This is a genomic window from Prevotella melaninogenica (assembly GCF_018127925.1).
Classification (GTDB): domain Bacteria; phylum Bacteroidota; class Bacteroidia; order Bacteroidales; family Bacteroidaceae; genus Prevotella; species Prevotella melaninogenica_C.
In genome coordinates this window covers 925,242-1,155,927 of the sequence record NZ_CP072347.1, presented here as the reverse complement: position 1 = coordinate 1,155,927, position 230,686 = coordinate 925,242, and the positions used below count along the sequence as shown (strand labels likewise).

Genomic DNA, 230,686 nt, shown 5'->3' with positions numbered 1-230,686 from the left:
AGCGCAGAACTGTGAGCCATCATATATATTAGATGTCTCACGGAAAGGAGAGTCTGTTCCCGACACATCATGGTGATCACGTCCCAGAACGATAGGCCGAGAGATTTCTCCCTTACGTATTGCTTCATTGAAAGCTAAGGCAATCTTGGTACGTCCTTCCGAGTCTGCATAAAGGATACGAGCCTGAGAACCAACAACTAAATGGTTCTTTCCTGCTTCTTTTATCCAATGAATATTATCGTCAAGTTGACCGATAATATCTGGAGTTGCCGTCTTGCGTATTTCTTCTAATACCTCTGTTGCAATGCGGTCGGATGTTTCTAAGTCCTTTGGGTCACCTGATGAACAAACCCAGCGGAATGGTCCAAAGCCATAATCGAAGAACATTGGTCCCATAATATCTTGTACATAAGAAGGATAACGGAACTTGCCGTCAGCCTTCATGATGTCCGCTCCCGCACGACTTGACTCTAAAAGGAAAGCATTACCATAGTCGAAGAAGTACATACCTTTCGCTGTCAGCTTGTTAATAGCTGCCACCTGACGGCGTAAAGACTCCTGCACTTTCTCCTTAAACAACGCTGGTTCCTCTGCCATCATACGTTTAGATTCTTCCAAAGAAAGTCCGACTGGATAGTATCCACCTGCCCAAGGGTTGTGGAGGGAGGTCTGATCACTTCCTAAGTCAACGTGTACATCTTCTGCTGCTAAGCGTTCCCAAAGGTCAACAACATTACCCACATAAGCCATAGAGACTGTACGCTTTTCCTCAACAGCCTTCAATGCTGCAGGGATAAGTTCATCAAGAGAGGTGTGAAGTTCGTCAACCCAACCTTGGTCATAACGTTTCTGTGCTGCCAATGGGTTGATTTCTGCTGTAATACTTACTACACCAGCTATGTTGCCAGCCTTAGGTTGAGCACCAGACATACCGCCTAAGCCAGAAGTAACAAAGAGCATACCTTTTATACTTGTCTCTCCAGCCTTCAATCGTTTGCGTGCTGCATTTAGAACGGTGATGGTTGTGCCATGAACAATACCTTGTGGACCAATATACATATAGGAACCTGCGGTCATCTGTCCATACTGACTTACACCCAAGGCATTATCTCGTTCCCAATCATCAGGCTTAGAATAGTTTGGTATTACCATACCATTTGTTACCACTACACGAGGAGCATTCTTATGAGAAGGGAAGAGTCCGAGCGGATGACCAGAATACATCACCAATGTTTGTTCATCGGTCATCTCACTCAAATACTTCATCACCAATCGATATTGTGCCCAATTCTGGAATACGGCACCATTACCACCGTATGTAATCAATTCATGAGGATGCTGTGCAACAGCCTTATCAAGGTTGTTCTGAATCATCATCATGATGGCTGCCGCCTGTTTAGAGTTATGAGGGTATTCGTCTATAGGACGAGCATACATCTCGTATGTTGGGCGAAAACGGTACATATAGATACGACCATATTGGCGTAATTCCTCAGCAAACTCTGGTGCTAATGCTGCATGGAACTTCTTTGGAAAATAACGCAGGGCATTGCGTAGTGCAAGTTTCTTCTCTTCTTGTGTGAGAATATCCTTACGCTTTGGTGCGTGATTGATAGAAGGGTCGTATGCTTGTGGCTCAGGTAGCGTGTCGGCTATGCCTGTGCGAATGTCTTTTATAAATTCTTCTTTTGTCATAGTTACTTAGTAAATCTATTTGGGTTGTAGTTATTTAAAAAGGTTTTCAGCGTAAAGTGTATTAGTTAAGGCATATAACAGCTTTAGCTACGATTATATATCTATTATCTTATGGAGATTTTAATCGGGCAAGCAAGGTATGCTTGCCCAATTTATTGACATATAATTAACTTCGTTGTGGGATAGCTAAAGTGTTATTTATTTCCTTGTTTATAAGGAATATAACCCTTATAATAAAAAGAAAAACATTATAGTTTAGCCTCAACTATCTTCATTATCTCTGCCTCAGCTTCATTAGCTTGAGCAATCAACTTGTTTGCCTCGGCAACTAAATGTTCTGCTTTTTCTTTGTCTTTCAAGCCAGAAGCATTAATCTTCACATTCAGACCTGCGCCGAGTACAGCAGCACGAGCTGCCAATACTCCAACACCAGCATCTGAAACACTGTTAGGATTACCTTCCTCTGCCATTGCACGGCAAAGTTCAAACACCTTGTATGAAGCCTTCATCGTGTGCAAAGGAACTTCTGTTGCAAAGAGTGTTGCTTCTTGTATTGCCTGAGAACGTGCAGCTTTTTCCTCATCGGTACCCTTAGGAAGTCCAAAGGCAGACATGATTCGGTTGAAAGCTTCTGTATCTTCATCAACGAGTACCATTAGTTCAGCTTGTATTGTCTGACCCTTTTCAGCCCAGTTGCTGAACTCTTCCCAGCGTGCATCCCAACCTGCTTTATGGCTGGAGAGGTTGGCTACCATTGTACCTAAAGCAGCACCCAATGCTCCCATATAAGCAGAGATTGTACCGCCTCCAGGTGCAGGAGATTCACGTGAAGTCTCATCAGCAAACTCTTTGACAGTCAAATCAATGAGCTTTGGTGTCTTATTAGCATCTTCCAACAAATATTCAATGACTTTCTCACGTGGATTGAAAGGTTTCAAATCGTCTAATCCCATTGACATAATGGCAATCTTGATGATGTCTTCTTCTGGAATACCTGTTGAACGTTGCTGCTTCTTTAGGAAATAAGTTCCAGCTTCAAGGAGTGTACGCTTAGGAATAAGACCTACTATTTCAGTACCTGTCACGCGTATTCCACGGTTCTGTGCACAGCGACAAACCTCATCAAAGGCAATGTGGAGAGGTGTGATATTGATGTCAGTTATATTCATTGACACCTGTGCTATTCCATATTCATCAATGAACCAGCCAATAGCCTTTGTTGCTTTCAACGTACCGGATTGCATGATGATTTCGCCCTTTTCGTCCTTCATTGGCTTACCCACAGGCGAACCCCCTTCACGCATAGGACGACCTTTTTCTCTTACATCAAATGCTATTGCATTGGCACGACGTGTAGAGGTTGTGTTGAGGTTGAAGTTTGTTGCTATCAAGAAATCGCGTGCACCGACTGCCGTACAGCCTGTTCGTGCTAACTGCTCATCCCATTCACGTGCACCATAATCAGGTGCCTCTGTTGCTTCTGACATACGCTGTGGAAGTCCTTCATACTCTCCCTTACGGCAAATAGCAAGATTCTTACGTTCTGGAGTCTTGGCTGCAGCTTCATAACAGTAGCAAGGAACCTGTAGTTCATTAGCAATACGCTCTGCCAACTTACGTGCCAATGCTGCACATTCCTCTAAGGTGATACCAGCAACAGGGATAAGCGGACAAACATCTGTTGCACCCATACGAGGGTGAGCACCATGATGCTGTCGCATGTCAATAAGTTGTGCAGCTTTCTTAACACAGCGGAAAGCAGCCTCTACAACTACTGATGGTTCGCCAACGAAGGTTACAACCGTACGATTGGTTGCTTCTCCAGGGTCAACATCCAGTAATTTAACGCCTTTAACGCGTTCCACTTCATCAGTAATCTGTTTGATTACATCTTTGTTTCGTCCTTCACTAAAATTAGGGACACACTCGATGATTTGTTTTTCTCGTGCCATATATAACAAATATAGATTTAAACAATGATAGTTTAGGTTTCGAGTGTAAAAATACAAATTAGTTTTTGTAATTCAAAACTTTTAATGCAAAACTATTTAAACAAACTTTAGTTACCTTCATTTGGCAAAGTAATGGAAGGTAATCGTATTAGAAATAGGTTTATAAATACAGTTATTAGGCATAGAAATAGGAGTGATTAGAAGGTGAAAAATGGTTTTTCTAAAATATAGAGTGATAAAAAGCCATTATATAATAAGGTATACAGAGCAATTCTAAGTTTCTTGCAGAAAGCTTAGAATCGCTCTATGCAATATTTCTTAAAACTCTAAACGTAAGTAGTAAACCTTATCACTTCAAACTACCGAAGTCGCCTTTTGTTAGAATTTTTCACATATCGTTTTTTAAAAGACCACCAAATGGCTTGCAATTAACGCCCTTTTAGCTTGCAAAAGATGCCCTTTTGAGGTCTTACTAACGCCCTTTTGGACCCTTACAAAGCACCTTTTCAAATCTATCTTTTTAACTGCTTGATAGCAAATAACTTACAAAGGTGATAAAAGAACTTGCTTTTAAGTTATTTCCCTACCTTTTTTTGAATATTTTGTCAATATATTTTCTTAGCTTTTGGAGTCAAATCTCATGCGAAAGTACGGGAGTTGACGGAGTTTTTATTTAACCCCAATCAGTCATTAGACCATAATAATGTATAATTCTTACAAGTGTATTGACTGATTTGGGTTTAAAGATACGTAGCCCACACTGTTTCCGACGATGTAGGAAGTAAAGGAGTATAACTGCAATGTTTCTTGGGAAGAATAAAGAGATATTCTTTTAGTCTAAACTATCGTCCTTCGTCAACGATAGGATATAACTCAACAAACTCTCCTTGATGCTTTTCCCCATCATTAATAACCTCTGCAATCTTCTCACTAACAACATCTATCGAGTGAGAACCTGGTCCTGTATAATGGTTATTTAAATCGGTTGTAGTAGCACCAGGGTGGATATTGAAGATTTCAACAGGTATATTGTTCTTCTCAAATTCCATAGCCATAATACTGGTCATTGCATTCTGTGCTGCTTTGCTGGCTACGTAAGCCATTGGATGCCAGTACGGACTTACTTCAGATGGTACGGTTATGTTCACAATTCTTCCTTTGTTTGCAGAGAGTAATGGGGTAAGTGCCTTTGTCAAACAGAATGTTCCGACATAGTTTACTTGTACGGTATCTATTACATCCTTTAGCTCTGACTCATAACTTGCTACTTCCATATCGCCAGGAATACCAGCATTGTTTACCAATAGTTCCAAGTCATGATATTTCTCTTTTACTTCTTTTGCTGTTTGCTCCAAAGAAGCATTGTCTGATAGATTGACGTATTGCCATCCAATCACGTCCACTCCCTCAGCTTTCAATGACTTCATTGCCTCCTCAGCACGCTCACTATGACGCGCACCAACGATTACCTGCCAGCCACTCTTGCCTAAAAACTTACAGATGCCATAGCCAATGCCTTTGTTAGCACCTGTTACCAATACTTTTGCCATATTTGTTTTTCTATGTTTATCAGTGTGATATATTTGCTTGCAAAGATACATTATTTTATTGAGAGAATAATCTTTAATGCTGGGATATAATTACATAAAAGACTTTATTCTTTATATAATTTTAATGTGTGTGTTCCTTGCTTTGATCATCATATAGCTTTATCTCTTTCTTATACAGTTTTTTTTACGTACCTTTGCAGTGATAATTCGTCTAATTTTAATAATTAATCGCATAATCTAATGAAGTTATTTAGACCAATGGTTCTTGCTATGATGGCAGGACTCTTACTTTCTTCTTGTATTAAGGAGGAAGCATTAAATGCGGAAGCAGATATTACAGATGTTATGGTTGACGGTACAACACTGGTCCGTAAGCCTGTTATCACAAATAATGAAGTACTATTCTATGTCAATGGTTGGGAAGACTTAACTAACTTGGCTCCAATGTTTAAGCTCACTGAAGGTGCTAAGATTGAGCCTGAGAGTGGTACTAAGTTAAACTTTACACAGCCTCAGAGCTATACAGTGACCTCACAAGACGGTCAGTGGAAGAAGACTTATAAGGTGTCATTTGTAAGTAATGATGTTGCAACTGATTACCATTTTGAGACGCTTAAGGTTGATTCTACCAGTAAATATCATACTTTTGTTGATAAGACTGCTGATGGTAACCTTGCAGAGTGGGGTAGTGGTAACGCTGGTGTATCATTCCTTATGGGTAATAGTAAGGCTACTGAATACCCAACAAGTCAAGCAGAAAATGGTTATGTGGGTAAGTGTCTGAAACTGACAACTGTTAGCACGGGTTTCCTTGGTGCTATGTTCGGTGCCCCAATAGCAGCAGGTAATCTCTTTACAGGTGATTTCCAAATTGATATGGGTAACCCAGCAAAGTCAAGCCACTTTGGTCGTCCATTCTATAAGGTGCCTAAGGAGTTGATAGGCTACTATAAATACAAGGCTGGAGAGAAGTTCCAAGATAAGGATAAGAAGGAGATTAAAGGTCGTAAGGATAGTTTGGCTATTTACGCAGTACTCTTTGAAACAGGCGATGGAGTGGAGTATCTCGATGGTACCAATTCATTAACCAGTGACCGTATTGTCCTCCTTGCACAGCTTAAGAATGCTAAGGAAACAGACGAATGGACACGTTTCTCTATCTCATTTGAGCCTGTAGCAGGTCGCACTGTAGACAGTGAGAAGTTGAAGAAGGGTAAGTATAGTCTTGCTATCATCATGTCTTCAAGTAAGGATGGCGCCTTCTTCAATGGTGCTGTTGGCAGTACGCTCTATGTGGATGAACTGAAGTTATACTCTGAGTAGTAGTTGTTTGGAGTTGACAAGTAACGAGTTTAATGGTTTGAGAGTTAACACAAAGATATTAAAGATAAAATAAGACAAATGAGACAACATATTATTGCAGTTGCAATCATGGCAATGAACTGCGCAACGACAGCCTTTGCACAAACAGACCGCACTTCTTCACTAAGCAGTGCAGAACAAAATGGCTGGGAATATGAGGTAAAAGCTGGCGTAAATATTGGTGGTGCTTCTCCGCTTCCTATGCCTGTAGAAATCAGAGAGATAAGTAGTTATAGTCCAAAGTTCAATGGAACGTTAGAGGGAACAGTCACTAAATGGCTCGGTAAGGAGCAGAAGTGGGGTGTTTCTACTGGTTTGAAGTTTGAAGAAAAGGGTATGATAACTGGTGCAAACGTGAAAAACTATAGCATGGAAATTCTCAATGATGGTAGTCGTGTGGCTGGTTACTGGACGGGTTATGTAAAGACAAACTATAATACAACCCTCCTCACCGTTCCTGTTATGGCAAACTATCGTTTCAATAATCGCTGGAAGGTGCGTGCAGGGCTTTACTCTTCTATCAAGTTAGATGGTCAGTTTACGGGTAACGTAAGTGATGGTTATCTGCGTGAAGGTACTCCTGTGGGAGAGAAACTTACTTTTGCTGATGGCAATACAGCGTCATATGATTTCTCATCTAACCTCCGTCACTTTCAGTGGGGTGGTCAGTTAGGTGCAACATGGCGTGCTTTCAATCACTTCACAGTCAATGCTGACCTTACATGGGCATTCAATAACATCTTTGAAAGTGATTTCAAGACGATTAGCTTCGGACTCTATCCAATCTATCTTAACCTCGGATTCGGATATCGTTTTTAAGGTTCTTCCGTTAAATGTGTATACTTTTCGTATAGCTTCAATGGAAGAACCGAAGTTGCTCATTAAATAAAAACATAGCTAAGACAGCCAACTTCCTGTTTTATTATCAACCCTCGACACGGAAAGTTATTTAATTTCAATACTTAAAAAAAATATAGATAAGATTTTGAAAGATTATTCTGTGTTTTGATAAAAGTACTAAGGTATGTTAATTTCAATATAGCTCCATTGTAAAAATCTGAAAATCAATTATATTTGTCACAAATATGAGACCTATGTTATTGAAAGACTTCTTCCAGATGTTCCCTGATGAGGATAGCTGCGAGAACTACCTTAGAGCTGTTCGAGAGGAAATAGGTGTTGTGTGTCCTAAGTGTGGAGCTACAAAGTATAAATGGCTGCCTGGAAGGAAATCCTTTCAATGTGAGAACTGTGGCAACAGAATCTCGTTGACAAAGGGTACCGTTATGGAACATAGCAAACTACCGCTGTATGATTGGTTCTCTACTGCGCACATGATGACATCCATCAAGCAGGTACTGTCGGCTAAGGAGATCCAGCATCAGCTTGAACTCGAATATTACTCTCCCGCATGGTTGATGATGATGAAATTGCGAGAGATTATGGGGCAGAGGGACAGCATCTATACACTCTCTGATGACTATGAGGCATACTTTGAAAGTGTTTAAGGTTTGTTAGTACTTTTATCAAAACACAGAAAAAGATTATTACATTTCTTTACTTAAACCTTCTTCAAAATCAAGCACAAAGCCTCTCAAAAAGCAACTTTGCAACCAACAGAGAATCAGATAGTTATAAGGTAGCAAAATAAAAGGTGCTTAATTGGGTTTCAAAAGGGCGTTAGTTAGCCTTCAAAAGGGCACCTTTTGGAAGCCAATTAGGCGTCTTTTAGAAGCTAAAAGAGCATGTTTTGGTTTTGAGTCGTTTGAAAATAATTTACAAAAACTAAAAGAATGGGAATAAGTGGTATTGTCTTAAGGAGAGTATAAGTCTTTATTCTATTTCAATCTATGCATTTAACAGAAGAACTATTCTTATTACTCTAAATGCGAAATAAGTAAAAAGGCTCAGTCGACAACATCTTCGTTTGTCTACTGAGCCTTTTCTTGTAGATGTATGTATATCGTTATCTTACGATATGTTCCAGTTCAACAGCCATTTCTTCTTGCAGCTCTTTTGCCTTTACAGCAGCAACTTCAGCAAAGTCTGTGTCAGTGCTTGCGTAGATAATACCACGTGATGAGTTCACAAGTAGACCACAATCCTTTGTCATTCCATACTTACAAACCTCCTGCAAGCTACCACCTTGTGCACCAACACCTGGTACCAAGAGGAAATGTTCTGGTGCTATACGGCGGATATCCTCAAACATCTTTCCCTGTGTTGCACCTACAACGTACATGAGGTTTTCGGTTGTTCCCCATTCCTGTGACTTCTTTAAGACTTTTTCAAAGAGGTGTTCGCCCTGCTTATCCTCTGTCAGCTGGAAGTCATGGCTACCTTTGTTGCTTGTCAATGCGAGTAGGATAACCCACTTTCCGTCATACTCAAGGAAAGGTTTTACACTGTCTTCGCCCATGTATGGAGCCACAGTAACAGAATCAAGATTATACTCTTCGAAGAATGTCTGGGCATACATCTTAGATGTGTTGCCGATATCACCACGCTTAGCATCAGCAATGATAAAGTGGTTTGGATGGTTTTCCTTTATATATTGAATGGTCTTTTCAAATGCCAACATACCTTTCAAACCATAGCACTCATAGAAAGCAAGGTTTGGTTTATAGGCTACGCAATAAGGTGCTGTTGCATCAATGATTGCCTTGTTGAAAGCAAAGATAGGGTCATCCTCATTCTTCAAGTGTGCTGGTATCTTGTTGATATCAGTGTCAAGTCCCACACATAAGAATGTCTTCTTTGTGAAGATCTCGTTGATTAACTGTTGTCTGTTCATAAAGGTTATCTACTAAATATTGGTTGTTATAACTCTGTTTCCTTCAACTTCTCAGCATTCTCTTTAATGGTCAAAGCATCAATCATATCCTGGATTTCACCATTCATGAAGCCCTGAAGGTCGTGGGTAGTGAAGCCACGGTGGTCGGTAACACGTCCTTGTGGGTAGTTATAAGTTCGAATTTTAGCACTTCGGTCACCTGTTGATACCAAAGTCTTACGGCGACTTGCGATGTCATCAACATACTTCTGATGCTCGTGGTCATAGATGTAAGTATAAAGACGACTCAATGCGCGCTCCTTATTCTTTGGCTGATCACGTGTCTCGGTACACTCGATAAGGATTTCTTCTACCTCACCAGTGTTAGGATTCTTCCAAGGATAGCGCAGACGTACACCAGATTCAACCTTATTTACGTTCTGACCACCGGCACCACTGGAACGGAAAGTATCCCACTTGATATCGCCTTCGTTGATGTTTACTTCGAACTTATCAGCCTCTGGCAGTACGGCAACTGTCGCAGCAGATGTGTGCATACGACCTTGTGTCTCGGTAGCAGGTACACGCTGTACACGGTGAACACCTGACTCATACTTTAAGGTACCATAGACGTTATCACCTTCAACGGCAAAGTCAATCTCCTTAAATCCACCTGCAGTACCCTCAGAAACGGAAGTGATAGAGAGCTTCCAGCCCTTCTTGTCGCAATAACGTTTGTACATATTAAAGAGATCACCGGCAAAGAGCGCAGCTTCATCACCACCCGCACCACCACGAATCTCCATTTGAACGTTCTTAGCGTCCTCTGGGTCTTTCGGTACAAGCAGTAATTTAATTTCTTCTTCAAGCTTAGGTTGGAGTTCCTCGTTCTCTGTCAGCTCCTCACGTGCCATCTCTTTCATCTCTGCATCACTCTCATTGGCAATGATATCCTTTGCCTCTTTGATAGTGGTAAGACAGTTAATATAACGGCGACGAGCATCCATAATGTCGCCAAGGTCCTTATATTCCTTTGTCAGTTTCACATAACGTGACTGATCTGCAATGACACTTGGGTCTGTTATAAGCGTTGATACTTCTTCATAACGAGCCTCAAGTCCATCGAGTTTCTGTAATATACTGTTGTTATCTATCATAATCTTTTAGTTTAATTCATAACCTATCGTTCAACATCCACAATCAGAAACAATCTGATACATGAAAGTGCGTATTCTCACACTTGGAGAATAACAATATTCCTAATTGTAAATTGTGAATTTATAATTGTGAATTATCAATATTCAAATGTGCCAAACTCACTCTTAATTGTTAAGCTACGCTTGCCTTCTTCGATGTGTCCGACAATCTGTGCATCGATGTTGAACTCCTTACTGATGGCAATAACCTGCTCAGCAACCTCTGGACGAACATAGATTTCCATACGATGACCCATGTTGAATACCTGATACATTTCCTTCCAGTCTGTACCGCTACACTCCTTAATAGCACGGAAGAGTGGAGGAACTGGGAACATATTATCTTTGATGACACGGCAATTCTCATTTACGAAGTGTAGTACTTTCGTTTGTGCACCACCTGTACAATGTACCATACCATGAACCTCTGGGCGCAACTCATCCAACAACCGCTTGATGACTGGAGCATAGGTACGAGTAGGAGAAAGTACTAATTCGCCTGCATTGACAGGACTTCCCTCCACAGCATCGGTCAACTTATACTTACCACTGTACACCAACTCCTCTGGTACTGCGTGGTCATAGCTCTCTGGATAGTTCTCAGCAAGATATTTAGCAAATACATCATGACGCGCAGAAGTCAGACCATTGCTACCCATACCACCGTTATAGTGTGTCTCGTATGTAGCCTGACCAGTAGATGAAAGACCTACTATCACATCGCCTGGACGGATGTTTGCATTGTCAATAACATCCTCACGACGCATACGGCAGGTAACAGTTGAGTCGACGATAATCGTACGAACAAGGTCGCCGACATCTGCCGTCTCACCGCCAGTAGGGTAGATGCCAATGCCCATTTTGCGCATATCAGCCAAGAGTTCGTCCGTACCATTGATGATAGCTGAGATAACCTCGCCTGGCACAAGCATCTTGTTGCGGCCAATGGTTGAGCTAACAAGGATGTTATCTACCGCACCCACACAGAGCAAGTCGTCTGTATTCATTACGATAGCATCCTGCGCAATACCACGCCATACGCTTAGGTCGCCCGTCTCCTTCCAATACATGTAAGCCAGTGCAGACTTTGTACCAGCACCGTCAGCATGCATAATGTTGCAATACTCTGGATCTCCGCCAAGAATATCGGGGATAATCTTACAGAAAGCCTGTGGGTAAAGACCTTTGTCAATGTTCTTGATGGCATTATGCACATCTTCCTTAGCAGCACTTACGCCGCGCATCATGTATCTGTTGTTCATATCTTAAAAGGAGTTTTCTTGTGCAAAGGTAGCTAATATTTGTTGATTATCAGCTGAATTAAAGCATAAATTTCTACTAAAAGAGGGCTTTTATTGCTTGAAAAATATGTTGCCGACTTTTATAATTGTTTTGAAGTTCTATCATAGATAGATATTAACTTATTGCCCGCTTTGACGTGTTAGTGATTTTAGTTGGTACTGGGCAGCTTCTATTTTATAGTATTTTGCATGTTAAAGATAGTCTTCTTTTTGTCGAATCAAAGTCTTATTTGTAAAAATAAATTTCTGTGTTTTGATAAAAGTACTAAGGTATGTTAATTTCAATATAGCTCCATTGTAAAAATCTGAAAATCAATTATATTTGTCACAAATATGAGACCTATGTTATTGAAAGACTTCTTCCAGATGTTCCCTGATGAGGATAGCTGCGAGAACTACCTTAGAGCTGTTCGAGAGGAAATAGGTGTTGTGTGTCCTAAGTGTGGAGCTACAAAGTATAAATGGCTGCCTGGAAGGAAATCCTTTCAATGTGAGAACTGTGGCAACAGAATCTCGTTGACAAAGGGTACCGTTATGGAACATAGCAAACTACCGCTGTATGATTGGTTCTCTACTGCGCACATGATGACATCCATCAAGCAGGTACTGTCGGCTAAGGAGATCCAGCATCAGCTTGAACTCGAATATTACTCTCCCGCATGGTTGATGATGATGAAATTGCGAGAGATTATGGGGCAGAGGGACAGCATCTATACACTCTCTGATGACTATGAGGCATACTTTGAAAGTGTTTAAGGTTTGTTAGTACTTTTATCAAAACACAGAAAAATAAATTCGTATATGAAAAACCAATAGGTACTCTTTTGGCTTTGAAAAGACGCCCTTTTGGCTTGCTAAAGATGCCCTTTTGAGGTCTTACTAACGCCCTTTAAGAAGCCAATTAAGTACCTTTTGAAATGGTGGTTTGTAATGGTTTGATTATTAGTTAGTTATAAAAGTGATGCTTAGGACTGTTTTAGGCTGTCTTTTAAGATAAAATCAGTGGATGTTTTGTAATAAAATTTCCTTTGTGTGTGTCTTTTTTAGCATTCTTTGTTTGTGTTATTTTTGTCCGAACGTAGCTAACAAAGTAGGCAACGTTCGGACAAAAGTATTTGATGTGGTTCTTAGATAGGTTGTACTGAAGTCTGTTTCTTATGCTTTCAACCCTTGTTTTTATAGATTACGCAATTTTTCTTCAGCGCGCTGAAGGTCTTCTGGCGTATCAATACCGATGGTTTCAACATCCGTAAGACCTACCTTTATTTTATATCCGTTCTGTAACCAGCGTAGCTGTTCAAGGCTTTCTGCTAACTCAAGTGAGGACTGTGGCAGGCGACTTACTTCACGTAACACCTCAGTGCGGTAAGCATAGAGCCCGATGTGTTTGAGGAATGGAAAATGAGTGAGCCACTCTGCACTTTCTTTACCACGTACAAAAGGAATGACTGAGCGAGAGAAATAAAGTGCATAGCCATCATTGTCGAGTACAATCTTAGGTGAATTAGGATTCTCTACCGCCTCCATTGACTCAAAAGGTTTGCCAAGTGTCGCTATCTGTGTGCGTGAATCGTCAAAACAATGCATGACAGTTTCAAGTTGACTTCTCTGTATGAAAGGCTCGTCACCCTGTATGTTGATAACGACATCAAAGTCTCCACCCACCTTGTCGAGGGCCTCGCAGATTCTATCTGTGCCACTCTGATGGTCGGAACGAGTCATTATAGCCTTACCGCCAAACGCCTCTACAGCATCGTAGATACGTTGGTCGTCTGTGGCAACAAATACATCTTCCATCACACTACTTACCTGTCTGTAAACATGTTCTATTACGGCTTTTCCTCCAAGTATTGCTAAAGGTTTACCAGGAAAGCGTGAAGAACTATAGCGAGCGGGGATAATTCCAATAAATTTCATACGTGTTTCTATCTGTTTAAAGTTTAATATACTGCTGGTTTATGTGCCAGTATGCGCAAAAGTAGTAAATCTTTATTAAAAAGGCGATGACTTCCCGACATATTTCCTTTAAATTTATTAAATTTGTTGGCATGATGAAGGTTACATTGATTGGTGCTGGTAATCTTGCCACACAGTTAGGTAAGTCGTTGAAAAAGGCTGGTGTTATTATCAGTCAGGTGTATAGTCGTACTGAAGATTCTGCCCGAACGTTAGGTGAATTGCTTGAGGCAGAGTGGCTAACAGATATAAAAGCACTTCGCGATGAGGCTGATATTTACATCTTTTCTGTGAAAGATAGTGTTCTCTGTGAGTTGATATCAGAGGTCTGTAAGAGTAGGGGAGAGAAGCTTTTTCTCCACACAGCTGGCTCTATGCCAATGAGTTGTTTTGAAGGAAAGGCACTGCATTATGGTGTGTTCTATCCCATGCAGACGTTCTCTAAGTCTAAGGATGTGGATTTTGAACGTATTCCAGTCTTCATTGAGGGCAATTCTATTGAGACGGAGGATGTTATTAGGAGTTTTGCTAATAAACTTTCTCAGCGTGTGATAAGGCTGTCTTCCGCAGATAGGAAGTATCTACATTTAGCTGCAGTTTGGGCTTGTAACTTTACAAATTACTGCTATGCGGTGGCTTCAGACATTCTCGGTGAGCATGGTATTCCATTCGATGTGATGTTGCCATTGATTAATGAAACAACAGATAAGATACAGAAAATCAGCCCAAAGGAGGCACAGACTGGACCTGCTGTGCGTGGAGATAGGAATGTAATGAGCAAGCAGTTGGAGTTGATGAATGGCAAAGAGGATTTGCAGGAACTTTATCAGATGCTTTCGAAGGGTATTAATCCGCTGGTGGATAATCTCACTTTAGACAAAAGATAGATTAATAATAAACTCTAATATATAGATGTAACTTGTTATAATGTAGTTGTTTACAATCTAAATTGATTATACTTACTTATATGATAAACTACGATTTACAAAAGATAAAAGCTGTTGTCTTTGATGTGGATGGCGTATTGTCTGCTTCTACCATTCAGATGGATGAAAAGGGTGACCCACTACGTACGATTAATATTAAGGATGGTTATGCTGTTCAGTTGGCTGTAAAGCATGGGCTACAGCTTGCGATTATGACTGGTGGACATAACGAGAATGTTCGTTCACGCTATGAATATCTTGGTGTTAAGGATGTTTATATTAGCTGTTCGATGAAGATACGCACTTGGGAAGAGTTTCTTAAGAAGTATGATTTGAAAGAAGAAGAAATCATATATGTTGGTGATGACATTCCTGATTACGAAGTGATGAAGCGTGCTGGCTGTCCTTGCTGTCCAAAGGATGCTTGTGCAGAAATCAAAGAGATATCAACCTACGTTAGTGATTGTAAGGGAGGATATGGTGTTGCACGTGATATTCTTGAGCAGGTGATGAAGGCTCAAGGGAAATGGGTATTGAATGAAAAGGCTTTTGGCTGGTAAACTGTAATATAATGAAACGTATAATACTTGCGAGTAATTCGCCGCGTCGTCGTGAACTTTTAGGTGGTTTGGACTTGGATTTTGAGGTAAAAGTGTTGCCTGATATTGCTGAATCTTATCCTGATAATCTACCAGCTGTTGAAGTAGCTGGCTATATTTCTCGTGAGAAGGCAGCCCCCTATCGTACATTGATAGGAGAGGGCGACCTTGTTATTACGGCTGACACGGTGGTAATTGTTGGAGATGAGGTGCTTGGAAAGCCTAAGGATGCAGAGGATGCACGTCGTATGCTTCAGCTTATCAGTGGTAGAACGCATCAGGTTATTACGGGTGTTTGTTTATTGACAACTGATAAGGAACATGCTTTCTCAGTGACTACTGATGTGACATTTAAGCAGCTTTCGGAGGATGAAATCACCTATTACATAGAGCATTATAAGCCTTTCGATAAAGCAGGGGCTTATGGTATTCAAGAATGGATTGGCTATGTTGGGGTTACATCTATTAACGGTAGTTATTTTAATGTTATGGGATTGCCAGTGCAAAGACTGTGGGAAGAAATAAAGAAGTTTTAATATGAAGACGATACTCATCCTTGTTGGGAAAACACAGAGTAAGATATTTAAGGTTGGTATAGATGATTATGTCAGTCGTATTGAGCATTATATGCCATTTAGTATTACGACAATCCCAGAATTAAAAAATACGAAAAGCCTTTCTGAAGATCAACAAAAACAAAAGGAAGGTGAATTGATTTTGAAAGAAATTCAGCCTTCTGATACGGTCGTATTGTTAGACGAACATGGTGCTGAATTTCGTTCTATTGAATATGCAAATTGGTTGAAACAAAAACAAAATACGGCTCGACGACTTATTTTTATCATTGGTGGACCCTATGGTTTTTCCCCAGATGTTTATGCACGTGCCAATGAAAAGATCTCATTGTCACGTATGACTTTTTCACATCAGATGGTCAGGCTCATCTTTACAGAACAACTTTATCGTGCTTGCACAATTATAAAAGGTGAACCATATCACCATGAATAAATTCTATTTTGCTATCTTTACGCAGCGTTTTTATGCCTAACACATATGGTGTTAATGGTAAGCACCATATGTGCTGAGCATGAACACAAAACGTGCTTATCGTTTTTTAAGATAATGGTAGTTATGATAAATAGGGGTTATAAAGCCCTATTTATCATTTTTTTAAGGTCGATTGGAATAAAAAAGAATTGCTATATATGAAGTCTCTATGACTTCATATATAGCAAGTAAGAATAAGCAAAAAGATTATTCGCCTAAAATCTCAGATGGTTTATTAACGAATATAGTGCCACCATGCTGTATTAAAAAGTCTTTATCACGAAATCCCCAAAGCACACTTATGCATGGTAATCCGCAGTTTTTGGCTGTCATTATATCTACATCACTGTCACCAATATATACAGCACCTTCCTTTGATGCTCCTAATTGTCGAAGAGCCTCTAACACGGTGTCTGGTGCTGGCTTCTTTCTAATAGTCTCGCGCTCTCCTATTGCCACCTCTATTGTGTCTGGAAAGAAATGTTTTGCGAGGTCTTGTGTTGCTGCATAGAACTTATTGCTTACAATAGCAAGCTTCTTACCACGGCGTTTTAATTCGCGTAATAACGCTGGAATACCCTCGTAAGGACTGGTTGTGTCAAGATTATGTTCCAAATAATGTTCACGAAACTTGGCGTAAGTCTCCTCAAACTTAGGGTTATTAATACCATTAGGAATGGCACGTTCCATGAGTAGTTTTACTCCATTTCCCACAAACATACGTATTTCTTCTATTGTACGTTCAGGCATCCCAGCCCAACGAAGTGCATAGTTTGTACTTGCAGCCAAGTCGTTTAATGTACTTAGCAACGTACCATCTAAATCAAAGATATATGTATCAAATTCTTTCATTATCCTTTTATTTACCTCAGACAAAAGTACACAATTATACGGACAATAGCTTATCTTTTCTCTTAAATTTCAAAAAAGATATAATCAAAGTCGCATGTCATTGCTCGTTTTGTACTTTAAAATTGTACCTTTGCACTTCAGAATTATAAAGTAAAGACGATGGCAAAATCTAAAGGAAAGAACAAAGGGACAACGTCCCGTTGGATTATTGTTGCAATTTTTGCGATATTAGCAGGTGTAGCATACTTTCTTTTCTTCTCGGGAATGTCCCGTACAGGGAAAGAAAAATATGTTCTTATTGATGAGAACGACAATATAGACTCAGTATATGCTAAGCTTCAGCCAATCTCAACTCCTCAAGGTTTTTGGGTATTCAAGCAGCTTGCAGGAATTATGGGATATTCAAATCATATCCGTCCTGGTAGATTTACTGTTGGTTCTTCTGGTTCTCTTCAGACTTCACGTCATATTATTAATGGTCTTCAAGCCCCTGTGAAGATTACGATTAGGTCAGTAAGAACGATTGAAGATCTTGCCACTGATGTGAGCGAAAAGCTGATGTTCTCACGTTCAGAATTCCTTTCTCGTCTTAAATCAAAAGAAACTTGTAAGAAGTATGGTTTTACTCCAGAAACCATCCCTGCAATGTTTATTCCTAATACATACGATTTCTATTGGAATACTTCAGTCGATAAGTTTCTCGATAAGATGAGTGAAGAGAACAAGAAGTTCTGGAACTTTGAACGTAAAGAGAAGGCGAAACAGGCTGGCTTTACTGAAAGTGAGATTGTTACGCTTGCAAGTATTGTTGACGAAGAAACCGATAATGAGGCAGAAATGCCAAAGATTGCAGGTATGTATATCAATCGTTTACACATGAATATGCCTTTGCAGGCTGATCCAACAATAAAGTTTGCTACAAAGAACTTTACTGCTCATCGTATCTATCAGAAGTGGCTTACGATTGATAATCCTTATAATACCTATAAATATCGCGGTCTTCCTCCTGGCCCAATACGTATTCCATCTGTGGCAGCTATTGATGCTGTATTGAATTATGTTCATCATGATTATATCTACATGTGTGCTAAGGAGGATTTTAGTGGTACACATAACTTTGCCAAGACATATGAAGAGCATCAAGTGAATGCTGCTCAGTATGCTAAAGCATTGAATGAACGTGGAATAAATTAAGGAGGAAATATAGTTTATTTGACTATCTTCTCTTGAAGTTTTAATACTTATCTTATTATGTGCGATGCTTCCACACATACTGTGTTGAGGCCTCGCACATATCTTGTTGATGCCCCGCACATGTTGTGCGGATGGTAATAACCAAAGAAAGCTGGGGCTATCAGTCTTACTAAAATTAGGCTTCTCAATTAGAATTTACCTATTGCTTGCCATAAATTATCTTTTGGCAGTGGTGATTCTATACAGATCTTCTCCTTTGAAACAGGGTGAATGAATTCAACGCGATGGCTCAACAAACAAATACTGCCATCTGGATTAGAACGCGGAGCACCATATTTCAAATCGCCTTTTATAGGGCAGTCCATATTAGACAACTGACAACGGATTTGATGATGACGACCTGTCATCAGATTAATCTCTAATAGTGTGTAACGTTCTGACTGATTGATTACCTTATAATGTAAGATAGATTTCTTAGAAGTTGGTACTTGGTGATTATAAGCATAACTCTTATTCTGGCGTTCGTTACGTACAAGCCAGTCTGTTAGTGTAGCCTCTGTCTCAAATGGTGGACGCGTAACAATAGCCCAATAAGTCTTATGCACCTCACCATTGCGGAACATATCGTTTAGCCTTGTAAGCGCTTTTGATGTCTTGGCAAAGACAACCAATCCTGCCACAGGACGGTCCAGTCTATGTACAACACCCAAAAATACATTCCCAGGTTTCTGGTATTTCTCCTTTATCCATTGTTTGACAATCTCTGACAAAGGTTTATCACCCGTTTTATCACCTTGTACAATCTCGCCTGCCTCTTTGTAGACGATGATGATATGATTATCTTCGTAAAGTACTTCCATAGTAAGAAAAGCCTTATAGAGAGCTATAATAAAAGATTATCAGTAGTAACAATTATAGAGAAACAGCTTATATAAAATCTTCCTTTTTCGCTGTATGTATTAGAAGAAAGGTCTAACCACTTGTCAAATAAGTAAAGAATTTATAGAAGCGAACTAAATTCTCCCTCCCTACCCTTTCAGCATTGCTGACAGGAGGGAGGGAAGAAACTTTACATATTCATACCGCCATCAACCTGGATAACCTGACCTGTAACATAGCTTGACAGTTCAGAACCAAGGTAAACGGCTGTGTTTGCTATATCCTCAACAGTACCTCCGCGGCGAAGAGGAATCTTTGAAGTCCATTCCTTACGGATATTGTCATCCAAAGCCTGTGTCATAGCTGTATCAATGAAGCCTGGAGCAATAGCATTGGCACGAATTCCCTTAGGGCCCATCTCCTGAGCTATACTCTTAGCCAAAGCAATCATACCAGCCTTTGAAGCTGAATAGTTAGCCTGACCAGCATTACCATGAACGCCAACAACACTTGCCATGTTGATAATACTACCACCACGCTGACGCATCATCACTGGTACACAAGCGTGAATGAAGTTGAAGGCACTCTTAAGGTTTACTGCGATAACTGCATCCCACTGCTGCTCAGTCATACGAAGCATAAGACCATCTTTCGTAATACCAGCATTATTGATGAGGATATCAATAGAACCGAATTCCTCCTTAACCTGCTTTACAACCTCTTCAGACTGTGCGAAGTCTGCAGCATTACTTGCATAACCCTTAGCTTTTACGCCAAAAGCAGCAATCTCTGCCTCTGTAGCCTTGCCATTCTCGTCGATAACGAGGTCGGTGAATGCAACGTTTGCACCCTCCTCTGCAAACTTCAATGCGATAGCCTTACCAATACCACGTGCAGCACCTGTAATCAGGGCTGTCTTACCTTCCAATAATTTCATGTTGTTTTGATTTATATTGTTAGTTTATAAGTTTATAATAAGCAAGCTAACTGAAATCACATGATAGTATAATGATTTATTTCAGTCCGCTTTTTCCTAATGCACCATACACAACCTTAGCCACAAGTGGACGTGAAGATTCCTCTGTTAGTCCATGACCTAAGCGACCGTAGATAAATGGTACTTCAAGTCCTTTGATACAATAGTGTGTGATGTCTGCTACAAGTTCAACGTTTTCAATATCAAAATCTCCGTCTTCCTTGGCATCAGAATAAACTTTACGGAAGAGTTCAATCTCGTCTTCATCGAAGTTCTTTCGCGCCTTTTCTACCATCCATATATTCCTAAAGAACTCTGCGCGCAAATTACCATTACGCATCACAGTCTCTTTAATCATACTAAGGTGTGTATAAATGAGTTCGATGATTTTATCCTGAGGGCTGATGTTTTTAGCAGCTACTTCGTCCAACTTGTCTGATAAACGCTCCAGCTCAGACTCAATAACAGCATAATACACATCGTCCTTGCTCTTAAAGTAAGTGTAGAGTGTGCGTCTACCTTTACCTGAAGCCTTGGCGATGTCGTTCATCGTTGTGTTGGCAATACCATTTTTTGCAAAAAGTTGGCGTGCTACATCAACAAGCTTTTGTCTGGTCTTTGATATTGACATACTCTTGTAATTATTCATTTAGTTACTTGCACATCGCAAATCTTATGTGCAAAATTATAGATTATATCCCATATTCGCAAATTTATACGGATAAAAGTTGTTCTTTTTTAATCTTTTTATCCTTAATGTTGTTCTGTTTTACCTTAATATAGTTCTTGAGAAGTATAATTAGCCTTAATTGTATAGTAGATAATAGTTCTGTTCTTCTTATTGATTGTAATATAAGTTATCCCTCTCCTATCTATATTTTGTAATGTGTTTAAGCCTCAACACCACTCGTGCTGAGCATGAGCACCAATTGTGCTGAGCATGAGCACTACTTGTGCTGGGCAACAATACATTGCTTGAAAATGAATGGAGAGCGACTTTATAGTAGTTGTATATAAGGTGGAATACTATAAACACTGATGATAGCGTAAATGTTTAGCGGACAGCATTGATAAATAGTAGGACTGATTTAAGGGTATAAAAATTATCCCTCGATTCACATCGAGGGATAACAACAACACAAACACAAAATAAAGCAGGATACACCTGCAATATTGTTTTTGCTTACTAATCTTGACTATTATTAATCGTAAAAAATGATTTCTACATAACTCCGTCTTCTCTGAGCTTCTCCTGCCATTTCCAAGCAGTTGCGAGAACGTCAGCCAATGGCGTGTCAGCTTTCCAACCCAATACTGTGTTGGCTTTGGTGCAATCGCCCCAGATCTTTTCGATATCGCCTTCACGACGTGGACCATACTTCCAGTTTACCTTAACACCAGTAGCTTTTTCAAAGGTTTCGACAATCTCCTTTGTAGAGTTACCACTACCTGTACCAATGTTGAAGTACTCAATCTTCTCTGTATCCTGGTCAAGTACGCGTGCCATAGCTGCAACGTGAGCCTTTGCCAAATCAACAACATAGATGTAGTCACGGATACAAGTACCATCAGGTGTGTTATAATCATTACCGAAGATGGTCAATTCCTTTCTGATACCCATAGCTGTCTGTGTAACAAAAGGAATCAAGTTATTTGGTACACCATTAGGTAACTCACCAATCAATGCTGATGGGTGTGCACCAATAGGATTAAAATATCTCAATACGATACTCTTAATATCGGCACCGCTATTAATATAATCTAAGATAATTTGCTCGTTGATTTCCTTAGTATTACCGTATGGTGAAGTTGCTTTCTGATGTGGAGCATCCTCTGTAACAGGTAGGTTTTCAGGCTTAGGCTGACCATATACCGTACAAGAACTTGAGAAGATAATTCCCTTTACATTGTACTTTGGCATAAGTTCCAATAGATTCAACAATGAAACAATATTGTTTCTATAATACATCAAAGGAAGCTGTACACTCTCGCCTACTGCCTTAGAAGCAGCGAAATGAATAATACCTTCTATCTTAGGATATTTACGGAAGACATTTTCTGTAGCTTCACGATCACGAAGGTCAACCTGCTCAAAAGCTGGTCTAACGCCCGTTATTTTTTCAATACCATCTAAAACCTCAATTTTAGAGTTAGATAAATCGTCAACAATAACGACTTCATAACCAGCTTCTATCAGCTCTACACTTGTGTGTGAACCAATAAATCCCGTTCCTCCAGTAACAAGAATTGTTTGTTTCATTTTATATTGTTTTCCTTATTTAGGCTGTTTTATTTCAATGAGTTATGTTGCAAAGATAATGTTTTTTTTATAATCATCAAAAAAAGAGCGTAAAAAAATGTGTTCATATATACAAAATCGAAAACTTTTTGTATATTTGTCGTTGTTATAAAATAAACATATACCAAGGACATGACAGAAACTGAACAGACCCAGCAACAGATTGAACGCTTTTTGAAGAAAGTTGCACAGAAATTTACTGCTAATGACTGTGATATGCCTATGACTGATATTCATTTGCGTGTATCGCAAGATAGTGGTGACCTTATGGCTTTTGACGATGGAGATGATGAGATTACTCGTTGTGTCATCGACCAATGGATTGATAATAAGAGTGATAATTTTTATCAAGAAGCAGCATGTATCTTACGTTCAGAACTTAATCGTACTAAGAACGTTATTGAGAATATGTCAATCATGAAACCTTATAGTTTCATCCTTGAAGATGATGATAAGAATAATATTGCAGAACTTTATCTTGTTGATGATGACATTGCTATTATAGGTGGCGACCTCATGCATGATTTAGATAAGGACCTCGATTGCTTCCTCAAAGATTTATTGGATAAAGAAGAATGAGGAGATTAATCTTTATATTCACCTATTTTTTAGCTTGTCTTCTCCCCTTTTCTGCTTTTGCTCAGCGACATCAAATCAATGACGATAATATTCGTTCATTGCAGGTTGTTGCTAATCAGAAGTGGATGGACTTGCCTATCATGGTACTCAATGACGGAAAGATAAGTATAGATTTTGACGATCTTACACACACTTACCGCCGTCTGACTTATCGGTTAGAGCATTGTGAAGCTGATTGGAAGCCTTCCGTCGGACTCTTTGAAAGTGATGTCGTAGATGGTTTTATAGCAGGAAACACAATAGATGATGTAAAGGAGTCTACCCTAACGAATACACTTTACACACATTATCATTTGAATATTCCAAATGATAATTGCCAACCAAAGTTGTCTGGCAATTATCGTCTATATGTCTATGATGATGATAGTAGCTCTGACCACCCTTTACTTACAGCTTGCTTTATGCTTACAGAACCTGCAGAGAGTTCTATGGGTGTTAGATTGAATATAACTACACAAACAGATCAGTCGATTAACCGTGAGCAACAGCAGGCTGAGATGCTGATAGATTATGGCACTTACATAGTAAGTAATCCACAGGAGCAGATTAAGACAGTAGTATTACAAAACCGTAATTGGCTTGATGCTCGTTGGAATAGTAAACCGCAGTATGTCATGCCAAATGGTTTACGATGGTCGCACAATCAGGATTATATCTTTTGGGCGGGTAATGAATATAGGAAGTTTGAGATTCTCTCAACCGATGTTGCTTCTATGGGCGTAGATAAAATTGGTTGGGATGGTAAGAATTTTCATGCCTATCTCTTCCCTACTACTCCATTCTTAAATTATCTGTATGATGAAGATGCTGATGGTGCATTTTTGATACGTAACTCTGATAATGTTGAGATAAATACAACGAGTGACTATATGCTGACTCATTTTCAGTTAAACGTACCTTCCCCCAACCCTTACAGAATATTTTTGAATGGTGATTGGACTTATGACCGTCTGCTTCCTACTTATGAGATGACATATAATTCTACTGGTGGATATTATGAGGCAGTAGTCCCTTTGAAGTTAGGTTATTATAACTATCAGTTCCTTGCTGCAGATGAGCAAGGTAGACTCTCGTCTTTTAGAGTTGACAATAGCCATTATCAAACCGAAAATAGCTATCAAGCCCTTATTTATTTCCGTCCACAAGGAGGACGTACCGATAAGCTTGTTGGCTATGCAAATGTTAGGTTTATCAAGAAATAAGGGATTATTCAGTTATCAAAACATCGTGTTTTTATATTCTTAAAGCACCTGATATTTTATGTTTTCTAATTTGAAAATATATTACATAATTTGTTATCTTTACTCCCTAAAAGCATAAGAAATGATATCTTAAAATCATCTTTGTAACTATCAGCAATTCAGCATATTATAAAACCATGTTTTAAAAGGTGTTTAGTAAGGGTTCAAAAGGGCGTTAGTTAGCATCGAAAAGGGCATCTTTTGCAAGCCAATTGGGCGTCTTTTCGAATCCAATTAAGCATCTTTAAAAAAGCAGGTTGTGAAATAATAGGACAAACGGAAACTTTTCGACAGTTGGGTGAAATTGTATATAAACAAAAAAAGTGTATCAAGAGGAAACAATACCGTTTCATACTTTCGATACACTTTTTCTATTTTACTAATACTGTAAACTTACTGTTAGAAAAGAACAATAAGTTTCAATAATCTGATTTCATTAATCATTCATCGACAACAGGAACTCCTCATTGTTCTCTGTACGTCTCATACGGTCGTGGATAGAGTTCATAGCCTCGATAGAATTCATGTCAGCAATGTACTTGCGGAGAATCCACATACGATCAAGTGTTGTACGATCCTGGAGGAGGTCATCACGACGTGTACTTGAAGCAACCAAGTTAACAGCTGGGAAGATACGCTTGTTACTCAAGCTACGGTCAAGCTGCAACTCCATATTACCTGTTCCCTTGAACTCCTCGAAGATAACCTCATCCATCTTAGAACCAGTATCAATCAAGGCTGTTGCAATGATAGTCAAAGAACCACCACCCTCAATATTACGTGCAGCACCGAAGAAACGCTTTGGCTTCTGCAATGCATTGGCATCCACACCACCAGTCAAGACCTTACCAGATGCTGGTGCTACAGTGTTGTAAGCACGTGCCAAACGAGTGATTGAGTCAAGGAAGATAACTACATCATGACCACATTCAACCATGCGTTTTGCCTTCTCCAAAACGATACCGGCAATCTTAACGTGGCGTTCTGCAGGCTCATCAAATGTTGAAGCAATAACCTCTGCATTTACTGTGCGTGCCATATCGGTAACCTCCTCAGGACGCTCATCAATCAAGAGCATCATCAAGTAAGCCTCTGGATGGTTGGCTGCAATAGCATTTGCAATATCCTTCATCAAGATAGTCTTACCCGTCTTTGGCTGCGCAACAATCAATGCACGCTGTCCCTTACCGATTGGTGAGAAGAGATCTACAATACGTGTTGAAAGATTAGTTGTACGAGGATCGCCACAGAGTGTGAACTTCTCCTCAGGGAAGAGTGGTGTAAGATGTTCGAAAGGTATACGGTCACGTACTTCAGAAGGCTTACGACCATTAATCTTATCAATGCTTGTCAGTGGGAAATACTTCTCACCCTCATGTGGTGGACGTACGTGGCATTCTACAACGTCACCTGTCTTCAGACCATATTGCTTAATCTGATTGTTTGCAATATACACATCATCAGGTGATGCTAAGTAATTATAATCGCTTGAACGGAGGAAGCCATAACCATCAGGCATTACCTCAAGAACACCGTTTGCCTTGATAAGGTCAGAGAAATCATAGTTCGCATTGTTAGCAACTGGGGCATTATCATAGACCGGAGTTGACGGTAGCTGAGCAGGAGTTGTAGGCTGATCAAACATATCATAGTTTGGAACAATACCCTGATCTTCAATTGGTAGGTCAACAACTGGAATGAAATCTGTACCATCTCCTGGGTCACCTGCCCATACACCATCAGGTAATACAGAGTAACCAGCTGGTTCCATATTCATATTATGTGCGTTAACCTTCTCCTGAAGGCGTGCCAATAATTCTTCTTTACCTTCACTCTCTTCCTGCTGTGGTACGTTAGAGAACTGATCTTCTGGGATGAAATCCTCTGGAACAGATGGCTCTACATTCTCTACGGGAGCCTCCTCTACAGGCTCTTCAGTCTGCTGTGCTTCTTCTGCTTTTGCCTTTATAGCTGCTTCTGCAGCCGCAATAGCCTCTAATTCAGCCTTAGATTTACGACCACGATGCTTAGGAATAGATGCTAATATTTCTTCTGGAGATTTTTCTTCAGTCTTATCGTCCTTTGTTTCAGGCAACTCTTTGAACAATGAAGGCTGACTTGTTGCCATGTTTTTATTCTTCTGTACGTCGAAGTTTTCCCCTTCTTCACCATGTACCGAATAAACCCTGTCGGTATCTTTTCGTGCTATTCTGGTACGCTTACGCTTTGATTCTAAGGGATGTGCTGTACCTGCCTCTTCTGCCTGACGGTCAAGGATGGCATAAACGAGCTTATCCTTATCATCTCCAGGTGAGTAAACAGCACCAGTACTCTGAACAATAGCTTCAAGTTCAGAAACTTCTTTCTCTAATAATTCTTCTTTGCTTAACATATAAATATGTATGGGAAATTACATTTGATAGTGTCGACGTTTCATAAGGTGAAACATCATTAAATGTGTCTTTTGTGGCGCAAAGGTATAATTTTTATTTGAACCTTACAAGATTTCTCTTATCTTTTTTTGATATTATTCTGTGGATGAATAGGATATAATAGGGTTCTTCCGTTAAATGTGTGGACACTTTTCGTATTGCTTTAATGGAAGAACCATAGCCATTCATTAAATAAAAATTTGGCTAAGATAGTCAACATTCTATCCTATTATCATCCTCTGACATTGAAAATCATTTCTTTTTAGACTTCGAAAATATGCAGATAAAAGTTTGAAAAATAATTACATAATTTCAAAGAAAACATCTATAACTAACGGCAAAAACATATATAAGAGGCAGGTTTGCAATCAACAGAGAATCAGGTAGTTATCAAGTAGTAAAATAAAAGGTGCTTAATTGGACTTCAAAAGGGCGTTAGTAAGGGTCTTAAAGGGCACCTTTTGCAAGCCAATTAGGCATCTTTTAGAAGTCAAAAGAGCATATATTGGTTTTGAAGTGCATAAAAATAGTTTACAAACTTTAATTAATAAGGGAATACGTTGTTTGTAGAAGACAGATAGACATCGTATCTAATTATGTTTAGTATGAGTTGATCCGTAGTGTCTGTATGTCAAATAATTAATATCGTAACATTCATGGGTAATAAGATTCCCAACCTTTAGAAATCAGTTTTCTAAGGGTTGGGAATAATTGAGTTTATCGTGAACGAAACTAAGTTTTGTACTTATGACGTTTATTTATGATGTTTATAATGTTTATTGATGCTGTTCACGCAGAAGATCGTTGACAGTCTTTACTGGGTTGAAAGTGCCGAGTGGTACTTCTACAAAGACTGTATTCCAATCGCTCATAGCACCATTCCACAAGCCCGGAAGTTCCAATGCCTTAAGCTCACGACCATTCTTTGACTTTGAACTGATGAAGCCTGTTGACTTATCTACATACTTTGTCAAGTCAAAAGCATTGCCTTTGTAATCTTTGATAGCGCAAACAAGATCAACAGGATTGAAGTGTGTACCTTCTGTAAACATCTTCATAGATGCTTCGTTGTTCTTGTCAATCTGAGAACTCTCAAGAATTTGAAGGCTGACAGTACCATCTTGATTATAAGCAAGGAACGGACCGCCACCTGGTTCACCAACGTTCTTTACCATACCGCATACACGCATTGGACGATTTAACTTCTTATATAAGTATTCTGCCAGTGCTGTATCATTCAAAGAAGCCACATCATGCTTCTCACAAGGGAGGTCATTCTGTAAGAATTCAAGTATCTCTTCGAGTTCTGAATGTGTGCAATTACCTTCCTCCAGTTTGTGAAGATAAGCAAAAGCACGCTCTTGTAAGGTTACAAGTTTACCTGCAATAATCATCTTCCAACTGATGGTTTCTTCCTTCAAGCGGTCTGGTACCACATTATCTATATTCTTAATGAATACGATCTCAGCATCCAAATCATTTAAATTCTCTATCAATGCGCCATGACCGGCTGGACGGAACAATAATGAGTTGTCCTCATTACGGAAAGGAGTATTGTCAAGATTTACAGCAATTGTATCTGTACTTGGCTTCTGTTCAGAAAAAGAAATATCAAAGTTTACACCGAATTTACCTTCAAATTTAGCTTGCTTGTCAGCTACCCTTTGTTTGAAGAAGGCTAAGTGTTCGTGTGATACGGTGAAATGTACGTGTGCTTGCTTGTTACTTTCCGCATACCGAGCAGCTTCAACCAAATGTTCTTCCATTGGAGTACGTGCTCCATCGTTATAAGAATGGAACAACAGTAACCCCTTAGGTAGCTGTCCGTAATTTAATCCTTCCTTATTTAATAATGTAGCAACGACAGCTTTGTATCGTCCTTCAGCTATCAACGCATCGATAGTCTTACCTTCCAGCTGCTGACATTTGGCTGATAACGCCTCGTAGAACGCAAAGTGGTGAATATTTGAGAAGAACTCCTTTTCAAAATCACTAACTGGTGCCTCGTTATTTCCATTGAGGAATGCAAAAAGGTCTTTGAACATGCGACTGGCTGCACCAGATGCTGGAACAAACTTGACAACTTTATGCCCATGAGTTTGATAATGCTGCCATGCTTTGCAAGCAGCCTCACAAGCATTCTTATCGAGTACCATAACACCTTTCTTTGGTGTTGCAGCACCTTCAAGCTTCAAGTAAGGAAAGCCTCTTTTGAAGTCTTCCAACTGTCTATTTATCTGTTCCTCACTTATTCCTTTGTCATGAATCTGTTTTAGGTCTTCTTTCTTCAACATAATGGTAAGGTATTAAAAAGATTGTATTTTAACTGCAAAAATAACGAATTAAACCGAAAGAAAGGAACTATTTGACACATTTATTTCTAATTATATCGAAATTCTTTGTATCTTTGCCTTTGGAAAATAGAATATATTATGCCTATGGAAGAGAAATTCATTTATACGGATAAGGAAAGAGAATTATCTGAACAGATATTCGAAAGTCTGAAGAAGCCACTTGGGGAAACGTTTTATGAGAATGATCTTCCTAAATTGCGCGAACATTTGGATAAGATAATATCAGAGAATAGCATACAACGCAATGTCTTTGGCTTGAATCCTATTCTTTGTTCACTACAGACAGCTTTCATTGCAGTCAAGGATATCGGTTTAAATCGTGAGTCTGTCATTTCGATTTTGCTCTATCAAAGTGTTCAAGCAGGAATCCTTTCACTTGATGAGATAAGCAAGTTGTATGGTGATGGTGCTTCGAAGATTATCTATGGGCTTATTCGTGTTCAGACACTTTATAAGAAAACGCCAGTTATCGAGAGTGAAAACTTTCGAAACCTTCTGCTGTCTTTCGCAGAAGACATGCGTGTTATCTTAATTATGATAGCTGACCGTGTCAACCTTATGCGGCAGATTCGTGACGTTGAGAATAAGGAAGCGCAACGAAAGGTGTCTGAAGAAGCAAGCTATCTTTATGCTCCTTTGGCACATAAGTTAGGTTTATACCAGCTAAAGAGTGAGTTGGAAGACCTTTCTTTAAAGTATCTTGAGCATGATGCTTACTATCATATAAAAGATAAGTTGAATGCAACCAAGAAGGTACGTGATGCTTATATCAGTAGTTTTATTACTCCTGTTAGTGAGCAACTTAAAGCAGCAGGGCTTAAGTTTCATATTAAAGGTCGCACGAAGTCAATCCATTCTATCTGGCAGAAGATGAAGAAGCAGAAGTGTGGCTTTGAAGGTATTTATGACCTCTTTGCCATTCGTATCATTCTTGATTCACCAGAAGACAAGGAGAAAATGCAGTGTTGGCAGGCATATTCGATAGTGACGGATATGTATCAGCCAAACCCAAAGCGACTCCGCGACTGGCTTTCTGTGCCAAAGTCCAATGGTTATGAATGTTTGCATATCACTGTGCTTGGACCTGATAAGAAATGGGTAGAAGTGCAGATTCGTACAGAACGTATGGATGAGATTGCCGAACATGGACTTGCTGCACACTGGAGATATAAAGGAGTGAAGGCGGAAGGCGGAATGGATAACTGGTTAGCTTCTATTCGTTCTGCCCTTGAAGCTGGTAACAACCTTGAGGTGATGGACGAGTTTAGATCTGACCTTTACGAAAAGGAGATTTATGTCTTTACACCAAAAGGCGACCTTCTAAAGTTTCAAAAAGGTGTGACAGTACTCGATTTTGCTTATCACATCCACTCTAAGATTGGAAATCAATGTGTCGGTGGAAAGATAAATGGAAAGAATGTATCTTTCCGAACCGAGTTACATAGTGGTGATTCTGTAGAGATTCTAACCTCCACGACGCAGAAGCCTAATCGTGATTGGCTGAATATATGTAAGTCATCTCGAGCAAAGGCAAAGATACGTCTTGCGCTAAAAGAGACGCAGGTAAAAGATGGTCTATATGCGAAGGAATTGCTCGAACGTAGGTTTAAGAATAAGAAGATTGAGATAGAAGACTCTACGATGGGTCAACTCATTCGTAAGTTAGGCTTCAAGGAGGTTTCTGAATTCTATAAGCAGATTGCCGATGAGAAGCTTGATCCGAACTATGTCATCGAGGAATATCAGAAGGTTTACAATCATGCACACAACCTCAATCAGACAAAAGAGACTGAGAGTGCAGAGAACTTTGAGTTTGAGAACCCTACGACAGAATATCTGAAGAAGAATGATGATGTCCTTGTCATTGACAAAAATCTCAAAGGTTTAGACTTCTCGCTTGCAAAGTGTTGTCACCCTATCTATGGAGATCCCGTCTTTGGTTTTGTGACAGTCAGTGGAGGAATAAAGATTCACCGCGATGATTGTCCCAATGCACCTGAGATGCGCAAGCGTTTTGGCTATCGAGTTGTTAAGGCACGTTGGAGTGGCAAGGGTACATCCCAGTATGCTATTACACTGCGTGTCATAGGTAATGACGACATCGGTATTGTGAGCAACATTTCAAATATCATCTCAAAAGATGAGAAGATAGTGATGCGCTCTATCAATATTGATTCGAATGATGGTCTTTTCTCTGGTAACCTCGTTGTTCTTCTTGATGATAATTCCAAGTTGAATATGCTCATCAAGAAACTCAGAACAGTGAAGGGCGTTAAGGAAGTAATGAGAATATAAAATAATCTAATAAACTTTGCCCCCATTCTCTACCCTATTTTAAAGGTGAGAATGGGGGTTTTTTTATTAATGTTATTATCAAATCTTGCTAAAGAAAAAAGGTTCTTCCGAAATATGCAGTGATAAACTAAACGTCTTATATAATAGGCACACGGAGTCACGGAGGGGACGGAGGTAACGCAATGTTACGGAGGTGCCGACGGCACAAAGAGCGACGGAGGTGTAGCTTACAGATTTTTGATAACTATTTTGAGGTAAACGCTTGTAGATAAATTGCTAATAGAATTTGCAAGCAAGCTCCGTCACTCTATGCACCGACGGTGCCTCCGTGCCTTCCATTGCTTTGTTTTAATAATCCTCCGTCCTCTCCGTGCCTCCGTGTGACATTGCTTCAAACTCTAAACACAAGTGGCAAACCTTATCACTTTAAAATCCTGAAGATTCAGAAAAATATGTGTTGGTGTGAAATATATTTACAAGTTTAAGGCTATAAAAAGCTATTTGTAAGTATGAAAATAGAGTTTTGGGCGGGTGTTGTAACTCTTTAGTTATCAACTTGTTGCAAAGTGGTAAATTAAAAGGTGCTTAATTGGACTTCAAAAGGGCGTTAGTAAGACCTCAAAAGGGCACCTTTTAGAAGCCAATAGATGCTTAATTGAAGTGCTATTAAGCATCTATTGATTTTTAAGGGTATGATTTTTTATTACAAAACGATTTTACTTGTCCATCGTATTTATGCGCTCAATGCGTTTTGCCATAGCTTGTGATTTTGGACTCAGTTTACCTTTAAGATACTTCTCCATTATCAATCCTGCTATAGGGGCAGCTACATCGGCACCAAATCCACCATGTTCAATATAAACAGAGATTGCAATCTTGGGTTCATTCATCGGTGCGAAACCAATGAAAATAGAATGGTCCTTACCAGCGTTTTCGGCTGTTCCTGTCTTTCCACAAACTGGATAGGTTGTTCCGTTTAGTACGGTCGCTGTACCCTTTGTTACTGCTAAGCGCATACCTTTAATGACATCCGCATAAATGTAAGAAGGAACCTTTGTCTGACGTGGCGTGAGGAAGCGTGAAGGGAGGGGTGCCCAGTCTACGCTTTTATGAATATGTGGTGTAAAGAAGTAGCCACGATTTGCAATCGTTACGGCTAAATTACAGAGCTGTAAAGGAGTGGCTGTGATGTCACCCTGTCCCATTCCTGCCCACATAATTGTTTTTGGCTCCCAATTATTCTTATAACGGCGTGAGAGATAGTTCACATTGGCAACCAATCCGCCCTTTTCGCCAGTCATGTCAATACCTAATGGACCACCAAGTCCCATACTAACAATGTATTCCCACCAAGTTGTAACAGCCTTCTCCTTAGAGCCATACTTCTGTGTATTGTTCAGCATTGATAGGTAGGATTTCAAGAACCAAGTGTTACACGATACAGCCAATGCACCTGCAAGTGCTTCTGGAGAATAATGCGGATGGCATTTAACCTTTATGTTTCCATCTCGAAAACCATCATGACAGGCAATCTTGGTGTCTGGTTTGACGATTCCTTCTGAGAGGAAGACTAACGCTTGCGCTGGCTTAATGGCTGAGCCAGGAGGATAAGCAGTTGCAATGGCAAGGGCATCATTAGGACCTGTAGGTGAATTTGTTACCATACAGAGCACCTCACCCGTAGCTGGATCAATGGCAACGATACTACCCTTCTTACCTTGTATAAGTTCTGTGCCAAGCTCTTGTAGCAGTGGGCGAAATGTTAGCGGTGGATCTTCACGATACTCTTGCGCCTGAACACTATTCGTTGTTACGAATAAGAGTGCAAGTAGTGCAGAGCGAAATGATATAATTGTTTTATTTATAGTTATTTTACGCATACTTATTAAATTCTTGCTTAATATGTTTCTAATCATCAATTATGGGGCTTATAGCTCATAAAGCGATTGATATTTTCTTCTTTCAAAAGCTATAATGTTCTCTCATTCTTTCTTCTTTAAAAGAAAGTTTTAAGTAATCTAAGTTTTTATGGGTTACAAAATTACGAATAAATTATTCGCTTGAAACATACTTTTCTCTGTTTATATTTATTTTGCAACAATCCCAAATAATTGTAAATTACTATAGACGGATAGCTGCAAGAGATGTTCCTGACATGAAGCGATCAAGGTCTACGTGACCACGAATACCACGTACTTTACCACGATCGGAGAACTGCCAGATGTTATGTCGGCCTACTCCCTTGATAGATGGACGCACTGAACTATATCTACCCAAGAAAAGGAAGTACTTATTGAAACGAGGGCTAAGATGAGAATTATAGAAACTTACATGAGAATAAATTAGTGGTTTCTTACCATACTTCCTCTCTATTAATTTCGCAAATAAGGCAACGCTGTCTTGTACTTGTTTCTTGCTCCAGCGTCTTACACCATCATGTTCTATGTCAATCATTGGAATCAAATCCTGTTTATGTTCTCGCATAGCTTTCTGGAAATTGCGAAACTGAGACCTAACGGAGGTTGAGCATGAAAGATAGTGGTAAGAACCGCAACGTAAACCTTGACGGCGTGCCGCCTTAATGTTCTGTTCGTAGTTTTTATCCTTAATGCTTGTTCCTTGTGTTGCTTTGATGTATACAAATTTAATTTGTTTGTCTTTTGCCACTTCTTTCCAGTCGATTTGTCCCTGATGATGCGATACGTCAATGCCATCATACTGACGTTTGGTGTTTTTTGAAGACTTATGAGAAGATCTTGTTGCAGAAGCGATTACACAAATGGCAGATAGGAATAAGATGTTAATGGTACGTGGAAATATAGTTGATTTCATCATTTAAATATTTGAAGCATTCTGAATAAGATTCTTTTTGAATCTAAATTATCCTGTAATGATGCTTAAAAAGCACTGCAAAATTAGTATATTTTTCTTGAACAAACTCATAAAAATCCGATAATAATCATTATCTTTGCAACGTAATTACATCTCGATACAGTATCAATGAGTAAACAAGACATCACTCAGCAACTTATACAGACCGTTGAAGAACTTTCTGAACCGGAAGCGTTGCAGGGTATTTGCCATGAGCATCGTGATGGAGACCCATTGCCATCAGCTAAAGAATTGGAAGAGATTATTGAACTTTCACGTTCTATTCTCTTTCCTGGTTTTTATGGGCGTTCGTCTGTTAACTTTGAAACGATAAAATACCAAATCGGTGTAAATGTAGAACAACTGCATAAACTGCTATGTCGGCAGGTTATGGCTGGTTTATGTTTTAATGAAGACTGTCATTGTCCGAATGCTGCTGATACGCGTCGTTGTATGCAGGAAGAGGCTGATAAGATAGCTGGACGTATCATCGGAAAGTTCCCTACCTTGCGTAAAATACTTTCAACAGACATACAAGCTGCCTTTGATGGTGACCCTGCAGCTGCTAATTTGGGAGAAGTAATTTCATGTTATCCAGCTATTAAGGCTGTTATTAACTATCGTTTGGCACATGAATTAGTTTTAGAGAATGTGCCTCTTATTCCACGCATGATTACAGAAATGGCGCACTCAGAGACTGGTATTGATATTCATCCAGCTGCGACCATTGGTACACATTTTACCATTGATCATGGTACTGGTGTGGTGATTGGTGCAACCTGTATTATAGGTAATCATGTAAAACTCTACCAAGGTGTGACTTTAGGGGCAAAGAGCTTCCCACTTGACAAAGATGGTAAGCCTATTAAGGGAATTGCTCGTCACCCGATTCTAAAGGATGATGTTGTCGTCTATGCCAATGCAACTATCCTCGGCCGTATCACTATAGGGAAAGGCTGTATCATTGGAGCCAATGTGTGGGTTACGCGAGATATGCGTCCACGAACCAAGAAGTATAAACAGAATAAAACAGATATCTTAGATATTGACTTTGAATATGGCGGAGGAATATAAAGGGTCTACCCTATTCTCACCTCGAAAGGGAAAAGGGGAGCACTTGATAAGCAACCAATAGGTTATTCTTATTGAAGTTATCAGACAATGTTTTCCGCTAATTTAATTTTAACATCGTATATAAAAATATTTATCACATAAATGCAAGAATTTGAACTCATCGCCAAAACCTTCATGGGTTTGGAGCAAGTATTAGCAAAAGAGCTGACACAGTTAGGTGCCAATAACGTACAAATAGGACGCCGAATGGTGTCATTTACGGGTGACAAGGAAATGATGTATCGTGCAAATTTCCAGTTACACACAGCTATTCGTATCCTTAAACCTATCGCACATTTCAAGGCGAAGAGTGCTGAAGATATGTATGAGGAGATAATGAAGATAGACTGGAGTAAGTATATCCTCCCTGGAAAGACTTTCTCTGTAGACTCTGTCGTTTATTCTGAAGAGTTTACTAACTCACGCTTCGTTACATACAAAGTTAAAGATGCTATTGTAGACCAGTTCCGTGAGCTTACTGGTACTCGTCCAAATATCTCTGTCAGCAATCCTGATATTCGTTTGAACATCCACGTGGCAGAGGATAATGCTACCCTATCATTGGACTCAAGTGGTGAGTCTTTGCATCACCGTGGCTATCGTCAAGAGAGTGTTGAGGCACCATTGAATGAAGTTTTGGCTGCAGGTATAATTCTTATGACGGGTTGGAAAGGTGAAACAGACTTTATCGACCCAATGTGTGGTTCTGGTACCTTACCTGTTGAGGCTGCTCTTATTGCTCTTAATATTTCTCCAGGTGTGTTCCGTAAAGAATTTGCTTTTGAGAAGTGGCCTGATTTTGACCAAGAATTGTTCGATACGATATATAATGATGATTCACAAGAACGTGAGTTTACACATCATATCTATGGCTATGACACAGAGATGAAGGCTGTCAATACGGCTCGTATGAATGTTGCCGCAGCTGGTTTGTCAAGATATGTAACCATCGAACAGCAGGACTTCAAAGACTTCACTCAGCCAAAGGAGAAGAGCATGATTGTGATGAATCCTCCATATGGTGAGCGTATCTCTACACCTAATTTGCTCGGCACCTATAAGATGATTGGTGAACGTTTGAAGCATCAGTTCATGGGTAATGAGGCTTGGATTCTGTCTTATCGTGAGGAATGTTTCCGTCAGATTGGATTGAAACCAAGTATTAAGATTCCTGTTTACAATGGCTCATTGGAGTGTGAATTCCGTCGTTACCAGATGTTTGATGGTAAGATGAGTGACTTCCGACACGAAGGTGGTGTCGTAAAGACCGAAGATGAGAAGCGTGAGATGGCACAGAAGCATCGCTTCAAGAAGGAGCGTGAGTTTAAGAAACGTCTTGATGAAAATGAGGAGAATACTGAAGCTGATATTCGTTCATTCACCTTCCATAGCTTAGAACGTAATAAATTCAGTGGTGGTAAGTTCCGTGAAGACCGTGAGCGTCGCCCTCGTTTCGATCGTGATGTGGAAGACCGCAAACGTTCTTTTAGAAGAGGAGACGACGACCGTAAGCGTTCATTCCGACGTGATGACGATCGCAAGCGTTCGTTCAGTCGTGATGATGACCGTAAGTTTGGCGGCAAACGATTTGATAAATCTAACAAGCACGGAGGATTCCGTGGTAAAAACACGTATAATCATGAAGATTAAATCATTTATTAGTCTTGTCGGGCTTTGTGCTTTCACAGGACTTTTAAGTCCTACTGAAAGTATGGCACAAAAGCAGTTCACCCTTGAGGATTTGAACTTTGGCGGTAAAAACTTCTACAACATGCGCCCTGAAGCACGTTATCTTACGTGGTGGGGAGGAAAGTTGGTACGCCAAGACCTTAACAATTGTTCGTTAGTTGACTTAGTGACTGGTAAGGAGACACCGCTCTTCTCATTAGATGACATCAATAAATGGGCAGGTTTATCAGCTTCGGATGAGGTTGTGCGTCATCTCTATGGTGCTGAATTCCCTTATGCTGATCGCCCTATTGTGAAGGTTCAGAATGGTAATGAGGACTTATATGTAGACTTCAAAACACACAAACTTGAGCAGCGTTTGAATCGACCAGCTGGTCTTCAAGCACGTGATTGGAATAAGGTATCTGGTGCAACTGCACTGGTAAAGGACCATCAGTTATATGTTACAGATGCGAAAGGTACAGAGCGTCAGTTAACAACAGACGGTTCAAGAGATATCGTATATGGTCAAAGTGTACATCGTGATGAGTTTGGAATTAATGGTGGTCTCTACTGGAGTCCAAAGGGAAATCGTTTAGCTTTCTATCGTATGGACCAGAGTATGGTTGCTGACTATCCTCTCGTTGATGTTCCAGAGTTAGACTGGAAACCTGCTAAGGGTGAGTCACATGCTGCTAAGGTTGACCTTATTAAGTATCCTATGGTGGGTGAAACATCTCATAAGGTAACTGTAGGTGTGTATGACCTTACAACCGACAAGACCGTATATCTTCAAGCTGGTGACCCAACCGACCGTTATTTTACGAACATCTCATGGAGTCCTGATGAGAAAACAGTTTATATGTTTGAACTTAATCGTGACCAGAATGATTGCCGTTTAGTTTCTTATGATGCTGCTACAGGTGCTAAGCTGAAAGAACTTTATCGTGAGACGGACGCAAAATTTGTTGAGCCATGTCATCCAATTCAGTTCTTACCATGGAACGACAATGAGTTTATCTTGCAGAGTCAGAAGGATGGTTATAATCATCTTTACCTCTTTAATAAGGATGGTCGACAGCTTAAGCAGATCACAAGTGGTAAGTGGGTTGTACTGGAAGTACTCGGCTTCAATAGCAAACAGAAGAGTATTGTCTACGTTTCTAACGAGTGTAATCCTATTCAACGCAATACTTGGCTTGTGAATATAGCATCTGGAAAGCGCACACTACTTGATAATGGCCGTGGTTATCATTATCCAAAACTGAGTGAAGACGGTAATGCTGTCATGGATAATTACAGTGAACCATCTGTGCCTCGTAAGTATGAAATTATCAGTTTGAATGCTAAGCCACAGCGTCATGATTACTTTGCAGCTGCTAATCCTTGGGAAGGATATACGGTACCAGAATATACAAACGGTTCAATAAAGGCTGCAGATGGTAAGACAGACTTATACTGGCGTATGGTGAAGCCTGTTAACTTCGATCCAAATAAGAAGTATCCTACTGTTATCTATGTTTATGGTGGTCCTCATGCGCATAATGTTGAGGCTTCATGGAACTGGGGTTCACGTGGTTGGGAAACCTACATGGCACAGAAAGGTTATTTACTTTTCATCCTTGATAACCGTGGTAGTGATAATCGTGGTAAGGAGTTTGAGCAAGCAACATTCCGTCATCTTGGTCAAGAAGAGATGAAAGACCAGATGGAAGGTGTTAAGTATTTAAAGTCTCTCCCATATGTTGACCAGAATCGTATAGGTGTTCATGGTTGGTCTTTTGGTGGTTTCATGACGACTTCATTGATTACCAACTATCCTGACGTGTTCAAAGTAGGAGTTGCTGGCGGTCCTGTTATCGATTGGAAGTGGTATGAGGCGATGTATGGTGAGCGTTATATGGATACTCCACAAACTAATCCAGAAGGATATGCACAGACATCACTCCTTACAAAGGCAAAGGATCTTAAAGGTAAACTTCAGATTATTACAGGCTTGAATGACCCAGTTGTAGTTCCTCAGCATTCTTATTCCTTCTTAAAGGCTTGTATTGCTGCTGGTACACAACCCGACTTCTTCGTTTATCCTGGCGAACCTCATAACATGCGTGGACACCAGAGTGTACACTTACATGAGCGTATTACACAGTATTTTGAGGATTATCTGAAGCCAATAAAATAGCGTAACTAATAAGTTAATAATACGCTTGAGCATTGCTTATAATCATATCTAACAATTAAAAAATACCCATGTGCAGCAAGACTGCACTCCCCCTCCTTCATCGGAGGGGACGGGCAAAGCTTTATGAGAATATTACTTTTAGGTAGCGGCGGTCGTGAACACGCCTTGGCATGGAAGATTGCACAGAGTGCAAAGTGTAGTAAACTCTTCATCGCACCAGGTAATGCTGGTACGGGAGCAGTCGGTGAGAACGTTGCAATCGGAGTAAATGACTTCGACAAACTGAAAGATTTCGTTGTCGAAGAGAAGGTTGATATGGTTGTTGTTGGCCCTGAAGACCCATTGGTAAATGGTGTTTATGACTGTTTTAAGGAAGACAGCCGCACAGCTAATATTCCTGTTATTGGTCCTTCAAAAGCTGGTGCTGTACTCGAAGGGTCTAAGGACTTTGCCAAAGCTTTCATGAAGCGTCATAATATTCCGACAGCAGCTTACGAAACATTCGATGGTACTACAATAGAGGAAGGCATGCGTTTCTTGGAGACGCTTAAGGCTCCTTATGTATTGAAAGCTGATGGCTTGGCTGCTGGTAAGGGTGTTCTCATTCTTCCAACGCTTGAAGAAGCTAAGAAGGAACTACGCGAAATGCTTGGTGGTATGTTCGGTAATGCTTCTGCAAAGGTGGTCATTGAGGAGTTCCTTTCTGGTATTGAGTGCTCTGTATTTGTACTTACCGATGGTACTCACTATCAGATATTACCTGAAGCAAAGGACTATAAGCGCATTGGTGAGCATGATACAGGCTTGAACACAGGCGGTATGGGTAGTGTTACTCCTGTTCCATTTGCTACCAAGGAGTGGATGGGAAAGGTAGAAGAGCGCATTATCCGTCCTACTGTTGATGGTTTAAAGGCAGAGGGTATTGATTATAAAGGCTTTATCTTCTTTGGTTTGATTAATGTAGAAGGTGAACCTATGGTTATCGAGTACAATTGTCGTATGGGTGATCCAGAGACTGAGAGTGTCATGTTACGTCTAAAGAGTGACATTGTTGATCTCTTTGAAGGAGTTGCAGAGGGAAACCTCAATCAGCGACAGGTTGAATTTGATTCACGCTCTGCCGTTTGTGTAATGCTTGTCAGCGGTGGTTATCCTGAAGAGTATGTGAAAGGTTATCCAATCACAGGACTTGATAAGGTTGAAGATTCTGTAGTTTTCCATAGCGGTACAGCTGTGAAGGAAGGTCAGGTCGTTACTGCTGGTGGTCGTGTAATTGCAGTGTCTTCTTATGGTGAGAATAAAGAAGAAGCACTAAAGAAGAGTTTTGCGGAAGCTCAGAAGATTGAATTTACGGATAAATATTTTAGAAGAGATATAGGACAAGACCTATAGTCTTAGCCCTTTGAAAGTAAGGAGATAGCTTTTAAGTTGTTTATAACTTAGCAACTTCTCATGGCTATCTCCACATATTATCTATTATGCAACAAAAACGCATTCAAAATCGAATAGCAGAAAGCCGCTGGACACAAGCATATGTTGTCTCAGCGGCTGCTCTTGTATGGGTTATTGCGGGGATATATAACCCTTCAGTAATAGTACCAGGTATATGCCTTTTGCTGTCTACTTATCTTATGATGGAGCTGAATAATGCCAATGCGCTTATTCGTATCTATAGTAGAATGGTGTCATGTTCGTTTATAGTTTTTGCGACTATGGCTGTCTTCATGTTCCCATCTATCCAATCAGCCATCATCATGTTAGGCTTTGTAGGGTTCTATACCTTTGCTTTTCGTTGCTATCAAAACATACATGCGCCTGGTTGGACATTCTATGCATTCTTCTGTATAGGTATGGCAAGTATTGTTTGGGTACAAACTCTTTTCTTCCTACCAGTACTCTGGGTTATTATGCGTACCAATATTCTCTCGATGAGTCCACGCAATTTTGTTGCCTCTCTTCTCGGTATAATCCTTCCTTATTGGTTCTATGCAGGATACTTAGTGGTCAAAGGAGACATTACAATACTCATCAATCATTTCACTAAGATTGCTGTTTTTGGCGAACCATTCAACTTAAAGTTTCTGAACTTTAGTCAAGTATTGACTTTATCATTTGTGTTAGTATGCGCTGTGATTGGTATTGTTCATTTTATGAATCAAAAGCGTAATGACAATATTAGAACCCGTTTGTTCTATCAGATTTTCGTAACAATAGATCTTTTAGCAATCGTCTTCTTCTTTCTGCAACCTCAGCATTATGAAGCATTACTGAGCGTAATGATTGTTACTACAGCTCCGCTCATAGCCCATTTCTTTGCACTAACACGCACAAGGATAACCAATTGGATGTTTATCATTCTTTCTTATTCAGCTATCATCATCACCCTATTCAACTTATGGAATCTCTTACACAATTACTTGTAGATTATGGTTATTGGGGAATGTTCCTATCAGCATTCCTTGCAGGAAGTTTCTTACCTTTTAGTAGTGAAGCAGTAATGCTTGGCTTGCTTGCAGCTGGCGTAGATCCTGTTCTTTTACTTGTCTATGGTAGTATAGGTAACGTTTTGGGAGGAATGTTAAATTATGGTCTTGGCAGGTTAGGTAAACTGGAGTGGCTTGAACGATATTTCCGAGTGAAAAAAGAATCATTGGATAGAGCTTATCGCTTTATGGGTGGACATGGTGCATGGATGGGATTCTTTGCCTTTCTGCCTATTTTAGGTAGTGCTATCACCATCGTTTTAGGTTTGACACGTGCTAATATTGTTTTGTCTGTATTAAGTATCACGATAGGTAAAGTGCTTCGTTATGCAGTTTTGATTTGGGGTGCAAGCTCTTTCTTTTAGTCTTTTTATCCAAAGGACATATCCATAAGTGATGTTACTCCTCATTGAATATTTGAAATACTTTAGTGTGTACAATATTCTTCTATCAATAACTTGATAGCATCTTAGTAATATATAATAAGGAGTAAAGCTCTCAAGATAATTACTGTTTAGCATCCGCACTATTGGTGTTTAGCATTCGCACCATATGTGCTCAGCACTCGCACCACATGTGCGGAATATCCTCACGTTGATAAAAAGGTGCATAGATGAGTCTATTCAGACATTATGCGATAGATAGGATTTAGCATGTAGGCAGATGTTTATGCGCTTGTATTCTATGGATAAACTATAATCAAGTGGCACAATAGAAAGATCGAAGAACAAGATAAGCATCTTGAAACGACAAAAGGTTGGGTCATAATACTTAAAAGCAAAAAACTTTTTTCGCAAGAAATGGTAATATTCAAATTTTATTTCTATCTTTGCGATTATAACTTTATAAAAAGAATATAACTATGAAATCTGACATCGAAATTGCACGCTCATGTAATATGAAGCCAATAGAGGAAGTAGCAGCTACGATCGGTATTCCAGCTGATGCTTTGGAGCATTATGGTAAGTATATGGCAAAAGTGCCTCTCTCATTGATTAATGAAGATCGAGTAGCTTGCAACCGTCTTGTTCTTGTTAGTTCAATCTCCCCTACCCGCGCTGGTATTGGTAAAACTACAGTTAGTATTGGTTTATCAATGGCACTTAATCGCATTGGTAAGCGTTCGGTTCTCGCTTTACGCGAGCCAAGTCTTGGTCCTTGCTTTGGCATGAAGGGCGGTGCTGCAGGTGGTGGATATGCCCAAGTAGTACCTATGGAGAAGATTAATCTCCATTTTACAGGCGATTTCCATGCTATCACGAGTGCACACAATATGATTGCAGCCTTGCTTGATAATTATATTTATCAGCATCGTAGTGAGGGCTTTACTTTGAAGCAAATTCTCTGGAAGCGCGTCTTGGACGTAAATGATCGTAGCCTTCGCAACATCGTTACTGGTCTGGGTGCTTCTACTGATGGCTTACCAACACAGTCTGGTTTTGATATTACGCCTGCGAGTGAGATTATGGCTGCATTATGTCTTGCTGATAGTGAGCAAGACCTTCGTCGTCGTATTGAGAATATGGTTTTGGGTATCACCTTTGACGACAAACCATTTAGAGTACGCGATCTCGGCGTCGCTGGTGCAATAACAGTTCTGTTGATGGATGCTATCAAGCCTAACCTTGTTCAGACACTTGAGGGGACAGCAGCCTTTGTTCATGGTGGACCATTTGCGAATATCGCCCATGGCTGTAACAGTTTAGTTGCAACCAAGATGGCTATGTCACTGAGTGATTATGCTATTACTGAGGCTGGATTCGGTGCAGACCTTGGTGCAGAGAAATTCTTAGACATTAAGTGTCGTAAGGCTGAAATTCATCCTCGTGTAACTGTTCTTGTTTCAACTTTACGTGGATTGAAGATGCATGGCGGACTTGTTGATGGTGCATCGCATGAACAGGAACGGCAAGCACTTGTGGATGGGTTTGCTAATCTCGACCGTCATGTTGAGAATATGCAACGCTTTGGACAGCCAGTGATTGTCACACTAAACCGATATGGTGATGATACTGAGGAGGAAATTGCTCTTCTCGCTGAGCACTGTAAGGTGTTGGGCGTAGGCTTTGCAGAAAACAATGTGTTCTTGAAAGGTGGCGAAGGTGCTGAGGATTTGGCTCGTCTTGTCGTTGAAACCATTGATAAGCAGGGTGCTAAGGAAATCAAGATGACGTATGCAGATGAGGATAGTATTGAAGAAAAAGTTAATAAGGTAGCCAAGAATATCTATGGTGCACGCTCTGTTATCCTTAAGAAGTCAGCTCAAAACAAACTCGCACGTATCAAGTCTTGGGGAATGGATAGATTCCCTATCTGCATTGCTAAGACACAATTCTCATTCAGTGAAGACCCTAAGCAGGTGGGTGTAGCTAAGAATTTCGACATTACCATTCGTGACTTTGTCATCAATGGAGGCGCTGAGATGATTGTTGTTATTGCTGGTGAGATAATGCGTATGCCTGGCTTACCTAAGATTCCTCAAGCAGAAAAGATTGATATTGTTCGTGGTCAGATTGAAGGTTTGGCTTAACGAGTATCAATATTCTTTTGTTTAATTCTATACTTGTATAGTTTTATAGGATTCCTATACAAACTATACAAGTTTCTTCTTGACACAAGCTATTACTATTACCAGATATAACTTAGGATGTTAACGAAAATAATATGAAGAAAAAGACAATACTACTAATTATCTTTTCAATAATCCTTATAGGTGCAATTATTTGGTGTGTCAATGCACCCTATCGTGAAGTAAATCTAAATGATAACTTAGAAACGATCCAAAAGTCTGAATCTTGTATCTCTGTTCATGAGTTGTATAAAGAGAAAGACTGGGATACGATGATCGTTATTAAGCCTTACGATAAGCGTACTGCCTCTGATGAGAGAATTGATATGGGCTATGCTGGGGACAGAGCTGCCATCCTTGATAATACTTTATTTGACAGTATCTGTACACTTCTCTTTATAAAGGGGAATAAGCTTGTCGCCTTCTCGAGTATTTATCGTAATGTAATCGATTTTAGTTCACTGAGCAAAACAACCTATAAGGCTTCAGATAAAATACGAATTATAAATAAGTTTGCGACAGATTGCTGATTTAACCCTAATCAATCATTAGAGTCTTGACCAATATACTTATTATGGTCTAATGATTGATTTGGGGTTTAATCGGTGCAAACGCTTATTTAGGCATTTTGAAATTATCTACAGAAACACCTTCACGTAGCTGGTTTATGTCTACGTATGTCCATATTCCACGCACTCTCCCACGCTTACTCGACTGCCATATATCATGCTTAGTGTCTGGTAGTTGAGGTGGAAGGTTATAGTTTGCAATGAATAATCGATACCTGTTAAACTCTGGATAAAGGTTCAGATGATAATAAGCTTCATTGGTGTAAATCATCGGAGAATGTCCTGTTCGTCCCTTTATTAATCGGATAAACTCAGCAAGATTCTTCTGAATAATCTCACGTCCCCAACTGCGTGTTCCATCCTTTTCTATGTCAACAAGTAGTAATAAGTCTTGCTGACTAAGGTCAATGTTAGCAAGAAAGTTCTCTACCTGACGTTCCATGGAAGTTCGATAAGTCAAGAAATGATAAGAACCTACTAATAAGCCTCTTTCCTTTGCAGCTTTAAAGTTTCTCTTATAGAATGGGTCAACGATAGAACTACCTTCTGTAGCCTTGATATAGACAAAGCGAAGTTGTGGATTCTCCTCCACTAACTCATCCCAATGTATCTTCCCTTGATGGCGTGAAATGTCAAGACCATCAAAGTCTTTTGAATACGGTCCTTTGGTCATATCGTGGTAAGGCCATTGGTCGCTGACTACAGAGTGGGGCTTTCGCCATGGTTTAAGGTCAATGATAAGAATAACAGTCAGCACCGCTAAAGCAGCACAGACCCACCACCAAATACTATGTTTGTTGCGCATTTGCTTTCTGCGCCTACGTTTACGCTTTATCATCTGTTGTCTTAACTTGTAGAGCTTATATCTGGATTGTTAAGCATATTAGGGGCGATAAGCCTAAAAATATGCATTCTTACGACTTTTAAACATGGCAAAGGTAAACATTCTTTTTCAATACTACAAATTGCGTATATCGTAAAAAGGATATGATTTCATCGATCATATGCAAGTTAAAGTAATTGTTTAACCAATCTAACATTCATCTCTAACTTTATTAATTAAATGTTAAAGTATTGTGTATCAGGAATATTTTTTGTAACTTTGTAGCGTTAATATGAAACTGAGGCGTGGTGGTAACTCATTCTCACATAGGAACACGCCGTAGAGAGTAGTTCTATTGACTTACTCTTCCAAGGTTTCGGAAAGTTTTTAATGATGAGAATTTTAAAAGTAGTAAGTATTTGTTTCTTAATGATTTTTGCTTCACATGTTGAAGTGTCAGCCCAAAAAAATGGCTTTGATTGGGAACCAGTAATGAATGCAATCATCCAGATTGAAAGCAAGGGTAATCCTGCAGCTGTAAATGGTCCTTATGTTGGTGTACTGCAGATTTCCCCAGTTTTGGTAAAGGAGTGCAACAACATCCTTAAAAGTACTGGTAGCAACAATCGTTATTCGCTTTCGGATCGCTTTAATGCTGCAAAGTCTAAGGAAATGTTTATTATCATTCAGAGTTTCCACAATCCATTGAACAGTATTGAAAGAGCTATTCGCTTATGGAGCGGAGGTATTCGATATAATGTGGCTAAGACACAAGCTTATTTACGCAAGGTAATGCGTCACATGAACTAATAAGCGCAATTATTATTTAAGAATCCTCTTATTTAAAAGTCCGGCTATCCTTTCCTTTGGAACAGATAACCGGACTTTTCCTTTCTTTTCTCTTTCTTTTTTCTTACTTTTGCAGTAGGAATACATCAGATTATTATTTCGTATTCTGATGAGTTTGACGTGTTATACAAGTATTTATATGAAGACAAAGCTATTATTTTATCTTTTCCTTTCAGTTACTACCCTATCAATGCATGCTCAAAATGTTACGTATCACGGCTCAAAACACTATAACGTAAGAGTGAATCAATTTAAACAAGAAGGCTCTTTGCCGGATAATGCGATAGTTATGTTGGGCGATAGTCATTCTGAATATGGGAAAGACTGGAATCGTTTTTTCCCAAATGTGAAAACGATTATCAATAGAGGGATTATTGGAGATGATAGTCGTGGAATCTCTAAACGCTTAAATCAGATTCTGCCTTATAATCCCAGTAAGATTTTCTTTGAGTGCGGAACAAATGATTTAAGTCATGGTTGGACGGTTGATCGTATCTTTCAGGGAGTTGTTAATATCATAGAGACAATTCGAGCAACATGTCCACAAACCAAGCTGTACGTACAAAGTCTTTTACCTTTGAATGAAAAGGTTGGTGTATGGAAACTACTTAAGGGTAAGGATGATATGATTATTCAGTTAAATGAGAAGTTAAAGGGTTACTGTAATGACAATAAACTTGTTTTTATCGACCTCTATCATCCCCTCTTAGGTGTCAATGCTAAGGAAATGCACGCAGACTATTGTCGTGATGGACTGCATCTTTCGAATAAAGGTTATGAAGTTTGGGCAAATATTATCCGCTCTTATATCAATGAATGATGTTAGTGTTCATTTTAGAGGTTTGCTGTTGTTCTTGATGATAAAGCCGAATTTAGTTGTTAATTAGGGATATTCAGAATTTTTCTAACTAATTGTTTGTCAGCATAATATATTATTTGTACCTTTACATAAAATCCCCCGAACGACCCATCACGGGCAGAATCGGGGGAAAACTTAAAATAAATCGTCGTGAAGATACAAAAAATTTCTGATATAACACCAACTTTGCCCTTTACAGAGTTCGATTTTTTACAGAGCTATCGTGAAAGCTTTGCACAAAGCGAACTTGGACGCATTCATTCCCAGCTCCCACTAAAGGAGTTGGCAGCAGAGTATACGAACCTTAGCCATAAGAGCAAGCGAGGCAAAAAGCCTCTTTTCTCGGGTGAAGGAGAAATAGCCCTAATGTTCCTTAAGTCATACACAGGTCTGTCTGACGATGGTCTGATAGAAATGCTTAACGGAAGCATCCACATGCAGATGTTCTGTGGTGTTCTGATAGACCCCTCCTGTCCCATCAAGGATGGAAAGATTGTAAGTGCCATACGCAATCGTCTTGGTCAGTTTCTTGACATAGACAGCTTTCAGGGCATATTGTATGCCAAATGGAAAGACAACCTTAAAGACAAAGACCTGTGCTTGACGGATGCAACCTGTTACGAGAGCTACCTGCGTTTTCCTACGGATATCAAGCTGCTCTGGGAGTGTTGTTATTGGCTTCACACTCTGCTGGTCTCCGAGTGTAAACACCTCTCAGAGCGTATTCCGAGAAGCAAGTATAATAATATTGACAAGGCCAGGCTTGCATACGCTAAGCAGCGCAAGCACACAGCCTCGTCCACGCGCAAGCTCAGGAGAAGACTCCTGAGGCTTCTGTCCAAACTCCTGTCCCAATGGAATCGTCTGCGTAAACAGTACAGTCCTTGCATCTGTCTGTCGGCAGAACAAGAAAAGCGGCTGTCCGCTGTGCGTGAGGTATGCCTCCAACAGTCAGAACTATTCTCCGGCAAGGAAGTCAAGCACCGTATCGTCAGCATCGACCGCCCCTACCTCCGTCCTATTGTCAGAGGCAAGGAAAACAAGCGTGTAGAGTTTGGGGCAAAGGTCAACAACATACAGATAGACGGCATATCATTCATAGAGCACCACAGCTTTGAGGCATTCAACGAGGGTGTCCGTCTTAAGCTATGTATAGAATATCAAGAATCTTTGACGGGAATCAAAGTCAAGCGTGTAGGTGCCGATTCCATATACGCCAACAATGCCAACCGCACTATGTGTACAGAAAAAGGCATAACGACCTGTTTCACTAGAAAAGGTCCAAGACCCAAAGAAGAAGCTGAATGTCTCAAGACAGCGAGAAAGATTATTGGAAACCTCAGAGCTACGGTAATGGAGGGTAGCTTTGGAAATCAAAAGCAACACTATAGCCTTGGACGCATCAAGGCACGCAATATGTTTAGCGAGAGGCTACTACTCTTCTTCGGAATCCATACAGCAAATGCTGCCATTCTTGCCGCAAGGGAGATGGCTCGGAGGGTGAAGAAGGCTGCCTAATAAAACTTAAGGATAATTTTACAAGTCCATAGATAGTATGGAAAGGGCAGGTGTGCTCATATGACTCATTATTTGAGATTTTTGAACAAATAACACAGCATATTCTTTTTCTGGGACCTTCTCCAAGGAAAAGAATGCAGTTTTTGGCTGCCTTGGAGAGCTCTAAGAGGGAATTAACTGAAATTCCCTAAGTAACTGTTGATTTGTCTTTGTCAGAATCGCTATTTGTAAAATAAAATCACATCTTGAAAACTAAAAGATGCTCTTTTGGCTTGCAATTAACGCCTAATTGGCTTCCAAAAGATGCCCTTTTGCGATGTAACTAATCAACGAAAATGAAGAGAAATCGAAGTTGATGTAAACTAATTGATAATGAGGAAGAAACAGAACGATTTGCATAAAAGTGCTCTTTCCAAAAAGGGTAGGAATATGCAGATTTAGGCAAAAGTTCAGTTACCAAAGCATTACCTGATTTTGGGATAGGTAACGATGGAGTAATGTCCGGTAACTGAATTATTTTCGCTCGTGTGGCTGTTGCTGCGGTCGGCAGTTTTCTGCATAAGTGAGGAACGCTTTAATTCGGGTAACTTTGCCCATAAAAATTAAAGCGTATGAAACAAGCGAAAATGAAGGTGTTGCTCTACCTCAAAAAGAGCGGTCTTGACAAGTCGGGCAAGGCTCCCATCATGGGACGTATCACACTTGGAAGGAGTATTGCGCAGTTCAGTTGTAAACTCTCCTGCAATCCTAATTTGTGGAATCCACGAGAGAGTAGGATGGACGGAAAGAGTCGTGAGGCGGTGGAGATAAACAGCAGGTTGGAGAGTTTGCTGTTGTCTGTTCAGTCGGCTTATCAAGCCTTACTTTCCAAAGGTTACCCTTTTGATGCAACCGACGTAAAGGAACTGTTTCAAGGCAGCGTACAGACACGATGTATGCTTATCGAACGATTGGATATTTTCATCAGGGAGAAGAAAGAACATGTTGGAATTGACATTAAGAGAGAAACGATTTCCAATTACCATACTACCCGTAATAATCTTCGTACATTTATCGAAGACAAGTATAAGGTGGAAGATCTGTCTTTCTCGCAACTTACAGAAAATTTCATTTATGATTTTAGGGACTACTACTTGAACAAATTAGGATTTCAGCAAAGTAGTTTCTATGCAGTTGCATCCCAAATAAAGACCATATGCAAGTTGGCATACCGTGAAGGATTGGCTGACACCTTATTATTTGCTAATGTAAAGATAGCAAGAGGTGATAAGAAACTCCCAAAGGCACTTGACAGACGTTCACTTGACAAACTAATGAATACCCACTTCGGAGAGTTGGAGGAAGAAATGGAAACAGCAAGGGATTTGTTTGTTTTTGCCTGTCATACAGGTGCAGCCTATTGTGATTTAATGGGATTAAGTAAGACACATCTTGTCCGTGATGATGAGGAAAATCTTTGGATGAAGTTCAATAGGCAGAAGACAGGTGTACTTTGCCGTATTAAGTTGTTGCCCGAAGCGATTAGGATAATAGAGAAGTATCGAAGCGAAGAAAGGGAAACGCTGCTGCCACAGATGAAGTATGCCACCTATCAATCGTATCTTAAAGCATTGCGCCTTAGAGTGGGCATTGCCTTTCCCTTTACCACGCATACGGCAAGGCACACCTTTGCTACGCTCATCACGCTTGAGCAAGGAGTTCCGATTGAAACTGTGAGCAAGATGCTCGGACATAGCAACGTAAGTATGACCGAGCGTTATGCAAAGGTTACACCCCAAAAACTCTTTGAGGAGTTTAATCGTTTTCTTTCTTTCACGGAGGATATGCAGATGAGTATTTAGCAATAGACATATTAAAACTAAAATCATTATGAGAAGTACATTCAAGATACTGTTCTATATCAACAGACAGAAAACTAAGGCAGACGGCAATACCGCCATTCTCTGCCGTATCACCATAGACGGAAAGAGCACCGCCATTACCACAGGAGAAGAGTGTAAAGTCTCCGAGTGGAACTCCAAACAGGGTTTGACAACCAATAGGAAGACCAACCAAAGAATCAATGAGTTCAGGGAATTGATAGAAAAAACCTATCGGGACATACTGACGAGGGACGGAGTGGTAAGTGTGGAACTTATCAAGAACAGTTTGCAAGGCATTGCCACTAACCCCACCACGCTCCTTGCAATGAGCAAGGCAGAACTGCAAGCCGTCAAGGAAAGCGTTGGAAAGTCAAGGACAGAGGGGACTTATCTGAACCTTTACTATTCTGATAAAAATCTCCGAGATTTTATCGAAAACAAAGGAGTACAAGACATATCTATCGTCACCATTACGGAGAGTTTGTTCGAGGAATACCGTTTCTTCCTAAAAAAGCGTGGGCTGAAAGCATCGACTGTCAATACCAATCTCTGTTGGCTGAGCCGACTGATGTTTCGTGCTGTGAGCAGCAGGATTATCCGCTGCAATCCTTTTGAGAATGCCAAGTATGAGAAGGAGGAAAAGAAGATACGCTTCCTGCAAAAGAGTGATGTAATGAAACTTATGGCAATGACGATGAACGACAGAGAATCGGAATTGGCACGGCTGATGTTCGTCTTCTCCTGCTTCACAGGTATGGCTATCGCTGATATGGAAAATTTGGAATACAGGCATATCCAAACGGCAGCGGATGGGCGGAAGTATATCCGCAAGGAGCGTCAGAAGACAAAGGTTGAGTTTGTCGTACCATTGCACCCGATAGCAGAGGCTATTATCCGCCATTGTCTGGAAGAGCAGAAAGGGAATGAAGAACAGCAGACGGTGAAAGAAAAAGGTAAAAAACATATCTTTCCCCGTGAGTGCAGCCGGAGCGTGATAGACGGCAGACTGAGTATTGTTGGCAAGGCTTGCGGTATCAGACAGGGATTGTCGTATCATGTTGCAAGGCATACCTTCGGTACGATGAGCCTAAGTGCAGGAATACCTATTGAGAGTATAGCCAAGATGATGGGGCACGCTTCCATATCAAGCACGCAGATTTATGCGCAGGTAACGGACAACAAGATTTCGGAGGATATGGACAGGCTTATAGCCAAACAATCGGCAAAGGAGAAAGAAATAGCGGAGAGAGAGGCTTGTGAATCTTTGGAGGTATCAATCTATAAAATGGAGGAAACGGCATGAAAGCAAACGATAACTTAAAAGCCGTAACAAACATTGCCTGTCATCGCAGTATCTTTGATTGGGGCAGCAATATGCAGGTTGTCAGAAAAGGAAACGGAGACATAGCCATGACGGAGAACGAACTCGTGAGTTTCTTCGGTGTAACATGGAGAAAACTCAATTACAGACTGCAAATATTGGTGAAGTCTTCCAATCTGCACCCCGATGAAAGGAGTGCAGGCGAGGAAAATATTTATGCAAACAAACAACTAAAAGGTTATGCTCCGTTCTATCCGCTTCCAATCATCATTGCCATGTCTTTTCAGTTGGACAGCACAGAAGCGCATTTGTTCAGGAAGTATCTTTGTGAGAGGTTGCAGAAACCTGCATCCGTGATAACACCGATATTTCTGCTTGGCAGCACGGATAACTGATAATCTGTATTGATTTCCTTTTTCTTTCACCGATATTATCCTACTACTTACTACAACAAGAGATAAGGCAGTGAAAGAAAAAGGGTTATAATGTAGTTAGAACAAGAAATGAAAATTACTACCCTATGACTACATTCTATCTTATATGGGAATAACTGAGAGCCGTTTAGCCCTTTGGGGGCATAATATTTAGGTATCTTACCTTTATTATATCTTCTTATTATGCAATTGCCTCTAAGAATGATATGTCTCTGTGAAATTATGTCGTGTGTTATTGGCAATCCTTACTAACATCAACATCACCGGAACTTCGACCAACACGCCTACCACCGTAGCCAATGCAGCCCCAGATTGTAAACCAAAAAGAGAAATAGCTACAGCAACCGCCAATTCAAAGAAATTACTTGCCCCAATCATTCCGGCAGGTGCGGCAACATCATGGGGTAATTTCCACCATTTCGCCCAACCGTAAGCAACGAAGAATATCAGAACCGTTTGCAACACAAGCGGAACTGCAATCAATAAGATATGCAGGGGATTGTTTAGTATCGTTTCTCCTTGAAATGAAAACAGGATAATAAGCGTTAATAGCAATCCACCTACCATGTAATTATTAAATTTCTCAATAAATACATTGTTGAAATACTCCACACCTTTGCGGCGGACAATCATTATTCGGGTAATGACCCCGGCAGCAAGTGGTATCACAACAAACAGCCCTACGGATAGCAACAGAGTGTCCCATGGGATAGATACGCCGCCAACTCCCAACAAGAAAGCAACGATAGGGGCAAACGCTACCAATATGATTAAATCGTTCACTGCCACTTGTACCAGTGTATAAGCGGCATCCCCTTTAGTAAGGTAACTCCACACGAACACCATAGCTGTACAAGGTGCAGCGCCCAATAATACCGCCCCGGCTAAATATTCTTCGGCTAATCTGGCAGGTATAAAGGCTTTGAAAATCACATAGAAGAACAAATAAGCAATTCCAAACATGGTAAATGGCTTTATCAGCCAATTTGTAACGCCAGTGACTATTATTCCTTTCGGACGCTTGCCGACATTCTTAACACTTTGAAAATCTACTTTTAGCATCATCGGATAAATCATTAACCAAATCAGGATTGCCACGGGTATAGACACGTTGGCATATTCAAATTTGCTTAATGTTTGCGGAATTGCCGGAAGCCATTGTCCCACGGCAATTCCAATAATGATGCACAAGGCAACCCAGACAGTCAGGTATTTTTCAAAAAATCCAATTCCTTGTTTCTTTTCCATAACAATATCTATTTATTTTAATTGTGGTTTTAATTCGTTCAGGTAGAAGTCATAGAAACAGGCTTTAATTTCATCCCGTACCCGATGGAACTCACTGTTGATAAACTCGGGACTTCCGGTTGCTTCCGAGGGATCGTCAAACCCTATATGCAGCCTGTTTCTTACTTTACCTGTAAACATAGGACAACTTTCGTTTGCACCACCGCAAACGGTTATTACGTAATGCCATTCCTTGTCAAGATAGGTATTAACATGTGTTGGGACATGTGAGGCAATGTTTATTCTGGCTTCTTTCATTACTTCCACCGCCTTGGCGTTTACTTGTTTCGCTGGTACCGTTCCACCAGAATACACTTCTATATTTTTGTCGAATGACTGTAGAAAGCCATGAGCCATTTGGCTACGGCAGCTGTTTCCTGTACAAAGAATCAATACTTTCATCTTTTTATTTTTAAATTTGGGGATTTGACTTACTATATAGTTTGAATGCTTTTTGGAAGGAATTTCTACATATTATAGAATATAATTAAACAGATAGCCGGACAAGATGATGAAAAACGTCACAGTGCCGAAGAATATGCCGATAAGTCTCCATGTCATTACTTTCTTGAGCAGTGTTGCCTCTGGCAAGGAAAGACCAACGACAGCCATCATGAAGGCTATCGCCGTTCCGATGGGAATGCCTTTCGCTACAAATACCTCGATTACTGGGACGATACCTGCGGCATTAGCATACATCGGTACGGCAAGTATAACAGACAAAGGAACTGCATACCAGTTGTCTTTTGACATGTATTGCTCAAAGAATCCTTCAGGAACAAAGCCATGCATGAAAGCACCGATACCTATACCTATCAGAATATATATAAGTACACCACTGACAATTTTCCATGCATCACGGATAATAGTGGGAAGCCTCTTGGTAAAGGTGGTATGGTCTTTTTCCCATTCCCCTGCCTGAGCGGATGAATTTGCCTGCATCTGCTTTACCCAGTCACTCAGATAAGGAGCAAGGCGCATGCGACCGAGTACTATACCGCCTATTACTCCTAACAGAATGCCGCTGATGACGTAGATAAGAGTCACCTTCAATCCGAAGGAGCCAAGGAACATAGCAACAGCCACCTCGTTTACCAACGGTGATGTGATAAGAAATGCGAATGTTACGCCCAAAGGAATGCCGCCCTTTACAAATCCGATAAACAGAGGAATGGAAGAACATGAACAGAAAGGAGTGACCGCTCCGAATATGGAAGCCAGCAAGTACTGCAATCCGTACATATTGTGTGTAACCAGATATTTTCTCAAACGTTCAATTGGGAAGTAGGCGTTGATAATTCCCATCAATACGCTGATGAAGAACAAAAGGATAAGTATTTTTATCGTATCATAAAAGAAAAAGTTTACGGCAATTCCTATCGGTGTGTCGGCACTTAGTCCGAACAGTCCGTAAACAAGCCTGTCTGCAAATTCTTGTATCATAGAAGTCTTTTTTTGTTCGCTTAAATACGAACAATGTTCTTGAAAAAAAGCGGCAGATACCATAATGGTTGTTTCTGCCGCTCGTGGTTAAACATATTCTGTCAATCAGATGCCCAGAAGTTCCTTTACTTCACTTTCTGTCGGTACCTTCCCCTTCAATTTTACCACTTCGTCAATGACAACGGCTGGCGATGTCATGATATTGTAATTCATCATTTCCATGATGTCGTCCACCTTGGTGAGTTTTGCATCGATGTCGTTCTCTTTAAGTACCTTTTCAATTACATTGTAGGTTGATTTACATTTGGCACAACCCGGCCCTAAAACTTTTATTTCCATATTAGTAAAAATATTATTGTTATTAAATTCATTTTACAAATACATTATCCAGCAATAATATATGCCGATGATGATGAATACCACGCCTACAATAAGGTTCGCCCATTTTTGCACTTTCTGTATCTTTCCGTAAAAATTTCCCATTTGTTGTATGCTGAAGGCGAGAACCCATGCAACAGCAAGCACCGGTATAGCCGTAGCGACAGCAAATATCATGGGTAGAAGATAGCCTGCCGAGGTCGTGGCAGACATCGGTATCAGCATGCCGAAGTAGAACACGCCACTGGTGGGACAGAAAGCCAGGGCGAACAGAACCCCTATCATCAGAGCACCCCAGCCGCCTTTCCTGGCAAGACCTTCCGGATTTCCAGTGAATCCAAACTTGGGGAGGTTGAGTTTATCTCCCCAAAGCATGAACAGGCCTATTACGAGTAGAAGAGGTCCAAGTATAAGCTCCCCCCACGTTCCTATTGTCTTTTGTATGCCGAACATACTGGAACCTTCTTTCAGAATAGTAATCAGTATTACACCAAGTAGGGTGTATGAAAGAATTCGCCCCAGCGTATAAAGCAGGCCATTTCGGAATATTCGCTTCCTGTTTTCAATATCTCTTCCGATAAACCCTATAGCTGCTATGTTCGTTGCTAACGGACAAGGTGAAAGTGCTGTCAGTAGTCCGAGCAGAAATGCTGTCAGTATAGGCGTGGAACTGTTATCCAGCAATGTCTGTAACCAATCCATATCCACCATTATCTCAGCATTTCATTTACGGATTTTACGACACCAGCCCTAAATACATCTGGTGATTTGCGTGCATTAGCAAAAGCAAATTCAGTCATATTCTTGTATGTTTCCTTTCCATTCTTATGTCTAACGATAAATAGTGAAGACCATGTTACCTCATACTTTTCTGCTATCTTCTCATTTTCCTTTTTGCTGATGTCTATTACCTTAAAAGTCACCTTGCCTTTTTTTATCTGGTCAGCGAAGTTCTTTTTCATTGTAGCTTTTGTGTTGCTTTCGATAGCCATACATGTGGCACAGCGCTGTTTCCCATGAAAATACAACACTTCTACATAATCCTTTACCGTCGTCTTTTTTAGAGCCTGGGCATCTGTTCCGTCCTTTGCATTCATGTTGCAAAAGATAAAGGTGAAACATGCCACGATTAAAAATAAACACTTTTTCATACCTTTTTTATATTTTGTTGTTAGTTATTCGCAAAACTACGAACATATTCTTCAAAAAAAATCACCTACGACAGCCCTTATTATTGCAGGGTTGCGCAAAGAAATCTGCAAACATCTTCTTCGCAGCTTGCCAATTATCCTTGTTGATACAATATTTGACTTTGGGCGCTTCCACTTCACCCTGGATTAAGCCGGCTTCTTTCAATTCCTTCAAATGCTGCGAAACGGTTGCTTTGGCAATAGGTAGTTCTTCGTGAATATCACCGAAGAAGCAACTATCTTGTTTTGCCAAGAAAGCAAGAATTGCCATCCTCGTTGGATGTCCCATTGCTTTGGCAAAATGAGCTATCTGTTCCAGATTTGTTGTGTGCAGTTTATCTTCCATTATTCTATATGTATCATTGTTTGTTGTTTGCAAAATTACGAACAATATCTGATACATGCAAATAATATCGTTATTTTTTGGGAAAATCGTTTTTTTTCTGTATCTCAGAAAAATATAAGTAGTAATGCTATAGTCGCAAGTCTAAGTTGTTAATGATTCTATGTGAAAGCATCTTATGGTTTCCAAATCCATAGGAATAGCTGCTTCCTTCTTGCAGGGTACTTGTGAAATCATAAGCTATTAGTTTAACTTTTGAAATGTAATCTAAATATCCTAAGGCACTTGTTTCTGTTCCCTATAATTATCTTTTAGCATCTTTTCCAAATCTGAGGCCTTATAGAGGATTTTTCCTGCGAACTGGGTGTAGGGGATAATTCCCCTATCCCGATAGTCCTGCAAGGTGCGAGGGCTGATGTACAGCCTTTCGCACACCTCTTTACTCGTGAGAAAGTGCTCACCGCCAAAGAGCGGTTTGTGTGTCTTTGCCACTTCCTTAATCCGCTTACTTACCCCTTTTAGTGCGGACAGCACCACCTGCATATCGTCTGCCTCCATGTTCAAATCTCTTACTTGTTCCATAGTTCTTTCGCCTTATTTGTTATTCATGAATTTGTCCGTTTTTGATTTCTCCGATTTAGTTTGGAGCAATAGCTCCACATCCTCACGCCTGTAATAGCACTTATGCCCGATTTGAGAGAATGGAAGTACACCTGTATCCCGGTAATGCTGCAATGTGCGCTTGCTGATGTTGAGCAACTTGCATACATCACCATTGTGCAGCCAATCGGTATGCTTGCTCTGTTCCCCGAATGCCTTGTGGCAGGTCTCGGCAAGGCTGAGAATCTCATTCCTGAGCCTTGTCCAATTTGAATCCGTAATGATAAAATATCCCATAGTTTTATTATTGTTTTGTTTGTAATTCTGTCTTATTGGTATTGACAACACCTTTGTCTGTTCTGCGTTTCATCGCACGTTTATGCCTGCAAAAGTATAATGAGTTTGTCATACTTCAAAGCAGCAGGGAACAGCAGGGAAACATCGGGAAGTTGAAGGAAAAGCTAACGCATTTTATCGGCAGCTGTTTGCACATTCTTTCCCTGTTTTCTTCTTTCGCCGTCCGTTTGAAACAAAGATAGGGCGGTGTATGTCCTATTCAATCATTCTTCGTTCAAGAGACACCTTGTAACACTCTTAGTATGGACAAACGCTACCCTATTTCTGCGCGGATTCTATTGTTTGCAATATAGGTGCAGAATACTGCAAACGTGTGCAAAGGGTACACTTCTACCTCTGTCTTTCCTTATTATTTTATCCCCTGTTTTGACTTAATTCGGGCTTAAATCAGTCATTTCTTTTCCTGTCTCCTCAAAAAAACGTGCGAACTTTATTGCGAATGAACGCAACATCATGCAAGCACTCTTTGAATGCTTGGAACTTTCCAGTTCTCTTCATAACTTCACTCTTAGAAACCAAACCAAGCATATAATGAAGAAGAATGCAGATAAAAGCAAATCGGAGGGAGGAAACAATATGCCCAAGCGAAAAAAGACTTCCTCAAAAAACGGTGAGATAGAAATCTATCTGTCCTCTCGCTATGAGTTCAGATACAACACTGTATTGGGAAGAACCGAATACCGAAGCAAGAACGATGCTCATTTCTCAAAAGTGGGTCGCTATGAAATCAACACGCTCCGAAGGGAGATAGACAACGACATCGGGATAATAACCTCATCAGAAAATCTATACTCTATCATCGAGAGCAGCTTCTCTCCACGCATCAACCCCATACAGGAGTATTTCAAGGGATTGCCATTGGCGGATATAGGCTGTGATGAAGGTAATAGTAGTATCTCCTCTCTTTCACTGAAAGCCATTCCCGAACTGGCAAGTTGCGTTGTGGTGCGCAATCACGAAAAATGGCTACTATATCTTACAAAATGGATCGTGGCAGTGGTTGCCAACGCAATGGACGACCGTGAGTGCCGTAACCACACCTGCCTCGTGCTGACGGGCGAGCAGGGCAAGTTCAAAACTACATTCTTGGATTTGTTCTGTCCGCCAGCCCTGCACAGTTACAGCTATACGGGTAAGATATATCCACAGGAGAAGGACACGCTCACCTATATAGGACAGAACCTCATAGTAAACATCGACGATCAACTCAAAGCTCTAAATAAACGTGATGAGAATGAGCTGAAGAACCTCATTACCTGCCCGATGGTCAAATACCGTATGCCCTACGACAAGTATGTGGAGGAACATCCCCACTTGGCAAGCTTTGTGGCATCAGTGAACGGCAATGACTTTCTTACAGACCCTACAGGAAGCAGACGGTTCCTGCCCTTTGAAGTGCTTTCCATAGATATTGAGAGAGCAAAAGCTATCTCGATGAACAATGTCTATGCGGAAGCCAAAGCCCTGTTAAAGTCAGGCTTTCGCTATTGGTTTGATGATGATGAGATTGCCGAACTATACAGAGAGAGTGAGGACTTTCAAGTACAAACTGCAGAGATGGAGCTTTTGTTGCGTTGTTTTGAAAAGCCAACGGAGGATGAAAGTTATTCGTTAATGACCACTACGGAGATACTCACTTATTTGGGTATTTATACCCACCAGCCACTTGTTGCCAAGCGGATGGGCGAAGCCTTGAAGAAAGCAGGATACATAAAGGTGAGCAAACGAAGAAACGGTAGTAGCCCCATCTATGTCTACAAGATTAGGAAAATCTTGCCCTGCCCGCTCCTTCAAACTTGTAGTAGCCAAATGTAGTAGAATGTGTAGTATTGTCTTATACTACAAAGTAACACTGATTATCAATCACTTATCACAGAATAGTATGTAGTAAGAAGAAAGATGAAAAAGTTTGGAGGGGAAAAACTTTGGAAAAGGTAAAACCATAAAAACAGACAAACATAAATAATTATCATTCAACCCATTAATGTATCAAAACAATGAAAGAAGAAGATTTATCACTTATCAAGCGATACCCCATCGTGGAGTATCTCGAAAGGAGGGGTATCAAGCCTGTACGTAGGACTGCTGCCTATACCCTGTATTGTTCACCGCTCAGGGAGGAAACACATCCGAGTTTTAAGGTGGACACTGAGAAGAACCTTTGGATAGACTATGCCGAAGGCAGGGGCGGAAGCATAATCGACCTCTGTATGCGTATGGAGGGATGCACGCTATCGGAAGCTATCCATCGTTTGGGACAGAACGCTTCCGATAATGGCACATCTAGTTTTCTTAATGACTTCGTGCCAAATAATTCCCAACCTGTGATGGCTGTAAATGGAGCAAGGAGACTGATTGAAATATCAGACACTCTGCCACCACATTTTCAGGAGTACCTTACAAAGGTGCGTTGCATCAACTTGGAAAAGGCTATGCCATTCCTCAAATGTATCAGCTATGAGATAAGGGGCAGGCGCTATCAAGCCATTGGCTTTGCCAATCTCTCTGGCGGCTATGAGCTTCGGGACGACAAGACGTTCAAGGGAACGATAGCCCCGAAGGACATTACTCCGATATTCACGGATAGAGCGGAGTCTGTATGTATCTTTGAAGGCTTCATGGACTTCCTCTCCTTCCTTTCAATGAAAGAAGAGATTACCAACCACTGCCTTGTGATGAACTCCGTGAGCAACGTGGCAAGGACTATCCGTTATTTGAATGACCGACACCTCACCCATATCCGTGCCTTCCTTGACAATGACGAAGCAGGACGGAGGACTGTTCAAGATTTCATAAAGGCAGGCTTCCATGTTGAGGACATGAACATACATTACAAAGACTTCAAGGATCTCAATGAATATCATGTCAGCCGTGTCCGTGAGCGGCAGGAACGGAAAGCGCAGGAACAGACACACATATCAATTACAGGACAAAACAAGAAATCAAAACAAGTTAAACTTAAAATGAAATAGAAATGGAAACTATGATGAGCGACAAAGACCTTTCGTGGTTCTTGGGTGTGGAAGATGAAACAGAGAACGAATCTACTTCACAAGAAGCGACTGCGGTTCCTGAAAGAGAAAGCCCAACAAACAAGCAGGATACAGAGAATACCATGCACTCCGAGCCTGCACGAAATGCTGAGAACGTAACCGTTCAGAAACGTATCAGTGCCAAGATGAGAAAGAAAACACTCGAAGCCTACAAGCGAGCCTATCTTGTGCCGACCAAGTTAAACAATCGTAAGGCAGTCTATCTGAGTAGGGAGACACAGGAACGTGCCGACTTTATTGTGCGTAGATTAGGCGACAGGGGCAGCAACCTTTCAAGCTTTGTGGAGAACATCGTTCGTCAGCATCTGGATGAATATGGAGAGGACATAGAGAAATGGAGAAGGTTATAAACCGCAGGAAGGGGGCGAGGGATGAATTTCAAAAGATTTATTTCCCGCCCTAATCCTACTATCGCATTAAAATATGATGTCATATTCTCGTAAATGAGACGTCATATTTGGGCAAATATGACATCATATTTTTAGCAAGTAGACATCTGAATGATGAGAACACCACGAACACAGTTAAACACAGAATGCACGGCATTCACTTTTTGGCTGCAAAACGCCTCGTGCGTAAATGGTCTTATCACTGACATTGCAAGACGTCAGTTTGTACCCACAAACTGCTCTTGCTCCCCCTCGTCAGACTGTCGGGGAGATAAGACCGTAATCACTCCGTTCTCATCGGTCAGCATTCAGAAATTAAGCAACAACAAATTATCTATAATGATTAACTTTCAAAGGAAACTTATATGAATAGATACAAAGGAAAAGCTGCCCGATGGCAGCCAAAGGATAAGGAAGAACTGCGGATGAACAAGACAGAGTTCATCAAAGTAAGATGTACCTTAGAGGAAAAGCAACGTATCAAATCAAGGGCGGAAAATACAGGGCGGAGGTTCTCCGACTACTGCCGTGAGATACTCCTTAACGGCGAGATAATAGCCGTCCCCAAGATGACCGACAACGAGAGGGAAGCCATTGCCATCCTCCAACATACAGGAAGATTCTATGGGCAGGTTTCCAACCTCATCAAGGGCAAGGACGAAGATTGGCTACATATCACAAAGAACCTCTCGCTATGTGCCAAAGAGGCATTTAAGCGATTTTACGACCCCCATTTTCGTGTGGATGATGAGGTATATAAGGTCTTAAATATGAGAAGAGATGATAGGAAAATGTAAGGCGATAGCGCACGGCAGTACGGCTCTGGACTATATTTTCAGAGATGGCAAGCTCGGCTATCGGCTTGCCTTTCACAATCTTTGCAGCAGGGAGCCAAAGACAATCTATGAGGAAATGAAAGTGGTCAGCGACTACAACAGCCGTTGCAGGAACAAGTTTCTCCGTATCGAAATCGGCATCGCACCGCAGGACGAGAAAAAACTGCCCGTGTCCGAACTGATGCGGATTGCCCATTTGTTTGCCAAGCGAATGGGACTTGACAACCATCAATGGGTGGCGGTAACGCACAAGGACACCGACAACAGACACATTCACATCATCGCCAACCGCATCAGCCTATATGGAGAAGTCTATGATACCACTTTTGTGAGCAACAGGGCTGCAAGGGTGGCAGAGGAAATCAGCAGGGAGAAAGGCTTGACCATCGCAAAGGAGGTCAAGGCGGAAAGGAAATACCAAAAGGAAAAAGTCAGCCAGACGCGAGAGCAAGCAAAGAAAGTGGTGCAACAAATCTGTTATTCCCTGCTTGACAAATACAAAGGAACAGGCGTTACAGGGCATTCTATGTTCCTTTATGAATTGAACAAAAACGGCATTATTATAGAGCGTATGAAGAACAAGCAAGGTAATGTCTATGGTTTAAAGTTCTCATACGCAGGGCAATCCTTCAAGGCTTCCGAAATCGGCAGGGAATTCGGCTACCGTTCCTTGCAGAAAAGCTTTGAACCAACCAACAGGGAAGAATCAAGGAAATTACATCAAACAGTACAAAAATCAAGAGAAAAGAACGAACTGCCTGATACAGGTTATGAGCTTGTACCAAAGAGCCGTTCCTCAATCTCACGAGACAATAATACGCCACAAGTGCAGAACTCCATTGGTGCAGTGGCAGACACCATCGTTAGCGCAGCCGATGAAGTTGTGGAAGGGTTAGGCGATTTGATTACACCAACCGCACAGGACAATGACTATGCAGAAACAGCGTGGCAGCGCAAACTCAGAAACCAAGCCAACAGAAAGAAGCGAGGGAGGAGAATGTAACTCGCAGCAATAAAGAATACATCATATTACGCAGAAATCCGAGTTTATTTGCAATTTCTTGATAAAAAACAGTATCTTTGCAATCTATTAAACATTTATAATGATAGATGTCTGAAGATAGGCTTCGTATTGGTGATATCGGCTTTGTCTACAACCGCTCTCAAGTTGAGCAGAAGTGGAGTTTGATGGACATGGATAATAGGGCTCCTTTTATCTTTGTTCCTATAGATTGTGAAAAATTCCTAACAAACTCGCAGATTATTACCAATAAAATGAGAGATGACGATGGGCTTTATGTGGGACTTAATCCTGATTATCAGAAAAAAGTGAGTTATGATTATTTGATGTTTGAAATTGGTAGTATAGCTGGATATGTTGCCTTGTTCTTCAGCAAGGACAAAATGAAATTCAAAAAAAAACTGACAAAAACACAATTATTGAACTTTGAATTTAGAAAAGAAGACCAAGATACTCAAAGAGTTTACGGTTACAGTGCCTTAATAGTTTCAGATATGTCGATGAATATTTCTAAGCATATAAACGACAAGTATTTTCAGCTTCGGTTGAGTATGTTTACAGATGTCCGTGATTCTCTAAGCATTGCTCAGATTATGCAACCTTCTCTAAAAGAAATGGGGGTCAACTTGAATTTATTTAATTCTTGGAAAGCTCTTTTGGATAAAAGCCAAATAAAAGAAAATGGTGTCAATACTATATTCGATGCCCTTCTTGATAATAAAACTGAAGTTATGAACGATGTACGTAAAGTGCGTATTCTGTTTACTAATTTGATGTCTTTTGCGAACAAAATCCATGACCATGACAAAGTGGAAGATTAATAGCATAAAGATAGAAAACTTCAAGTTTTTCCATCGCCCTTTCAAGATGGATATTGAAGGTAAGAATTTGCTTCTGTATGGAGAGAATGGTAGTGGAAAGAGTTCTCTCTATTGGGCTATCTATACCTTGTTTCAGAGTTGTTATAAAAGACCAACAATAGATGATGCACAGAAATATTTTGTAGCAGATAACACGGAAAATCTTCGTAACAAATTCTTACCTGATACTCAGAGGTCTGGTATTGATTTAGAATTTATATCTGAAGATGACGGTCGTAGAAAGTCTTATGAAGACTCAAATGTCAGGTGTAATACTTCTACAGACCCTTTTATGAGCATTACTGCAGGATCTAGTACCTTCATGAACTACAAGTTTCTTTCTGCCATCTTCGATTTTAAAAATAGCAAGCAGCCCGAGATCTTCAATATTTTCGTCAGTGATATTTTCCCAGCTCTAATTTTACAACCATCCATGAAACTCATTCACTATGATGGTACACAATCATCTGTAATGACAGCTGACTACTGGTGGAAGTATTTAAATAATAACCTTCAGAATCTAAAGAGAGGTTCTAATCCACATTATATTTTGAAGACTTCTGATGAATACATACGTTATTCCAGACTGCTGAAAGAATTTAACAGACAGATAAAGAATAATGTGACCCTAATTGAAACTAAGGCCAATCAGATGATTTCTAATAGCTTCAAATTGAATGCAAGACTTCAGATGGACTATGAGAATGCAAGGATTACAGATGTCCAGATGGGGCCAGGAGTATTATATAACAAAAAAATATTACCTCCCAAAATAAAGGTTAAGGCAGAATTCAGCCATAACCATATTGTTGGACATAATGACATATTACATCCTCGCTCCTTTTTCAATGAGGCAAAACTTACTTGCCTTGCCATTGCGATGCGTTTTGCAGTTGTTGAAATTATGCACCGTGCCGAGGATGATGGTGCCTCTGCACTATTCCTCGATGATTTGCTGATTAGTCTAGATATGTCTACAAGACTTGAAGTAATGGACATTATTTTGAGTTATGAAAGTAATTATCAGATACTACTTTTCACGCATGATTACACCTTCTTCGATATTCTAAGGTCAAAGATTAGACAGCAGAAACATGATAGCAGCTGGTTGTTCAAGGAATTATACAGTTTGAATGATGATATAGACAATATACCAGACTATCTACTTGTTGATAATCAGAATGCAATTGATAGGGCAAAAGCTTTTTATGAGCAACGTGACTATGCTGCGTCTGCCAATGCATTAAGACGTGAATGTGAAGAGCAGCTTAAAAGATTGCTACCATTCAATGCTACAGTAGAATTTCAGAGAGCCCCTTTCCCAAAAACTTCTCCTAAACAACTATCCAACATGATGGGTGCTCTCAATCAGTTTTATTCAGACACAGGAATTCCTGATATTACTCCAGATATACAGATGTATAGGGAGAGAATCCTCAATCCGTTATCACATCACGATGCTCGTACTCCAATATACAAGAGTGAGTTGCTAAAAGCTATTGATGAAATTTCAAAACTGAGAACAATATCGGTTTCATTTCTAGTCCAATATGCAGATTGTACGCTTTCAAATGAATTTTTTATCCATTTCACTAAGGATGGTATAGATGCGGAGGTACACTTTTATTTTTGTGCTGAGTGGATGAAATACACACTGAATGGTATGGATTATTTTTCAAATCCTTTGCTTCACATTACCTCTTCTAATGTGCCACAATATGTAGTTGGAAGAGAAAAAACCATAAAAAGTATTTACAACACACTTTGTAATTATGTATATAGAGGTTCTGGCGGTTATCCAAGTCTTGAAGATGCTATTCAGAAGTGATATGATACTATATTAAGTTATATGTTTTTTTATATTTATTCTCATCATAATGCTCATTATTCGGCAAGAAAGTATTATCTTTGCAAACAGAATAATAAGCGTTCTTTGTTAGGCAGAAAACAGCGAAGCCCAGTAGTCCGCTCGTTTCCAAATCGTTACCTGTTTGGCTTATGCGATAAGGTAACTTCTTTATTTTCAATTAGATACATTTTAATAATTATCTTGCAATGTTACTAATGCCCTTTTGAAGTCTAATTAAGCACCTTTTTGTATAGTGTTTTGCAACTACTTGATAATCGGTTAGTTACAAAGACAAAAAATAACGACTATTTTGACCTTACATGAGGTTTGATAGTCGTCATTTTTGTAATGAAATTTCGTAGACTTTATGCGTCTTGAAATGATTGCCTAATGTCGCTTAGAAGGGTACTCTCATATCCCCACCTGGGTATGGTGGTATAGGATCATCATTCATCTTGCTACCAATAATCTCACCACCCAATGGGTCATTAGGCATTGGAGCAGCCATATCCAAATCCTCAGGATTAGCAAAACGAGTGTATTCACCACGGAAGTTGAGTAGAACATCACCAGTTGCACCCTTACGATGCTTGGCAATAATAATCTGAGCCATACCATGAAGGTCGTTACCATGATCATCTTGCAGAATATGATAATACTCTGGTCGATGCACAAAGAGTACCATATCGGCATCCTGCTCGATAGCTCCAGACTCACGCAAGTCACTTAACTGTGGACGTTTACCCTCACGTGGATCGCGTTGTTCAACCGCACGACTCAACTGTGACAGTGCTAATATTGGAATGTTCAGCTCTTTTGCAAGTCCCTTCAAGGAACGGCTAATAGTAGAAACCTCCTCCTGACGGCTATTGAAGCGCATACCATTGGCATTCATCAGCTGTAAGTAGTCAATCATGAGCACTTCAATATTATGTTCACGCACCAATCGACGCGCTTTTGTACGAAGTTCGAAGATTGAAAGTCCAGGTGTATCGTCAATATAAATCGGTGCACCCTGCATCTTTCGTATGTTAGAGTCGAAACGCTCCCACTCGTCAGGTGTTAGCTGACCATTAAGAATCTTGTTACCAGGTACAGAACAAACGTTTGATATTAAACGATTGACAAGCTGTACGTTGTTCATCTCAAGAGAGAAGAACGCAATTGGCTTACGATAGTCAATGGCAATATTTTTAGCAATACTAAGTGCAAAAGAAGTCTTACCCATGGCAGGACGACCAGCAATAATAACCAAGTCGGATGCCTGCCAACCTGCTGTTATCTTGTCTAAGTCGTGGAAACCACTTGGTACGCCAGTTAAGCTACCCTTATTGTTTGCAGCCTTGAGAAGTAATTGATGGGCTTGTTCAACGACAGAGTCAATCTGTACATAATCTTGTAGCATATTCTTCTGGGAAATCTCAAACAGAGCACCCTCGGCTTTCTGCATCAACTCGTCAACATCCACGGTTTCATCGAAAGCATCAGTCTCAATCATTGATGCAAACTGGATGAGTTGTCGTGCCAAGAACTTTTGTGCAAGAATATGTGCATGATACTCAATGTGTGCAGATGAAGCAACATTGGAGCTAAGCTCAACGATATATGCAGGACCACCAACTTCTTCAAGTGTTCCTTTATGTCGAAGTTCTTCTACTACGGTCATAATATCTACAGGCTTCTCCTGCAGATTCAGAGATTGTACAGCTTCATAGATTTTCTCATGACGAGACTCATAGAATGTTTCTGGTTTGATAATCTCTGAGACAACAGTAAAGGCATCCTTATCAATCATAAGTGCACCTAAAACAACCTTTTCAATGTCAGTTGCTTGTGGTTGTAGGTGACCAAACGTCGTGTCGATAGGAGCCTGCTTGGTTCTACGACTACTTTTATTGTTATTACTTCTTTCTGCCATATGGTGGCAAAATTACAAAAAATATTCCATTTCTAACATCAATCTTGTAACCTTTTATTATCTTTGCAAAAAAGAATTCTTTAATTATAATTTTAGACTATGATTACCTTTCCTTGCTGTAAAATCAACCTTGGTTTAAATATTGTTGCAAAACGTCCTGATGGCTATCATGACCTTGAAACAGTTTTTTATCCTGTTCCTTTATGTGATGTGTTGGAAATTAAAAAGATGGATGAGGAGTTTCCCTCTCCTACTCCCATAGACTTAAAAGTGACTGGTCATGCTGTAGAATGTGATGAGCGCAATAATTTGGTAGTTAAGGCTTATCATCTCCTTGCAAAAGATTATGAATTACCTCGTATACATGTTCACCTTGTTAAGCGTATTCCTATGCAGGCAGGACTTGGTGGTGGTTCAGCTGATGCTGCTTATATGATTCGATTACTTGATGAGCGTTTTCGTTTGAATATGGGTAATGCAGAGATGGAGCGTTATGCAGCCCAATTGGGTGCTGACTGTGCATTCTTTATTCGCTCTGAAATTGCTTATGCGACGGGCATTGGAGATGTTCTTGCCCCAGCAGACAATGAGGGGAACAATTTAGAAGGGTATTATCTTGCACTTGTAAAGCCTGATGTAGCCGTTTCAACAGCTGAAGCATTCGCGGGTGTTACTCCTAAGAAACCAGTGAAAAGTTGTCGTGATATTGTACGTCAACCAATTGATACATGGCGCGCTGAACTAACAAATGATTTTGAAAAGTCTATTTTTGCTATACACCCTATATTGGCAACAGTTAAAGAGAAACTGTATGAGAATGGAGCTTTGTATGCACAGATGTCGGGAAGTGGTAGTACCATTTTTGGTATCTTTGGACAAAAGCCAACAAATATAGAGGAACTCTTCCCCGATATGTTCACCTATTGTGTCAGACTCTAACATCAATCTTTACTAATATTTATGATGGAAAAAGCATTAACGGTTTATAAAGCATCAGCAGGTTCAGGCAAAACATTTACATTAGCATCAGAATATATCACCTTAGTGGTAAAGAATCCACAAGATTATAAGAAGATTCTTGCCGTAACCTTTACTAATAAGGCGACGCAAGAAATGAAAACGCGTATTCTTTCTCAACTGTATGGTATTGCACATAAATTGCCAGATTCGCAGGCTTACTATGAGCAAGTATTACAGAAGACTGGCTTTCCTGAGCAAACAATTAGAGAGAATGCTGCTGAAGCGTTATCGCTGCTTACCCATCATTATAATGAATTTTGTGTACAGACGATTGATGCCTTCTTTCAGTCTGTATTGCGTAATCTTGCTCGTGAGTTGAATCTTACAGCTAATCTTCGTATTGATCTCAATGATGAACAAGTAGAGGCTCAGGCTGTTGATGAATTGATTAATAGTCTTGAAGAAGGGGAAGAGGTTCTTAGTTGGATTCGCGATTATATCGATAAAAATATAGAAGATGACAAGGGATGGAATGTTATTGGACAGATAAAGGACTTCGGAAAAAATATCTTTAAGGACTTCTATAAAGACCATAAAGCTGAACTTGATAATCGGTTTCGTGAAGAATCTTTTTTTGACGATTTAATCACGGATTTGCGTAGGAGACGTAAGGAAAGCCCTAAGAAGGTCAAAGAACAGGCTGGAAAACTGCTTCAGAAAATAAGTGATGCTGGTATTGATACAAGTTACTTTATTAAAGGATTGTATGGATATATCACTAAATTGGTAGAGAATGAACCTACTGATGAAGGACCATCAGCAAATGTCTTGAAATGTCTTGAGAGTCCTGATAACTGGTTGTTGAAGAAATGTCCAGCTGGAGAGAAAGAGCGTATTAGTGCTTTTATTTCAGAGTCATGGTATGATGACTTACTACTATTAGAACAGTATAGGAAAGAATGTTGGAAGGAGTATCAATCCAGTAATCTTACGCTTAAGCATCTTTCTCAACTTCGTCTTTTACATGCTATCTCAGGAGCCGTTGATGAGATAAATAAAGACACGAACCGATTTATGCTAAGTAACACACAATCATTGCTTAGCACTTTAATGAAAGATTCTGATACGCCTTTTGTTTTTGAGAAGATGGGAGCTTACTTGAAGCATATCATGATTGATGAGTTTCAAGATACAAGTACTATCCAATGGAATAACTTCCGCAAGTTACTTGATAACTGTATGGCTCAAATAGAGTCACATAATCTGATTGTGGGTGATGTCAAGCAGAGTATTTATCGATGGCGTCAAGGTGATTGGAAATTACTAAATAATATTGAGTATGACTTCTCTGAAGAGCAAATAAAGATAGAACCTCTTGAAACTAACTATCGTTCTGAAGAGAATATAATCCGATTTAATAATGCTTTCTTTACGCAGGCTGTTATACAAACAGTTAAAGAATTAGAGAGTGATGATATAAAAGGTGCTGCTCAGTTGATTGAAGCTTATAAAGAGATTGAACAGAAACCGAGGAAAGATGATGGTAAGGGATTTGTGCATATAAAACTCTTTCCTTATGATAAAAAGGCAGTATCAGAATACAACGAGAATGTTCTCAATGAATTAGTTAGTAATATCCGTGAACTATTAAATCGTGGGTATAAACAAAAGGATATTGCTATTCTTGTCCGATCAAAAGGAGTAATACAGGATATTGCTGATAAGTTCCAAAGTGAGTTTGGTACAGATGTAAGTATTGTTTCTGATGAGGCATTCCAATTGGATGCTTCGTTAGCTGTTAATGTGATTATTGCTGCTCTGCGATTGCTTACACATCCTGATGATAAACTTACAGAAAGTAAGTTGGTTAAGCTCTATCAACAACAAGTAATACAGTCGGATAAAGATAATAATGCTTTATTTGTAGATGAAGGTGAAAGAGAGTTAAAGTCTTTTTTACCAAGTGGTTATGTAAATAAGTTTGACTTTTTATTAAGATTGTCACTTGTAGACCTTGTTGATGAGATTTACTCACTTTTTAATCTCGGTAGTCTTGAAGGACAAAGTGCATACGTATGTACATTCTACGATACATTGAATGAGTATTTGAGAGACCATCCTGCAGATATTGATGATTTCATCGAAGAATGGGAAGATAGTCTTTCAAGCAATACAATTCAAAGCGATGAAGTTGATGGAATACGTTTGATTACTATTCATAAGAGTAAGGGATTGGAATATGATAACGTTCTGATTCCTTTCTGTGATTGGGGATTGGAGAAGACTGTTGGTAATACAATATGGTGTCCAGGAGATAATAAGGAAAGACCTTATGGAGAATTACCGTTGATTCCGATAGATTTTTCTAAAAAGATGATAGGTACTGTCTTTGAAGATGATTACAAAGAGGAGCATCTTCAGAATACTGTTGATAACATGAATTTGCTTTATGTTGCCTTTACACGTGCAGGAAAGAACCTATTTATTACTGGTAAAAAGGCTTCTAAAACCACTTTTACTAAGTTACAAAATGGTAATACTGCCACAGATCGTTCACAGATTATTCAATTAGTTATTGATGATCTTGCTAATGAATTGCCAGGAGCAACGATTGATGATGCTGGTGATAAGGAGGCTATCAGTTTTGATTTTGGTACTTTGTTGGATTGTGGACAGCGTGTTGATAAGGAGAAGTCTACGGAGAATCCTTTTGAACTTACACCTAAGACGCATAAGTTAAAGATAGAAACTTTCCCCCATCCTGTTAGCTTCCGACAGAGTAATAAGAGTCATGACTTTATCAATGGTGAGGATATTGATCCTTCAGACGCAAATCGTTACATAAAGGTTGGAAATATACTTCACCAACTCTTTTCTACTATCCTTACAGAAGATGATATTGAACCTCGCTTAAAGGAATTAGAGCAAGAAGGAGTTATCTATAATGATGAGGTTACATCGAGAAAATTGCAGAATAAGATTGCCAATGCTCTGATGAATGAGAAAGTAAAAGATTGGTTTAGTTCACGATGGAAGCTGTTTAATGAGTGCACCATTCTTGACTATGATAAGGAGAGTGGAGATATTCATGAACATCGTCCTGACCGTGTAATGACCGATGGAAAGGAGATTATTGTAGTAGATTTCAAGTTTGGTAAACCACGTGAAGAATATCATGAGCAAGTACAACGCTATATGACTTTGCTTATGCGCATGGGCTATGAGAAGGTCTCTGGCTATATTTGGTATGTCGTTAGAAACGAGATCATACCAACTCCTTTTCTCCCATTAAAGGGCGAATAGCCTATATAACTAACTTCATTTCATTCTTAACAAGCGTTCTGATATATAAATTATGAATACATTTCTCGAACACATTGCAGCTGATTTACTAAAGAAGTATGGTAATGACATGGCGCATATAGCTGTTGTCTTTCCTAATAAGCGTGCTGCACTCTTTTTGAATCAAGCATTAGCTCGATTGGCTGATGGTCCTGTATGGAGTCCTGCATATATTACTATTTCTGACTTCTTTCGTCAACATTCAGAGCTAACAATAGCTGATCCTATTAAAAGTATTTGTGATCTCTATAAGAGTTACATCGAGGTAATAGGCAATACGAATGAAACCTTAGACCACTTCTATGGTTGGGGGCAACTGCTCTTAGCCGATTTCGATGACATCGATAAGAATATGGCAAACGCTGAGATGGTCTTCTCTAATATTAGTAACCTTAAAGAGTTAGATGATATTAGTTATCTTACCGATGAACAGAAAGTAGAATTACGCCGTTTCTTCGCTAATTTCGATGATAATCCAGAGGGTATTAGAGAGCGTTTTATAACTCTTTGGAATAAGTTGAATGATATATATAATGATTTCAAGCAAAGGCTTAAATCTCAAAAGCTTGCATACGAGGGTATGCTTTATCGTGATGTGGTAGAGAAAACAAAGATAGAAGCACAATATGAACACTATGTTTTTGTCGGATTCAACGTACTTCAGAAGGTAGAACAGCTTCTTTTCAAACGCTTCTTAAAGGAAGAAAAGGCAAGTTTCTATTGGGATTATGACCGATATTATATGAAGCCAACAAATGAAGCAGGTAACTATATTTGTCGTTGGCTTGATAAATTCCCCAATACTTTACCAAACGATAGCGATGAATTGTATGATAATTTAGGAAAAGAGAAGGAAATAAACATTATCTCTGCTCCTACAGAGAACTTACAAGCACGTTATATCACCGAGTGGTTGCGCGAGAATGAAAGATATAAAGATGGTAAGCGAACAGCAATTGTTCTTTGTGATGAACATCTGTTGCAGACAGTAATCCATTGTATACCTGATGAAGTCGAGACTCTGAATGTCACAACGGGTTATCCGTTACAACAAACTCCGATTGCATCGATGGTTACGCAGCTTTGGGCGTTACAGACAGAAGGTTATTCAGTACAAGAACAGAGTTATAGACTTCACTATGTAAACAGAGTCTTACGACATCCTTATGGGAAGTATCTCACACCAAAAGTTGCCGAAATCATCGAACGATTGAATAGTGAACGACAGTTTTATGTAAAGCCAAAAGAAGGCTCAATCTTTGAATACCATCCAAGTGATAAGCAGAACCTACAAGTATTAGTTAATTGGTTGGCAGAAACTATCCGTTTCATCGGTGTAAATGGTGCAGCTGACAAAGACCCACTTTTTGAAGAGTCTGTTTTTCGTATGTACACCTTACTCACACGTTTGTCTGATTTGATGACAAATGGTGATTTAGATGCAGATAAGATTATCTTCCGTCGTCTATTAACACAGCTAATTGCTGCTACAAGTATCCCTTTCCATGGTGAACCAGCACGTGGTGTTCAAGTGATGGGCGTTCTTGAAACGCGTAATCTCGATTTCGATCATGTACTTGTGCTCTCTTGTAATGAAGGTAATATGCCAAAGGGAATAGACGATGCATCATTCATACCTCATCTTATTCGTAAGGCATACGAGTTAACAACAATTGATAATAAGGTATCTATCTACAGTTACTATTTCCATAGTATGATTCAGCGGGCAAAAGATGTTACTTTCCTTTATAATAACTCCACTCAAGGTAGCCATACAGGAGAGATGAGTCGTTTTATTTTACAGTTGATGGTAGAGTGGAATCACCCAATTCATCGATTAACTTTGCAAGCTGGGCAAGAGCCTATGCACTGTGAAGCAGAAGTGGTTGAAAAGAATGAAGCTGTACTGAATAGACTCGATGAAATCAGTTATTTCTCCCCAACTGCTATTAATACATATATAACTTGCCAGCTAAAGTATTACTTTAAGTATATTGCAGGTATTAATGAACTCGATGAAGTCGATGTAGATGATGTTGATAATCGAATGTTTGGTAATATCTTTCATACTGCAGCACAGCTTATGTATGAAAAGTTACTGCCAAGAGAAGTCATCACAGCTAAGAACATAGATTATTTGTTGAAGACAGGAAAGAGTACCCAGTCTCTCACATCTGGGAATGCAGAACTTACATTGGATGATATTGTCGACGAGGCATTTGCTACTGAACTATTTCATCAACAACGAGGAGTAAGGAAACATCCAAAGCTCAATGGACTCCAACTTATCAATCGTGAAGTAATCATAAAGTATCTTCATCAATTATTACGGATTGATCGACGTTCTGCCCCATTGCGTGTGGTAGGTCATGAGTTTCCTGTTAAACGCTCATTGATAATTAATGTGAATGGATTGGAGAAGCAAATAGAAACAGGTGGACGTATTGACCGTTTAGACGAGATTCTCGTTGATAGTGATAGCGCACGCTTGCGAGTTGTAGACTATAAGACTGGTGGAAAGGCAGCGGAGTCATTGAAAAGTGTTGATGAAATGTTCGATTCAAAGAACCTAAGTAAGAAGAGTGATTACACAATGCAGGCGATGCTCTACAGTCTTATTGAAGCAAAGAACGATTCTGAGCATAATCCAAATCATCGTGCTGTTAGTCCAGCTTTGCTCTTTATCCAACATGCAGGTAGTGAAGATTATACTCCTGTACTATCAATAGATAAGGAGGAAGTTACTGATGTCACTGTATATGAAGAGGAGTTTCTTAGAAATCTCACGGAGAAACTCGAAGAAATACATAATCCCAATATAGCTTTTGCTCCAACCGACAATACTGATAGTTGTCAATACTGTCCTTATAAACAGATGTGTGGACGATAATTACAGCTATAAACGATAATAGGCGGTCATAAATGCGAATACATTTATGACCGCCTATCGTTTTCTATTGTTCTTAACCAATAATTTTAAACTTGGCAAACTTCAGCAGTAGTTGTTTGGTTCCTGCATTACGGAACTCAACAGTTGCCTTAGCATTTTCTCCAGAACCTTCAAGGTTTAATACCTTTCCGATACCAAAGCGTTGATGTTCAATGGTCACACCAACACTGAGTCCAGCTATTGAGGCTGTCGATGAAACTGAGGATATTGAAGTACTCTCTGTCGATAATGTCCTACCACCATTTGTCATTGCAGACGAAAGCCGCTTGAAGTTACCCCCTCCTGCTATTAATCTAAGTTTTGTACGTTCTGATAGTGGGTCAACAGCTGCTTCAGGACGTTTACGTTCAGTTATCTTAGGCTTCGGGTCAGCACGAAATTGGCTTGCAACAGGATTTGAATTCTGCCATCTTGAGCCCATTTGACGATATTCTTGTCCCCAAGGTCTGCTACCAGTATATGCCTTGTTTGGCTCGTATTCACGGAAGTTATCTCCTGAACCATTACGTCCCCAAGGACTTCTTGCGCTATTATCCTCATCCCATGGCATCTTACGTCGTTCACCTCCAAAAGCACTGTTTGCTTCATCTTCTACATGAATCAATGCAGGGTCGAAATCATTTAAGAATCGACTTGGATTGTCAATTTGCATTGTTCCATATCGAAAACGGTTCTTTGCATTCGTCAATATACAATGTCGTTCGGCACGTGTTATAGCCACATAGAGTAATCTTCTCTCTTCTTCTATCTCACGTTTTGAACTTGCTGACATAGGACTTGGGAATATATTTTCCTCCAATCCAACGACAAACACAGTAGGGAATTCCAAACCCTTTGCTGCGTGAATTGTCATTAATGTAACTTTCGGCGTGTCATCGTCTTCCTTGTCAGCATCTGTGTATAATGCTACTTCCTGAAGGTAGTCAGTAAGGTAGACATTCTCTTCTCGTCCTTCTTCGCGTCCAGAGTCCACAAAGCCCTGCATAGCCGACATAAACTCTTCTAAGTTCTCTCGACGAGCCAAGTCCTCTGGCTCACTTCCCGACCGGATATCAGCACTCACCCCACTCTCTTCAATAATCTCCTTTCCCAGCTCATATGCATCCTTCAGTGCAACATTCTTAATAAATCCACTGATAAGCGTTCTGAAAGCAAAAAGCTTTGTCATTGTGCCCTTATTGATATCTAATCCATATTGAATAGGATTGAGGATAGTTTCCCATAGCGATACAGAATTTCGCTGGGCACAATCAATAATCTTTTGAATGGTCGTATTACCAATTCCACGTGTTGGGTAATTGATGATACGTCGGAAGGCTTCTTCGTCATCAGGGTTAGAAACCAAGCGGAAATATGCGATGATATCTTTGATTTCCTTACGTTGATAGAAAGAAAGTCCACCGATAATCTTGTAAGGAATACCCTGTTTACGGAATTCATCCTCGAAAGAACGACTCTGTGCATTCGTGCGGTAGAGAATGGCAAAGTTGCCATAGTCACAATCATCATTGCGTTTGATACGCTTCAGTTCACTCGCAACAACCATAGCCTCTTCCCTATCACTGTAGCAAGGCTTATAGAGAATCTTGTCTCCTTCGGCTTCCTTAGAAAATACATCCTTAGGAATCTGTCGTTCGTTGTGTTTCATTAACGAATTAGCTGCCTGTACGATGAGCTGTGTTGAACGGTAATTGCGCTCTAACTTAAAGAGTTTAGCATCGCCAAACTTATGCTTGAAGTCAAGGATATTGTCGATATTTGCACCACGGAAAGAATAGATACTCTGATAGTCATCACCCACAACACAGATACGACGATGTGTCTCAGCCAACTGGCTGATGATACTAACCTGTGCATAGTTTGTGTCTTGATACTCGTCTACCAAGATATATTCAAACTGCTGTCCATACTTCTCTCTAATCTCTTTGTTATCACGGAAGAGCAAGAAGGTATAAAGCAGAATATCGTCAAAGTCCATAGCGTTTGCCTGACGACATCTTGCTTCGTATGCTTTGTAAATCATGTGGATTGCAGGCATACGTGCACCTCGGTCACGCTCAATGGCAGCACGGTCTTCTGCATATTCTGAAGCAGTAATAAGATGGTTCTTTGCCATTGAAATAAAGTTATGCACCGAGGCAGGCTTATACGTTTTCTCGTCAAGATCTAAGGCTTTTACAATACTCTTAATCAGTGAACGAGAGTCGTTTTCATCATAAATAGTGAAATTACTTCCAAAGCCGATAGCCTCCCCTTCGCGACGTAGGATACGTGCAAAGATGGAATGAAAAGTACCCATATAAAGATGTTGCGCATCTTTAGCAGTTGTTATCTGTGCGATACGTTCCTTCATCTCTCTTGCAGCTTTGTTTGTAAACGTAAGCGCAAGAATGTTCCATGGGGCTAAGCCTTTATTAAGTAGGTAGGCAATCTTATAGGTAAGTACGCGTGTCTTTCCAGAACCTGCACCAGCAATTACCTGTGATGGTCCTGTACAATACTCAACTGCCTCACGCTGGCTTTCGTTCAGTGCGGAGAGGATAGCCTCTTCCTTATCTTGATTTATCATCTTATCTTTTTTGTTTTTATCGAACAGAATTGTTTAATAGGCTAATATACAGCCTTTTTAATGTTCTTCTGGGAAAGCTGGTATAAAAGTCATTTGGTGTTCAATCTGTCCGATTCTCTTGCGCATATAAGGTCCAGGATTCTTTGAGGAGAAGCGACGTGGATTAGGTAATGTCGCTGCTATGAGTGCACAATCTCTTCGACTAAGTTGGCTGGCCTCCATACCGAAATTCTGTTCAGCACAAGCTTCAACACCATAGATTCCATCGCCCATCTCAATTGAATTAAGATAAACCTCCATGATACGTTGTTTGCTCCATAGTGTCTCTATGAGGAAAGTGAAATAAACCTCCAATCCTTTTCTTACCCATGAGCGTCCCTGCCACAGAAAGACATTCTTTGCGGTTTGCTGAGAGATGGTAGAGCCACCACGTAGTTTCTTCCCTTTCTTCAGGTGGTCTTCTGCAGCTTTCTCGATAGCTTGATAGTCGAAACCATGATGCGTAAGGAAACGTTGGTCCTCACTTGCCATCACTGCTACAGGCATTGATTTTGACATCTTTTCTAACGGAACCCATTCATGGTAAAGTTTCACAGACTCTCCTTTACCAATCTGTTCGAAACAACGACTAATCATCAGAGGGGTAAAGTATACAGGTATAAAGCGATAGACAACTACCGCCAATATTGTGGAGATAAAGGTTAGGGATAATACCCATCTTATCACTTTAAAAATCTTCTTGAACATAGCTAATGAGTTAATTATCTGCAAAGGTACTAAATCTTATCCGATAGCAAGCGGGAAGAAGGAGTTTTTTCCTCTGTAAAAACAGCTTTAAAAATCTGAACAATAACACAATCAAATTAACCCTACTACTGTACAGTAAATATTCCCATAGAAGTTAAAAATGAAGTTAGTCGATAAGTATATCTTTTATTTTTGCAAGTAATTCCTCGCTTTGTTTATAGAGGAATGTAAACTTTTTTATAACTCTTCGAAAACAATACATGCTCTTTTAGCTTCTTAAAGACGCCCAATTGACTTGCAATAGGTGCCCTTTTACAATGTTACTAACGCCCTTTTGAAGTCCAATTAAGCATCTTTACTTTTACTGTTTTGTAACTTGTTGATTCATTGAAGGTTATAAACCTATTCGTGATAGGTTGTTTTGCCTTTCTTTGAGGATTTTTATTTGGATTTATGTAATAATTTTTTCTATTGGTGTCCGATAAAACTTTTGGGAGTTATCTGTGTTAGATAAAATAGGCTTAAACTTATGATTTCATTAATTTATTTGGTTATTATAGGGCTTTCCTTGTCAAAATAAGCGCATTTTATAATGCTTACAGTTTAAAACTGAAAGCCAAGCCCATGGATAAGTAAAACGGCTGCAACACCGATGGATAAAGAGATACAGAGCTTTCAGTTTATTTTTACCGGACAGCAATAAATTTTTTCGTAGTTAAAGATATGTTTTTCGAGGTGTAAAAAGGAAAGGTTCCTCCGTTAAAGATATACGCCTATAAAATAAGCGTCTACACATTTAACGGAAGAACCTTTTAATTACTTTGTGTGTATAAGTAGGATAGCTACTTTATATTTACTTAATCAAACTGATAGAACGCTTGAGGAACTTATCGAGTGCAGCACCCTGAAGCATACCATTCTGTAGCAATGCCAAGTCGATGAGTTGATGAACAATATCATTACCCTTAGCATATGCAGCAACAATAGCTTTCTTCTTGTCCTGAAGTTCAGAAACAGTCTTCTGAGTGTTCTGCATATCGTCCTTCTCCTCCTGTGTCAGTTCCTCAGCCTTCTTGCTGTCTTGTGACTGATGCAAAGCTGCCAAACGTGCCTCTTGTCCCTTCAGTTCGCTGGCTATAGGCTTCAATTCCTCTGCTGTGTTAGCAGTGATATCGTCAAGAACCTTCTTCACTAATGGGTGGTCGGCATTAAGAACGAGATTATAAGAGTCAGGCAACTGAGCATAGAAACCCATTCCCTGCTGGAACTGACTCATCTCCTTCATACGGCGCATGTACTCGTTCTGTGTTACGAGAACTGGCTGGAATGACTCTCCGAGAGACTGTACGTCTACAGTGAAGTCTGCTTTCTCGATTGTAGGAATCTGTGAACGGAAAGCCTCTGACAAATTGTCAGTCTCTTCTACTGACAGATTATTCTTTGGTGCATCTTCCTTCTGAATAATGCGATCAACGATATCTGAGTCAACACGTACGTAACGTGTCTTCTCCTGCTTCTGCTCAAGCATTGAAAGTAATGGTACATCCAACTGTCCGCTTGCATCAATAACGCTATACCCCTTCTGCTTTGCAGCTTCAATATAGCTGTATTGCTCCTCCTTGTTACTTGTGTAAAGGTTTACAAGGTAGCCCTCTTTGTCGGTCTGATTATCCTTAATGAGTGTGTTATACTCTTCAAAGGTGAAGTACTTGCCTTCGGTATCCTTGATAAGAGAGAAGTCCTTTGCACGCTCGTAGAAGTCTGATTCTGAAAGCATTCCGTAGTTGATGAAGAGCTTTAGGTCATCCCATTTCTCTTCAAATTCCTTACGACTCTCCTTGAAAATACTCTGTAGTCTGTCAGCAACCTTCTTAGTGATATAAGTTGCAATCTTCTTTACATTCGCATCACTTTGCAGGTAGCTACGGCTCACGTTCAGAGGAATATCTGGAGAGTCGATAACTCCATGGAGCAATGTAAGGAACTCTGGTACAATTCCCTCGACCTGATCGGTTACGAATACTTGGTTGCAATAGAGCTGAATCTTATTACGTTGCAGTTCGATATTGTTCTTTACACGTGGGAAATAAAGAATACCCGTGAGGTTGAATGGGTAGTCAACGTTCAAGTGAATCCAGAACAATGGCTCGTCATTCATTGGGAAGAGGGTGCGATAGAAGCTCTTGTAGTCTTCGTCCTTCAGACCTGATGGCGCCTTTACCCACAAAGGTTCAACGCTGTTGATGACATTATCTTCTTCAGTATCAACCATCTTGCCGTCTTTCCACTCAGTCTTCTTACCAAAGACAACAGGAACAGCCATAAACTTACAGTACTTGTTTAGCAGTTCTTCAATCTTTGATTTCTGCAGAAATTCCTTGCAATCATCATCGATATAAAGTACGATGTCGCTACCACGATCCTCCTTCTCTGCGTCTTCAAGTGTATATTCTGGGCTACCATCACAGCTCCATTTCACAGCCTTGCTACCTTCTTTATAGCTCTTTGTGATAATCTCTACCTTCTTTGAAACCATGAAAGAAGAATAGAAACCAAGACCGAAATGACCGATGATTGCCTCTGCCTTGTCCTGATATTTCTCAAGGAAGTCATTGACACCAGAGAAAGCAATCTGATTGATATACTTCTCAATCTCCTCAGCGGTCATACCGATACCGCGGTCGCTGATAGTCAATGTCCCTGCCTTCTCATCTAAACTGACACGAACAGTCAAATCACCCAACTCGCCTTTGAAGTCACCTGTTGCAGAAAGAGTCTTCAGTTTTTGAGTAGCATCAACAGCATTTGACACCATCTCACGCAAGAAAATGTCATGATCTGAATATAAGAACTTTTTGATAACGGGGAAGATGTTCTCAGTTGTAACTCCGATATTTCCTTTTTGCATAGCAATATAAATTTTAATTGTTTTCTATTTTCTTCGTCGTATATAACAAACTCCGTGCCATGATATGACAACCTATCTTATATTAGTCAATATACAATCATAGAAAAAAGAAAACGCCATCTTGTTCTAAGGAGCAAGATGGCGTGTAAATAATTATGGTTGTGTCCAATTACTTGATATTCTTAAGAACGGCAAGGAGGTGATCCCATACCATTTGAACTGTAGGAATAAGCAGACATTCGTCTGGTGTATGAACATAACGAAGTGTTGGACCAAAGCTAATCATATCTAAATGTGGATACTTCTCAGAGAAGAGACCGCACTCAAGACCTGCGTGAATACCAAGAACGAGTGGTTCCTTACCGAAGATATTCTTGTATTGCTCAACTGCAACATGTACTAACTCTGAGTTAGGATTCATCTTCCATGCAGGATAACTGTCATCTACAACAATCTCAGCACCAGCCAACTCGAAACATGCACGAACAGTATTGGTCATGTTTACTAAGTTACTCATTACGTTTGAACGCTGTGAAGAGACAACTGTTAACTTATTCTTCTCTGTCTGTATGCTTGCAACATTACTTGAAGTTTCAACCATATAAGCCAAGGCTTCATCCTGACAGTTGGTCAATGGACCGTTGTCGAGTGCCTGCAAAGCAAGGATAACGTTATGTGAAATCTGCTTTGGCATAACTGGAGCAGCATCTGCACTCTCAAGATTCCATACCATAGCGGTGTCAGTAATATGGAACTCGTCTGCAACCTCTGTGCTAAAGATATTCCAATCTGCCTTAACGGTCTCTTTATTAGCTGAAGGAACGGCGAAGAGTACCTTACCATCACGTGGGATAGCATTGTGCATCTTACCTGAATTCCAGTAGCTTAAACGAAGGTCCATCTTAGCCTGTTCAGCATAGAGGAAGCGTGCAAGGAGTTTGATAGCATTGGCGCGCTTCTTATTGATGTCATCACCAGAGTGACCACCAACCAGACCCTTCAAACTTGCTTCCATAAAGAAGTAGCCTTCTGGTGCATTCTCACGCTCAAAGTTGAATACTGCTGTTGTACTATTACCGCCCGCACAACTTACAAATATTTGACCTTCATCCTCAGAATCAAGGTTGATGAGATAGTTTCCTGTCATGAAACCAGCTTCCAAGCCGAAGGCACCAGTCAAGCCAGTTTCCTCATCACGTGTAAAGAGACATTCGATAGGTCCGTGCTCAATATCATTAGAGTCGAGGATAGCCAACTCATAAGCCATACCGATACCATCATCAGCACCGAGTGTTGTACCCTTTGCATGAAGCCACTCGCCATCCACATAGGTTTGAATAGCATCCTTGTGGAAGTCAAATTCTATGTCAACGAGTTTGTCACATACCATATCCATGTGACTCTGGAGTACTACAGTTGGAACATTTTCCATACCTTTTGTAGCAGGTTTAGAAATCAGAACATTGCCAACTTTGTCAACCTTTACGTCGAGGTTACGCTCCTTAGCAAACTCCTGTAAATAACTAATCATCTGCTCTTCATGCTTAGATGGGCGTGGTATTTGATTGATTTTAGCGAACTGCTCAAAGACACAAGCAGGTTTTAATTCTACATTTGCCATTTTTAATAATATTTTTTTTTGTAATCTTGCTGTTTTATATTACCTTTGCGGTCAATATAAATGCAAAGATAAAGAAAATGTTTGTAACATTATTGTTAACATTGTTAATAATTGCTATAGCTATGTTGCTCCTCGGAGTACGTGTGTTATTCAAGAAAGGTGGGGAGTTTCAGTCGCAGCATATATCGGATAATGCATATCTAAAGGAGAAAGGTATCCATTGTGTTATCGACCAAGACAAGGAAGCCCGAGTTAGAAATAAGGCATATTAGGAGAAATAATCAATTAAATACAATAGAAATGAAGAAATCATTTAGCAAAATGTCAGTGCTTGCTATGGCAGCATTCGCTTTTGTTGCATGTAACAATCAGCCAGTGAAGAATGATACAGCAGCAGGTAAGGCTGAAACATCTACAGCTGCTCCAGCTGCAAATAGTCAGAAAGTAGCTTATGTTGAGATAGACTCTATCATGAGCCAGTATACTTATTGGAAAGATGTTACTAAGCTTGTAAAGGCAAAAGAAGCTAATATCCAGCGTACATTGGCTGGTAAGCAGAAGGCTATTCAGGCTGCAGCTGCTAACTTCCAGCAGAATGTTCAGGCTAATAAGTACACACAGGCACAGGCACAGCAGATTCAGGCAAGTATCCAGAAGCAGGCTCAGGATGCTGATGCTTTACAGCAGCGTCTTGGTGCTGAGTATCAGAACGAGGTTGCTAAGTATAACAAAGCTCTCTCTGACAGCGTGCATAACTATCTGAAGGAGTATAACAAGGATAAGAAGTATAGTATCATTCTTGCTAAGAGTGGTGATAATATCCTTTATGCTGATCCTGCTTACAACATTACAGACGATGTTGTTAAGGGTATGAACCAGGCTTACAAGGGCATGAAGAAGTAATTTGTGAGTTAACAGTTACTTATAAAATAGACATAATGAAACCAGTTGTAATTTACGGCTGGTTTTGTTTTTATAACATAGTATCATAGAAGGGATAAAGTTTACTCTCTTGTTTTGTATAGCACTTCCTGATAGTCATCTCTCTATAAGTTTGATATGCCACTCTTCTCTACAGATTTTAACGACCACTATAACTCTAATATTTCATATTTTACAGTTGTGTTGGTGCTTCGCACATATCGTGTTGATGGTAAGCACCAATAGTGTTGAGCGTTTAATACCTTGTAAATATGCTTTTGTTGTATTCAACTTGTTGTTAGATAGAGATGCATTATCAAAAGCAGTCAATACCTATTTGATTAAGTCGCTAACTTTTCAAAGAAATTCTTTGTGAGAAAGTATGGCTATTAAAGTTTTATTGGAGAGGGTTAATTCTATTTAAGGTAAGTTTAGTTCTCAGCTTTTTATTTTATAGCTCTATCCTATTTGATGTTTTATAAAGCTGTTTTTTAAGAAGTTCTATATCTTGTTTTGACATCCTGCTTTTTGTTTTATGACAGTTTGTGTTGGCCAATAGGTTCTCCAGCACGGGTAACATACGATTGAGGTTACCATATTGAATCATAAAGTTCCAGAAAGGTTCAAACTTCTTCCAGCCTCCCATATAAAGGAGATGAGCCAATTGTTGCTTTATATTATCGTGCCCAAAGCTTGCCTTAAAAATATTACTCCATGAATAGAAGTTATGGTAAGCCCACTCGTAGCCTTGTTTTAACTCCTCTGCAGTTAATCCCAATGTTTTGTACACAACCGTTCGAGTATCATACTTGCTCCAGTCATAGGACGTAATCCGTCCATCTCGTTCCATCTGTTGAAACAGACGAGTTCCTGGATAAGGAGTTAAAACATGAAAAGTAGCTGTTGTTATGCTATGTTCAATCCCCCAATCAACAGTTCTTTGAAATACATCTTTATCATCATGATCAAGACCAAAAACAAAACTTCCGTTAATCATAATACCAAGACTATGCAGGCGTTCAACAGCTGCTACATAATCTTTCGATAAGTTTTGTAGTTTGTTACTTGAACGAAGATTGTCTGGAGAAAATGTCTCGAAGCCTAAAAACAAACTTCGTAATCCTGCCTCGGCGGCTTTTTCTATCAAATTACCATTTAGTACTGCTGCAACAGTAGAGGCACTCTGAAAAACTCTACCCATGCCGCGCATACCTTCAAATAATTCTGATGCGAAGTGAGGATTACCTAAAAGATGATCATCAAGGAAATAAAGATGTCTGCCAGGTAGACTATCAATTTCTGCTAAGGCATCGTCTACCTTACGGGTGTAAAACGATTTACCCTCGCTATAGAAGGCATCCTTGTAGCAAAAGTCACAATGATGAGGACAACCACGGGAAACAACAAGCGAGTTTGGTACGAAATACTTCTCTCTTTTAATAAGGTCACGACGTACTGGAGGAATGTTTTCAATGCTTCTCCAACTTGCTACATATCGTTTTTGAGAGTGCCCTTCGCGTAAGTCTTTGATAAATCGTGGGAATGCTTCTTCCCCTGGCCCTAAGATAAGTGTGTCGGCGTGTTGTGCAGCTTCATCAGGAAGACTTGTAACGTGAAGTCCTCCCATAACTACATACACACCTCTTCTTCTATATTCATCAGCAATCTTGTAAGCTCTATAAGCATTAGTAACGTAGACTTGAATACAAACCAAATCTGGAGTATCATTCAACTTAAGTTTCTCAATGTGTTGATCTTGTATCTCTACTTCGTCATTATCTGAGAAATAGGCTGCAAGTGTCGCCAGGCCCAAAGGTGGGAAAAGCGAGTATTTGATTGGTCGCCAATAAGGGCTTTCTGCCTCTTGCAAAGCTGGTAATATCATTTTTACCCTCATGCTGTTAAGTCTTTATTCTTCACACTATATTATTTTAATGAGGCGATTAATTAGTTGAAGCTAATCAACGCATAGAAAATGTAGTTTAAACTATCATCCTTAATAAATATGTTATACAAAAGTCGTTATTACATTTCATATATGCAAACTTTTTTCAAGAAAACTCAATTCGATTAGACTGTATTTACATTTTCTATTCTAAAACAAATATATTCAATTTCTATCAATAATATTCTTGTCATTGCTGTGTTTTTTCATAGAATAAAAGAAAAAGACAACGAAAAATTTTGAGGTATGAAAATAAAGTACTATCTTTGCACTCGCATTTGAGATAATGCTTGGTAATTCGGTTATAGACCATCTTGGAAGGATGGGTGAGTGGCTGAAACCAGCAGTTTGCTAAACTGCCGTGCGCATTTGCGTACCGGGGGTTCGAATCCCCCTCCTTCCGCTTTATCTCATAATCTCAAATGTATTTTGGTCGATTCATCTAATGGTTAGGATACAAGATTCTCAATCTTGGCATAGGGGTTCGATTCCCCTATCGACTACCAAACATCCTCTTAGTAAGAAATAATTATTCTGGTCGATTCATCTAATGGTTAGGATACAAGATTCTCAATCTTGGCATAGGGGTTCGATTCCCCTATCGACTACCAAACGAAAGTTCAGCTATTAAGCTGGACTTTTTTATTATATAAGGTTATGTGATTTTGTGGGGAGGTAGAAGGGGGCAGTTTTTTTTTGTTTTATATGCTTATTTGTTTTTGCGGATTGCACCAAATGGATATGTTAAATTAAATTTGCTGTCACTTCTGTCATTTATTGTGAGTACTTAACTTGTTTGTTTACAGTAGAATAAATGAAATGTTAAAAGTGACAGTAAAATAAAACAAGAAATATTCTTGTAAGATATGTGTGTGTAAAACGAAATTAAATCGTAATTCTTTAGTAAAAGTTATCTTGTGTATTTAAAATGTGTGCTTGTAGTTAAGTGTAGATGCTCTTAGAATGTATATTTGAGGTTCTAAGCAACTCCCCTACTCTGTTATCTTGTAAGTTGTTTACAAGACTAACCTTTGGCAGTTTGTCGTGTGTGGATTAAGTTGATGGTTATGTAAAAACAAATAAAGGCCATAGAAAAATCTATAGCCTTTTATTGATTGTATCTTTATAGAATTAATTCTTAAAGAACTCCTTGACGTCCTCGTTTGGGACCATCTGCTCATCGAAGATGTAAGCACCAGTCTTAGGGCTCTTTACCATCTTGATAACCTTTGAATATGCGCGACCATCCGTAGAACCTTCGTGGAGGGTAGCGACCGCTTTCTTTGCCATAGTCTATTAATTTTAACTATTAACTATACTACTCTTTTTAGCGAGCTTACTTAATCTCCTTGTGAAGGGTAACCTTCTTGAGAACAGGATTATACTTCATGAGCTCAAGACGCTCTGGAGTATTCTTACGGTTCTTTGTAGTTACGTAACGACTTGTACCAGCTACACCGCTGTTCTTCATCTCGGTACATTCCAAGATAACTTGGACTCTGTTTCCTTTAGCTTTCTTTGCCATGATATTTAGTCTCCTATTACCTTAATGTCCTTCCAGTCAACATAACCCTTAGAAACAGCCTGCTTGAGTGCTGCATCAAGACCTACCTTGTTAATAAGACGAAGACCAGCAGCACTAATCTTCAGCTGAATCCAGCAAGCCTCCTCTACGTAGTAGAACTTCTTGCTGAAGAGGTTAACGTCAAAGCTTCTCTTTGTACGGTGCTTTGAGTGAGACACGTTACAACCTATCTGTGCCTTCTTTCCTGTGATTTGACAAATCTTAGACATTTCTATCTTTGTTTTGTGATTCGTTAATTGATACCTATTCCAAACAGGGTGCAAAATTACAAAAAAGTTTCAAATAAGCAAAACTTTTACTACAATAATTGTTGCTTTTAAACTTTTTTGCGAGTTTATTCGGACTTAATATCTAATTCTTTTAGGAAATCAAGGAATAGACGGATTGCTTTGTTTGTTGCAATGGCAAGATTTATGTCACGTCCGAAGTCTTCGGTTAACTTAAATGTTCTTACCTCATCTTTGTTGCCATATGCCAACCAAATAGTACCCACTGGATGTTCTGCTGTACCGCCTCCAGGGCCAGCTACTCCTGTAGATGCAATGGCAAAGTCTACTCCAATAGTTTTTATAGTGCCTAATACCATCTCACGTGCAACCTCCTCTGATACTGCACTTTTCTCCTCAAGTACTTCGTGAGATACGCCAAGTAGTTTCTCCTTTACTTCATCCGTATAAGCAACTACTCCTCCTTTATAATAATTAGATGATCCTGGGATAGCCATAATCGCTTCGCTGATACGACCACCTGTGCAGCTTTCTGCTGTTCCAATTGTGTAACCTGAAGCATAAAGGATATCACCAATCTGACGTGATATTATCTTACTTTCAAATTCCATAAACTTATTCTTATTATAGGACTTAATTTTGTTATTATTCAAAAGTTACTTTACTAAATACTGGGATATCCATCTGTGTAAAGTCTTTGTCTTGATACTTTAAGTTACCTACACTGGCAATCATTGCTGCATTGTCTGTCGTATAGCTAAACTTTGGTATGTAAATTGTCCAACCATAACGCTCTGCATGGTCATGGAACGCATCACGAAGACCATTATTAGCTGATACGCCACCCGCAACTGCTACATGTTTAATACCAGTCTCTTTAACAGCTAAGCGTAACTTCTTCATCAATATACTAACAATTGCATGCTCAAGGCTGGCTGCAATGTCTTCTTTATGATGCTCAATGAAATCAGGGTCTTCCTCTACCCATTTTCTCATATTATATAAGAATGATGTCTTAAGACCAGAGAAAGAGTAATCAAAACCAGCAACATTTGGCTCTGCAAACTTATAAGCCAAAGGATTACCTTGGCGTGCAAGCCTATCAATGATTGGACCACCAGGATAACCGAGTCCCATCACCTTAGAACACTTATCAATAGCCTCACCAGCAGCATCGTCAATAGTCTGACCGAGTACTTCCATATCGTTATAAGCATTCACCTTAACAATCTGAGAATTACCACCAGATACCAAGAGACAAATGAATGGGAATGGAGGCATGTGATTGTCGTCATCACTTTCCTTGATAAAGTGAGCCATGACATGACCCTGCAAATGGTTTACCTCAATCATTGGGATATTCAAAGAACGAGCAAAACCTTTGGCAAAGTTTACTCCAACCAAAAGACTACCCATCAATCCAGGACCACGTGTAAAGGCAATGGCTGAAAGTTGTTCTTTAGTAATACCTGCACGCTTCAATGCTTGATCAACAACAGGAACCACGTTCTGCTGGTGTGCTCTTGATGCAAGCTCAGGAACAACTCCTCCGTAAGCTTTATGCACCTCCTGTGAGGCTGTTACATTACTGAGGATTACACCATTCCTCAATACAGCAGCACTTGTGTCATCACAACTGCTTTCTATACCTAATATATAAATATCTTCTTTTTCCATTTTCAGTTAGATTCTCTCCTAAAAGAATATCAGATATTAATGTGTCAGAATCTCTAATCCATGTTCTGTCATAACAAAAGTATGCTCCCACTGAGCTGAAGGCTTCTCATCACCTGTGATAACCTCCCAACCATACGGGTCGTCAGCATCAATAAAGACTTTCCATGTGCCCATATTAATCATTGGTTCAATGGTAAATACCATACCAGGAACCAGTAACATACCAGTACCTTTATGTCCATAGTGAACAACATCTGGCTGCTCGTGGAATTCGATACCTACACCATGCCCACAGAGGTCACGTACAACACCATAGCCATTCTTCTCGGCATGCTTCTGTATAGCATGACCGATGTCACCTACAAAGGAATAAGGCCTAGCTGCTTCTGCACCAATCTCAAGGCATTCTTTGGCTACACGAACTAATCGTTCCTTCTCTGGTGTTGTTTTTCCAATGATGAACATACGACTTGCATCTGCATAATAGCCATCTACAATCGTTGTCATATCAACATTGATAATATCACCTTCTTGGAGTACATCTTCTTCCTTTGGAACACCATGACACACAACTTCATTAATACTTGTGCATACACTCTTAGGATATCCCTCATAATTCAAGCAGGCAGGGATTGCATCGTGGTCCTTGCAATACTGCATACAGATATCATCAATCTCCTGAGTATTCATTCCTGCGTGGATAGCCTCAGCGACAGCATCCAAGCAGCCAGTATTGACTATACCACTCTTTCGGATACCTTCAATCTGCTCAGGTGTCTTAATCATATCACGTGTAGGAACGAGTTTGCCCTTCTTCTCAAGAGCCATTATCTTTAAGTCCATTTCGGTTGGCTCTTGTCCTGGAAGACAATGCCACCTTTTCTTTTTCAACTGCATATCGTTAATTTTATCTTTTTGCAAGAATTAAGCAAATAAGTACAAGAAAACAATCTTTTCTCCTTATATGCTACTTAGTCTTTGCAAAAGTACTATAATTCAAAGACAAAACAAAATAATTCCTGTCCTTTTTAGATGTCTCAAAGTCGTAGACTACTATAAACTCTTACATCTTGTGATTTATCAACCTAAACAGATAGCTATGACAAACACAAAAAAGTTCGCGAACAAATCGAAAAAAGTTCGCGAACTTTTTTGAATTTGTTCGCGAACTTTACATTGAATATCTTAGACTAACGAATTGTATCTTTATTAATCTGCAGGAACAGGACCTGGATTTTCGTTCTTTTTCTCTGTCTTCTTTTCCGTCTTTGCCTTCTTTTCCCCTGGTGTTACCTGCTCAAAGGTAACATCGTTTAGCGTGAAATACTTACGAGAGGCAAGGAGTTTCACAACAGGCTTCTCAATGTGCTGTTGCGCACGAAACTGTTCGCCTTTCAAGACAGCCTTACTCTTAAACGAAGGAGTCAATGTTCCAAGGTCGCCAAACTCTACGATGTCACCATTGGCTACAATATCACGAGCGGTTTCGCTGGCAAGATTAAGCACGGCAGCTACCTCTTGCGCATTAAAGGTTGTTGACTTCGAAATACGTTCACAAAAGTTACGGAAGTCTACACGCTGCCTACCTGTTGGACGAGCAACAATAACAGTCTTTCCTGCTTGTTTTCCAATGTTCAGCTTCTGCTCTTTTAAGATAAATTGAATAGGTTTATTAGCCATATTGTTATTTAGGTGGTCTCTCTTTGTGATAACTCCGTGGGCTTGAGACCTTTTAGCCCACGGAGCGTTTTGTTAATATTATAGCTTGCTATAATAGCCTTGTTCTATTCCTTAGGCTTTGCAATCTCTTAATAATGAATGAAAGGGCGAACACCACCATTAAAGGCACCTATTTCTATCCAAAAGTTTGCCATTATAGGCTGCCCTGTATCAGATTGACTACTTGTTATCATTAATCCAGTATGTAAGACTCCATTGACTTGACTAAACGCCATCGAAGCCATGCCCGATGGATTTCCAGGTGAATACATACCTAACTGCCAAAAGGTATTATCTATCATTCCACCTCCCATATCACGTGCATAAAAACCTGCAGAGGTATCTAGATCTTTTAATGCAGGATAAATCCTTAATACTTCACCTAAACTTGGTAAAAACCACTTCTTGCCAACAATAGAACCAGTAAGAGTTTTTCCTGCGGGCAATGTAGGAGTGTAATGTGCTGCACTATAAAAAGCGGGATAGCTAGTCTGTTCATTTGCCTTTATTGTTGTACCATCTGCACTACCTGATGCTTCCCATGTAAACTTATAACCATCAGCACCATCAGAGGAAAAAACTCCTGAACCTGTCCAAGGTGTAAATGGTGGAACATTTACTACACTACTATTAACTTGACCAGAATAAAATAAACCACCGATACTAAATGACGTATTCTCTAATGCTGCAGCTAGTTTTTTACTTTGACTAATAACAACAGCAATCGGAGTCTTTGTTCCACCTCCATACGTAGTCTCAGAAAACAACCCTGTGCTACCATCGGTCATCAAGTAAAGGAAATTATAATGGAATGTTATGCTAATAAGATAAGAACCATTTGCAACTGATGCCAATACTGGGGTCAAAGCAAAAGTAAGGCTTTTACCATTAAGGTTTTCTGTATAAATTGTAGCATTAGTAAAGGTTGCCTTGAGATTCGTAATATTTGAACCAGGGAAAATATAAGAGTAATCAGGAGATGTATAGCTATAAACACCAGATCCATTATTACTTTCTGTCCAAGCACTACTACCACCAAAACCGAAAGATCCTCCTGTGCCAGAAGTGCTCCATGTACCTGTAGCAGCATCGTAAACAGCAGAACTTGGGACTTCTGCAGGATTTGCTGCTGAGAAGCTTACATCAAAATAACTTGGCTGAACCTTGATATAAGTATTGAACTTTACTCTTACACGGGCAGCCGTATGCTTCATTGCAAATGAAACTTTCTGCTTCTGTGGAGTGGCAGTGACTGTATAATTGGTTCGCCCTAATATGGCATATTCATTTGCAGACGTTGGTGTCAAATTGTTGCCGCTACGTGTAAAACGGGAAGTGGGATAAAGTACAAAATCATAGTTGCCTGGTGCTAAAGACATTGCAGTAGGATCCCCTGCATTCGGAACAAAGCTACCACCAGAGATAAATCCTTTTAGTTCACCTTTTAAGGTTCCCCCTTGATATGCAAGCATCGTATAGCTATCGTTTGTCAACGCACGTGTACTTGCACTCTTATCAGGATTACCAGACAAGTTTTCCTTGTCTCTCTGTAAAGTCACATCAGCAACAATACCATTACCCATGTTGACGAACTCATGCTTCAGCGTGTCAGAAGAGTTTGCTGCTGCACGAGTATTGCCTACTTGCACATCACTATTATAATCTGCAAAGGTGACAGGAAACTCGAATTTTGAGGCTACATCAACCTTTCCTTTGCCATTGTCTAAATTATCATCACTTGAACATGCCGCAAACACTGTCAACAGCATGAACATTGCTATAGCTAAAAAATATTGTTTCTTCATTTCTATGTATAATTTAATATTTTAGTATTATTAATCATCATTCTCACCCCAGCTAATTTGTCGCTTTGCTGGAGCTACGCCTGTTCCGTCTCCAATGATAACGGTTCCTGTATGAGTCTGCTCACTTCCCCATGACTCTTGGGTTGAACTACTGCCATTTGGAGTTACAGAAACATCACAAAGGTAATGCTCAACACATGTGGCTATAACACTACAAGAAGGCTGTACGTACAGTAACTTTCTTTTTCTTTCCTTTTTCATATTATTTTCTAACATTGTTATTAATAAAATATAGTTATTATTTCGTTCTTATTTTCTAAAAATTCATTTCGCATAAAGGCACAAAAAAGAACAAAGGAAACTCCTAAAAGTCCTTTGTTTACAAGGGTTGTACACGTCGAGCCTCGCGCGCGTACGAAAGAAATTAAAAAGTTAGTTAAACCTGCTCTCAGAGAGAGAGAGAGAGAGAGAGAGAGAGAGAGAGTACAAAAATATTTGGAACTACCAAATAATTAGCTATCTTTTTTCAACTTTCTTACTCTCGTTCATCAATGAATTAGATATAGCAATAACATGGCGAACACCTTTGTTTTGCAAGGCGCTACGCTTATTAAAATTAATATTTATTGCTTGTATCATCGTTATTACTCTCTAATTCGGGGGCAAAAGTAACAAAAAAATATTAAAGCACCAAAGTAAATCAAGAAAAAATAGAAAACAGACAGAATAACATTAGTTAATAAGGTTCTTAACACGATGTCATTTGTCTATATAGAAAGCCCTCCTACTTACTCAAAAAGGTTGAGTTTGTTCTCTCTTGCCTTACTCAAAGACAAAACCTTTTGTTGTTCTTCTTTATAACCTGCACGGAGTTGCTCGTATGTTGCGTCTAACTCTTTGCAGAAATGTTCACACTCTTTTTCATTAAGCAGTGCTGCTGCTATGGAAGGATTGACAGAAGCGTCTTTAACCCACACAACTGGGGCATCGTATAACGGAGCTATCTTCAGTGCAACATGAAGTTGAGAGGTTGTTGCGCCACCAATCATAACAGGAATATTCAGTCCTGCTTCCTTAAAAGCTACAACACTATTTACCATCTCCTGAAGGCTTGGTGTAATGAGACCAGACAGTCCAATCAAATCTACATTTTCTTCCTTGGCTTTCTTAATAATCTGATCAGCTGGCACCATAACGCCCAAATCAATTACTTCATAGTTGTTACAAGCCATAACGACACCCACAATATTCTTTCCAATATCGTGCACATCGCCCTTTACAGTAGCCAATAGCACCTTTCCTGCAATAGCCTTACCGTCTATCTTCTCCTTTTCAATATATGGTTGAAGGATAGCTACAGCATCTTTCATTGTGCGGGCAGTCTTGACAACCTGTGGTAAGAACATCTTACCAGCACCGAACAAGTCGCCTACTTCGTTCATACCCTGCATCAAAGGACCTTCGATAATATTCACAGCGTGTGGATACTTCTCCAATGCTTCATGAATATCCTCATTCAAATAGGTTGAAATACCCTTGCGCAGTGCATATTTTAATCTGTCTTCCAACGCATCATTACGCCATGCTTCCTGTGCTACTTCCTGCGTAGCACCGCCATTCTTTTGTGCTTCTTTTTCTTCAAGAATCTTGTTAGCTAATTCTATCAGTAGTTCGTCGGCTCCCTCTACCCTATCTAAAACAACATCTTCAATTATCTTCAGATGGTCTTCTGGGATATCGGCGTATGTCACTTTGGTAGCTGGATTGACAATACCAAAGTCCATACCAACCTGAATGGCATGATAAAGGAATACGGCATGCATAGCCTCACGGATATAGTTATTACCTCGGAAACTAAATGAAAGGTTACTTACACCACCGCTAACGTGCGCACCAGGCAGGTTCTTCTTTATCCATTCCGTTGCACGGATGAAATCGACAGCATAGCTATTATGCTCCTTCATACCCGTACAAATAGCAAGAATATTAGGGTCGAAGATAATATCCTGAGGTGGGAAACCCACTTTCTCAGTAAGAATCTTATAAGCTCTATTAGCTATCTCGATACGACGCTCGTAGCTTGTTGCCTGTCCCTCTTCATCAAAGCACATCACAACAACAGCTGCACCGAAACGCAGTACATCCTTTGCATGTTGGATAAAGAGTTCTTCTCCTTCCTTCAAAGAAATCGAATTGACAATGGCTTTTCCCTGTACACACTTCAAAGCAGATACAACTACCTCCCAATCAGATGAGTCAATCATCAACGGAACACGAGCAATTTCTGGTTCTGATGAAATCATATTGACGAAATGAGCCATCTCATCTTTAGCTTCCAACAGGCCATCATCCATGTTGATATCCAATACCAACGCACCATCATCCACCTGCTTACGAGCAATCGTCAGCGCCTCCTCATAGTTCTTCTCTTTTACTAAGCGAAGGAACTTACGGCTTCCAGCAACATTACAACGCTCACCAACGTTTACAAATGATATTTCTGGGGTCAATCGGAACTGCTCAAGTCCTGAGAGAATCATCTCCTTTGGTGCATCAGCTGGTATATGAGGTTTCTTTCCCTCAACAACCTTTACGTAGCCAGCAATGAACTCTTCCGTTGTTCCACAACAGCCACCAATAATGTTCACAAGCCCTTCATCTACAAATGAAGCCATTTGTGGAACCATGCTTTCTGCTGTTTCATCATATTCTCCCATCGAGTTAGGCAGACCCGCATTTGGATGAATGCTTATATAATAAGGTGCTTTAGCAGCCAACTCCTTCAAATAAGGGCGCATCTGTTCTGCTCCGAACGAACAGTTAAGACCAACAGAAAAGATAGGATAAGACGATACTGACGCAAGGAAAGCATCGAGTGTCTGACCACTAAGCGTTCTACCAGACAAGTCGGTAATGGTCACTGACAGCATAATAGGTAAATCAACACCCGCCTTCTTCATCTCTGACAAAGATGCATCAATTGCTACTTTAGCATTAAGCGTATCAAAGATAGTCTCAATCAAAACAGCATCAATACCCCCTTCTATCATCGCTGCTACCTGCTCACTATAAGCATCAAAGAGTGCATCATACGTAAGGTCACGCTTAGCAGGGTCGCTTACATCAGGCGACATCGAACAAGTCTTGTTCGTCGGACCAATACTACCTGCAACATAACGAGGTTTATCTACAGTCGAATATTCATCAGCACACTTACGTGCAAGCTTTGCTCCTGCAAAGGCAATATCACGAGAGAAGCTTTCCATGTGGTAATCCGCTTGTGAAATGCGCTGTGCAGAGAAGGTATTTGTACTGATAATATCAGCTCCAGCCTCTAAATAACGACAATGAATATCCTCAATGATATCAGGACGTGACAGGTTCAACATATCATTATTACCCTGATAATTAAGCATCTGTAAAAGTTCAAGGTTACCTCGGAAGTCTTTCTCCGTCAGCCCATATCCTTGAATCATAGTACCCATCGCACCGTCTAAAATCAGTATTCTATCTTTAATGTTATCCCTTAGCTTCATTATGCTTTAATAATGTTTCTTTGCCCGATCCATTTCTCGTCGGTCTTCTTTTTCTTTTAGTGTTTGTCGTTTGTCGTATTCTTTCTTACCTCTTGCCAAGGCTATGTCAACCTTTGCTCGTCCGTTCTCATCAATAAAGATAAGTGTTGGAACAATGGTGAAGCCAGGAGTCTTTGAGTCAGCCTCAAGGTTGCGTATTTCTTTTCGGTTCAATAGGAGCTTTCGTGGGCGTTTTGCTTCATGATTGGCATACGAGCCATAGAAATAAGGAGATATGTTCATCCCCTGAACCCACATTTCACCTTTTGTAATATAGCAGTAAGAATCAACCAACGAAGCCTTACCAGCACGTATAGACTTTATCTCCGTACCAGTAAGAACAATACCTGCTGTGTAAGTGTCAACGAAGAAATACTCAAAAGAAGCTTTCTTGTTTCTTATCTGTACAGGTGATTTCTTTCTTTTCTCTTGTTGTTCCTTATTCATTTTCAATTGTTGCAAAATTCTCAATATGGTCATCGACATAGGCTGCAATCATTGCACTCCATCGTTCCTCATTGACCACAAATTCATCATCAAACTCGTCAAATTCTGGCATCTGTTCGTATAAAGCCATGAAATCTTCGTCAGATTCAACAGCTTCAATCGCCTCGTGATATTTTTCGTAATATTTCTTTCCGTGACGAATGTGTGTGTATAGTTCACGAATTCCCCAGTTGCGCATAGCTACGGCAAAAGGATTTTTGAAGATAAAAGCACCATAACCATTGTATATCAATTGGACATAACCGCCATCCATCACTTCTTGATGAAGATAACTCCATGCCAATAGTGTTATCTGATCAGCATTTAGTTGCTGCATAGCTTCCAATGTCAACTTATTATCTATTGCATTGCCAATGGCATCAACAAAGACCTGAACAAAACTGTCCATTCCTTCTTCAACGGCTTTGCGTATATCGCTATCTTTTACTTTGACGTCAATCATTAATCAAATCATTTTATTTTTAAACAATGAATAAACTATATGAGCAAGGCAGAAGAAGCATACAGCTTATTTGCCAAGTATTGATTTTTATACTTTGCAAACTTACATAAAATTATTTGATTTCATGCCTGTAGAATAAAAAAGTTGAGATTACAACACAAACCAATTATCTAAAACAACAAGTATCTCGCTCTAATCCCTCCTCTCGAAGGGATTAGAGAACGATTATCTTCTATTTTTTTGCATAATCTGCAATAAGTTGTTGCAGTCCTTCTTTCGTACGAGTGTCATACTTAGCGGCATCCATACTTGGGGTATCCAGATATTCAGCCGTCAGTTTTATTCTTGTCTTCTCACTTCGTGTACCTAATAAGGCTTTATCGCCAAGATAGATAGCTCCATTTTTGTCCTTCAACTTCAAATAAAGTTCGTCTTTATCTAATGGATGTTGCAGAATATAATTGCCTTTTCCATCGGTAAAGAGAACCTCGAAGAACTGCGGATGACGTGTTCCGATATTGATAGAACTGCTACCACCAGCATTTCTTAACGCACTGTCTTTTAAACCCTTTGTACCGATATAGGTCTTACCACCAGCATAGACGGTTACGTTGTCAGCAGCCTTGAACCTCTGTTCAGTATTGCCGTTTGCATCATTGTGTGTTAGTGTTACAGAAGAACCCATTGCCGGAGCATCAAGATCGAGAATTCCATTAGTGCCTTTACCCATCTTCTTTTCAATAGATTCATAGATGATGGTGATGTTTCCCTCGTGTGTCGTGCCATCAGCAAGTACCACCTTGCCAGGCATATTATAGATGTTCACGGAAGCTTTTTTAGCATCGTTCACCAACTGTTGTTCTTTCTCAACAGCCTGTTGTTCCTCTGCCTTAGCCTTGTTAGCCAGTCGCTGCTTAACGTCCTCCGTCATATCTCCCAATGTATAGCCGTTTGCAAGTAGTTTAGACACCATACGATGTGCCATCTCGTTCTCAGAGAGTTTAAATGCCGTCTTGTATTCTAAGAAAGGAAGTTTCCTATCATCACAGGTTGTTATATTGCTGAAATTCTCGCTGTTAGTCCACGATTCCAGTTTAATCTCGGCAACTTGGTTGCCCACGCGGTCCTTAATATAATAGTTTCTTTTGCCCAATGATGGTTCATTGACAAGAACCTTACCCACCATCACCTTGTTGATGATAATGTCGCCATCGTCATTGATGAAGAAAGGATGCTGTGCTGTAAATTCTTCATCGGCTTTCTCCATCTTTTTAACAACGGTATAGATGCTGTCCCATTTTGCAGAGAAAGGGCATGAACCCTGTGCGAAGAGGTTATCAATGATAGATTTCTTGATGCCGTTCACTGCGAGGAGATTGGGCTTGCTATCTAATAGTTTGTAGGCAAAAAACTTCGTATTGGACAGAACTATCCTATCTTGCGGATTAGGTAATTCAAAGACTGCACCCTCAGGCGATATAAACTTAAGCCACTCTTCTGGCGCGCTGATGCCTTGTTTCGTCTTATTGGTAATGAAAAACGTAAGAACTTGCTTCCCATCAAGTGTAGACAATTCGCACGTTCTTTTCTCTTCTTTTAGAAGCGCTACTGGTGTTTCATTAAGTAATACCGTTCCCTTCTTTATTTTCATATCCTGGGCATGTGCGGAAAGCACCATGAAGCTGGCGATGAAGCCTAATACTGTTTTCTTCATATTGTTTATTAAAATTAAATATTAAGATGATTTGTTTGCAAAGATAACCTTTTTTCTTGATTAATTAACAAATACTATACCTTTTTCTCTCTGAAATAATAGATCTTTTTCTCCTTTTATTTATCTCCAAAAATTGGATTTCCTGATTGACCTTACATAATATGACAACAGCAAAACGAGATACAGCAGAAGACAGTAAACGACCTTATATGTAAATATTTTTCACAGCTCAAATGTCTATTGATGCTCATTAGGACTTGAATTAAGGCTTAATTGGCTTTGAAAAGATGCCCTTTTGATGTCAAAGTAACGCCCTTTTGAAGCCCAACTAAGCACCTTTTTTGCAGAGGTTTTCAACATTCTGATTAACAGGAGGTTATAAACACGCAAAAAAAGGGACTTTTCTTATGATTTTTAGCTGCGAAGCATAAGAATTTATGTCAATATTTTTCAAAGCGTATATATGATTATTCTTTGAATAAAAGAGTGTTTTCGATAGATGAAAAGGCCTATTCCTATTAATGTTTTCTGGTATATCTGCTTGGTATGATAAGTATAGAATGGAATAATACAGCAAATAGGAAACTTTGGTAAGATAACTACTTGTAGCATACCAAAAAAAAAGCCCACTCATTAAAATGAGCAGGCTTTAATTCTATAGTTGTAAATTGATTACTCTTCAACTGGAGTGAAATCATCCTTACCTACACCGCAAAGAGGGCAAACCCAATCATCTGGAATATCCTCAAATGCTGTACCTGGCTCAATGCCACTATCTGGATCACCAAGTTCTGGGTCATAAATATAACCACATGTCTCGCATTCGTACTTCTTCATAATGCTTCTGTTTATAATGTTAAAAATAAATTTAATTTGAATTATATCGCTTGCAAAGTTACAAGTATTTTGTAATAATTACACAATTAAATAGTTAAAAAATGCTATTGAATTAAAGGGTTGATATTACTTATAGATTCAAAACTTATTGATTTATAGGTAAATACAATGCTTGTATGTTTAGTAAAAAAAGAATCTTTAAGGATTTAATTCATACATTTCACTTGGTATTTTACGTTTCAATACTTCAAGTGTGAATTCCTTTCCAATGATTATTCCACTATCACGTAAAACAGCTTCAATTGTCTTCTTAGCTAATTCTGGATGATTATTCTCGTCACTCAGATGGCATAACCATACATGGCGTAAAGCAGGTGAAGCATTCTCTACAAGTGCTTTTGCACAGGCCTCATTACTTAGATGTCCGTTTGGTCCACTGATACGTTCCTTTAAATGGCGTGGATATGGACCTGCAGCCAACTTCTCTGGTTCATGGTTTGCCTCTATTACCAAGTAATTAGAGATAGAAATAAACTGTGCAATCTCATCTGTGATATGTCCACAATCGGTGATTAATGTAAATCGAATACCCTCATATTCTACGGAATAACCAACACAGTCTGTGCTATCATGGGGTACTCCGAAAGGCGTTACTTTAAATTCACCAATAGTAATCTCTTCACCCTTTTTTATGAATCTAACGTATTGTTGATCGACTTTACGTCTTACACACCAGTTCTGACTAATTCCTCTATGAACATCTTCTGTTGTATATACAGGTAGTTGCAAATCACCACTTATAGAACCAACTGACTTCACATGATCGGCATGATCATGGGTGATAAGCACATTATGAACCATATTTAATTGCAGACCATAGTTGTGGAAATACTTCTTTAATGAACGAATACCAACACCACAATCAATCATTAGACAGTCTGTGTCAGTATATAAAAGATAGCAATTACCACTACTACCACTGCCGAAAGATAAAAACCTCAGCATTATTTTCTTATTTTAGGCAAATGTAACAAAAGTATTTTGATAGACAAAATTATTGTTTATGTTTGCCTTATTATACACTTTACTTTTAGGAATAATTAAACATAAAAGTATCTATGAAATGACTAAAATGGAAGTCCTACGGCAAAATGGAACGTAAAGTCTCGTTTTAGATTTGGATGCCATAAAGCATAATGCTCTTCCGTACTTGTATAAGCAGGGTTAATGGCTTTCATACCACCATCAAATCGAAGTATGAAGTAATCGAAATTGAGTCGTAAACCAAGTCCGTATGCAACCGCTATTTGATTATAGAAACTCTTAAAGCTAAACTGTCCGCCTGGTTGGTCAGCATAATCACGCAGCGTCCAGATGTTTCCTGCATCTATGAAGGCTGCTGCATCAAGTTTCCAAAACAGATGTGTACGATACTCCGCATTTAAATCAAGCTTCATATCACCAGTCTGGTTGATAAAGTCTATTCGACCATCAACACCCTTAAACTTACCCGGTCCCAACTCTCTTACACTCCAACCGCGAACAGAGTTGGCACCACCAGAGAAATAACGTTTCTCAAATGGAAGTACAGTACTATTGCCGTAAGGTATCGCAATGCCCAAGCCACCATGTAAGGCTAAGGAGTTACGCTCGTCAAATCGTAGTATCTTGGTATAATCGAAGTCGAACTTTGCATATTGTGCATAGGCAATATTGAAAAGTGTTCGTTTCCCTTCGCTATTCTTTTTAAAGTTGAAGACACCACTCAAGCCATTCAGTAAGTTGCCTGCCAACTCCATTCTTGCTCTGAAAGCTTGGTTTGCACCACTGTAATTCACGCCAAAACCTGTTCGTAAAATAAACAAATCTTGATAGTTATATCGAAGGATGGCATTGCGTGTTGTCGCATTGTCGAGGTAATCATGCTTAAAAGTCTCACTAATCCAGGGCATATATACATAGCTGAGATTAAGGAGATCAAAGTCATAGGTCAGGTGACGAACTGGATCCGACCAATGATATTTCCATGCAGAAGAAAAGACTCGACGGTGGAACTCTGGTCTGTTTTGCAGATTCCAGCCCACAGATACCTCTGATGTGGCACTACTCTTTCTTTTAAAGTTCTTTGATATGAAAGGAGCCAAGAAGCGAGGGAACTGTAGATGTGCTTGTACACTATACTCCTCATAATCACTATTCTTATAGCCCTCAAGACCTTTGATTGCCTCAAAGGCTGCACGGAACTCTAAACTTAAATGTTCACTACCTCTAAAAAGGTTCCTATTCTGATAAGAAAGTACGGCTGCTGCACCTAAATCTCCTGCTGTATTTGTTCCTTCTGGTTGGAAAGAGATGGTGTTTGGCTTATTGTTTGAAACTTGAATATCAGCATCTAAATAATGTGTAGAAGATGTTGTATAGGTAAATGTCTTACCTATCACCAAACTGTCATAGCGAGGAACTTCCCTAAAATTGATGTTCGTATAGCGTACTGCACCAAGTCGAGAGAAGTTGTTATAAGTTTTTTGTAAGTCTGTTGCCGAGAAGTATTTGCCTTTTTCTATTAGTGTATTGTCTTCCAATACTCCTTTTCTAAGATGAAAACCTGTTGAATCACCTGGAATAAAATTGACGTTATTGATGACATAGCGTGGGTGTAATGTTGGTTCTGCATCGCTATTCTCAACGTATTTCATTAAGTGTAAGGTCACGTTTACATGCTGTCTACCTTGCGTAGAGTCTGCAGTATAATACATGAAGTCCTTATGAAATCTGTAAAAACCAGAGTCATTCAAGATATGTGTCAGTCTTTTACGCTCGTCATCCAAGGAAGTAACGGTAAACTGATGTGGTCGTTCAGTATCTTTTTTGAGGTGAGGAGCAAGTACTTTTTCAATAACTGAATCCTCTATCTCGTAGTTAAATCGATCAATAATATAAGGATTGCCTGGGTGAAGTAGGTAGTTAAGGGTCAGTTTCTTTCCTTTAACCTTTTTCTCTATGTCTACTGTTGCATTCATATACCCCATATTTTGCATAGCAACCGTCAAATCTTCTGAAGAAAGGCGAGCCTGAACAGAATCATACAATACGGGTTCCTCTCCCATTCTACGTAGTGTACGGTTAATCCATTTCGTAGTATCTTCTCCCGCCATAGCGTAAGTTCCTAATGGAATCTTAAAGAGAGAGAACCAACGTGAGTTACCTTTTTGACGTACATACTGCATCAGAAGTGATGAGTTAATGTCCTTTCTGTCAGAACGTAGCTCTACCTTATCCAAAAGATATTGCCCATCAGGAACAAACTTATCTGATGAACACGCTATGACAACAAGTGTAGTCATAACGATAAGGAGGGGTGTGAGAAATCTATGTGACTTTGGAAATAGCATTGATATCCTAATTTGTTAATCCCAAAATAATATACGTAATCGCAAAGAAAGTAGACTTTCAATTTGCCGAGCGCAACTTATTTTATGCAAAAATAATATACGTAATCGCAAAGAAGGTTGACTTTCTATTTGCTGAACGCAGCTTATTTTATGCAAAAATAATGCAAGTGAGCGCAAAGAAAGTTTACTTTCGATTTGCCGAGCGTAGCTTATTTTATGCAAAAATAATGCAAGTGAGCGCAAAGAAAGTAGACTTTCAATTTGCCGAACGCAGCTTATTTTATGCAAAGGTAGTAAAAAGTTAAGAAGTAATAGTCGGCGAGTGGATAGTTTTTTGTAAATTTGCGAAGTGATATCAAAAAATAAGATAAAGCTTATCCGTTCTCTTGAGACGAAAAAAGGAAGAGAGAAAGTAGGATTATTTGTAGCAGAAGGGCCCAAAGTTGTCAATGATTTGCTACACGAAGGGTTTGTGGCAGATGAAATTTTAGAAGATATTGAAGATATCAAAAAGGTTTCTTTTCTTCAACATCCACAGCCTGTTTTGGGCGTTTTCAAGATGCCAGAAGTAGATTGTAAAGTAACCAATGATTACCTAAACCTGTTCAATGAATACATTGATAATCAACTTGTATTATCCCTTGATGGAGTGCAAGACCCTGGTAATCTTGGTACAATCATTCGAATTGCAGATTGGTTTGGTATTGAAAACATTTTCTGTTCGCATGAGACAGCTGACTGCTGGAATCCAAAGGTTGTGCAGGCAACGATGGGAAGTATTGCAAGAGTAAAGCTTCATTACTTAAACTTGAATGAGTTGATAGACCATCTCCCTGTTGACTACCCTATCTATGCCACGCTTTTGGATGGCAATAACATTTATAGTCAAGAACTCTCTCATCACGGAATGATTGTAATGGGAAATGAGGGAAAAGGTATATCTTCGCAGCTTAGAACGAAGATTAATCGAAAGCTTCTGATTCCAAACTATCCTCCAGAGCGTGAAACGGCAGAGTCTTTGAATGTAGCCATTGCAACATCTATCGTTTGTGCTGAGTTCAGAAGACGATAAAAGGCTGTTATTCTTGGAATAATTAACTACCAACCTACAAAGAAACATAATATGATAAACTTACAAAATCTAATTAGAACAAATATTAGAGAACTCATCTCTTGCGCTGAAACAAAAGCTGAAGAGAATGTAAGGGATTCTCAACATATTATGCTTGATGCTAATGAAAATCCATATAACAAACCTTTTAACCGCTATCCTTCTGACAATCAGATAGAGTTGAAAGAAGAACTTGCCAAGCTAAAAGGTGTTAGAACTAAGGAGATTTTCTTAAGCAATGGCTCTACAGAGGCGATAGATATGTGCTATCGAATCTTTTGTCAGCCAAAGGTTGATAATGTTGTTGCCATTGAACCGACCTGTGAACTATACAAACATTTTGTCAGATTAAATGATATTGAATACCGTTCAGTACTTTTGGATGAGGAGTTTCAGTTAAATGCTGCAGAACTTCTAAAGGCTTGTGACAAGCATACAAAGTTAGTATGGCTTTGCTCTCCTAATACCCCAAGCGGCAATTTGTTGAATGTTGAAGAAGTTGAGAAGGTCTTGAAAGGATTTGATGGTATTGTTATTATTGATGAGGCTTATGCTGATTTCACACGTCTGCAAATCTTTCGAGAGCGTTTGTCAGAATTCCCTAACATGATAGTACTCAACACTTTCTCTAAGGCATGGGCAAGTGCTGCTATCCGTTTAGGTGTGGTTTATGCACAAGAAGCTATTATAAATATCTTCAACAAAGTGAGTAGTCCTTACCATATCAGCCAACTGACACAAGCGCAGGGGCTTGATGCGCTTAAGCATCGCTATGATATCGAAGATTGGATAAAGATACTCTTATTAGAGCGTAAGCGTATGATTCTTGCCTTCGAGAGTTTAGCTTGTTGTGAGAAAGTCTATCCATCGAATGCCAATTTCTTCTTAGCAAAGATGAGAGATGCACAAAGTGTGTATGATTATCTGTGTGAAAAAGGTATTCATGTTAGGAACTGTTCTAATGTTTCGTTATGCGGTAATTGCTTGCGTATAACAATTGGTTCTAAGGCTGAAAACGCAGAGATCCTTGGAATACTTAGATATTATAAGCCATCAAAATAGTCTTAAAGTCTATAAGTTGATGTTGCTTTATTAAAGCATCAACTTATAGATAATCGATTTTTTTAGTTTAGTATTATACGATAAAACGTCTTCGTATAAATAATTTAGCAATGTCTTACCTATTTCATGGTGGTAATAAGACATTATTCTAATGCCTTTTTAGGATGGTGTTAAGCCCCAGCACCAATGGTGCGGACGGTTAACACCAATGGTGCGAATGGTTAATAAACACGCGGACCAAAGATAGTTGTTCCCACACGAACCATTGTTGAACGGCATTCTACGGCTATATCATAGTCATGACTCATACCCCATGAACGCTCTTTGAATTCAGGGTCATCTGCAAAATACTTTACCTTCAGTTCGTCAAAGAGGTCTGCTGCCAACGTCATCTCCTTTTTAATTTGATTACGGTCATCTACATTTGATGCCATCATCATTAAACCTGAGATGTGTACATTCTTAAGTTCCTTCCATTCACCGCTTTCCAATAGCTCACGACAAGCATCAGGAGTGAAGCCATACTTTGTTTCCTCTTCTGCAATATGGAGTTCAAGAAGAACGTTGATGACACGGTTGTACTTCGCAGCTTGCTTGTTGATTTCCTTTAAAAGCTTCAAAGAGTCAACTGCCTCAACCATAGAAATATAGGGAGCAATATATTTCACTTTATTGGTCTGTAGATGACCAATAAAGTGCCATTCTATATCCTTTGGGAGTGTTTCAAACTTACGAGATAGTTCCTGCACCTGACTCTCGCCAAAGATGCGCTGCCCTTCCCGATAAGCCACTTCCAAATATTCGTTAGGGTGAAACTTACTGATGGCAACCAACTTCACACCATCAGGAAGATTCCCAAGCACTTCGTGTAAATTATTTGCTACATCATACATAACTGTAAGTTTCTTTCTTGTTTACTTATTAGGTTATTGTTCGAATTCAGGCTTCTCGTTCTTCTTTCCAGCATGATGCTCAAAGACATCCATAATCTTTGTTTCAGTGATAGCTGCAATCTCGTAATCGATCATAGTAGAACCCATCACCTCGTCTACATGCTTAACAGCACCGCTTACAGAATGTGCCTGAACAAGATAAGTTACTGAAGTACGCTTTTCCTTATCTGTCTTTTCATCCAATGTGATGAAAGAAAGCTTTGCCTTAAACCACTTGTCGTCAGTATCAATATCGCTAAAGAAAATCTCACCGAATGGTGCTGGAGAAATGGCTTTTACGTCAAACTCACCACTAACATAGTGTGACATTTCCTCTGTGATAAACTCCTCAGCCTCAGAGAAACTGAATGCATCAACCACATATTGTTCAATGACTTTCTTGTTCTGACCATCTTCCATGGTCTTGTCATATCTAACTCGTGTCTCAAACCAAGTGCTTGTTCTACTTCTCATAATTATTCTTTAAGTTTTAAGCCCTGCTTTTCAGCTATCAAATAAAGACAAAATGAAGAGCAATAGGCGGTTTTATAGATGTGCAAAAGTAGTAAAAAATCTGCGTTAATCAGCTAAAAGTGCGGTTAAAATAAAAAAAATGTCTATCTTTGCATCATAGTAAAGAATATAAGAGCAGATATCTTCTACTCTCATTCATTATCGGGAGAATAAATAAAGTCATTATGCCGGAAATATCAGTTCGTGGACTTGAAATGCCGGAGTCACCTATTAGAAAACTGGCTCCACTTGCCGTTGCAGCAAAGAAACGTGGTATTAAAGTTTACCATTTGAATATCGGTCAACCAGATCTTCCAACACCGCAATGCGGACTGGACGCTCTGAAAAAGATTGATCGTAAACTTTTAGAGTACTCACCATCTCAAGGCTATCTTTCTTATAGGGAAAAACTCTGTGACTTTTATGAGAAGTTCAACATAAACGTTACACCAGACGATATCATCATTACTGCTGGTGGTTCTGAAGCTGTGCTGTATTCTTTTATGGCATGTCTAAATCCTGGAGATGAAATCATCGTTCCAGAGCCTGCATATGCTAATTATATGGCATTTGCTATATCAGCTGGTGCAAAGATAAAGACGATTGCAACCTCTATAGAAGAAGGATTTGCACTGCCTAAGGTTGAGAAGTTTGAGGAACTTATCAACGAGAAGACACGTGCTATCATGATATGTAATCCAAACAACCCTACTGGTTATCTGTATACAAGAAGGGAGATGAATCAGATTCGTGACCTCGTTAAGAAGTACGATCTTTATCTCTTCTCGGATGAGGTTTATCGTGAGTATATCTATACAGGGTCGCCTTATATCTCTGCAATGCACTTACAGGGAATTGAGAATAATACGGTTCTTATTGATTCTGTGTCAAAGCGTTACAGTGAGTGCGGTATTCGTATTGGTGCGTTGATAACAAAGAATGAAGAGATACGTAAGGCTGTAATGAAGTTCTGTCAGGCACGTCTCTCTCCCCCACTGATTGGTCAGATTGTTGCTGAAGCAAGTCTTGATGCACCTGCTTCTTACTATCGTGATGTCTATGATGAATATGTGGAGCGTCGTAAATGTCTTATTGACGGACTAAATCGTATTCCGGGTGTTTACTCTCCTATCCCTATGGGCGCCTTTTATACTGTAGCTAAACTCCCTGTTGACGACTCAGATAAGTTCTGTCGTTGGTGTTTGGAGGAATTCAATTATGAAGGTGAGACTGTAATGATGGCTCCAGCCAGTGGCTTCTATACAACGCCAGGTGCTGGACATAACCAAGTTCGCATTGCTTACGTACTCAAACGTGAAGACTTACAGCGTGCTTTGATTGTTCTTCAAAAAGCTTTGGAGGCATATCCAGGACGTGTAGATGAAGAGTAAAGTCTGTTTATAATTCACAATTCATAGTTCATAATTCATAATTATGATTACTGATATTTGTTTTCGTTAATCCCCTTCTCAATTTTATTTAGGAGAGTATTATAGGTTGAAGATAGGCAAATAACTGTAAGCAAGGAATAAGAATAAGCTTGTATAATTAATATATTGGAATAGAATATACTCGTACAGAATGAAGGTAGTCATAATTATGAATTATGAATTATGAATTCTGAATTAAAGAAGTAACCATAATTATGAATTATGGATTATGAATTCTGAATTAAAGAAGTAATCATAATTATGAATTCTGAACTATGAATTATAAATTAAAACAATGAACTATCCGCTTTTTATTGCTCGTAAAATATATAACGGAGGAGACAAGACACGAAAGGTGTCGAAGCCTGCTATTACTATTGCTACTATTGGTGTAGCAATCGGTTTGGCTGTAATGATTGTGTCTGTGTGTGTTGTATTGGGCTTTAAGCATACTATCCGTGATAAGATGGTGGGCTTTGGAAGTCATATAACTGTAGCTAACTTCCTTACATTGCAGGGCTCTGAGCAATATCCAATAGCAGTAAACGATTCACTAATAAAGGAACTTAAGGGGGTACCTGGTGTAAAGCATGTGCAGCGTTATGCCTATACACAGGGTATATTAAAGACCGACAATGATTTCTTAGGTGTTATGTTGAAAGGTGTTGGACCAGACTTTGACTCTACCTTTATACATAACAATATGGTAGAAGGAAGTCTCCCCCATTTCTCTGCTACAGAGAATCAACAAAAGTTAGTTATCTCTAAAACGATTGCAGACAAACTTAATCTGAAGGTGGGACAACGTCTTTTTGCCTACTTTATCAACGACCAAGGTGTTCGTACACGTAAGTTTACTATCGCTGGTATCTATGAAACAAATATGAAGCAGTTTGATTCTCAGATTTGTTTCACTGATTTATATACTGCTAATAAGCTAAATGGCTGGGAAGCAGATCAATATAGCGGAGTTGAATTACTTGTTAACGACTTCTCACAACTGAACAATATAACTCTTCGCGTACTCAATAAAGTGAAGAATACGACTGACCATTACGGAGAAACTTACTCCGCAGAGAATATCATAGATCAAAATCCGCAGATATTCTCTTGGCTTGATTTAATGGACTTAAACGTATGGATTATTCTTGCACTTATGGTAGCGGTTGCTGGTGTCACGATGATATCAGGTTTATTGATTATCATTCTCGAACGTACCCAGATGATTGGTATCTTAAAGGCACTTGGTTCACGTAATCGTCAGATACGTCATATCTTCCTTTGGTTTGCTACCTTTATTATTGGTAGAGGTCTGCTTATTGGTAACATCATAGGATTTGGCATTATCTTCTTGCAGAAGTGGACTGGACTTATAAAGCTCGATCCACAAACTTATTATGTAAGTACGGTACCAGTAGAAGTCAACCTTCCACTTATTATTGCTCTTAACCTTGCTACATTGTTGGTATGTGTTGCAGTTCTGATTGCACCAAGCTATCTTATCAGTCGCATTCATCCAGCTAAGTCAATGCACTACGAGTAATAACATTTATCCCCTTCATAATGAAAGCTATGAAAAGGAATCGAGTAGTTATCTATATTTCTGTTGTTACGGAGATTATTTTGGTTGTACTCTGTGTCATTAAATATATCCCTGTATATAACATCTATATAGGAAAGCTGCGGGCTAAGGAGCTGATAGAAAGATTAGAAACTTATAAAAAACAGCACGGAGAATACCCGGAAACATTGAAGCCTATAGGCTTTCCAAAGGCAGAATTAGGTGAGTATGTGGAGTATAAAGGTACCTGTTATTATTATACAAGACAAAGTGAGTGTGACTTTGATTTGGAAATTGGAGGTGGCAAGGACTCCCCTACTTACTATTCACTTGCCGAAAAATGGGTTAGTGTCAACAGGGCTGAATTTATCAAACAGCTTACAGAACCACTTTATAAAAAATATCTATTAGCAGAGTCTTCAAATAAACTCACAACCTCAGTACGTAGCAACGTTACAAAAAGTGAGAAGGAAAACATCCCTTTCTTTAACTACACAACAGCAGACAGCATAATTTTTATTAAGAAGTTTTATGACAAGAAACATATTGCTTCAAAGGGCTTTGCTTTAGTTGACGTTAAAACTAAAAGGATAGAGCCTATTGGATCTTGGACTATATTTACTTACAACGGAAAGAGTTATCAAGTTACTTATGACAAAGATTCATCTAAAGGACAAATTTTATCACGTCTTTACTTGCGGGCTACGTGTGGTTACGAGTAAATTAGGTCTATTAACTATCTTATCTTTGATGGTATTTTCTTGTACTCTTAGAAAGCCTATTGAAGTGAAGAAGCATAGAACTGATATTAGCTTTATTAATAACCGAGATATTCATTTTGATATCTTGAAGGTGGCTTGCGATTCCTGTTTTCCTATTCACGATATTGGTTATCGTGTACGTGTAAAGTTATCCGCCGATGAGGATAGCCTTATAAGAACTATTAAGAAAGAACAATGGATGCAACTTTTGCAGAATTCGGCAACTGATTATGCAGCTAATGCCTTGTTATATTCCCTTTACAATCGTGATGCAATAGTTTTATTATATCATAGAGACATTGAAGATTGGAGGATGTCTATGAAGGAAGATGATATAAATTACTGGAAAAGTAATCTACGGTTTTGTAAAGAAAATTATAAGATTGAAAAATAATTAAGGCTTACTTCGATTTGAATTAAGGCTTAATTGAGGTGTAAAAGGGCGTTAATTGAAGCCTTACTAACGCCCTTTAAGACTCCTATTAAGCACCTTTTCTTGTACAAGTTTGTAATCGTTTGATATGCTTTTAGTTACAAAGGCGATTTAAAACGTTGTTTTCTTATCGTCGTAAGGTGTTATATTAGAATTTTATGTAAACTATTTTCTAAATCTTCTCGTGATGATTTTAGAATGAAAATATCACTCATAGGTATAAAGTTGTTACTAAGCACACGTCGTGTTGTTGGTAAACACCTGTGGTGCGAATGGTAAACACGAATGGTGCGAGTGCTAAATACCTTATATAAAGTTACCACAGTGGAATCTTTTTAGGTCTTAATTCCTATGATAGATATCTAAAGTTTATTGGGAGAAAACAGCTCTCCTTCCAAACCAACAATAGCGTCAATGCTTATTTTCTTTCTGTCTTTCATTATAATGATGCGTTCATTGGTACGAATAGCCTTGACAACACCAGTAATCGTAAGATAATGTCCACCTGTCTTACGTCCATCGGGCTGGAAAAAGGTAATAGAGATAGTCGGCTCTTCTTCTAAATGAGAGGAAAGAATTGAGAGCTTTCGGTCCATCAATTGACGGTCGTCTTCCATCATTTCTATCTTAGGACTTGTTTGTCGGGCTGTCTCTGCAATCGCTGCACCATAACCAGTGAGGGCAGCAAAAGGAGCAAATTGAGCAGCACGGTTATACAGACTCATCTGCGGATGCCGCTTTGAGACGTGACGAGGAAGGTGAATAATATCGTCGTAATTATCTGTCATGCCTTATGTCCTCCTATCTGTTTGTTTCGTTCTCTTGCTGTCGAACCTTCATCAAAGTTCAAACCACGGAGCATAGAGTTCTTACCAAATCGTTTTTTAATATTGATAATCGTTTCTTGTATCTTTCTTTCACGTTTCAACTCTGCATCTTCAACCTGCTTTTCTCGCCTTACTGCTTCATAATCTGTAAACATATCGAGCTCAACAGGGTTATGTGCCTTTTGCTTCATTTGCTCTTCACTAATGACATGATTAGTTGATATACCCAATCTTCTGACTAATAACCTTTTATCGACAATATCATCATAAAGTGTAAGAACAGCCTTTGCTATTAGGCGAGTTGATGACGTAAATCGATGAAGATTGACTGTTCCGTGTGAACTCTTTGGCACTTTCCGTCCATACCAGTCAACAGTAATGCGACCAGTATATCCCTTTCCTGCAGGTGAATTCAGGCTTTCACGGTCATAGCCAACGTATAAAACGAGTTGATCTGTAACGCAACGTTTCTCAACTAAGTCTAAGGCTATCGCATCAATCATCTCCTGCACGACAACTCTTGCTTTACGAAAGCTGTATGGTTCTTGAAGAACTTGACCGCTACTCATTGAGCTATGCTCTGGTCGGTATGCCTTAACCATCTCCATCGTACAAGACTCCCAACCCCAAGCATGGTCAATAAGCAATTCTGCATTGACTCCGAAAAGTTTATAAAGAAGCTCTTCTTGATGAATAGAGCAGCGTGCAATTTTCCCCATCGTGTCTATCCCATAGGAATATAGACGCTGCGCAATTCCTCTTCCTACACGCCAGAAGTCTGTAAGTGGACGATGATCCCAAAGCTTTTCACGATAGCTTTGTTCATCTAATTCGGCTATACGCACTCCATCTTTGTCAGCAGGAATATGCTTTGCAACGATATCCATAGCCACTTTACACAGATACATATTCGTACCAATGCCCGCAGTTGCTGTTATACCAGTCTCACGTAGCACGTCGCTTATCATCTTCCTTGCCAATTCGTGACCTGTCATACGATAGCTGGAGAGATAAGCTGTAGCATCAATAAAGACCTCATCAATGGAGTAAACATGTATGTCTTCTGGGGCAATATAGCGCAGGTAAATATTGTAAATCTTTGCGCTATGCTTGATATAATGAGACATACGGGGGATTGCCGTAAGATAATCAACAGCCCAATCAGGATGTTGTTCGAGTTCTTTCGCGTTGTATGATTTTCCTGTAAGTGCTTTTCCTGCTAAGAGACAACGTTCCTCATTAACCTCTCTCAAGCATTGTATCACTTCAAAAAGACGTGCACGGCCAGGAATTCCGTGTGCCTTCAGAGATGGTGAGACGGCAAGACAAATAGTCTTTTCTGTTCTTCCTTTATCCGCTACAACCAAGTTGGTTGTCATTGGGTCAAGTCCACGCTCTACACATTCCACACTGGCATAGAACGATTTAAGGTCTATGGCAATGTAAGTCTTAGTAGATGGTTTTCTTGATGAAGACATTTTGCGGAAGGGATAGGTGTTTAAAAGTTTTATAGAATAGTATTGCAGGAATCAAAAGACGATGAAAGAGAGTTAATGAAGTCAAGCATCAATCCTCTTTTATAGATAAATTAGAATCATACCTTACTTCACTAACTCTCTCCAATATCCTTGTTCTATGCTTTTAATAGTCCTTTTCAGTGTATTGCTCATCCAGCAACACCTTTGAAGGAGATTTGCCTGAACGATAAGTATATCGGAAGTTAAAGCCAGCATCCTTATAACCTTTTGTGCCAGTGTCAGCTTTCAAAGCATCACGCAAAGCTTTTCTTAACTCAGACTTCTTTGCGTTAACAGCCTGTTCGTTATCTGCATTTCCTACAAGTGAGTAATAGTAATGGATGGTTCGAGACGAAGGTTCAAAGACCATACTGTCCATTCTTGTGTCATTTACTACGGGTGTAGGACACTTCTTTTCTGTATATTCTTTACATTCTTGTGCTGCTCTGTCCTCCAGACTTTTATGACAAGCAGAAAGAGAAAGCAGCAGTACGCCTGCATAAAGTAAGTGTTTCATTCTCATTCAAGTTAATATTAATTTCGTAAGGGCTTTATGTAAAGATAACACTTTTTATCTTCACCCTAACCATATATCCGTTGCAAAGATAAGAAAAAATAGGCAATTTCTTATTTTAAGGTTCTTAATTCTCAATAATTATGACTATATTTGCACTTTGAAAATATAGACAAACTGATGAATCATATAAGAAATTTCTGCATTATTGCCCATATTGACCATGGTAAATCAACCTTGGCGGATCGTCTCCTTGAATATACTCAGACGATAAAGATTACTGGTGGACAGATGCTTGACGATATGGACTTGGAGCGTGAACGTGGTATTACTATCAAGAGTCATGCTATCCAAATGGAGTACACATTGGATAAGGAGAAATATATTCTTAATCTTATCGATACTCCGGGCCATGTAGACTTCTCGTATGAGGTGTCACGAAGCATTGCTGCGTGTGAAGGTGCATTGCTTATCGTTGATGCTACACAGGGAGTACAGGCTCAGACGATTTCTAACCTCTATATGGCTATTGATCATAACTTGGAGATTATCCCTGTTATCAACAAGATTGATATGCCAAATGCTATGCCTGAAGAGGTTGAAGACGAGATTGTTGACCTCATTGGTTGTGACCCAAAGGACATCATTCGTGCCAGTGGAAAGACTGGTGAGGGTGTACCAGACATACTTGAAGCAATCATTAAGCGTATCCCTTCACCAACAGGTGATACCAAAGCTCCGTTGCAGGCGCTTATTTTTGACTCTATCTTCAACTCTTTCCGTGGTATTATCACACTGTGTAAGGTTGAGAATGGTGTCATCAAGAAGGGTGATAAAGTTAAGTTTGTACAGACAGGAATGGAATACGCTGCTGATGAAGTGGGCGTATTGAAGATGGATATGATGCCTACCCAACAGCTCTCAACAGGAGAGGTGGGATACATCATCTCTGGTATCAAGACTGCCACAGAGGTGAAGGTGGGTGATACTGTTACCCATATAGTCAATCCTTGTGAGAAAGCTATTGAAGGATTCCAAGAAGTAAAGCCTATGGTCTTTGCTGGTGTCTATCCTGTTGACCCAAATGATTACGAAGGATTGCGTTCTTCATTGGAGAAACTGCAGTTGAATGATGCCTCACTAACCTTCCAGCCAGAGAGTTCTCAGGCTTTGGGCTTTGGTTTCCGTTGTGGCTTCTTAGGTCTGCTTCACATGGAGATTATACAGGAACGTTTGGATCGTGAGTTCAACATGGATGTCATTACCACTGTGCCTAACGTAAGTTACATGGTATATGACAAGCAAGGAAATGAAAAGGAGGTTCATAATCCATCTGGTCTACCAGATCAGACAATGATTGATCATATTGAAGAACCTTATATTAAAGCTTCTATTATCACCTCCAGTGATTACATTGGTCCTATCATGACGCTTTGTCTTGATAAGCGTGGTGAACTCATCAGTCAGAACTATGTGAGTGGAAATCGTTTGGAACTCCTCTTTATGATTCCATTGGGTGAGATAGTGATAGATTTCTATGATAAGCTGAAGAGTATTTCAAAGGGTTACGCTTCATTTGATTATCATATCGATTCTTACCGTCCTTCTAAGTTAGCTAAGCTTGACATTCTTTTGAATGGAGAGCCTGTTGATGCCCTATCAGCACTGACACATGAGAGTAATGCTGTTGTTTTTGGTCGAAGAATATGCGAGAAGCTAAAAGACTTAATCCCACGTCAGCAGTTTGATATCGCTATTCAGGCTGCTATCGGAGCAAAGATTGTTGCACGAGAGACCGTTAAGCAGGTACGTAAGGACGTGACAGCCAAGTGTTATGGTGGTGATATCAGCCGTAAGCGTAAACTTCTTGAGAAACAGAAGAAGGGTAAGAAGCGTATGAAACAGATTGGAAACGTACAGGTTCCACAGAAAGCATTCCTTGCAGTATTGAAGTTAGATTAATATCAAAGAGTTAAGAAAGGAAAGGAAAATGAAAGATTTGGTGAACGATTCAAGAGATATAGCGCGTGAATTGGCACGTAAATATAGTACGATGACTCATGATGAGTTGGATGTACTTGAAAGTATCCTCGTACCAATGAAATTCGCAAAAGGACAGATGATTCTCAGTGAAGGTGAAATCTGCAAGCACGTTTATTATATAGAAAGAGGTTTAATTCGTCAATTCTATTTTAAGAACGGTAAACAGATTACTGAACACTTAGGAGAGGATAGAAGTATCTTTATGTGTATAGAAAGTCTTTTCCGTGAGGAGCCAACCAAACTACAGGTTGAGGCTTTAGAGCCAACATGGGTTTATGCGCTGCCAAAACAGAAGTTGGAGCAGGTGGCACTTCATAATGTTAATATTCAGATTCTCTATCGTAAGATATTAGAAGAGAGTCTTATCACTTCACAGGTACATGCTGACCTTGTACGTTTTGAGACTGCACAGGCTCGTTATAAGAGAATGTGTAAGCTAAGTCCACAGGTTATTTTGCGTGCACCGCTGGTTTATATTGCCAGCTATCTGCAGATGACACCAGAAACATTAAGCCGTGTTCGTTCGTCAACATTGCTTGATGATTAATGCAATTTTATACTTATCAAGCGTTATAAGCAGTTAGAGGAGTTAAATAATTACCTATTATTCGTATTGAAAAACGAATGATAAAAGTAAAAGGTAATTATTTAACTCCTCTAATTATTTTCCTTGAGTGGCTCTTAATATAATGTGGAATACATTAATGGGAACTCCAAATCAATGATGTAACCACCCTATCCTACTTCCCTAACTCTCCCACATAGTGGATAATTCTCCCTTCACTTGTCACACCTTCAATTATAATACGATAGTTTGAACGATATTCTGTAGGTAAAAGTAGACGGAAAGAGCTACCACGTAATGAAGGTAACCACACAGGAGTATGTGCGTTAGGAGTGTAACTTTGTGGAATTTGATAGCCTAATGTAGTAAAAGTCTTCGTATTTGTCAGTGGTACAGAAGCCGCTTTGAAATCCCCTTTCTTCGTTGTTATAGAGATAACACCCATACCACCAATCGCTCCCCAGATAACTGTTGAGCCGCCCTTAAAGACATCTACTCTCTCAACATCAGACATCTGGATATTGTCTAAGTCGTAATCATCATTGACAAATATCCCATCTATGGCAATAGCGGCAGGTCTTTTTCCATCCACAGCCGTACCTCCACGTACATAGCATTTCCCCAATTCGACAGTAACACTCGGTACTCTACGCAACAATTCATGCAAACAAGTTGCACCAATACTCTCTATATCACGTAGACCAAAGGAAAAGTCAGCAGTGCGTGCATAAGCGTCAGAACGAGAAGAATAGGTAGGTTGATGGCTAAAAACATTCACTTCTTCCATTTGTATGCCACCTTTAGGAAGTGCCAATGTTGCATCTACGCGTGTAGTATCATTACTCGTCCATTCAAACGGCGGAAGTTGACCTTTATAAGCAGGGAACTCCTCTTCATCTAATAGCAGTTTTACCCACGATTTTCCAGCTTTTGTAAAGGCATTAAGAACATACTGTGTACCTTCAGGAAAATCTATTCCTTCAAATGAAAAACGACCTTGTGCATCGGTTTTAGTAACAGCATAAAAACCTTTATCGGGTGAAATAAGATTTACAATTCCTTCTTTTATAGCTTTATGCCCTACCAATATCTCAACTCGTCCACGTATTACAGCAGACTTTTCGATACCAATCTTACCCTTCTTACATTCCCCTCTGATTACATCTACCATTCGATACCGATTCCAACTACAGCTGTCAAGCAATCGTTCTGATTGATTATCAGAAAGAACAGATGTTGGTTCTTCTGGACAAGCTGCTACATCCATATCGTATAATAAATGAGAAAGAATGTTTGATTGTCCTGTTAAATCGTCAGTTCTGGCATATTCTACACGTAGAGAAACGTCCATTGTCTCTCCCTCTCGTAAGCTATCAGCCTTAATAATAAAAGGTATTTGCTCATCATTTGATTTCTCTGTCGCCATCCATCTTACAGAAATCGGACACTGTTCTTTCTCTGGATATAAGAATTTCAGTTTTTCTACAACTGTTTTTAAGTTGGAATCCAAGAGCTGGAAAGAATAAATACCACCTTGAGAAAGACTATCATAACTCAGAATAATATCTTTTCCTTGGCTTATTTTCCCAAAGTAAAGAGGGATTGAACGACAGTGAACAAATAGTCTATAGCTACTATTTAAGCTATCTGACGGATTATTAATTCTTACTTTAATATTCTTGTTTAATTTATTGATAGATAGTTTTATTTTCGAATTTCTATTGATAATATCAGTAGTGTCCCTATACTTAAAATGTAATAGCTTTCCATGACCACCAATAAAGATACTTTTAAGACTCTCATAGCGACTGAGGTTCAACATATTCTTCGTATAACTACGTAACAAATAACGTCCTTTTGCAACTCCCTCTGGAATATCAATATGTCCAACAAAACCTTGATCGCTTCGTATTAGACGTACTCGTTTCACAACGAGACGTTCTGGATTAAGAAGTTCTACGTATACATAACGGCTCACACTATCCGCCTGATGAACTACTGCATTCACTAAGAAGACACGCAAGTTAATACGCTGTCCTGCTTGATAACTATCTGCATCGGTAAATACGTAGGTCTTCTCTTGCGGGAATAGCTGTACCTGCCGTAGGATACGACTCAGTAACACATTGTTAGTCTGAGCATACAATGATGTTTGAAAACATGTTAGAAATATTATGAATAGTAGTTTTCTCATATAGATAGACCTCAGTGAATGAGTTTATGTAATAGACTTTCAGCAATAAAGATAATCTTCCGTAGAATCATATGCAAACTTACACAAAAATATTAAATAATAGGTTCAAAAATAGAAAAACCATACATTAACATTGAAAAACTTGTATTCTTTGTCTGTTTAGGGTGTTATAATGTTTTTCAAACTACAAATTACTTATGTTTTAAACGTAAAGTGTAGTGGTGTTAACCATTAGCACCAATGGTGCGGAGCATCAGCACTATTGGTGCGGAGTATCAACACCACATGTGCGGAGCATTCATACTCTATGTGATAAGCTGTAATCTGTTAGTAGGAAATGGGAAGTTAGAACTCTTATAGAAGTTGTTATAAGGTGAATAAGCTACAAACAACTCATCTGCTTGAGCAATGTATTGTTGGGAAACAATAAAAACATTGATTCAAAAGACAATAGTATGAATTGAAATAACAGTCAGATGTGGATTAATAATCAACTTAGCGTCAAAGGTTCTGCACTTATACTATCCATATTACAGAAACATTTTGTAAATTTGCAGTTCGATAGGCTGTTTCATATATTAGCAAAAAAGGATTGTTGATTTAGTAATTTATCAGTGGAATCGATACTGATATTAAAGCCTACAAATAACACATTGAGAAGATAAAAGTAATGATATATCCCAAGAACTTTGAGCAAAAGATTGGTTTCACAGAGGTGCGCTCACTTCTGCGTGCACGCTGTTTGTCGCCTTTAGGTAAGGAACGAGTTGATGCAATGAGTTTCTCAACCGATGCCGTACAGGTGAATACCTGGATGGAAGAGATTAGAGAGTTTCGTAGAATACAAGAGGGACAAGACGACTTTCCTTTAGATAATTTCTTTGATGTACGCGAAAGTGTGGCACGAATCCGCTTGGAAGGAACCCACATGGAGGTTGAGGAACTCTTTGATTTGAAGCGTTCATTAGAGACAATTATTGCTATTGTAAACTTTTTAAGTCGTGGAGAAGAGACAGAACAGGGAGAAATACGCCATTACTACCCTGCTCTCTATAATCTTGCTGATGGTGTTGCAACATTCCCATTACTTGTTCAGCGCATCTCACAGATTATCGATAAATTCGGTAAAATGCGTGACAATGCTTCTCCAGAACTACTTCAGATACGCCGTGAGTTGGCGCGCATCGAGGGAAGTATCTCACGTACTTTATATGGTATCTTGCGTGCTGCGCAGGGAGAAGGACTTGTTGAGAAGGATGTCACACCTACCTTGCGTGATGGTCGACTGGTTATCCCTGTTGCACCAGGCTTGAAACGTAAGATTTCGGGTATTGTACACGATGAAAGTGCTACGGGTAAGACGGTATATATTGAGCCTACTGAGGTTGTAGAGGCTAATAATAAGGTTCGCGAACTTGAGAATGAGGAGCGTAGAGAGATGATTCGAATTCTCACGGACTTTGCTAAGAAGGTACGACCGAATGTGCGTGAGATTCTCGATTCATACAATCTTATGGCAGCAGTAGACTTTATTCGTGCAAAGGCTGAGCTGGCTCGACTCTTTAAGAGTTTTGAACCACAGGTGGCAGAGGAACCTCACATTGATTGGATAAGAGCTATTCATCCCCTACTTCAACTTTCATTAGAAAGAAAAAATAATAATAAGTTAAACACCTCATTATCTGATGATAATAACGAAATAGATAAAGTTTCTAATGAAGTTGATAATACACAAGATTACGACACGGTATTAGAAGAAGAGAACGATACGCGTAATGTTCCTTCAAGTGTTGTTCCTCTCGATATTCAACTCACAAAAGATAAGCATCTTCTGATTATTTCTGGTCCGAATGCTGGTGGTAAATCGGTTTGTTTGAAGACTGTGGGTTTACTTCAGTATATGCTTCAGTGCGGTCTTTCAATCCCTGTTGGTGACCGCTCAACCACTGGCATTTTTACAGATATTATGATAGATATCGGTGATGAGCAGAGTATAGAGAACGACCTCAGTACCTATTCTTCTCACTTGATGAATATGAAGGTGATGATGCGTCGTGCTTCAGAGTCTACGCTTATCCTCATTGATGAGTTTGGAACTGGTACGGAACCACAGATTGGTGGAGCAATTGCCGAGTCTGTTTTACGTCAGTTCTGGAAGAAGCATGCTTGGGCTGTGATAACAACCCACTATCAAAACCTTAAGCATTTTGCGGAAGAACATCCTGGTACAGTCAATGGTGCGATGCTCTATGACCGCCATGAAATGCGCCCACTCTTTCAGTTGGCAATTGGTAGACCCGGTAGTTCGTTTGCTATTGAGATTGCTCGAAAGACGGGAATACCAGAAGAAGTAATCCGTGATGCATCAGAGATTGTTGGTTCTGATTATATTCAGAGTGATAAGTACTTACAGGATATTGTTCGAGATAAACGTTATTGGGAGAATAAGCGTCAAACCATTCACAGCCATGAGAAGGAATTGGAGAAACGTATTAGTCAATATGAAAAGGATATTGCAGCGTTAGAACAAAGTCGTAAGGAGATTCTCAACCGTGCCAAGGCACAAGCAGAAGAGATTATCAAGGAGAGTAATCGACGTATAGAAAATGCTATCCGTGAAATCAGAGAGAAGCAGGCTGAGAAGGAAGAAACCAAGCGTATTCGTCAGGAATTGGCTGCTTATGAGGTAGGATTATTGGATGGAAGTAAGAATGATAAGCCTGAAACCTCGAATAAGAAGAAACTAAAAAGTAGCGGATTACTCTCTGATGACGATTTCCAAAAGAAGGTTGACAAGATTAAGAGTCGTAAGGAACGCCACGAACAGCATCTGAAAGAAAAGGCAAGTAAGCAGCAAGCAGCTGCTGAAGCATTGAAGAATGCCGTACGTAAACAGCAAGGAGGTGGACTCGTTATGGCTGGTGATTCTGTACGTATAAAGGGTCTAACGTCTGTTGGTAAGGTGGAATCAATTGAAGGAAAGCAGGCAACTGTTATCTTTGGTGGTATGAGAACAAAGATGGCTATTAGTCGTTTGGAGCATGTTGATGCGGCAACTATTCAGTCAGAACAGAAGCAATTTCAAGCTTATAACTATAGTCGTGAGACTCGTGAAACCATTGATAAGCATCGTAACCAGTTCCGACAAGAGTTGGATGTACGTGGTATGAGGGCTGATGAAGCCTTAAATCAGGTGCAATACTTTATAGATGATGCTATCCTTGTTGGGGCAAGTCAGGTGCGTATTCTTCATGGTAAAGGCAATGGTATACTTCGTCAGCTAATCCGACAGTATCTTGGCAGTGTTCCTAATGTTACAAACTATCGCGATGAACATGTACAGTTTGGCGGTGCAGGTATCACGGTTGTAGAACTGTGAGGTGGTTGACAGGTAAACAAGTTGAGGAGTTTACGAGTTATTTCTGTTATTAGAAGACAGATAAAGAATATAGGCAATAAATTGAAAAAGCAAGCGTTAGAATATTAATATGAACAACCTAAGGCTTTTACATATACTTCGCAAACATCGACAGAATCTTCTGTTAGCTGTTGGTATCACCTTGATACTAATGTCATGCGGAATAGATAGAAATATAAAGAAAGGCGAGAAACACCTTTCCTTGGGCGAGTATTATGACGCTGCGAACCAATTTAAAACAGCTTATCAACGTACTTCGCCTAAGGATAGACGCCAACGTGGAGAACTTTCTTTGAAGATAGCTGAGTGTTATGAGCGTATTTCGTCCTCTCAACGAGCAATATCAGCTTATAGAAATGTTATCCGCTATAAACTGGATAATGGTGAGACGCATAAGCGTTTGGCTGATAATCTAATGAAGGAAGGTAGTTATTCGGAGGCTGTTAAGGAGTATCGCATTGCGCTTGATTCAATGCCTAACAATCAATTGATAGCTCAAGAACTTCAGGCTGCATCAATAGCTGCAAGCGTAAAAGAGCGTGGTTCAAAGTATATTGTGAAGCGTATGGACGTGTTTAACTCACGTCGACAGGATTATTCGCCAATGCTTTTCGGCGATAAATACGAACAGCTTTACTTTACTTCTACACGAAATGAAGCCAAAGGTGACGAATTGAGCGGTATTACTGGTGCAAAGGCTGGTGACATCTTTCTTAGTGAAAAGGATGATAAAGGCAAATGGAGTACACCGAAGGCTATAGAGTCTGCATTGAATACAGAGGCTGATGAGGGTACGCCTGCTTTCTCTGTCGATGGGAGGGAAATGTATATTACACAGTGTTTAACTGAACCAAGCAATCCTCGCTATGCCCAAATTTCAGTAAGTAATCGCTCTGATGCAGCTTGGGGAAAGGCTAATAAGTTGGAAATTAGTCGTGATACGCTATCGAGTTTTGCACATCCTGCTATCTCACCAGATGGTAATTGGCTTTATTTCACCAGTGATATGCCTGGTGGAAAAGGTGGTCTTGATATCTGGCGTGTACGTCTGACAGGCGGTACAACGGGAGGTGTTGAGAACCTCGGAGAACCAATCAACACCCCAGGAGATGAAGAATTTCCTACTTTCCGACCAAACGGTGACCTTTATTTCTCAAGTAATGGACATGGTGGTTTGGGTGGTCTTGATATCTTTATAGCTAAGGTTGGCAACGATCGTCGCTACCACTTGGAACATCCAGGATATCCTCTAAACTCACAAGGTGATGACTTTGGTATGACTTTCGAGGGCATTCATAATCGCGGTTTCTTTTCTTCAAACCGTGGTGATGGTCGAGGTTGGGATCATATCTATAGCTTTGAACTCCCTGAAGTCATTCAGACAGTGAAGGGATGGGTCTATGAAATGGATGGTTATGAGTTGCCAGCTGCACAGATATTTATGGTTGGTGATGATGGAACTAACAAGAAGTTAGCTGTCAAAGGTGATGGTTCTTTTGAACAAGAGATAAAGCCTGGCGTTAATTATATCTTCCTTGCGACCTGCAACGGCTACCTAAATCATAAGGAGGAGATTAAGGTTGGGAATGTAGATGATTCTAAAGTATATACCCTTCAGTTTGCTTTAGCAGGTATAAACGTACCTGTGTTGATAGACAATATCTTCTATGACTTTGATAAAGCGACGCTTCGACCAGAATCAGAGAAGGCTTTGGACGCTCTTGTCAATCTTCTCAAGGAGAATCCTAACGTAACAATAGAACTCTCGGCTCACACCGATTACCTTGGTTCTGCTGATTATAATAAACGTCTTTCACAACGACGTGCAGATGCCGTAGTGGCTTATCTCACTGCACATGGTATCGTTCGTGACCGCCTTACACCAGTTGGATATGGTAAAGAACGTCCAAAAAAGATTCGTAAGAAGGTTACCGAGAAGTACCCTTGGCTAAAGGAAAACGATGTTCTCACTGAAGATTTCATCAAGAAACTCGATAAGGAGAAGCAAGAAATAGCCAATCAATTGAACCGCCGTACTGAGTTTACAGTGCTTCGAACCACATATGGTATGTTTGATGAGAAGGGAAACCTTAAGCAACAGCCAAAAACAAAGAAAAAAGAAAGTCTTGATGATGATGGAATGATTATCATTAACATTCCCTAAACATATGATAAAAGATAAGAGCCGACAATGTCAGGCAGCACAATCTCCTTGTTCCTTAGAGCCAGACGGGCAAGAAGTAAGGACTATAGAAGAAGTTGAAGAAAGACTTCCTCTTGCCTTTACTGATTATACTCGTAGTCTTTTTGGTGATAACCTTTATCATACATTCCTAAAAGGATTGGGAGAAACAGCACCGGTGAGTATACGTCTTAATCCCTTTAAGTTGGCAGATGGAACTCATAAAGTTAATCCAGAGTTGAATCCTCATCCTATTCCTTGGTGCAAGGATGGCTATTGGTTGGATACAAGACCTAACTTTACGTTTGACCCACTACTTCATGCTGGGGCTTATTATGTGCAAGAAGCATCATCTATGTTTCTATCTCATGTATTACAACACTTGGTAAAACAGCCAGTTATGGCACTCGATCTCTGTGCTGCACCAGGTGGTAAAACAACTTGCGCACGTGCATCCTTACCTGCAGGTTCCTTTCTTTTCTCTAACGAGCCGATAGGGAAACGTGCACAAATATTGGCAGAGAACGTTCAAAAGTTTGGTCATGAGGGTGTCGCTGTTACGAACAATTACCCTCGTGATTACAAAAAGACAAAGCTTGGTTTTGATGTTATTATAGCCGATGTACCCTGCTCTGGTGAAGGAATGTTTCGTAAAGATCCACAATCAATAGAGGAATGGAGTCTACAGAATGTAAAGAACTGTTGGCAACTTCAGCGTAGTATTATTGCTGATATATGGGACAACTTAAAACCTGGAGGTATTCTTATTTATTCAACTTGTACTTTTAATGCACATGAAGATGAAGAGAATATTGCGTGGATTCTCAACGAATATGATGCTGAACTCCTATCTGTGCCTACAGAAGAGACATGGAATATAACAGGTTCACTCATTGATAACCCACTTAAAGACGGTCGGGATTTCCCCGTCTACCGCTTCATCCCTGGTAAGACACATGGAGAAGGAATCTTTATGGCTATCATTCGTAAGCATGGAGAGAACGAGGCGCTTATCAATAAGACAACTATTGATGTTGATAAAGCAATCACAGAAGCTCGTAAACATCTTCGTATTCTCTCGCATGGTGTAAAAGAAGGAATGCAAAAAGGGAAGAATGTTATCCCTGACCATACATTAGCACTCTCCTTTTCAACTGATAAATCGGCTTATCCTAATGTAGAGGTTGATTATCAAACAGCTATCGCTTATCTTCGTCATGAGGCTATTGTACTATCTTCTGATGCTCCACGTGGTATTGTTCTGCTTACTTACAAAGGCTATCCAATAGGCTTTGCAAAGAACCTCGGAAACCGTGCAAACAATCTTTATCCACAAGAATGGCGCATAAAGAGTACACATATACCAGAGGAACCTATGGTACTTTTATAATGTAAATCTCAACAATAAAAAACTTGAAAGCAATATATCCCTACAATATCTTAGAAATAAACAAACAATTATGCAACAATATTTAAACCTACTCAACCGCATCCTCACAGAAGGAACACAGAAAGGTGATAGAACAGGAACGGGAACTTTGTCCATTTTTGGGCATCAGATGCGCTTTGACTTGCGCGATGGTTTTCCACTGTTGACAACTAAAAAACTTCATCTGAAGAGTATTATTTATGAATTACTTTGGTTCTTACGTGGTGATACGAATGTGCGCTACCTACAAGAACATGGTGTAAGGATTTGGAATGAGTGGGCTGATGAGAATGGTGAATTGGGTCCAGTCTATGGTCATCAGTGGCGTTCATGGCCTGATTACAAGGGAGGTACAATCGATCAGATTAAGAATGTGGTGGATATGATCAAGCATAATCCTGACTCACGTCGTATGTTGGTCACAGCATGGAACCCTGCTGAGGTGGATGATATGGCTCTCCCACCCTGCCACTGTCTCTTCCAATTCTATGTTGCAGATGGTAGACTATCTCTCCAACTCTATCAGCGTTCGGCAGATAGCTTCCTCGGTGTACCTTTTAACATTGCGTCATATGCTCTCCTGTTGCAAATGATTGCACAGGTTACAGGTCTTGAGGCGGGTGAGTTTATCCATACAACAGGTGATACACATCTCTATCTAAACCACCTCGAGCAGGCTAAACTCCAGCTTACTCGTGAGCCACGTCCACTGCCAAAGATGAAGATTAATCCTGATGTAAAGGATATCTTTGATTTTAAGTATGAAGATTTTGAACTGATTGGTTACGATCCGTTGCCCCACATTCCGGGAGTAGTTGCAGTGTAAAAGATAGCCTCCCCCAACCCCTCCGAAAGGAGGGGAGTGCAAATAGGAAGTAGCTATTCTATTAACTTTGTAGTAAAGTATATTAGTCAAGAACGTTAAACCCTTCACCAAATTGATTGTTAAATCAGTACTCCCCTCCTTTGGAGGGGTTGGGGGAGGTCCCAAAACACCATTATGGAAATAAATATCATTGCTGCAGTAGCAGCCAATCGTGCCATTGGTTATCAGAATGATATGGTCTATTTCATTAGAGAAGACCTTAAGCGTTTTAAGCAACTAACAACAGGACATACTGTTATCATGGGGCGTAAGACCTTCCATTCATTACCAAAAGGTGCTCTGCCTAATCGTAGAAACATTGTACTCAGTAGAACGGAAACAGATTTCCCTAACTGCGATGTCTACTCTTCGCTTGAAGAAGCGCTTAAACATATTGGGACAGAAGAAAAGGCATTTATCATTGGTGGAGCCAGTCTTTATAAAGAGGCGCTTGCTATAGCAGACCATCTCTACCTCACAGAGATAGCTGCTACTCCTCCACAAGCAGATGTTTTCTTCCCAGAATATAATGATGGTACGTGGGTTGTAGAATCATGTGAGGAACATCCTGCTGCTGATGACAATCCTGCATATGCGTTTGTAAACTATGTAAGGAAATAATCTTCACCCCAAACTCCTGTCCTCCAGAGAGGAGAATAACAAGAATTGAGTTGTATAGTAACATAACTAAATATACAAGATAACTCATTTTTAAAAGCTCCTAACATAGGAGCTTTTTGTATAAAAGTTTGTTTCCATCTTACTATTTGTCTGATATTTTCCATAGTTGTAATTCTAATACATACTCTTTTAGCTTCTAAAAGATGCCTAATTGCCTTTCAATAGATGCCCTTTTGAATGCTAACTAACGCCCTTTTGAGCCCTTACTAAGCACCTTTTAAAATACAAGTTTATAACTTATCTGTATTGCTGTAAGTTACAAACGCATAAGAAAGAAGTGTTTTTTGATTAAAAAACATTCTCTACTTTGATTATTTTTGTAAAGTCTTTTTGTTTGCTCATAGTCGTTTAAAAGTACTTTTCTGACTCTCTACAGCTTTCTTTGAAACGGTAATATTCAATGTGTTTGATATTAAAGAATATGTGTACTTACCATTAACACTACATTTGTTAGGCATCAACACCATATGTGTTAAGCATTAGCACTATATGTGTCTGGCATAAACACGTAAGTAAGAATTGATGTTACATCATATTATAGTTATCATCTTAAGGAATAATAAGATATAATTAGAACTATTCAGCCCTGCTAATCTGATTAGCAGGGCTGAATAGTTGAAAATCAAAAAGATTAGAATGGCAAACCAATCGCTAAGTGGAAGGCTTGTGCATCCTTAAATTTTGATATGTTATAGAAACCAGTCTTGCCAGTTTCATAAGGTACGTGTAAGCCAAGTCCCCAATCAAGACGAATCATGAAATAGCCAATATCATAGCGTAAACCAACTCCAGTACCGAGTGCCATTTCATTTAATATATTCTTAAACTTGAAATGTCCTTCTGGTCGACCCTCATCATAGTGCATTGTCCATACATTACCAGCATCGAGGAAAACGGCACCATAGAGGGAGCCCATAAGGTGAGGACGATACTCAAGGTTGAGCTGTATTTTGATATCACCTGTCTGTTCTACGTATGAGCGTCGACGCTGTGTTGAGCGATAGCGTCCTGGACCAATCTGGCGGGCATTAAACGCACGGATGCTATTGGCTCCACCTACATAAAACTGTTCTGTATAAGGTGCAAATCTACTGTTGCCATACGCCCATAACGTTCCTAAATTGACGTGGGCTGCAATACCACTCTTCTCTCCAAGACTCCATACTTTTGTAAGATTAGCATCAATCTTCACAAATTGTGCAAATGGATTCTTAAAGAGTTTCTTGTCTTTTTCGCTCCAACGTCTACCAAAGGCAGCGTAACCTGCAGACAAGATGTTTGAAGCTTCACTAACCGTTGTCCATATTTTAATTGGACTCTTATAACGTGCTGGGCTCATAAACGTATGTTGGAACATCATCTTTGGAATGAACTGGTCTGCCAATGATACCTCAAGATAAGGAACACTATCTATCAATTCAAGATAACGGTCGGTCACGTTATGCATATACTCATAAGTCAGTGTCAAAGGAGAGAACGAATAGCTATTACGCTCGTTTGGCTGCCACTGGTATGTTAACTCGCCTGACACAACATGACGCTTGAAATACTGAGAACGGTTCAACACATCAACAGAAGCTTTAAGGGTCGTTGATGGTGTTGTAAAATAGATGCGTGGTCCCTTAGGAATATATACAAGTCCCTTTTCTGCAGCTTCTGCAGTCTTCCTTTCTTCACGTTCCCAACGCTTTCGTGGCGGTGTAACGAATGGATTGACAAGGCGAGGAAACTGTAAACTGGCTTCAGCACCATACTCGTAGTTATTCAATCCAAGACGGTCATTGCCATTATCATCAGTGCTTGCAGACCATTCATAAGAGCCATGTACGCGTAGGTTAAGTTTTTCACCACCACGGAATACATTACGTTTTGTCAGACCAATAATAGCCTCTGGACCATATCTGCCACTTGTTTTCCCTTTTCCGTAAGCCTCAATATAGAAGTCATAAGGCTTATCAAAGATACAATTAATGACCATATCTAAAATATTACATGAATCAGTACTATCACGTGGAGTGAATGTAAAGTTCGTAGCAGAGAATAGTCCACTACTATTCAATTGCTGCTGGCTTTTTTCAAATAGTTCGTTATTATACACAGTACCCGGCCATATCTTTAAATCATTAGCTATGGCGCGTAGACGGAGTGGCATGTGCGAACCATTGTAATTCACAATGACATCACGGAAGCGCTTGTGCTGAGTAAGAGAATCTATCATCTGACGCTGTAGGTTGATGTTAATGGTTCCTATTGTCCATTTTCTCAATGCTTTATCACTTACTGAATCCGCCATCTGCAGACGAATAGAAGCTAAGCCATAAGCCTTCGTTGTGTCAGCAAGATAACTCGCATCGTTATTCTGATAATAATAATAACCATTATTACGGAACAAATCAGTTATTCGCTTGCGTTCTTGTTCAAGTGTTGCTACATCAAAACCATCTCCCTTGCGGATAATTGCTTTATCAAGATTGGTTCTTATCAAACTATCTGCTGAAGGTGGAAAGTTGGTGTATTGTACGCTATCGAGCAACCACAGACGTCCCATATCAACAGCATACTGTAGTCGCATCTTCTTTGGATTACTCTGTGCAAGCTTCTCATAGCTTATCTTTCCTTTGAAATAACCACGTTTACGTAAGAGATTTTCACCAACCGTTACGCGCAAATCAGGTGTTGTTGAACTCATTAATACCGGTGAAGAGCCAAATGCACGTACTAACCAACGACTGAGTCCAGTTGTATCTTGTGAGAAAGCATTCCATATCCATAACCCGATAGGGAAAGGAGAACGCATACTGGGGCTACCCAACCAAGCGGCATTAGGCTTAGTTGCTAACACAAGATCCAACTCTTCTTTCACATCATTGAAGTGTTGATTTTCTTTGTAATTACTGTATTTTGTCGGCTCCATACCTGTATATAAGTATTCACCATTAGGGATGGCAGAAGTCGTACTACAGGCAACAAGTATGAATAAGAATGCCATAAAAGCAAATAGTTCTATGACTCCTTTTCCACCTGTTGTTCTTATATATTTATTTCTTTTTGTCATTTACAAAGTTTATTAATGTATCTCGTTTAGGCTTCTCAGTCTGTGGTGCTACTACTGGATTATCTTCTTTAGAGCGGAAGATATCCTTGAAATGACGTAACTTACGACGCCACATGAAGCCAGCACCAAACTCACTCAAGTTACCTTCTAACCAATCGTATGCCTCACGCTCATAGTAGAGTTTCAAATACTTGGTTTCTTTTTGGTTTAGACGATATTCAAGCGAGAAGTTATCGAAGTAAGCACCATTATCTTCAGAGAACTGTGAACCTGTTGAAACTCGTCCACCCATAATGATACGTAGGCGATTATTCCACAGACGTTTTGAGAACTTGAAGGTATAGTCGGTGTGTAAGTTGCCATTCACATCGGCAGCACTTTCCATATTGGCAGTCAAGTCAAGTCCCATAGAGTTAAGGGCTTTACCCGTAATAGAGTTAACCTGTGTCTGTAGGAAGCCTGCTAATGCACCATTCATGGCTGTATTGGCGCTTGCTGAGTTATTGCCATCAAAATACATACCCGATGCCAACATCATAACTGCAAGTTTTGAACGTTCCTCAACACTCTTGATATTAAGAATATTCTGCATCTCTTGATCCTCTGGGGCGGTGATGATAAACTCAACTCCAGGTTTAGGGAATTGCTTGCTAAGGCTTACACCACATTCAAAATCAATGATTCTACCTTCCCCAGAACCACTGGAAACACTTGTTCTTACTACTTCTGTTGCTGTAATTTTAAGTGTAGGCTTCATAGGATCACCCGTAAATTCAAGATAACTTCCGTCTTTAATGTTGAAAGTGCGGAGTGGAATAACTGGCAGAGAGTATTTCATCTTACCATCACTCAACGTATATCTACCTCGAACCTGCACACCATTGGTTGGGTCATAGTTAAGAAGTAGATTGCCACCACCTACAAAATCGACATAATTAGACTGGTCAGCATTCAACGCACATAATACATGTGCCTGCTCATCAATATTTACACTAAGCCCCATTGTAAAGCCAGTAATATCTGGACGTTTGACAACATTAACCGTAGAATCATTGAAGTTAGTGAACTGAACGAGGTCTTTCAAATCGTCATCAGTAGATAATGTACCATCGCGTACTACGTATGTGACATCTGTATTACCTAAGACATCAAGCTTTCCAACTAACTGTAAGTTGTTTAAAAGGCCGTTTATTCGTCCTGTAAAGTCAACGAAAGCCTTTCCATAAACTTCTGAACGAGGATTTTTCTTCGCATCAATAATCTGGAAGTCCTTAGCTCTCATTTGCGCATCAAGCTGCATCTTATTAAGATTAGAGAAATCTAAGTAGCCCGATATGTCGAGTGGTGAACCATTACTTGCAAAGAGTTCGAAGTTTTCAAACTGAATATGGCTATTGTGTATTTGGACAGGATCATCTGCAAAGCGCATCCTTATGCCGTAAGGTGCACTCACCAAATAAGTTGAATCAAGATAAACTTCACCATTGATATCCAACTTCTTCAGCGGCCCTTTTACTGTTAACGTTCCTTCTCCTACTCCATCGAGGCCTACAATTTGGTCAGGAACAAAGCCATTGACGTAATTCAGTGGGAAACGATTCATCTCTAAAGTAGCATCAAGTTCTCCAGCCCCCTCATTATTATAGGTACCCGAAAGTGAACCGACTTCCTTTCCGTTTTGTGTTATTATACCATCAACATAGTGAGTACCATCTCCCTTAGGCATATAAACAAACTGTGTGCCCACATCTCCCATAGGACTATTCTCATAAACAAGCTTCTTAATAGTCATATCGCTTGATATCGTGAGTTCCTTTTCAGTCTGAACAAGGTGATAGTCACCGTCCAGCATACCCGACAACTTCGGCGTAAATGGTAAGACTTCAAACAAACTACCCAACTCAAAGTGGTTCATTGAGAGTGTAACATTTTGTAATGAAGTAGAATCATTATCTTCTGTTGATACGAGCATACCAGTTCCGTCAGCTGCTTCCAGACGAAGATTGGCAGATAGACGACGGTCACGTCCAATGTAGATATAGTTGGAATCATTGACAGTAAATGACTTATAACCTAAGATAGATTGAGGAGAAGTAATAGAAAGTTCTATTCCCCTACCCTTCATAGCAGCCTTCATCGCTAAGTCGAAACCAGTCTTACCCTTATTATCAAGGATGGTTGCATGTGTCTTCAAACCATGTTCATAGAGCGCACCCTGCAAAGATCCATGATAAGGATATGTATTATTAGGGCTATTTATTACAGATAGCGTATAGTTCAACTGTCCATCAATACTGTTAAGGTCAGCCCTAATACTGTCGAGAAGAATATCATTATATACCAAAGAATCAATACTAATTCTTCCATCGAGTCCCTTTGTTGGTGATGATGTCAGGTTAATATCTGCCTGACTAAAGGCATATCCATCTCGTGCTAACAAGTTAGAGAATAAATTATCACGTCCACTGCGGAGCGTAAAGTGTCCTGTTGGTAACTGACGGAGTATAGCAGACTGATCTATACGACGATTAGTCAATTGCTCACGTACAGTCTTATAGATTCGCTTTCCACTTTCTGCCAATTGGTTGACACTACTATTAAAAGCTGTACTGAGATGGAAGTCTCCACCATTCAGAACTGCATGCACTGTATCACGACGACTCATAAGGTCAACATTTACATCACCAGGAGTATAAGTACGGTCTTTTTCGGTAACACGAAGATTGCCAATCAAACCACGAACATTCAAATTATCTTTGCCAGACATTGCAAATGAGGTGTTAGTAGAGAAACTACTTGTCATCGCTTTGTCTACAATTCCTAATTGGTAAAGGTCTACACGTGGGAAAACACCATTTATTGAACCTTCAATTTGATCACCACGCATGGTTGCATCAAGATTGAAATTACCTTCAGCTAATGGTAAACGCTCTCCCTTACGTTGTTCGCTTAGTAATAAATTACCCACATTTCCACTTACAGTATAGTACTTCTTCATATCTGAACGAAGCGTAATGTCTGTATTAGCAGATGTTATATAATGCTTATCTATAAATCCAAAAGCCTGCAAATCAGCTTCTGATAGATTTCCTTTTATGTGAGTGTCAAGGCTACCTGGGCGTACATCAGCTCGCATATCAAAGTTTCCAGCTGCTAAAAGTCTACTTTTCTTTCGTCCTTCTTGCAGAAGGCGGAACGAACGAAGTAGACCACTGACATGATGAATGTTCTTCATATCAGAGCGTACATCAACATCAGCCCATGTAGAAACTACATATCTTTGATTCATTACGCCCATGGCGTGCAAGTCAACACGACGTAACCAACCACGTAGATGACCATCCACAAGTTTTGTATTAACTCTGCCTTTATAAGTGAAGTCGCCACTTATCATTCGGTTCGTACTCTTTACATGAGCCGAAAGTTGCTCTCCATGTTTTGAAATGTCTCCATTCAAGCCATCCAATACGTAGTTACCATATTTGAAACTACGAATACGAAGGCTGAGATTGGTTGATGATTTTGGATTTAAGAAGTCTGTGCCTCGTCCTTGCATCTTTATTGTTCCGGAGAAAGCTGATAAACCCATATGGGGTAAGAAACGATGAACAGGGAATAAAGTTGCATCTGCTGTAATACGATATAGTTCTGTTGCTGTATTATAAGCACCATTCAATCGAATACGTCCGCCACCTTGTGTCAACTGTATGCTACCTGTGTACAGTGTTTTACGCACATGAATATCACCATTTATACCTACTCCATGTGGGAAAGCTATTGTCTTGCGCACATCACGTGGTAATAATTTAGAAACAAAACTAAGATTACTTGCTGTTCCTTTAAGTTTTAAGTCGCTGCGAAGATGACTAACTCCAGACATCATATCAGCTATCCATCCTGTTCCTGTAATGTCAAAATAGCCTGGCATAGCTAAACGAAGCTGTTTAAAAGCTGCTGAACGAAGATTTCCATCCAGTTGACCCTTTATGATGATACTTTGATTAGGAATAGCCTGATAAATATTCTTTGGTACGGAGGTTAGGAACGGGTGCAAATCTTCCAGACGTAGAAAACCATCTAACTGAGTAGATATCTGCCCTGGATTCTTATCAGCAAAGGCATTCATATCCATCGTAAACCGTCCAGAAAGCTCAGTGTTAGGTAGTCGGAAATACAAATCAGGTAGATTGATACTTGTAGAATCCATAGAAAATGGTCCACTGAAATCCTTTACTATCAGTCCACTCTTTTCCTTCATATTAGCTGTACGAACACGTAATCGAATCTTTGGAGCAGCATATAGGAAGGAATCTATACCCAAATTAACATCTTGCATGGCTATATGTGCTGCATCAAAACCTGTCTTTGCATGGCGTACATAGTTTTGATTATAACTAAAATCACCGCCTTGCCAATCTACGTTTGCAACCTTGTATATGTTGTCATGTAATAGAAGTTCTGCTCCGTTAGCTGCTGCTTTCTTGAAGTTAGCACGAACACTCATTGTGTCGCCAGGCATATGGAGGCGAAAATCTGTTTTTGTAAGATTAAGTTTATCTATATTAATACGCCAAAGTGGCTTCTGTTTGTTTGGATCTTCGGGTACAGTATCGCCCAAAGCAATATCAACCCATCCCCCTTCTATATCTGCTTTATTTACACGAACAGAATCACCAACAAGGTTAACTGCATGGCTAACAATATGCAAGCGTTGCAAATCACCACGAATACGCAGGTCACCAATAAAGTTGACGGTATTTGCTTTGAGTTTTGTAAAGGTTAGTTCGTTTACTTCTACCCTACTTTTAAGCAATGGCAATAGGTCTACATTAGCCACCAAGCGATGTACATCTGCCACCGTATCTTTCTTATTAGGGATAGAATCATTCGGGCGAAGCATCTTTAGACCATCTAACTGAAGATCTAAAGGAAAAGATAGATTGACCCTATCGATGCTTACCTCCATTCCAGTCTTGTCTGAAACATAGGCTGCCACATGCTTTACAGCCCAATTTTGAACGGGTGGACAATATAGTAAAGCTGCGAGGATAAGAAACAGAATGACAGGTATTGCTACAATTGCAACCAGCCATTTCAAGCTCCTATTCATATTTAAAATGTTAGTCATTAACAACTTTCTCGAGAAAATATCCTTAATAAGTAGGATTAATACGTTAGTAAACTCATATAATTACCTGCAAAGTAACACAAAAAAAATGGAATAGAAGAGTTTAAAAAGGTAAAAAAGCAAAAAGAGAATGGGATAAAATAAGGTTCTCCTGATTATTGTCTAATCGCCTTTCGTATTGCTTTAATAGAAAAACGGAAATTAGATATAAAACAAACAAATAGCCAATATTGTTAATTAGTTTTTTTCCCTATATCTTCCTATACTAAAAACCGATTCATTATTATACCCCGAAAATACAGATAAAGGGATGATATTATATTTACAAAAAAATATAATAAACACATATAAGTAATGATAAAAATGCTACCAAAAAGAAAGTCTACAACAAACAGTAAATCAGCTGGTTATAAAGATGTGTTTTAAAAGGTGCTTAATTAGACTTCAAAAGGGCGTTAGTAAGATCTCAATAGGGCACCTTTTACAAGCCAATTAGGCATCTTTTAGAAGCTAAAAGGGCATGTTTTGGTTTTGAATTGCGTGAAAATAGTTTACAAACACTACGTAGCTTGACGTCCGAAAAAATAGATGAATGAAAGCCTGATGTCAACTTGTTAGAATTTCATTTCAGCAACTCCTTTAGTTTAGTCCATACTTTCAACTTCTCTTCGAATGTCATTCGGCTATAGGCAGAAGACATTGATGGAAAGACATAACATGGTATATTAACTTTGCCAATTGCCTTTAGGAAAGCCTTATATGCTTTTTGACCATTAAAGATAAGGTATTTAATGGATTGATATTGATTCAGTAGGTCTTTTATCTCATTAGTAGAAGGATTGCCGATGAAGCCTGTATCAAGACTACCTTTTCTTAAACCTTCCTTATAAACATCCCACAGCCCTATACCGATTTTGTTAAGAAATGAACGGCTCTTTTCTAATCTACTTGTTGAATTGAAAAGATTATTGATAATCTTCCAAAACGTATTGCGTGGATTAAGATAGTAGGACTGCTGCTGGATAGAAATATCTCCAGGCATAGTACCTAAGATGAGTACCTTGGTTTTCTCATTTACCCATGGAACAAGTCCCTGTTTAAAATTAGAAGACATATCTTGAGAAACTGATGGCAAATTTTCTTTACATTTGCTTTTGGGAAATGGTGAAGAGGTAAACTGACAAAGATTAATTGACGATTTATTCTTTTGACTATCAGTGAAGTCTAAAGATGTTTTAAGGCGTATTTTACCGTCTTCAATAATAAAAAGCTGTGGATATTTTCTTGCACGATCTCTTATCTGTTTGGCTGGAGCCATAGAACCTGCCTGTTGCAGATATAATTTCTTGTCAAATATTTCCTGGGCTATTTCAGCAGAGCTCATCGCGGAACCATAGCCTTCTAATACGTAAATAATAGCTTCATGTAAAGTCATATCAGTCTGTTTTTTTATTCAATTCTGTCATTGTATAATCTTTCTGTTATCTAACCTTGGTAGTATTAATAATAGATTTTGTGTCCTATATTTTTATCTTTCCTAAATTGCGTATCAATCAAAAGACAATTTCTTCAGTCGAGTGCGTAGTTCTTCTGCCTGCCCTTTTCTGATAGAAAGAACAACTTCACAAGTATTGTCAAATACTTGATTAACAATGCGAGGATTCATTTCCTTAATGATTCGCATAACATCATTCATCATCGGATAAGTAAATGTATATTTCACTTCCTCCTCAATGAATTTTTCTTCTATCTCGCTATTTGATAATGCATCTGCTGCAGCCTCACGGTAAGCAACAATCAAACCACCAGTACCGAGGTTTATACCTCCATAATACCGAATAACACAAATGAGTGTATTTGTTAATCCGTAACTGTCAATCTGTCCAAGAATAGGCTTACCTGCTGTTGAAGACGGTTCTCCATCATCATTTGCTCGGAATTCAGTACCATCAAAACCTACTCTATAAGCATAGCAGCAATGGCGAGCATCATAATACTTCTTTCGATATTCTTTTACTATCTCTAACGCCTCTTCGACAGAATCAACATGATGCGCAAAAGCGAGGAACTTACTCCGCTTTTCAGAGTAATATCCCTCGCTAATCGCTTTCTCTTTTATTGTCTTATATTTATCGCTATCCATTCAATTTATGTTAATCTTGCATCAATCCAGCTTATGGATGACAAGACCAGAACGAAGTTTTGGTTCAAACCATGTTGCCTTAGGTGGCATAATCTTTCCACTATCAGCAATATCCATAATCTGCTGCATTGATACAGGATAGAGTGCCAATGCCCAACGCATTTCACCACTATCAACACGACGCTTCAGTTCTCCAAGACCACGCAGACCACCAACGAAATCAATACGTTTGTCTGAACGGAGGTCTTTAATGCCCATTAGTTCGTCCAAAATTAATCGACTTGAGATGTCAACATCAAGAACACCAATAGGGTCATTATCATCGTATGTACCAGGTTTAGCAACCAAGCTATACCAGTTGCCGTCAAGGTACATAGAGAATTCATGCAACTTTGTTGGGCGATATTCATCTTGTCCTTTCAGCTCAACAGTAAAGTTCTTCTCCAAAGCTTTTAAGAACTCAGCAACTTCCATGCCATTTAAATCCTTGATAACACGATTATAGTCAAGAATCGTTAATTGACTTGCCTGGAAGCATACTGCCATAAAGTAGTTATACTCCTCGTCACCCTTATGATTTTCATTGTTCTTAGCCTTCTCTGCACCTACTAAAGCAGCTGCAGCAGAACGATGGTGTCCATCTGCAATATAAAGACTTGGCATCTTCTTAAACTCTTCAGTTATAGTCTTGATGTCAGCTTCATCTGTAATAACCCAGAACTGATGTCTGAAACCATCATCAGGTGCAACAAAATCATATTCAGGTTTTGTTGCAGCATATCGAGCCAACAAAGTATCAAGTACCTGATTATCAGGATAAGCAAAGAACACTGGTTCAACATTAGCATTACAAATGCGAACATGTTTCATACGGTCTTCTTCCTTATCTCTACGAGTTAGCTCATGCTTCTTGATATTACCAGTCAGATAATCATTAACATATGCTCCAACAACAAGACCATATTGAGTTTTGCCATTCATAGTTTGTGCATAGATATAATAATGTTCCTTATCGTCTTGGACTAACCAACCTTCATTTTGGAACTTCTGGAATTGTTCAACAGCACTATTATAAGCTCTTGGATCATATTCACTTGTGCCAACTTCAAAGTTGATTTCTGGTTTGATGATATGATATAAACTCTTCTCGTTGTCTCCAGCTTCTGCACGAGCTTCTTCAGAATCCAAAACATCGTATGGACGACTTGCGACAGACTCAACCAAGTCCTTTGGAGGGCGGATACCTTTAAAAGGTTTTATTACTGCCATAGTGTTAGTTTTTAAATAAAAATAAAAGGATTGAAAGTCACAACCTCACTTAGTAGATTAAGACAATCAACCCTTATGTATTAGAAAGTTATTTATTTACTTGGAATTTAGTATCACCTGTAGCAAAGAAAGCATTAATCTGCTTTGCTGCAGCAATACCAGCATTATTATTAGCTTCAGCTGTCTGTGCACCCATCTTCTTTGGAGTAGAGAAGTAACGTCCTTCAAATTTCTTGAATTCAGCATCAGCATCAGGCATAATATCTGTCACAAACTTCAAGTCTTCACGCTCAGCCATCAACTTCAGAAGTTCCTCCTCATTGATAACTTCCTTGCGGGCAGTATTAATGAGGATACCCTTCTTTGGGAGAAGGTTAACTAAACGATAATCAATACTCTTAACGGTCTGTGGAGTTGCAGGGATATGGAGTGACAAAACGTCACAAGTCTGGAATAATTCATCTTGTATCTTACAAGCATGAACACCCGCTGCTTCAATAGCCTCTGCAGGGCAGAATGCATCGTATGCGTACACTTCCATACCAAAGCCTTTGGCGATACGAGCTACATTACGACCAACATTACCGAAAGCAAGAATACCAAGTTTCTTGCCCATCAATTCTGTACCAGCCTTGCCATTATAGAAACTACGTACGGCATATACCAACAAACCAAATACAAGTTCAGCAACAGCATTAGAGTTCTGTCCAGGAGTATTTTCTACAACAACATTCTTCTCCTTTGCATAGGCTGTATCAATAGAGTCATAACCAGCACCTGCACGAACAACTATCTTCAACTGCTTAGCTGCGTCAAGTACTTCTGGTGTAACTTTGTCAGAGCGTACGATCATTGCATCAGCATCTTTTACTGCTTCAAGCAATTCAGCTTTCTCTGTATATTTTTCAAGCAGAACAACCTCATGTCCTGCATTCTTAAGTTCGGTTGTAATACCTTGCACTGCAGATGGTGCAAATGGTTTTTCAGTTGCAATTAAAACTTTCATAGCCTTAATGTTTTGGTTAGATATAGTAAAGTTATCGTTTAGACTCAGCAGGTGGCATGTACACCACTGCTAAGTCTAATCTTTATATATTTAGTGTTTAGCTTCAAACTCCTTCATTGTTTCAACAAGAGCCTTGCAGCCTTCAACTGTCATAGCGTTGTAGCAGCTTGCACGGAAACCACCAACATCGCGGTGCCCCTTGATACCAACCATTCCTCTTTCAGTAGCGAACTTAAAGAACTCATCTTGTAATTCTGCATACTCATCGTTGAGAACGAAGCAGATGTTCATGTAAGAGCGATCTTCCTCACACTTAACTGTACCACGGAACAACTTATTGCGATCGATTTCACCGTAAACAATATCAGCACGCTCCTTAGCAAGTTTCTCCATTGCTTCAACACCACCGTTCGCTTTAATCCAACGAAGGTTCTCTAAAGCGGTATAGATAGGCACTACAGGAGGAGTATTGAACATAGAACCCTTCTTGATATGTGTACGATAATCCAACATTGTTGGGATTTCACGTTGTACACGACCAAGAACTTCATCCTTAATAATGATGAATGTCACACCTGCCATAGAAAGATTCTTCTGTGCACCACCATAGATGCAGTCGTACTTAGAAACATCAACTGGACGGCTAAAGATATCTGAAGACATATCACCAATCAAACGAACTGGTACATCTAAATCTTTGTGATATTCAGTACCATAAATTGTGTTATTGGTTGTGATGTGCAAATAATCCAAGTCTGTAGGAACATCGAAGTTCTTTGGAAGATATGTATAGTTTTCATCTGCAGATGAAGCAACTTCAACAACATCTCCAAACAACTTAGCTTCCTTCATGGCCTTCTTTGCCCAAACACCAGTATTTAAATAACCAGCCTTCTTTACCAAGAAGTTGAAAGGAATCATGCAGAACTCAAGTGATGCACCACCACCCAAGAAAAGCACTGAATAGCCCTCTGGGACATTTAATACTTCCTTTACTAAAGCCATAGCTTCGTCCATTACTGGCTGGAAATCCTTTGAACGATGGCTGATTTCTGCAATTGAGAGACCAATTCCATTAAAATCTAAAATGGCATTTGCTGTCTTTTCGATTACTTCACGTGGAAGGATACATGGACCTGCACCAAAATTGTACTTTTTCATCTCGATTGTTTAGTTTAAGTTTGACTTATGTTTTGTAGTTATTATCAGTATTAAATATGTAATAGGTTTTGATGGTCTACGATGCGAAGATACGCTTTTATTTTTATACTTCCAAATAAAATATCATTTTTTTTATTTGCAAGATAGTATGCGTTTTATACACGTGGAGAGGGATGTTAAAGAAAAAGGTGACACATTGTATAATGTGTCACCTTACCTCTTCCACAACGGTACGAATACCCTTTATTTTTTCACCTTTAGTCAATGAAATTATTTCTTTAATCTTTGTGCGTGAAACTGCTACATAAGTAAAACGATCTTTCACATCAATCTTTCCAATTTCAGAAGACTTTAATCCGCCTTTCTTACAAAGAAAGCCTACAATATCTATTTTTGAGATTTTATCTTTCTTTCCTTTACCTATATATATTGTTGCCATACGAGGCTGAGCTGGTTTTGGTAAAGTCTCTGGTATCTTATATTCTTCATGCTCATTGGTAACATACTCTGGCAAATGTTCTTCTGGACCAAGAATGAAGAAGGTTCTTCCTTCCTTGTCCCAACGTGCTGTACGCCCTACTCTATGCACATAGCTATCTTCAGTTTCAGGGAAATGATAATGAATAATATTGTCAACATCTGGTATATCCAACCCACGTGAAGCTAAGTCGGTACTAACAAGTATTGGTGCAGAACCATTTGAGAAACGATACAGAGATGCTTCACGTTCACGCTGGTCTAAGCCACCATGGAACCAACTGATTGTAAAACCATTCTCCTTTAAGAATAAAGCTGTGCGTTCTACGGAGTCACGATAATTCAAGAATACAATACTACTTTTGTCACCTAAAGAAAGGAGAAGTTTCTTCAATACCTCAAGTTTATCCTTTTCGGGACTTGTAACTGTGTAGAGACGTATACGATCAGGAATATTCTCATCTTCTGTACGATAATCCAAATGAACGGTCCTACCCATTGATACAAAATTAGGAATAGTTTCAGACTCTGTTGCTGAAAGTAGGATTCGTCTTTCTATATTTGGTAACTTACAGAGAATACTCATCATTTCGTCTTGAAAACCAAATTCAAGACACTTGTCAAACTCATCAATGACAAGCCACTTTATCGTTTCTGCATTAATATTAGCCTTATCAAGATGATCGTTTAAACGTCCTGGAGTAGCAAAGACTATCTGAGGTTTTACATCTCTCAATACACGATGCTCTTCCATTGTTGGACGTCCACCATATAAAGGCATAGAGCGTAAGCCACTACCCATATCCTTAAGAACATTAGCTGACTGCAATGCCAATTCACGTCCAGGTACCAACACTACAGCCTGCAGTGCATCTGACGAAGCATCTAACCGCTGAATTAATGGTAGGAGGTAAGCATAAGTCTTACCTGAACCTGTCGGTGACATCACTACAACATCTTTACCCGTATGCAATACTGCATCAGCCGTAGCCTCCTGCATTGCATTGAGCGTGATGCCAAGTTTATTAAGAATATTATTATTCATCTTTATCTTTCCTTTCTCAACTTATCAATTTCATCGAATTCCTTACCCATATTCAAATTAAGGTAAATAGTATACAAAGGTGCTAACCATTTACTCTTAGCGGTAGGAGCAAGCTCTCTGTATTTCTCCATGTAGGGTTTAGAGCGCTGATATAATGTTATAATCTTTTCCTTGTTGGCACGATACTTCTGCCTATCTTTATTTAATTCTATCGCCTGATTGAAATATGCAAGTCCTATATTATAATAAGCATCAGCATAAGTGTCTTTATCTTTTATCAGCTGCTTACAAATCTCAATACATTCATTGTATCTACCAAGGTTCAGCAATGCTGTACTTTTAGCAAAACGAAACAAAAGACTTGTGGAATCAGCTTTCAAAGCACGCTCCGTGATTTCTAATGCTTTCTGATGTTCTCCAATCTTAGCATAATATTCAACCAATCGTGGGAAGAAGTAGGCAAAATTAGGATATTGTTCGAACCCTGCTTGTAGAGACTTTACATACATGGCAGTATCCTTTTTTATCAAATATGCTTCAGCCTCATACTGCCTTACAAAGTTTAGCATAGAGGTATCACGCTCTGCCTGCTCTTTAAACTGCATAATCTTATCAGCATCACTAAGCTTATAGCCACAGAACATAGCCCAATAAGCAGCATGCGGAATAAGAGCATCTTTCTGCATATAGTCATAACCTTCAAACAGAGGATGATTTGCTGATAGCAAGTAATCGCTATAATAATCAAAGGCCGTATTATAATCTTTCTTATGGATAAAATATGAACCTCCATTGAATAGATTAGGACGAATAGAGTTTAGGAAGTCTGCATGCTTAGCTCTATATTTAGCACGTACTCTTCCTTTAGCATCTGGTTGAGCATCAAGAGAATCAAAGCGTGACATTACATCATACAACTTCCTTGTTACAGTAAAAAGGGCTGCCGTGTCATACTTTTGTTTCAAATATAATTTTTCATTTCCCTGCTCATATTGTTTTGTTAATACATCACAGAGAAGGAGCCATATTTTATTATTCTTCTTAGAAGCCGAATCAACCAATAATCCACGAAGTGTGTTTTCTGCTTTTGTGAGTTCTTTTCCCGACTTTATCTGATCACGCACAGTCTGGAGTTGCTTCTTCTGAGCAACACCAGTAAGCGGAAAGAGCAGGCAGATGTATATTAAAAATAATTTTATAGACTTCACTTTTTAAAATTTGTTACAAGAGGTTCAAGTTCTTCAGCCTTTATTTTATCATTCAATATTGTATAATCCAAATAGAGAGGAGCTACCCAATCTACTCTATTCCTACGAGGGTCTTTTGCTCTCACACGTTCAAGATAAGTACGTGCTTCTGCAAAATATTTCATATACTCATTATCTGATACGTCTTCCTTTTTCTTTCTTCGTTCAGCAACAGCCTCACGTGCAGCCATACCAACAGTGTTTAGACATACACCGATATTGTAGGCAACAGGAATACTACTTGGGTCTATTTCATCCGCTTGTTTGTAAGCGTCTATAGCTTCTTCCCAACGTTCAGCATGCATGGCAATTTCACCTTTAAGAATCCATGGCACTGCTGAATTTGTATTCTCTTCAAGAATTCTATCAATAAAGTCTTCAATATTGAACTTACGTGTAGGATTCTGATAGAACTTCATTATCCATGAGAAATAAGTCTCATTAGTAGGGTCAGTACGATAAAGTCGTTGTATTACAGAAAGATAACGTAAAGAGTCTTCCTCTGTCACCATCTTACCGTGCATACACTGAGCTTTAATTTCTGCTGCTGCTTGTGCCGTTTCATCGTATTGCATAGCAATATCAGCATATTTATCAGCTTTCTCTAAGTTGTGAGCTTTTAAATAATAATAAGCAATGTAATAAGCAGCAACACCTGACTCATCGATATTATCCTTTACCAATGGAGATTTACGAGCTTTTAGATATAATTGTAAGGCATCAAGTCCTTCATTTCTCGTATAACTTCCTTTGGTAAAATACTTACCAGCATCTATCAACATTGGATGCAGAACAGCAAGACGATTCTTGTTCTCCTCCTCAAATCTTGGGTTAACTTTCCCCTTTCGATTAGGCATTCTGTCAAATTCATCACTTTTCAATGAATATTCCACACCATCAACAACAGCATTGAAAATGGCTACAGAATCCCTATTCGAATGTTTCTCAACACGGGTGAAAGCTTCTTTTGCGAGGCGGTTAAAAGACTCTGCCTGCTGATATGCTTCTTGTGCCTCTGCGATATTCCAACTTGTAAAAATAGAAATAATCAGTATTAGTACTCTTTTCATCGGCTATATTTTAGTAACACAAAATCCCCTCTAATATGATTTAACCTAATAATTCATATAAGAGGGGAATATTAAAGTCGACTTACTGCTGAACGCCAGCAATAGCTGCAGCTTCCAATGTCTCAGGAGCTTGTGCACCCTTTACGAAATAGTAGCAACCGTAAAGTGGGTAAGCCCATGAGCTCTTATGCTCTTTCATAACATCGAGATTCTTAGCTGTCTCGAGGTATGAAATTGCCTTATTGTAAACTTCGTTAAACTGAGCACGTGCAGCTGGTGACAATACACCCTTCACAGATGCTACACGGTCCTGTGCCTTATAGAACCAGCACTGACCTATAGATGCATTGATAGCAATCTTTGCATTATCATCCTTTACCAATGCCAATGCCTTAGAAAGGTAGTCAGCAGCCTTCTCGTATTCCTTCTTTTGGCTTGCAAACTGACCAAGCATTACCAACGCTCCATAGCTGTTAGGGTTCTTTGCAAGGGCAGCGTTTACGATTTCCTCTGCCTTGTCCTGCATACCAAGTGAGCTATAGATAGATGTCAAAGTTGTCAATACGGCATCATTATCAGGATCTTGAGCATAGATACCAGCGAGCTTATCTGCATAAGCTACAGAGTCTTGGCGACTATTAAGCTGTGCACCCATAATAGCCAACTGCAACTGCTTAGCATCCTTACCACGGTCCTTACTCTTTACAGCGTATTCAGCATATTTCTCAGCTTTTTTATAGTCCTTATTCTGATAAGCATAATAAGTTGCGAAGTAAGCAATCTCATTCAAGTTTTCATCCTTAGACTTATCAAATTTTGAGAACATTGGCTCATCAGCAGAGTCTACGTAACGAGCAAGATACTTATAAGCATTTGCATCATCCTTAGCACCCTGATAGAAGATACCACCATTGATAAGCTGACCACGGAGTGGATAGAGCTCATCAGCAATACCTGTATACTTAGGCTTAACCTTACCCTTTGCGTTAGGCATATTGTCATACTTAACAATCTCCTCAGCAGCATCGAAAGCTTGACCTACAGCCTCGTAGAGACCTTTCTCATCAACAGCTTTGTTACCTTCCTTACCCATTTGCTGGTTAGTCTGGTTCTCAAGCTGAACACCCTGCTCTGCACTTACCTTTTTCATAGCAAGTTGATAGAGCTTGTCGTAAGCCTTTGCCTTCTCAGCATTGTCTGTAAGTTGGCCGAGGTTAGCCTTAATGAGCTCAGCAGCCTCTGCGTAGCTCTGTGCCTTAAGGATTGCCTTCAGTGGCTCGCTGTCACCAGCGAATGCAGCAGATGTACTGAGTAACATCAATGCTGCGAACATTAACTTCTTCATATTAGTGATCTTTATTAAAAGGTTTATAAATCTATTTTAATTCATAATGCAGAATTCTATGTTAATTCTTAATTCAGAATTCATAATTCATAATTATGATTACCGTTGTTTCTATGAACTTTGAAACAAGCAACTCGTCAACTTGTCAACTCGTTAACTCGTCAACTCGTTTACTCGAAATCAACAGGTGTCACCTCTGTATTATCTGCTGCGGATGATGCATCTCCCTTGATATCCTCATCAGTGTTTGGAAGGTCTTCACGACTATCATCCTCCACCTGTGACTCCATCTCAGAACTCATCACCTTACATACTGATGCGATGACATCATTCTTTTTAGCGAGGTTTATTAGGCGCACACCTTGTGTTGCACGACCCATAACACGGCATTCAGCAACTGACATACGAATAACAATACCACTCTTGTTGATAATCATCAAGTCGTTATCATCGGTAACGTTCTTAATAGCAACAAGTTTACCAGTCTTATCCGTGATATTCAGCGTCTTAACACCCTTACCACCACGATTGGTCAATCGGTAGTCTTCTACCTGTGAACGCTTGCCATAGCCCTCCTCTGACACAACCATAACGGTCTCTTTGACTGGGTCATTTACAACAATCATACCAACAACCTCGTCTTGTCCGTCATCGTCTAATCGCATACCACGTACACCAGTAGAAACACGGCCCATAGTGCGGATATTTGACTCGTCGAAGCGGCAAGCACGACCATTGCGGTCAGCAATGATAAGTTCGTTATGACCATTTGTCAAGCGAACATCTACTACCTCATCACCTTCATTGATATTGATAGCAATCACACCATTCGTTCGAGGACGAGAGTAAGCACGGAGAGAGGTCTTCTTAACGATACCCTGCTTTGTTGCAAATACTACATAGTGAGAATCAAGGAAGTCATCATCGTCCAAGCCCTGAATACGCAAGAACGCATTAACAGAATCGCCCGGCTCAAGTGAGAGCATATTCTGAATAGCACGGCCCTTTGAGTTCTTGTCGCCCTCTGGGATGTCATAACACTTCATCCAGTAGCAACGACCCTTACGAGTGAAGAACAACATTGTCTGGTGCATTGTTGCTGGATAGATATATTCGGTGAAGTCCTTCTCACGAGTACGAGCACCCTTTGAACCTACACCACCACGAGCCTGCTCCTTAAAGTCTGCAAGTGGTGTGCGCTTGATATAACCAAGGTGGCTGATAGTAATAACAACTGGGTCATTAGGATAGAAGTCCTCAGCATTAAACTCATGCTCGTCAGGGATAATCTCTGTACGACGATCATCGCCATACTTCTCCTTCACCTCCTGCAGCTCTTCCTTCATTACCTCCTTGCAACGCTCAGGATTATTAAGAATCTCCTGCAAGTCCTTGATGGTTTGCATCAATTCCTCAAACTCCTGATGCAACTGATCAAGACGAAGACCAGTCAGCTGTGACAAACGCATATCAACGATAGCTCTTGATTGAAGCTCATCGAATTCAAAACGCTTCTCAAGGTTTCTTTGGGCATCTGAAGGTGTCTTGCTGGCGCGAATAATACGTACAACCTCATCAATATTGTCACAAGCCTTAATCAATGCCTCCAAGATATGTGCGCGCTCCTGTGCCTTCTTCAAGTCGAATTGTGCACGGCGGATAGTGACATCGTGACGATGTTCAACAAAGTACTTAATGCACTCACGAAGGCTCAACAGACGTGGACGACCCGCTACCAATGCGATACAGTTTACTGAGAAAGAACTCTGCAATGCTGTCATCTTGAAAAGCTTATTCAGAATGACGTTTGCATTGGCATCACGCTTCACATCAACAACGATACGCATACCTTGACGGCCCGTTTCGTCATTAACGTTAGAGATACCCTCCAACTTTCCTTCCTTCACGAGGTCAGCAATATATTCAATAAGTTGCTGCTTATTAACTCCGTAAGGAATCTCTGTCACAACAATCTTATCATGGTTCTCATCGCTCTCAATCTCAGCTTTGGCACGCATTACGACGCGACCACGACCAGTCTCATAGGCATCTTTTACGCCTTGAAGACCATAAATATATGCACCTGTTGGGAAGTCTGGAGCAGGAATAAACTCCATCAAACCATCGTTAGAAATCTCTGGATTGTCAATATAAGCACAGCAACCATCAATAACTTCTCCAAGGTTATGCGTAGGGATATTCGTTGCCATACCCACAGCGATACCATTACCACCATTTACAAGCAAGTTAGGAATCTTTGTAGGCATCACAGCAGGCTCACGCAGCGTATCGTCGAAGTTGTTGACCATGTCAACCGTATCCTTCTCGATATCGTCCATAACGTGCTCACCCATCTTTGAGAGGCGGCACTCCGTATAACGCATCGCAGCAGCAGAGTCACCATCGACAGAACCAAAGTTACCCTGTCCGTCAACCAACTTGTAGCGCATATTCCATTCCTGTCCCATACGCACAAGTGCACCATAGACAGAAGAGTCACCATGTGGATGATACTTACCAAGTACCTCACCAACAACGCGGGCACACTTCTTGTAAGGCTGGTTGCTAAAGTTACCAATACCGCGCATACCGAAGAGAATACGGCGGTGAACAGGCTTAAAACCGTCACGAACATCAGGGAGGGCACGTGCCACAATCACCGACATTGAGTAGTCGATGTAGGAGCTTTTCATCTCCTCCTCGATGTTGATCTTCATAATTCTGTCCTGATCAATTGTCTGATTTTCGTCCATTATATATTTTTTCTGTTATAAATTTCTATCACTTTAACGAGCTCTTCTTTGAAAGACTAAAATTGCCCACAATAGCCTTTATTTCCTTTCTGAGCCGTTTTCGCACTTTTTCAAGGTGTAAAGATACGAACATTTTTTGATACCACAAAGGGCTTATAACGAAAAAATGTTATCAAGACCTATTATTTTGAAGTGTTTATTTCTTTTTAGGATTTACATTAAATCGCCATGACAGGGACAACATTACATATCGTGGAATACTATTATTCCATGTTTCCGTTCTTCCTTGTGCGTTCATTAAGTATTGAGTATTAGAGAGCTGACAGAGCATATCAAAGCCTTGCAACTTAACTAAAAGTTTCTTATTAATGAAACTGCGACTAAGTTGTGCATTCCATATCCAGTCAGTAGTATTCATCTCTGAGAGCTGATAACCACGGCGAGCAAACATTGTTAGGTCGGTTGTTAATTGTAGTTTCCAAGGCAAAGTTATTTGCGCATTCATACCTATATTATAATCTCCTGCATGAATATTACTAAATCCCTCACGCTGGCTCTTGATAAGATAATATGTACCTCCGCCATGAAGTGTGAACTCATAGTTATCATCGGGACGATAATTAAGTTTCAAGACGTTACTTATCTTCCAGTTATTTACAATACTTCGTTGACTTTGTGTAGTCCCTTGTACCATTGCCATGTCAACGTTATGATTATAGTTAAAGGATGCTTGATTATCAATACTTAATTTCTCTTTTTTATCCAGCGGACGGGTATATCCTATTCCTAAATCAATGCGATAGTTACCATTTACGCTAATGGGCTGAACGGTTGAAACACCTGTTTGTTTATCAAATACAAGACTATAAGCCACAGCATTATCCGTCTGATGATAACCCGTATTAATGTTAAGGCGACTATGTTTCTTTCCCTCAAATGTCTTACCACCTTCTATGTCATAATAATGAATATTACGAAGCTGTGTATTGCCTAATATGATATTCATAGGATTGCTGTCATCACGATAATTAACCATTGTTGTGAGGTCAGGGAATTCAGAATTCACCTTAGCTTTAATACCCCATGACTTACCCTTTAACCATATATTAGGTTCGAAGAATATGCTCTGTCGAGACACATCGTGTCGTCCCATGCGTTGATAATAAAGGTTGGCATGAGCTATACGAACAGGCAGATTGACACTTAGCTCACACTTCAAGAGTTTACTATACAAGTCTCTATAGCAGAAGTTAAATTGATGACTATTTTGATACTCAGTAAAGTGATAAGTATTCCCATTATCAAGGACTGTAGCCAAGATGCTTGTGGCAGAGGGCAATCTATCGAACAAACTACTATCACGTCCAGAAATCTTATCAAGACGATAGAGTGGATTATCCGTTTTTATATAAGAATATGCGTAATTATACTCAGGTTGCAAGCTGATATTTCTAAAAGCCCAATTATAACTGATACCAGCTGATAACTTAAGGTTTTGATTAAGGCGGTTTATATATTGATTACGATAATCACGTGGAAGACTATGCTGTAGATAGGTCAAATCCTGTAGAGAAAAGGTCTTTTGCGTGTTACGATTATAATTGATTCCAAAGTTCCACCTAATCATATCAGCAATAATGCTGATACCATTTCTATTTTGAAGATTAAAATCAACATTCCTCGATTCAAGGCTATTTGCCGACAACATACGGTTAAGCAACGATTGATTGTCAGACGTTTCGATATTGCTGTTGTTCAGGCCATGGCTATGGGCATAGGAAAAGGAAAGATTATTAATCGTATAATATTTATCTTTTTGGATACATAAATTGCTACCCGCTGTCCAATTATCAGAGCTTCCTAACGACTTATACCTGCTATGCTGATATGAATCTCCACCATACAAGAATATTTGTTTAGACGTGTGAGACTCGTTGTCAGTATTTGTATGATTCCAAAGACTACTAAGGTCGAACCAAGAAAATTCATTTCCTAAAAAGCGCATATATTGAGCACCAACCGTTTTAGTCGTCTGCAATCCACTCCCTACATCTTGTGGGCTCCACTCACCATTAAGTGCTGCTCGCTGATTGTCGTTAAGGTTGTTGCTATTGGCAAATATTCCGATGCGTTCTTTGTCAGAGAACTTTATGGCTAAGCCACGTAGCTTATATCTGTTGTTCGAACCTGCACCAGCTTCAACGTTACCCATATAGCCTACGGCATACTCCTTCTTCAGCTTTACATCCATCACATAGTTCTTGTCGCCCATATCACGTCCTGCCAACTTTGAAGCTGCTCCAGACTTGTTAAAAACTTTGATTTTATTAACCGTATAGGCAGGTAGATTCTCCAATGCCAACATTGGGTTTCCACTGAAAAACTCTCGTCCGTTGACTAAAAGACTCTGAATATATTTGCCATTGACAAATATTTGCCCATCTTTGGTCAGTCGTGCGCCTGGCAACTTGCTAATTAGCGCATCGAGCATGCTCCCCTCTGCAAGGTTGAAAGCATCAGCATTATAAACAATCGTATCGCCCGCAACAATCATCTTAACCTTTGTAGCCTTTACGGTCACTTCTGCCAATTCGTGCGGCTTTGCCAATCGTATAGGCTTTACAGATACAAAAAACTCACGCTTACTCCTCCACACACAGTGCATATAGCTGTCCTCATACCCCTCAGCACTTGCACGCACGATATAATTCCCAACTTTTGTCAAGTGTTCAAAGCGGTAGAATCCCACATATTCTTCAGCCTCTGTAGGATAGGTAATCGTACTATCAATGACCACACTGTCTGATGTCATCAAGTAAACCTTTGCCCCTGGTATTCCTGCCCCTGTCATATTATCAAGTACTCTGCCTTGTACAGGAATGTTGTCGTTCTTTGCTTGCCCACTATTACAGCAGAAAAACAACATCAATAACAAGATTAGTCCGTTTCTCATAAGATGCTTTTTAGAAATAGATTTATTTTTGATAAAGATTGTCCAATGTCAAATGGTGCATGCAAAGATAAAGAATATCTGATAAAAAAGCAAGGAAGATGTAAGTAGATTTCTATGTAGAAGTTTCTTTTATATACGTGTAAAGTTACGAACAAATCTTTGTGATTCCAAGAATCTATTACTTTAAAAAATGTTATTTTAAGTCTAACTTTTTGATATATCATGAGTTATCTTTTATTGAGCAAGTATCCTCCCTTATGTATACGGACACTTTATGGTTGTATTATCATTTCTCAAAATTACAAAATTACAAATTACAAATTACATTAAGGTCGTGGGGGTATGTCTGCCAGCAGCTAAGGAACAAAAGTTTATTATTATATATAATATAAATATTATATATAATAATAAAAATATTTATATTATAAATTATTATTTTATTCATTATAAAACTATCATTTTTCACCTATTCGGCACCATACGAAAAGTCTGATGGTCCTTAATGTAATATGTAATTTGTAATTTTGTAATCGGAGGAAAGTAACAAAGAAGTTATGTTACTGATTATCAATCAGAACAGAAGTATTGTTCTCACTCTCACTATTGTAAAAAGTTAGGTCTTAACGTCTTATACAATAAATAAAAGGAAGTTTTTAGGCTCTTCCGTTAAATGCGTAGACTCCTATCATGCAGTGCATATAGTCTTAATTTGAAGTATTCTTCATTTCTGAACCCATATATCTGTCTTTTCAAAACTTTTATTTTGTTGTTAATTCCTTCTATTGTTCCGTTTGTTATATAATGGTCATACCATGCTAATATGTATGTCTTGTATGCTCTAATAGTTGACGCCATTTTCATTAATGGTTGTATTTTGGATTCTATAGCTTGCTTTACCCATTCATCCAACACAGCTTTAGCCTTTTGCTTACTACACTGATTCCATATTTCCTTAAGATCTTCTTTGAGATAATAGGCAATCATTAGCGGACGGTTTAGGCTTAGTGCGTTCTCCAGTCTATTTCTGTGTGCATGATCAAAGATATCATTTCCATTTCTGAGTAACAACCAACGTGTTCCTTTGATTACTTTACGCTTGTTGATGTCCTTTTCCTCATGCCATAACTGTCTCCTTAGCAAGTCCAGCTTTTCGTTCATAAGCTTGGTTACATGAAAGTGGTCTACTACAAGTGCTGCATTGGGAAGATGCTCACTTACAGCTCGTGTATATGCGGCAGAAAGGTCTGTACATACTGCTTGTATATGCTCTTTGTCTTTGCCGAGCCGTTCCCAAAATCCATCAAGAGCATTCTTGCCATTACCATCACCGACATAAACAATATGACCATTATCCAAATCTACAACTATGGTCTTGTATACATGCCCCTTATGAGTGGCAAACTCATCAATGGAAATACGCCTTAACATGGAAAGGTCTGGGTTAGAGTAATTTGACTGTAGAAACTCCATCTGTATATTACGTACTACATCCCAGGATACCTGTAGGAACCATGATATATCTTGAATTGTTGCAAAGCGAGACAGGTCAAACACCATATTTGCAAAAGCTATAGTGTGCCGACGTTTTCCTTTCGCAAAGTCGATGTTTTCTTGTTTGATACAGCCGCAGTCGTGACATTGAATACGATGTACACGCATGTCCAGATAGGTCTTGCTCAGACCTATGGGAACACTTACAAAGCGACGAATATGACTGCCGTTACGATTAATATTATGACTTCCACATACAGGACAACAAAGTTTTTCCTTTGGAGTTTGGATTTCTAAAACTAAGTTATTACCTTCGTAGCGCAGATTCTGACAATCTTGTTGGGAGACGCCTAAGGCGTTTTGCATTATGCTGGTATTCATGTTCTTGAAGTTTGGTCACTACAAAGATACATAATACCAGCTTTTTATATATAACTAATCAGAGATATCTATCCATTTAACGGAAGAACCAGTTTTTAGCCTATCTATTCACGGTGGAAGGCGCATCTGCATCGTATAGATATGGCATCAAAGAAGCTTAGAGAGAACCTCTATGCGAAAAAAATAAATAATGAGCGTATTGTTATTAGCCTATGCGATAACTGCTAATCATTTTGTAAAACACTGACTAATAGCACATTATAACTAAAATAACATTTTATAACACTCGCTTTTCTTGCAATCTTAGAAATTAAAACTTATCTTTGTATCGTCAAAATGAAAAACAAGAGAAGAAAGTAGAAAACAAGTCGTTATCAGTTATGAAGCTCTAAGACGTACATATCTGCCCACACCGTCACGTCTGCTATCACAGAACTGCCCTCACGCTGAAAACGAAGAACATTAGTCGCAGGCTTGACTTGCTGCAGCTGGTAGCCATGTGCCCGAAGACCAGACGCCAATGTATGATAATATCCCTTGTCCCAAAAGACGATTTGCAACGCTCCTCCCCTATCGTCAATGACAGCAAGGCTTGAATTATCCTTCTTTGCAAAGAGCCTGTAGAAAGGTTGTTTTGATTGGTCGAAGTCAGCATTAGGACCGACGTGCCACCCCCACAACTGACGTGTGTCATCAGCTACTAACTCTGTCGGAATTCGTCTGAGTCCATACTTACTGAAAAGATAAGGTGCAACCGCCCGCTTCCATTTCTGTACCTGATATTGCAATAATTCAAGCACAGGCAATGGAAGTAAAGGAAGATTCCCCTGCGCAGGTGTGCACAGAGGAATCAGTAAGAAAATAAGTTGAAAGATTATTCGCTTCATGACAGTCCTTCCAACTCGTTTAGCCAGTTGGTTGACATTGCATCAGACGGCATTCTCCAGTCGCCACGTGGCGAAAGGCTCACGCTGCCCACCTTTGGTCCGTCTGGCAAGCATGAACGCTTGAATTGCTGAGAGAAGAACCTACGGAAGAAGATGCGCATCCAATGAAGAATGACGCTGTCGGGGTAAACACCACGAAAGGCATTCTGCGCCATCCAATAGATTTTTGAAGGGCGGAAACCGCAGCGAAGAACATAATAGAGGAAGAAATCGTGAAGCTCGTAAGGTCCAACAAGGTCCTCTGTCTTCTGCGCAATTTCTCCCTTATCATCAGCAGGTTTCAGCTCTGGTGAGATTGGAGTTTCCACGATGTCTATCAATGTCTTACGTACATTTTCATCCTTAGTTGTGTCGGCAGCATAACGCACAAGATATTGTGTCAGCGTCTTTGGCACACCTGCATTCACGGCATACATACTCATGTGGTCGCCATTATAGGTGCACCATCCCAAGGCAAGTTCGCTAAGGTCGCCCGTACCAATGACAAGTCCGTTCATCTGATTGCTCAAATCCATCAAAATCTGCGTACGTTCACGAGCCTGTGCGTTCTCATAAGTAGAATCGTGCACCTCTGGGTCATGACCAATATCCTTAAAATGCTGTAAAACAGAGGCTTTAATATCAATCTCACGAATCGTGATACCGAGATGTTCCATCAGTGCCATTGCATTCTTATAGGTTCTGCCCGTTGTTCCGAACCCTGGCATGGTAACACCAACAATCCCCTTACGGTCAAGCCCAAGCTTATCAAAAGTCTTGACAACAACAAGGAGGGCAAGGGTGGAATCAAGTCCACCACTGATACCGATAATTGCTGATTTGCAATTAGTATGTACCAATCTTTTTGCCAATCCACTCACCTGAATATTATAGATTTCATCGCAAGCTTCCTGCATATTTTCAGTCTTAGGAATGAAAGGATGCTGGTCGAACTCGCGTGTCAGCGTAAACTCACGCATAGGATTGAGCGGTGGCAAGCAATCCACATGCAAGGCGAGTTCATCAATCTGACCAGTAACACCAGCTAATCCTGATGCAACAGGACGTTGTGCGTTGACAAAGGTACTATTGGTACGACGTTCGCTACGCAAATTTTCAATATCAATTTCAGAGATAACTAACTGTGGGTCAAGCTGGAAACGCTCTGACTGCTTAACAAGTGAGCCATTCTCAAAAATCAATGCATTTCCGCCAAAGACAACATCCTGCGTACTCTCACCAAAACCACTGCTGCTATAAACGTATCCGCTGATAGTACGTGCGCTTTGCTGGGCAAGCAGTGACTTCAAGTAGGTATGCTTTCCGATGAGTTCGTCGCTGGTAGAGAGGTTGAAAATAATCTCAGCACCTGCCAAGGCAAGATGATTGCTCGGTGGTGTTGGTGCCCATACATCCTCACAGATTTCTATGGCAAAGGTAGCCCCCTCTGACGTGCGGAAAATCTGCAACTCTGGTGTCACGCGAATATTATTCCCTGCAAAGAGAATGTGCTGTGGGCGCAAGTCTTGTGAAGATGCAAACCATCGTTTCTCATAGAACTCGCTATAGTTAGGCAAGAAGGTCTTTGCCACGATGCCTAAGAGTTTTCCTTGTTGAATGACCAATGCGCAATTAAGGAGCAATGCTCCCACAGCTACAGGTGCACCGACAATGACGGTGATATCTAATTGGCGAGTAAATTCGAGCAGCTCAATGACTGCCTGCTCAGTATCGTCAAGGAGAAGCTGTTGCTGGAAAAGGTCCTGACAAGTGTAACCCGTTATTGAAAGTTCTGGGAAAACGATAACCTCTACGCCCTGACCTTCAGCAATAGCAATCTGCTTTTCTGTTTCTATAAGGTTGAACTTTGTATCTGCAACCTTCACTGCAGGAATAGCTGCAGCCACCTTTATAAGTCCGTGTTTCATATTGAATGAAAAAATTATTTAATTGTTACCTGAGTAGCTCCGTAGCCGTATTCACGGAAAGAAGCATCTTGGTAAGAATAATGTTTGTATTTATAATTAAGTTCATGAATAATAGCATGACGCAATACGCCTTCACCCTTTCCGTGGATAAAAATGAGTTTCTTGCCACGATGAGCCTTGTATTGTTCGAGCGTACGACGGAAAACATCTAATTGATATTCAAGAATATCTGCCGCTGTCATACCCGCTGTCGTCTCGAGCAATTCATCAGCATGAAGGTCTATGATAATTTTGTCATCGCTAAGAATCTGTTTAGCAGGTTTCTTACGCTCAAACTTATAACGCTTGGCAAGTTCCTCCGTCTTCTTGTCAATCTCTTCTTCTGACAGACGGCTTGGGGAAGAATATCCCACCTTTAGTTTCTCAGTAGCTTCGTCCTCTGCCTTTCTTGTCAAAGGTTCCAACATCGGGTGCTGAGCAGGCTTATCCTTCTCAATCAACGTGTATATCAATGCTGGCTGCTCAAAGAAAACACTCTCGTGGAAAGTATTGAGCTTATAGAACTTCACGGCATCAATCTTCACCTGAAGGTCACAAGTAGGCTTGAGTGCGAAAGGCTTATCCTTTTTATAGCTGTGAAGTTGAACACATCCCTGTAGCATATCGTTGAGGTCGGCAAGTGTGAAGTCCTCAATCAACAGCTTCATATTTGGTTCCAATTCGCCAACAGCCTTTAATACCCACTTATCTTCCTGCTTTAAAGAGTAGGAGAAATGAACATAATAATTTGAATCATTGACAAGATAAGACTTGAAGTGTGTAGTCGTGAGGTTCTTTATATCGGTAGGTGTGAAAGCAAGATAAATAGACAACTCATCACCACCAACACGTTCTCTTACTGGAGCTTCAAAATTAACGGAAGGGTCATCATTCGGTTCTATATCTGCATCAACATCACGCCAATCCTCCCCTACTTCCTCTTCTTCAGCACCTGTAGCGGTCAGACGTTGCTTGATACTGCGGGTGTCCTCACCTTTCTCCATCTTACGTTGTTGCTGGTCGATACGCAGTTTTGCACGGTCGGTAGCGGCATCTTCAACAACTACTACCTCATTGGCTGGTGTCGGTATCTGAAAACCGTCTTCGTCTTCAACCAAAACAATTTTACCTTTGAAACCAGCAATGACTCCACCACCAGTAGAACTTAAAAATCTTACTTTATCTCCTATTTTCATCTTTTATTCATTAACTTTATAGATAACGCAACTAATAGCTTGGCAATTAGCTGCATTTCATCCTTAATTAATAATGGGAATTTTGTTATCCTATCGCTAAATATGTTTTAATACCATGCACAATTTGTTGGACATATAAGCCCAATAAATTAAATCTTAGCGATAATGATTTATTCTTCCAATAACTAATTTAATATTTCTATAGCTTTCGGCATCATGTTATGGAATCAACAACGAAGAATCACCATAGCTAAGGAAACGGAAGTCATGGCTGAGCGCATAATCATAAACCTTACGCCAATCGCCCTTTAAGAAAGCACTCACTAAGAGCAACAACGTTGATTGTGGTTGATGAAAATTGGTAATGAGCGCCTTGACAATCTTATAGGTATAGCCAGGAGCAATGATAATCTGTGTACTCGAATGTAACACATTTAATCCGTCTTTATCCAAATAGGCAAGCAAATGACGGATTGAATCCTCTGCAGTTATCGCCTTACCATTCACAATGACCAATCCTTCTTCATTATGTGGTAAGTCATATGGCTCCCATTGATTGACATGAAGGTCTTTCTCTGCCATTTCTGGAGACAACACCAACTTAACACCCATATAATAAAGGCTTTCCAGTGTTCTCACACTTGTTGTTCCTACAGCAACAGCATGGCAATTATGCTTCAGTAGTTTCTCCAAGGTCTGACGACGAACAACAACAAACTCCGTGTGCATATTATGGCCCTCAATCTCCTGACTCTTCACAGGTTTGAAAGTTCCGGCTCCCACATGAAGTGTAAGTTCCTCACGATCAACACCATGTTCATCCAAGGCTTTCAGCACTTTATTGGTAAAGTGAAGTCCAGCTGTAGGCGCTGCCACTGAGCCTTTAATCTTTGAATATACGGTTTGATAAGTTTCCTTATCACTTTCCTCTGTAGCACGGTTAAGATATGGAGGAATAGGTAATTCACCTACGGCTTCCAGAATCTCAGCAAATGATATGTTTGTATTATCCCACTCAAATTGAATCCAATGATTGGTTCCACCAGCTTGCTCCTGCACCTTACTGCGGTCCATTGTTGCGGTGAGTGTTAGCTTTTGCCCTTTAATTTCGAATGCACGCTTTAATGCACCTTCCTTCCACTTCTTAAGGTTGCCAACCATACAAAGCCATGCACACTCGTGATTTGTTTGAAACATCAATTCATAATCTGTTGGCTGTGCTGGTTCCATTAGGAATACCTCTATGAGGGCTCCCGTCTCCTTACGAAAGTGCATACGTGCCTGAATGACTTTCGTATTATTGAAAACCATCAACGCACCTTTAGGCAAATATTCAGGAAGATTATAAAAAATGTCCTCCGATACATCACCATGCTTATAAAGCAATAACTTGCTATGGTCGCGCTCTGTCAACGGAAATTTGGCGATGCGCTCATCGGGGAGTGGATAGTTGTAATCAGAAATGCTAATATGTTTTGTATCTTCAGACATAATTTAATTTATATTGATAAGACGGCACGAAAAGCCGCGTAAATAAATGACAATATAAGTACACTAATAACAACGTCTATATCTGCAAAGCTATAACCTGTTCGCGTATATTTTGTCGAAATATAGTGTAATTTGTCACTAAAACGAATATAAATGCGAAGGTATAAAAAATAAGTGAAAACAGCGACGCTTGAGCCAAATATCATTCCAACAAATACGTCAGAAGGATAATGAACACCAAGATATGGACGTGTTAGGGATACCATAATGCTCCATGCTATCATCAAAATAGAAAAGATACGGTCACGTACCAATAAACAGAAGAATACTGCTATCACAAAGGCATTAGCAGTATGTGACGAGAAAAAACTATACCCATCAGCCATATAATGATTTACAGCCACAACAATTCCCTGTAAATTTGGATTATTGAGAGGGCGTGGTCGGGCAACAAGTGGCTTTACAATACCAAGATTTAAACCATTTACGATAAGAAGCCCCAATGCCACTGCTCCAATAACAAGTATTATCTTTTGCCACTTCTCATTATTCTTTATAACCAAATAAAGCAAAGACGCATAAAGAGGAATCCATGTAAAAGCATTGGTCACTGTAAGAACAAAATAATCAATAAAAAGGTTATCGCCTCCATTGAAAGCGAGTAAAATTGATTTATCAAGTTCTCTTAATACGTCTAAATTCATTGTTTGGATTCTATAAGAAACTTTCTGTCAGGTTGTCATTTATATAGCTTCAACATTTTCAGCCTTAATCCAGCCTTGACGACCATCACTCAACTTAATTTCTGTCCACTGGCTCATACTATTATCGGTAATTCTGACTTTAGAACCTTCATGAAGAATAAATGCCTCGGCAGACTTCTGATCAGGCGTCTTTCTTACAACGGCTGATGGTGTCATGATAATACCATGTGATTCTGAGTCTAACAAATAAACCTGTTGTATAGCAAAGAATGTGTTGACAATGAAAAGGAGGAAAAAGACAGGTAATACCACCTTTGACAACTTCCTAAGGAACTCAATGTCAACAAACAAGTACACAACAAGTGCTAAAAGCGAAATAAATAGACAAACAAGACTGAGAATTGCCCACATGTCAACACTAAGATAATTAACCAGTGCCTTATACCATGTTATAAAAAACATTTCTGGCTCTGGTGTCAAATTATCAATTGTCTTTGATTGTGCCAACTGAAGATTGAAACGAATATCCTCATCGCTTGGAGCAAGACGTTGTGCACGCTCATATGATAACACTGCATGTGGAATGTTATCAAGACGATAGTAGCTATTGCCAAGATTATAATATAAGGCAGCAGATTCGCCCTGCTTTAATAGCTTCTCATAACCTTTAACAGCTTGCATGTAATTTCCTTTTTGATATAGCTTGTCAATATCAGCCTTTGTTTGTGCTGACAGCTGCAAAGAGAAAATAGACATACATATGATAAGGAAGAAGAAGTTGAAAGTCTTCTTGCTTGAAGGCTTCAATTTCTTTACAGCCTCTTCCATATCTGCTATAGCTTTCATTGCTGCATCAAGTGTTCGTTTCATATTACCTTTCTCGTCACCAGGAGCATAGCGCTCATATTCACATTCGTCAATAGCAGAAATGTAGTTATCAATCACTTCGAATGGGACATTGATTTTACTAAACTGCTCTCTAATATTATCACGTGATAATGATTCTACAGGCAGGTTGAGCTTATCACTTGCATAACCCCATAATGTCTTCAAAACTTCATCATAAAAATCAAGATTCTTATTCTTCAACATTAAAAGTTCTGCCGCATGTAAACGACTGGAAGCAACACGATTGGCATTTTTTCCACGTTTTAATACCATATCTACACGATGCGCAAAGCGATCACGATAGTAGAATGATAATGCACCCCCTACTCCCAAGAGTAAAAGGAGAATTATATAGTATGTCACAGAACCAAAGAAGAAGTTGCCAACTTTATCAAGTGAGCTATCACCTACCTTCAATGGTAAAATATCCTCATTTGGTAAATCAACTGAAAGAATATCTTTTGAAGAGCCGTCACCTCTTGACACTTTTAACTCCATCGGTTCTGTCTGCAACGTTACATATTTCTTCTGCGCTAAGTCATAGTAACAGAACTTTACTGGAGGAATGGCAACAAGTCCTTCCTGATGAGGAATAACAACCTGATCATAAACCATGTTACCCTCTGCACCCTTTGTTGTCAACTGGGTCTTATCAGTTGTTTTAATATCAAATGACTCAAAGCCCTTAGGAATCTGAATGATAGGTTTCTTTATCAACTTCAGATTTCCTGCTCCACTAACAACAACACGAATCGTAATAGGATTACCAGCCTTTACCTCTTTCTTATTTAATTGTGCAGAAAGATTAAAATGACCAACACCACCAGAAAAATCTGTAGGACGATTAGGTAAAGGTAAAACCTTAACAGCTAATCCTGGTGCTACAATATCTTTCTTAAAGTTTGTGCTACCACCATCAATACCAAAGGCTTCAAATGGATTAAAGCCATTAGATTCTTGTATGATACCATGAAAAGTCAATGGTGGAACCTGTAAAGTTCCAGTCATTTGTGGATACATTACATATTGGCTCCATGTAACACAATTATATAAACGCTTAACTATACGCTCCTTATGGAAAGTTTTTTGTTGTGGCAAGTCAACTTCTTGTACATGAAAACCAACCAAGTCGGGCATCTTACCAATAAGTTGGCGTAAGTTTTTTGTTGTATAGACCTTGTATGTCAGTAAAACAGGCTCCTGTTCATAAACAGTAGTCTTATTAGCACTTACCTTGATAAACAAATCGTTAGTAGTAATCTTTGCTGCTGCAGCACGAGAATCTGTACGTGAATCATAATATCCACCACTTGTAGTACTATGAGAACCTGTAGTAGCTAAAATTTTTACTGGCGTTGATGCAAGTTCTTGATCATTCACAAAAATATGAGCAGGACCAATATTTACATTTCCCTTCTTAGTTGCTATAAAGACATATGTAAATGATACAGAAGATGAACTACTTGCATGCCCATCAATGAATTGATAATTTGATTGCGAAGAAGTTGCAGGACCAAACACTTTTTCAAGCCCACTTGATAATCTTCCCAATTGAAATCTACGAACATCTTGGGTATATACGACGTATTCAACCTGAAACTCCTCGCCTACTGTCACTTGTTTTGGTGCAGCCACCCGAACACGTTGTGCTTGTAAAACACAAACACTCATTAGTGACAGAAATAAAATTATATATCGTTTCATATCTTCAATATTACCAGTTTTTATCAAGTTTTTTATCAGAAGGTTGTCGCATAACCTTAGATAGACGCTCTTGAGTTTCTTTCTCTTGCTGTTTAACAGCATTGAGAAGTTGCTCAGCATTATCTTTGCTCATGCCTTGGTTGTCTTTCTGTTGTTTATTCTTCTGATTATTTTTTTGATTGTTATTATTTTGATTCTGATTTTGTGGTTTCTTCTTTTTCTTTTCTTTATCCTTATCAGATTTATTTTTATTTTTATCTGATGATTGCTGATTTTGTTGCTGTTTCAATTTACGTTTACATAACTCAAGGTTATAGCGAGCATTCTTATGATTTGGATTACTACGTAAAGCACTCTTATAAGCCTCTATAGCCTTTTCATAATTTTGCTCATCTTGAAGGATAGTACCAAGATTATTATAACTGCTTGAGAGACGGACTGGGTCTTTTTCTAACTTTGCAGCATTATCATACAACTTCTTTGCTTCCTCATTCTTTTTTTGTGCTTGTAGACATCGACCTAAATTATAATTAGCAATCGCATTGCTACCATCTTTATCAATGGCTTTATGATAAAGAATTTCCGCCTGTGCATAGTTTTTTGAAGAGAAAAACTTATTTCCCTCTCTTATGAGTTGATTAGCTGTTTGTGCATTACACCCGACAAACACTAACAACATACATATTATGATATAAAGTCGTTTTACCATACCTTTTACCAACGTCTTTTTCTTTCAAGTAATAAGACATCTATAATTAGCAGAATGACAACAATCAATGCTAATGCTTGAAATTGTTCATCAAAGTCGCTGTAAACAACATTGTTAATTTTACCTTTCTGCAATTTATTAAGTTCTCTGCCTAAGACAGCGTCAGCCATACTACTATTTGTAACATGCAGATAAACACCATGTCCTGCCGTTGCAATCTGTTTACACATTTCTTCGTTAAGACGAGTCTTCACAACTTCACCGTTAGATGCTTTCAATTCACTGCCATCAGGCATTGGAATTGTTGCGCCCTCTGTAGAGCCAACACCTAAAATAAAAACTCTTATCCCCTTGCTTTGTGCCTGTTTTGCCATTTCTTCAGCACCACCTTCGTTATCTTCACCATCCGTAATTAAGATAATAGCCTTTCCAACCTTAGAGTTAGGTGTAAAACTATTCATAGAAAGCTGAAGTGCTTTGCCAATATCTGTTCCTTGTGTACCAATTAAAGAAGGATTGATATTATCTAAAAACATTTTAGCTGAAACATAATCGCTTGTTATTGGCAGCTGAACAAAAGCATCACCAGCAAAGACAATCAAGCCAATTTTGTCTTCACTAAACTTATTCATCAAATTCTCAACCAGCAATTTGCTCTTCTCTAAACGTGAAGGAGCAACGTCTTCTGCCAGCATTGAATTACTAATATCAAGTGCAATTATGGTTTCTATGCCTTCACGCTCCTTGTTTGTAGCAATTCTACTTCCAACCTGAGGACGGGCAATAATAAGTATAAGGAGTAATAATACCAGTTCTACCAACACAAATTTAATCCAACCTCTTCTCTTACTTGTCATAGGAGAAAGCTGGTGTATAAGTGATGGATTCCCAAACTTCGCCAATCGTTGCTTATGCTTACGAATGGAGTACAAGTAGACAATTACTGATAAGGGTATCAGTAATAATAACCACAGATATATGGGATTATCAAATCTAAACATTCTTCAACTAATCTTGTTAAACAAGCAAATCTTATTTGTATCGCTAAGAGATAACATTATGGCAATCGTCTGAAGACTGTCCAACGAAGAATTAACTCAAAGCAGAAGAGTAATAAAGCCAACCAAGCAAAAGGCATATAAGCTTCATGTAGATGGTCATATGACTTAATATTCATTTTTGTCTTTTCGAGTTTATCAATATCTTGATAGATTTTTGATAACTCAGCCTGACTTTGTGCTCTATAGAATTCGCCATTCGTCAATACCGCAATATCTTGCAATGTCTTATAATCGATGGCCCCAATATCTTCCCCAGTCTCTCTACCTAAACCGATTGTATAAACTCTGATACCAAATTTCTTTGCTATGGTAGCAGCTGTCATTGGAGAAATAGAACCAACATTATTACTACCATCGGTTAACAGAATAACAACCTTACTCTTAGCCTTAGAATCTTTTAAGCGACTAACAGAGTTTGCTAATCCCAAACCGATAGCAGTGCCATCTTGCATTAATCCATTTGTAACTAAATCCGTACGAACATTATGAAGAAGATTCAACAAGGCTGCATGATCAAGCGTCATTGGGCACTGTGTAAAAGCTTCACCCGCAAAGATAGTAAGTCCTATATTGTCGCTTGGACGACTACTGATAAATTCAGAAGCAACTTCCTTTGCTACTTCCATACGATTGGGAAAAACATCTTCTGTTAACATACTTGCAGAAATGTCCATTGTCAGCATGATGTCAATACCCTCAGTATCTTTATTATCCCAAGCATTATAAGTTTGTGGACGTGCCAAAACGATAACTACTAATGCGTAAACTATACAACGCAAAGCCATAGGGAGATGAATCAATTTCACCTTCCAACTTTTCGGAGCATGCTGATAAGCGAATGTGTCGCTCATCCTCATGGTTGGTTCTTTACCTTTACCACGAAGGAAATACCATAATAAATATGGTATCAACAGAAGCACTAAAAGGAGATATCCACTATTGGCAAATTCCATTTCTATAATTCAATTTATAATTACATCAAAAGCGCGTAGGCTTCAAATGCAGCGTAAATAAGCAAAGCTACGGATGTCACTAATAGTAATCCAATAGCGAACTTTATTGTCTTACGTGAACGAGTATCGCTTATGTTTTCTTTTGGTTCTTCAATAACCTCTTTTGGTTCATCAACCTTTGTACTATCTATAAAATGAACAATACTATCAAAATAATATGTCATGTCATTCGCATCTGTTGAATATTTAGCGAATTTTACAAGGTCTGCTGTGTTGAATACTACTTTTAATTCAGAAACATCACAAACGTCCTTCATGCTTCCTAAGATCTCATGAGAAGTCATTTCCAATGCGTTGATATTGTAACGCTGTGAAATATATTTTCTGAGAACGTTTGTAACATCTGTATAATAATCCTTCTGTTCTGCATACAACATTTTATTTGCAGCTATCTCAGAAAGGTCTTGTTTTGCTTGCTCATAGTAGGATAGTGTACGTGTATTCTTTGGTGTCCTACCATTTTTCTTATGGCAAAGAATTCTATAAAGATAGAAAACAATGCAGATAAGTATAAGTGCAAGTACAAGTACTAAAATTACAGGAACCCATTCCCCCCATGAAAAAGGAACCTTTTGAATATCATCTGGTGGCATAGGAGTACTTTTCACTGTATCAATAGGAACAGCCTGAACATCCAAAGCAACATTACCTGTTGTCTTAGTCGCACCATCTACAATAACTTTCTGTGCAGGAATAGTATAACGCTTAGCATCCCATGCTGTAATGGTATATATTCGTCTAATTCTTACCTTACCATTTGCATTTGCTGTGTCAGACTTAGCACTAAGTACTTCAACATCTGATATTATCTCTTTTTTATTATTAAATTCTGGAAAAGAAATCTTCGTCCCTTTAGGTGCATATACAGTAATGAAATAGTGTGAACGTCCACCTATCAATATTTTGGTAGAATCCACACTTGCCGTTACCTGTACTTGTGCATGGCTTACAACTGCTAGGATAAGCAATATAAATATAACAATATATTTTCTCATCGGTTCCTCTTTGAAAACAATGTCATCAACATTTTTACATAGTCGTCATCCGTTGCAATAGCCACACTATCAACATGACTCTGAGTTAACATCTCATGTAATCGTATCTCACGCTCCTCCCAATATTTATTATGTACTTTTCGTAAACGAGCATCATGTGTATCAATATACATCTCATGCCCTGTCTCCGCATCAACAACCTTCATTAAACCCACATCAGGCATTTCTTTTGCTCGAGGGTCATAAACTTGGATGGCAACAACATCATGCTTTTTGTTAGCTATTCGTAGTTCTTGACTGAAATCCTTCCGAGTATAAAAATCACTGATTACAAAGGCTGTACAACGACGCTTCATTACCTTGTTAAGGTATTCAAGACTTATGCCGACATCTGTCCTCTTACTATTCGGAGTAAAAGTAAGCATCTCTCGAATAAGATAGAGGATATGCTTACGTCCTTTCTTTGGAGCAATATATTTCTCAATATGATCTGAAAAAAATATAACACCAATCTTATCATTATTTTGAATGGCAGAGAATGCTAATGTAGCGGCTATCTCCGTAGCACACTCACGTTTTAACTGCCCAGAAGTACCAAAATCAAGCGAGCCACTGACATCTATTAGCAGCATCACTGTCAACTCACGTTCTTCTTCAAAAACCTTAACGTATGGACGATGAAAACGTCCTGTCACATTCCAATCTATATCTCTTACATCATCACCATACTGATACTCGCGTACTTCAGAAAAGGCCATACCACGCCCTTTGAAGGCAGAATGATACTGCCCTGCAAAGATATTCTGGCTCAGTCCTAAGGTCTTGATTTCAATCTTTCGGACTTTCTTAAGTAATTCAGTAGTATCCATAGAAAATGATAATAATGCTTCTTAAACTCTTCTAAGAATATAATTGAAGATTAAGGCACCTGTACTTTGTTGATAATCTCGCTAATAATCTTCTCTGTTGTAAGATCAGCTGCTTCTGCTTCGTAAGACAAACCAATTCTATGACGCAAAACATCATGTGCAACTGCGCGTACATCTTCAGGGACAACATAACCACGATGCTTGATGAAAGCATAGGCACGACTTGCTTTTGCAAGATTGATACTTGCACGTGGACTTCCACCAAATGTTATCATTTGCTTCAATTCTGGCAATTGATAGCGCTCTGGATAACGTGTAGCGAAAACGATATCAGCAATATACTGCATGATTTTATCATCGATATATACATCCTTAACCACACGACGTGCCTCAAGAATCTCATTCGCTGTAATAACAGGATGTACAACAGGCATACTCTCTTGAAGATTCTCACGAATAACAAGTTTCTCTTCCTCTAATGTAGGATAATCGATAACAACCTTCAACATGAATCGGTCTACCTGTGCTTCAGGAAGCATATAAGTACCCTCCTGCTCTATCGGATTCTGAGTAGCCAATACAAGGAAAGGGTCTGGAAGTGTAAAAGTAGAGTCACCAATTGTTACTTGATGCTCCTGCATAGCCTCTAACAATGCACTCTGAACCTTTGCTGGAGCACGATTGATTTCATCAGCAAGTACAAAATTAGCAAATACAGGACCTTTCTTTACGTGAAAGGCTTCATCCTTCTGAGAATAAATCTGTGTACCAATAACGTCAGCTGGCAAAAGGTCTGGAGTAAACTGAATACGACTATAACGTGCATCAACAAGCTGTGATAGAGTCTTGATAGCAAGGGTCTTTGCCAAACCAGGCACACCCTCAAGAAGAATATGACCATCACTGAGTAACGAAATAAGTAGTGAGTCTATCAGATGTCTTTGACCAACGATAACCTGATTCATACCCGTTGTAAGGTTGGTTACAAATGAACTCTGACTTTCTATTCGCTCGTTCAACTCTCTAATATCAATAGATTCTGCCATTATCTTACAAATTATTATTGTACTATTATATACTTATTCTATTAGTCGCAAAAGTACAACATAAATGCGGATGAAGCGAAGAATAGTGTCTAAATTATATTAAAAAAGTCCTTAAAACTTCTTTTAAGGACTTTTTTCTACAAGATTACAGCTGTATAAAACAAATGCTGCTTTATTATATTGAAAATACTTACTTTCTATACTCTGGTCTTAATTCAACCTTTGGAACTTTCATAGTGTCACCAGCTTGCATTGTCTTACGACCATTAAGAACTTGAAAATACCCAACCATATCAGCACCAAGTGTCTTTCGGCTATACTTCTCCATAGTCTCACCTTTCTTCAACACAACAATGCGATCAATGCCTATAATATTATAAGCACCATAACGGATACGAGGGTCACTATTTAAAGCCATAAAAGAATCAACTTTAGCTGTCTCTTCCTTTTCAGGTGTTTTATGAACTTTAGTTACAGATGTTGTATCTGCAGAAACAGTCTTTGTGCCAAGGGAAGAATGATCATCAGAAGAATTTACTTGCTCTGCTACTTCTTTCGTCTTCTTCTCTGAGTTTGTGCTACTCATTCGTGCCCAAAGAAATATACCAAGACATATGATTACAATAAATGCAACCAATGCAACTTTCTTTAGTGTACCATTCTCTGAACTTTCTACATCAGTGTCTTCGGCTTCAGTAATATGAGTTGGGGCAGAACTATTTGGTAATTCTGTATTCTCAATATTATTCTCATTTGAAGACTCTTCTCGCTCTTCTGATGTATTAGGAACAGATTGTACAGACTTAACCTCAACCTCTATAGTTTCCTCCTCACTCTTTGGTTCAACTATAGCGTCAACCTTTGATTCAACTATTGAGTCGACCTTAGCATCTGCCTCTATAGCAACCTCCTGTTTTTCCTCTTTATTTTCTTCAAGTTCAGAAAGCTTTTCTTCTGAATTAGAGATAGCCTCATTCTCTTCTGAAGTAGGCTCTTCTATAACATCAACAGGTAAGTTCTTTTCATTGAGATTATCTTCTGCCTCTATTACCGCATCCTCTTTTACAGAACTACTATTATTAGTTTCTTCCTTTGTATCTTCAACCTCAGTTCTTTCCTCCTCAGCAACTGGTTTTTCTTCAGAAGTATTTTTTGTTGTGGTTTCATCAACAAATTCTGATTTTACCTCATCAGAACTATCTTCAGCAGGAATACGTTCTAATTCCTCTGTATCAACCCCATCATTGATAACAACAGTCTCAAATTGTGAGAAAGGTTTGTTCACAAGTTCCTTCATCACTGTATCTGGAGTGAAACTGATCTTGTCATGACCTTCAATAAGTACACGTTCGCCAGTATTAACATTAACACTCTCACGTGGTTTAACAGCTTGAACCTTAAAGGTTCCAAGTCCTTTAATCTTTACTTGATTACCGTTTTTTAATTCAGAACTTATAATGTCAAAAAAGGCATCAACAAAAGCTGCCGCATCAGCAGCCGACAGATTATGCTGTTTAGCCAATGCACTTGTAATTAATTGTATTGCAGTCTTAGCCATTGTCTTGTCCTCCCTTTCTTACATGTCCTTTGATTGTTGCAGCAGGTTTGAAGTTAAGAACCAACTTTGGAGGAACCAGCATACGCAAACCTGTTGAAGGATTAACCATAACACGTTCCAAACGCTTTTTAACTTCAAACGTTCCGAAACCAATAACTGGCACAGGATCGCCTGTTTCAAAGGACTTACCCATCATGTCTACAACAGTTTTCACCATCTTCTGGCTTTCATCCTGTGTATATCCAGTTCTTGCTGCTAATGCTGCAATGAATTCTTTATTATTCATTCTGTTTTCTCCTTTTTATTCAAAAATTCAGAATCTATAATCAAATTAATTCTTAGTTTATAAATTCAAAATTATGAACTACAAACTATTACTTAACTACCTCTCCAAAAAGGTCAAACTCATCGGAGTCTGTGATGCATACATCATAGAATTTACCGATACGTAAAGGCTTCTCTGCTGATGATATCAAGACTTCAGGGTCCACCTCTGGTGAACAAAATTCTGTACGACCAACATAGTATTCTCCTTCCTTACGGTCAATAATAACTTTAAAGGTTTTACCTACCTTCTCTGCTTCTAATTCTTCTGATATCCCTTGTTGAATAACCATTAGTTCATCGAGGCGAGCCTGTTTAACATCCTCTGGAACATCATCTTTATAATGATTTGCACTATAGGTACCTTCTTCTTCTGAATAAGAGAAGGCTCCCATACGCTCAAAGCGAGCATTAGTAACAAACTCCTTTAATTCCTCAAAATCTTCATCAGTCTCACCAGGGAAACCAACAAGAAGTGTTGTACGAAGATGAATACCAGGTACACGACGACGTATCTCTGTAATTAAATCAAGTGTTTCCTGCTTACTCACATGACGGCGCATACGGTCGAGCATATGGTCCGAAATATGTTGGAAGGCTATATCCAAATATTTACACAGATTTGGTTTTTCTGCGATTACATCGAGAAGGTCAAGTGGGAACTGATTAGGGTAAGCATAATGGAGGCGAATCCACTCTACTCCTTCTATATCAGCCATTCGTGATATAAGTTCAGTAATATGATGTTTACCATCAAGGTCTACACCATAGTAGGTCAGTTCCTGCTCAATAATCTGAAACTCCTTCACTCCTTGAGCAACAAGCCCTCTTACCTCATCCAAAACTTCTTCAACAGGACGTGAATGATGACGCCCCGTAATCAATGGAATGGCACAATAAGCACAATGACGATCACAACCCTCGGCAATCTTTACATAAGCATAATGGCGTGGAGTGGTAAGATGCCTAACACCATTACATGCAGGAACATCTGCCTTACCAAGATCTGTCAGCAACTGTTTATAATTGAACTTACCATAGAACTTATCTACCTCTGGAAGTTCTGCTTCAAGTTCGTCTTTGTATCGTTGTGACAGACAGCCCATTACATAGAGCTTATTAAGCTGTCCATTCTTCTTTCTATTGATAAATTCAAGAATCGTATTGATACTTTCTTCTTTTGCAGCTTCGATGAATCCGCATGTATTGATAACGGCAATCTCACCCTGTGGACGCTTTGAGTCATGTGTACAATGAAAGCCGTTTTCTTCAAATTGCTTCATGATTAGCTCTGAATCTACAAGATTCTTTGAGCAGCCCATGGTAACAATATCTATCTGATTTTTCTTCATTCGTTCTTTGTTTGGTGATAGGTGTTGAATGTTGGGTGTTAATGAATTGCATAAATGGGATGCAATATCACTTCATCAACACCCAACATTCACCACCTAACATTCAACACCCAACACCCTATTTAAATAGGCTATCAACAAACTGCACCTTATCAAAAAGCTGCAAGTCTTCCATGCCTTCACCTAATCCAATATACTTAACAGGAACCTTCAATTGGTCGCTAATACCTATCACGACTCCACCCTTAGCGGTTCCATCGAGTTTTGTAATAGCCAAAGATGTAATCTGTGTTACAGCAGCAAACTGACGTGCCTGTTCAAAGGCATTCTGTCCAGTACTTCCATCAAGTACAAGCAGTACTTCGTGTGGAGCCTCAGGAACAACCTTCTTCATGACATCCTTAATCTTCTTCAACTCGTTCATCAAGCCTACTTTATTGTGCAAACGACCTGCCGTGTCAATAATCACTACATCCGCACCATTTGCTTTGGCACTTTGCAGTGTATCAAAAGCAACACTTGCAGGGTCTGCTCCCATCTGCTGTTTCACTACAGGAACACCAACACGGTCGCCCCAAATTTGAATCTGCTCAACAGCAGCAGCGCGGAAGGTATCAGCTGCACCGAGATAAACTTTCTTACCAGCCTGCTTAAACTGCCAAGCAAGTTTACCTATGGTTGTAGTCTTACCTACACCATTTACTCCGACAACAAGTATAACGTATGGATGTGTATCTTCTGGTAACGTCCATTCACCATTGTCTCCTGTATTATTTTCAGTGAGTAATGCCGTTATCTCACTTTTAAGAATACTATTAAGCTCGCTTGTTGAAACATACTTATCGCGGGCAACGCGTTCTTCAATGCGTCGGATAATCTTAATAGTTGTATCTACACCTACATCAGACGTTACAAGAATCTCTTCAAGGTCGTCTAAGACCTCATCATCTACTTTTGACTTTCCTGCCACTGCACGTGTCAGTTTTGAGAAAACATTTTCTTTTGTTTTCTCAAGTCCTTTGTCAAGTGTTTCTTTTTTCTTCTTACCGAATAAACCGAATAATCCCATATAATTAGCTAATTTGTTGCAAAGATAATAAAAAGTTGACGAAAAAGCAAATTTGCTTTACAACACAATGAAAATTAGTATTATCCAAGAAATATTTACGCTATAATTTACGTGTTTAAGCCTAAGTGTATTCTTTTTTATGATATGATTGAATAGTAGAATTTGCTTTTTAATAGAAATAATATAACTCATCACACATCGTGTTAAGCCTCCGCACCAGTCGTGCTAAGGCTTCGCACCATTGGTGCGGAGGCTTAAAAAAATACTTTATAATACAAAGAAAAACTACATTTGTTTGTGATTAGAAGTGTCATTTACTATTAAAACCGGGCTATATAGTATAACATCAATCGAAACATGAGTTTTATCAGATTACAGTAAACGCAAGTAAGCATTCCTTATGCGCTAAGAAATGCTTACTAACAACGTTACTAACGAGTTTATGAGAACTTATTAAGTATCTTTAATTAAATCAATATATAAAGCACTAATATTCAAATATGTATCAATAAATAATTAAAGTAAATTATCTATGCTTATGCTTTACATACCAGCTATGAATAAAAGTATCATACAGAATCAGTGAGACTGCCAAAATTCCAAGTCCAATCCATAAAATAAGAGGTAAGTCAAGATTAAAAACTCCATAAGAAAGGACCAAACCTACACCGATACCTGTTTCCCAAGCAAGTAAAAACGTACTCTGACTCGTTCCACGTTGACAATGATCCGACATCTTTATAAAAAAGAGTAAGAATCTACTTCCTATCAATCCTACACCCAAACCAATAAGGATTGGTACGATATAGCTAACACTTTCTTGATTTCGAGTAATCATCAGTAGAATCGCAATACCAATAACAATCATTCCTGTTGTGGCTTCGCTGCGAAGATCAGCATCTGCAAAGACAAATCTTTCAGCAAGAATTGCTATAATAAAGCCTACCATCAGCATTCCATAAAAACGAGGACTGTGTTCTATACTTAAAAGAAGTCCAACAACAGATGTGATAAGAGTCACGTTGACAAAAAGCCAATGACTACCTTTCAATAGAAAACGATCGCAAGAAAAGCGAGAGAAATCCTCACTTGGCATACGAAATGGGAATCTTATTAAGTTGACAAAGATAAAAGAAACAGCCAAGCAGATACAAGACAAGAGGAGTACCGAAGCAAAATTCATCGTTTGGTATACCATGATTCCAGCTAAAGGACCAAATGAGAGCGCAAAACGTCCAAACCATGTTGCGGCATGATTTGCTTCTGTTCGGTGTACAGCTTCTACAGTATCAATAATGAGTGTACTAAGAAGGACGAGTTGAGAAAGGCCATAGAAAGCACCTTGTATGAAACGAAGTCCTACAAGTAGCGTATAATCAAAAGAGTTATAAGGTAAATTACTTAGATAATAAAGTACACCTGTAACTGCCAATAGTAATAATGTTGAAACATTAAATACATTTTTGCGACGATAGCGCTGAACAAGATAGCCAGAAAGACTACCAAAGAGATATATTCCAATAAAGAACACACCCATTACCAAAGCTATCTGTAACATAGAATATCCTCTAACTTCCATACGCAAAGGTATGGTAGCAACGAGCATATAAGACGACATGACTAACAAGAGATTAGCCATTGCCAATAACCAAAAATGCTTATTCCACAAACGAACGTGAACAGGTATGTTTTGAGTATCCATAAATCATTATTATCCAGAAATTAATCATTATGTGAGTTAGACGCTGAAATATGTAATGTATTTTGTTAGAGAAAGATGAATATATCAATCTCTTTTTAGCTTTTAAATACATATTTCCATTAATCAATCCAACATCATTTTGAATCGTAATTTATAAATTCTTACCTATAAACGAATATTAATATGACTCAGATTCTGAAGGAAAGCTCGTATCCTTCACACATTTAATATATTCTTGTACACCCTCTGTCATACATTTGTTGACATTAGCGAAATGACGGAGGAACTTAGGCTTGAAGCCCTGTGTCATACCAAGAGCATCTGCATAAACAAGTACCTGACCATCTGTGCCATTACCAGCCCCGATACCTATTGTTGCTGCTTTCACCATAGAAGTAACCTTTGTGGCTAAAGAAGCAGGAACTTTCTCAAGTGTGATAGCACTGACACCTGCTGCATCAAGCGCAAGTGCATCTTCTATAAGTTTTTCAGCTTCTGCGTCGTCTTTGGCACGTAGTCCATATCCACCAAACTTATGAATACTTTGCGGAGTAAGACCAAGATGTCCAATAACAGGAATACCAGCATCAACTATTCCTTTAACAGTATCAGCAATCTCCTTACCACCTTCCATTTTGAGTGCACCTGCACCAGTTTCTTTTATAATACGAATAGCATTGCGAATACCATCTTCACGACTTATCTGATAAGAACCGAATGGCATATCACAAACAACAAGACAACGTTGACAAGCACGTACAACAGAACGTGCATGATAAATCATCTGTTCAACAGTAATAGGAGTTGTATCTTGATTACCTGCCATCACATTCGATGCAGAATCACCAACAAGAATACTGTCGATTCCTGCGGCATCAATAATTCCTGCTGTCGTAAAGTCATAGGCAGTCATTTGAGTAATCTTCTCCCCCGCTGCCTTCATTTCTAATAATGTTTTTGCAGTAACTTTCTTCTTATCTGTTGTTAAATATCCCATAATCACTTTTATAATCCAATAGCTCAATACTTTCCATTATATGCTTTATAAGCAAACATTATTTTGAACATTGACTTTTGTTTCGGGCTGCAAAGTTACTCCTTTTTAATGGTCTGACAAAGTAAAACCATCATAATTACTAATAACCTCCTTTGTATAAGGTTCTATTTCAGCCACAGGATTAGTCGTAGCAAGACCTATTACACGTGCTCCTGACGCAATTCCCGAACGCAATCCATTAAAGCTATCTTCAAAGACAATGCATTCTTTAGGTGATAGACCGAAACGAGCAGCAGCCTTAAAGTAACAATCAGGTGATGGTTTACTCTCTTCAAAGTCTTCAGAGGTTAGAATCTCGTCAAAGTATCCCTTAAATTCTGGATGCTTATTATAAACATTCTGCATCTTCTCAAGGTTAGAACTTGTGACAACAGCAGTCTTTATACCTTTACTTCTAACATCTTTTACAAAGTCCTCGAAGCCAGTAATATAATTAAAAGACATATTCTGTTCGTATTCATAGAGAAGTGCAGTAATCTCCTCTTGCTTTTCTTCTTCTCCTGTAAAATACTTATCGTATATCTGAGCAAGTGTCTGTCCTTTAATAATATGCTCAAAATTATCAATATTAGGACGAAGTCTTTTATCCAAATTTCGCCAAAACAAGGTGTAAAAAGGCTCTGTATCGAACACAACTCCATCCAAATCAAACAAACAAGCTTTTACCATTTTCCTCATTTATTATTATATATTATAATGCAAAGTTACAAAAACTTTTCGTAACTTTGTAGCCTATATATGACAAAGAAGTTATTTACAATATTTGCTTTTTCCACAATGCTAATATTCATTATGAGCAGTTGTGGACACAAGTCATCAGCACCAAAGAAGTTGGATATCCCAACAGCTGTCGTTTCTGTAGACACTGTAGCTCGTCTTTCAGATGCAATACAATGTCATGTGCATGTAGATTTCACTTACTTGAAAGAGAGTAAATACGCAGCTGTCAATGATTCTTTGCTAAGAATGGGGCTTTTACAACCAGACTATTTCGCTATCAATAACGATAAACTCACTCCTAAGACTGCTATTCCGTCCTTTGTAAGGCTGTATATAAAGCAGTATATGGAAATAGCACAGCTTATTCGTCAGAAAGAAAAAGATAAAAGTCAACTCATTGGCGAGCTAACTATCAAGACAGAATTAAGAGCTGCTGCGGACAAATATATTACCGCCTTATCACACATTGCCATTAACAATGGCAACGGTCAGCTTACAAAGTATACGATTGTACGTAATTTTAATCCCCAGAACGGTAAACTTATCACACTTCAAGACCAATTTGGTAAGGATTATAAAGAGACACTAACAAAGGAAATCATTAAACGTATAGCAGAGAAAGAAGACCTTGAGAAAGATGATATAGCAGGATTACAAGCAAAGGGATATTTCATTGGTATAGCTCCCTACCCTGCAGAAAACTTCATTCTTACAGATGATTCAACTGTATTCATCTATACCCCAGGTGAGATTAGTCAGAAAGAAGTTAGAGTTACTATCGACAACTAACATTATCTATGGCTTTATTTTTATACCGCTAAACCTCATACAAAAAGATTATGATTGAAATTATAAAGAAATACTTTCCTCAACTTACTCCAAAACAGGAAGAACAATTTGCAGCGCTCGATGCACTATACCACGATTGGAATGCAAAAATTAATGTCATTTCACGTAAAGATATTGATAATCTTTATGAGCATCATATTCTTCATTCATTAGCTATCGCAAAATGTATAAACTTCCGTGAAGGTACAAATATCCTTGACTTTGGTACTGGTGGAGGCTTTCCTGGTATTCCTCTTGCTATCTTCTTTCCTGATGCCAACTTTAAACTCATTGACGGTACAGGTAAGAAAGTAAGAGTTGCACAGGAAGTTGCTGATGCAATTGGTCTTGAAAATGTCCTCCCTTCTCACTTACGTGGAGAAGAAGAGAAAGGAAAGTTTGACTTCATTGTATCACGTGCAGTGATGCCACTACCTGATTTGATGAAGATTGTCAAGAAGAATATTGCATCAGACCAACATAATGTTTTACCAAATGGTGTCATTGTTTTAAAAGGTGGAAACCTTGATGAAGAGCTGAAACCATACAAAAACATTGCTGAGAAAACTGAACTTTCACAATGGTTTGATGAAGAATGGTTTAAGGAGAAATATCTTATTTACGTACCAGGATAATCCTTTTCTTTACGATTATATAATATAATTCTTCTCCATTATCAACCATTTACACTCAAATATCACTTATGCTTAAAATCCAAACTTTCGAGGTTAATCCTCTTCAGGAGAACTGCTACGTTGTCAGTGACGAAACTAAGGAATGTGTTATTATTGATTGTGGCGCACTTACAGAAAGCGAACAGAACTCTATCATTGATTATATAAAAGGGGATGGACTAACACCTGTCCACAATCTTGGTACCCATGGTCATCTTGATCATCACTTTGGTGATGCTGCCATTCTTGCTACCTTCAACCTCCAACCAGAGGTTTCTGAAGGCGATAGTGTATTTATGAATAATCCAAAGCAGGCAGCTACACAGATGCTTGGAATGCAACTGAACTATGACTTGCCTGCTGGTGATTTAAAACTAACAGACAAGCAAATTATATCATTCGGTTCACACACCTTTAAGGTTATGCATACTCCTGGACATTCTGGCGGTTCAGTATGTTTTTATTGTGCAGAAGAGAATGTCATCTTTACTGGTGATACCTTGTTTAAAGGAAGTATTGGTAGAACAGATTTCCCTGGAGGTAGTATGTTTCAGATTATTAGTAGTCTTCGAGAACTTGCACAACTTCCCGACACTACTATTGTTTATCCTGGGCATGGACCACAGACATCTATCGGTTTCGAGCTATCTCATAACCCTTATATGGACCGATAAACACAAGTAAAATAATTCCTCAAGATGAAAACAAGAAGTTCACAACCCGAAAAGATACTACTTGGTATCGATCCTGGCACTAATGTGATGGGATATGGTGTGCTACGTGTCTGTGGAAATAAAGCTGAACTTGTTGTCATGGGTGTCATTGACATGCGCAGGGAGAAAGATGTATATCTCCGATTAGGCAGAATATTTGAACGTGTAACAGGTATTATTGACGAATATTTACCTGATGAAGTAGCCGTCGAAGCTCCTTTCTTTGGAAAGAATGTACAATCAATGCTGAAACTTGGACGTGCGCAAGGTGTTGTTATTGCTGCTGCTATTAACCACGATGTCCCTATTCAAGAATACGCACCATTGAAAATTAAAATGGCTATTACGGGAAATGGCTCAGCCTCTAAGGAACAGGTTGCTGGTATGTTACAAAAGCTACTACATCTACGTGACGATCAAATGCCCCATTTTATGGATGCTACGGATGCTGTTGCAGCAGCTTATTGTCATTTCTTACAGATGAGTCGGCCAGAAACGGATGCTAAACACTATGGATCTTGGAAAGATTTTGTGCACAAAAATGCGGACAGAATAAGATAAACAAAACTCCTCACACAGTTGTATTTATTCATGAATACAGTGATGCAATTAAACCTATAAAACTTCAATAACGTCAAAGATAACAACAAAAACAACACAAGGATTTAAGTATCAAGCGTATGAAAAATAGAATAATAGCTCTTTCATTCCTACTCGTATCTGTACTTACGGTGAATGCCCAGCAGGAGCGTGTATCGAAACAACTATATGCAAGTGCTTACAAGATAGCAACTGACAGTAAAGAAGATGTAAATGTGCGCAAAGCAGCTTCCTTTAAAGTCGACGCAATTACCTATCTTAATACTCGAACATTATCTGCTCTTGTTGATACAACGAAGCAACTTTCTACTAAGGATATTGCTCATCTCAACGCACAACTTGACTCTATGGCTTATTATATGCATGAGTATGTTAATCTCTTTACGAAAGAGTATGCACGTGCTGACAAGCAAAAGAGAAAAGAGCAAATTCTTAAGATATTCCGTGATGCAAGTATTAATCACCCACTCTATAATGACCCTGATAAGAATCTTGTTTTGGTATACTTCAATAGTGAGGACTATCTAACTCAGTTCTCCCTCGATACCGACTGGATTAAAGCATTGGCTGAAGTGAAAAAGAAATTGGCTGAGTAGTATAAATTCAATATTTTAAGATACATAACAATGCAAGACGAACAATTAAGATATTCATTTGAAGACAAATTCAAAGAGGATTTGACTACTTATCTACAAGGGAAACAACTTGTAGATAATATGTTGCCAGATATTACCGACATGGAAGATAAGTGGTTGGGTATTGCTGAGGCTTACTTACCTGATGGTATGCGAGAGTTTGCCAACTATCCTACCGTCTCCCTTGGTTGGATGATGTACATCGGTATGGCAATAACTAAATACTGGGATGAAGACTGGGGGTTGTATAGTAAGGTAGAGAATCTCTACACTTATCTACGCGATCGTATTGATTATGACCACATGGATGACTATATTTGTGAGAAAGTTCTACTTCTTTCTACTGAAGAGCATAAGGACGTTGCTAATATTGTTGCAAAGTGTGCAGCTCGCACTAATAGCCTGCTTCGTCATCTACCTATTGCCCCTGGTAGCAGTGATGCCTTTCATGCCTATGTTGCTGCCCTTCATCAAATGTACTTTATGGGAACAGCTATACAGTTAAAACGTATGGGATACCACATGACAAAGATTTAGTCCCAACCAATCATTAAAACCTGAACATATCTTTTTATTATCAAGCAGACTATATATTCCTGTATTGAATGCCTAGCATACTACACCAAGTTTAAACGGATAATAAACAAAATATTACGAAAGATAAAATATACTTAGATTCTAATAACCGACTGAGAACTATAATTAGGGTGTGCATTATGCGAAGTAATGCACACCCTTTCAAGATATTAATTCTTAACCTTCCAGCACTGGACCAGGGCTATCTTTACCTCCCTCTTTTGGAGAAGGGCTAGGACTGGGGCTCTTTCTCCTTGCTGGATTGTCCACCGAAACTTCTGCGGCTCGTACAGCCTCGCGCATCTTAGCCTTAGGCGTAAAGACAATCTTAGGTGTCTTAAGCGTGGCAGCCGTAACCTCTTTCTCCGTGTCCATCATCTTTGGTGGGAAGTAAACACGAAGCGAACCAAGATCGCCGAGGTCAATACTTGCGCCCATCTTCAGCGAACGGCACGCCATCTTGCCCAGTGTGATAAGCGTGTTCATCACGTCACCGCGCGAGAGCGAAGTCTCGTCCATAATCATATCGCACAGCGAGTCTAGTGTCAGGTGCTGATTACTCTTAGCCACGGCATAATACACCGTCTGCCCCTTCTTCTTTCCGATTGTTTGTTTCTTTGATTTAACTTCAAATTCTACCATAGCATTATACTTTTAAATGGTTTGTAATATATTGATAAAACTAACTCTTTCAATGGTATTCTATACTCAATTTCAAGGGTGTTTAACACTGTCGTCTAAGGGTGTTTAACACTGTTGACCAAGGGTGTTTAACACCCTTGATTATAGGTATTAAACACCCTTGAAATTCATTGTAATAGCAGAACTACGTTTCCGATTTTCTTTTTAATTCCAACCGCCTTACGACGGTCGTAAGGTGTCGCCTTTTCAAAGGGCGACACCTGTAAAAGACAATCGCAAGGATCACTCAAATGGCTGTACCCTAAATCCGAGGTCGCGATTGAAATAATCCACGAGGACGAAACCACTATAAACACGCTGATAGTATGCGCTGTTGCTGACCGACGGATTAGTACTAGATGACCAATAGCTGCCGTAGATGCCAAGGTAGTTTAGCTGTCCCCATTGATAATACCCCAAAGTGGGCATGTAAAAGTATTTATTTGCATCAGTAGCAAGGGGAAGTGTCTGGGATGCAGCCCAGCTATTGCTGTTACCGCTTGTTCGCCAATCGGTTCCATCAGGAGCACTGTTAGCGTTGAATCCACTAATATATACTTTCTTCTTAAACCACATACCTCCTTTATATAAGTGACCCATAGTTGTCCATAATTCGTCTTTATCCCAACAAGGATCACCCTTTACCGCATACCAAACCATCTCGTTCACGTTGGGAAGACTTGTACAAGAGAAGGTAGCTTGGAATGCACCGCTACCCTCGTGGTAATAACCTAGATCACTGTTACTTTTAGGGTAGTCGTTACTATTATTATAAGGGATGGTTGGCTGGCTACCACCTAAGTTCCACTCATGCCCCTTCCAATATTGTTCCTGTGCATCCCACATATAATAATGGTTGCCGTCATAGTTATGAGGATCAAGATTAGCTGTTACATCATGAATTGAACCAGCCGTACAGTTTAACGTAACTATCTTTGAGACTGTTCCCTCTATTGTTCCATTTGGATTATCAGTTGTATTGCGAAGCCAGTAACGAATGCGGAAAGTATGTGTACCGGGAGCAATGACTGCATAGGTAGCATTCTTGCTCATATCATCAGCAGAATTGTCTATTGCAAAGCCTGAACCTGTGGTTACGGTAATCGTTTTTGAACCACCAGAAGCAAGGGTAAGTGTACCGTTAGCCGCTATGTCGTAAATCCCTGCTATATCGTCGTCACTCATAATTTCAATCTTAATCAGCTTACTACGATTTACGTATGGATTGCTTGAGCGAGGGATAAAGCAAAGATAAGCTGCCTTGTGGTCAAGGGAAAAACTATAATCACTGCCAACCTTGCTCGCTGTGGCGATTCCGCAATCTCCTGATTCGCCTGCATGATCAAAGTTGTTTGGGGCAGACTGTGTTTGTGCAGCCTTAATCTCTACCTGTGTTTGCGTTCCTACAACCGCCTTGTTTGTATATAGAATGCCGTGTGAAGCACCCGTATATGTACCTGAAAGAGCAAACTTGGCAAATGATGGATTAGCTGCAGAAGGGATAGTCGTCGTTGTACTTTGCTGCCAGTTTCCCCCATCGTCTTTTACCCATATCTTGTCCGTGCTGCTCCAATTTACAGAAGCACCTGCGCCTTTTGTATGGTTGAGAATTGCTGTACGCGTTATAGCATCTGGCTGAGAAGTGCCAGTAAAGACGGTTGCCTCAGCAGGGATCTCATTATTCTTCTGTTTTTCTCCCTGTGCAATATCATCATTGGCACAACTGGCAGCAAACAATAAAGCTGCGAAGCCATAACACATGCCTCGCATTACTGAACCTATAGTTGTTCTTTTCATAAACTTATTCATTTTCTTTTTCCTTACTAATAAATCTTACTCCGTTTCAGTGTCACTCCAAGAAGTACCATTCTGGTCTTCCTCTTCACTGCTAAAAAAATTACGCTTTGCATCACCCACAGTTGTGCCTGGGTTAATCTTTCCTGCATTACCACTAGCATTAACTAATAGGGCTTCTGTCTCCGTGCAAATAATGTTGCACTGGGGTCTTTGATAAATCTTTCTTTCAATTACTCTCATTTCATTTAATTTTAAGGGATACGCTGTCAGCACATCCTGTTTTTATTACCTTATTGATTAAAATAGATATTATTTTGTTCTTATTTTGCCTTTTGAACAGCTCATAAATGGACACGAAAAAGCGAACAAAGGAAACTCCTAGAGGTCCTTTGTTTACAAGGGTTACGCCACGCTTCGCGCGCGCGTAGGCTGGAAGAAAAAACGGATGATTAAACGCTAGTAGCGCCTGTGTGTGTGTGTGTTAGCAAAATATCTGAAACTACCAAATATAAAGCACTAAAAAAGGCAAAGAAACAAACATTTCTTTGCTGTGCTGGATTCATCTGATATGTTATTGCTAATTGTTTCACGGGCGCAAAGGTAAAAAGAAAAAGTGAAATAAAAGAATAAATAAAAAGAAAAAAACAAATCTCACTCTAACTAGATATATCTATATTGTAGATAAATAAAGGAATGTAGAGGTTGCTATCAATTTTTATCGAACAGTAATCATTTAAGATGATATTCCAAAAATAGGGATACATATTTGTGTATCCCTATTCTCTTATATCTTAATAATGTCAAAAAATATGTATTTACACTTTAGAAGTACTCTTCTTGTATACCATTAACATTGATAGTGTCAGCCGTCTCACAAGGATTAAACTTAGCTGGAATAGCAAACTTAGTACCTTGATTATATCCTAACCGTTTGTCAGCATAAACACGCTGCATAAAGTAAGCCCATACAGGCAAGGCAGTTGTAGCACCTTGACCCATTGATGTGTGGTCGAAGTGGATATCACGATCCTCACCACCTACCCAGCAACCGCTGACAAGTTCTGGTGTAATACCCATAAACCAACCATCCGAGTTATTATTTGTTGTACCCGTCTTTCCACCAATATCAGCTGTTAGGTGATAAGCATAACGCAAACGACTACCTGTACCGCCTTGAATAACAGCACGCAACATATCAATCATTTGATAAGAACTTACCTCTGAAATAACCTCTGTCATCAATGGTTGGAACTTAGCAATGACGTTACCATGGCTATCTTCAATCTTTGTTACAAAGAGTGGAGCACAACGAATACCACCATTAGCAAAAGTTGTATAGGCACTTGCCATCTCACCAACAGAAGCCTCACAAGGTCCAAGACATAACACCGGACTTGTATTCTTATCAATATCAGGATTGTTCAATCCAAAGTCATGTAGAATATTTACAAACTGAGACGGACCGAGAAGATTAATCAAATATGCAGAAATCCAGTTGTTAGACTGTTGTAAAGCCCAGCGCAAAGGGACCTCTTGACCATAACGAGCACGTGAACCATTGCGAGGAGTCCATCCACCATAAGTGCGCTGTACGTTTGGAGCAAGAGTACAAGGAGTCATACCATTCTGCATTGCAAGTGCATAAAGGAATGGTTTTATAGTTGAACCAACTTGACGACGACCACCCATCACAACATCATACTTGAAATGTTGATAATCAATACCACCAACATAAGCCTTAACAGCGCCCGTATGTGGGTCCATACTAACAAAGGCTGAACGGAGGAATGACTTATAGTAACGTATTGAGTCGATTGGCGTCATCACCGTATCAATATCACCATGGTATGTAAAGAGTGTCATCTCATGTGGAGTACGGAAACTACGTCTAATCTCATCAGGTTTAGCTCCCTGCTCTTTCAAACGCTGATAGCGTAGTGTCTGGCGACAGGAGCGATTCAATATCTCTTTAATCGTACGACGTGATATATTAGATGAGAATGGAGCATTCTTCTTATAATGCATAGCCTGATTGAACTGTGACTGTAAGTATCCACCTACATGCTTACGCACAGACTCTTCAGCATACTGCTGCATACGTGTATCAATTGTCGTGTAGATACGTAAACCATCAGTATTCACATCATAAGGCTCACCATTACGCTTCGTATTCTTATTACACCAGCCATAAAGTGGATCCTGCTCCCATGCAATTGAATCAAGAACAAACTGACGATTCTGCCATGACTGATAATTCTCACGCTCCGGTTTCTTTGCCATCATGTATTGACGAAGGAATGCTTGGAAATAGTCACCTGCGCCATTCACTGGCTTTGACTTCGTAAAATGAAGTCCTAAAGGACGCTGTGACAATTCTTTATATTCATCTTTCGTTACATAGCCAGACTTAACCATCTGCATTAAAACAACGTTGCGACGTTGCAAACAACGCTCTGGATGACGAAGAGGATTGAACATTGATGGGTTCTTGCAAAGTCCTACTAACATAGCAGACTCAGTCACCGTCAACTTACGTGGTTCCTTATTGAAATAGACGTTAGCAGCTCGCTTGATACCAACAGCATTATGAAGAAAATCAAAATAATTGAAATACATAGCAAGTATCTCTTCCTTCGTGAAATAACGTTCCAACTTCACTGCAATAATCCACTCAATAGGCTTCTGCAAAAGACGTTCTACTGTGCTGTGTGCCTTCTCAGAGAAAAGCTGTTTAGCAAGCTGCTGTGTGATTGTAGAACCACCTCCAGCACTTGCCTGTCCCATCACACCACGCTTCACAACAGCACGTCCAAGGGCTATAAAGTCAATACCTGAATGTTCATAGAAGCGTTCATCTTCTGTCGCAACAAGGGCATGAACAAGGTGTGGCGACAGTCCATTATAGTCGATTGCCACACGATTATTGTTATCCGCGTTCCAAGTACCGATAAGTTGCTGGTCTGAAGAATAGACTTGCGAAGCAAACTTATCTATAGGGTTAGACAATTCATCCATATCAGGCATGTACCCTACCCATCCGTTCCATACAGAGATGAAGAATACGAAGACCAAGCCCAAGATGGCAAGAAGTGACCCCCAGAGGAAATGTACAAAGTGTCTTCTCATAATTGTGAAAATATTATGCAAAGATAATGTAAATCAATGGATAAGCAAAATAAATAGATATTTTTTTGTTATAGGTGGATATTTCCCTTTCTATAGTTCGTTGATTAGAAAATAATAATGTACCTTTACCAACAGAAAAGAACTAAAACATCACAAAACAAATATGGAAAAGCATAACTTTGTGAATATCCAAGGGTTAGATCGTGAGCAACTACTCTATCTTATTGAAATGGCTCAAGAGTTTGAGAAACATCCAAACCGTGAGCTACTTAAAGGTAAGGTTATCGCAACACTCTTCTATGAGCCTTCTACACGTACCCGACTTAGTTTTGAAACAGCGGCTAACCGACTCGGTGCACGTGTTATTGGCTTTACCGATGCAAAGGTTTCAAGTGTCAGCAAGGGTGAAACACTTAAAGACACCATCCTCATGGTCTCTAATTATGCCGATGCAATTGTTATGCGACATTACATAGAAGGTGCAGCACAATATGCTTCTGAAGTGGCTCCAGTACCTATCATTAATGCTGGCGACGGAGCACATCAACATCCTTCACAATGCTTGCTTGACCTTTATACGATTAATCAGACACAAGGAACATTAGAGAACTTAAACATCTACCTTGTTGGTGATCTTAAATACGGCAGAACGGTTCATTCTCTTCTTATGGCTATGCGCCATTTCAACCCAACGTTTCACTTTATCGCGCCAAAGGAACTTGCTATGCCAGAGGAGTATAAGGTATATTGTCGTGAACATAACATCCACTTCGAAGAGCATGAGGATTTCACGCCAGAAGTGATTGCTAACGCGGATATTATCTATATGACACGCGTACAGAAAGAACGCTTCTCTGACTTAATGGAATATGAACGTGTAAAGAATGTTTATATTCTTCGTCGTGATATGCTCTCATTGGCTCGTCCAAACATGAAGATTCTTCATCCGCTGCCACGTGTGAACGAGATTGCATACGATGTTGATGATAGTCCACACGCTTACTACATAGAGCAGGCTCGCAATGGTCTTTTTGCGCGTGAAGCTATTTTCTGTCATTGTCTTGGTATATCTATGGAGGAGGTAAAAAACGATAAGACAATTTTGGAATAATAACTTTATCATTTTTACGATTATGAGTATATTAAAAAAGAGTACGTTTGCCGCTTTGCTACTGATAGTTTTGACCACCCTATTCAGCTGCGAACTAAACTCTGAAGATGGTCGTTGGGATCCTATGAAGTGGACTTCGAACCGCCCAGGAGACCCGAGAAAGATTACTGCTACAGCAGAAGGTGGAACTTATCAATTAAAATGTACCAACTATGGGGGACCATGGATTAGTAGCGTGACAGATGCTGACACTGTCATCTATGCCGGTAGTAAAGAGCAAGATTTTCGTCATATTAAATATGATTGGTACGATGTATTAGCAAAAGAGAATACTTTTTATATTACTCTTCTGCCCAACTCAACTGGTAAAGAACGTAAACTATCTATCGTTGTGACAGCTGGCGACGTCTTCGATCATGTAGAAGTAACACAGAAATAGATGCAATATACTCATAATATCTATATAACTATATCCATTTAATGAGCATGAATAAACTTAAGAATGTAACATTTGCAACATTGTTGCTGGTTCTTTTAACCACCCAATTCAGTTGTAGCAAGAATACGATTGATGATATCCACAGAACAACTTTTAAGTGGACTTCAGACTACACTGGTGACCCAAGGAATATAACAGTTCCTGCTGAAGGAGGAACCTACAAGTTGGTATGTACCAACTACCAAACTCTGCGATTTGCAAGAAAGACTGTTGATGATTCATCAGTAATATATGGAGAAGAGGTAATCAGTACTGGCATTGTTGGAAAATGGTTCACAGCAGAATTAACAGGCAATACACTCACAATTACCATCACCCCCAACACCACGGGTAAAATACGTAAGCTAATCTTTGGGATAAGAGCAGACGATGCCGTAGATAGAGTGAAAATCACCCAAGAAAAATAAAATACATACTCACAATGCCTATGAGTGAACAAAGAAAACTGCCCACAAATACCCTGTCAGGCATTCCTTCATATCAAGGAGACGGAGTGAGGCTCATATCATTATGTCAAAGAAAGAACGTCTGGTAGCTGCTATTGAGAGCGGCACCGTTATAGATCATATTCCAGCAGAGAAGACTTTTCAGGTTGTGAACCTATTACAGCTCCAGAAGCTCTCCACACCTGTCACTATTGGTTTCAACTTCTCATCGAAGATGGTAGGCACAAAGGGAATCATCAAGGTGAGCGATAAGTTCTTTACCGATGATGAAATTTCTCGTTTGTCGGTCGTGGCACCGAACGTGGTGTTGAACATCATTAATGACTATGAAGTGGTAGAGAAGAAGAAGGTTGTGACACCGGATGAGCTTCGGAGCATTGTAAGATGCAATAACCCAAAGTGTATCACTAATAATGAACCAATGGATACTATCTTCCATGTTGTCGATAAGGAGCATGGTATTCTTAAATGTCATTACTGCGACAAAGAGCAGGAAATGGAGAAGGTTGAACTTGTATAGGTTGCAAGTTGGTGAGTAAACAGGTTTACAAGTAGACAAGTTGCTTGTTTCGAGGGAGACGGATTGATAAGTTAAACAACTATATATTAGTAATTTAATTGGTATAATTAAAGTTTATTATAACCATATATTTTATAAGTTATAGACTTGTTTGTTCTCCTCAAATACGCTCTCTTCCAAATTATTTTCATGAAAAAAAATATTTATTTACGTGAACAGAAATATTTTTTTTCATGAAAATAAATATTTCTCCTTATGAAGATAAATTAAGACTAACTTAGTATAAGTACTAAGTGAATACTGTTACACGTTTTATTAACCTACAAATCATTGCATAACAAATAGGTTTTCTCATTTTTTTTTCGTACATTTGCAAGCATAGTATAAGGAGGAATTCCATTCATTCGTAGACAAGTAATAGAATCTTGATGGATAATAAGAATGCAACTTTAGAGTTAGGCACAAAACCTGTTGGTAAATTGTTGGCACAATATGCGTTCCCAGCAATTATTGCTATGATAGCAGCCTCACTCTATAACATAGTAGACCGAATATTCATTGGTCAGATCGTAGGACCAATGGCTATATCTGGTTTAGCTATTACTTTCCCTTTTATCAACCTTGGTGTAGCCTTTGGTGCAGCAGTAGGAATAGGAGCCTCTACGTCTATCAGTGTGAAATTAGGTCAGCGTGACTATGACACAGCAGAGAATATACTTGGTAATACAGTAACGCTTAATCTGATTATAGGAAGTGCATTTGGTATTATCTGCCTTATCTTTCTTGACCCCATCTTACGATTCTTTGGTGCAAGTGATGCTACAATCCCCTATGCCCACAGTTTTATGGAGGTTATTTTGGCGGGAAATATCATCTCTCACATGTACTTTGGAATGAATGCAGTACTTCGTGCAGCATCAAAACCTCGACAGGCAATGATGGCTACGATTTTCACAGTCTTGATGAATATAGTTTTAGACTTTATCTTTATCAGACTTTGGGGATGGGGAATTCGTGGTGCAGCTTTCGCAACTGTTTTATCACAAGCATTAGCTCTTTGCTGGCAGATGAAGCAGTTTACTAACAAAGATGAGATATTACATCTAAAGCGGGGGATCTATCGTCTTAAAAGACATTTGGTAGAAAACATCATCTCTATTGGTATTTCTCCATTCTTGATGAATGTTTGTGCTTGTATTGTGGTTATCTTTATGAATAATCAACTTGTCAGATACGGTGGTGATATGGCTGTTGGAGCATTCGGCATAGCTTATAGTGTGGCTATGATTTTTGTAATGTTTGTCATCGGATTAGACCAAGGTATGCAGCCTATTGCAGGATATAACTATGGTTCACAGCAGACTGATAGGCTTATGCGTGTATTGAAACTTACTATCTTTGCTGCAACAGGGATAATGGTTACAGGTTGGCTAATTGCCCATTTAGCTCCATATTACTGTGCACGTATGTTCACAAAGGACCCAGAATTAATTCGCCAAGCAATTAAGGCTATTCAAATAAACATGATGATGTATCCTGTCGTGGGATTTCAGATGGTTGTAACAAACTTCTTTCAGTGTATTGGTAAAGTAAAGATAAGCATTTTCTTATCCCTATCTCGCCAATTACTATTCTTAATTCCACTACTTGTAATCCTACCACATTTCTTCAACTTAAATGGTGTTTGGGCATCATTGCCTTCAAGTGACTTCTTGGCATCATTAGTTGCAGCTATCATTATGATGGCTTATATGCGTCGGTTGAAAAGACAAAGTGTGAACAATCAAAACTTAAATTCATAAATAAAGAATCTAAATATGGAAAAGGAACTAATCATAAACGTTGGTCGTCAGATAGGCAGTGGTGGTCATATTATCGCCAAGATGCTTGCTGAAGAATTCGATTGCCAATACTATGACCGAGAGATTCTTAACATTGCAGCTAAGGAAAGTGGGTTTTCAGAGAAGTTCTTTGAGCAAAACGACGAGCAAAAAGGATTTATGAAAGGGCACTTTCATATACACCTTCCTCTCTTAGGTGACAATGACTTTTATAAGAGTAATTTTTCACAAGAAAGTCTTTATCAGTTCCAAAGCGATGCCATTCGTGAAGTAGCAAAGCAGAACCCACGCTGTGTGTTTGTTGGTAGAACAGCAGATTACGTATTACGTGATAATCCAAACACCATCAATATCTTTATAACAGCATCAATGGACACTCGTATTGCTAATGTATGTGAGCGACGTGGATGCTCTAAAGAAGAAGCTCGTAAGTTTATTGAAAATGGAGAAAGCGAGCGTGCCAAATACTATAACTATTACACAACAAAGGTTTGGGGGCATGCTGAAAGTTATGACCTTTGCATTGATGCAAGTATACTTGGCTTAGAAAAAACAAAGGATCTGATAGCAGATTTTATCAAAAGGAAAAGTCTTTAATGAAACGAATTGGTATAATCTCTGATACTCATGGCTACTGGGATGATAAATACAAATACTATCTTGGGGAATGTGATGAGATTTGGCATGCTGGTGATATAGGATCATTAGAAGTTGCAGATAAGTTTGAGTCAATGAAACCCATCTTTCGCGCTGTATGTGGGAATATAGATGATTACACTATGCACAACCGATATCGGGAAATTCTGCGCTTTAAGTGCGAGGATGTTGACGTGCTACTTAAACATATTGGAGGTTATCCTGGACGTTATGACCGTTCAGTACAGAGTATGCTCTATGCTTCTCCACCCAACCTTTTTGTTGATGGACATTCACATATCCTCAAAATACAATTCGACAAGACACTAAACCTACTTCATATCAATCCTGGTGCAGCTGGTCTTCGCGGATGGCATAAAGAAAGAACTTTAGTGAGATTAACCATCGAAGGTGATAAATTTACTGATTGCGAGGTTATAACATTAGGAAATAAATAAATTTGAATTGTAAAAGAACTATATTAAGATTCGATTACAATCAAAGACTATTAAAACTTACCCAAAAGAATAACAAACATGTTAAATAACACAGATATGAAAACTTATTTAGTAACTGGTGCTGCCGGTTTTATCGGAGCAAACTACATTAAGTATTTACTTCATAAGAAGTATGTGAATGAAGATATTAAGGTTATTGTCCTCGATGCACTTACATACGCAGGTAACCTCGGTACTATTAAAGATGATATCGACGATAAGCGTTGCATCTTTGTAAAGGGTGACATCCGCGATCGTGAGCTTGTAGACCAACTCTTTGCAAAATATGACATTGACTATCTCGTAAACTTTGCAGCTGAAAGTCATGTTGACCGTTCAATTGAAGACCCACAGTTGTTTCTTTCTGTAAACATTCTTGGTACACAGAACCTTATGGATGCTGCACGTCGTGCATGGGTGACAGGTAAGGACGAGCAGGGTTATCCTACATGGAAGGAAGGCAAGCGTTATCATCAGGTATCAACAGACGAGGTGTATGGTTCATTGGGAGCAGAAGGCTACTTTACAGAGGAGACTCCACTCTGCCCACATAGCCCATATTCTGCCAGCAAGACAAGTGCTGACCATTTTGTAATGGCTTATCACGACACTTATCATATGCCTATCAGTATTACACGTTGTTCAAACAACTATGGTCCTTACCACTTCCCAGAGAAATTGATTCCATTAATTATCAATAATATCCTCGAGGGAAAGAAACTCCCAGTATATGGTGAGGGTTTGAATGTACGCGACTGGCTTTATGTAGAGGATCATTGTAAGGCTATTGATATGGTTGTACGTGAAGGTCGTGTAGGTGAAGTTTACAATGTTGGTGGACATAATGAAATGAAGAATATCGACATCGTTAAACTCACAATAAAGACTATCCATGACATGATGGCAGAGGATAAGAACCTCCGTACTATCCTCAAGAAGCAGGTCAAAGACTCAAATGGTGACATTGATATCAGCTGGATTAATGAAGAGTTAATCACACATGTTCCAGACCGTCTTGGTCATGATGCACGTTATGCCATTGATCCAACAAAGATAAAGAATGAGTTAGGTTGGTATCCTGAAACAATGTTTGCTGACGGTATTGTAAAAACTATCCGTTGGAACTTAGAGCATCAAGACTGGATTCAAGAGGTTACTTCTGGAGATTACCAAAAGTACTATGACATGATGTACACAAAAAAAGGAAGATAATAAATCTACTAAAATATAATCTCACACCCTCGTCTAACTCTTCATTATACGGCGAGGGTGTAAAACCTTCTCACAAACAAAAGATAGACAACACATCTTCAAATGAAAAAAATCTTGTTATTAGGCTCAGGCGAACTGGGCAAAGAGTTCGTTATAGCAGCTAAACGCGCTGGACAATATGTCATTGCTTGCGATAGTTATGAGAATGCACCAGCCATGCAGGTAGCTGATGAGTCTGAAGTAATAGATATGCTTGATGGTACAGCCCTTGATGCTATTGTAGATAAGCACAAACCAGACTTGATTATTCCTGAGATTGAAGCAATCAGAACTGAACGTTTGTTTGATTATGAAGAACGTGGAATACAAGTTGCTCCATCAGCACGCGCAGTAAATTTCACCATGAATCGTCGTGCCATACGCGACCTTGCAGCACGTGACTTGGGTTTAAGAACAGCCAAATACTTCTATGCAAAGACATATGATGAGTTCAAAGCTGCAGCTGACGAGATTGGTTTCCCATGTGTTGTTAAGCCTTTAATGAGTTCAAGTGGACACGGTCAGAGCTATGTTCACAATGATGAAGAACTTGAAGAAGCTTTTCATAATGCTATGGATGGCGCACGTGGCGATGTAAAAGAAGTTATTATTGAAGAGTTTATTGAGTTTGAAAGTGAGTTTACGCTACTTACAGTGACACAGAAGAATGGTCCTACCCTCTTCTGTCCACCTATTGGACACATACAGAAAGGTGGTGATTATCGTGAAAGCTGGCAACCATACACTATCTCTGAAGAATCATTACGACAGGCAGAACATATTGCCAATGAAGTAACACGCGCACTAACCGGATATGGTATCTGGGGAGTCGAGTTCTTCTTAACAAAGAAGGGAGAAGTAATCTTCTCAGAATTATCACCTCGTCCACATGATACAGGTATGGTCACATTGACACATACGACTAACTTCAGCGAATTTGAACTTCATTTCCGTGCTGTAATGGGACTCCCAATCCCTGCTATCCACCTTGAACATGCAGGTTGTTCTGCTGTAATTCTTTCTCCTATTGAGACTGACAAACCTTTATCATACAACCTATTAGATGCTTGCAACGAAGATAGAACACGCTTACGTATCTTCGGTAAACCAATTGCTCACGTGGGTCGTCGTATGGGTGTAGCACTCTGTTATGGAGAAGTAGGAACAGATATGGATGCACTTCGTGATAAGACTAAGCGTGTCGCAGCAACCGTGTTGGGTACAGATCCCTATATGAAGAAATAAAGACTGAATAGTCTAAAGGCTGTAAGAATGGAAAAAACAGAAGCTTCAATAGGAAAGATTATCTCCTTACAAAAGATGGTGGACCCACGTGGTAACCTCTCTATTGCTGAGGGAATGAAGGATATTCCTTTCAACATTTCTCGTGTTTATTGGACATACGATGTACCTTTAGGTGCTTGCCGTGGTGGTCATGCCCATAAACATTGCCGAGAATTCATCATTGCTGTTAGCGGTTCCTTCACGGTTACCCTCGATAATGGACGTGATAAGCAATCTTTTCTCTTGAATCATCCTTATCAAGGACTCTTAGTTGAGACTGATACATGGCGTACACTCGATGATTTTTCATCAGGAGCCGTATGCCTTGTTTTGGCAGAAGATTCTTTTGAAGAGAATGATTATATCCGTGAATACACAGAGTTTCTTAACTATAAGTGTTCTAAGAAAGGATAAAAGTAAAACCATAGATTAGATATAAAAGGATAAAAGAAGACCCTTCAGACTATCTTCTTTTATGCAATCCTAAAATATAATGTTTGAAGTAAAGCAATACACGCAAGAACAAGCACAAGCGTGGAACGGGTTTATTGAGGATTCACGACAAGGAACATTCCTCTTCAATCGTTCTTATATGGATTATCATGCCGATAGATTTCAGGATACTTCGCTGATGATTTATCGAAAAGGACAGCTCTATGCACTCTTACCTGCTAATCGTTTAGGCGACACACTTTACTCTCATCAAGGATTAACTTACGGTGGACTTATAACAAAGAAACAGGCTACTACAGCAGAGATTTGCGAAGTATTCATAAAGATTAATGAATATCTTAACCATTCTGGAGTACAAAGAGTTATCTATAAACCTACGCCATGGATATACCATTGTTATCCTGCCGAGGAAGATCTCTATGCACTAACATTTATTTGTCATGCACAACTAACGGCTCGTGACATATCAAGTACTATTCCTTTCGATTCACGTATAAAGTTCAATGAGAGTCGTCGAAGTGGAGTTAGGAAGGCCAAACGTGCTGGTGTGACAGTTCGAGAGAGTCAAGACCTTGCAACTTTTTGGGATATTCTCGATAAGAACCTCACCAATAAGTATGCAACTCACCCTGTACACTCCCTTGAAGAGTTAACTTTACTCCACAGTCGGTTCCCTAACTCGATTAGACTATTCATGGCATACAACGACAAAGGGATAGCTATTGGGGGTACTATCATCTACGAAATGCCACGAGTCGTTCATTCTCAGTATATCTCAGCATCTCCAGAAGGGAAAAGGCTTGGGGCTATCGATCTTCTCTTTGACTATATTCTTAATAATGAATATGCCAATCATAAGGGCTTCTTTGACTTTGGTAAAAGCACAGAAGAGGAAGGAAAGATTCTAAACACAACGCTTATTTTCCAAAAAGAAGGCTTTGGAGGACGAGGTGTATGCTATGACTGTTATGAGTGGGAAACAGATACTATCATAGAGTAATATTAAGATTCCGACCATACTCAACCTACTTCATTAAAGAATAAACATGATAAACTATCTCTCACTTCAAAAAATAACAGCATTACATGAATCAGAGATTACTACAGCTGTTAATCAGGTACTACGTTCTGGCTGGTATCTGCAGGGGGAGCATATAGCTTTATTTGAAAATAATTATGCACAATACATTGGTACAAAGTACTGTGTAACATGTGGTAATGGGCTTGATGCACTCTGTCTTATCTTCCGTGCCTATATAGAGTTAGGACTTCTAAAAGAAGGTGATGAGGTTATAGTTCCTGCCAATACATATATAGCAACTATCCTTTCCATCACCGAAAACCACCTTACCCCTATCCTTGTTGAACCCGATATCAACACCTTAGAGATAGATGAGAAACAGATTGAACAAGCTATCACCTCTCGTACACGTGCCATTATGCTTGTACACCTTTATGGAAGATGTGCCTATATGCCTTTCATTGGCGACATTTGTAAACACCATAACCTCTTACTGCTTGAAGATAATGCGCAAGCGCACGGCTGTCACTTTGGTAACAAACGTACAGGAAGCCTTGGAAATGCAGCCGCACATAGTTTTTATCCAGGCAAGAATCTTGGTGCCTTAGGTGATGCTGGAGCTGTAACAACCGATAATGAACAGTTGGCACAGACTATTCGTAGCCTTGCCAACTATGGATCTACACGCAAATATGAGTTTTCCTTCAAGGGAAAGAATAGCCGTATGGATGAAATTCAAGCTGCCGTTCTCAATGTAAAACTCACCTATCTCGATAAAGAAAACCAACGTAGAAAGCAGATTGCTAAAGCATACTTAGAGGGCATTAACAACCCACAAATAACATTGATAAAGGATAATGACAGAGATAATGTTTATCACATATTCCCTATTCTCTGTCCATCTCGTAATCGTTTGCAACAATATCTCAAAGATAATGGTATTGAAACGATGATACACTACCCCATTCCACCACATCAGCAAGAGGCTTATAAGGAATGGAACAAGCAACATTATCCTATTACAGAGTTCATCCATCACCAAGAACTCTCCCTCCCTTGCAATCCGACAATGACTGATGAAGAAGTTTATCAGATTATTGACAGCATCAATATGTATCAATAAAACTAAATCATAACGTATGAGAAAGATAACCTATATCACATCAACATTCGTTGCGCTAATGGCATTACAGGCGCAACCAATCAATGCTGACAATATTAATAAGGTACCGGCAAACCAACTCACCTGTCCAGCAGATGCAGTGACTTTCATCTCGAAACGTCCTAAAGAAACAGAAAGACTTTTCCGCTCAGAAGCTGTTGAGAAGGAAATACAGAATATTATAAAGAAGTTAACCAATAAACGTTTGGCATGGATGTTTGAGAATTGCTTCCCAAACACACTCGATACTACTGTTCACTATGGTGAGGAAGCTGATGGAACACCTGACACTTACGTTTATACTGGTGACATTCCTGCTATGTGGCTTCGCGATTCAGGCGCACAAGTGTGGCCATACGTACAATTAGCAGGAAAGGATAAGAAACTGAAGAAGATGTTAGCTGGTGTTATTAATCGCCAATTTAAATGTATCAACATCGATCCATATGCTAATGCATTCAATCATAAGCCAGACCCAAATGGCCGTTGGATGACCGATGAAACGGATATGAAACCGGAGTTACACGAACGTAAGTTTGAGATTGACTCACTCTGTTACCCTATCCGCCTTGCATATGAATATTGGAAAGTAACAGGCGACAAAAGTGTTTTTGGTCCAGAATGGGTTAAGGCAGTAGAGAACATTCTAAATACTTTCCATGAGCAGCAGAAGAAAGACGGCAGAGGAACCTATAAGTTCTTACGTGTTACCGACCGTGCACTTGACACAATGAACAATGCAGGTTGGGGTGCACCTGTTAAGCCTGTAGGACTGATTGCTTCTGCCTTTCGCCCTTCAGACGATGCGACGACTCTACAATTTCTTGTTCCATCAAACTTTATGGCAGTATCTTCTCTTCGCAAAGCAGCAGAGATTTTAACCAAGGTAAATAAGAATACTGTTCTTGCTACTCAATGTACCGACCTTGCTAATGAGGTAAATGATGCTTTACAGAAGTATGCTGTATACGAACATCCTAAATATGGTAAGATATATGCTTATGAAGTAGATGGCTTTGGCAGCTACTTCTTAATGGATGATGCCAACGTACCAAGTCTGTTAGCTATGCCATATCTTGGTGATGTAAGCGTAGACGACCCAATCTATCAGAACACTCGCCGTTATGTATGGAGTGAGGATAATCCTTATTTCCATCGTGGTAAGGCTGGCGAAGGCATTGGTGGTCCACATATTGGTAACGATATGATATGGCCAATGTCTATCATGATGCGGGCTTTCACATCAAAAGATGATAAGGAAATTCGACAGTGCATTGAAATGTTAATGAATACTGATGCCGGAACAGGCTTTATCCACGAGAGTTTTTATAAGGATGATGCTAACAAATTTACACGTGAGTGGTTTGCATGGCAAAATACTTTATTTGGTGAACTCATCGTTAAGTTAGTAAACGATGGCAAACTTGGTTTGCTCAATAGTATAAAATAGACCCGTAAAGCCACAATTGTAGAGATATTTCAAAAGTTAGAAGATAAATCTTAATATTTATCTTATTTAACATTGTATATTTGGAAATATAACAAGATTTAGATATCTTTGCAACGTGTTTTTCATGGTATTAGATTATTAAGGTTAGAAGATTAGTTGTCGTGAGACAAGTAATCTTTCAGTCCCAGACCAACAGTTTGGGACTTTTTATTTTTAATATACTATGACCTTATTGTCTTAACAAAGGGTCAGTCCTAAAACCCAGTTGCAAGTCTACCCTCTTAAGCACATAATTTCATAAGTATTTATTACCTTTGCATCATGAAGAGTCACCAATTATTACGTTGCATCTTTCCAGATGTACTTGCCGACTACTTTGATGTGGTCGATATTCAAGAGAGTGTTTCTCAGTTTGATTTTTGGCTTGACGAGCGTAATTTTATGGAAAAGTCAGACCATAAGTTAGGCACCGTAAGCAGTTATGGTTTTACCAGCGAGCGTGTTATTCAGGACTTCCCCCTTCGTGGCAAAGCAGTTTACCTCCATGTTCGCCGTCGCAAATGGCGTGACAGTTCCAACGGAGAGATATTTACTTATTCATATGATGATTTGACGGCTGAGGGCAGTAAACTATCCCCCGAGTTCGTTTCTTTTTTAAAAGAATAGAATTGAGTCCACTGCAGAGAGCATCGCAAGTATCGGTGCTCACTATGGCGTAAATGGCAAGCTGTTATCCACACAGTACAAGGAACATCTCAGTGATTATCGTAGCTGGGATCAGTTAGATCATGCTCAAGACTGGCTATTGTTTGAAGACAACATAGGAGAGAATCTAAGTATTGATGAGACCTGTCTAAGTAGTGGCGAGGTTTATACTTTTCTGACCAACAAGGCGGGAAAGGGCAGAAAAGGGACTTTGGTAGCTGTGGTTAAAGGGACCAAGGCTGAGGACGTCATCCAAATTCTCAAGACGATAAACCTTTCTAAACGGGAGACTGTCAAAGAGATAACACTCGATTTATCATCTTCTATGATGCGTATAGCCCGCTCTGTTTTTCCCAAAGCACTTATTACCAATGACAGATTTCATGTACAGAAACTATATTATGATGCTCTGGATGACATGCGTATCGCTTACCGATGGATGGCAAGAGATAAAGAGAATGAGGAGATAAAAGAAGCTAAAAGTAAGGGAAAGGAATATATACCATTTAGATACAGCAATGGTGACACGCGTAAGCAGTTGCTCGCCAGAGCAAAGTTCATATTGACCAAGCACAAGACCAAGTGGACTGAAACACAGAAAGGTAGGGCACAAATCATCTTTGAACATTATCCGACACTGAAAAAGGCATATGACTTGGCTATGAAACTTACCGATATTTATAACATCAAGAGCATCAAGGATGCTGCAAGGCTGAAGCTGGCAAAATGGTTTAATGAGGTTGAAGAGCTGGGAGTGGACAATTTCTACACAGTGATTGACACGTTTGAAAATCATTATCAAACCATACTCAATTTCTTTGTAAACAGAGCTACGAATGCAAATGCCGAGTCATTCAATGCTAAGGTTAAGGCATTCAGGGCACAGTTCAGAGGAGTCACAGATATTCCTTTCTTTTTATATAGGCTTATGAAATTGTGTGCTTAAGAGGATAGGCTTGCAACTGGGTTTTAGGACTGACCCTTAACAAATCGAAATGACAAAGTCTTGAAAAACCTCATTAAGTATAGAAGATGATACTTTTGTTAGCTTCTAAAAGCGAAGCATCATTTAGGAGTTGTAACAAAAATCATACTTCATAGATAAAACAAGATTTTATAGTACGATAAAAGAGCCAGTTTTCTATTGCAGAACTGGCTCTTTTATTATGTTATCATATTCGTTTGGAAGAGAATATCAGATGGTTTAGTGTTACAATATTATCCTTCTTAAAAAACAATCAACGAAGTATACCACTAAATCTAAAATAATCCTTTAATTCTCTGAATAACTTATTAGTTCTTTAATATTGATTGATTTCAACTCACAAAGATAAGCCTCGCGTATACTTCCCACCCTATTATATATGTCATGGTTCCATGCTTTTTAGGAGAGAAACCTAAAAGGGCAAAATCCGATGCTGGAGTAGATTCTAAACGAGCAATCATTTCACCTACAGTTATGTTATTTGTATCGTGCGTAGGCGTATAAGTTACTTCATCAGAAGTAGGTGAAAAGTTCTCCGAGATGAGATTGACCTCTTTTAATCTATAGAGAATATCCGTCATCACACGAATAGGAATATGCGTTTCATACTTTATTTGTAATGCAGTCTGAGGCTTTTGGTCATTTGCAAAACGTTGACAGATATGGCTCAATACAGTCGCACACAGTATTAAAAGGTCATTATGACATATATCTTCTGTATCTATCAGACACTCATAGTACTCTAAATTTTGATTAAAATAACAGAGTTCTGCACAGAATAGACAGATATACCACGATGCAAGTATCCACAACATAAATAGTGGAAGTGCTGCAAACGAACCATAAATGGCATTATAACTTGTAAGAAAAATCTGTCCATGTATATAAACCGCTTGTAAGCAAAGCATAGCGATACTGGCTATCATCGCAGGAGCAACTGTCTTCGTAATCTTTACTTTCGCATTGGGCATGAAAACATAAAGCACAATGAACATAAGGGTAAGGATAGCCCATGGCACAAGATAACGAAGTGAAAAGCTCGCAATAGTTCCGAGAAAACGCAAACCATTTAGATTCTCTACAAAGCTATAGAAATAGATGCTAAGTCCTGAAAGAATGATAATGCTAATAGGTACGAGAAACATTAAAGCCGTATAATCTATGACTATCCTACTAATAGGGCGACTATCCTTAACCTGCCATATATTATCAAAAGCAGTCTCTACCGTTCTAATCAGAGAGAAAACACTATAAAGCATTATCATCAGTCCTATTCCAATAAAGAGTCCTGTCTTAGCATGAACAAGGTAAGACTGCGTAAGCTTTAACAGCCAAGTAGCCGCTTCGGGTTGTGCAGACAACATTTCACGAAACTGTTTTTCGAGGAACTGCCCAAAACCAAAGCCATTTGCAATAGCAAAAATCATAGATGCTATTGGCACAATTGCCATTATCGTAGAGAACGAAAGTTGTGCCGTAGCAGCAGCATGATCACGTACAAAAAAGAATTTGACAGCAAGATAAAACTTCTGAAGCTGTTTAATTAACATGTTTCTATGTTTTGAGCTATGCTCAGTTTTCATGAACATACCAACAGTTAAGAAGTACTTGATGCTCTTTATATCAATCTTCATTATGGTTTCTTATTTCAGAAAAAAGTAGGAGTTATTATGCAAACTTAATAAAAAAAAGCGAAATTAGCAACAATTACACCTATTTATTATAATAATACTAACGAGATTCATCCAAAACAATAAGTCTACTTTTAGTTACTTCTTTACATCATCTTTTAAAGCTAAAAGACCTCGTTCTGTAATAAAAATTCATATCCTTATTTTTAAACAAGGCTTAATTGCATTCCAATTAAGGCTTAATTGGCATCCAAAAGACGCCCTTTTGCGATGCTGTTAACGCCCTTTTGAAGGCTAATTAAGCACCTATTACCAAGCACTTTTATAATTAACTGATAATCTGTTAGTTGCAAAGCTCCATATTAAGACTTTTATTTTGCTTATTTAAAGCATATTTACTCAGCTTTTTGTAAGTATTTTTTGCAAGGCAAAGACAGCTATCAACGTAGATTATAAGAAGCAAATAAAACAGCGCATACAGTTAATCTAACATTTAGTTTAACCCTATGCGCTGTCTTTTATATCAAGAGCCAATTAGAACTGGAAGTAAATAAATGGCTGTATATCAGAACTCTTTACCTGCATAATAATAAAGATAACAATCGTAATTGCAATTGCAGAGAGTAAGACACCACCCTTCTCTAAGATACGAACACAACGGTTTTGCCATGAGTCTGGAATCCAATGCGTAAGAAGCGCAAATATCATCAGTAAGAATACATACTTATACCCCATGAAGACGTCAGGAAGTACGGAAGGATTGAACTTCGTAAACATTTGCTTTACCATAACCCACACTGCATCAAAGTCCTTGCAACGGAAGAACAACCATGTGAAACAGAGAACGTGGAAAGTAATAAATACTGAAATAAACCGACGAAGACCAGATGGATGATAACGACGATCGTGCTTCAAAACAGTCTGAGACCAGAACTTATGTACACAAACCAATGCACCATGCAAGACACCCCAGACAATGAAGTTCAACGAAGCTCCGTGCCAAAGACCGCAGGCAGTCATAGCTACCATCTGATTGAAATACATACGAAGTGTTCCCTTCTTGTTTCCACCAAGTGAGATATAGACATAATCACGAATCCAAGTTGAAAGCGAAATATGCCAACGACGCCAGAAATCAGTCATGGAATCGGCTGTAAGCGGTGCATTGAAGTTCATTGGAATCTTAAATCCAAGCAGTAATGCAATACCAATTGCCATATCAGAATAGCCAGAGAAGTCGCAGTAAATCTGAATACAGTAGCCATAAAGACCAAGAAGAACCTCGCCACCAGAGAAGAGCGTTGGGTTATCAAAGATACGATCTACAAAGTTTTGTGAGATATAATCAGAGATAACCGCTTTCTTAAAGAGACCTATGACAATAAAGAATACTCCCTGAGCAAACATCTCACGGCTGATATGTAATGGTTTGCGAATCTGTGGACCAAAGTCTGTTGCACGCGTTATCGGACCAGCGAGAAGTGTTGGGAAGAAGCTGACGTAGAACGCATAGTCAAGAAGTGACTCCATTGGTTCAGTCTTCTTTCTGTATACGTCTACGACGTATGAAATTGTCTTAAAGGTGTAAAAGCTAATTCCTACTGGCAAGAAGATATCCCAAGGCTGGAAGTTTCCACCTATCATCTGCGTTACCATTCCAGCAAAGAAGTTAGTATACTTAAAGTAAGCCAACAGTCCAAGGTCTATCAACAGTGTCAAAGCCAACCACAACTTAGGATGCTTTCCCTTAGCAACACGTCTTGCAATATAGAAGTCGCTGACTGTTACGATAAGTAACAATAGAAAATAGAAGCTACTACTCTTATAAAAGAAATAATAAGAGAAGAGCGTCACAAAGAGAAGTCTTGCATCAACCTTGTTTCGCAGACAGTAATAACCTATCATAAAGACAAGGAAGATAAAAAGGAATGCACCTGATGAGAAAAGGAGCGGTTCGCGTGAATTATAGAGCAAGATATCAGCTACCTTTGTAAAATCAAGGCCTGAGACATATGACTCTATATTCTGTAGGAAGATTTTTAATATAGCCATGAATTGGCTAAACAAATTACTTAAATCCATCTGTTTCTATGTTGTACTAATAAATACTTACTCTTCAACTAATTTCTCACGTCTTGTATAATTCTTTTGTCCTGCTACAATAGACTTGAAAATACGCTGACTGACATATTTACCACCTTTATAATTAATGTGTACATAATCCTTTGTACCCATACTCTGTTCGTCTACGATGCGCATCATCGTACCTGGACCACCCATAGCACGGAAAAGATTATAGAAGCCGACATGGCTATCGGCAGCAAGTTGTTCTTGATAGCCCACCAACATCTCAACTCCCTTCATTGTACCATCAGGTGAAGTCTTTGAGCCACGGTCAGGACTACTAACAATAAGAATGCTCGTTTCAGGGAAACACTTGTGGAAGAGATCTACAACAAGCTTCATGTCAGCCATATACTTCTTCAATCGCTCAGGAGTTGTCTCTGCATCTACAGCATTGACACCAAACTGAAATACGATAAGATCATACGGACGAACAAGAGCAAATTCCTTCAACATCTGTTCTGGAAGTTTTGCCAATGATGTTCCAGAAGAGCCACGCATACTGAAGTTGTCAACAACAATTCCTTCGCGTCCCTCTTGTGATGTACCAAAGAGAACAGTATTAGAACCATTCACCTTTATTGTTGCATGAGAAGTAACACCATCCATCTTTACAGCTTGTACTGCTGACGACGGATTGACACGCTGCGTACTTGTCTTACCACCATCAATCTCAAAGGTTACGTTTGCACCTCCCTTTGAACGAAGATAAAGCCATGTGCTTGCCCATTTTTCAGTGCGACTGTAGTCATGAGACAATGAAAAAGGAGCATAAGACATAGTAGCTTGTCCATTCATTGTATAATAACGCTCCGCAATACCTGCTTGATTAACATCATAACTTGCTGGCTTCTTAACCATATGTTCGGTAAGTCCCGTGAATTTATTATCCACTGTATGCTTGTATTGGTCAAGATCATTACCAGCATCTATCCAACCTACGCCATAACCACCATACAGCTTCTGAAGGTCTTCACGTAAATCAGCTAATAAGATGTCTCCTTCTATATATGAATCACCAAAATAGGCAATACGAACAGGACGACCAACTGCTTGCTTCTGAGCCAACATATTAAGTTGACTATAGAAATGATCAAGTCCACCAGGTTTACCTGCAGAATAATCAACGATACGCTCTGTACCCTTAGGCCATTCCTCCTTAAAATCTATAACCTTTCCATCTTTATCGTAAGCAACAATAGCTGAAGGTTTCTTTGGAGAAGGAATAACGTCTTCAAGTACTTTTTTCTTTTGTGCAAGATCACTCAGAATGTCTATCTCTCGGAGCTTCGCATCTCCTATCTTGAAGGTAGGAAGAAAATGAAGCAGAAAAAGAAACAATGCTACTAATAATGTTAGCAGCAATGTCTTATATGTATTATCTTTCATTTACTAATTATCTTTTACCTAAATGCATCACTTTTGAAATGCAAAAAACATAGTATGCTGATTATTCACTTTAAGACAAGGGAAGAGAATTTAGTTCTTCATCCAACATCTTAACACCTTTCATTGTGCAATAAGCGCGTATAAAGAATAATATACTAACATGTGCCAGTTCCTTTATATCGTATTTCTTATAAAGATATTGATTCATAATAGCATTCTGTAAAGTAACTGTCATTGTACGTACGATATCATAATTTAAATTAGGAAGGAACAAGCCTTCATCTATACCACGCTGTATAAAAGCATGAGCATCGGATTCTCTTTCATCATGCAACCTACGGACATAAGCCAATAACTCTGGATATTTATGTATTTCTTCAAAGAAGAGAGGGTTAATCTGACTAAACTCTTCTAAGCGGAAACGGCTGATTTCTATAATTATATTTATTACGTTCGATCCAGTTCTGCCTATCTCGTCCATCCGTCGTTTCTCTCTTTGCTTATCACGTCGCACGACTTCTAACAGCAATTCTTCCTTATTGCTGTATATTTCATAGAGTGTACGCTTTGATATTTTAAGTTCATTGGCAATATCATCCATCTTAACACTCCTTATTCCATGTTTATGGAAAAGGTTTATGGCAGTAATGAGAATCTTCTCTTTAAGTTCCTGCCGATAAGTGGTTTCTGTAGCTGTATTATACATTAAACTTTATTTTTGCGACAAAATTACAAAAAACTTTCATAATGACATCTGTTTTAGAGTGGATTTTACTAACTTTGTAAGTCAAATATACATTTTTGTAATATTAAAAGTAAAAGATTAACTATGGTCAAGGTAACAAAAGAAGCCGCTTTGGAATATCATAACAACGGCCGTCCTGGCAAAATTGAAGTAACGCCTACAAAACCTTATAGTACACAGACAGATCTTAGTCTGGCATATTCGCCTGGCGTAGCATACCCATGCTTAGAAATTCAACAAAATCCAGACGACGTATATAAATACACCGACAAAGGAAATTTGGTTGCAGTTATCAGTAATGGAACTGCCGTTTTAGGATTGGGTAACATCGGTGCTATGAGTGGTAAGCCTGTAATGGAAGGTAAGGGTTTACTGTTTAAGATATATGGTGGTATTGATGTTTTCGACATAGAAGTAGACGAACAGGACCCTGAAAAGTTTTGTGAAGCTGTAGAAAAGATTGCTCCAACCTTTGGTGGTATCAATCTTGAGGATATCAAGGCACCTGAATGCTTTGCTATTGAGGAGCGTCTAAAGAAGACACTTGACATTCCTGTTATGCATGATGACCAGCACGGAACTGCTATCATCTCTGCTGCTGGTTTGAAGAATGCACTGGAGGTAGCTGACAAGAACATTGCTGATGTGAAGTTAGTTGTTAATGGTGCAGGTGCTGCAGCTATTTCATGTACTAAGCTGTATATGGCTTTAGGTCTAAAGAAAGAGAATATTGTAATGCTCGATTCAAAGGGTGTTATCACTTCTGATTTAAAGAACCTTACACCACAGAAGGCTCTCTTCGCTACTGACCGTCGAGATGTTCACACTTTGGAGGAAGCTATTAAGGGGGCTGACGTATTTGTTGGATTATCAAAGGGTAATATTCTTACACAGGATATGATCCGTTCAATGAATGAGAATCCTATCGTCTTTGCTTTGGCTAATCCTGTTCCTGAGATATCATACGATGATGCTATTGCAGCACGTCCAGACGTAATCATGTCAACTGGCCGTTCAGACTATCCTAACCAGATTAATAATGTGATTGGTTTCCCATACATTTTCCGTGGTGCATTGGATGTTCATGCTAAGGCTATCAATGAGGAAATGAAGATGGCTGCTGTCCATGCTATTGCTGACTTGGCTAAACAGACAGTACCAGACGTTGTTAATCAGGTTTATCATGTAAATGACCTTACATTCGGTCCTAAATACTTTATCCCAAAACCAGTTGACCCACGACTGATTACTGAAGTTAGTGCAGCTGTTGCTAAGGCTGCTATGGACAGCGGTGTAGCACGCACTCCTATCAAGGATTTCAAGGCTTACAAGCAACACCTGCTTCAAATGTTAGGTCAGGAAACAAAATTGACACATACTCTTCACTCCACTGCTGCACAGCATCCACAACGTATTGTATTTGCTGAAGGCGGTCACCAGACTATGATGAAAGCTGCTGTACAAGCTAAGCAAGAGGGAATCTGTGTTCCTATCTTATTAGGAAATCCTGACCGTCTAAATCGTGTTGCCAACCGTTTGAAGCTTGATATCTCAGATATTGAAATTGTTGACATGCGTGCGGATAAGGAGCAGGGACGTCGTGCTACTTATGCAAAGCACTTAGCAGAGAAGCGTGCACGTGAGGGTTATACTTTTGAGGAAGCATATGATAAGATGTATGAGCGCAACTATTTCGGTATGTCAATGGTTGAGAATGGTGATGCTGATGCGTTTATCACGGGTCTATATACCAAATATAGCAATACGATTAAGGTAGCAAAGGATGTTATTGGTATTCGTCCAGAGTACAAACACTTTGGTACTATGCATATTCTGAATACGAAGAAGGGTGTATTCTACATAGCAGACACACTTATTAATCGTCATCCTGACGCTGAAGTGTTGGCTGACATTGCAAAGTTAGCTGCTAACTCTGTTAGCTTCTTCAATGATAAGGCTGCTATCGCAATGCTCTCCTACTCTAACTTTGGTTCTGATAAGGAAGGTTCTCCATTAAAGGTACATACTGCTGTTGAAAAAATGCAAAAGGAGTATCCTGACATGGCAATTGACGGTGAGATGCAGGTTAACTTTGCATTAAATAAAGAACTACGTGATGAGAAGTTCCCATTCACTCGTTTGAAAGGATTAGATGTTAACACGCTCATCTTCCCTGACTTGTCTTCTGCCAATAGTGGTTATAAACTTTTGCAGGCATTGAGTCCTGAAGCAGAGGTTATTGGTCCTATTCAGATGGGTCTTAATAAGCCAATTCACTTCACTGATTTCGAGTGCTCTGTACGTGACATTGTGAACATCACAGCCGTTGCGGCTATTGATGCTTATGTGGAGAAAGTAAAAAAGAACGCATTATAAGTAATAGTACTGTTCAGTAAAAGTAAAATAGCATAGCTTTCATGAGGAGTTTCTTTTAAATGGATGATATTGTATTATCATTGAAAGAGTAGATCAACTCATCAAGTAAACTTTGCTTGCTTATGGTAGTGTAGCTTTTTCCTAACATAAAGTTGATTCAACTTTGTTAGCAAGTTGAAATGTATTTAGTACTTCGCACCATTGGTGTTTACCAACAACACAATACGTGTTGACCCTCAACACGACTTATGACGAACATAAATACATCAACTAAAAGTAAAATAAGAGGTTCATTATGATATATAATAGAGCACTATTTTCATGTGGACAATATTTACAGAACAGTATATTTAAATAATAAAAGCAGGATACCACTTGGCATCCTGCTTTTATTTTCTAACTTGTTTACCTTTATCGGGAATAGCTTTATATTATTGCATTCATATAGTAGAATATAAACACACTCTATTCCATTAAAGAGTTTGATAATCTCGAGAGTAACGTAGCATTTGTTCTGTGTATGACTCTAAATAATCAACAACAACATCTATCATCTCACCAAGTTCATTATAAACTGGTTTCAGAATAGGATTGATGAATCCTTTATAAGGTGCAATATTCAAACCCTCATACCTACGAAGAACTTCTGCATGAAGTACTGGGTCAAGATTAATAGCATACTTCTCTACTAACATTCGTGCAGCCTCAAAGTCACCTTCACTCTTTATACGCTGTATCTCAGCGAGTTGATAAGCAAAAATGTTGCGTAAAGCATCATAATCGTTAATGCGAACATATGTTTTAGATTCACTTGTGATTTTGTCCGCACAAGTAATAAGTTCTACAACATTATTCTCTTTGCCTAACTCCATTGCCCATTGTGCAATAAGTGCACGATTCTGCATATGCGACTCTTCTATCTGCTTTCCTGGTTTTATGCGAACTTGCTGTGTGAGTAGACCATTCATCATATAGCTGTAATACTGTGCCTTGTATGCCTCTTTACTGTCTAAAAGTCCAAGTTCTAAAAGTTTCTGATCAGCTATATAATATAATCCAAAGAGGTCAGCACGTGCTTCTTCAATTGTATTACCATAATTCTTCAGCGCATCAGGGTCTGTCCCAGGCAATAATCGTCCACTACCATGACCTAAACACTCATGAAGGTCAGTATGAAGATTATCTGTTTTATCCGCATATAAGTCCACCAACTTACAAGTGTCAGCATCAATAACAAACTCCTCACGAAATCCGTTACCCTTAGCAGCCATATCATATGCATGAGTAAGATTAGAAATCGTAACACTCTTTGAGCCATGTTCTGCACGAATCCAGTCTGCATTTGGTAAATTAATTCCAATAGCAGAAGCAGGATATTCGTCTCCTCCTAACATTGCTGCACATATAACATTGGCTGTGACACCTTTCACAATAGCCTTACGAAACTGAGGAGCAACAGGCGAATGGTCTTCAAACCATTGTGCGTTAGCTGATATAGCCTGCGTACGATGAGTTGCTTCAAGGTCTTTATATTCGACTATGCCTTCCCAAGAACCTTTCAATCCCATTGGGTCACCATAAACTTCTATAAAACCATTAATAAAGTCTATTCTACCTTCTTGCTCACGTAACCACTCAATAGAGTAGATATCAAAATCATGAAGGTCACCTGTCTCATAATAGCGAATCAACAGATTTATAACATGAAGTTGCTGATTGTTTTCTACAAACTCTTTTGCACGATTCAACCAATATACAATCTTTTCGATTGCTGCACCATATTTGCCATCAATCTTCCATACATCCTCACGGATAGAATCGCCTTCTTTTACAAGAGTAGAATTTAATCCATAGGATGGAGCTTCATTTGTTGGACCATCTTTCTTTAACTTAGCATAGAATTCTTCAACTTCATGCTGCGAAACTCCGTCATAATAATTGCAAGCAGAAGAGCGTACAATATCTTTACCATCTGACTTATCAACTCGCTTGGGAAGAATCGTTGGATCAAAGATTACTGGACACAATTCATTAAGTAAAGAAGTAACACTCTCTCCTTCATTAAGTGGAAGCAACTTAGAATCAATTGCTAAGACTTCATTGCAAAAAAAGTCTTCCGAAAATAAAGGTGAGAATTTGTCACAAGCATAATGATGATAAATACCACTAGCAAACCAAACGTGCTTCAGATATTCTTCTAAAGCACGAAAATTATGTTCTAACCTATCACCATTGTAGTTCAAATAGACAGCCTCTAAAGTTTTTCTAATACGGAGGTTGTATTTGCCAAATTGGTCAAACGTTATATCACGTCCAAATAGTGTTGCTTCTGACAAGCAATAAATTAGCTGTTTTTGCCGAATTGTCAGTGATTCGAAATCCGGAAGCCGATATCGTAACATTTGTATATCGGCAAACCGTTCATCCTGAAAGTTAAAAGTTTCTTCTCCTATCGATTCTATCATTTTGTTTTAAATCATTTCTTAAGTGGTTTTTTCAAACGCACTTCTTCTGAAGAGGGTTGTGCCAAATGGCGCATTCTGTAGTCACGAGGTGTGACACCATTTAATTTGTAGAAAGAAGCATAGAAAGACTGCCTATTAGAGAAGCCCACCATATCACTGATATCTTCCATATTCAGTTCTTGATAACGCTTATCAACCAAAAGAGCCATTGCTTCCTCTATTCGGAATTTGTTAACAAATGACGTGTAGTTCATGTGGAATCGCACATTAACTACAGCCGAGATGTAGCGCGTATTAGTTCCTAAGTCCTCAGCAAGTTGCTTGGCAGAATAATTCTTGTCTTTGTAACGCTGCTGAATAAGAATGATATTAAGAATCTTCTCCTTTAACTCATCCATTAATTGCGGACTGACCAAACTACGGTAGGCAGCTACCTTCTCTTTTTTTTCTATTAAATTGTACTTAGCCATAATCCGTGTATTTTTAGTTACCTATTCTGTTATTACACTGCAAATATAACATATTTAATTAAGAATGTCAAGTTTATGGCAAGTTTTTTAATATCTATTAGTTATTAAATTTCGCAAATATTTTATTACATTCCAATATATACATGTAGAAAATATTTACAAACATCACCTTAACATCTTTTTATACAAAGCGTTTCCGATTTTTATCTTTTACGCTCTTCTTTACATCAAAGTGATATTATAGATAAAAAACATCGCATAGTTAGATTTATTATTTTTTAACCCTTAACCGTCACATATGTTACCTTTTTGGCTTTTTTTTATCTATAATTTTGCACCCATAATAACATTATAGAAATAATATATAAAACAAAAAACATGGCAGAGAACAAAATGTTCTGTTTCCAATGTCAGGAAACAGCAAAGGGTACAGGATGTACCATTCAAGGTGTTTGCGGTAAAAAAGCTGAGACAAGCCGTTGGCAAGATTTGTTACTTGGTGTTGTAAGAGGTGTAGCTACGATTTCAGACTCACTTCGAAATGCAGGTATTAAAACGAACCAGGAGGTTGGTGATTATATTGTAGATGCACTTTTTGCAACTATCACCAATGCAAACTTTGATGATCAGGCTATATTAAATAAGGTGGACAACGGTGTACGTATCAAACGTGAGTTGCTCGCACTTGCAAAAGAGAACAATGTAACATTGCCTAACTACCAGGAAGTAAACTGGGGTGGTGAGAAAGCAGACTATGAAGCTGAGGGGGATCGTGAGAGCGTTCTCCGTACAGAGAATGAAGACCTCCGTTCATTGAAGGAGTTGACAGTACTCGGTTTGAAGGGTATGGCAGCTTACTATGAGCACGCATCACGTCTCAATGAGCGTAATGAAGAGATTATTGCATTCATGGAAAAGGCACTTGCTACCATTTCTAACCCAGCAGCAGACATGGACACATTGCTGTCTACTGTTATGGAAACAGGTAAGTTCGGTGTTGATGCAATGGCATTACTTGACAAGGCTAACACACAGGCATACGGTAATCCAGAACTTACAAAGGTAAATATTGGTACAGGTAGCCGTCCAGGTATTCTTATCTCTGGTCATGACTTGAAGGATATCGAGCAGCTTTTGGAGCAAACAGAGGGAACAGGCGTAGATGTTTACACCCACGGAGAGATGCTCCCAGCTCATTATTATCCACAGTTGAAGAAGTACAAGCACCTCGTTGGAAACTATGGTAATGCATGGTGGAAGCAGAAGGAAGAGTTTGAAACATTCAATGGTCCTATCGTCTTCACAACCAACTGTATTGTTCCTCCTTCACCAAAAGCAAGCTATAAGGACCGCGTATTCACAACAAACGCAACAGGTTTCCCAGGTTGGAAGCATATCCTTGCTGATGAGAACGGTCACAAGGACTTCTCTGAGGTAATCGAAATTGCTAAGACTTGTAAGGCTCCAACAGCTATCGAACAGGGTGAGATTATCGGTGGATTTGCTCATGCACAGGTATTTGCTTTGGCTGATCAGGTTGTTGATGCTGTTAAGAGTGGTGCAATCCGCAAGTTTGTCGTAATGAGTGGATGTGATGGTCGTATGAAGAGCCGTGACTACTATACAGAGTTTGCTGCTCAGTTACCAAAGGATACTGTCATCTTAACCAGTGGTTGTGCTAAGTTCAAATATAACAAGTTGAACCTTGGCGATATCAATGGAATCCCACGTGTATTGGATGCAGGACAGTGTAATGACTCTTATTCATGGGCAGTTGTTGCCTTGAAGCTGAAAGAGATTTTTGGTGCAAACGACATCAATGATCTTCCAATCGAGTTCAATATTGCATGGTATGAGCAGAAAGCAGTTATCGTTCTGCTTGCCCTACTCTACCTCGGCATTAAGAATATTCATATTGGTCCTACATTGCCAGCCTTCGTTTCTCCAAACGTTCTGAAAGTGTTGGTTGAGAACTTCGGCCTTGGTGGTATCACATCTGTTGAAGAAGACCTCAAGAACATGGTAGGATAAACCAAATAACCACTTATTAAAACCAAAAGTCCATTCTTTTTAGAGTGGACTTTTTTATTTAACCCAAATCAATCATTATAGCCTAAACAGATTATATTATGGAATAATACTACAGTAAGAGTTTGAGTACAGTATTCTAATTACTCCATTTGAGTTGAAGTTTGAATGCGTATTATTATAAAGTGTATCAAGGTTAGTAAGCATAAAAAGTGTAGTGATTTAACAAACACATTAGAATGAAATAGCAGATTTGATTCTAACCAAAAGTATTTGTGTAAACATTTTTCAAACCACAACTTGTTTATATATGCTCTATGGGCATTGAAAAGACGCCCTTTTGGCTTGCAAAAGGTGCTCTTTTGGAGTCTTATTAACGCCCTTTTAGAAGCCAACTAAGCAGCTTTTCAAATGCAATCATGTAAGACTCTCAAAATAAGAGAGTTACAAAACTAAGTAAAATACCCCTTTTATGACTTGTATCAACGTAAAATATCAACGGAAATGTAAATAAAATTCAGCACAAAAACATTATAATTTGCAAATAATCATATCAATAATGACCTAACAAAGATTAGCATTGTATATCTACTTGAAAATAAATTAAATATAAATATGAAGTTTCTTATCCTTAAATGGATAAATTATTAATATTAATTTGTATCTTTGTGTTATCATTAAGAAAATTATAAACTCAAAAGAAATACAATGGAGAAAAAAGCACTTATTACGGGTATTACAGGCCAGGATGGTTCCTATTTGGCAGAGTTATTACTCGAAAAAGGTTATGATGTACATGGTACTATTCGTCGTTCATCAGTAGATTTCCGTGAGCGTATTGCTCATTTAGAAGGTCGTCCACACTTCCACTTGCATTATGCAGACCTTGGCGACTCTATGAGTATCCTTGGCGTAATCAGTAAAGTGCGTCCTGATGAGATTTATAACCTTGCAGCACAGAGTCACGTACAGGTAAGTTTCGATTCTCCTGAATTTACTGCTGACGTTGATGCTGTTGGTGTATTACGTATCTTAGAATCAGTTCGCCAGTTGGGTATGACAGAAACTTGTCGTATCTATCAGGCTTCTACTTCTGAGTTGTATGGTAAGGTTGAGGAAGTTCCACAAAACGAAAACACCCCATTCCATCCTTACAGCCCATACGCTGTAGCTAAGCAGTATGGCTTCTGGATTACAAAGGAGTATCGTGAGGCTTACAACATGTATTGTTGCTCTGGTATCCTCTTCAACCACGAGAGTGAGCGTCGTGGTGAGACTTTCGTTACTCGCAAGATTACACTTGCTGCTGCACGTATCAAGCAGGGCAAGCAGGAAAAACTCTATTTGGGTAATCTTGGCTCTCTTCGTGACTGGGGCTATGCTAAGGATTACGTTGAGTGTATGTGGTTGATTCTCCAGCAGGAGAAGCCAGAGGACTTCGTTATTGCTACTGGTGTACAGCATAGCGTACGTGATTTCTGCTATTATGCATTTAAGCGTGTTGGTATTGAACTCGAATTCCAAGGTGAGGACATGGACGAGAAGGGTATTGATAAGGCTACAGGAAAGGTACTTATTGAGGTTAGTCCAGACTTCTATCGTCCTACTGACGTTGTCAATCTCTGGGGAGACCCAACAAAGGCAAAGGCGAAACTCGGTTGGAATCCTAACAGTACAAGTTTTGAAGAGCTTGTCAACATTATGGTAGATAGCGACATGGCTAAGGTTGCTTCTGAGGGTGCAGCTGAGAAGGTTAGAACAAACCTTGAAGAGTATTTGGAGAAGGGTATCGTTAAGTAAGAACGCTTCATCCTTCCCTCCCCCTCTTATGAGAGGGATAATTACCGCTTATGCTGATAGTTGGCGATTCCAAATAATCGCTTACTATCAGCTATTATTACTTTTTATCGTATATTCAACAAACACGCAATGAACAAAAATAGTAAAATATACATTGCTGGACACAATGGATTAGTTGGCTCAGCAATATGGAATAACCTTCTTCAACGAGGATATACAAATCTCGTTGGACGAAGCCATAAAGAATTAGATCTGACAGATCAGCAGGCTGTGAAGCGTTTCTTTGATGAAGAGAAACCTGATGCCGTTGTCCTTGCTGCTGCTTTCGTTGGAGGTATTATGGCAAACTATCTCTATCGTGCAGACTTCATCATGCAGAATATGAAGATGCAATGCAATGTTATTGAGCAGAGCTACCTTCATAAGGTAGAGAAACTTCTCTTCCTTGGAAGTACATGTATCTATCCAAAGAACGCACCACAGCCAATGCGCGAGGATTACTTGCTAACTTCTCCATTGGAGTATAGTAACGAGGAGTATGCTATTGCAAAGATAGCAGGTCTTAAGATGTGTGAAAGCTATAACCTCCAGTATGGTACTAATTACATAGCTGTCATGCCAACAAACCTCTATGGTCCTAATGATAACTTCCATTTGGAGAACTCTCATGTGATGCCAGCTATGATGCGCAAGATTTATCTTGCGAAACTTATTCACGAAAACAACTGGGATGCCATACGTAATGATATGGATAAGCGTCCTATCAACCCAACTGATAAACTGCGTGCGGAGATTGGTGAAGGTAATGTTGATGGCAAGAATACAGAGGAGCGCATCTTGAAAGCACTCGCTTTCTATGGTATTGAGAATAATAAGGTGACCCTATGGGGTGACGGAAGTCCATTGCGCGAATTCCTTTGGAGTGAGGATATGGCTGATGCCAGCGTCCACGTTTTATTAAATGTAGACTTCAAAGATATCATTGGCATAGAGAAATATTCAAGTGTTTTCTACGGCGCAAAGATTGATGGAGCAGTTGACCGCAATAACTCTGAGGGTCGTGGTGGTGCTATCCCTTCTTTAGGAGAGATTCGTAACTGTCATATCAATGTTGGTACAGGTAAGGAACTTACTATCAAAGAACTTGCAGAACTTGTCAAGAAGACCGTTCACTTTGAAGGAGATATCATCTGGGATGCCGAGAAACCAAATGGTACACCACGTAAACTCATTGATGTTGAGAAGTTGCACAGACTTGGTTGGACGCACAAAGTGGAAATTGAAGATGGTGTTGAGAAACTCTACGAGTGGTATCAAGAAAGCTTAAAGTAATTTTTATCATTGATTGGGCATATTGGGCATGTTAGCCCAATAAGCCTAATTTGACTAATAAGTCCACCCAATCGCAAACAGCGAACATTCATTCAAATCTTTACTATATGAAGAAACAAGTATTACTAACCGCAGCATTATTGTCTGCTACAAGCATGATGGCACAGAAGCTAACGTATCCACAAGCTCCTAAGGACGGAACTGTAGACACCTATTTTGGTGTTCAAGTTGCCGATCCTTATCGTCCATTAGAGAATGACAGTTCCAAAGCTACCGCTGAATGGGTAGCTGCTGAGAACAAGGTTACACAGGAGTATCTTTCTCGTATTCCATTCCGAGCAAAGCTCTTCAATCGTATGAAGGAGTTGGCGAACTATGAGAAGGTATCGGCTCCTTCCTATATCAAGTCTATAGGTAAGTGGCTTTTCTACAAAAATGATGGTCTGCAGAACCAAAGTGTACTCTACATCATGGACCGTCTTGGGGATGAGAAGAACGCACGTGTATTCCTTAACCCTAACCAATTGTCATCAGACGGAACCGTTGCACAGAAGGGTATCTACTTTTCACACAACGGTAAGTATGCAACCTACTCTATCTCTCGCAGCGGAAGTGACTGGCAAGAGTTCTATGTTATGGATGTCAAGACCGGAAAACTTCTTGATGACCATATTACTTGGGCAAAGTTTTCTGGCGCATCATGGCAAGGTGACGGATTCTATTACAGTGCTTACGATGCTCCACAGAAGGGACATGAGTTCAGTAATGTAAATTCTATCCAGAAAATCTACTATCACAAGATTGGTACTCCACAGTCTGAGGATATTCTCTTCTATCAGAATCCTGCAAATCCAATGCGCTTCTATGCTGTAAGTGTCAATGAAGAAGAAACCATGATGTTCCTATATGAGAGCGGTGCAGGCTCAGGTAACATTGTCTACGTACGTGATCTCCGTCAGCCTAATAGCCAATTCATTCAGATGACATCAAATCTTGACTTGCAATATAGTTTAGTTGAAACTATTGGTGACAAGATGTACTTCCTTACAAACGATGGTGCACCAAAGAACCGACTCATGGTTACTGACCTTAAGCACCCTGGTTTCAATGAGTGGAAAACACTTGTACCAGAGTCTAAGGACATGCTTGAAGGTGTTACCTTTGCTGATGGTAAGATGATTCTGAACTATATGAAAGATGCTTCCAGCCATGCTTACGTTTATTCTATGGATGGAAAGCAACTCTCTGAGATAATACTTCCTACATTGGGCAGCGCAAGTTTCTATGGAGAAAAGGACCGGAAGGAAGTATTCTACTCCTTCTCATCTTTCACCGTACCAACCACCATCTATCAGTATGACCTCGCCACAGCTAACAGCAAGGTGTATGCTGCACCAAAGGTTAAGTTCAAGGAGTCTGATTATGTCTGCGAACAGGTGTTTTATCCAAGTAAGGACGGAACAAAGATACCTCTCTTTATCACCTATAAAAAAGGTTTGAAGCGCAATGGCAAGAACCCAGTATTCCTCTATGCTTACGGTGGTTTCAACATAGCTTTAAGCCCTTACTTCTCTTCTGTACGTATTCCTTTCATCGAAAATGGTGGAATCTATGCTCAAGCATCCCTACGAGGTGGCAGTGAGTATGGTGAGGATTGGCACATAGCTGGTACGAAGATGCAGAAACAGAATGTTTTTGATGACTTCATTGCAGCTGGTGAGTGGCTTATTGAAAACAAGTATACAAGTAAAGACTACCTCGCTATTGTTGGCGGTTCAAATGGTGGTTTACTTATAGGAGCTTGCATGACACAGCGTCCTGACCTCTTTAAAGTATGTATTCCACAGGTAGGAGTAATGGATATGTTGCGCTATCATAAGTTTACTATTGGTTGGAACTGGGCTCCAGACTACGGAACAAGCGAAGATTCAAAGGAGATGTTTGAGTATCTTCACGCTTATTCTCCACTCCACAATCTTCGTCCTGGCACAAAGTATCCAGCAACTTTGGTAACAACAGCCGACCATGACGACCGTGTTGTACCTGCGCACTCTTTTAAGTTTGCAGCTACCCTGCAGGCTGACAATGCTGCCAACACACCAACACTCATTCGCATTGATACCAAGGCAGGCCACGGAAGTGGTAAGCCTTTGTCTAAGCAGTTGGAAGAGCAGGCTGACATCTACGGCTTTATCCTTTATAATATGGGATTGAAATATTAAGAGTTCGGAGGAGTTATGTTCATATATCTTTGTTCAAAAAGTAACTTCTTGCAATAGCATAACTCCTCAAACTCCAAAACATATTTCATGAATAACAGTATTGTCTTAATTCAATTAAAATACTTAACCTCTTAAGTTTCCAATCAAATGCAGATTCTATTAGCATCCGCAAAAATAATGAAAAGTACCACAAAGGTACAAACCCCAGATACACACCTGCCTCGTTTCCATAAGGAAGCGAGACAGATGGCATTAGAGCTGGGAGAACTCTCCGTTGAAAATCTTGCAAAAGAATTAAAGTGTAATGATAAAATAGCATTGGAGAACAAGCTTCGCTATCAAGACTTCTTCAACGAGGATGCTTATCTCCCGGCACTTCTTGCCTATTACGGTCAGGCTTATAAGTACTTGAAAGCAGAGGAATACAGTCTGAATGACTTTCTTTATGCGGACAAACACCTCTGGATACCAAGTTTCCTTTACGGACTATTACGACCGTTAGACCTCATACATCCCTACCGTCTGGAAGGTAAGACCAAACTTCCGTCAGCAGAAGGAAAGAATATATTTGATTACTGGAGACCACTTCTTACCGATATGCTCATTAAAACCTTGAAAGCTGATGACGGAATTCTTGTATATCTTGCCGCAGAAGAGTTCAAACATCTCTTTGATTGGAAGCGGCTGAAGAAAGAAGCACGTGTCATACATCCCTTCTTTATGGTGGATCAGGGCAGCCGGCTAAAAGCTATCAATGTCTATGCCAAGAGCTGCCGTGGTGCGATGACAAGTTATATAATACGCAACCAGCTGACATCATACGATGATTTGCTTGACTTTGAACTTGATGGTTTCACCTATCAACCCGATTATGGAGATGAAGAACATCCACACTTTATATTAAGGACATAAGCAAACATTTCGTCGTCAACCAACCAAACCAAATAGTACAAAAATGTCAATCGAAGAATACCGGCAGCAAATACTCAGTATTTTGCTTGCAAAAACGAACGCCAAGGGGACGGCTCGTTTTGATGAATCGTCTGCCAAGGAACTTCTTGACCAGTTATCAGATGAAGAACTGGAAGAAGGAATCCTATTCAACACACCTGAAGATGTAGCTGAAATCCTATCAGAAGTTGGAACACTCTAAGTGCTCATTTATAAGTAATAGAGGAAACCATAGGCGACATACGATAGTTTATTAGAGGTTTCTCACGGCTTATTATAAGCATATTCCATCTTAAACCCAAACATCTTCAGTAATGAAATATATTTACACAACTTACAGATATTTCCGTTTAAAAAACAAGAAATAGAAGCATTTTTCAATACTCTTATAACTATTTAGTTATCAATACGTTATAAAGTAGTACGAGAAAAAGTGCTTAATTAGCTTTCAAAAGGGCGTTAGTTAGCACCTTAAAGAGCATCTTTAACAAGTCAATTAAGGCTTAATTAGAATGCTATTCATGGTTATTAAAAATGTTAACGAGGATTTATTTTGACAAAATAACAAAAAAGGTAAAAGAAAATGCACTCTTTTACCTTTTTATTATTTACTAAGTTTCTTCTTAGAAACGATAACCCAATGTAAGGAGTAACTGACTTCTGTTATTCTTCACATCAGTGTTTGAAGCAATGTTAGACTCCGTTATTTTTGTAGTACCAGATGTGTAAGTAACATCTCTTACATTAGAGAATGGAGCAAAAGAACCTTTCTGTGCACTATACTGATAAGCCAAGTCTATATTGAACTTCTTAACCTGATAACCAACACCTAATGTGAAGCGATTTATTTCGCCCCAGTTTGTGTAGTCTGTTGTTGAAGAATACGCTGTACCTAAAGAAGTAAGACCTGGGTCTTTCTGACCATCACTCGCATACTTTGCACCAACATAATTATAACCCATACGCAAAGCAACATTGCTTACAGGCTTGTACTCAATACCTAACTTCAATGTGCTAACACCCTTCAGAACCTCCTTAGTGTGTGCATTCATATTCTTGTCAGGGATTGATGACTCGTAATACTGATCATAGTAATAATCATAATAGCCACCATTGTTAACTCTGCTATTAATATTAGCATAGTTCTCATATTCATATGTAGCACCCAAGGCGAGGTAATTACCAACGGTGTGACCAAGAGAGAAGCCAAACTTCCATGGTGTCCACATCTTGAAATCGTATGAGTTGCTAATGTAAGAATCCTTACTTGTTGTACCCTGAGCGTAAACAAGCCCTGTAACATTCGATGTTGTCAAGTCATACCATGTTGGAGACTTCACGTATGCACCAATTCTAAATGGAGACTCAGCCACTGGACGAACGATAACACCTGCTGTGATATCAAATCCAGAACCTGTTACCTTTCTTTCATCACGAACAAGTACACCACCATTATTATTAAAGTTCTCACGATACTCACTGTATCCCTTATAATTAACATCCTTCATACCGAATGTCAAACCGAGATAAACCCTGTCATTGAGGTTTCCACTCACAGCAAAGTCATAGTTACCAATATAGCCAGTATGCGCGCGATCTAAAGTATAACCAGTAGCTTTCTCATAGTTGAAAACTCCAGCACTACTTGGAATCAATGAATTCCAATAAAGGTTATCAATCTGACTCCAAGTGTATGCAACATTCGATGATGTAGCATTTACATAGCCAATATTCTGACCATCTTTATTCTTACCAACATAGAATCCACCATTGTTCTCATCACCAAGTATACCTTTAATATATGACTGCTTATTCTGTGAACTTCCATTCAAAGAGCCTGCAGCATTAAGGATATAATCAAAGTTCTTACTCTTATGATAGTTGAAACCAAAGTTAAGGAAAGACTTCTGACCAGTACGAGTAGTATAGACACCACCAATCTGGTCGAAACTCAAATTAGTCTTCTTACCATTAGAGAACTCCTTACCATCTGATTGCATAAGAAGACCAGCACTGAGACTAACATTGCTGTGACGGAACAAACCGATACCAGCTGGGTTAGAACCGATAGTAGAAATATCAGCACCCAAGGCTTCCATGGCTCCGCCCATACCAACGTAGCGTGCAGTACCATTCAAGTCCTCTCCTGCTAACTTAGCATTCTCGTATGTCTCCTGTGCATTTGCTGACAAAGCAGCAAACAACGAAACAGCAAAGAAAATATATTTACTCTTCATTTCTGATATTCTTTATTAATTAAACATTCATTATCCCAAATACTATCTATGACTACCGAAGGCACTGCGTGAGCCACCAGAGCTGCTGCCTCCACCGCCTGAATATGAGCCACCGAAGCTACCACCACCTCTTGCACCACCAAATGAGCTTGGTGAAGGCTGTGAGAATGTAGAGCGCTCTGGCTGAGAATAAGAGCGTGTCTGATTCTCAAAACCATTCTGACGTGCGCCAGCGAAGCGGTCATAGTAACTTCTCATATCATTACTCTGAGATGTATTGTTACCATACTGGTTTACATTGCCACGACGATTTGAGAAAGATGAGCGTCCGTTGTCATAGGAACCACTCCTTGCTTGAGAACCAAAGTCTCTTGGAGAGTTACCCCAGTGATTAGCTGTACCTGTATGACCATTGTAAACATAGTAGTCACCTCTTCTATAACCATAATAAGGATAGCCACCATAATAGCCATAATATCTGCTCCATGGGTTGTACCAACCATAGTCAGCATAACCATAATAGTATGGATAACCGCCGTAGTAGCCATAATATGGATAACCACCATAATAGCTATAGTAAGGATAGCCACCATAATAACCATAAGACCATGGATCATCCCATCTGTCATACCAACCACCGTAATAAGGTGAACGCCATCCCCATCCTACATAGAACGAAGAGCGACCAGCAAACCATGGGTCATAATAGCCACCCCAAAATCCATCAAAACGACTCATTCTTCGGCTATAAGCAAAGTCATCGTTATCGCTTTCGTACTGACGAGTGAAACCTCCATAGATAGTATCTAACACTACAGAGTCGCCATGCAACGTAGAGATACGCGACATAAAGATATCATTTCCAAGAGAGTCAACTCCTATTTTCTTATAATTATACTTGCCACGACGATTGTATTCGTCATTAGACTTACCAATACCGCTATAATAAACAGGGCGGTCCTCCTCCACTTTACTCTGTTGATAAGCAGACTGATCCGCCTTTGACGGGGTAAAATAAAGGTCATCTTGCGCCATTGATAGCAATGGCATAGCTCCAAATAAAACCGAAAGTAATACTGAACGTTTCATATACCTTTTTTTTAATTTACACTTGTTTTTAACACCAAGATAATGTTTGTACACAATCTTTATAGTGCAAAAATAAGATAACTTTCTTTGCAAATATACGGATTTTCCCTAATCCATGGTAGGTTTTTCCCTATTTTTTATAATTTTGCAGTAGAAATTTAACACCAAGATGAAATATATACAAGTAAAGTTTACGGCAGAACCTGATTCTCAGGATGTAAGAGACATCATTGCAGCTCTTGCAGCTGAAGTTGGATTTGATTCATTCACAGACGAACCAGACGGACTCGTTGGATACTGCCAAGAAGATCTTTTCAATGAAGAAACACTTACTGAAATCATACGGAACCTTCCAATTCCAGACGTAAAAGTTTCTTTCGAAGCTGCTAAAGCTGAGGATAAGAATTGGAATGAGGAATGGGAAAAAGCTGGATTCGACCCTATCATCATTGACGACCGCTGTGCTATCATCTGTAAGAACATGGAGGAGGAGGCTATTGCTAACTATCCTCAGCTTGAGACAATCCCAATGAAGATTGTTATCGATGCACAACAAGCATTTGGAACAGGTACACATGAGACAACACAGATGATTGTTTCATTACTACTAAACCAAGACCTCAAAGAAAAGAGAGTTCTTGATTGTGGTTGTGGAACAGGTATTTTAGGCATTGTTGCTGCAAAGTGCGGTGCAAAAGAAGTTGTAAGCTATGACATTGATGAGTGGAGTGTACGCAATGCTGAGCATAATGCCGAACTAAATGGTGTAGAATTAGATGTGCTTGAAGGCGACAGACGAGTCTTGTCACATGTGAGTGGTGTCTTTGATGTTATCTTAGCAAATATCAACCGTAACATTATCCTTGAAGATATAGACGAGTTTGTCAGCGTTATGACAACAGAATCAAAGATTATTCTGAGTGGATTTTATGAGCAAGACGCAGAGGCTATCCTTCAAAAAGCTAATGAACTCGGTCTGAAAGAGAATCAACGTTTGTTGAATCACGATTGGTGTTGCCTACTACTTGAACGTCAGTAACATCATCTTGTATAAGTAGTTGCTGTAAGTCATAGAAGCTACCATTGTAGATGTCTAAGTCTACATATCCCTTAATACCTGGCAGCCTTCCAGCATCGGTATGCTGCCAGAATTTCCAAGCACCTTGGTACTCCATCTGATGAACATAATAGTGAGCTATCCAATAAGGATAATCATCAAAGCGAGAATCAGAAAGGTATTGGTCTTTAAACTTATAATAGGTATAGATGATAGGTTTAACATGATACCTATCTTCTACTATATGTAGCCATGTCAGAATATTCTGCTGGAACTCTTCTGTACTGATATTCTTTGGTTTATGTTCCACATCAAGCACAGGTGGTAAATCTCCCGGCTGCAGATGAACCATGGCAAGGAAGAAATAAGCCTGCCGACGTGCTGACGACTTATTACTCCAGAAATGATAAACACCACGTATAAAACCATGTTCTTTCGCATTGGAGAAGTTATCACGGAACTTAGTATCAATATGACTATCGCCCTCCGTTGACTTGATAATCACAAAACGAATAGGCAAACGGTCTATCAGTGCATTTCTAAGTCGATTCCAGTTAATCGTACCTTGATAACGACTTACATCAATACCATAAATCGTATAACCTTCAGGATAATCTGGATCACCATAAATAGCACGCCATCTAAAACCTGTAGGTGATACAAAAAAGAAGTAAAACAGAATACTATACCCTACTGCAAGACACATTCCTCCAGCCCAACGCATCCAACTTGGCATCTGAATCCAAGTCTTTAGTATTGATTGAAGCACTTTAGAGATAAACATTTTCTTACTTTTGGATAATTTTATATTCTACTTTACATCTATATATATTGAACTTTCAAGTTTTTTTTTCATGAAGAAAAGAATTTCTTTTCATGAAGAAAAAGATTTATTTACGTGAAAATAAATAATTATTTTCATGAAAATAAATTAGCACACAACTTAAATATGAGTTCAAACATGTTGTTTCTTTAGATCAATAGACAACAAAAATGAAAGCGATTAAGCACTACTTACAGCTGTATTCATGTGCTTTTATTCTCGTATGAATACTATAATAATAGATTGAATATCAAAGGGATAATTTAAAATATTTACCAACTACTCAAAGCATAAAGGTCAGAAGAAAATAAGAAATTGTATAAAACAAAAGAAGAAACAGAGGATATAGTTATCCCCTATCTCTTCTTTATGAATATACTATTACTTAGCCTGCTCTAATCCGAGAGTCTTAGTAGTCTGATCACATACTGAAGAAGGACCCCAGTACTGGATAGGACCTGGATAAACATAGCATGTTTCCTTAGCCCACTTCTCACGCTGAGCAGCAAAAGTCTTGAATGGAGCACCATCAAGTTCAACGAGTGCCTTACGAATAACAGGCTTCATCTCACCATTACGTCTCTCCATGTTCATCATCATAGTGATTGGCACACCTCCTGCCTTCCACTGATCAGCAGGAGCTGTAGTGTTCTTAACGATAGCCATATAACCTGTCTTACCGTTAGCTATCAACTGAGCTGCTGATGAACCAAGTGCATAGCAGTAGTCTGCATCAAAGTTAGAAGGAGCTGCACAACGACCCTCGTAACCAAAGAAGTGGTGCAAAGGAGAGAACTTACCAGCATACTTACCTTCCTTCTTCCACTGATCAAGCTTAGCTGCAACCATCTCAGAGATGAGTTTCTCTGTCTCGATGAGAGATACCTGTACGTTTCCGTGTGGGTCACGGTCGAGAGAAAGCTGACGAGCAACGCCCTCTGGAAGTGTCTCAAATGTAGCCTTGTTCTCTGCAGAGAGGTGCTCAAGGATATACTTACGCTGTGCATCCTTGTCAAGGTTCAAATAATCAGCACCATGAGCAGCGAGCAAATCATTCAACTCCTGAATCAAACGACCGATAGCAGGAATAAACTCGATAAGACCTTCTGGAATCAAAACAACACCGAAGTTGTTACCCTGCTCTGCACGGTAAGCAACAACACCTGCGATATACTCAACGATATCATTCAAAGTCTGATCCTTAGATTCAATTTCCTCAGATACCAAGCAAATGTTTGGCTGAGTCTGCAAAGCACACTCAAGAGCGATGTGAGATGCAGAACGACCCATCAACTTGATGAAGTGCCAGTACTTACGAGCAGAGTTACAGTCACGCTCAATGTTACCGATAAGCTCTGAATAAGTCTTAGTTGCTGTATCGAAACCGAAAGAAGTCTCAATCTGATCGTTCTTCAAGTCGCCATCGATAGTCTTAGGGCAACCAATAACCTGTACACCATACTGCTTAGCAGCATAGTATTCAGCCAATACACAAGCATTAGTATTAGAGTCGTCACCACCAATGATTACAACAGCCTTGATATCCAACTTACGAAGAATCTCAAGTCCCTTCTCAAACTGTTCTTCTTTCTCGAGCTTTGTTCTACCTGAACCAATCATATCGAAGCCACCAGTATTGCGGTAAGCCTGAAGATTCTCAGCTGTAATCTCAATGTAGTTGTGGTCAACAAGACCACCAGGACCCATAAGGAAACCATAAAGACGGTTCTCTGGGTTCAACTTCTTAACCTCATCAAAGAGACCAGAGATAACGTTGTGACCACCAGGAGCCTGACCACCTGAAAGGATGATACCAACGTTAATCTTAGCATTGTTAGCCGAATCAGCTGGAACAAACTCTACGAGAGGCATTCCGTACGTGTTAGGGAATAACTTCTTGATATCCTCTTGATTGTCAACACTCTGTGTAGGAGCACCTTCCTGCACCTTTACTGCACCCTGAAGAGCCTTAGGCAACTTTGGCTGATAGCCTGCTCTTTCCTTCTGCAATGCGCTAATTTCCATGTGTTTAATTTAAATGATTTGAATATAATGATTTATTTAATGTCTTTACTACTCTGCAAATTTACCTTTTTTATCCGATAATAGAAAGGAAAAGACGCTAAATTAAAATTTTAACTCTATTTTTATGTAAGAAAGTCTTGCTTTTCTTTTTTTTTATTTATCTTTGAACGAAAATATAAAATATAGCTATTTAGGATTAATATGAGCAACAAAAGAGATTTGAAACGCACCATCAATTACATTTGTGGTGATTTGTTTACAGAGGGCATCGCAGCATCTCTCTATGGTGAGAATCGTGATAATGACAATACTGAGGCTATCCTCACTTCTATTTTAGTAATGCACAGCAATTACATCAGACGCGTATCCCACGTTCAGCCAGGTATGCCTGCCAAAGTATATTTCAAAGACTTGAAGGACAAGTTTAGTAAAGAAGTCAATGAGATTGTTGATCAACTCAATAACCTTGCATAATGTTACAGGGTATATCAAAGTGGCTTCTTTATAGTTTTATGGGGTGGAAGAAGGATGTTAGGTTTACATTACCTGACAAAGCTATTATTTGTCTTGCACCTCACACAAGTAATTATGATTTCCTAATTGGTCAGCTTTACGCAAGAGCTGAGCGACTGAAAAGTAACTTCCTTATGAAGAAGGAATGGTTCTTCTGGCCGCTTGGTCCTATCTTTCGCAAACTCGGAGGAATCCCTGTATGGCGTGATAAGAAAACAAGTATGACCGACCGATTAGCCGATTATGCTATAAAGGCTGACAAGTTCCAACTTTGTATTACTCCAGAAGGAACCAGAAGTTTAAATCCAGAATGGAAGAAGGGCTTTTATTATATTGCACTGAAAGCACAACTGCCTATCTACCTCTACGGATTAGATTATGAAAGGAAGCTAATCGAGTGTTCAAAGGTTATAACACCATCGGGCGATTTGGAACAGGACATGAAGGAAATCAAATTGTATTTCAAAGACTTTAAGGGTAAGCATCCTGAATTGTTTACGATAGGAGAATTAAACGGATAATGAAGATAAAATTGCTGTGTACAGCCCTTCTTGCAATGTCGTTTGCAAACACTTTTGCACAAGCAGGTAAGTCAACATGGGGGAAAACAGATTATGAAGATGCACCATGGGTAAAGAATGTTTCTCGCCCTAATGAAATCACAGAGGGATTACAGAATAGACATCTTTCTGTATGGTCATCGCATGGAAGATATTACGATGCGAAGAAGGGTGGATGGAGATGGCAAAGACCAATACTATTCGGTACTACTGAGGACCTATACACACAAACAATAGTTCTTCCTTATCTTATTCCTATGCTTGAGAACTCAGGAGCAATTGTCTTTACACCTCGTGAAAGAGACTGGCAGAAGAATGAAATTATAGTAGATAACGATAGTCGCACCAGCTACAAGGAAGAGAGTATGAAGAAGAAGTGGGCGACCACTTCGGATAAAGGCTTCGCACAACATTATGGAAGTTATAATGATGGTGAGAATCCATTTACAGCTGGTACGGCTCGACAAGTAAAAGCAAGAAAGCGCAACAGTAAGATTAGCTCTGTTGTCTACCAACCTACTTTCCCTGAAACAGGACGCTATGTCGTATATGTAAGCTATCAGACACAGAAGAAGAGTGTAGAAGCGGCAGAGTATATTGTTTTTCATAAAGGACAAGAAACACATTTCCGAGTAAACCAACGTATGGGTGGTGGCACTTGGGTTTATCTTGGCACTTTTGAGTTTGACAAGGGAAACAGCATCAACAACTCTGTTGTGTTGACCAATCATAGTTCTCATAGAGGTATTGTTACTACTGATGCAGTTCGCTTTGGCGGAGGTATGGGTAACATTGTCCGTGGCGGAACAGTGAGTGGTTTACCTCGTTTCCTTGAAGGTGCAAGATACTCAGCACAATGGGCTGGTGCACCTTGGAGTGTAGTTAGCAAGAGTAATGGCTCTAACGACTATAACGATGACATCAACTGCCGTTCCTTGATGACGAACTGGCTCGCTGGAGGTTCTTGTTATCTGCCTGAAAAGAAAGATGGTAAGAAAGTACCTATCGACCTTACTTTGGCAATACACAGTGATGCTGGAGTGAAAACTGATGATAGTTACGTAGGAACCTTGGGTATCTGTACTACGCAAGACGGCAATAAAACATTAGGAGATGGACTTTCACGTAAGGTTTCAAAGACCTTTGCAGAACAGTTGGTAGCCAACGTAAAGAAGGATTTGGACAATGCTTTCCACATCAATTGGACAACTCGTTCAGTGTGGGATCGCAACTATAGCGAAACGCGATTACCTGAAGTTCCCTCTGCTATCCTTGAGACGCTCTCTCATCAAAACTTCCCCGACATTAAATTAGGCCAAGATCCTAACTTCAAATTCACCTTTGCACGTTCTATATATAAGACTGTCTTGAAATATGAAGCTAACATGCACGGTAAGACTTATACTGTTCAACCACTTGCACCAAATAACTTCAAGATAGAATATGTATCAGCAAACAAGGTGAGATTGCAATGGAGACCAACTACGGATGCCAGTGAACCTACCGCAACCCCTACTTCCTATAACGTGTATGTTGCGATGGGAACAAGAGGTTTTGACAATGGTATGAACGTTCGCAATCCTTATTTTGACATAGAATTACTACCAGGTGTCATCTACAACTTTAAAGTAACGGCTTGTAACCGTGGTGGTGAGAGTTTCCCAACAGAAGTTCTTTCAGCTTTACGCAATGAAGGTGCAACTCAGACTATTCTCATTGTCAATGCTTTCAGTCGTCTTTCTTCTCCTGCTGTTGTTAATACAAGCACAGAACAGGGTTTCGACCTTGAAGCAGACCCAGGTCTTAGCTATGGTCCTGTGGCAGGTTGGGTAGGAAGACAAGCCAACTTCAACAAGGCAATGATAGGCAAAGAAGGTCCGAGTGCTTTAGGTTATGGTGGCGAAGAACTCGTAGGTAAGGTTATTGCAGGAAATGATTTCAACTATGTCAAAGACCATGCAGAGGCATTACGCCATGCTGGTAAATACAATATCGTCAGCTGTAACAGTAAGGCTGTTGAGTATGGCGAAGTCAATCTTTCTAAATATGCAATGGTAGACCTGCTCTTTGGTAATGAGAAAGATGATGGACATAGCTTGTATTATTATAAGACCTTCAAGCCAGCACTCCGTCAACAGTTGACTAAGTATCTGAATAATCGTGGCAAACTCTTTGTCAGTGGTTCTTATCTTGCATCCGATATGCAGGGTGTTGATGAGCAAGATTGGTTGAAAAACAACCTCAAGATTACATTTGATGGGGCAAACTATGACAATTATAACTCTGTAGTAAATGGTATGGGAATGTCATTCGATGTTTATCGAACTATAAACGAGCAACATTACGGTGCTTATACACCAGACTATATTCTTCCTGTTGACAATGCTTTCAGCACCTTAACTTATGCAGATGGCAAAACAGCAGCTGTGGCATATAAAGGAACTGACAACAGTGTTTTCTCACTATCCTTCCCATTCGAGTGCATCAAGGATGCTCCTACGCGCAATAGTATCATGAAGGGTATTGTCAACTTCTTAATGAAGAAATAGCAACAAAGAAATTGGAATAATCTAAAAGTGTAAAGACTATGTATAAAATTCAAGCAAACGCTTCGGGAACACGAAGCATTGAGATTACAGACAGCCATCTTGAGACAATTCAGAAGTATTCACTTCTCTCTGGATTGGTTGATTCCAATGGTATTATTGACGAGGATATCCTCGACAAACTGAAATTCAATGTTCGTGGACTTCTCGAGTCAGAACCTGGTAAAGATAAAGACTTGTTAGACTTATGTCTTGATGTTATTTATAATCAAAACATGAAAGCTATCGGACTT

General features: G+C 39.4%; 183 protein-coding genes, 3 tRNA genes and 3 pseudogenes (2 of these 189 only partly in view). 87 read left to right on the top strand and 102 right to left on the bottom strand.

Annotated elements, in window-relative coordinates:
* The 3 genes from hutU to J4861_RS04360 all read right to left on the bottom strand — a co-directional run.
* Positions 1 to 1,695, bottom strand: the 5' portion of a protein-coding gene (gene hutU, locus J4861_RS04370; protein WP_211815938.1) for a urocanate hydratase. Its footprint begins 315 nt before the window's first position; the window shows 1,695 of its 2,010 coding nt (coding positions 1-1,695); it begins with the start codon at positions 1,693 to 1,695; its stop codon lies beyond the left edge, outside the window.
* Between the two features lie 248 nt (positions 1,696 to 1,943).
* Positions 1,944 to 3,647 (bottom strand): glutamate formimidoyltransferase, encoded by a 1,704-nt coding sequence (ftcD, locus tag J4861_RS04365; protein ID WP_211815937.1) that lies wholly within the window; start codon positions 3,645 to 3,647, stop codon positions 1,944 to 1,946.
* Between the two features lie 842 nt (positions 3,648 to 4,489).
* Positions 4,490 to 5,197 carry an SDR family NAD(P)-dependent oxidoreductase gene (locus tag J4861_RS04360; protein WP_036924868.1) on the bottom strand — a complete coding sequence of 236 codons (708 nt, stop codon included), beginning with the start codon at positions 5,195 to 5,197 and terminating at the stop codon, positions 4,490 to 4,492.
* A 240-nt stretch (positions 5,198 to 5,437) separates the two neighbouring features.
* Between J4861_RS04360 and J4861_RS04355 the strand changes: the two genes are divergently transcribed.
* The 3 genes and pseudogenes from J4861_RS04355 to J4861_RS04345 all read left to right on the top strand — a co-directional run.
* A complete protein-coding gene (locus tag J4861_RS04355; protein WP_211815936.1) occupies positions 5,438 to 6,520 on the top strand; it encodes a PCMD domain-containing protein in 1,083 nt (360 codons plus the stop codon).
* Between the two features lie 78 nt (positions 6,521 to 6,598).
* On the top strand, positions 6,599 to 7,378 hold the full coding sequence (locus J4861_RS04350) for a porin family protein (protein ID WP_211815935.1): 780 nt from the start codon (positions 6,599 to 6,601) through the stop codon (positions 7,376 to 7,378).
* Positions 7,379 to 7,653: 275 nt separating this feature from the next.
* Positions 7,654 to 8,061: pseudogene (locus tag J4861_RS04345) on the top strand (transposase); the annotation flags it as partial.
* Between the two features lie 464 nt (positions 8,062 to 8,525).
* On the opposite strand, the gene pyrF reads toward J4861_RS04345, so the two are convergent.
* The 3 genes from pyrF to J4861_RS04330 all read right to left on the bottom strand — a co-directional run bounded on the left by pyrF (position 8,526) and on the right by J4861_RS04330 (position 11,790).
* The gene (gene pyrF, locus J4861_RS04340; RefSeq protein ID WP_211815934.1) at positions 8,526 to 9,353 is read right to left on the bottom strand and encodes an orotidine-5'-phosphate decarboxylase; all 828 of its coding nucleotides are present in this window, start codon (positions 9,351 to 9,353) and stop codon (positions 8,526 to 8,528) included.
* A 26-nt stretch (positions 9,354 to 9,379) separates the two neighbouring features.
* The gene (gene prfA, locus J4861_RS04335) at positions 9,380 to 10,489 is read right to left on the bottom strand and encodes a peptide chain release factor 1 (RefSeq protein ID WP_211815933.1); all 1,110 of its coding nucleotides are present in this window, start codon (positions 10,487 to 10,489) and stop codon (positions 9,380 to 9,382) included.
* A 137-nt stretch (positions 10,490 to 10,626) separates the two neighbouring features.
* Positions 10,627 to 11,790 carry an AIR synthase-related protein gene (locus J4861_RS04330; RefSeq protein ID WP_211815932.1) on the bottom strand — a complete coding sequence of 388 codons (1,164 nt, stop codon included), beginning with the start codon at positions 11,788 to 11,790 and terminating at the stop codon, positions 10,627 to 10,629.
* 381 nt (positions 11,791 to 12,171) lie between these two features.
* Here J4861_RS04330 and J4861_RS04325 point away from each other — a divergent pair.
* Positions 12,172 to 12,579: pseudogene (locus J4861_RS04325) on the top strand (transposase); the annotation flags it as partial.
* Positions 12,580 to 13,005: 426 nt separating this feature from the next.
* On the opposite strand, the gene kdsB reads toward J4861_RS04325, so the two are convergent.
* A complete protein-coding gene (gene kdsB / locus J4861_RS04320; protein ID WP_211815931.1) occupies positions 13,006 to 13,746 on the bottom strand; it encodes a 3-deoxy-manno-octulosonate cytidylyltransferase in 741 nt (246 codons plus the stop codon).
* 131 nt (positions 13,747 to 13,877) lie between these two features.
* On the opposite strand from kdsB, the gene J4861_RS04315 reads away from it, so the two are divergent.
* The 4 genes from J4861_RS04315 (at position 13,878) to rlmH (ending at position 16,318) form a co-directional block, all read left to right on the top strand.
* On the top strand, positions 13,878 to 14,672 hold the full coding sequence (locus tag J4861_RS04315; RefSeq protein WP_211815930.1) for a Rossmann-like and DUF2520 domain-containing protein: 795 nt from the start codon (positions 13,878 to 13,880) through the stop codon (positions 14,670 to 14,672).
* 80 nt (positions 14,673 to 14,752) lie between these two features.
* Positions 14,753 to 15,271 (top strand): KdsC family phosphatase, encoded by a 519-nt coding sequence (locus J4861_RS04310; protein WP_211815929.1) that lies wholly within the window; start codon positions 14,753 to 14,755, stop codon positions 15,269 to 15,271.
* 11 nt (positions 15,272 to 15,282) lie between these two features.
* Positions 15,283 to 15,846 (top strand): Maf-like protein, encoded by a 564-nt coding sequence (locus tag J4861_RS04305; protein WP_211815928.1) that lies wholly within the window; start codon positions 15,283 to 15,285, stop codon positions 15,844 to 15,846.
* A gap of 1 nt (position 15,847) precedes the next feature.
* Positions 15,848 to 16,318, top strand: a complete 471-nt coding sequence (gene rlmH, locus J4861_RS04300) for a 23S rRNA (pseudouridine(1915)-N(3))-methyltransferase RlmH (protein WP_211815927.1) — start codon at positions 15,848 to 15,850, stop codon at positions 16,316 to 16,318.
* A gap of 246 nt (positions 16,319 to 16,564) precedes the next feature.
* On the opposite strand, the gene J4861_RS04295 is transcribed toward rlmH, so the two are convergent.
* Positions 16,565 to 17,209 (bottom strand): HAD family hydrolase, encoded by a 645-nt coding sequence (locus tag J4861_RS04295; RefSeq protein WP_211815926.1) that lies wholly within the window; start codon positions 17,207 to 17,209, stop codon positions 16,565 to 16,567.
* Between the two features lie 159 nt (positions 17,210 to 17,368).
* On the opposite strand from J4861_RS04295, the gene mltG reads away from it, so the two are divergent.
* Positions 17,369 to 18,403 (top strand): endolytic transglycosylase MltG, encoded by a 1,035-nt coding sequence (gene mltG, locus J4861_RS04290; RefSeq protein ID WP_211815925.1) that lies wholly within the window; start codon positions 17,369 to 17,371, stop codon positions 18,401 to 18,403.
* A gap of 188 nt (positions 18,404 to 18,591) precedes the next feature.
* Here the strand turns inward: mltG and J4861_RS04285 are convergent, their stop codons facing one another.
* The 4 genes from J4861_RS04285 to galE all read right to left on the bottom strand — a co-directional run bounded on the left by J4861_RS04285 (position 18,592) and on the right by galE (position 22,518).
* Complete coding sequence (locus J4861_RS04285; RefSeq protein WP_211815924.1) at positions 18,592 to 19,263, bottom strand: RluA family pseudouridine synthase; 672 nt, start codon at positions 19,261 to 19,263, stop codon at positions 18,592 to 18,594.
* A 209-nt stretch (positions 19,264 to 19,472) separates the two neighbouring features.
* Positions 19,473 to 20,219, bottom strand: coding sequence for a 3-oxoacyl-[acyl-carrier-protein] reductase (gene fabG / locus J4861_RS04280; protein WP_211794495.1), 747 nt, complete (start codon positions 20,217 to 20,219; stop codon positions 19,473 to 19,475).
* Positions 20,220 to 20,295: 76 nt separating this feature from the next.
* A complete protein-coding gene (locus J4861_RS04275) occupies positions 20,296 to 20,889 on the bottom strand; it encodes a TetR/AcrR family transcriptional regulator (protein ID WP_004359820.1) in 594 nt (197 codons plus the stop codon).
* 591 nt (positions 20,890 to 21,480) lie between these two features.
* Entirely contained in the window at positions 21,481 to 22,518 is a 1,038-nt protein-coding gene (gene galE / locus J4861_RS04270) for a UDP-glucose 4-epimerase GalE (protein ID WP_211806601.1), read from the bottom strand.
* Between the two features lie 171 nt (positions 22,519 to 22,689).
* Between galE and J4861_RS04265 the strand changes: the two genes are divergently transcribed.
* Complete coding sequence (locus J4861_RS04265; RefSeq protein ID WP_211794494.1) at positions 22,690 to 23,136, top strand: hypothetical protein; 447 nt, start codon at positions 22,690 to 22,692, stop codon at positions 23,134 to 23,136.
* Complete coding sequence (locus J4861_RS04260) at positions 23,133 to 24,398, top strand: type IX secretion system plug protein (protein WP_211815923.1); 1,266 nt, start codon at positions 23,133 to 23,135, stop codon at positions 24,396 to 24,398. The genes J4861_RS04265 and J4861_RS04260 overlap by 4 nt, the downstream gene beginning before the upstream one ends.
* Positions 24,399 to 24,873: 475 nt before the next feature.
* Here J4861_RS04260 and rho read toward each other — a convergent pair whose 3' ends face one another.
* Complete coding sequence (rho, locus tag J4861_RS04255; RefSeq protein ID WP_211815922.1) at positions 24,874 to 26,829, bottom strand: transcription termination factor Rho; 1,956 nt, start codon at positions 26,827 to 26,829, stop codon at positions 24,874 to 24,876.
* A gap of 816 nt (positions 26,830 to 27,645) precedes the next feature.
* A complete protein-coding gene (locus tag J4861_RS04250) occupies positions 27,646 to 29,163 on the bottom strand; it encodes a DUF4301 family protein (RefSeq protein WP_211815921.1) in 1,518 nt (505 codons plus the stop codon).
* 144 nt (positions 29,164 to 29,307) lie between these two features.
* On the opposite strand from J4861_RS04250, the gene J4861_RS04245 reads away from it, so the two are divergent.
* Positions 29,308 to 31,518, top strand: coding sequence for a RelA/SpoT family protein (locus J4861_RS04245; RefSeq protein WP_211815920.1), 2,211 nt, complete (start codon positions 29,308 to 29,310; stop codon positions 31,516 to 31,518).
* 716 nt (positions 31,519 to 32,234) lie between these two features.
* Here J4861_RS04245 and J4861_RS04240 read toward each other — a convergent pair.
* Positions 32,235 to 33,434 carry a penicillin-binding transpeptidase domain-containing protein gene (locus J4861_RS04240; protein ID WP_211815919.1) on the bottom strand — a complete coding sequence of 400 codons (1,200 nt, stop codon included), beginning with the start codon at positions 33,432 to 33,434 and terminating at the stop codon, positions 32,235 to 32,237.
* A 205-nt stretch (positions 33,435 to 33,639) separates the two neighbouring features.
* On the bottom strand, positions 33,640 to 34,350 hold the full coding sequence (locus tag J4861_RS04235) for a glycoside hydrolase family 25 protein (protein ID WP_211816643.1): 711 nt from the start codon (positions 34,348 to 34,350) through the stop codon (positions 33,640 to 33,642).
* Between the two features lie 168 nt (positions 34,351 to 34,518).
* Between J4861_RS04235 and J4861_RS04230 the strand changes: the two genes are divergently transcribed.
* From J4861_RS04230 to J4861_RS04195, 8 genes are all read left to right on the top strand, one after another.
* Positions 34,519 to 35,463 (top strand): serine O-acetyltransferase, encoded by a 945-nt coding sequence (locus tag J4861_RS04230; protein WP_211794488.1) that lies wholly within the window; start codon positions 34,519 to 34,521, stop codon positions 35,461 to 35,463.
* A gap of 141 nt (positions 35,464 to 35,604) precedes the next feature.
* The gene (locus J4861_RS04225; RefSeq protein ID WP_211815918.1) at positions 35,605 to 37,152 is read left to right on the top strand and encodes a THUMP domain-containing class I SAM-dependent RNA methyltransferase; all 1,548 of its coding nucleotides are present in this window, start codon (positions 35,605 to 35,607) and stop codon (positions 37,150 to 37,152) included.
* Positions 37,142 to 39,352 carry a S9 family peptidase gene (locus J4861_RS04220; protein WP_211815917.1) on the top strand — a complete coding sequence of 737 codons (2,211 nt, stop codon included), beginning with the start codon at positions 37,142 to 37,144 and terminating at the stop codon, positions 39,350 to 39,352. Before J4861_RS04225 ends, J4861_RS04220 begins: the two co-directional genes overlap by 11 nt.
* 123 nt (positions 39,353 to 39,475) lie before the next feature.
* Positions 39,476 to 40,744, top strand: a complete 1,269-nt coding sequence (purD, locus tag J4861_RS04215; RefSeq protein ID WP_211813339.1) for a phosphoribosylamine--glycine ligase — start codon at positions 39,476 to 39,478, stop codon at positions 40,742 to 40,744.
* 86 nt (positions 40,745 to 40,830) lie between these two features.
* Positions 40,831 to 41,775: a hypothetical protein gene (locus tag J4861_RS04210; RefSeq protein ID WP_211815916.1), complete on the top strand. Its 945-nt coding sequence runs from the start codon at positions 40,831 to 40,833 to the stop codon at positions 41,773 to 41,775.
* The gene (locus J4861_RS04205; RefSeq protein WP_004359806.1) at positions 41,748 to 42,200 is read left to right on the top strand and encodes a YqaA family protein; all 453 of its coding nucleotides are present in this window, start codon (positions 41,748 to 41,750) and stop codon (positions 42,198 to 42,200) included. Before J4861_RS04210 ends, J4861_RS04205 begins: the two co-directional genes overlap by 28 nt.
* A gap of 497 nt (positions 42,201 to 42,697) precedes the next feature.
* Positions 42,698 to 44,365, top strand: coding sequence for a formate--tetrahydrofolate ligase (locus J4861_RS04200; protein WP_211815915.1), 1,668 nt, complete (start codon positions 42,698 to 42,700; stop codon positions 44,363 to 44,365).
* Positions 44,366 to 44,499: 134 nt separating this feature from the next.
* A complete protein-coding gene (locus J4861_RS04195) occupies positions 44,500 to 44,934 on the top strand; it encodes a hypothetical protein (RefSeq protein ID WP_211815914.1) in 435 nt (144 codons plus the stop codon).
* Positions 44,935 to 45,019: 85 nt separating this feature from the next.
* Here the strand turns inward: J4861_RS04195 and J4861_RS04190 are convergent, their stop codons facing one another.
* A complete protein-coding gene (locus tag J4861_RS04190) occupies positions 45,020 to 45,811 on the bottom strand; it encodes a glycoside hydrolase family 25 protein (RefSeq protein ID WP_211815913.1) in 792 nt (263 codons plus the stop codon).
* Between the two features lie 375 nt (positions 45,812 to 46,186).
* On the opposite strand from J4861_RS04190, the gene J4861_RS04185 reads away from it, so the two are divergent.
* From J4861_RS04185 to J4861_RS04160, 6 genes are all read left to right on the top strand, one after another.
* Entirely contained in the window at positions 46,187 to 46,606 is a 420-nt protein-coding gene (locus J4861_RS04185) for a lysozyme family protein (protein WP_211815912.1), read from the top strand.
* 148 nt (positions 46,607 to 46,754) lie between these two features.
* Positions 46,755 to 47,465: a GDSL-type esterase/lipase family protein gene (locus J4861_RS04180; RefSeq protein WP_428842156.1), complete on the top strand. Its 711-nt coding sequence runs from the start codon at positions 46,755 to 46,757 to the stop codon at positions 47,463 to 47,465.
* 189 nt (positions 47,466 to 47,654) lie between these two features.
* Positions 47,655 to 49,022, top strand: a complete 1,368-nt coding sequence (locus J4861_RS04175) for a transposase (RefSeq protein ID WP_211815910.1) — start codon at positions 47,655 to 47,657, stop codon at positions 49,020 to 49,022.
* Positions 49,023 to 49,633: 611 nt separating this feature from the next.
* Positions 49,634 to 50,863, top strand: a complete 1,230-nt coding sequence (locus J4861_RS04170) for a site-specific integrase (RefSeq protein WP_211815909.1) — start codon at positions 49,634 to 49,636, stop codon at positions 50,861 to 50,863.
* A gap of 28 nt (positions 50,864 to 50,891) precedes the next feature.
* Entirely contained in the window at positions 50,892 to 52,187 is a 1,296-nt protein-coding gene (locus tag J4861_RS04165; RefSeq protein ID WP_211815908.1) for a site-specific integrase, read from the top strand.
* Complete coding sequence (locus tag J4861_RS04160) at positions 52,184 to 52,600, top strand: hypothetical protein (protein WP_211815907.1); 417 nt, start codon at positions 52,184 to 52,186, stop codon at positions 52,598 to 52,600. The genes J4861_RS04165 and J4861_RS04160 overlap by 4 nt, the downstream gene beginning before the upstream one ends.
* Before the next feature lie 234 nt (positions 52,601 to 52,834).
* Here the strand turns inward: J4861_RS04160 and arsB are convergent, their stop codons facing one another.
* The 9 genes from arsB to J4861_RS04115 all read right to left on the bottom strand — a co-directional run bounded on the left by arsB (position 52,835) and on the right by J4861_RS04115 (position 58,177).
* Entirely contained in the window at positions 52,835 to 53,887 is a 1,053-nt protein-coding gene (gene arsB, locus J4861_RS04155; RefSeq protein WP_028899676.1) for an ACR3 family arsenite efflux transporter, read from the bottom strand.
* 12 nt (positions 53,888 to 53,899) lie between these two features.
* A complete protein-coding gene (locus J4861_RS04150) occupies positions 53,900 to 54,328 on the bottom strand; it encodes an arsenate reductase ArsC (RefSeq protein ID WP_028899677.1) in 429 nt (142 codons plus the stop codon).
* 72 nt (positions 54,329 to 54,400) lie between these two features.
* A complete protein-coding gene (locus J4861_RS04145; protein WP_007574486.1) occupies positions 54,401 to 55,369 on the bottom strand; it encodes a permease in 969 nt (322 codons plus the stop codon).
* Between the two features lie 105 nt (positions 55,370 to 55,474).
* Positions 55,475 to 55,708: a thioredoxin family protein gene (locus J4861_RS04140; RefSeq protein WP_004359040.1), complete on the bottom strand. Its 234-nt coding sequence runs from the start codon at positions 55,706 to 55,708 to the stop codon at positions 55,475 to 55,477.
* 33 nt (positions 55,709 to 55,741) lie between these two features.
* Entirely contained in the window at positions 55,742 to 56,449 is a 708-nt protein-coding gene (locus J4861_RS04135) for an aromatic aminobenezylarsenical efflux permease ArsG family transporter (RefSeq protein ID WP_028899679.1), read from the bottom strand.
* Between the two features lie 8 nt (positions 56,450 to 56,457).
* The gene (locus J4861_RS04130) at positions 56,458 to 56,898 is read right to left on the bottom strand and encodes a nitrophenyl compound nitroreductase subunit ArsF family protein (protein WP_004359044.1); all 441 of its coding nucleotides are present in this window, start codon (positions 56,896 to 56,898) and stop codon (positions 56,458 to 56,460) included.
* 61 nt (positions 56,899 to 56,959) lie between these two features.
* Positions 56,960 to 57,283: an ArsR/SmtB family transcription factor gene (locus J4861_RS04125; RefSeq protein ID WP_028899680.1), complete on the bottom strand. Its 324-nt coding sequence runs from the start codon at positions 57,281 to 57,283 to the stop codon at positions 56,960 to 56,962.
* Between the two features lie 273 nt (positions 57,284 to 57,556).
* Entirely contained in the window at positions 57,557 to 57,862 is a 306-nt protein-coding gene (locus J4861_RS04120) for a helix-turn-helix domain-containing protein (RefSeq protein ID WP_004359048.1), read from the bottom strand.
* Positions 57,863 to 57,874: 12 nt separating this feature from the next.
* Entirely contained in the window at positions 57,875 to 58,177 is a 303-nt protein-coding gene (locus tag J4861_RS04115) for a helix-turn-helix domain-containing protein (RefSeq protein ID WP_211815906.1), read from the bottom strand.
* Between the two features lie 591 nt (positions 58,178 to 58,768).
* On the opposite strand from J4861_RS04115, the gene J4861_RS04110 reads away from it, so the two are divergent.
* The 7 genes from J4861_RS04110 (at position 58,769) to J4861_RS04080 (ending at position 66,224) form a co-directional block, all read left to right on the top strand.
* Positions 58,769 to 60,052, top strand: a complete 1,284-nt coding sequence (locus tag J4861_RS04110; protein ID WP_211815905.1) for a virulence-associated E family protein — start codon at positions 58,769 to 58,771, stop codon at positions 60,050 to 60,052.
* A 182-nt stretch (positions 60,053 to 60,234) separates the two neighbouring features.
* Positions 60,235 to 61,209, top strand: coding sequence for a toprim domain-containing protein (locus J4861_RS04105; RefSeq protein ID WP_211815904.1), 975 nt, complete (start codon positions 60,235 to 60,237; stop codon positions 61,207 to 61,209).
* An 11-nt stretch (positions 61,210 to 61,220) separates the two neighbouring features.
* Positions 61,221 to 61,640 (top strand): DUF3408 domain-containing protein, encoded by a 420-nt coding sequence (locus tag J4861_RS04100; protein WP_428842166.1) that lies wholly within the window; start codon positions 61,221 to 61,223, stop codon positions 61,638 to 61,640.
* Positions 61,641 to 62,044: 404 nt separating this feature from the next.
* Complete coding sequence (locus J4861_RS04095) at positions 62,045 to 62,476, top strand: plasmid mobilization protein (protein WP_211815903.1); 432 nt, start codon at positions 62,045 to 62,047, stop codon at positions 62,474 to 62,476.
* The gene (locus J4861_RS04090) at positions 62,460 to 63,518 is read left to right on the top strand and encodes a relaxase/mobilization nuclease domain-containing protein (RefSeq protein ID WP_211815902.1); all 1,059 of its coding nucleotides are present in this window, start codon (positions 62,460 to 62,462) and stop codon (positions 63,516 to 63,518) included. The genes J4861_RS04095 and J4861_RS04090 overlap by 17 nt, the downstream gene beginning before the upstream one ends.
* 107 nt (positions 63,519 to 63,625) lie before the next feature.
* Positions 63,626 to 64,357, top strand: a complete 732-nt coding sequence (locus J4861_RS04085; RefSeq protein WP_028899684.1) for a hypothetical protein — start codon at positions 63,626 to 63,628, stop codon at positions 64,355 to 64,357.
* Positions 64,338 to 66,224: an AAA family ATPase gene (locus J4861_RS04080; RefSeq protein ID WP_028899685.1), complete on the top strand. Its 1,887-nt coding sequence runs from the start codon at positions 64,338 to 64,340 to the stop codon at positions 66,222 to 66,224. The genes J4861_RS04085 and J4861_RS04080 overlap by 20 nt, the downstream gene beginning before the upstream one ends.
* Positions 66,225 to 66,642: 418 nt before the next feature.
* On the opposite strand, the gene dnaB is transcribed toward J4861_RS04080, so the two are convergent.
* On the bottom strand, positions 66,643 to 68,163 hold the full coding sequence (dnaB, locus tag J4861_RS04075) for a replicative DNA helicase (RefSeq protein ID WP_211806617.1): 1,521 nt from the start codon (positions 68,161 to 68,163) through the stop codon (positions 66,643 to 66,645).
* Between the two features lie 99 nt (positions 68,164 to 68,262).
* On the opposite strand from dnaB, the gene ispE reads away from it, so the two are divergent.
* Genes ispE through J4861_RS04060 form a run of 3 tightly spaced genes read left to right on the top strand, consistent with a single transcriptional unit; the run spans position 68,263 to position 75,355 of the window.
* The gene (ispE, locus tag J4861_RS04070) at positions 68,263 to 69,102 is read left to right on the top strand and encodes a 4-(cytidine 5'-diphospho)-2-C-methyl-D-erythritol kinase (RefSeq protein WP_211815901.1); all 840 of its coding nucleotides are present in this window, start codon (positions 68,263 to 68,265) and stop codon (positions 69,100 to 69,102) included.
* 24 nt (positions 69,103 to 69,126) lie between these two features.
* Entirely contained in the window at positions 69,127 to 72,426 is a 3,300-nt protein-coding gene (locus J4861_RS04065; protein ID WP_211816641.1) for a UvrD-helicase domain-containing protein, read from the top strand.
* 52 nt (positions 72,427 to 72,478) lie between these two features.
* Positions 72,479 to 75,355 carry a PD-(D/E)XK nuclease family protein gene (locus J4861_RS04060; protein ID WP_211815900.1) on the top strand — a complete coding sequence of 959 codons (2,877 nt, stop codon included), beginning with the start codon at positions 72,479 to 72,481 and terminating at the stop codon, positions 75,353 to 75,355.
* A gap of 73 nt (positions 75,356 to 75,428) precedes the next feature.
* Here the strand turns inward: J4861_RS04060 and J4861_RS04055 are convergent, their stop codons facing one another.
* The 4 genes from J4861_RS04055 to J4861_RS04040 form a co-directional block, all read right to left on the bottom strand.
* Entirely contained in the window at positions 75,429 to 77,984 is a 2,556-nt protein-coding gene (locus J4861_RS04055) for an ATP-dependent helicase (protein WP_211815899.1), read from the bottom strand.
* A 57-nt stretch (positions 77,985 to 78,041) separates the two neighbouring features.
* The gene (mtgA, locus tag J4861_RS04050; protein ID WP_211794475.1) at positions 78,042 to 78,731 is read right to left on the bottom strand and encodes a monofunctional biosynthetic peptidoglycan transglycosylase; all 690 of its coding nucleotides are present in this window, start codon (positions 78,729 to 78,731) and stop codon (positions 78,042 to 78,044) included.
* Positions 78,732 to 79,584: 853 nt separating this feature from the next.
* The gene (gene htpG / locus J4861_RS04045; RefSeq protein WP_211815898.1) at positions 79,585 to 81,639 is read right to left on the bottom strand and encodes a molecular chaperone HtpG; all 2,055 of its coding nucleotides are present in this window, start codon (positions 81,637 to 81,639) and stop codon (positions 79,585 to 79,587) included.
* Positions 81,640 to 81,808: 169 nt separating this feature from the next.
* Positions 81,809 to 83,260, bottom strand: a complete 1,452-nt coding sequence (locus tag J4861_RS04040; protein ID WP_211815897.1) for an aminoacyl-histidine dipeptidase — start codon at positions 83,258 to 83,260, stop codon at positions 81,809 to 81,811.
* Positions 83,261 to 83,337: 77 nt separating this feature from the next.
* On the opposite strand from J4861_RS04040, the gene J4861_RS13515 reads away from it, so the two are divergent.
* Both J4861_RS13515 and J4861_RS04035 read left to right on the top strand, forming a co-directional pair.
* Entirely contained in the window at positions 83,338 to 83,532 is a 195-nt protein-coding gene (locus tag J4861_RS13515) for a hypothetical protein (RefSeq protein ID WP_036864978.1), read from the top strand.
* A gap of 28 nt (positions 83,533 to 83,560) precedes the next feature.
* Complete coding sequence (locus J4861_RS04035) at positions 83,561 to 84,163, top strand: OmpH/Skp family outer membrane protein (protein ID WP_211815896.1); 603 nt, start codon at positions 83,561 to 83,563, stop codon at positions 84,161 to 84,163.
* A 469-nt stretch (positions 84,164 to 84,632) separates the two neighbouring features.
* Here J4861_RS04035 and J4861_RS04030 read toward each other — a convergent pair whose 3' ends face one another.
* Positions 84,633 to 86,078: a B12-binding domain-containing radical SAM protein gene (locus J4861_RS04030; RefSeq protein WP_211815895.1), complete on the bottom strand. Its 1,446-nt coding sequence runs from the start codon at positions 86,076 to 86,078 to the stop codon at positions 84,633 to 84,635.
* Between the two features lie 364 nt (positions 86,079 to 86,442).
* Between J4861_RS04030 and J4861_RS04025 the strand changes: the two genes are divergently transcribed.
* From J4861_RS04025 to J4861_RS04015, 3 genes are all read left to right on the top strand, one after another.
* Positions 86,443 to 86,529 (top strand) — tRNA-Ser (locus tag J4861_RS04025).
* A 28-nt stretch (positions 86,530 to 86,557) separates the two neighbouring features.
* Positions 86,558 to 86,632 (top strand) — tRNA-Glu (locus tag J4861_RS04020).
* A gap of 30 nt (positions 86,633 to 86,662) precedes the next feature.
* Positions 86,663 to 86,737: transfer RNA gene (locus J4861_RS04015), tRNA-Glu, on the top strand.
* 520 nt (positions 86,738 to 87,257) lie between these two features.
* Here J4861_RS04015 and J4861_RS04010 read toward each other — a convergent pair.
* From J4861_RS04010 to tamL (J4861_RS03930), 17 genes are all read right to left on the bottom strand, one after another.
* Positions 87,258 to 87,416: a DUF4295 domain-containing protein gene (locus J4861_RS04010; RefSeq protein WP_004359785.1), complete on the bottom strand. Its 159-nt coding sequence runs from the start codon at positions 87,414 to 87,416 to the stop codon at positions 87,258 to 87,260.
* A gap of 46 nt (positions 87,417 to 87,462) precedes the next feature.
* A complete protein-coding gene (gene rpmG, locus J4861_RS04005) occupies positions 87,463 to 87,651 on the bottom strand; it encodes a 50S ribosomal protein L33 (RefSeq protein ID WP_004359784.1) in 189 nt (62 codons plus the stop codon).
* A gap of 5 nt (positions 87,652 to 87,656) precedes the next feature.
* A complete protein-coding gene (gene rpmB / locus J4861_RS04000; RefSeq protein ID WP_004359782.1) occupies positions 87,657 to 87,920 on the bottom strand; it encodes a 50S ribosomal protein L28 in 264 nt (87 codons plus the stop codon).
* Positions 87,921 to 88,045: 125 nt separating this feature from the next.
* Positions 88,046 to 88,549 carry a CinA family protein gene (locus J4861_RS03995; protein ID WP_004359777.1) on the bottom strand — a complete coding sequence of 168 codons (504 nt, stop codon included), beginning with the start codon at positions 88,547 to 88,549 and terminating at the stop codon, positions 88,046 to 88,048.
* 34 nt (positions 88,550 to 88,583) lie between these two features.
* Entirely contained in the window at positions 88,584 to 89,615 is a 1,032-nt protein-coding gene (gene tsaD, locus J4861_RS03990) for a tRNA (adenosine(37)-N6)-threonylcarbamoyltransferase complex transferase subunit TsaD (protein WP_211815894.1), read from the bottom strand.
* A 36-nt stretch (positions 89,616 to 89,651) separates the two neighbouring features.
* The gene (map, locus tag J4861_RS03985; protein ID WP_211815893.1) at positions 89,652 to 90,512 is read right to left on the bottom strand and encodes a type I methionyl aminopeptidase; all 861 of its coding nucleotides are present in this window, start codon (positions 90,510 to 90,512) and stop codon (positions 89,652 to 89,654) included.
* Positions 90,513 to 90,824: 312 nt separating this feature from the next.
* Positions 90,825 to 91,295, bottom strand: coding sequence for an HU family DNA-binding protein (locus J4861_RS03980; RefSeq protein ID WP_211815892.1), 471 nt, complete (start codon positions 91,293 to 91,295; stop codon positions 90,825 to 90,827).
* A gap of 128 nt (positions 91,296 to 91,423) precedes the next feature.
* Positions 91,424 to 93,139 (bottom strand): fimbrillin family protein, encoded by a 1,716-nt coding sequence (locus J4861_RS03975; RefSeq protein WP_211815891.1) that lies wholly within the window; start codon positions 93,137 to 93,139, stop codon positions 91,424 to 91,426.
* Positions 93,140 to 93,169: 30 nt separating this feature from the next.
* Positions 93,170 to 93,400, bottom strand: coding sequence for a hypothetical protein (locus tag J4861_RS03970; RefSeq protein WP_211815890.1), 231 nt, complete (start codon positions 93,398 to 93,400; stop codon positions 93,170 to 93,172).
* A 255-nt stretch (positions 93,401 to 93,655) separates the two neighbouring features.
* Positions 93,656 to 93,778: a hypothetical protein gene (locus J4861_RS13510; RefSeq protein WP_346267007.1), complete on the bottom strand. Its 123-nt coding sequence runs from the start codon at positions 93,776 to 93,778 to the stop codon at positions 93,656 to 93,658.
* A gap of 149 nt (positions 93,779 to 93,927) precedes the next feature.
* Entirely contained in the window at positions 93,928 to 96,675 is a 2,748-nt protein-coding gene (gene metH / locus J4861_RS03960; protein ID WP_211815889.1) for a methionine synthase, read from the bottom strand.
* Positions 96,676 to 96,681: 6 nt separating this feature from the next.
* Positions 96,682 to 97,161, bottom strand: coding sequence for an SsrA-binding protein SmpB (gene smpB / locus J4861_RS03955; protein WP_211806629.1), 480 nt, complete (start codon positions 97,159 to 97,161; stop codon positions 96,682 to 96,684).
* Positions 97,154 to 97,663: a DMP19 family protein gene (locus J4861_RS03950; RefSeq protein WP_004359768.1), complete on the bottom strand. Its 510-nt coding sequence runs from the start codon at positions 97,661 to 97,663 to the stop codon at positions 97,154 to 97,156. Before J4861_RS03950 ends, smpB begins: the two co-directional genes overlap by 8 nt.
* A gap of 232 nt (positions 97,664 to 97,895) precedes the next feature.
* Positions 97,896 to 99,377 carry a hypothetical protein gene (locus J4861_RS03945; protein WP_211815888.1) on the bottom strand — a complete coding sequence of 494 codons (1,482 nt, stop codon included), beginning with the start codon at positions 99,375 to 99,377 and terminating at the stop codon, positions 97,896 to 97,898.
* Between the two features lie 672 nt (positions 99,378 to 100,049).
* The gene (gene rd, locus J4861_RS03940) at positions 100,050 to 100,214 is read right to left on the bottom strand and encodes a rubredoxin (RefSeq protein WP_013265795.1); all 165 of its coding nucleotides are present in this window, start codon (positions 100,212 to 100,214) and stop codon (positions 100,050 to 100,052) included.
* Positions 100,215 to 100,412: 198 nt separating this feature from the next.
* Entirely contained in the window at positions 100,413 to 101,219 is an 807-nt protein-coding gene (locus J4861_RS03935; RefSeq protein ID WP_211815887.1) for an MBL fold metallo-hydrolase, read from the bottom strand.
* Positions 101,220 to 101,341: 122 nt separating this feature from the next.
* The gene (tamL, locus tag J4861_RS03930) at positions 101,342 to 103,606 is read right to left on the bottom strand and encodes a translocation and assembly module lipoprotein TamL (RefSeq protein WP_211815886.1); all 2,265 of its coding nucleotides are present in this window, start codon (positions 103,604 to 103,606) and stop codon (positions 101,342 to 101,344) included.
* Between the two features lie 349 nt (positions 103,607 to 103,955).
* On the opposite strand from tamL (J4861_RS03930), the gene J4861_RS03925 reads away from it, so the two are divergent.
* Positions 103,956 to 104,678 carry an RNA methyltransferase gene (locus tag J4861_RS03925; protein WP_211815885.1) on the top strand — a complete coding sequence of 241 codons (723 nt, stop codon included), beginning with the start codon at positions 103,956 to 103,958 and terminating at the stop codon, positions 104,676 to 104,678.
* Between the two features lie 51 nt (positions 104,679 to 104,729).
* Positions 104,730 to 105,779, top strand: coding sequence for a histidinol-phosphate transaminase (hisC, locus tag J4861_RS03920; RefSeq protein WP_211815884.1), 1,050 nt, complete (start codon positions 104,730 to 104,732; stop codon positions 105,777 to 105,779).
* 221 nt (positions 105,780 to 106,000) lie between these two features.
* Here the strand turns inward: hisC and J4861_RS03915 are convergent, their stop codons facing one another.
* Together J4861_RS03915 and J4861_RS03910 are read right to left on the bottom strand one after the other, a co-directional pair.
* Positions 106,001 to 106,672, bottom strand: a complete 672-nt coding sequence (locus tag J4861_RS03915) for a YggS family pyridoxal phosphate-dependent enzyme (protein ID WP_211815883.1) — start codon at positions 106,670 to 106,672, stop codon at positions 106,001 to 106,003.
* A gap of 33 nt (positions 106,673 to 106,705) precedes the next feature.
* Positions 106,706 to 107,185 carry a DUF4494 domain-containing protein gene (locus J4861_RS03910; RefSeq protein WP_004359756.1) on the bottom strand — a complete coding sequence of 160 codons (480 nt, stop codon included), beginning with the start codon at positions 107,183 to 107,185 and terminating at the stop codon, positions 106,706 to 106,708.
* 224 nt (positions 107,186 to 107,409) lie between these two features.
* On the opposite strand from J4861_RS03910, the gene J4861_RS03905 reads away from it, so the two are divergent.
* The 4 genes from J4861_RS03905 to J4861_RS03890 all read left to right on the top strand — a co-directional run bounded on the left by J4861_RS03905 (position 107,410) and on the right by J4861_RS03890 (position 111,370).
* Entirely contained in the window at positions 107,410 to 108,615 is a 1,206-nt protein-coding gene (locus tag J4861_RS03905) for a pyridoxal phosphate-dependent aminotransferase (RefSeq protein ID WP_036924792.1), read from the top strand.
* Between the two features lie 334 nt (positions 108,616 to 108,949).
* A complete protein-coding gene (locus J4861_RS03900) occupies positions 108,950 to 110,197 on the top strand; it encodes an ABC transporter permease (protein WP_211815882.1) in 1,248 nt (415 codons plus the stop codon).
* Positions 110,198 to 110,217: 20 nt separating this feature from the next.
* A complete protein-coding gene (locus J4861_RS03895; RefSeq protein ID WP_211815881.1) occupies positions 110,218 to 110,937 on the top strand; it encodes a hypothetical protein in 720 nt (239 codons plus the stop codon).
* 64 nt (positions 110,938 to 111,001) lie between these two features.
* On the top strand, positions 111,002 to 111,370 hold the full coding sequence (locus tag J4861_RS03890; protein WP_249110735.1) for a hypothetical protein: 369 nt from the start codon (positions 111,002 to 111,004) through the stop codon (positions 111,368 to 111,370).
* A gap of 401 nt (positions 111,371 to 111,771) precedes the next feature.
* On the opposite strand, the gene J4861_RS03885 is transcribed toward J4861_RS03890, so the two are convergent.
* The 3 genes from J4861_RS03885 to J4861_RS03875 all read right to left on the bottom strand — a co-directional run bounded on the left by J4861_RS03885 (position 111,772) and on the right by J4861_RS03875 (position 114,276).
* Positions 111,772 to 112,197: a YolD-like family protein gene (locus J4861_RS03885; protein ID WP_211813364.1), complete on the bottom strand. Its 426-nt coding sequence runs from the start codon at positions 112,195 to 112,197 to the stop codon at positions 111,772 to 111,774.
* Complete coding sequence (locus J4861_RS03880; protein ID WP_211815879.1) at positions 112,194 to 113,714, bottom strand: Y-family DNA polymerase; 1,521 nt, start codon at positions 113,712 to 113,714, stop codon at positions 112,194 to 112,196. The genes J4861_RS03885 and J4861_RS03880 overlap by 4 nt, the downstream gene beginning before the upstream one ends.
* 163 nt (positions 113,715 to 113,877) lie before the next feature.
* Positions 113,878 to 114,276, bottom strand: a complete 399-nt coding sequence (locus tag J4861_RS03875; RefSeq protein ID WP_013265094.1) for a hypothetical protein — start codon at positions 114,274 to 114,276, stop codon at positions 113,878 to 113,880.
* A gap of 171 nt (positions 114,277 to 114,447) precedes the next feature.
* On the opposite strand from J4861_RS03875, the gene lepA reads away from it, so the two are divergent.
* The gene (gene lepA, locus J4861_RS03870; protein ID WP_036864620.1) at positions 114,448 to 116,229 is read left to right on the top strand and encodes a translation elongation factor 4; all 1,782 of its coding nucleotides are present in this window, start codon (positions 114,448 to 114,450) and stop codon (positions 116,227 to 116,229) included.
* Positions 116,230 to 116,257: 28 nt separating this feature from the next.
* Entirely contained in the window at positions 116,258 to 116,857 is a 600-nt protein-coding gene (locus tag J4861_RS03865; protein ID WP_036864618.1) for a Crp/Fnr family transcriptional regulator, read from the top strand.
* A gap of 193 nt (positions 116,858 to 117,050) precedes the next feature.
* Here J4861_RS03865 and J4861_RS03860 read toward each other — a convergent pair whose 3' ends face one another.
* Positions 117,051 to 119,069 carry a TonB-dependent receptor plug domain-containing protein gene (locus J4861_RS03860; RefSeq protein WP_249110734.1) on the bottom strand — a complete coding sequence of 673 codons (2,019 nt, stop codon included), beginning with the start codon at positions 119,067 to 119,069 and terminating at the stop codon, positions 117,051 to 117,053.
* A 742-nt stretch (positions 119,070 to 119,811) separates the two neighbouring features.
* Here J4861_RS03860 and J4861_RS03855 point away from each other — a divergent pair.
* The 5 genes from J4861_RS03855 to J4861_RS03835 all read left to right on the top strand — a co-directional run bounded on the left by J4861_RS03855 (position 119,812) and on the right by J4861_RS03835 (position 127,584).
* Entirely contained in the window at positions 119,812 to 122,448 is a 2,637-nt protein-coding gene (locus J4861_RS03855) for an endonuclease MutS2 (RefSeq protein WP_428842165.1), read from the top strand.
* 109 nt (positions 122,449 to 122,557) lie between these two features.
* Positions 122,558 to 124,651, top strand: coding sequence for a PorE family type IX secretion system protein (porE, locus tag J4861_RS03850; protein WP_211815877.1), 2,094 nt, complete (start codon positions 122,558 to 122,560; stop codon positions 124,649 to 124,651).
* 4 nt (positions 124,652 to 124,655) lie between these two features.
* The gene (locus tag J4861_RS03845) at positions 124,656 to 126,059 is read left to right on the top strand and encodes a methyltransferase RsmF C-terminal domain-like protein (protein WP_211815876.1); all 1,404 of its coding nucleotides are present in this window, start codon (positions 124,656 to 124,658) and stop codon (positions 126,057 to 126,059) included.
* Between the two features lie 70 nt (positions 126,060 to 126,129).
* A complete protein-coding gene (locus tag J4861_RS03840) occupies positions 126,130 to 126,924 on the top strand; it encodes a thymidylate synthase (protein ID WP_211815875.1) in 795 nt (264 codons plus the stop codon).
* Positions 126,925 to 127,098: 174 nt separating this feature from the next.
* Positions 127,099 to 127,584, top strand: a complete 486-nt coding sequence (locus J4861_RS03835; protein ID WP_211815874.1) for a dihydrofolate reductase — start codon at positions 127,099 to 127,101, stop codon at positions 127,582 to 127,584.
* A gap of 691 nt (positions 127,585 to 128,275) precedes the next feature.
* Here the strand turns inward: J4861_RS03835 and tamL (J4861_RS03830) are convergent.
* From tamL (J4861_RS03830) to J4861_RS03670, 33 genes are all read right to left on the bottom strand, one after another.
* The gene (tamL, locus tag J4861_RS03830; protein ID WP_487247509.1) at positions 128,276 to 130,699 is read right to left on the bottom strand and encodes a translocation and assembly module lipoprotein TamL; all 2,424 of its coding nucleotides are present in this window, start codon (positions 130,697 to 130,699) and stop codon (positions 128,276 to 128,278) included.
* Complete coding sequence (locus tag J4861_RS03825; protein ID WP_211815873.1) at positions 130,683 to 135,827, bottom strand: translocation/assembly module TamB domain-containing protein; 5,145 nt, start codon at positions 135,825 to 135,827, stop codon at positions 130,683 to 130,685. Before J4861_RS03825 ends, tamL (J4861_RS03830) begins: the two co-directional genes overlap by 17 nt.
* Positions 135,828 to 136,449: 622 nt before the next feature.
* On the bottom strand, positions 136,450 to 137,262 hold the full coding sequence (locus J4861_RS03820) for a DNA-deoxyinosine glycosylase (RefSeq protein WP_211815872.1): 813 nt from the start codon (positions 137,260 to 137,262) through the stop codon (positions 136,450 to 136,452).
* Between the two features lie 114 nt (positions 137,263 to 137,376).
* Positions 137,377 to 137,970 (bottom strand): IMPACT family protein, encoded by a 594-nt coding sequence (locus tag J4861_RS03815; RefSeq protein WP_004359407.1) that lies wholly within the window; start codon positions 137,968 to 137,970, stop codon positions 137,377 to 137,379.
* Positions 137,971 to 137,991: 21 nt separating this feature from the next.
* A complete protein-coding gene (locus J4861_RS03810; protein WP_211815871.1) occupies positions 137,992 to 139,239 on the bottom strand; it encodes a DUF1015 domain-containing protein in 1,248 nt (415 codons plus the stop codon).
* An 88-nt stretch (positions 139,240 to 139,327) separates the two neighbouring features.
* Positions 139,328 to 140,245, bottom strand: coding sequence for an NAD(P)-dependent oxidoreductase (locus J4861_RS03805; RefSeq protein WP_211815870.1), 918 nt, complete (start codon positions 140,243 to 140,245; stop codon positions 139,328 to 139,330).
* A 90-nt stretch (positions 140,246 to 140,335) separates the two neighbouring features.
* Positions 140,336 to 141,406 carry a 3-phosphoserine/phosphohydroxythreonine transaminase gene (serC, locus tag J4861_RS03800; RefSeq protein WP_013265365.1) on the bottom strand — a complete coding sequence of 357 codons (1,071 nt, stop codon included), beginning with the start codon at positions 141,404 to 141,406 and terminating at the stop codon, positions 140,336 to 140,338.
* Between the two features lie 208 nt (positions 141,407 to 141,614).
* Positions 141,615 to 142,928, bottom strand: coding sequence for a DEAD/DEAH box helicase (locus J4861_RS03795; RefSeq protein ID WP_211815869.1), 1,314 nt, complete (start codon positions 142,926 to 142,928; stop codon positions 141,615 to 141,617).
* Between the two features lie 2 nt (positions 142,929 to 142,930).
* Complete coding sequence (locus J4861_RS03790) at positions 142,931 to 144,136, bottom strand: tetratricopeptide repeat protein (RefSeq protein ID WP_211815868.1); 1,206 nt, start codon at positions 144,134 to 144,136, stop codon at positions 142,931 to 142,933.
* The gene (locus J4861_RS03785; RefSeq protein ID WP_211815867.1) at positions 144,133 to 145,245 is read right to left on the bottom strand and encodes a hypothetical protein; all 1,113 of its coding nucleotides are present in this window, start codon (positions 145,243 to 145,245) and stop codon (positions 144,133 to 144,135) included. The genes J4861_RS03790 and J4861_RS03785 overlap by 4 nt, the downstream gene beginning before the upstream one ends.
* A gap of 82 nt (positions 145,246 to 145,327) precedes the next feature.
* Positions 145,328 to 146,590, bottom strand: coding sequence for a tetratricopeptide repeat protein (locus J4861_RS03780; protein WP_211815866.1), 1,263 nt, complete (start codon positions 146,588 to 146,590; stop codon positions 145,328 to 145,330).
* 170 nt (positions 146,591 to 146,760) lie between these two features.
* Positions 146,761 to 149,343 (bottom strand): DNA gyrase subunit A, encoded by a 2,583-nt coding sequence (gyrA, locus tag J4861_RS03775; RefSeq protein WP_211815865.1) that lies wholly within the window; start codon positions 149,341 to 149,343, stop codon positions 146,761 to 146,763.
* Between the two features lie 196 nt (positions 149,344 to 149,539).
* Entirely contained in the window at positions 149,540 to 152,296 is a 2,757-nt protein-coding gene (locus tag J4861_RS03770) for a hypothetical protein (protein WP_211815864.1), read from the bottom strand.
* A 666-nt stretch (positions 152,297 to 152,962) separates the two neighbouring features.
* The gene (locus J4861_RS03765) at positions 152,963 to 154,168 is read right to left on the bottom strand and encodes an ISL3 family transposase (protein WP_211815863.1); all 1,206 of its coding nucleotides are present in this window, start codon (positions 154,166 to 154,168) and stop codon (positions 152,963 to 152,965) included.
* A 374-nt stretch (positions 154,169 to 154,542) separates the two neighbouring features.
* Positions 154,543 to 155,055 (bottom strand): hypothetical protein, encoded by a 513-nt coding sequence (locus J4861_RS03760; protein ID WP_211815862.1) that lies wholly within the window; start codon positions 155,053 to 155,055, stop codon positions 154,543 to 154,545.
* Positions 155,052 to 157,022: an NAD(+) synthase gene (locus tag J4861_RS03755; protein WP_211815861.1), complete on the bottom strand. Its 1,971-nt coding sequence runs from the start codon at positions 157,020 to 157,022 to the stop codon at positions 155,052 to 155,054. Before J4861_RS03755 ends, J4861_RS03760 begins: the two co-directional genes overlap by 4 nt.
* Before the next feature lie 14 nt (positions 157,023 to 157,036).
* The gene (locus tag J4861_RS03750) at positions 157,037 to 158,257 is read right to left on the bottom strand and encodes a DUF2027 domain-containing protein (protein ID WP_211815860.1); all 1,221 of its coding nucleotides are present in this window, start codon (positions 158,255 to 158,257) and stop codon (positions 157,037 to 157,039) included.
* Positions 158,258 to 158,476: 219 nt separating this feature from the next.
* The gene (locus J4861_RS03745) at positions 158,477 to 159,748 is read right to left on the bottom strand and encodes an S-adenosylmethionine:tRNA ribosyltransferase-isomerase (protein WP_211815859.1); all 1,272 of its coding nucleotides are present in this window, start codon (positions 159,746 to 159,748) and stop codon (positions 158,477 to 158,479) included.
* Positions 159,749 to 159,756: 8 nt separating this feature from the next.
* Positions 159,757 to 160,452 (bottom strand): phosphatase PAP2 family protein, encoded by a 696-nt coding sequence (locus J4861_RS03740; RefSeq protein ID WP_211815858.1) that lies wholly within the window; start codon positions 160,450 to 160,452, stop codon positions 159,757 to 159,759.
* Positions 160,453 to 160,491: 39 nt separating this feature from the next.
* The gene (locus J4861_RS03735; RefSeq protein ID WP_211815857.1) at positions 160,492 to 163,044 is read right to left on the bottom strand and encodes a BatD family protein; all 2,553 of its coding nucleotides are present in this window, start codon (positions 163,042 to 163,044) and stop codon (positions 160,492 to 160,494) included.
* Positions 163,045 to 163,054: 10 nt separating this feature from the next.
* A complete protein-coding gene (locus J4861_RS03730; RefSeq protein WP_249110733.1) occupies positions 163,055 to 163,753 on the bottom strand; it encodes a tetratricopeptide repeat protein in 699 nt (232 codons plus the stop codon).
* A gap of 5 nt (positions 163,754 to 163,758) precedes the next feature.
* Entirely contained in the window at positions 163,759 to 164,754 is a 996-nt protein-coding gene (locus J4861_RS03725) for a VWA domain-containing protein (protein ID WP_211815856.1), read from the bottom strand.
* A 56-nt stretch (positions 164,755 to 164,810) separates the two neighbouring features.
* Positions 164,811 to 165,767: a vWA domain-containing protein gene (locus J4861_RS03720; RefSeq protein WP_211815855.1), complete on the bottom strand. Its 957-nt coding sequence runs from the start codon at positions 165,765 to 165,767 to the stop codon at positions 164,811 to 164,813.
* 20 nt (positions 165,768 to 165,787) lie between these two features.
* A complete protein-coding gene (locus tag J4861_RS03715) occupies positions 165,788 to 166,822 on the bottom strand; it encodes a DUF4381 domain-containing protein (RefSeq protein WP_211815854.1) in 1,035 nt (344 codons plus the stop codon).
* The gene (locus tag J4861_RS03710) at positions 166,819 to 167,691 is read right to left on the bottom strand and encodes a DUF58 domain-containing protein (protein WP_211815853.1); all 873 of its coding nucleotides are present in this window, start codon (positions 167,689 to 167,691) and stop codon (positions 166,819 to 166,821) included. Before J4861_RS03710 ends, J4861_RS03715 begins: the two co-directional genes overlap by 4 nt.
* A gap of 50 nt (positions 167,692 to 167,741) precedes the next feature.
* Positions 167,742 to 168,737: an AAA family ATPase gene (locus tag J4861_RS03705; RefSeq protein ID WP_211815852.1), complete on the bottom strand. Its 996-nt coding sequence runs from the start codon at positions 168,735 to 168,737 to the stop codon at positions 167,742 to 167,744.
* 190 nt (positions 168,738 to 168,927) lie between these two features.
* Positions 168,928 to 170,295 (bottom strand): HU family DNA-binding protein, encoded by a 1,368-nt coding sequence (locus tag J4861_RS03700; RefSeq protein ID WP_211815851.1) that lies wholly within the window; start codon positions 170,293 to 170,295, stop codon positions 168,928 to 168,930.
* Complete coding sequence (locus J4861_RS03695; RefSeq protein WP_004359441.1) at positions 170,288 to 170,581, bottom strand: HU family DNA-binding protein; 294 nt, start codon at positions 170,579 to 170,581, stop codon at positions 170,288 to 170,290. The genes J4861_RS03700 and J4861_RS03695 overlap by 8 nt, the downstream gene beginning before the upstream one ends.
* Positions 170,582 to 170,669: 88 nt before the next feature.
* Positions 170,670 to 171,971: a 30S ribosomal protein S12 methylthiotransferase RimO gene (gene rimO / locus J4861_RS03690; RefSeq protein WP_211815850.1), complete on the bottom strand. Its 1,302-nt coding sequence runs from the start codon at positions 171,969 to 171,971 to the stop codon at positions 170,670 to 170,672.
* A 118-nt stretch (positions 171,972 to 172,089) separates the two neighbouring features.
* Positions 172,090 to 173,040, bottom strand: coding sequence for a signal recognition particle-docking protein FtsY (ftsY, locus tag J4861_RS03685; RefSeq protein ID WP_211815849.1), 951 nt, complete (start codon positions 173,038 to 173,040; stop codon positions 172,090 to 172,092).
* A gap of 526 nt (positions 173,041 to 173,566) precedes the next feature.
* Complete coding sequence (locus J4861_RS03680) at positions 173,567 to 174,742, bottom strand: MFS transporter (protein ID WP_211815848.1); 1,176 nt, start codon at positions 174,740 to 174,742, stop codon at positions 173,567 to 173,569.
* A 178-nt stretch (positions 174,743 to 174,920) separates the two neighbouring features.
* Positions 174,921 to 175,739: a 3-methyl-2-oxobutanoate hydroxymethyltransferase gene (panB, locus tag J4861_RS03675; protein WP_211812684.1), complete on the bottom strand. Its 819-nt coding sequence runs from the start codon at positions 175,737 to 175,739 to the stop codon at positions 174,921 to 174,923.
* A gap of 105 nt (positions 175,740 to 175,844) precedes the next feature.
* Positions 175,845 to 176,468 (bottom strand): HAD family hydrolase, encoded by a 624-nt coding sequence (locus J4861_RS03670; RefSeq protein WP_211816637.1) that lies wholly within the window; start codon positions 176,466 to 176,468, stop codon positions 175,845 to 175,847.
* Positions 176,469 to 176,537: 69 nt separating this feature from the next.
* Here J4861_RS03670 and J4861_RS03665 point away from each other — a divergent pair, with 69 nt between their 5' ends.
* The 6 genes from J4861_RS03665 (at position 176,538) to J4861_RS03640 (ending at position 180,506) form a co-directional block, all read left to right on the top strand.
* Positions 176,538 to 177,308, top strand: coding sequence for an RsiV family protein (locus tag J4861_RS03665; protein WP_211815847.1), 771 nt, complete (start codon positions 176,538 to 176,540; stop codon positions 177,306 to 177,308).
* A 50-nt stretch (positions 177,309 to 177,358) separates the two neighbouring features.
* Entirely contained in the window at positions 177,359 to 177,982 is a 624-nt protein-coding gene (rsmG, locus tag J4861_RS03660; protein ID WP_211815846.1) for a 16S rRNA (guanine(527)-N(7))-methyltransferase RsmG, read from the top strand.
* A 68-nt stretch (positions 177,983 to 178,050) separates the two neighbouring features.
* Positions 178,051 to 178,695: an MBL fold metallo-hydrolase gene (locus tag J4861_RS03655; RefSeq protein ID WP_211815845.1), complete on the top strand. Its 645-nt coding sequence runs from the start codon at positions 178,051 to 178,053 to the stop codon at positions 178,693 to 178,695.
* Between the two features lie 24 nt (positions 178,696 to 178,719).
* Positions 178,720 to 179,295, top strand: a complete 576-nt coding sequence (ruvC, locus tag J4861_RS03650; RefSeq protein WP_211815844.1) for a crossover junction endodeoxyribonuclease RuvC — start codon at positions 178,720 to 178,722, stop codon at positions 179,293 to 179,295.
* 119 nt (positions 179,296 to 179,414) lie between these two features.
* Positions 179,415 to 179,930 (top strand): hypothetical protein, encoded by a 516-nt coding sequence (locus J4861_RS03645; protein WP_211815843.1) that lies wholly within the window; start codon positions 179,415 to 179,417, stop codon positions 179,928 to 179,930.
* A 30-nt stretch (positions 179,931 to 179,960) separates the two neighbouring features.
* Positions 179,961 to 180,506: a hypothetical protein gene (locus tag J4861_RS03640; protein ID WP_211815842.1), complete on the top strand. Its 546-nt coding sequence runs from the start codon at positions 179,961 to 179,963 to the stop codon at positions 180,504 to 180,506.
* 216 nt (positions 180,507 to 180,722) lie between these two features.
* Here the strand turns inward: J4861_RS03640 and J4861_RS03635 are convergent, their stop codons facing one another.
* The 4 genes from J4861_RS03635 to J4861_RS03620 form a co-directional block, all read right to left on the bottom strand.
* Positions 180,723 to 181,187, bottom strand: a complete 465-nt coding sequence (locus J4861_RS03635; protein WP_211815841.1) for an HU family DNA-binding protein — start codon at positions 181,185 to 181,187, stop codon at positions 180,723 to 180,725.
* Between the two features lie 282 nt (positions 181,188 to 181,469).
* Positions 181,470 to 183,035, bottom strand: a complete 1,566-nt coding sequence (locus tag J4861_RS03630) for a hypothetical protein (protein ID WP_211815840.1) — start codon at positions 183,033 to 183,035, stop codon at positions 181,470 to 181,472.
* 24 nt (positions 183,036 to 183,059) lie between these two features.
* Positions 183,060 to 183,263 (bottom strand): hypothetical protein, encoded by a 204-nt coding sequence (locus J4861_RS03625; protein ID WP_211815839.1) that lies wholly within the window; start codon positions 183,261 to 183,263, stop codon positions 183,060 to 183,062.
* A gap of 582 nt (positions 183,264 to 183,845) precedes the next feature.
* A complete protein-coding gene (locus tag J4861_RS03620) occupies positions 183,846 to 186,149 on the bottom strand; it encodes a transglycosylase domain-containing protein (protein WP_211815838.1) in 2,304 nt (767 codons plus the stop codon).
* A gap of 163 nt (positions 186,150 to 186,312) precedes the next feature.
* Between J4861_RS03620 and pyrB the strand changes: the two genes are divergently transcribed.
* The 15 genes from pyrB to J4861_RS03545 all read left to right on the top strand — a co-directional run bounded on the left by pyrB (position 186,313) and on the right by J4861_RS03545 (position 199,971).
* The gene (pyrB, locus tag J4861_RS03615; protein WP_204865506.1) at positions 186,313 to 187,260 is read left to right on the top strand and encodes an aspartate carbamoyltransferase; all 948 of its coding nucleotides are present in this window, start codon (positions 186,313 to 186,315) and stop codon (positions 187,258 to 187,260) included.
* A 22-nt stretch (positions 187,261 to 187,282) separates the two neighbouring features.
* Positions 187,283 to 187,699 carry a BACON domain-containing protein gene (locus J4861_RS03610; RefSeq protein ID WP_211815837.1) on the top strand — a complete coding sequence of 139 codons (417 nt, stop codon included), beginning with the start codon at positions 187,283 to 187,285 and terminating at the stop codon, positions 187,697 to 187,699.
* Positions 187,700 to 187,746: 47 nt separating this feature from the next.
* Positions 187,747 to 188,166, top strand: coding sequence for a hypothetical protein (locus J4861_RS03605; RefSeq protein ID WP_249110729.1), 420 nt, complete (start codon positions 187,747 to 187,749; stop codon positions 188,164 to 188,166).
* Between the two features lie 103 nt (positions 188,167 to 188,269).
* Positions 188,270 to 188,725: an aspartate carbamoyltransferase regulatory subunit gene (pyrI, locus tag J4861_RS03600; RefSeq protein WP_013265703.1), complete on the top strand. Its 456-nt coding sequence runs from the start codon at positions 188,270 to 188,272 to the stop codon at positions 188,723 to 188,725.
* Between the two features lie 428 nt (positions 188,726 to 189,153).
* Entirely contained in the window at positions 189,154 to 190,527 is a 1,374-nt protein-coding gene (locus tag J4861_RS03595; protein ID WP_211815835.1) for an MATE family efflux transporter, read from the top strand.
* A gap of 15 nt (positions 190,528 to 190,542) precedes the next feature.
* A complete protein-coding gene (locus J4861_RS03590; RefSeq protein ID WP_036925089.1) occupies positions 190,543 to 191,163 on the top strand; it encodes a cytidylate kinase-like family protein in 621 nt (206 codons plus the stop codon).
* Complete coding sequence (locus J4861_RS03585) at positions 191,163 to 191,660, top strand: metallophosphoesterase family protein (protein ID WP_211815834.1); 498 nt, start codon at positions 191,163 to 191,165, stop codon at positions 191,658 to 191,660. Before J4861_RS03590 ends, J4861_RS03585 begins: the two co-directional genes overlap by 1 nt.
* 96 nt (positions 191,661 to 191,756) lie before the next feature.
* Positions 191,757 to 192,911 carry a dTDP-glucose 4,6-dehydratase gene (gene rfbB / locus J4861_RS03580; protein WP_211815833.1) on the top strand — a complete coding sequence of 385 codons (1,155 nt, stop codon included), beginning with the start codon at positions 191,757 to 191,759 and terminating at the stop codon, positions 192,909 to 192,911.
* A gap of 102 nt (positions 192,912 to 193,013) precedes the next feature.
* Complete coding sequence (gene purT / locus J4861_RS03575; RefSeq protein ID WP_211815832.1) at positions 193,014 to 194,195, top strand: formate-dependent phosphoribosylglycinamide formyltransferase; 1,182 nt, start codon at positions 193,014 to 193,016, stop codon at positions 194,193 to 194,195.
* Between the two features lie 27 nt (positions 194,196 to 194,222).
* On the top strand, positions 194,223 to 194,648 hold the full coding sequence (locus tag J4861_RS03570; RefSeq protein WP_211815831.1) for a sugar 3,4-ketoisomerase: 426 nt from the start codon (positions 194,223 to 194,225) through the stop codon (positions 194,646 to 194,648).
* A 79-nt stretch (positions 194,649 to 194,727) separates the two neighbouring features.
* Entirely contained in the window at positions 194,728 to 195,687 is a 960-nt protein-coding gene (locus J4861_RS03565; protein WP_211815830.1) for a GNAT family N-acetyltransferase, read from the top strand.
* A 46-nt stretch (positions 195,688 to 195,733) separates the two neighbouring features.
* Positions 195,734 to 196,831: a DegT/DnrJ/EryC1/StrS family aminotransferase gene (locus tag J4861_RS03560; RefSeq protein ID WP_211815829.1), complete on the top strand. Its 1,098-nt coding sequence runs from the start codon at positions 195,734 to 195,736 to the stop codon at positions 196,829 to 196,831.
* Positions 196,832 to 196,847: 16 nt separating this feature from the next.
* Positions 196,848 to 198,320: a glycoside hydrolase family 125 protein gene (locus J4861_RS03555; RefSeq protein WP_211815828.1), complete on the top strand. Its 1,473-nt coding sequence runs from the start codon at positions 196,848 to 196,850 to the stop codon at positions 198,318 to 198,320.
* A gap of 321 nt (positions 198,321 to 198,641) precedes the next feature.
* The gene (locus J4861_RS03550) at positions 198,642 to 198,986 is read left to right on the top strand and encodes an ISAon1 family transposase N-terminal region protein (protein ID WP_211813866.1); all 345 of its coding nucleotides are present in this window, start codon (positions 198,642 to 198,644) and stop codon (positions 198,984 to 198,986) included.
* A 1-nt stretch (position 198,987) separates the two neighbouring features.
* Positions 198,988 to 199,971, top strand: a complete 984-nt coding sequence (locus J4861_RS03545; protein ID WP_428842164.1) for an ISAon1 family transposase — start codon at positions 198,988 to 198,990, stop codon at positions 199,969 to 199,971.
* A gap of 327 nt (positions 199,972 to 200,298) precedes the next feature.
* Here the strand turns inward: J4861_RS03545 and J4861_RS03540 are convergent.
* The 4 genes and pseudogenes from J4861_RS03540 to J4861_RS03525 all read right to left on the bottom strand — a co-directional run bounded on the left by J4861_RS03540 (position 200,299) and on the right by J4861_RS03525 (position 205,860).
* Positions 200,299 to 201,644: pseudogene (locus tag J4861_RS03540) on the bottom strand (YihY/virulence factor BrkB family protein).
* Between the two features lie 531 nt (positions 201,645 to 202,175).
* Entirely contained in the window at positions 202,176 to 203,693 is a 1,518-nt protein-coding gene (locus tag J4861_RS03535) for an MBOAT family O-acyltransferase (protein ID WP_211815826.1), read from the bottom strand.
* 57 nt (positions 203,694 to 203,750) lie between these two features.
* The gene (locus J4861_RS03530) at positions 203,751 to 205,154 is read right to left on the bottom strand and encodes an SGNH/GDSL hydrolase family protein (protein ID WP_211815825.1); all 1,404 of its coding nucleotides are present in this window, start codon (positions 205,152 to 205,154) and stop codon (positions 203,751 to 203,753) included.
* Positions 205,155 to 205,224: 70 nt separating this feature from the next.
* Positions 205,225 to 205,860 (bottom strand): TetR/AcrR family transcriptional regulator, encoded by a 636-nt coding sequence (locus tag J4861_RS03525; RefSeq protein ID WP_211815824.1) that lies wholly within the window; start codon positions 205,858 to 205,860, stop codon positions 205,225 to 205,227.
* 123 nt (positions 205,861 to 205,983) lie between these two features.
* Here J4861_RS03525 and J4861_RS03520 point away from each other — a divergent pair, with 123 nt between their 5' ends.
* The gene (locus J4861_RS03520) at positions 205,984 to 208,275 is read left to right on the top strand and encodes an NADP-dependent malic enzyme (RefSeq protein ID WP_211815823.1); all 2,292 of its coding nucleotides are present in this window, start codon (positions 205,984 to 205,986) and stop codon (positions 208,273 to 208,275) included.
* Between the two features lie 473 nt (positions 208,276 to 208,748).
* On the opposite strand, the gene J4861_RS03515 is transcribed toward J4861_RS03520, so the two are convergent.
* Positions 208,749 to 210,740 carry a dipeptidyl-peptidase 3 family protein gene (locus J4861_RS03515; protein ID WP_211815822.1) on the bottom strand — a complete coding sequence of 664 codons (1,992 nt, stop codon included), beginning with the start codon at positions 210,738 to 210,740 and terminating at the stop codon, positions 208,749 to 208,751.
* A gap of 11 nt (positions 210,741 to 210,751) precedes the next feature.
* Positions 210,752 to 211,210 carry a helix-turn-helix domain-containing protein gene (locus tag J4861_RS03510; protein ID WP_021672175.1) on the bottom strand — a complete coding sequence of 153 codons (459 nt, stop codon included), beginning with the start codon at positions 211,208 to 211,210 and terminating at the stop codon, positions 210,752 to 210,754.
* Positions 211,211 to 211,588: 378 nt separating this feature from the next.
* On the opposite strand from J4861_RS03510, the gene hcp reads away from it, so the two are divergent.
* From hcp to J4861_RS03480, 6 genes are all read left to right on the top strand, one after another.
* The gene (gene hcp, locus J4861_RS03505; RefSeq protein WP_211815821.1) at positions 211,589 to 213,241 is read left to right on the top strand and encodes a hydroxylamine reductase; all 1,653 of its coding nucleotides are present in this window, start codon (positions 211,589 to 211,591) and stop codon (positions 213,239 to 213,241) included.
* Between the two features lie 705 nt (positions 213,242 to 213,946).
* Complete coding sequence (gene gmd / locus J4861_RS03500; RefSeq protein ID WP_211815820.1) at positions 213,947 to 215,038, top strand: GDP-mannose 4,6-dehydratase; 1,092 nt, start codon at positions 213,947 to 213,949, stop codon at positions 215,036 to 215,038.
* A gap of 129 nt (positions 215,039 to 215,167) precedes the next feature.
* Positions 215,168 to 216,370, top strand: coding sequence for a GDP-L-fucose synthase family protein (locus J4861_RS03495; RefSeq protein WP_211815819.1), 1,203 nt, complete (start codon positions 215,168 to 215,170; stop codon positions 216,368 to 216,370).
* Positions 216,371 to 216,477: 107 nt separating this feature from the next.
* On the top strand, positions 216,478 to 218,592 hold the full coding sequence (locus tag J4861_RS03490; RefSeq protein ID WP_211815818.1) for a prolyl oligopeptidase family serine peptidase: 2,115 nt from the start codon (positions 216,478 to 216,480) through the stop codon (positions 218,590 to 218,592).
* Between the two features lie 147 nt (positions 218,593 to 218,739).
* Complete coding sequence (locus J4861_RS03485; RefSeq protein ID WP_211815817.1) at positions 218,740 to 219,504, top strand: YaaA family protein; 765 nt, start codon at positions 218,740 to 218,742, stop codon at positions 219,502 to 219,504.
* Between the two features lie 43 nt (positions 219,505 to 219,547).
* Complete coding sequence (locus J4861_RS03480; protein WP_004359487.1) at positions 219,548 to 219,745, top strand: hypothetical protein; 198 nt, start codon at positions 219,548 to 219,550, stop codon at positions 219,743 to 219,745.
* Between the two features lie 421 nt (positions 219,746 to 220,166).
* Here the strand turns inward: J4861_RS03480 and J4861_RS03475 are convergent, their stop codons facing one another.
* A complete protein-coding gene (locus J4861_RS03475; protein ID WP_211815816.1) occupies positions 220,167 to 221,780 on the bottom strand; it encodes a hemin receptor in 1,614 nt (537 codons plus the stop codon).
* 42 nt (positions 221,781 to 221,822) lie between these two features.
* Positions 221,823 to 222,869 (bottom strand): hypothetical protein, encoded by a 1,047-nt coding sequence (locus J4861_RS03470; RefSeq protein WP_211815815.1) that lies wholly within the window; start codon positions 222,867 to 222,869, stop codon positions 221,823 to 221,825.
* Between the two features lie 169 nt (positions 222,870 to 223,038).
* Between J4861_RS03470 and prmA the strand changes: the two genes are divergently transcribed.
* The gene (gene prmA / locus J4861_RS03465; protein WP_211815814.1) at positions 223,039 to 223,908 is read left to right on the top strand and encodes a 50S ribosomal protein L11 methyltransferase; all 870 of its coding nucleotides are present in this window, start codon (positions 223,039 to 223,041) and stop codon (positions 223,906 to 223,908) included.
* Here the strand turns inward: prmA and J4861_RS03460 are convergent.
* Positions 223,832 to 224,710: a glycoside hydrolase family 25 protein gene (locus tag J4861_RS03460; protein WP_211815813.1), complete on the bottom strand. Its 879-nt coding sequence runs from the start codon at positions 224,708 to 224,710 to the stop codon at positions 223,832 to 223,834. The genes prmA and J4861_RS03460 overlap by 77 nt on opposite strands.
* A gap of 420 nt (positions 224,711 to 225,130) precedes the next feature.
* Positions 225,131 to 226,774, bottom strand: coding sequence for a diphosphate--fructose-6-phosphate 1-phosphotransferase (locus J4861_RS03455; protein WP_036925131.1), 1,644 nt, complete (start codon positions 226,772 to 226,774; stop codon positions 225,131 to 225,133).
* A 201-nt stretch (positions 226,775 to 226,975) separates the two neighbouring features.
* Between J4861_RS03455 and J4861_RS03450 the strand changes: the two genes are divergently transcribed.
* The 4 genes in view from J4861_RS03450 to J4861_RS03435 are tightly spaced (at most 38 nt apart) and all read left to right on the top strand, a layout consistent with a single transcriptional unit that may run on beyond the window.
* Positions 226,976 to 227,248: a hypothetical protein gene (locus J4861_RS03450; RefSeq protein WP_004359493.1), complete on the top strand. Its 273-nt coding sequence runs from the start codon at positions 226,976 to 226,978 to the stop codon at positions 227,246 to 227,248.
* A complete protein-coding gene (locus J4861_RS03445) occupies positions 227,248 to 227,808 on the top strand; it encodes a 1-acyl-sn-glycerol-3-phosphate acyltransferase (RefSeq protein WP_204865481.1) in 561 nt (186 codons plus the stop codon). The genes J4861_RS03450 and J4861_RS03445 overlap by 1 nt, the downstream gene beginning before the upstream one ends.
* Positions 227,808 to 230,396 carry a golvesin C-terminal-like domain-containing protein gene (locus J4861_RS03440; RefSeq protein WP_211815812.1) on the top strand — a complete coding sequence of 863 codons (2,589 nt, stop codon included), beginning with the start codon at positions 227,808 to 227,810 and terminating at the stop codon, positions 230,394 to 230,396. The genes J4861_RS03445 and J4861_RS03440 overlap by 1 nt, the downstream gene beginning before the upstream one ends.
* A gap of 38 nt (positions 230,397 to 230,434) precedes the next feature.
* Positions 230,435 to 230,686: the 5' portion of a hypothetical protein gene (locus J4861_RS03435; protein ID WP_211815811.1), read on the top strand. Its footprint extends 78 nt past the window's final position; the window shows 252 of its 330 coding nt (coding positions 1-252); the start codon lies at positions 230,435 to 230,437; its stop codon lies off the right edge, out of view.

What these genes read in the sequence shown, in the direction of transcription:
- ftcD (WP_211815937.1), bottom strand. Translation starts at nt 3,647, where the DNA reads ATGGCACGAGAAAAACAAATCATCGAGTGTGTCCCTAATTTTAGTGAA.
- J4861_RS04360 (WP_036924868.1), bottom strand. Translation starts at nt 5,197, where the DNA reads ATGGCAAAAGTATTGGTAACAGGTGCTAACAAAGGCATTGGCTATGGC.
- J4861_RS04355 (WP_211815936.1), top strand. Translation starts at nt 5,438, where the DNA reads ATGAAGTTATTTAGACCAATGGTTCTTGCTATGATGGCAGGACTCTTA.
- J4861_RS04350 (WP_211815935.1), top strand. Translation starts at nt 6,599, where the DNA reads ATGAGACAACATATTATTGCAGTTGCAATCATGGCAATGAACTGCGCA.
- pyrF (WP_211815934.1), bottom strand. Translation starts at nt 9,353, where the DNA reads ATGAACAGACAACAGTTAATCAACGAGATCTTCACAAAGAAGACATTC.
- prfA (WP_211815933.1), bottom strand. Translation starts at nt 10,489, where the DNA reads ATGATAGATAACAACAGTATATTACAGAAACTCGATGGACTTGAGGCT.
- J4861_RS04330 (WP_211815932.1), bottom strand. Translation starts at nt 11,790, where the DNA reads ATGAACAACAGATACATGATGCGCGGCGTAAGTGCTGCTAAGGAAGAT.
- kdsB (WP_211815931.1), bottom strand. Translation starts at nt 13,746, where the DNA reads ATGAAATTTATTGGAATTATCCCCGCTCGCTATAGTTCTTCACGCTTT.
- J4861_RS04315 (WP_211815930.1), top strand. Translation starts at nt 13,878, where the DNA reads ATGATGAAGGTTACATTGATTGGTGCTGGTAATCTTGCCACACAGTTA.
- J4861_RS04310 (WP_211815929.1), top strand. Translation starts at nt 14,753, where the DNA reads ATGATAAACTACGATTTACAAAAGATAAAAGCTGTTGTCTTTGATGTG.
- J4861_RS04305 (WP_211815928.1), top strand. Translation starts at nt 15,283, where the DNA reads ATGAAACGTATAATACTTGCGAGTAATTCGCCGCGTCGTCGTGAACTT.
- rlmH (WP_211815927.1), top strand. Translation starts at nt 15,848, where the DNA reads ATGAAGACGATACTCATCCTTGTTGGGAAAACACAGAGTAAGATATTT.
- J4861_RS04295 (WP_211815926.1), bottom strand. Translation starts at nt 17,209, where the DNA reads ATGAAAGAATTTGATACATATATCTTTGATTTAGATGGTACGTTGCTA.
- mltG (WP_211815925.1), top strand. Translation starts at nt 17,369, where the DNA reads ATGGCAAAATCTAAAGGAAAGAACAAAGGGACAACGTCCCGTTGGATT.
- J4861_RS04285 (WP_211815924.1), bottom strand. Translation starts at nt 19,263, where the DNA reads ATGGAAGTACTTTACGAAGATAATCATATCATCATCGTCTACAAAGAG.
- fabG (WP_211794495.1), bottom strand. Translation starts at nt 20,219, where the DNA reads ATGAAATTATTGGAAGGTAAGACAGCCCTGATTACAGGTGCTGCACGT.
- J4861_RS04275 (WP_004359820.1), bottom strand. Translation starts at nt 20,889, where the DNA reads ATGTCAATATCAAAGACCAGACAAAAGCTTGTTGATGTAGCACGCCAA.
- galE (WP_211806601.1), bottom strand. Translation starts at nt 22,518, where the DNA reads ATGAAACAAACAATTCTTGTTACTGGAGGAACGGGATTTATTGGTTCA.
- J4861_RS04265 (WP_211794494.1), top strand. Translation starts at nt 22,690, where the DNA reads ATGACAGAAACTGAACAGACCCAGCAACAGATTGAACGCTTTTTGAAG.
- J4861_RS04260 (WP_211815923.1), top strand. Translation starts at nt 23,133, where the DNA reads ATGAGGAGATTAATCTTTATATTCACCTATTTTTTAGCTTGTCTTCTC.
- rho (WP_211815922.1), bottom strand. Translation starts at nt 26,829, where the DNA reads ATGTTAAGCAAAGAAGAATTATTAGAGAAAGAAGTTTCTGAACTTGAA.
- J4861_RS04250 (WP_211815921.1), bottom strand. Translation starts at nt 29,163, where the DNA reads ATGTTGAAGAAAGAAGACCTAAAACAGATTCATGACAAAGGAATAAGT.
- J4861_RS04245 (WP_211815920.1), top strand. Translation starts at nt 29,308, where the DNA reads ATGGAAGAGAAATTCATTTATACGGATAAGGAAAGAGAATTATCTGAA.
- J4861_RS04240 (WP_211815919.1), bottom strand. Translation starts at nt 33,434, where the DNA reads ATGATTAGAAACATATTAAGCAAGAATTTAATAAGTATGCGTAAAATA.
- J4861_RS04235 (WP_211816643.1), bottom strand. Translation starts at nt 34,350, where the DNA reads ATGAAATCAACTATATTTCCACGTACCATTAACATCTTATTCCTATCT.
- J4861_RS04230 (WP_211794488.1), top strand. Translation starts at nt 34,519, where the DNA reads ATGAGTAAACAAGACATCACTCAGCAACTTATACAGACCGTTGAAGAA.
- J4861_RS04225 (WP_211815918.1), top strand. Translation starts at nt 35,605, where the DNA reads ATGCAAGAATTTGAACTCATCGCCAAAACCTTCATGGGTTTGGAGCAA.
- J4861_RS04220 (WP_211815917.1), top strand. Translation starts at nt 37,142, where the DNA reads ATGAAGATTAAATCATTTATTAGTCTTGTCGGGCTTTGTGCTTTCACA.
- purD (WP_211813339.1), top strand. Translation starts at nt 39,476, where the DNA reads ATGAGAATATTACTTTTAGGTAGCGGCGGTCGTGAACACGCCTTGGCA.
- J4861_RS04210 (WP_211815916.1), top strand. Translation starts at nt 40,831, where the DNA reads ATGCAACAAAAACGCATTCAAAATCGAATAGCAGAAAGCCGCTGGACA.
- J4861_RS04205 (WP_004359806.1), top strand. Translation starts at nt 41,748, where the DNA reads ATGGAATCTCTTACACAATTACTTGTAGATTATGGTTATTGGGGAATG.
- J4861_RS04200 (WP_211815915.1), top strand. Translation starts at nt 42,698, where the DNA reads ATGAAATCTGACATCGAAATTGCACGCTCATGTAATATGAAGCCAATA.
- J4861_RS04195 (WP_211815914.1), top strand. Translation starts at nt 44,500, where the DNA reads ATGAAGAAAAAGACAATACTACTAATTATCTTTTCAATAATCCTTATA.
- J4861_RS04190 (WP_211815913.1), bottom strand. Translation starts at nt 45,811, where the DNA reads ATGATAAAGCGTAAACGTAGGCGCAGAAAGCAAATGCGCAACAAACAT.
- J4861_RS04185 (WP_211815912.1), top strand. Translation starts at nt 46,187, where the DNA reads ATGATGAGAATTTTAAAAGTAGTAAGTATTTGTTTCTTAATGATTTTT.
- J4861_RS04180 (WP_428842156.1), top strand. Translation starts at nt 46,755, where the DNA reads ATGAGTTTGACGTGTTATACAAGTATTTATATGAAGACAAAGCTATTA.
- J4861_RS04170 (WP_211815909.1), top strand. Translation starts at nt 49,634, where the DNA reads ATGAAACAAGCGAAAATGAAGGTGTTGCTCTACCTCAAAAAGAGCGGT.
- J4861_RS04165 (WP_211815908.1), top strand. Translation starts at nt 50,892, where the DNA reads ATGAGAAGTACATTCAAGATACTGTTCTATATCAACAGACAGAAAACT.
- J4861_RS04160 (WP_211815907.1), top strand. Translation starts at nt 52,184, where the DNA reads ATGAAAGCAAACGATAACTTAAAAGCCGTAACAAACATTGCCTGTCAT.
- arsB (WP_028899676.1), bottom strand. Translation starts at nt 53,887, where the DNA reads ATGGAAAAGAAACAAGGAATTGGATTTTTTGAAAAATACCTGACTGTC.
- J4861_RS04150 (WP_028899677.1), bottom strand. Translation starts at nt 54,328, where the DNA reads ATGAAAGTATTGATTCTTTGTACAGGAAACAGCTGCCGTAGCCAAATG.
- J4861_RS04145 (WP_007574486.1), bottom strand. Translation starts at nt 55,369, where the DNA reads ATGATACAAGAATTTGCAGACAGGCTTGTTTACGGACTGTTCGGACTA.
- J4861_RS04140 (WP_004359040.1), bottom strand. Translation starts at nt 55,708, where the DNA reads ATGGAAATAAAAGTTTTAGGGCCGGGTTGTGCCAAATGTAAATCAACC.
- J4861_RS04135 (WP_028899679.1), bottom strand. Translation starts at nt 56,449, where the DNA reads ATGGATTGGTTACAGACATTGCTGGATAACAGTTCCACGCCTATACTG.
- J4861_RS04130 (WP_004359044.1), bottom strand. Translation starts at nt 56,898, where the DNA reads ATGAAAAAGTGTTTATTTTTAATCGTGGCATGTTTCACCTTTATCTTT.
- J4861_RS04125 (WP_028899680.1), bottom strand. Translation starts at nt 57,283, where the DNA reads ATGGAAGATAAACTGCACACAACAAATCTGGAACAGATAGCTCATTTT.
- J4861_RS04120 (WP_004359048.1), bottom strand. Translation starts at nt 57,862, where the DNA reads ATGGAACAAGTAAGAGATTTGAACATGGAGGCAGACGATATGCAGGTG.
- J4861_RS04115 (WP_211815906.1), bottom strand. Translation starts at nt 58,177, where the DNA reads ATGGGATATTTTATCATTACGGATTCAAATTGGACAAGGCTCAGGAAT.
- J4861_RS04110 (WP_211815905.1), top strand. Translation starts at nt 58,769, where the DNA reads ATGAAGAAGAATGCAGATAAAAGCAAATCGGAGGGAGGAAACAATATG.
- J4861_RS04105 (WP_211815904.1), top strand. Translation starts at nt 60,235, where the DNA reads ATGAAAGAAGAAGATTTATCACTTATCAAGCGATACCCCATCGTGGAG.
- J4861_RS04100 (WP_428842166.1), top strand. Translation starts at nt 61,221, where the DNA reads ATGATGAGCGACAAAGACCTTTCGTGGTTCTTGGGTGTGGAAGATGAA.
- J4861_RS04095 (WP_211815903.1), top strand. Translation starts at nt 62,045, where the DNA reads ATGAATAGATACAAAGGAAAAGCTGCCCGATGGCAGCCAAAGGATAAG.
- J4861_RS04090 (WP_211815902.1), top strand. Translation starts at nt 62,460, where the DNA reads ATGATAGGAAAATGTAAGGCGATAGCGCACGGCAGTACGGCTCTGGAC.
- J4861_RS04085 (WP_028899684.1), top strand. Translation starts at nt 63,626, where the DNA reads ATGTCTGAAGATAGGCTTCGTATTGGTGATATCGGCTTTGTCTACAAC.
- J4861_RS04080 (WP_028899685.1), top strand. Translation starts at nt 64,338, where the DNA reads ATGACAAAGTGGAAGATTAATAGCATAAAGATAGAAAACTTCAAGTTT.
- dnaB (WP_211806617.1), bottom strand. Translation starts at nt 68,163, where the DNA reads ATGGCAGAAAGAAGTAATAACAATAAAAGTAGTCGTAGAACCAAGCAG.
- ispE (WP_211815901.1), top strand. Translation starts at nt 68,263, where the DNA reads ATGATTACCTTTCCTTGCTGTAAAATCAACCTTGGTTTAAATATTGTT.
- J4861_RS04065 (WP_211816641.1), top strand. Translation starts at nt 69,127, where the DNA reads ATGGAAAAAGCATTAACGGTTTATAAAGCATCAGCAGGTTCAGGCAAA.
- J4861_RS04060 (WP_211815900.1), top strand. Translation starts at nt 72,479, where the DNA reads ATGAATACATTTCTCGAACACATTGCAGCTGATTTACTAAAGAAGTAT.
- J4861_RS04055 (WP_211815899.1), bottom strand. Translation starts at nt 77,984, where the DNA reads ATGATAAATCAAGATAAGGAAGAGGCTATCCTCTCCGCACTGAACGAA.
- mtgA (WP_211794475.1), bottom strand. Translation starts at nt 78,731, where the DNA reads ATGTTCAAGAAGATTTTTAAAGTGATAAGATGGGTATTATCCCTAACC.
- htpG (WP_211815898.1), bottom strand. Translation starts at nt 81,639, where the DNA reads ATGCAAAAAGGAAATATCGGAGTTACAACTGAGAACATCTTCCCCGTT.
- J4861_RS04040 (WP_211815897.1), bottom strand. Translation starts at nt 83,260, where the DNA reads ATGGCAAATGTAGAATTAAAACCTGCTTGTGTCTTTGAGCAGTTCGCT.
- J4861_RS13515 (WP_036864978.1), top strand. Translation starts at nt 83,338, where the DNA reads ATGTTTGTAACATTATTGTTAACATTGTTAATAATTGCTATAGCTATG.
- J4861_RS04035 (WP_211815896.1), top strand. Translation starts at nt 83,561, where the DNA reads ATGAAGAAATCATTTAGCAAAATGTCAGTGCTTGCTATGGCAGCATTC.
- J4861_RS04030 (WP_211815895.1), bottom strand. Translation starts at nt 86,078, where the DNA reads ATGAGGGTAAAAATGATATTACCAGCTTTGCAAGAGGCAGAAAGCCCT.
- J4861_RS04010 (WP_004359785.1), bottom strand. Translation starts at nt 87,416, where the DNA reads ATGGCAAAGAAAGCGGTCGCTACCCTCCACGAAGGTTCTACGGATGGT.
- rpmG (WP_004359784.1), bottom strand. Translation starts at nt 87,651, where the DNA reads ATGGCAAAGAAAGCTAAAGGAAACAGAGTCCAAGTTATCTTGGAATGT.
- rpmB (WP_004359782.1), bottom strand. Translation starts at nt 87,920, where the DNA reads ATGTCTAAGATTTGTCAAATCACAGGAAAGAAGGCACAGATAGGTTGT.
- J4861_RS03995 (WP_004359777.1), bottom strand. Translation starts at nt 88,549, where the DNA reads ATGGAATTTGAAAGTAAGATAATATCACGTCAGATTGGTGATATCCTT.
- tsaD (WP_211815894.1), bottom strand. Translation starts at nt 89,615, where the DNA reads ATGGAAAAAGAAGATATTTATATATTAGGTATAGAAAGCAGTTGTGAT.
- map (WP_211815893.1), bottom strand. Translation starts at nt 90,512, where the DNA reads ATGCAGTTGAAAAAGAAAAGGTGGCATTGTCTTCCAGGACAAGAGCCA.
- J4861_RS03980 (WP_211815892.1), bottom strand. Translation starts at nt 91,295, where the DNA reads ATGGCTAATAAACCTATTCAATTTATCTTAAAAGAGCAGAAGCTGAAC.
- J4861_RS03975 (WP_211815891.1), bottom strand. Translation starts at nt 93,139, where the DNA reads ATGAAGAAACAATATTTTTTAGCTATAGCAATGTTCATGCTGTTGACA.
- J4861_RS03970 (WP_211815890.1), bottom strand. Translation starts at nt 93,400, where the DNA reads ATGAAAAAGGAAAGAAAAAGAAAGTTACTGTACGTACAGCCTTCTTGT.
- J4861_RS13510 (WP_346267007.1), bottom strand. Translation starts at nt 93,778, where the DNA reads ATGATACAAGCAATAAATATTAATTTTAATAAGCGTAGCGCCTTGCAA.
- metH (WP_211815889.1), bottom strand. Translation starts at nt 96,675, where the DNA reads ATGAAGCTAAGGGATAACATTAAAGATAGAATACTGATTTTAGACGGT.
- smpB (WP_211806629.1), bottom strand. Translation starts at nt 97,161, where the DNA reads ATGAATAAGGAACAACAAGAGAAAAGAAAGAAATCACCTGTACAGATA.
- J4861_RS03950 (WP_004359768.1), bottom strand. Translation starts at nt 97,663, where the DNA reads ATGATTGACGTCAAAGTAAAAGATAGCGATATACGCAAAGCCGTTGAA.
- J4861_RS03945 (WP_211815888.1), bottom strand. Translation starts at nt 99,377, where the DNA reads ATGAAGAAAACAGTATTAGGCTTCATCGCCAGCTTCATGGTGCTTTCC.
- rd (WP_013265795.1), bottom strand. Translation starts at nt 100,214, where the DNA reads ATGAAGAAGTACGAATGCGAGACATGTGGTTATATTTATGACCCAGAA.
- J4861_RS03935 (WP_211815887.1), bottom strand. Translation starts at nt 101,219, where the DNA reads ATGCTGAGGTTTTTATCTTTCGGCAGTGGTAGTAGTGGTAATTGCTAT.
- tamL (WP_211815886.1), bottom strand. Translation starts at nt 103,606, where the DNA reads ATGCTATTTCCAAAGTCACATAGATTTCTCACACCCCTCCTTATCGTT.
- hisC (WP_211815884.1), top strand. Translation starts at nt 104,730, where the DNA reads ATGATAAACTTACAAAATCTAATTAGAACAAATATTAGAGAACTCATC.
- J4861_RS03915 (WP_211815883.1), bottom strand. Translation starts at nt 106,672, where the DNA reads ATGTATGATGTAGCAAATAATTTACACGAAGTGCTTGGGAATCTTCCT.
- J4861_RS03910 (WP_004359756.1), bottom strand. Translation starts at nt 107,185, where the DNA reads ATGAGAAGTAGAACAAGCACTTGGTTTGAGACACGAGTTAGATATGAC.
- J4861_RS03905 (WP_036924792.1), top strand. Translation starts at nt 107,410, where the DNA reads ATGCCGGAAATATCAGTTCGTGGACTTGAAATGCCGGAGTCACCTATT.
- J4861_RS03900 (WP_211815882.1), top strand. Translation starts at nt 108,950, where the DNA reads ATGAACTATCCGCTTTTTATTGCTCGTAAAATATATAACGGAGGAGAC.
- J4861_RS03895 (WP_211815881.1), top strand. Translation starts at nt 110,218, where the DNA reads ATGAAAGCTATGAAAAGGAATCGAGTAGTTATCTATATTTCTGTTGTT.
- J4861_RS03885 (WP_211813364.1), bottom strand. Translation starts at nt 112,197, where the DNA reads ATGACAGATAATTACGACGATATTATTCACCTTCCTCGTCACGTCTCA.
- J4861_RS03880 (WP_211815879.1), bottom strand. Translation starts at nt 113,714, where the DNA reads ATGTCTTCATCAAGAAAACCATCTACTAAGACTTACATTGCCATAGAC.
- J4861_RS03875 (WP_013265094.1), bottom strand. Translation starts at nt 114,276, where the DNA reads ATGAGAATGAAACACTTACTTTATGCAGGCGTACTGCTGCTTTCTCTT.
- lepA (WP_036864620.1), top strand. Translation starts at nt 114,448, where the DNA reads ATGAATCATATAAGAAATTTCTGCATTATTGCCCATATTGACCATGGT.
- J4861_RS03865 (WP_036864618.1), top strand. Translation starts at nt 116,258, where the DNA reads ATGAAAGATTTGGTGAACGATTCAAGAGATATAGCGCGTGAATTGGCA.
- J4861_RS03860 (WP_249110734.1), bottom strand. Translation starts at nt 119,069, where the DNA reads ATGAGAAAACTACTATTCATAATATTTCTAACATGTTTTCAAACATCA.
- porE (WP_211815877.1), top strand. Translation starts at nt 122,558, where the DNA reads ATGAACAACCTAAGGCTTTTACATATACTTCGCAAACATCGACAGAAT.
- J4861_RS03845 (WP_211815876.1), top strand. Translation starts at nt 124,656, where the DNA reads ATGATAAAAGATAAGAGCCGACAATGTCAGGCAGCACAATCTCCTTGT.
- J4861_RS03840 (WP_211815875.1), top strand. Translation starts at nt 126,130, where the DNA reads ATGCAACAATATTTAAACCTACTCAACCGCATCCTCACAGAAGGAACA.
- J4861_RS03835 (WP_211815874.1), top strand. Translation starts at nt 127,099, where the DNA reads ATGGAAATAAATATCATTGCTGCAGTAGCAGCCAATCGTGCCATTGGT.
- tamL (WP_487247509.1), bottom strand. Translation starts at nt 130,699, where the DNA reads ATGACAAAAAGAAATAAATATATAAGAACAACAGGTGGAAAAGGAGTC.
- J4861_RS03825 (WP_211815873.1), bottom strand. Translation starts at nt 135,827, where the DNA reads ATGACTAACATTTTAAATATGAATAGGAGCTTGAAATGGCTGGTTGCA.
- J4861_RS03820 (WP_211815872.1), bottom strand. Translation starts at nt 137,262, where the DNA reads ATGACTTTACATGAAGCTATTATTTACGTATTAGAAGGCTATGGTTCC.
- J4861_RS03815 (WP_004359407.1), bottom strand. Translation starts at nt 137,970, where the DNA reads ATGGATAGCGATAAATATAAGACAATAAAAGAGAAAGCGATTAGCGAG.
- J4861_RS03810 (WP_211815871.1), bottom strand. Translation starts at nt 139,239, where the DNA reads ATGGCAGTAATAAAACCTTTTAAAGGTATCCGCCCTCCAAAGGACTTG.
- J4861_RS03805 (WP_211815870.1), bottom strand. Translation starts at nt 140,245, where the DNA reads ATGAAAGTTTTAATTGCAACTGAAAAACCATTTGCACCATCTGCAGTG.
- serC (WP_013265365.1), bottom strand. Translation starts at nt 141,406, where the DNA reads ATGAAAAAGTACAATTTTGGTGCAGGTCCATGTATCCTTCCACGTGAA.
- J4861_RS03795 (WP_211815869.1), bottom strand. Translation starts at nt 142,928, where the DNA reads ATGAATAATAATATTCTTAATAAACTTGGCATCACGCTCAATGCAATG.
- J4861_RS03785 (WP_211815867.1), bottom strand. Translation starts at nt 145,245, where the DNA reads ATGAAAAGAGTACTAATACTGATTATTTCTATTTTTACAAGTTGGAAT.
- J4861_RS03780 (WP_211815866.1), bottom strand. Translation starts at nt 146,590, where the DNA reads ATGAAGAAGTTAATGTTCGCAGCATTGATGTTACTCAGTACATCTGCT.
- gyrA (WP_211815865.1), bottom strand. Translation starts at nt 149,343, where the DNA reads ATGGACGAAAATCAGACAATTGATCAGGACAGAATTATGAAGATCAAC.
- J4861_RS03770 (WP_211815864.1), bottom strand. Translation starts at nt 152,296, where the DNA reads ATGAGAAACGGACTAATCTTGTTATTGATGTTGTTTTTCTGCTGTAAT.
- J4861_RS03765 (WP_211815863.1), bottom strand. Translation starts at nt 154,168, where the DNA reads ATGAATACCAGCATAATGCAAAACGCCTTAGGCGTCTCCCAACAAGAT.
- J4861_RS03760 (WP_211815862.1), bottom strand. Translation starts at nt 155,055, where the DNA reads ATGAAGCGAATAATCTTTCAACTTATTTTCTTACTGATTCCTCTGTGC.
- J4861_RS03755 (WP_211815861.1), bottom strand. Translation starts at nt 157,022, where the DNA reads ATGAAACACGGACTTATAAAGGTGGCTGCAGCTATTCCTGCAGTGAAG.
- J4861_RS03750 (WP_211815860.1), bottom strand. Translation starts at nt 158,257, where the DNA reads ATGAAAATAGGAGATAAAGTAAGATTTTTAAGTTCTACTGGTGGTGGA.
- J4861_RS03745 (WP_211815859.1), bottom strand. Translation starts at nt 159,748, where the DNA reads ATGTCTGAAGATACAAAACATATTAGCATTTCTGATTACAACTATCCA.
- J4861_RS03740 (WP_211815858.1), bottom strand. Translation starts at nt 160,452, where the DNA reads ATGAATTTAGACGTATTAAGAGAACTTGATAAATCAATTTTACTCGCT.
- J4861_RS03735 (WP_211815857.1), bottom strand. Translation starts at nt 163,044, where the DNA reads ATGAAACGATATATAATTTTATTTCTGTCACTAATGAGTGTTTGTGTT.
- J4861_RS03730 (WP_249110733.1), bottom strand. Translation starts at nt 163,753, where the DNA reads ATGGTAAAACGACTTTATATCATAATATGTATGTTGTTAGTGTTTGTC.
- J4861_RS03725 (WP_211815856.1), bottom strand. Translation starts at nt 164,754, where the DNA reads ATGTTTAGATTTGATAATCCCATATATCTGTGGTTATTATTACTGATA.
- J4861_RS03720 (WP_211815855.1), bottom strand. Translation starts at nt 165,767, where the DNA reads ATGGAATTTGCCAATAGTGGATATCTCCTTTTAGTGCTTCTGTTGATA.
- J4861_RS03715 (WP_211815854.1), bottom strand. Translation starts at nt 166,822, where the DNA reads ATGAGAAAATATATTGTTATATTTATATTGCTTATCCTAGCAGTTGTA.
- J4861_RS03710 (WP_211815853.1), bottom strand. Translation starts at nt 167,691, where the DNA reads ATGGATACTACTGAATTACTTAAGAAAGTCCGAAAGATTGAAATCAAG.
- J4861_RS03705 (WP_211815852.1), bottom strand. Translation starts at nt 168,737, where the DNA reads ATGGCAGAATCTATTGATATTAGAGAGTTGAACGAGCGAATAGAAAGT.
- J4861_RS03700 (WP_211815851.1), bottom strand. Translation starts at nt 170,295, where the DNA reads ATGGCTAAGACTGCAATACAATTAATTACAAGTGCATTGGCTAAACAG.
- J4861_RS03695 (WP_004359441.1), bottom strand. Translation starts at nt 170,581, where the DNA reads ATGAATAATAAAGAATTCATTGCAGCATTAGCAGCAAGAACTGGATAT.
- rimO (WP_211815850.1), bottom strand. Translation starts at nt 171,971, where the DNA reads ATGAAGAAAAATCAGATAGATATTGTTACCATGGGCTGCTCAAAGAAT.
- ftsY (WP_211815849.1), bottom strand. Translation starts at nt 173,040, where the DNA reads ATGGGATTATTCGGTTTATTCGGTAAGAAGAAAAAAGAAACACTTGAC.
- J4861_RS03680 (WP_211815848.1), bottom strand. Translation starts at nt 174,742, where the DNA reads ATGGATACTCAAAACATACCTGTTCACGTTCGTTTGTGGAATAAGCAT.
- panB (WP_211812684.1), bottom strand. Translation starts at nt 175,739, where the DNA reads ATGGGATATTTAACAACAGATAAGAAGAAAGTTACTGCAAAAACATTA.
- J4861_RS03670 (WP_211816637.1), bottom strand. Translation starts at nt 176,468, where the DNA reads ATGGTAAAAGCTTGTTTGTTTGATTTGGATGGAGTTGTGTTCGATACA.
- J4861_RS03665 (WP_211815847.1), top strand. Translation starts at nt 176,538, where the DNA reads ATGACAAAGAAGTTATTTACAATATTTGCTTTTTCCACAATGCTAATA.
- rsmG (WP_211815846.1), top strand. Translation starts at nt 177,359, where the DNA reads ATGATTGAAATTATAAAGAAATACTTTCCTCAACTTACTCCAAAACAG.
- J4861_RS03655 (WP_211815845.1), top strand. Translation starts at nt 178,051, where the DNA reads ATGCTTAAAATCCAAACTTTCGAGGTTAATCCTCTTCAGGAGAACTGC.
- ruvC (WP_211815844.1), top strand. Translation starts at nt 178,720, where the DNA reads ATGAAAACAAGAAGTTCACAACCCGAAAAGATACTACTTGGTATCGAT.
- J4861_RS03645 (WP_211815843.1), top strand. Translation starts at nt 179,415, where the DNA reads ATGAAAAATAGAATAATAGCTCTTTCATTCCTACTCGTATCTGTACTT.
- J4861_RS03640 (WP_211815842.1), top strand. Translation starts at nt 179,961, where the DNA reads ATGCAAGACGAACAATTAAGATATTCATTTGAAGACAAATTCAAAGAG.
- J4861_RS03635 (WP_211815841.1), bottom strand. Translation starts at nt 181,187, where the DNA reads ATGGTAGAATTTGAAGTTAAATCAAAGAAACAAACAATCGGAAAGAAG.
- J4861_RS03630 (WP_211815840.1), bottom strand. Translation starts at nt 183,035, where the DNA reads ATGAATAAGTTTATGAAAAGAACAACTATAGGTTCAGTAATGCGAGGC.
- J4861_RS03625 (WP_211815839.1), bottom strand. Translation starts at nt 183,263, where the DNA reads ATGAGAGTAATTGAAAGAAAGATTTATCAAAGACCCCAGTGCAACATT.
- J4861_RS03620 (WP_211815838.1), bottom strand. Translation starts at nt 186,149, where the DNA reads ATGAGAAGACACTTTGTACATTTCCTCTGGGGGTCACTTCTTGCCATC.
- pyrB (WP_204865506.1), top strand. Translation starts at nt 186,313, where the DNA reads ATGGAAAAGCATAACTTTGTGAATATCCAAGGGTTAGATCGTGAGCAA.
- J4861_RS03610 (WP_211815837.1), top strand. Translation starts at nt 187,283, where the DNA reads ATGAGTATATTAAAAAAGAGTACGTTTGCCGCTTTGCTACTGATAGTT.
- J4861_RS03605 (WP_249110729.1), top strand. Translation starts at nt 187,747, where the DNA reads ATGAATAAACTTAAGAATGTAACATTTGCAACATTGTTGCTGGTTCTT.
- pyrI (WP_013265703.1), top strand. Translation starts at nt 188,270, where the DNA reads ATGTCAAAGAAAGAACGTCTGGTAGCTGCTATTGAGAGCGGCACCGTT.
- J4861_RS03595 (WP_211815835.1), top strand. Translation starts at nt 189,154, where the DNA reads ATGGATAATAAGAATGCAACTTTAGAGTTAGGCACAAAACCTGTTGGT.
- J4861_RS03590 (WP_036925089.1), top strand. Translation starts at nt 190,543, where the DNA reads ATGGAAAAGGAACTAATCATAAACGTTGGTCGTCAGATAGGCAGTGGT.
- J4861_RS03585 (WP_211815834.1), top strand. Translation starts at nt 191,163, where the DNA reads ATGAAACGAATTGGTATAATCTCTGATACTCATGGCTACTGGGATGAT.
- rfbB (WP_211815833.1), top strand. Translation starts at nt 191,757, where the DNA reads ATGAAAACTTATTTAGTAACTGGTGCTGCCGGTTTTATCGGAGCAAAC.
- purT (WP_211815832.1), top strand. Translation starts at nt 193,014, where the DNA reads ATGAAAAAAATCTTGTTATTAGGCTCAGGCGAACTGGGCAAAGAGTTC.
- J4861_RS03570 (WP_211815831.1), top strand. Translation starts at nt 194,223, where the DNA reads ATGGAAAAAACAGAAGCTTCAATAGGAAAGATTATCTCCTTACAAAAG.
- J4861_RS03565 (WP_211815830.1), top strand. Translation starts at nt 194,728, where the DNA reads ATGTTTGAAGTAAAGCAATACACGCAAGAACAAGCACAAGCGTGGAAC.
- J4861_RS03560 (WP_211815829.1), top strand. Translation starts at nt 195,734, where the DNA reads ATGATAAACTATCTCTCACTTCAAAAAATAACAGCATTACATGAATCA.
- J4861_RS03555 (WP_211815828.1), top strand. Translation starts at nt 196,848, where the DNA reads ATGAGAAAGATAACCTATATCACATCAACATTCGTTGCGCTAATGGCA.
- J4861_RS03550 (WP_211813866.1), top strand. Translation starts at nt 198,642, where the DNA reads ATGAAGAGTCACCAATTATTACGTTGCATCTTTCCAGATGTACTTGCC.
- J4861_RS03535 (WP_211815826.1), bottom strand. Translation starts at nt 203,693, where the DNA reads ATGGCTATATTAAAAATCTTCCTACAGAATATAGAGTCATATGTCTCA.
- J4861_RS03530 (WP_211815825.1), bottom strand. Translation starts at nt 205,154, where the DNA reads ATGAAAGATAATACATATAAGACATTGCTGCTAACATTATTAGTAGCA.
- J4861_RS03525 (WP_211815824.1), bottom strand. Translation starts at nt 205,860, where the DNA reads ATGTATAATACAGCTACAGAAACCACTTATCGGCAGGAACTTAAAGAG.
- J4861_RS03520 (WP_211815823.1), top strand. Translation starts at nt 205,984, where the DNA reads ATGGTCAAGGTAACAAAAGAAGCCGCTTTGGAATATCATAACAACGGC.
- J4861_RS03515 (WP_211815822.1), bottom strand. Translation starts at nt 210,740, where the DNA reads ATGATAGAATCGATAGGAGAAGAAACTTTTAACTTTCAGGATGAACGG.
- J4861_RS03510 (WP_021672175.1), bottom strand. Translation starts at nt 211,210, where the DNA reads ATGGCTAAGTACAATTTAATAGAAAAAAAAGAGAAGGTAGCTGCCTAC.
- hcp (WP_211815821.1), top strand. Translation starts at nt 211,589, where the DNA reads ATGGCAGAGAACAAAATGTTCTGTTTCCAATGTCAGGAAACAGCAAAG.
- gmd (WP_211815820.1), top strand. Translation starts at nt 213,947, where the DNA reads ATGGAGAAAAAAGCACTTATTACGGGTATTACAGGCCAGGATGGTTCC.
- J4861_RS03495 (WP_211815819.1), top strand. Translation starts at nt 215,168, where the DNA reads ATGAACAAAAATAGTAAAATATACATTGCTGGACACAATGGATTAGTT.
- J4861_RS03490 (WP_211815818.1), top strand. Translation starts at nt 216,478, where the DNA reads ATGAAGAAACAAGTATTACTAACCGCAGCATTATTGTCTGCTACAAGC.
- J4861_RS03485 (WP_211815817.1), top strand. Translation starts at nt 218,740, where the DNA reads ATGCAGATTCTATTAGCATCCGCAAAAATAATGAAAAGTACCACAAAG.
- J4861_RS03480 (WP_004359487.1), top strand. Translation starts at nt 219,548, where the DNA reads ATGTCAATCGAAGAATACCGGCAGCAAATACTCAGTATTTTGCTTGCA.
- J4861_RS03475 (WP_211815816.1), bottom strand. Translation starts at nt 221,780, where the DNA reads ATGAAGAGTAAATATATTTTCTTTGCTGTTTCGTTGTTTGCTGCTTTG.
- J4861_RS03470 (WP_211815815.1), bottom strand. Translation starts at nt 222,869, where the DNA reads ATGAAACGTTCAGTATTACTTTCGGTTTTATTTGGAGCTATGCCATTG.
- prmA (WP_211815814.1), top strand. Translation starts at nt 223,039, where the DNA reads ATGAAATATATACAAGTAAAGTTTACGGCAGAACCTGATTCTCAGGAT.
- J4861_RS03460 (WP_211815813.1), bottom strand. Translation starts at nt 224,710, where the DNA reads ATGTTTATCTCTAAAGTGCTTCAATCAATACTAAAGACTTGGATTCAG.
- J4861_RS03455 (WP_036925131.1), bottom strand. Translation starts at nt 226,774, where the DNA reads ATGGAAATTAGCGCATTGCAGAAGGAAAGAGCAGGCTATCAGCCAAAG.
- J4861_RS03450 (WP_004359493.1), top strand. Translation starts at nt 226,976, where the DNA reads ATGAGCAACAAAAGAGATTTGAAACGCACCATCAATTACATTTGTGGT.
- J4861_RS03445 (WP_204865481.1), top strand. Translation starts at nt 227,248, where the DNA reads ATGTTACAGGGTATATCAAAGTGGCTTCTTTATAGTTTTATGGGGTGG.
- J4861_RS03440 (WP_211815812.1), top strand. Translation starts at nt 227,808, where the DNA reads ATGAAGATAAAATTGCTGTGTACAGCCCTTCTTGCAATGTCGTTTGCA.